General features: G+C 68.2%; 202 protein-coding genes, 11 pseudogenes and 1 riboswitch (2 of these 214 running past the window's edge). Of the genes and pseudogenes, 119 read left to right on the top strand and 94 right to left on the bottom strand.

The annotated features are described in order from the left end of the window. The 3 genes and pseudogenes from B7D75_RS18850 to B7D75_RS30035 all read left to right on the top strand — a co-directional run. Positions 1 to 331, top strand: the 3' portion of a protein-coding gene (locus B7D75_RS18850; protein WP_079262193.1) for a helix-turn-helix transcriptional regulator. Its footprint begins 614 nt before the window's first position; 331 of the gene's 945 nt are visible here — the last part of the coding sequence; its start codon lies off the left edge, out of view; its stop codon occupies positions 329 to 331. A gap of 4 nt (positions 332 to 335) precedes the next feature. Next, positions 336 to 449, top strand: a pseudogene (locus B7D75_RS30105) (hypothetical protein); the annotation flags it as partial. 95 nt (positions 450 to 544) lie between these two features. Further along, a pseudogene (locus B7D75_RS30035) lies at positions 545 to 685 on the top strand (hypothetical protein); the annotation flags it as partial. An 85-nt stretch (positions 686 to 770) separates the two neighbouring features. On the opposite strand, the gene B7D75_RS18835 reads toward B7D75_RS30035, so the two are convergent. Continuing rightward, the gene (locus B7D75_RS18835; protein WP_033999001.1) at positions 771 to 1637 is read right to left on the bottom strand and encodes a LysR family transcriptional regulator; all 867 of its coding nucleotides are present in this window, start codon (positions 1635 to 1637) and stop codon (positions 771 to 773) included. Between the two features lie 99 nt (positions 1638 to 1736). Between B7D75_RS18835 and B7D75_RS18830 the strand changes: the two genes are divergently transcribed. Continuing rightward, positions 1737 to 2639 (top strand): DMT family transporter, encoded by a 903-nt coding sequence (locus tag B7D75_RS18830; RefSeq protein ID WP_033998879.1) that lies wholly within the window; start codon positions 1737 to 1739, stop codon positions 2637 to 2639. On the opposite strand, the gene B7D75_RS18825 is transcribed toward B7D75_RS18830, so the two are convergent. The 5 genes from B7D75_RS18825 to B7D75_RS18805 all read right to left on the bottom strand — a co-directional run bounded on the left by B7D75_RS18825 (position 2636) and on the right by B7D75_RS18805 (position 6959). Then, the gene (locus B7D75_RS18825; protein WP_034080002.1) at positions 2636 to 3889 is read right to left on the bottom strand and encodes an NAD(P)/FAD-dependent oxidoreductase; all 1254 of its coding nucleotides are present in this window, start codon (positions 3887 to 3889) and stop codon (positions 2636 to 2638) included. The two genes, B7D75_RS18830 and B7D75_RS18825, sit on opposite strands and share 4 nt — an antisense overlap. Beyond that, positions 3886 to 4122 (bottom strand): (2Fe-2S)-binding protein, encoded by a 237-nt coding sequence (locus B7D75_RS18820; protein WP_058136151.1) that lies wholly within the window; start codon positions 4120 to 4122, stop codon positions 3886 to 3888. The genes B7D75_RS18825 and B7D75_RS18820 overlap by 4 nt, the downstream gene beginning before the upstream one ends. Beyond that, on the bottom strand, positions 4119 to 5234 hold the full coding sequence (gene lhpB, locus B7D75_RS18815) for a D-hydroxyproline dehydrogenase subunit beta LhpB (RefSeq protein ID WP_107114322.1): 1116 nt from the start codon (positions 5232 to 5234) through the stop codon (positions 4119 to 4121). The genes B7D75_RS18820 and lhpB overlap by 4 nt, the downstream gene beginning before the upstream one ends. Then, positions 5231 to 6175, bottom strand: coding sequence for a 4-hydroxyproline epimerase (locus B7D75_RS18810; protein ID WP_107114321.1), 945 nt, complete (start codon positions 6173 to 6175; stop codon positions 5231 to 5233). The genes lhpB and B7D75_RS18810 overlap by 4 nt, the downstream gene beginning before the upstream one ends. A 115-nt stretch (positions 6176 to 6290) precedes the next feature. Beyond that, complete coding sequence (locus tag B7D75_RS18805; protein ID WP_034079999.1) at positions 6291 to 6959, bottom strand: GntR family transcriptional regulator; 669 nt, start codon at positions 6957 to 6959, stop codon at positions 6291 to 6293. Positions 6960 to 7203: 244 nt separating this feature from the next. Between B7D75_RS18805 and B7D75_RS18800 the strand changes: the two genes are divergently transcribed. The 12 genes from B7D75_RS18800 to B7D75_RS18745 all read left to right on the top strand — a co-directional run bounded on the left by B7D75_RS18800 (position 7204) and on the right by B7D75_RS18745 (position 20393). After that, on the top strand, positions 7204 to 9243 hold the full coding sequence (locus B7D75_RS18800; RefSeq protein WP_107114680.1) for an FUSC family protein: 2040 nt from the start codon (positions 7204 to 7206) through the stop codon (positions 9241 to 9243). A gap of 47 nt (positions 9244 to 9290) precedes the next feature. Continuing rightward, positions 9291 to 9498: riboswitch (cobalamin riboswitch) on the top strand. Between the two features lie 96 nt (positions 9499 to 9594). Beyond that, positions 9595 to 11445 (top strand): TonB-dependent vitamin B12 receptor, encoded by a 1851-nt coding sequence (btuB, locus tag B7D75_RS18795; RefSeq protein WP_107114320.1) that lies wholly within the window; start codon positions 9595 to 9597, stop codon positions 11443 to 11445. A 64-nt stretch (positions 11446 to 11509) separates the two neighbouring features. Then, on the top strand, positions 11510 to 12121 hold the full coding sequence (cobO, locus tag B7D75_RS18790) for a cob(I)yrinic acid a,c-diamide adenosyltransferase (RefSeq protein ID WP_053817490.1): 612 nt from the start codon (positions 11510 to 11512) through the stop codon (positions 12119 to 12121). 31 nt (positions 12122 to 12152) lie between these two features. Further along, a complete protein-coding gene (locus tag B7D75_RS18785; RefSeq protein ID WP_107114319.1) occupies positions 12153 to 13460 on the top strand; it encodes a cobyrinate a,c-diamide synthase in 1308 nt (435 codons plus the stop codon). A 1-nt stretch (position 13461) separates the two neighbouring features. After that, on the top strand, positions 13462 to 14118 hold the full coding sequence (gene bluB, locus B7D75_RS18780; RefSeq protein WP_107114318.1) for a 5,6-dimethylbenzimidazole synthase: 657 nt from the start codon (positions 13462 to 13464) through the stop codon (positions 14116 to 14118). Then, complete coding sequence (gene cbiB, locus B7D75_RS18775) at positions 14115 to 15053, top strand: adenosylcobinamide-phosphate synthase CbiB (protein WP_107114317.1); 939 nt, start codon at positions 14115 to 14117, stop codon at positions 15051 to 15053. The genes bluB and cbiB overlap by 4 nt, the downstream gene beginning before the upstream one ends. After that, on the top strand, positions 15046 to 16041 hold the full coding sequence (gene cobD / locus B7D75_RS18770; protein ID WP_107114316.1) for a threonine-phosphate decarboxylase CobD: 996 nt from the start codon (positions 15046 to 15048) through the stop codon (positions 16039 to 16041). The genes cbiB and cobD overlap by 8 nt, the downstream gene beginning before the upstream one ends. Continuing rightward, on the top strand, positions 16034 to 17506 hold the full coding sequence (locus tag B7D75_RS18765) for a cobyric acid synthase (RefSeq protein WP_107114315.1): 1473 nt from the start codon (positions 16034 to 16036) through the stop codon (positions 17504 to 17506). Before cobD ends, B7D75_RS18765 begins: the two co-directional genes overlap by 8 nt. Continuing rightward, positions 17499 to 18020, top strand: coding sequence for a bifunctional adenosylcobinamide kinase/adenosylcobinamide-phosphate guanylyltransferase (cobU, locus tag B7D75_RS18760; RefSeq protein ID WP_003082599.1), 522 nt, complete (start codon positions 17499 to 17501; stop codon positions 18018 to 18020). The genes B7D75_RS18765 and cobU overlap by 8 nt, the downstream gene beginning before the upstream one ends. After that, positions 18017 to 19072 (top strand): nicotinate-nucleotide--dimethylbenzimidazole phosphoribosyltransferase, encoded by a 1056-nt coding sequence (gene cobT / locus B7D75_RS18755; RefSeq protein WP_012076591.1) that lies wholly within the window; start codon positions 18017 to 18019, stop codon positions 19070 to 19072. Before cobU ends, cobT begins: the two co-directional genes overlap by 4 nt. After that, positions 19069 to 19653 (top strand): alpha-ribazole phosphatase family protein, encoded by a 585-nt coding sequence (cobC, locus tag B7D75_RS18750; protein ID WP_053814253.1) that lies wholly within the window; start codon positions 19069 to 19071, stop codon positions 19651 to 19653. The genes cobT and cobC overlap by 4 nt, the downstream gene beginning before the upstream one ends. 2 nt (positions 19654 to 19655) lie before the next feature. Next, positions 19656 to 20393, top strand: a complete 738-nt coding sequence (locus B7D75_RS18745) for an adenosylcobinamide-GDP ribazoletransferase (RefSeq protein WP_107114314.1) — start codon at positions 19656 to 19658, stop codon at positions 20391 to 20393. Here the strand turns inward: B7D75_RS18745 and B7D75_RS18740 are convergent. Then, positions 20356 to 21858, bottom strand: coding sequence for an MFS transporter (locus B7D75_RS18740; protein ID WP_107114313.1), 1503 nt, complete (start codon positions 21856 to 21858; stop codon positions 20356 to 20358). The two genes, B7D75_RS18745 and B7D75_RS18740, sit on opposite strands and share 38 nt — an antisense overlap. Before the next feature lie 118 nt (positions 21859 to 21976). On the opposite strand from B7D75_RS18740, the gene B7D75_RS18735 reads away from it, so the two are divergent. Beyond that, positions 21977 to 22540 carry a TetR/AcrR family transcriptional regulator gene (locus B7D75_RS18735; protein ID WP_107114312.1) on the top strand — a complete coding sequence of 188 codons (564 nt, stop codon included), beginning with the start codon at positions 21977 to 21979 and terminating at the stop codon, positions 22538 to 22540. Positions 22541 to 22555: 15 nt separating this feature from the next. Here B7D75_RS18735 and B7D75_RS18730 read toward each other — a convergent pair whose 3' ends face one another. Then, positions 22556 to 24376 (bottom strand): acyl-CoA dehydrogenase C-terminal domain-containing protein, encoded by a 1821-nt coding sequence (locus B7D75_RS18730; protein WP_012076586.1) that lies wholly within the window; start codon positions 24374 to 24376, stop codon positions 22556 to 22558. A gap of 131 nt (positions 24377 to 24507) precedes the next feature. Here B7D75_RS18730 and B7D75_RS18725 point away from each other — a divergent pair, with 131 nt between their 5' ends. The 3 genes and pseudogenes from B7D75_RS18725 (at position 24508) to B7D75_RS18715 (ending at position 26948) form a co-directional block, all read left to right on the top strand. Beyond that, a complete protein-coding gene (locus B7D75_RS18725; RefSeq protein WP_107114311.1) occupies positions 24508 to 24957 on the top strand; it encodes a MarR family winged helix-turn-helix transcriptional regulator in 450 nt (149 codons plus the stop codon). A gap of 73 nt (positions 24958 to 25030) precedes the next feature. Beyond that, positions 25031 to 26230: an MFS transporter gene (locus B7D75_RS18720; protein WP_107114310.1), complete on the top strand. Its 1200-nt coding sequence runs from the start codon at positions 25031 to 25033 to the stop codon at positions 26228 to 26230. 164 nt (positions 26231 to 26394) lie between these two features. Continuing rightward, positions 26395 to 26948: pseudogene (locus tag B7D75_RS18715) on the top strand (glutathione peroxidase). 59 nt (positions 26949 to 27007) lie between these two features. On the opposite strand, the gene B7D75_RS18710 reads toward B7D75_RS18715, so the two are convergent. The 4 genes from B7D75_RS18710 to B7D75_RS18695 all read right to left on the bottom strand — a co-directional run bounded on the left by B7D75_RS18710 (position 27008) and on the right by B7D75_RS18695 (position 31652). Further along, positions 27008 to 28297: an outer membrane protein transport protein gene (locus B7D75_RS18710; protein ID WP_012076583.1), complete on the bottom strand. Its 1290-nt coding sequence runs from the start codon at positions 28295 to 28297 to the stop codon at positions 27008 to 27010. Positions 28298 to 28503: 206 nt separating this feature from the next. Beyond that, positions 28504 to 28983 (bottom strand): hypothetical protein, encoded by a 480-nt coding sequence (locus B7D75_RS18705; protein WP_003151189.1) that lies wholly within the window; start codon positions 28981 to 28983, stop codon positions 28504 to 28506. Between the two features lie 463 nt (positions 28984 to 29446). Next, positions 29447 to 30301, bottom strand: a complete 855-nt coding sequence (locus tag B7D75_RS18700; protein ID WP_107114309.1) for a sulfurtransferase — start codon at positions 30299 to 30301, stop codon at positions 29447 to 29449. A gap of 289 nt (positions 30302 to 30590) precedes the next feature. Further along, the gene (locus tag B7D75_RS18695; protein WP_012076580.1) at positions 30591 to 31652 is read right to left on the bottom strand and encodes an SMP-30/gluconolactonase/LRE family protein; all 1062 of its coding nucleotides are present in this window, start codon (positions 31650 to 31652) and stop codon (positions 30591 to 30593) included. Positions 31653 to 31792: 140 nt separating this feature from the next. On the opposite strand from B7D75_RS18695, the gene rnd reads away from it, so the two are divergent. The 3 genes from rnd (at position 31793) to B7D75_RS18680 (ending at position 34395) form a co-directional block, all read left to right on the top strand. Continuing rightward, a complete protein-coding gene (gene rnd / locus B7D75_RS18690) occupies positions 31793 to 32917 on the top strand; it encodes a ribonuclease D (RefSeq protein ID WP_079986073.1) in 1125 nt (374 codons plus the stop codon). Next, positions 32914 to 33207 (top strand): YcgL domain-containing protein, encoded by a 294-nt coding sequence (locus tag B7D75_RS18685; protein WP_003082651.1) that lies wholly within the window; start codon positions 32914 to 32916, stop codon positions 33205 to 33207. The genes rnd and B7D75_RS18685 overlap by 4 nt, the downstream gene beginning before the upstream one ends. Before the next feature lie 255 nt (positions 33208 to 33462). Then, positions 33463 to 34395, top strand: coding sequence for a D-2-hydroxyacid dehydrogenase (locus B7D75_RS18680; protein WP_034079977.1), 933 nt, complete (start codon positions 33463 to 33465; stop codon positions 34393 to 34395). Between the two features lie 11 nt (positions 34396 to 34406). Here B7D75_RS18680 and dmeF read toward each other — a convergent pair whose 3' ends face one another. Continuing rightward, positions 34407 to 35378, bottom strand: coding sequence for a CDF family Co(II)/Ni(II) efflux transporter DmeF (dmeF, locus tag B7D75_RS18675; protein WP_107114308.1), 972 nt, complete (start codon positions 35376 to 35378; stop codon positions 34407 to 34409). 67 nt (positions 35379 to 35445) lie between these two features. Between dmeF and B7D75_RS18670 the strand changes: the two genes are divergently transcribed. The 5 genes from B7D75_RS18670 to hxuC all read left to right on the top strand — a co-directional run bounded on the left by B7D75_RS18670 (position 35446) and on the right by hxuC (position 40585). After that, a complete protein-coding gene (locus B7D75_RS18670) occupies positions 35446 to 35721 on the top strand; it encodes a metal/formaldehyde-sensitive transcriptional repressor (RefSeq protein ID WP_003082658.1) in 276 nt (91 codons plus the stop codon). 76 nt (positions 35722 to 35797) lie between these two features. Next, the gene (locus B7D75_RS18665; RefSeq protein WP_012076576.1) at positions 35798 to 36247 is read left to right on the top strand and encodes a YcgN family cysteine cluster protein; all 450 of its coding nucleotides are present in this window, start codon (positions 35798 to 35800) and stop codon (positions 36245 to 36247) included. A 149-nt stretch (positions 36248 to 36396) separates the two neighbouring features. Further along, a complete protein-coding gene (locus tag B7D75_RS18660) occupies positions 36397 to 36924 on the top strand; it encodes an RNA polymerase sigma factor (RefSeq protein WP_012076575.1) in 528 nt (175 codons plus the stop codon). Then, positions 36921 to 37904, top strand: coding sequence for a FecR family protein (locus tag B7D75_RS18655; RefSeq protein ID WP_033998910.1), 984 nt, complete (start codon positions 36921 to 36923; stop codon positions 37902 to 37904). The genes B7D75_RS18660 and B7D75_RS18655 overlap by 4 nt, the downstream gene beginning before the upstream one ends. 125 nt (positions 37905 to 38029) lie before the next feature. Further along, positions 38030 to 40585 carry a heme receptor HxuC gene (gene hxuC, locus B7D75_RS18650; protein WP_107114307.1) on the top strand — a complete coding sequence of 852 codons (2556 nt, stop codon included), beginning with the start codon at positions 38030 to 38032 and terminating at the stop codon, positions 40583 to 40585. 6 nt (positions 40586 to 40591) lie between these two features. Here hxuC and lepB read toward each other — a convergent pair whose 3' ends face one another. Together lepB and B7D75_RS18640 are read right to left on the bottom strand one after the other, a co-directional pair. After that, the gene (gene lepB, locus B7D75_RS18645; RefSeq protein ID WP_003150053.1) at positions 40592 to 41131 is read right to left on the bottom strand and encodes a signal peptidase I; all 540 of its coding nucleotides are present in this window, start codon (positions 41129 to 41131) and stop codon (positions 40592 to 40594) included. A 77-nt stretch (positions 41132 to 41208) separates the two neighbouring features. Further along, the gene (locus tag B7D75_RS18640) at positions 41209 to 43260 is read right to left on the bottom strand and encodes a S9 family peptidase (protein ID WP_053814243.1); all 2052 of its coding nucleotides are present in this window, start codon (positions 43258 to 43260) and stop codon (positions 41209 to 41211) included. Between the two features lie 148 nt (positions 43261 to 43408). On the opposite strand from B7D75_RS18640, the gene B7D75_RS18635 reads away from it, so the two are divergent. The 4 genes from B7D75_RS18635 to B7D75_RS18620 all read left to right on the top strand — a co-directional run bounded on the left by B7D75_RS18635 (position 43409) and on the right by B7D75_RS18620 (position 45735). Then, a complete protein-coding gene (locus tag B7D75_RS18635) occupies positions 43409 to 43882 on the top strand; it encodes a hypothetical protein (protein WP_003086834.1) in 474 nt (157 codons plus the stop codon). Between the two features lie 63 nt (positions 43883 to 43945). Next, positions 43946 to 44407 (top strand): HIT family protein, encoded by a 462-nt coding sequence (locus tag B7D75_RS18630; protein WP_023442806.1) that lies wholly within the window; start codon positions 43946 to 43948, stop codon positions 44405 to 44407. A 3-nt stretch (positions 44408 to 44410) separates the two neighbouring features. After that, on the top strand, positions 44411 to 45184 hold the full coding sequence (locus B7D75_RS18625) for a class II glutamine amidotransferase (protein WP_003150059.1): 774 nt from the start codon (positions 44411 to 44413) through the stop codon (positions 45182 to 45184). Between the two features lie 26 nt (positions 45185 to 45210). After that, complete coding sequence (locus B7D75_RS18620; RefSeq protein WP_043099997.1) at positions 45211 to 45735, top strand: DUF2937 family protein; 525 nt, start codon at positions 45211 to 45213, stop codon at positions 45733 to 45735. A 12-nt stretch (positions 45736 to 45747) separates the two neighbouring features. On the opposite strand, the gene B7D75_RS18615 is transcribed toward B7D75_RS18620, so the two are convergent. Next, complete coding sequence (locus B7D75_RS18615; protein WP_053817476.1) at positions 45748 to 46608, bottom strand: LysR substrate-binding domain-containing protein; 861 nt, start codon at positions 46606 to 46608, stop codon at positions 45748 to 45750. A 168-nt stretch (positions 46609 to 46776) separates the two neighbouring features. Here B7D75_RS18615 and phnW point away from each other — a divergent pair, with 168 nt between their 5' ends. Then, complete coding sequence (phnW, locus tag B7D75_RS18610; protein ID WP_003150064.1) at positions 46777 to 47892, top strand: 2-aminoethylphosphonate--pyruvate transaminase; 1116 nt, start codon at positions 46777 to 46779, stop codon at positions 47890 to 47892. Between the two features lie 36 nt (positions 47893 to 47928). Next, positions 47929 to 48756, top strand: coding sequence for a phosphonoacetaldehyde hydrolase (gene phnX, locus B7D75_RS18605; protein ID WP_003150065.1), 828 nt, complete (start codon positions 47929 to 47931; stop codon positions 48754 to 48756). A gap of 50 nt (positions 48757 to 48806) precedes the next feature. Here the strand turns inward: phnX and B7D75_RS18600 are convergent. After that, a pseudogene (locus B7D75_RS18600) lies at positions 48807 to 49100 on the bottom strand (LysR substrate-binding domain-containing protein); the annotation flags it as partial. On the opposite strand from B7D75_RS18600, the pseudogene B7D75_RS18595 reads away from it, so the two are divergent. Then, positions 49086 to 49382: pseudogene (locus B7D75_RS18595) on the top strand (MFS transporter); the annotation flags it as partial. The pseudogenes B7D75_RS18600 and B7D75_RS18595 sit on opposite strands and share 15 nt — an antisense overlap. Positions 49383 to 49396: 14 nt before the next feature. After that, the gene (locus B7D75_RS18590; protein WP_003150071.1) at positions 49397 to 49783 is read left to right on the top strand and encodes a DUF4440 domain-containing protein; all 387 of its coding nucleotides are present in this window, start codon (positions 49397 to 49399) and stop codon (positions 49781 to 49783) included. A 7-nt stretch (positions 49784 to 49790) separates the two neighbouring features. Here the strand turns inward: B7D75_RS18590 and B7D75_RS18585 are convergent, their stop codons facing one another. Next, entirely contained in the window at positions 49791 to 50405 is a 615-nt protein-coding gene (locus tag B7D75_RS18585; RefSeq protein WP_107114306.1) for a TetR/AcrR family transcriptional regulator, read from the bottom strand. A gap of 157 nt (positions 50406 to 50562) precedes the next feature. Between B7D75_RS18585 and B7D75_RS18580 the strand changes: the two genes are divergently transcribed. From B7D75_RS18580 to B7D75_RS18520, 12 genes are all read left to right on the top strand, one after another. Further along, on the top strand, positions 50563 to 52104 hold the full coding sequence (locus B7D75_RS18580) for an MFS transporter (RefSeq protein WP_107114305.1): 1542 nt from the start codon (positions 50563 to 50565) through the stop codon (positions 52102 to 52104). A gap of 625 nt (positions 52105 to 52729) precedes the next feature. Then, positions 52730 to 53725: a ubiquinol oxidase subunit II gene (cyoA, locus tag B7D75_RS18570; protein ID WP_034079969.1), complete on the top strand. Its 996-nt coding sequence runs from the start codon at positions 52730 to 52732 to the stop codon at positions 53723 to 53725. A 6-nt stretch (positions 53726 to 53731) separates the two neighbouring features. After that, complete coding sequence (cyoB, locus tag B7D75_RS18565) at positions 53732 to 55708, top strand: cytochrome o ubiquinol oxidase subunit I (RefSeq protein WP_012076562.1); 1977 nt, start codon at positions 53732 to 53734, stop codon at positions 55706 to 55708. Positions 55709 to 55711: 3 nt separating this feature from the next. Further along, positions 55712 to 56341 carry a cytochrome o ubiquinol oxidase subunit III gene (gene cyoC, locus B7D75_RS18560; protein ID WP_034079968.1) on the top strand — a complete coding sequence of 210 codons (630 nt, stop codon included), beginning with the start codon at positions 55712 to 55714 and terminating at the stop codon, positions 56339 to 56341. Continuing rightward, positions 56341 to 56676, top strand: a complete 336-nt coding sequence (gene cyoD, locus B7D75_RS18555; RefSeq protein ID WP_003109258.1) for a cytochrome o ubiquinol oxidase subunit IV — start codon at positions 56341 to 56343, stop codon at positions 56674 to 56676. Before cyoC ends, cyoD begins: the two co-directional genes overlap by 1 nt. 10 nt (positions 56677 to 56686) lie before the next feature. Further along, complete coding sequence (cyoE, locus tag B7D75_RS18550; protein WP_003150082.1) at positions 56687 to 57577, top strand: heme o synthase; 891 nt, start codon at positions 56687 to 56689, stop codon at positions 57575 to 57577. 340 nt (positions 57578 to 57917) lie between these two features. After that, positions 57918 to 60119, top strand: coding sequence for a TonB-dependent receptor (locus tag B7D75_RS18545; RefSeq protein ID WP_012076561.1), 2202 nt, complete (start codon positions 57918 to 57920; stop codon positions 60117 to 60119). A gap of 126 nt (positions 60120 to 60245) precedes the next feature. Next, positions 60246 to 60578 carry a DUF883 family protein gene (locus B7D75_RS18540; protein ID WP_003150084.1) on the top strand — a complete coding sequence of 111 codons (333 nt, stop codon included), beginning with the start codon at positions 60246 to 60248 and terminating at the stop codon, positions 60576 to 60578. A gap of 58 nt (positions 60579 to 60636) precedes the next feature. Next, entirely contained in the window at positions 60637 to 61149 is a 513-nt protein-coding gene (locus tag B7D75_RS18535) for a hypothetical protein (RefSeq protein WP_003123080.1), read from the top strand. Positions 61150 to 61407: 258 nt separating this feature from the next. Further along, positions 61408 to 61815, top strand: coding sequence for a YybH family protein (locus B7D75_RS18530; protein ID WP_012076559.1), 408 nt, complete (start codon positions 61408 to 61410; stop codon positions 61813 to 61815). Next, positions 61812 to 63359 (top strand): threonine ammonia-lyase, biosynthetic, encoded by a 1548-nt coding sequence (ilvA, locus tag B7D75_RS18525; RefSeq protein WP_071537291.1) that lies wholly within the window; start codon positions 61812 to 61814, stop codon positions 63357 to 63359. Before B7D75_RS18530 ends, ilvA begins: the two co-directional genes overlap by 4 nt. Positions 63360 to 63446: 87 nt before the next feature. Continuing rightward, complete coding sequence (locus tag B7D75_RS18520) at positions 63447 to 65375, top strand: DNA/RNA non-specific endonuclease (protein ID WP_034080037.1); 1929 nt, start codon at positions 63447 to 63449, stop codon at positions 65373 to 65375. 3 nt (positions 65376 to 65378) lie between these two features. Here the strand turns inward: B7D75_RS18520 and B7D75_RS18515 are convergent, their stop codons facing one another. Further along, positions 65379 to 66287: a LysR family transcriptional regulator gene (locus B7D75_RS18515; protein ID WP_012076557.1), complete on the bottom strand. Its 909-nt coding sequence runs from the start codon at positions 66285 to 66287 to the stop codon at positions 65379 to 65381. Positions 66288 to 66385: 98 nt separating this feature from the next. Between B7D75_RS18515 and B7D75_RS18510 the strand changes: the two genes are divergently transcribed. From B7D75_RS18510 to B7D75_RS18500, 3 genes are all read left to right on the top strand, one after another. Next, positions 66386 to 66811, top strand: coding sequence for a GlcG/HbpS family heme-binding protein (locus B7D75_RS18510; protein WP_012076556.1), 426 nt, complete (start codon positions 66386 to 66388; stop codon positions 66809 to 66811). After that, the gene (locus tag B7D75_RS18505) at positions 66808 to 67587 is read left to right on the top strand and encodes an SDR family oxidoreductase (RefSeq protein ID WP_053817472.1); all 780 of its coding nucleotides are present in this window, start codon (positions 66808 to 66810) and stop codon (positions 67585 to 67587) included. The genes B7D75_RS18510 and B7D75_RS18505 overlap by 4 nt, the downstream gene beginning before the upstream one ends. Positions 67588 to 67798: 211 nt before the next feature. Next, positions 67799 to 70693: a discoidin domain-containing protein gene (locus B7D75_RS18500; protein WP_107114304.1), complete on the top strand. Its 2895-nt coding sequence runs from the start codon at positions 67799 to 67801 to the stop codon at positions 70691 to 70693. A gap of 39 nt (positions 70694 to 70732) precedes the next feature. Here B7D75_RS18500 and B7D75_RS18495 read toward each other — a convergent pair whose 3' ends face one another. Continuing rightward, complete coding sequence (locus B7D75_RS18495; protein ID WP_012076551.1) at positions 70733 to 72280, bottom strand: TerC family protein; 1548 nt, start codon at positions 72278 to 72280, stop codon at positions 70733 to 70735. A 295-nt stretch (positions 72281 to 72575) separates the two neighbouring features. Between B7D75_RS18495 and B7D75_RS18490 the strand changes: the two genes are divergently transcribed. Beyond that, positions 72576 to 73199, top strand: coding sequence for a class I SAM-dependent methyltransferase (locus tag B7D75_RS18490; RefSeq protein WP_034079963.1), 624 nt, complete (start codon positions 72576 to 72578; stop codon positions 73197 to 73199). Between the two features lie 5 nt (positions 73200 to 73204). Here the strand turns inward: B7D75_RS18490 and B7D75_RS18485 are convergent, their stop codons facing one another. From B7D75_RS18485 to B7D75_RS18440, 10 genes are all read right to left on the bottom strand, one after another. Further along, positions 73205 to 73411, bottom strand: coding sequence for a hypothetical protein (locus B7D75_RS18485; RefSeq protein ID WP_052151067.1), 207 nt, complete (start codon positions 73409 to 73411; stop codon positions 73205 to 73207). 192 nt (positions 73412 to 73603) lie between these two features. Continuing rightward, positions 73604 to 74716, bottom strand: coding sequence for an alkene reductase (locus tag B7D75_RS18480; protein WP_034079962.1), 1113 nt, complete (start codon positions 74714 to 74716; stop codon positions 73604 to 73606). 276 nt (positions 74717 to 74992) lie between these two features. Then, a complete protein-coding gene (gene aauR / locus B7D75_RS18475) occupies positions 74993 to 76318 on the bottom strand; it encodes a two-component response regulator AauR (RefSeq protein ID WP_012076545.1) in 1326 nt (441 codons plus the stop codon). Next, complete coding sequence (locus B7D75_RS18470; RefSeq protein WP_041025377.1) at positions 76315 to 78216, bottom strand: sensor histidine kinase; 1902 nt, start codon at positions 78214 to 78216, stop codon at positions 76315 to 76317. The genes aauR and B7D75_RS18470 overlap by 4 nt, the downstream gene beginning before the upstream one ends. 95 nt (positions 78217 to 78311) lie before the next feature. Further along, positions 78312 to 79400 carry an asparaginase gene (locus B7D75_RS18465; protein WP_033998925.1) on the bottom strand — a complete coding sequence of 363 codons (1089 nt, stop codon included), beginning with the start codon at positions 79398 to 79400 and terminating at the stop codon, positions 78312 to 78314. A gap of 85 nt (positions 79401 to 79485) precedes the next feature. Then, positions 79486 to 81159, bottom strand: a complete 1674-nt coding sequence (gene ggt, locus B7D75_RS18460) for a gamma-glutamyltransferase (RefSeq protein ID WP_107114303.1) — start codon at positions 81157 to 81159, stop codon at positions 79486 to 79488. 77 nt (positions 81160 to 81236) lie between these two features. After that, positions 81237 to 81971: an amino acid ABC transporter ATP-binding protein gene (locus tag B7D75_RS18455; RefSeq protein WP_003157966.1), complete on the bottom strand. Its 735-nt coding sequence runs from the start codon at positions 81969 to 81971 to the stop codon at positions 81237 to 81239. Beyond that, positions 81968 to 82636, bottom strand: coding sequence for an amino acid ABC transporter permease (locus B7D75_RS18450; protein ID WP_012076541.1), 669 nt, complete (start codon positions 82634 to 82636; stop codon positions 81968 to 81970). Before B7D75_RS18450 ends, B7D75_RS18455 begins: the two co-directional genes overlap by 4 nt. Then, the gene (locus B7D75_RS18445; protein WP_034079960.1) at positions 82633 to 83379 is read right to left on the bottom strand and encodes an amino acid ABC transporter permease; all 747 of its coding nucleotides are present in this window, start codon (positions 83377 to 83379) and stop codon (positions 82633 to 82635) included. Before B7D75_RS18445 ends, B7D75_RS18450 begins: the two co-directional genes overlap by 4 nt. 201 nt (positions 83380 to 83580) lie before the next feature. Then, positions 83581 to 84489, bottom strand: coding sequence for a glutamate/aspartate ABC transporter substrate-binding protein (locus B7D75_RS18440; RefSeq protein WP_003157969.1), 909 nt, complete (start codon positions 84487 to 84489; stop codon positions 83581 to 83583). A 450-nt stretch (positions 84490 to 84939) separates the two neighbouring features. Between B7D75_RS18440 and pagP the strand changes: the two genes are divergently transcribed. From pagP to B7D75_RS18425, 3 genes are all read left to right on the top strand, one after another. Next, on the top strand, positions 84940 to 85395 hold the full coding sequence (pagP, locus tag B7D75_RS18435; RefSeq protein WP_003157970.1) for a palmitoyltransferase PagP: 456 nt from the start codon (positions 84940 to 84942) through the stop codon (positions 85393 to 85395). An 88-nt stretch (positions 85396 to 85483) separates the two neighbouring features. Then, a complete protein-coding gene (locus B7D75_RS18430; protein ID WP_033998927.1) occupies positions 85484 to 86278 on the top strand; it encodes an SDR family NAD(P)-dependent oxidoreductase in 795 nt (264 codons plus the stop codon). Positions 86279 to 86461: 183 nt separating this feature from the next. After that, positions 86462 to 88051, top strand: coding sequence for a RimK family protein (locus B7D75_RS18425; RefSeq protein ID WP_107114302.1), 1590 nt, complete (start codon positions 86462 to 86464; stop codon positions 88049 to 88051). Positions 88052 to 88066: 15 nt separating this feature from the next. Here B7D75_RS18425 and B7D75_RS18420 read toward each other — a convergent pair whose 3' ends face one another. Next, complete coding sequence (locus tag B7D75_RS18420) at positions 88067 to 88963, bottom strand: Orn/Lys/Arg family decarboxylase (RefSeq protein WP_107114301.1); 897 nt, start codon at positions 88961 to 88963, stop codon at positions 88067 to 88069. A 515-nt stretch (positions 88964 to 89478) separates the two neighbouring features. Then, positions 89479 to 90126, bottom strand: a complete 648-nt coding sequence (locus B7D75_RS18415) for a helix-turn-helix transcriptional regulator (protein ID WP_003154826.1) — start codon at positions 90124 to 90126, stop codon at positions 89479 to 89481. A 422-nt stretch (positions 90127 to 90548) separates the two neighbouring features. Between B7D75_RS18415 and B7D75_RS18410 the strand changes: the two genes are divergently transcribed. The 4 genes from B7D75_RS18410 (at position 90549) to B7D75_RS18390 (ending at position 93572) form a co-directional block, all read left to right on the top strand. Continuing rightward, the gene (locus B7D75_RS18410; RefSeq protein WP_107114300.1) at positions 90549 to 90893 is read left to right on the top strand and encodes a hypothetical protein; all 345 of its coding nucleotides are present in this window, start codon (positions 90549 to 90551) and stop codon (positions 90891 to 90893) included. A gap of 162 nt (positions 90894 to 91055) precedes the next feature. After that, positions 91056 to 91406, top strand: coding sequence for a YciI family protein (locus tag B7D75_RS18405; protein ID WP_003158104.1), 351 nt, complete (start codon positions 91056 to 91058; stop codon positions 91404 to 91406). Positions 91407 to 91581: 175 nt separating this feature from the next. Continuing rightward, a complete protein-coding gene (locus tag B7D75_RS18395) occupies positions 91582 to 92331 on the top strand; it encodes a DUF899 domain-containing protein (RefSeq protein WP_107114299.1) in 750 nt (249 codons plus the stop codon). A 17-nt stretch (positions 92332 to 92348) separates the two neighbouring features. Further along, complete coding sequence (locus B7D75_RS18390) at positions 92349 to 93572, top strand: RNA polymerase sigma factor (protein WP_043100056.1); 1224 nt, start codon at positions 92349 to 92351, stop codon at positions 93570 to 93572. 6 nt (positions 93573 to 93578) lie between these two features. Here the strand turns inward: B7D75_RS18390 and B7D75_RS18385 are convergent, their stop codons facing one another. The 3 genes from B7D75_RS18385 to B7D75_RS18375 form a co-directional block, all read right to left on the bottom strand. After that, positions 93579 to 94781 (bottom strand): MFS transporter, encoded by a 1203-nt coding sequence (locus B7D75_RS18385; RefSeq protein WP_107114298.1) that lies wholly within the window; start codon positions 94779 to 94781, stop codon positions 93579 to 93581. Between the two features lie 168 nt (positions 94782 to 94949). Continuing rightward, entirely contained in the window at positions 94950 to 95363 is a 414-nt protein-coding gene (locus tag B7D75_RS18380) for a VOC family protein (RefSeq protein ID WP_012076531.1), read from the bottom strand. Between the two features lie 36 nt (positions 95364 to 95399). Next, positions 95400 to 95825, bottom strand: coding sequence for a YciI family protein (locus B7D75_RS18375; RefSeq protein WP_003157225.1), 426 nt, complete (start codon positions 95823 to 95825; stop codon positions 95400 to 95402). Between the two features lie 256 nt (positions 95826 to 96081). On the opposite strand from B7D75_RS18375, the gene B7D75_RS18370 reads away from it, so the two are divergent. From B7D75_RS18370 to B7D75_RS18360, 3 genes are all read left to right on the top strand, one after another. Then, positions 96082 to 96351, top strand: a complete 270-nt coding sequence (locus B7D75_RS18370) for a MoaD/ThiS family protein (protein WP_003157224.1) — start codon at positions 96082 to 96084, stop codon at positions 96349 to 96351. Positions 96352 to 96373: 22 nt separating this feature from the next. Beyond that, entirely contained in the window at positions 96374 to 97471 is a 1098-nt protein-coding gene (locus tag B7D75_RS18365; RefSeq protein WP_107114297.1) for a WD40/YVTN/BNR-like repeat-containing protein, read from the top strand. 68 nt (positions 97472 to 97539) lie between these two features. After that, entirely contained in the window at positions 97540 to 98016 is a 477-nt protein-coding gene (locus B7D75_RS18360) for a YbaK/EbsC family protein (protein WP_033998935.1), read from the top strand. A 15-nt stretch (positions 98017 to 98031) separates the two neighbouring features. On the opposite strand, the gene B7D75_RS18355 is transcribed toward B7D75_RS18360, so the two are convergent. Continuing rightward, the gene (locus tag B7D75_RS18355) at positions 98032 to 98430 is read right to left on the bottom strand and encodes a VOC family protein (RefSeq protein ID WP_053817466.1); all 399 of its coding nucleotides are present in this window, start codon (positions 98428 to 98430) and stop codon (positions 98032 to 98034) included. A gap of 37 nt (positions 98431 to 98467) precedes the next feature. After that, on the bottom strand, positions 98468 to 99118 hold the full coding sequence (locus tag B7D75_RS18350) for a helix-turn-helix domain-containing protein (protein ID WP_074197512.1): 651 nt from the start codon (positions 99116 to 99118) through the stop codon (positions 98468 to 98470). Between B7D75_RS18350 and rhtA the strand changes: the two genes are divergently transcribed. Then, complete coding sequence (gene rhtA, locus B7D75_RS18345) at positions 99117 to 100010, top strand: threonine/homoserine exporter RhtA (RefSeq protein WP_012076528.1); 894 nt, start codon at positions 99117 to 99119, stop codon at positions 100008 to 100010. The genes B7D75_RS18350 and rhtA overlap by 2 nt on opposite strands. On the opposite strand, the gene pmpM is transcribed toward rhtA, so the two are convergent. After that, on the bottom strand, positions 99993 to 101426 hold the full coding sequence (pmpM, locus tag B7D75_RS18340) for a proton-coupled multidrug efflux MATE transporter PmpM (RefSeq protein ID WP_053817465.1): 1434 nt from the start codon (positions 101424 to 101426) through the stop codon (positions 99993 to 99995). The two genes, rhtA and pmpM, sit on opposite strands and share 18 nt — an antisense overlap. A gap of 484 nt (positions 101427 to 101910) precedes the next feature. Here pmpM and B7D75_RS18335 point away from each other — a divergent pair, with 484 nt between their 5' ends. From B7D75_RS18335 to B7D75_RS18325, 3 genes are all read left to right on the top strand, one after another. Beyond that, positions 101911 to 102435 (top strand): RNA polymerase sigma factor, encoded by a 525-nt coding sequence (locus B7D75_RS18335; protein WP_003149613.1) that lies wholly within the window; start codon positions 101911 to 101913, stop codon positions 102433 to 102435. Next, positions 102432 to 103274 (top strand): FecR family protein, encoded by an 843-nt coding sequence (locus B7D75_RS18330; protein ID WP_107114296.1) that lies wholly within the window; start codon positions 102432 to 102434, stop codon positions 103272 to 103274. Before B7D75_RS18335 ends, B7D75_RS18330 begins: the two co-directional genes overlap by 4 nt. A gap of 77 nt (positions 103275 to 103351) precedes the next feature. Then, positions 103352 to 105802, top strand: coding sequence for a TonB-dependent siderophore receptor (locus tag B7D75_RS18325; protein ID WP_034079947.1), 2451 nt, complete (start codon positions 103352 to 103354; stop codon positions 105800 to 105802). A gap of 165 nt (positions 105803 to 105967) precedes the next feature. Here the strand turns inward: B7D75_RS18325 and B7D75_RS18320 are convergent. From B7D75_RS18320 to B7D75_RS18290, 7 genes and pseudogenes are all read right to left on the bottom strand, one after another. Continuing rightward, positions 105968 to 106677: pseudogene (locus B7D75_RS18320) on the bottom strand (PhzF family phenazine biosynthesis protein). A gap of 206 nt (positions 106678 to 106883) precedes the next feature. Continuing rightward, entirely contained in the window at positions 106884 to 107210 is a 327-nt protein-coding gene (locus tag B7D75_RS18315; RefSeq protein WP_034079944.1) for a copper-binding protein, read from the bottom strand. Next, on the bottom strand, positions 107207 to 110359 hold the full coding sequence (locus B7D75_RS18310; protein WP_107114295.1) for an efflux RND transporter permease subunit: 3153 nt from the start codon (positions 110357 to 110359) through the stop codon (positions 107207 to 107209). Before B7D75_RS18310 ends, B7D75_RS18315 begins: the two co-directional genes overlap by 4 nt. Continuing rightward, entirely contained in the window at positions 110356 to 111831 is a 1476-nt protein-coding gene (locus tag B7D75_RS18305; protein WP_107114294.1) for an efflux RND transporter periplasmic adaptor subunit, read from the bottom strand. Before B7D75_RS18305 ends, B7D75_RS18310 begins: the two co-directional genes overlap by 4 nt. Beyond that, positions 111828 to 113072 (bottom strand): TolC family protein, encoded by a 1245-nt coding sequence (locus B7D75_RS18300; RefSeq protein WP_033998945.1) that lies wholly within the window; start codon positions 113070 to 113072, stop codon positions 111828 to 111830. The genes B7D75_RS18305 and B7D75_RS18300 overlap by 4 nt, the downstream gene beginning before the upstream one ends. Before the next feature lie 89 nt (positions 113073 to 113161). Continuing rightward, entirely contained in the window at positions 113162 to 113506 is a 345-nt protein-coding gene (locus B7D75_RS18295; RefSeq protein ID WP_003157470.1) for a hypothetical protein, read from the bottom strand. 154 nt (positions 113507 to 113660) lie between these two features. Continuing rightward, positions 113661 to 114029, bottom strand: a pseudogene (locus B7D75_RS18290) (beta-ketoacyl-ACP synthase II); the annotation flags it as partial. A 162-nt stretch (positions 114030 to 114191) separates the two neighbouring features. On the opposite strand from B7D75_RS18290, the gene pdxB reads away from it, so the two are divergent. After that, on the top strand, positions 114192 to 115334 hold the full coding sequence (pdxB, locus tag B7D75_RS18285; protein ID WP_012076517.1) for a 4-phosphoerythronate dehydrogenase PdxB: 1143 nt from the start codon (positions 114192 to 114194) through the stop codon (positions 115332 to 115334). Between the two features lie 20 nt (positions 115335 to 115354). Here the strand turns inward: pdxB and aceK are convergent, their stop codons facing one another. Beyond that, a complete protein-coding gene (gene aceK, locus B7D75_RS18280; protein ID WP_012076516.1) occupies positions 115355 to 117088 on the bottom strand; it encodes a bifunctional isocitrate dehydrogenase kinase/phosphatase in 1734 nt (577 codons plus the stop codon). Between the two features lie 134 nt (positions 117089 to 117222). Between aceK and B7D75_RS18275 the strand changes: the two genes are divergently transcribed. Then, positions 117223 to 117756 carry a GNAT family N-acetyltransferase gene (locus B7D75_RS18275; protein ID WP_012076515.1) on the top strand — a complete coding sequence of 178 codons (534 nt, stop codon included), beginning with the start codon at positions 117223 to 117225 and terminating at the stop codon, positions 117754 to 117756. Between the two features lie 406 nt (positions 117757 to 118162). Continuing rightward, the gene (locus B7D75_RS18270; protein ID WP_012076514.1) at positions 118163 to 118549 is read left to right on the top strand and encodes a DUF1090 domain-containing protein; all 387 of its coding nucleotides are present in this window, start codon (positions 118163 to 118165) and stop codon (positions 118547 to 118549) included. 201 nt (positions 118550 to 118750) lie between these two features. On the opposite strand, the gene B7D75_RS18265 is transcribed toward B7D75_RS18270, so the two are convergent. Then, positions 118751 to 120535 carry an AMP-binding protein gene (locus B7D75_RS18265; protein ID WP_058129239.1) on the bottom strand — a complete coding sequence of 595 codons (1785 nt, stop codon included), beginning with the start codon at positions 120533 to 120535 and terminating at the stop codon, positions 118751 to 118753. 50 nt (positions 120536 to 120585) lie between these two features. Beyond that, the gene (locus tag B7D75_RS18260; protein ID WP_107114293.1) at positions 120586 to 121488 is read right to left on the bottom strand and encodes a crotonase/enoyl-CoA hydratase family protein; all 903 of its coding nucleotides are present in this window, start codon (positions 121486 to 121488) and stop codon (positions 120586 to 120588) included. A gap of 123 nt (positions 121489 to 121611) precedes the next feature. On the opposite strand from B7D75_RS18260, the gene B7D75_RS18255 reads away from it, so the two are divergent. Then, positions 121612 to 122241, top strand: coding sequence for a TetR/AcrR family transcriptional regulator (locus B7D75_RS18255; RefSeq protein ID WP_107114292.1), 630 nt, complete (start codon positions 121612 to 121614; stop codon positions 122239 to 122241). Positions 122242 to 122467: 226 nt separating this feature from the next. On the opposite strand, the gene B7D75_RS18250 is transcribed toward B7D75_RS18255, so the two are convergent. From B7D75_RS18250 to B7D75_RS18235, 4 genes are all read right to left on the bottom strand, one after another. Further along, positions 122468 to 123010 carry a hypothetical protein gene (locus B7D75_RS18250; protein ID WP_107114291.1) on the bottom strand — a complete coding sequence of 181 codons (543 nt, stop codon included), beginning with the start codon at positions 123008 to 123010 and terminating at the stop codon, positions 122468 to 122470. Positions 123011 to 123087: 77 nt separating this feature from the next. After that, positions 123088 to 123366, bottom strand: a complete 279-nt coding sequence (locus B7D75_RS18245; protein ID WP_034079653.1) for a hypothetical protein — start codon at positions 123364 to 123366, stop codon at positions 123088 to 123090. 29 nt (positions 123367 to 123395) lie between these two features. Beyond that, complete coding sequence (locus B7D75_RS18240) at positions 123396 to 123788, bottom strand: GFA family protein (protein WP_012076508.1); 393 nt, start codon at positions 123786 to 123788, stop codon at positions 123396 to 123398. 32 nt (positions 123789 to 123820) lie between these two features. Beyond that, complete coding sequence (locus tag B7D75_RS18235) at positions 123821 to 124300, bottom strand: VOC family protein (protein WP_012076507.1); 480 nt, start codon at positions 124298 to 124300, stop codon at positions 123821 to 123823. Positions 124301 to 124489: 189 nt separating this feature from the next. Here B7D75_RS18235 and B7D75_RS18230 point away from each other — a divergent pair, with 189 nt between their 5' ends. Beyond that, positions 124490 to 125128: a DUF6348 family protein gene (locus B7D75_RS18230; RefSeq protein ID WP_012076506.1), complete on the top strand. Its 639-nt coding sequence runs from the start codon at positions 124490 to 124492 to the stop codon at positions 125126 to 125128. A 142-nt stretch (positions 125129 to 125270) separates the two neighbouring features. Beyond that, complete coding sequence (locus tag B7D75_RS18225) at positions 125271 to 126101, top strand: hypothetical protein (protein WP_043102143.1); 831 nt, start codon at positions 125271 to 125273, stop codon at positions 126099 to 126101. 12 nt (positions 126102 to 126113) lie between these two features. Here B7D75_RS18225 and B7D75_RS18220 read toward each other — a convergent pair whose 3' ends face one another. Together B7D75_RS18220 and B7D75_RS18215 are read right to left on the bottom strand one after the other, a co-directional pair. Further along, complete coding sequence (locus tag B7D75_RS18220; RefSeq protein ID WP_053814224.1) at positions 126114 to 126800, bottom strand: type 1 glutamine amidotransferase domain-containing protein; 687 nt, start codon at positions 126798 to 126800, stop codon at positions 126114 to 126116. A gap of 144 nt (positions 126801 to 126944) precedes the next feature. Next, complete coding sequence (locus tag B7D75_RS18215) at positions 126945 to 127376, bottom strand: MerR family transcriptional regulator (RefSeq protein ID WP_107114290.1); 432 nt, start codon at positions 127374 to 127376, stop codon at positions 126945 to 126947. Positions 127377 to 127594: 218 nt separating this feature from the next. On the opposite strand from B7D75_RS18215, the gene B7D75_RS18210 reads away from it, so the two are divergent. Together B7D75_RS18210 and B7D75_RS18205 are read left to right on the top strand one after the other, a co-directional pair. Then, a complete protein-coding gene (locus tag B7D75_RS18210) occupies positions 127595 to 128425 on the top strand; it encodes an alpha/beta fold hydrolase (protein ID WP_107114289.1) in 831 nt (276 codons plus the stop codon). 125 nt (positions 128426 to 128550) lie between these two features. Beyond that, on the top strand, positions 128551 to 129786 hold the full coding sequence (locus B7D75_RS18205) for an NADH:flavin oxidoreductase/NADH oxidase family protein (protein WP_107114288.1): 1236 nt from the start codon (positions 128551 to 128553) through the stop codon (positions 129784 to 129786). A 14-nt stretch (positions 129787 to 129800) separates the two neighbouring features. Here B7D75_RS18205 and fdxA read toward each other — a convergent pair whose 3' ends face one another. The 6 genes and pseudogenes from fdxA to cysK all read right to left on the bottom strand — a co-directional run bounded on the left by fdxA (position 129801) and on the right by cysK (position 135001). Then, a complete protein-coding gene (gene fdxA, locus B7D75_RS18200) occupies positions 129801 to 130139 on the bottom strand; it encodes a ferredoxin FdxA (RefSeq protein ID WP_107114287.1) in 339 nt (112 codons plus the stop codon). Between the two features lie 16 nt (positions 130140 to 130155). Next, positions 130156 to 130782, bottom strand: a pseudogene (locus B7D75_RS18195) (molybdopterin dinucleotide binding domain-containing protein); the annotation flags it as partial. Between the two features lie 3 nt (positions 130783 to 130785). Then, complete coding sequence (locus tag B7D75_RS18190) at positions 130786 to 131649, bottom strand: DMT family transporter (RefSeq protein WP_107114286.1); 864 nt, start codon at positions 131647 to 131649, stop codon at positions 130786 to 130788. Positions 131650 to 132067: 418 nt separating this feature from the next. After that, a complete protein-coding gene (locus B7D75_RS18180) occupies positions 132068 to 133159 on the bottom strand; it encodes a polyamine ABC transporter substrate-binding protein (protein WP_107114285.1) in 1092 nt (363 codons plus the stop codon). Positions 133160 to 133357: 198 nt separating this feature from the next. Then, positions 133358 to 133972, bottom strand: coding sequence for a LysE family translocator (locus B7D75_RS18175; protein WP_012076494.1), 615 nt, complete (start codon positions 133970 to 133972; stop codon positions 133358 to 133360). 54 nt (positions 133973 to 134026) lie between these two features. Next, entirely contained in the window at positions 134027 to 135001 is a 975-nt protein-coding gene (gene cysK, locus B7D75_RS18170; protein WP_033999022.1) for a cysteine synthase A, read from the bottom strand. Positions 135002 to 135121: 120 nt separating this feature from the next. On the opposite strand from cysK, the gene B7D75_RS18165 reads away from it, so the two are divergent. The 5 genes from B7D75_RS18165 to B7D75_RS18145 all read left to right on the top strand — a co-directional run bounded on the left by B7D75_RS18165 (position 135122) and on the right by B7D75_RS18145 (position 140038). Beyond that, on the top strand, positions 135122 to 136207 hold the full coding sequence (locus tag B7D75_RS18165) for a DUF748 domain-containing protein (RefSeq protein WP_034079599.1): 1086 nt from the start codon (positions 135122 to 135124) through the stop codon (positions 136205 to 136207). A 162-nt stretch (positions 136208 to 136369) separates the two neighbouring features. Then, on the top strand, positions 136370 to 137215 hold the full coding sequence (locus B7D75_RS18160; RefSeq protein ID WP_003152210.1) for an AAA family ATPase: 846 nt from the start codon (positions 136370 to 136372) through the stop codon (positions 137213 to 137215). A 64-nt stretch (positions 137216 to 137279) separates the two neighbouring features. Then, on the top strand, positions 137280 to 137675 hold the full coding sequence (locus B7D75_RS18155; protein WP_107114284.1) for a GFA family protein: 396 nt from the start codon (positions 137280 to 137282) through the stop codon (positions 137673 to 137675). Between the two features lie 48 nt (positions 137676 to 137723). Further along, the gene (locus tag B7D75_RS18150) at positions 137724 to 138905 is read left to right on the top strand and encodes a vWA domain-containing protein (RefSeq protein WP_012076492.1); all 1182 of its coding nucleotides are present in this window, start codon (positions 137724 to 137726) and stop codon (positions 138903 to 138905) included. Between the two features lie 113 nt (positions 138906 to 139018). Then, a complete protein-coding gene (locus tag B7D75_RS18145) occupies positions 139019 to 140038 on the top strand; it encodes an AraC family transcriptional regulator (protein ID WP_034079601.1) in 1020 nt (339 codons plus the stop codon). 42 nt (positions 140039 to 140080) lie between these two features. Here B7D75_RS18145 and B7D75_RS18140 read toward each other — a convergent pair whose 3' ends face one another. The 5 genes from B7D75_RS18140 to B7D75_RS18120 form a co-directional block, all read right to left on the bottom strand. Next, positions 140081 to 140314 (bottom strand): hypothetical protein, encoded by a 234-nt coding sequence (locus tag B7D75_RS18140; RefSeq protein ID WP_034079602.1) that lies wholly within the window; start codon positions 140312 to 140314, stop codon positions 140081 to 140083. A gap of 9 nt (positions 140315 to 140323) precedes the next feature. Next, positions 140324 to 140800 (bottom strand): type VI secretion system effector Tse2, encoded by a 477-nt coding sequence (tse2, locus tag B7D75_RS18135; RefSeq protein WP_034079603.1) that lies wholly within the window; start codon positions 140798 to 140800, stop codon positions 140324 to 140326. Between the two features lie 144 nt (positions 140801 to 140944). Beyond that, positions 140945 to 142531 (bottom strand): MFS transporter, encoded by a 1587-nt coding sequence (locus tag B7D75_RS18130; protein ID WP_107114283.1) that lies wholly within the window; start codon positions 142529 to 142531, stop codon positions 140945 to 140947. 1 nt (position 142532) lies between these two features. After that, positions 142533 to 143840, bottom strand: a complete 1308-nt coding sequence (locus B7D75_RS18125) for an OprD family porin (RefSeq protein ID WP_107114282.1) — start codon at positions 143838 to 143840, stop codon at positions 142533 to 142535. Positions 143841 to 143888: 48 nt separating this feature from the next. Then, the gene (locus B7D75_RS18120; protein WP_107114679.1) at positions 143889 to 145727 is read right to left on the bottom strand and encodes an amidohydrolase; all 1839 of its coding nucleotides are present in this window, start codon (positions 145725 to 145727) and stop codon (positions 143889 to 143891) included. Between the two features lie 606 nt (positions 145728 to 146333). On the opposite strand from B7D75_RS18120, the gene B7D75_RS18115 reads away from it, so the two are divergent. The 5 genes from B7D75_RS18115 to B7D75_RS18095 all read left to right on the top strand — a co-directional run bounded on the left by B7D75_RS18115 (position 146334) and on the right by B7D75_RS18095 (position 150039). Further along, positions 146334 to 147014 carry a hydrolase gene (locus tag B7D75_RS18115; protein WP_012076484.1) on the top strand — a complete coding sequence of 227 codons (681 nt, stop codon included), beginning with the start codon at positions 146334 to 146336 and terminating at the stop codon, positions 147012 to 147014. A gap of 56 nt (positions 147015 to 147070) precedes the next feature. After that, positions 147071 to 147352 (top strand): XapX domain-containing protein, encoded by a 282-nt coding sequence (locus B7D75_RS18110; protein ID WP_003153940.1) that lies wholly within the window; start codon positions 147071 to 147073, stop codon positions 147350 to 147352. Positions 147353 to 147521: 169 nt separating this feature from the next. After that, positions 147522 to 148415 carry a helix-turn-helix domain-containing protein gene (locus tag B7D75_RS18105; protein WP_079976497.1) on the top strand — a complete coding sequence of 298 codons (894 nt, stop codon included), beginning with the start codon at positions 147522 to 147524 and terminating at the stop codon, positions 148413 to 148415. A 113-nt stretch (positions 148416 to 148528) separates the two neighbouring features. Beyond that, entirely contained in the window at positions 148529 to 149632 is a 1104-nt protein-coding gene (locus B7D75_RS18100) for a DUF1615 domain-containing protein (protein ID WP_012076482.1), read from the top strand. 80 nt (positions 149633 to 149712) lie between these two features. Beyond that, a complete protein-coding gene (locus B7D75_RS18095) occupies positions 149713 to 150039 on the top strand; it encodes a thioredoxin family protein (protein WP_012076481.1) in 327 nt (108 codons plus the stop codon). Positions 150040 to 150066: 27 nt separating this feature from the next. Here B7D75_RS18095 and B7D75_RS18090 read toward each other — a convergent pair whose 3' ends face one another. Together B7D75_RS18090 and B7D75_RS18085 are read right to left on the bottom strand one after the other, a co-directional pair. Then, positions 150067 to 150567, bottom strand: coding sequence for an acyl-CoA thioesterase (locus tag B7D75_RS18090; protein ID WP_012076480.1), 501 nt, complete (start codon positions 150565 to 150567; stop codon positions 150067 to 150069). Between the two features lie 171 nt (positions 150568 to 150738). Next, positions 150739 to 151263 (bottom strand): RrF2 family transcriptional regulator, encoded by a 525-nt coding sequence (locus B7D75_RS18085; protein WP_107114281.1) that lies wholly within the window; start codon positions 151261 to 151263, stop codon positions 150739 to 150741. Positions 151264 to 151528: 265 nt separating this feature from the next. On the opposite strand from B7D75_RS18085, the gene B7D75_RS18080 reads away from it, so the two are divergent. Then, positions 151529 to 152734: an NAD(P)/FAD-dependent oxidoreductase gene (locus B7D75_RS18080; RefSeq protein WP_107114280.1), complete on the top strand. Its 1206-nt coding sequence runs from the start codon at positions 151529 to 151531 to the stop codon at positions 152732 to 152734. Between the two features lie 158 nt (positions 152735 to 152892). Here the strand turns inward: B7D75_RS18080 and pfeE are convergent, their stop codons facing one another. The 4 genes from pfeE to B7D75_RS18060 form a co-directional block, all read right to left on the bottom strand. Next, entirely contained in the window at positions 152893 to 153807 is a 915-nt protein-coding gene (pfeE, locus tag B7D75_RS18075; protein WP_058129251.1) for a ferric enterobactin esterase PfeE, read from the bottom strand. Positions 153808 to 153826: 19 nt separating this feature from the next. Further along, complete coding sequence (gene pfeA / locus B7D75_RS18070) at positions 153827 to 156067, bottom strand: siderophore enterobactin receptor PfeA (protein WP_053817444.1); 2241 nt, start codon at positions 156065 to 156067, stop codon at positions 153827 to 153829. 98 nt (positions 156068 to 156165) lie between these two features. Beyond that, complete coding sequence (gene pfeS, locus B7D75_RS18065; RefSeq protein WP_107114279.1) at positions 156166 to 157506, bottom strand: two-component system sensor histidine kinase PfeS; 1341 nt, start codon at positions 157504 to 157506, stop codon at positions 156166 to 156168. Further along, positions 157506 to 158228 (bottom strand): response regulator transcription factor, encoded by a 723-nt coding sequence (locus B7D75_RS18060; RefSeq protein ID WP_052178060.1) that lies wholly within the window; start codon positions 158226 to 158228, stop codon positions 157506 to 157508. The genes pfeS and B7D75_RS18060 overlap by 1 nt, the downstream gene beginning before the upstream one ends. 265 nt (positions 158229 to 158493) lie before the next feature. Between B7D75_RS18060 and tssI the strand changes: the two genes are divergently transcribed. Genes tssI through B7D75_RS18040 form a run of 4 tightly spaced genes read left to right on the top strand, consistent with a single transcriptional unit; the run spans position 158494 to position 165410 of the window. Then, positions 158494 to 160563 carry a type VI secretion system Vgr family protein gene (gene tssI, locus B7D75_RS18055; RefSeq protein ID WP_012076473.1) on the top strand — a complete coding sequence of 690 codons (2070 nt, stop codon included), beginning with the start codon at positions 158494 to 158496 and terminating at the stop codon, positions 160561 to 160563. Between the two features lie 49 nt (positions 160564 to 160612). Continuing rightward, entirely contained in the window at positions 160613 to 164572 is a 3960-nt protein-coding gene (locus tag B7D75_RS18050) for an RHS repeat-associated core domain-containing protein (protein ID WP_107114278.1), read from the top strand. Then, positions 164569 to 164760, top strand: a complete 192-nt coding sequence (locus B7D75_RS18045) for a hypothetical protein (protein WP_012076471.1) — start codon at positions 164569 to 164571, stop codon at positions 164758 to 164760. Before B7D75_RS18050 ends, B7D75_RS18045 begins: the two co-directional genes overlap by 4 nt. A gap of 29 nt (positions 164761 to 164789) precedes the next feature. Then, a complete protein-coding gene (locus B7D75_RS18040; RefSeq protein WP_204101219.1) occupies positions 164790 to 165410 on the top strand; it encodes an AAA family ATPase in 621 nt (206 codons plus the stop codon). A gap of 16 nt (positions 165411 to 165426) precedes the next feature. Here the strand turns inward: B7D75_RS18040 and B7D75_RS18030 are convergent, their stop codons facing one another. Together B7D75_RS18030 and B7D75_RS18025 are read right to left on the bottom strand one after the other, a co-directional pair. Then, positions 165427 to 166668, bottom strand: coding sequence for a dienelactone hydrolase family protein (locus B7D75_RS18030; protein ID WP_107114277.1), 1242 nt, complete (start codon positions 166666 to 166668; stop codon positions 165427 to 165429). 137 nt (positions 166669 to 166805) lie between these two features. Continuing rightward, positions 166806 to 167096: pseudogene (locus tag B7D75_RS18025) on the bottom strand (LysR substrate-binding domain-containing protein); the annotation flags it as partial. Between B7D75_RS18025 and B7D75_RS29810 the strand changes: the two are divergent. Both B7D75_RS29810 and B7D75_RS18015 read left to right on the top strand, forming a co-directional pair. Further along, positions 166986 to 167402: an NUDIX domain-containing protein gene (locus tag B7D75_RS29810; protein WP_234600099.1), complete on the top strand. Its 417-nt coding sequence runs from the start codon at positions 166986 to 166988 to the stop codon at positions 167400 to 167402. The pseudogene B7D75_RS18025 and the gene B7D75_RS29810 overlap by 111 nt on opposite strands. A gap of 94 nt (positions 167403 to 167496) precedes the next feature. Continuing rightward, on the top strand, positions 167497 to 168249 hold the full coding sequence (locus tag B7D75_RS18015; protein ID WP_034079625.1) for a class I SAM-dependent methyltransferase: 753 nt from the start codon (positions 167497 to 167499) through the stop codon (positions 168247 to 168249). A 147-nt stretch (positions 168250 to 168396) separates the two neighbouring features. On the opposite strand, the gene B7D75_RS29600 is transcribed toward B7D75_RS18015, so the two are convergent. Beyond that, positions 168397 to 168591, bottom strand: a complete 195-nt coding sequence (locus B7D75_RS29600) for an alpha/beta hydrolase (protein WP_196622156.1) — start codon at positions 168589 to 168591, stop codon at positions 168397 to 168399. Positions 168592 to 168954: 363 nt separating this feature from the next. On the opposite strand from B7D75_RS29600, the gene B7D75_RS18005 reads away from it, so the two are divergent. Continuing rightward, entirely contained in the window at positions 168955 to 169371 is a 417-nt protein-coding gene (locus B7D75_RS18005) for a hypothetical protein (RefSeq protein WP_058129260.1), read from the top strand. A gap of 77 nt (positions 169372 to 169448) precedes the next feature. On the opposite strand, the gene B7D75_RS18000 is transcribed toward B7D75_RS18005, so the two are convergent. Beyond that, entirely contained in the window at positions 169449 to 171071 is a 1623-nt protein-coding gene (locus tag B7D75_RS18000; RefSeq protein WP_034079626.1) for a hybrid sensor histidine kinase/response regulator, read from the bottom strand. A gap of 141 nt (positions 171072 to 171212) precedes the next feature. On the opposite strand from B7D75_RS18000, the gene B7D75_RS17995 reads away from it, so the two are divergent. The 8 genes and pseudogenes from B7D75_RS17995 (at position 171213) to B7D75_RS17960 (ending at position 180572) form a co-directional block, all read left to right on the top strand. After that, positions 171213 to 171845, top strand: coding sequence for a response regulator (locus B7D75_RS17995; protein ID WP_053814198.1), 633 nt, complete (start codon positions 171213 to 171215; stop codon positions 171843 to 171845). Between the two features lie 325 nt (positions 171846 to 172170). Beyond that, complete coding sequence (locus B7D75_RS17990) at positions 172171 to 174246, top strand: type VI secretion system Vgr family protein (RefSeq protein ID WP_043102089.1); 2076 nt, start codon at positions 172171 to 172173, stop codon at positions 174244 to 174246. Then, on the top strand, positions 174243 to 175091 hold the full coding sequence (locus B7D75_RS17985) for a DUF4123 domain-containing protein (protein WP_107114275.1): 849 nt from the start codon (positions 174243 to 174245) through the stop codon (positions 175089 to 175091). The genes B7D75_RS17990 and B7D75_RS17985 overlap by 4 nt, the downstream gene beginning before the upstream one ends. Next, positions 175088 to 175882, top strand: coding sequence for a hypothetical protein (locus B7D75_RS17980; protein WP_107114274.1), 795 nt, complete (start codon positions 175088 to 175090; stop codon positions 175880 to 175882). The genes B7D75_RS17985 and B7D75_RS17980 overlap by 4 nt, the downstream gene beginning before the upstream one ends. Positions 175883 to 176025: 143 nt before the next feature. Then, a pseudogene (locus B7D75_RS17975) lies at positions 176026 to 176819 on the top strand (hypothetical protein). 143 nt (positions 176820 to 176962) lie between these two features. After that, entirely contained in the window at positions 176963 to 177754 is a 792-nt protein-coding gene (locus B7D75_RS17970) for a hypothetical protein (RefSeq protein WP_058146763.1), read from the top strand. Further along, positions 177751 to 179987, top strand: a pseudogene (locus B7D75_RS17965) (lipase family protein). Before B7D75_RS17970 ends, B7D75_RS17965 begins: the two are co-directional and overlap by 4 nt. Positions 179988 to 180230: 243 nt before the next feature. Continuing rightward, positions 180231 to 180572: a hypothetical protein gene (locus B7D75_RS17960; protein WP_034079635.1), complete on the top strand. Its 342-nt coding sequence runs from the start codon at positions 180231 to 180233 to the stop codon at positions 180570 to 180572. Here B7D75_RS17960 and B7D75_RS17955 read toward each other — a convergent pair. Beyond that, positions 180569 to 181501: a LysR family transcriptional regulator gene (locus B7D75_RS17955; RefSeq protein ID WP_034079636.1), complete on the bottom strand. Its 933-nt coding sequence runs from the start codon at positions 181499 to 181501 to the stop codon at positions 180569 to 180571. The genes B7D75_RS17960 and B7D75_RS17955 overlap by 4 nt on opposite strands. 185 nt (positions 181502 to 181686) lie before the next feature. Here B7D75_RS17955 and B7D75_RS17950 point away from each other — a divergent pair, with 185 nt between their 5' ends. Next, positions 181687 to 184974, top strand: a complete 3288-nt coding sequence (locus tag B7D75_RS17950; protein ID WP_107114273.1) for a carboxyl transferase domain-containing protein — start codon at positions 181687 to 181689, stop codon at positions 184972 to 184974. A 22-nt stretch (positions 184975 to 184996) separates the two neighbouring features. Here B7D75_RS17950 and B7D75_RS17945 read toward each other — a convergent pair whose 3' ends face one another. Both B7D75_RS17945 and B7D75_RS17940 read right to left on the bottom strand, forming a co-directional pair. Beyond that, positions 184997 to 185404: an ester cyclase gene (locus B7D75_RS17945; RefSeq protein ID WP_003158048.1), complete on the bottom strand. Its 408-nt coding sequence runs from the start codon at positions 185402 to 185404 to the stop codon at positions 184997 to 184999. Between the two features lie 75 nt (positions 185405 to 185479). Then, positions 185480 to 186145 carry an O-methyltransferase gene (locus tag B7D75_RS17940; protein ID WP_058129274.1) on the bottom strand — a complete coding sequence of 222 codons (666 nt, stop codon included), beginning with the start codon at positions 186143 to 186145 and terminating at the stop codon, positions 185480 to 185482. A gap of 95 nt (positions 186146 to 186240) precedes the next feature. Here B7D75_RS17940 and B7D75_RS17935 point away from each other — a divergent pair, with 95 nt between their 5' ends. After that, on the top strand, positions 186241 to 186873 hold the full coding sequence (locus B7D75_RS17935; protein WP_003158046.1) for a TetR family transcriptional regulator: 633 nt from the start codon (positions 186241 to 186243) through the stop codon (positions 186871 to 186873). Between the two features lie 54 nt (positions 186874 to 186927). Here B7D75_RS17935 and B7D75_RS17930 read toward each other — a convergent pair whose 3' ends face one another. Next, a complete protein-coding gene (locus B7D75_RS17930) occupies positions 186928 to 187155 on the bottom strand; it encodes a hypothetical protein (protein ID WP_003158045.1) in 228 nt (75 codons plus the stop codon). Positions 187156 to 187324: 169 nt separating this feature from the next. Here B7D75_RS17930 and B7D75_RS17925 point away from each other — a divergent pair, with 169 nt between their 5' ends. Next, on the top strand, positions 187325 to 189274 hold the full coding sequence (locus B7D75_RS17925) for a DEAD/DEAH box helicase (RefSeq protein WP_058129275.1): 1950 nt from the start codon (positions 187325 to 187327) through the stop codon (positions 189272 to 189274). Positions 189275 to 189328: 54 nt separating this feature from the next. Here the strand turns inward: B7D75_RS17925 and B7D75_RS17920 are convergent, their stop codons facing one another. The 4 genes from B7D75_RS17920 to B7D75_RS17905 all read right to left on the bottom strand — a co-directional run bounded on the left by B7D75_RS17920 (position 189329) and on the right by B7D75_RS17905 (position 194488). After that, positions 189329 to 190144, bottom strand: coding sequence for a substrate-binding domain-containing protein (locus B7D75_RS17920; RefSeq protein ID WP_053817453.1), 816 nt, complete (start codon positions 190142 to 190144; stop codon positions 189329 to 189331). A 350-nt stretch (positions 190145 to 190494) separates the two neighbouring features. Then, positions 190495 to 191022 (bottom strand): nucleotidyltransferase domain-containing protein, encoded by a 528-nt coding sequence (locus tag B7D75_RS17915; RefSeq protein WP_107114272.1) that lies wholly within the window; start codon positions 191020 to 191022, stop codon positions 190495 to 190497. A gap of 35 nt (positions 191023 to 191057) precedes the next feature. Continuing rightward, positions 191058 to 191999, bottom strand: coding sequence for a class I SAM-dependent methyltransferase (locus B7D75_RS17910; RefSeq protein WP_043102068.1), 942 nt, complete (start codon positions 191997 to 191999; stop codon positions 191058 to 191060). A gap of 68 nt (positions 192000 to 192067) precedes the next feature. After that, positions 192068 to 194488: a DUF3772 domain-containing protein gene (locus tag B7D75_RS17905; protein ID WP_012076448.1), complete on the bottom strand. Its 2421-nt coding sequence runs from the start codon at positions 194486 to 194488 to the stop codon at positions 192068 to 192070. A gap of 205 nt (positions 194489 to 194693) precedes the next feature. Between B7D75_RS17905 and aphA the strand changes: the two genes are divergently transcribed. The 3 genes from aphA to B7D75_RS17890 all read left to right on the top strand — a co-directional run bounded on the left by aphA (position 194694) and on the right by B7D75_RS17890 (position 197964). Beyond that, entirely contained in the window at positions 194694 to 195734 is a 1041-nt protein-coding gene (gene aphA / locus B7D75_RS17900) for an acetylpolyamine amidohydrolase AphA (protein ID WP_034079643.1), read from the top strand. Positions 195735 to 195744: 10 nt separating this feature from the next. Further along, positions 195745 to 196836 (top strand): extracellular solute-binding protein, encoded by a 1092-nt coding sequence (locus tag B7D75_RS17895; protein ID WP_034079644.1) that lies wholly within the window; start codon positions 195745 to 195747, stop codon positions 196834 to 196836. 216 nt (positions 196837 to 197052) lie between these two features. Next, positions 197053 to 197964, top strand: a complete 912-nt coding sequence (locus tag B7D75_RS17890) for a DMT family transporter (protein WP_003082945.1) — start codon at positions 197053 to 197055, stop codon at positions 197962 to 197964. Here the strand turns inward: B7D75_RS17890 and B7D75_RS17885 are convergent. Beyond that, entirely contained in the window at positions 197924 to 199117 is a 1194-nt protein-coding gene (locus B7D75_RS17885; protein ID WP_043102061.1) for an MFS transporter, read from the bottom strand. The two genes, B7D75_RS17890 and B7D75_RS17885, sit on opposite strands and share 41 nt — an antisense overlap. A 105-nt stretch (positions 199118 to 199222) precedes the next feature. On the opposite strand from B7D75_RS17885, the gene ptrR reads away from it, so the two are divergent. Beyond that, complete coding sequence (ptrR, locus tag B7D75_RS17880) at positions 199223 to 200095, top strand: putrescine utilization regulator PtrR (protein WP_003156064.1); 873 nt, start codon at positions 199223 to 199225, stop codon at positions 200093 to 200095. A 154-nt stretch (positions 200096 to 200249) separates the two neighbouring features. Further along, positions 200250 to 200384, top strand: a complete 135-nt coding sequence (locus B7D75_RS29960; RefSeq protein WP_003087006.1) for a PA1414 family protein — start codon at positions 200250 to 200252, stop codon at positions 200382 to 200384. Between the two features lie 62 nt (positions 200385 to 200446). On the opposite strand, the gene B7D75_RS17870 is transcribed toward B7D75_RS29960, so the two are convergent. From B7D75_RS17870 to speB, 7 genes are all read right to left on the bottom strand, one after another. Continuing rightward, positions 200447 to 201175 (bottom strand): MBL fold metallo-hydrolase, encoded by a 729-nt coding sequence (locus B7D75_RS17870; protein WP_058145511.1) that lies wholly within the window; start codon positions 201173 to 201175, stop codon positions 200447 to 200449. Between the two features lie 44 nt (positions 201176 to 201219). Then, positions 201220 to 202602 (bottom strand): FAD-binding oxidoreductase, encoded by a 1383-nt coding sequence (locus B7D75_RS17865; protein ID WP_107114271.1) that lies wholly within the window; start codon positions 202600 to 202602, stop codon positions 201220 to 201222. Positions 202603 to 202615: 13 nt separating this feature from the next. After that, the gene (locus tag B7D75_RS17860; protein WP_012076441.1) at positions 202616 to 204217 is read right to left on the bottom strand and encodes a 5-guanidino-2-oxopentanoate decarboxylase; all 1602 of its coding nucleotides are present in this window, start codon (positions 204215 to 204217) and stop codon (positions 202616 to 202618) included. 75 nt (positions 204218 to 204292) lie between these two features. After that, entirely contained in the window at positions 204293 to 205684 is a 1392-nt protein-coding gene (locus tag B7D75_RS17855; protein WP_012076440.1) for a sodium:solute symporter, read from the bottom strand. Between the two features lie 93 nt (positions 205685 to 205777). Continuing rightward, complete coding sequence (locus tag B7D75_RS17850; protein WP_012076439.1) at positions 205778 to 207289, bottom strand: purine-cytosine permease family protein; 1512 nt, start codon at positions 207287 to 207289, stop codon at positions 205778 to 205780. Positions 207290 to 207307: 18 nt separating this feature from the next. Beyond that, a complete protein-coding gene (locus B7D75_RS17845) occupies positions 207308 to 207727 on the bottom strand; it encodes a YybH family protein (protein WP_003157764.1) in 420 nt (139 codons plus the stop codon). A 14-nt stretch (positions 207728 to 207741) separates the two neighbouring features. Then, a complete protein-coding gene (gene speB, locus B7D75_RS17840) occupies positions 207742 to 208701 on the bottom strand; it encodes an agmatinase (RefSeq protein WP_012076438.1) in 960 nt (319 codons plus the stop codon). A gap of 207 nt (positions 208702 to 208908) precedes the next feature. Between speB and B7D75_RS17835 the strand changes: the two genes are divergently transcribed. Beyond that, complete coding sequence (locus B7D75_RS17835) at positions 208909 to 209802, top strand: LysR family transcriptional regulator (RefSeq protein WP_003082969.1); 894 nt, start codon at positions 208909 to 208911, stop codon at positions 209800 to 209802. A 3-nt stretch (positions 209803 to 209805) separates the two neighbouring features. Here the strand turns inward: B7D75_RS17835 and bdlA are convergent, their stop codons facing one another. Beyond that, complete coding sequence (bdlA, locus tag B7D75_RS17830; protein ID WP_079262243.1) at positions 209806 to 211059, bottom strand: biofilm dispersion protein BdlA; 1254 nt, start codon at positions 211057 to 211059, stop codon at positions 209806 to 209808. A 295-nt stretch (positions 211060 to 211354) separates the two neighbouring features. Here bdlA and B7D75_RS17825 point away from each other — a divergent pair, with 295 nt between their 5' ends. Next, positions 211355 to 211966, top strand: coding sequence for a tRNA-uridine aminocarboxypropyltransferase (locus B7D75_RS17825; RefSeq protein WP_012076436.1), 612 nt, complete (start codon positions 211355 to 211357; stop codon positions 211964 to 211966). Here B7D75_RS17825 and B7D75_RS17820 read toward each other — a convergent pair. After that, the gene (locus tag B7D75_RS17820) at positions 211924 to 212259 is read right to left on the bottom strand and encodes a hypothetical protein (protein ID WP_107114678.1); all 336 of its coding nucleotides are present in this window, start codon (positions 212257 to 212259) and stop codon (positions 211924 to 211926) included. The two genes, B7D75_RS17825 and B7D75_RS17820, sit on opposite strands and share 43 nt — an antisense overlap. 195 nt (positions 212260 to 212454) lie before the next feature. Here B7D75_RS17820 and B7D75_RS17815 point away from each other — a divergent pair, with 195 nt between their 5' ends. From B7D75_RS17815 to B7D75_RS17775, 9 genes are all read left to right on the top strand, one after another. Further along, positions 212455 to 214104 (top strand): ABC-F family ATP-binding cassette domain-containing protein, encoded by a 1650-nt coding sequence (locus B7D75_RS17815; RefSeq protein WP_107114270.1) that lies wholly within the window; start codon positions 212455 to 212457, stop codon positions 214102 to 214104. 50 nt (positions 214105 to 214154) lie between these two features. After that, positions 214155 to 215084: a LysR family transcriptional regulator gene (locus B7D75_RS17810; RefSeq protein WP_003154798.1), complete on the top strand. Its 930-nt coding sequence runs from the start codon at positions 214155 to 214157 to the stop codon at positions 215082 to 215084. Between the two features lie 126 nt (positions 215085 to 215210). After that, on the top strand, positions 215211 to 215702 hold the full coding sequence (locus tag B7D75_RS17805; protein WP_012076433.1) for a cupin domain-containing protein: 492 nt from the start codon (positions 215211 to 215213) through the stop codon (positions 215700 to 215702). 32 nt (positions 215703 to 215734) lie between these two features. Continuing rightward, a complete protein-coding gene (locus B7D75_RS17800) occupies positions 215735 to 216754 on the top strand; it encodes a hypothetical protein (protein ID WP_012076432.1) in 1020 nt (339 codons plus the stop codon). A gap of 99 nt (positions 216755 to 216853) precedes the next feature. Further along, a complete protein-coding gene (locus tag B7D75_RS17795; protein WP_034079650.1) occupies positions 216854 to 218317 on the top strand; it encodes an aldehyde dehydrogenase family protein in 1464 nt (487 codons plus the stop codon). A gap of 8 nt (positions 218318 to 218325) precedes the next feature. Further along, complete coding sequence (locus tag B7D75_RS17790) at positions 218326 to 219393, top strand: maleylacetate reductase (RefSeq protein ID WP_043104018.1); 1068 nt, start codon at positions 218326 to 218328, stop codon at positions 219391 to 219393. Further along, entirely contained in the window at positions 219390 to 220280 is an 891-nt protein-coding gene (locus tag B7D75_RS17785) for a dioxygenase family protein (RefSeq protein ID WP_052151052.1), read from the top strand. Before B7D75_RS17790 ends, B7D75_RS17785 begins: the two co-directional genes overlap by 4 nt. Further along, on the top strand, positions 220277 to 220588 hold the full coding sequence (locus B7D75_RS17780) for a YciI family protein (protein ID WP_012076428.1): 312 nt from the start codon (positions 220277 to 220279) through the stop codon (positions 220586 to 220588). Before B7D75_RS17785 ends, B7D75_RS17780 begins: the two co-directional genes overlap by 4 nt. Then, positions 220585 to 220929, top strand: coding sequence for a Rieske (2Fe-2S) protein (locus tag B7D75_RS17775; protein WP_043104019.1), 345 nt, complete (start codon positions 220585 to 220587; stop codon positions 220927 to 220929). The genes B7D75_RS17780 and B7D75_RS17775 overlap by 4 nt, the downstream gene beginning before the upstream one ends. Before the next feature lie 35 nt (positions 220930 to 220964). Here B7D75_RS17775 and B7D75_RS17770 read toward each other — a convergent pair whose 3' ends face one another. Then, on the bottom strand, positions 220965 to 222918 hold the 3' portion of the coding sequence (locus tag B7D75_RS17770; RefSeq protein WP_079741143.1) for a tetratricopeptide repeat protein. It continues 314 nt past the right edge of the window; only the last 1954 of its 2268 coding nucleotides appear in the window; its start codon lies beyond the right edge, outside the window — the gene reads right to left on this strand; the stop codon is at positions 220965 to 220967.

Genomic DNA, 222918 nt, shown 5'->3' with positions numbered 1-222918 from the left:
TGCGCGCTGGCGCGCCTGCATGGCCAACCGCGAGGAGGCCTTGCCGCGGATGGTCGGCTTCTTCCGCGCGGCGATGGTCGAGCGCATGGGCGATCCGTTGTGGGAGCGGCAATTGCAGCGCTACCTGGACGTCTCGGCGGAGTTCCGCGAAATCTGGCTGCGCAACGAAGTGATGGGCATCGAGAACCAGCTCAAGCGCTTCCGCCATCCGGCCTGCGGCGAATTCGACCTGCAGCAGACCAACTGGTGGTCGGCGCCGAAGAACGGCGACCGCCTGCTGGTCTACGTGCCGCTCGACGACCACGCCCGCGACTGCCTGGGCCGGTTGTGAAGCGTTGCCATGTCGCGTAGCCAGCGCCTGCGGGCATTACTGCAGATCCTCCGTCGGCACCGCCAATGTCCTGGCCGGCGAGCTGGGGGTCAGCCTGGGCACCCTCTACCGCGACATCGTCACCCTGCAACGACAGGGTGTGTACATCGAGGGCGGCGCCGGGCTCGGCTACCTGCTGCGTCCAGGGTTCGAACTGCCGCCGCTGATGTTTCCCTGGAGGAGGTCGAAGCCCTGGCGCCGGCGAGCGCGCTGCCCGGCGGCGGCGAACCGTGCTTCCAGGTGGACAGCGACGAGGAGGTCCGGCGCCTGCACCGGTTCTGGCGCGAAGAGGGTATGGAGATCGTCCAGGCGCCGCAGTCCATGGACTGCGGCTACACCTTTTGCGGCCTCGATCCGGACGGCCACCGCCTGCGGGTCTATCGCCTGGCGCTGTGGCGGCTCAGAGCCGGAAGTCCTCGGCGATCAGCTCGCCGAGGCGCTCCAGCGCCGGTGATCGGTCTCCCGGGGCGAAGGCCAGGCGAATGCGGTGGGCGGGCAGTTCGGCGAAGCCCTCCGCCGGCCCCAGCACGCGCATCGTCGTGCCGACCCGCGCACGGTCGATCACGCCGATCGCCAGGCCGCCTTCGATGGCCGCTTCCAGCGCCGCCGCGCCGGGACTGCTGACCACAGTGCGCCAGCGCCGGCCCGCCGCGCCGAGGGCTTCCAGCAGCGCCTGCCGATAGGGACAGCCATGGCCGTGTAGGGCCAACGGCAGCGGACGTTGCGGATCGATCCGCAGGCCGTGGCCGGCGACCCACACCGGCTGGGTGCCGCCGATCTCGCGGGAATGCCCGTCGTACGGGGTTTCGTCTTGCGCCTGCACCAGCAGGGCGAGATCCAGCTGGCCGCGCCGCAGGCGCCCGGCCAACCGTCCGCTGGCGTCGGTGAGCACTTCCAGCTCCAGTGCCGGCAGTTCCGCGCCGAGGCGCGGCAGGAGGCGAGCGAGCAGCTTGCCGGCGTACTCCTCGGAAATGCCGAAGCGCACTCGCAGCGGCTCTTCCCGTCTGCGCAACCCGGCGAGCACGCGGTCGTGGGTTTCCAGCAGCTCGGCGGTCTGGCGCTGGAAGCGCTGCCCCAGCGGGGTCAGCCGCACCGACTGGTTGTCGCGCTCGAACAACCGGCCGCCGGCCAGTTCCTCCAGACGCCGGACGTGGGTGCTCACCGCCGAGGGGCTGCGGTTGAGATGGCTGGCGGCGGCGAGGAAGCGGCCGAAGCGCAGGATGGCATGGAAGGTACGCAGCAGCTCGATGTCCAGGGTGGCGCTCATGGTTTCGATTTCCTGCATGACTGGTGCAGATAGTTTCGTTTGATGGTAGCGGCAGTGGGCGCCTAGCCTCGATTCGTACCTGACCGACGGAGCCGAGCGATGCGCGCGACCACCTCTACCCCGCGAGCGATGCCCGCGGCGACCCGCCTGCTGGCCGTGCAACTGGGCATGGTACTGGCCTGGAGCTCCGGCTTCGTCGGCTACCGCTATGCCATGGAGCAGGCGCCGGTGTTCCTCACCAGCTTCTGGCGCTTCGCCGCCTGCCTGGCGTTGCTGCTGCCCTTCGCCTGGGCCGGGCTGCGCCGGTTGTCGGCGCGCCAGTGGCGACGCCAGGCGCTGATCGGGGCGCTGGCCTACGCGGGCTACATCGCGCCGATCGCCAAGGCCATCGAACTCGGCGTCTCGCCGGGCGTGGCGGCGCTGATGGCCGACCTGTTGCCGCTGCTGGTGGCCTTGCTGGCGCTGGTCCTGCCGGGGCAACGAACGCGGCCGGGGCAGTGGCCGGGGATCGCTCTGGGCGTCGCCGGGGTGCTCTGGGCCGGGCATGCGGCGCTGGCGCTGGGGCGGGCACCGGGCTGGGCCTACGGCCTGCCGCTGCTGGGCATGCTGGCGCTGGCCCTGGCCACCCTGTTGCAGAAGCGCTGGGACGACGCGCCGGGATCGCTGGCCGCGGTGCTGTTCGTGCAGATCGGCGCCGCGCTGCCGGCCTTCGCCGGCCTGGCGCTGGCGGAGGGTAGCCTGCGGCCGCCGCTGTCCGGAGAGTTCCTGTTCGGGCTCGCCTGGCTGGTGCTGCTGCCCACCTTCGGCGGCTACGGCCTGTACTGGCTGGGTCTGCGCCATCTTTCCGCGCAGGGTGGCAGCGCGGCGCTGTACCTGAGTCCGGCGCTGACCCTGCTATGGGCGCACTGGATGTTCGCCGAGCCGCTGACACCCATGCTGCTGGGTGGCCTGCTGCTGTCGCTGGCCGGCCTCGGCTGGTTGTATCGCGCCGAGCGTCGCTAGCCTGCGTCGCCCTGCCAGCGGGCCAGGGTCTCCAGGCGCGCCGGGCTGAACGGCGGACGCGGCGCCGGAGGCGTCCAGCCGAACAGGAATTGCGCGGCGGCGCCGCATATCCGCCCCTGGCAGGCGCCCATGCCGCAACGGCTGTGCAGCTTGGCCTCGGTCCAGCCGGCATGCCCGGCCAGCGCGGCGAAGGGCACGTCTTCGCAACGGCAGACCAGGGTATTCGCCTCCGCCAGTTCGCGCAGTTCGGCACGCAGGGCGAAGTGTCGCGCCAGGGTGTCGGCGAAGCCCTGCCAGCGTCGCCGTAGAGGCCACAGGCGGCGGGCCGCGTCGCGCTCGTCGACGGCAGCATGGCCGGCGATGGCGCCTTCCGCCAGGGCCAGTTCGCTGCCGCCGAAGCCGGTGCATTCGCCGGCGGCGTAGTGGTCGGGCAGGCTGCCGGCCTGCCATTCGTCGACGGCGAGCGCCTGGCCGTCGAGGCGATAGCCCAGGGCCTGGCCGAGTTGCACGTTGGGCACCAGGCCGAAGCCGCAGGCCAGGCGTTCGCAGGCGAGTTCGCGGACCCGGCCGCCTTCGCGCAGGCGCACGGCTTCCAGGCGCTCCTCGCCGAGGGCGGCCAGCACGTAGCTGTCGGCGCGGTAGCTGCGCGCGAACAGGCGGGCGGCCTGCCACAGCTTGCCGGGCCAGCGCGGCAGGTGCGCGGCGAAGGCGGCCAGGGTACTCGCCGGGGCCTGCTCGGCGATACGCAGCAGGCGCGCCCCGCACTGGCTGGCGCTGGCGGCGCTGGCCAGCAGCAGCGGGCCGGAGCCGGCCACCACCAGGCGCTGGCCGGCCAGCGGCAGGCCGCCCTTGGCCAGCGCCTGCAGGCCGCCGGCGCCGGTGACGCCGGGTAGCGTCCAGCCGGGAAACGGCAGCAGCAGCTCGCGGGCGCCGGTACAGAGGACCAGGCGTCGGTAGCTGACCTGCCAGCCGCGTTGCGGGTCTTCCAGCAACAGGCGCCTGCCGGGACCGCAGGCGACCACCCGGGTCGCCGCGAAGTGCTCGACGTTGACGTACCCGGCCAGGCGTCGGCGCATCTCACGGGCATGCGGCGGCAGGCTGGCGCGCGGGCCGTCACGCCAGATCTGTCCGCCGGCGGCCGGGTTGTCGTCGACCAGGGCGATGCGCGCGCCGCTCGGCGCGGCGGCCAGCGCAGCGGCCAGGCCGGCGGGGCCGGCGCCGACGATCAGCAGGTCGTAGTCGACGCTCATGCCCGGGTCTCCACGCGCATGCCGGCTCGGCAGAGGGTCTGGCAGGCCAGGCGTCGCCGGCCGTCGATCAATACCCGGCATTCCTGGCATGCGCCCATGCCGCAGAACGGCGCGCGCCGCCCGCCGTTGACGGAACGGCGGCTGCCGCCGTCGCCGCCGAGGGCCAGCGCGGCGGCCACGCTGGTGCCCTCGGCGACTCGCAGCGGACGCTGGTCGATGAGCAATTCGATCATGGACGAAGCCCCCCGGGGCTGGAGAGGAAGCGTTGCGGCAGGTAGGGCACGGGATCCAGCGGCGGCGCGTCGCCGCACAGCTGGGCGGCGAGCAGGCGCGCGCTGCCGGGCGCGGTGGTCACGCCCAGGCCCTCATGGCCGACCGCCAGCCACAGGCCCGGCTGCGCCGGGTGCTCGCCGAGCAGCGGCAGGCCGTCCGGAGTGGCGGCGCGGAAGCCGGTCCAGGCACGGATCGCATTGAGGCCGGCGAGCCCCGGCAGGTAGTCCAGGACACGCCGCAGCATGCGCGCCAGCACCGGGCCTTCCACCTGCGGATCGAGCGTGTCGAACTGCCGCGAGGAGCCGAGGAACACCTGGCCGGTGGGGCGCGGCTGGGCGTTGAAGGCTACCGAGGTACCGCTGCTGGCGTGGGCGCTGCTGACATAGCCGAGTTCCACCAGTTGATGGCGGAGGGAGCCGGGATAGCGGTCGGTGATCAGCAGGTGGCCTTTCTTCGGGCGGATCGGCAGCTCCGCGCACAGCTCTCCGGCGTGGATGCCGTTGGCCAGTACCAGCGCCTCGGCGCTCAGCCAGCGGCCGTCGGCCAGGCGCAGGCGGCTGCCGTCCACTTCGCTGACCTCGGCGTGCAACCGGCGCAGGCGCGGGCCGGCTCGTTCGAGCAGCCAGCGCGCCGCGTTGGGCGCGTAGAGGATGCCGTCGCCCGGCACCTTCAGGGCGCCGGCGAGGCCTGGCCGCAAGGCCGGTTCCACGGCTTGCAGGCGCGCGGCGTCGAGCATCTCGCAGGCGACGCCGGCGGCCAGCAGAGCCTGGCGCTTGCGCTCGGCCTCGGCGAGTTCGGCGCCGTCGGCGGCCAGCCACAGGGTGCCGCAGCCGCGATAGGCGCAATCCTCCGGCATTTCCGCCGCCCAGGCGCGCCAGGCCTGGATCGAGTGGTCGCTGAGGGCCAGCTCGGCCGGGTTGTCGTCCATCGCCACCAGGTGGCCCATGCCTGCCGCGGTGGCGCCGCCGCGCTGGCAGTCGACCACCAGCACGTCGAGACCGCGGCGCGCCAGCTCCTCGGCGCAGGCGGCGCCGACGATGCCGGCGCCGACCACGATGGCCTCGGCGTTCACCGGCGGATGCCCCAGGCGAACGGATCGTCGTCTTCCAGCAGCAGGGTGGCTTCCGCGCTGACGTGGGCGCGGCCGCGGATGGTCGGCACGATGCGCCCGCCGGGCCGGCCGTCGAGCCATTCGTAACGCCCCTCGAACTGGCTGCCGATCACGCTCGCCTGGCGCCACGGCTGGCCGGGCAGCAGCTTGCCGTCGGCGGCCAGGCAGGCCAGCTTGGCGCTGGTGCCGGTGCCGCAGGGCGAGCGGTCGTAGGCCTGGCCGGGACAGAGCACGAAGTTGCGGCTGTCGGCGTGGGGATCGTCGGCGAACAGTTCGATGTGGTCGATGGCGCCGCCGTCCTCGCCGCGGATGTCCTGGTCTTCCAGCGCCTGCTGGACGGCGACGGCATAGGCGGTGAGGGCGTCGAGGTTGTCGCCGGCGATGCGCTGGGCGTGTCCGGCGACCAGGAAGAACCAGTTGCCGCCCCAGGCGATGTCGCCGACGACCCGGCCGATGCCGGGCACCTGGACGGCGACCGCGCGCCGGTATTGGTAGGCCGGCACGTTGCGCACGCTGACCGAGCCGTCCTCGTGAAGGGTCGCCTCGACCTCGCCGACCGGCGTCTCGATGCGGTGCGCGCCGGGACCGATCCGCCCGAGGTGCGCCAGCGAGGCGACCAGGCCGATGGTGCCGTGGCCGCACATGCCGAGGTAGCCACTGTTGTTGAAGAAGATCACCCCGGCACAGGCTTTGGGGTCGACCGGCTCGCAGAGCAGGGCGCCGACCAGCACGTCGCTGCCGCGCGGTTCGAGGATGCAGGCGGTGCGCCAGGCGTCGTGGCGCTCGCCGAGCAGGCGCCGGCGCTCGGCCATGTCGCCGTGGCCGAGATCGGGAAAGCCGGCGATGACCAGGCGGGTGGGCTCGCCACCGGTATGCGAATCGATGATGCGGATGCGTTGCATGGTGGCGGTCGCCTGTGCCGGGGGAATGCGACACAGGGTGGCGTTTCGGCGGGACGGGGCGCTTGAGGATTTTCGTTCAGGCAGATGACGAAAACGGCATAACCGGATGGTCCGTTCAGGTGCTGGCGGGGCGGTTCGGCAGGTGTTCGTAGAGGGTCCGGCAGACCCCGACGATATGCTCCTCGATCAGCGCCGCGGCCCGCTCGGCATCGCCGGCGCGGCAGGCGGCGACGATCTCGCGGTGTTCGCGGTCGGCGCGTTGCTTGCCTTCGGACAGGCTCATCTGCATGCGCAGGTAGCGCTCCAGCTTGTCGTGGATGGAGCGGATCAGGTTGACCAGGAACGGCCGCTGCGCCGGCTCGTAGAGACAGGCGTGCAGTTGCCAGTTGAGTTCGGCCCAGCGGCCGACGTTGTCCTCGCCGACGAAGTCGGCGCAGATCGCCTCGGCGCGGGCGAAGGTGGCCTCGTCCATGTTCGGCACCGCCAGGCGGATCGCCTGTGCCTCGAGCAGCACCCGCACTTCGAACATCTGCGCCAGTTCCGGTTCGGAAATGCGCGTCACCACCGCGCCCTTGTTGCGCTGGAACAGCACCAGGCCTTCCGCCTCCAGGCGCTTGAGGGCCTCGCGGACGGGAATCTTGCTGACATTGAAGAGTTGCGCGATGTCGTCCTGGCGGATCGGTTCGTCCTCGGCGAAATGCCCGGCGATGATCGCTTCGCGCAGGTGCTTGGCGATGATCTCGGAGGCCGAGGGGGCGATGCCCAGGTTAGGGGCGTTGAGCATGGAGAGAGGCAAGCGGGACAACCTGCATGGCATGGGATACGTGCGGGATATTGTATACGAACGCTTGGCGCGTGCCGCTGCCGGTTGGCGCCTTCTGCGCAGGCGTGTTGGTCGGCCCCAGTGGGCCTCCGTGGCGCATGTTTCGCAGGGCGAAACGCTCTTCCGGAAAGTTCGCGGAGAGGCTGGACAATAGAAAATTAGCTTGCTAATAATTCGCTCGCTCATGTATTTCGGGGCGTCCGCGATGGCCAAGCCTTCTTTCCTTTCCTCCGACCTGGTCCAGGTGCTGCTGTGGCCGCGCCTGCACGAACTGCAGTTCGCGGTGAAGGCCCTGCTGGCCGGCGGGTTGGCCCTGTACCTGGCCTTCAGCCTGGAACTGGAGCAGCCGCAATGGGCGCTGATGACCGTGTTCGTGGTCAGCCAGCCTTATAGCGGCATGGTCCTGGCCAAGGGCATGTTCCGCCTGATCGGCACCTGCGCCGGTGCGCTGGTGTCGATCGGCATGGTCGCGCTCTATGGCCAGGCGTCGCTGCCGTTCCTCCTGCTGATGGCGCTCTGGCTGGCGTTCTGCACCGCTGGCGCGTCGCTGCTGCACAACCATGCTTCCTACGGTTTCGTCCTGGCCGGCTACACCGCGGCGATCGTCGCCCTGCCGGCCAGCGCCGATCCGGCGACGGTGTTCGACCAGGCGGTGGCGCGCTGTTCGGAGATCGGCCTGGGGATCCTCTGCGCGGCGCTGGTGAGCATCCTGCTCTGGCCACGGCGCCTGGAGCAGCAATTGGCGACCCAGGGCAAGGCGGCCTGGGAGGCCGGCCTGCAGGCGGGCGCGGCGGAGCTGCGCGGCGCCAGCGAACGCGGCGAACTGCTCGCGGCGCTGGGGCGGATCGCCGCGGCGGATGCCCAGCGCGACCATGCCTGGTTCGAAGGCGCGCTGGGTCGCGCCCGTTCCCAGGCCCTGCGCGTGCTCGGCCTCGACCTGCTCGGCCTGCTGCGCGCGGCGCGCAAGGTGGCGCGCGAGCGGAGGCTGCTCGATCCGGCCAGCGCGCATGCGTTGCAGCCCTGGCTGGAGGAGGTGGAGACGCTGCTGCGCGAGGGCCGCCGGGGCGAGTTCGAGAGTTGCCGGCGGCGCCTGCACGCCGTGCTGGACCTCGCGCACGGGCAACTGCACCTGTGCCTGGTCTGCCTCGAACGCTTGCTGGCCGAGGCGGGGGAGGCCGGGCGCAGCGTCGAGGCGCTGGTCTATGGCGAACCCACGCGCCAGGCGCCGGGCGCCATCGCCTGGCATCGGGACATCGAGCGCGGCGTGCTGTTCGGCCTGCGCAGCGCCCTGGCGTTCCTCTGCGTGGCCGCCTTCTGGCTGGCCAGCGCCTGGCCGAGCGGGTTGGGCGCGGTGTCGATCACCGGGGTGGTGCTGAGTCTCTTCGCCAGCCGCGACAACCCGGCCCAGGCTGGCCTCAACTTCCTGCGCGGGATCCTCCTGTCGATCCCGCTGGCCGGTTTCGTCGCGCTGTTCTACCTGCCCGGCGTCGACGGCTTCCCGCTGCTCTGCCTGGGCCTGGGCGTGCCGCTGTTCTTCGCCGCGCTGTGCGTGAACCGGGCGAGCCTGGCCGGGATCGCCTCGCCGTTCTGCATCTTCTTCGTGAAGAACGTCGCGCCGAGCAACAGCATGAGCTACGACCTCGCGCACTTCCTCAACAACGCCCTGTCGACGGTGCTCGGCGTGGCCTTCGCCGTGCTGGTGTTCAACCTGGTCAGCCTGCGGCCGGGCGAGCGCCATTACCGGCGCATGCTGCAGGCGACCCTCGGCGACCTGGCGCGGCTCACCCTGCGTTCGCCGGCGCAGGCCGAGGCCTGGTTCGGCGGGCGCACCGCCGATCGCCTGATCCGCCTGGCACAGCGCTACGACCGTTTGCCGGAGGGGCGCCGCCAGCCCTGGTCGGACGGCCTGATGGGACTCGATTTCGGCGACGAGCTGCTCTATCTGCGGCAATGCCTGGAGCAGGTCCCGGCGCCGCTGGCCGAGGCCCGCGACCGCTACCTGCGGCGCCTGCGCCTGGCGCTGCTGCGCGACGGCCCGCGGGCCGACCGCGAGCATGCCCTCGACCCGCCGACCGCGCGCCTGCTCAAGGCCCTGGCCGCCAGCCCGCTGGCCGGCAGCGAACGCGGCGAGCTGGCCGGCGCCGCGCTGGTGCAGTTGCAGGTCACCTGGCGACAGTGGTGCCGCAGCCATGCCCCGGCCGGGACGGCGCTGCGCGCGGACCCGCTCCCCGGAGCGGGGCGCTAGTTCTGCGGTGGCCGCCCACATTGACCGCGCAAGCCCCGAGCCACTAAGCTGCGCGCCTTGCGACAGGTGCCCCGCAAGGGGTGAAACAGGGAAGCTGGTGCGTTCCGTCGGAACCAGGCCAGCGCTGCCCCCGCAACGGTAGGCGAATCAGACAGCCGCTTCATGACCACTGTGCTCCGGCATGGGAAGGCGCGGCTGGAAGCGTCCAGCGCTTCGCTCGCGAGCCCGGAGACCGGCCTGACGCACCCACGGCATCGCGGAGGGCGCTGTCGGACGTCTCCTGCCGTCGCTTCGTCCTCCGTCTGCCTCAACCCAGGTCGCGCGGGTGAGAGCGACGGAGCAGCGCAGAGCATGAACAGAGTTTTCCTGACCCCGGCAGCCGTGGCGCTGTGCGGCGCGTCTTCCCTGAGCCTGGCCGAGCCGGTCAGCCTCGACGACCAGGTGGTGACCGCCACCCGTACCGCCCGGACCGCCGCCCAGAGCCTGGCGGCGGTGAGCGTCATCGACCGCGCCGAGATCGAGCGCAGCCAGGCGCGCAGCGTGCCGGAGCTGTTGCGCCAGGTACCCGGCGTGTCGCTGGCGAACAACGGCGGTTTCGGCAAGAACACCACGCTGTTCCTGCGCGGCACCGAGTCCGACCATGTGCTGGTGCTGATCGACGGCATCAAGGTCGGCTCGGCCAGCGCCGGCCTCACCGCGTTCCAGGATTTGCCGGTGGAGCTGATCGAGCGCATCGAGGTGGTGCGCGGGCCGCGTTCCAGCCTGTACGGCTCGGAGGCCATCGGCGGGGTGATCCAGATCTTCACCCGGCGCGGCGACGGGCAGGGCGCCAAGCCGTTCTTCTCCGCCGGCTACGGCACCCATCACACCCTGGAGGGCAGCGCCGGGGTCAGCGGCGGCGCTGGCAACGGCTGGTACAGCCTCGGGGTGAGCAGCTTCGATACGGCGGGCATCAATACCAAGCGCGCCGGTACCGGGGGCGATGAGCCTGACCGCGACGGCTACCGCAACCTGTCCGGCAACCTGCGCGGCGGCTATCGCTTCGACAACGGCCTGGAGCTCGACGGTACCCTGCTCAGGGCCAAGTCGCACAACGACTATGACCAGGTCTTCGGCAATTCCGGTTTCAATGCCAACGCCGACGGCGAGCAGAACCTGGTTGGCGGCCGCGCCCGCTTCACTCCGCTCGATCCCTGGCTGGTGACCCTCCAGGCCGGGCGCAGCGAGGACAAGGCCGATGCCTATCAGGATGGCCGTTTCTACTCGCGTTTCGATACCCGTCGCGACAGCCTGTCCTGGCAGAACGACCTGACCCTGGCCGAAGGCCATGTGCTGACCCTCGGCTACGACTGGCAGAAGGACGAGATCGGCAGCAGCGAAGCCTTCAGCGTCGACTCGCGGCTGAACAAGGGCTGGTTCGCCCAGTACCTCGGCCAGCACGGCCGCCAGGACTGGCAACTGAGCCTGCGCCGCGACGACAACCAGCAGTTCGGCGTGCACGACACCGGCAGCGCCGCCTGGGGCTACGCGCTGAGCGACGCGCTGCGCTTCACCGTCAGCTACGGCACGGCGTTCAAGGCGCCGACCTTCAACGAACTCTACTACCCCGACTACGGCAATCCCGACCTGGACGCCGAGACCTCGCGCAGCCTGGAGGTCGGCCTCAGCGGTACGCACGCGTGGGGACACTGGGCGGTGAATGCCTACCGCACCGACGTCGACGACCTGATCGGCAACGATCCACGCCCGGCGCCGGGGCGCCCCTGGGGGCAGCCGAACAACATCGACCAAGCGCGCATCCGCGGCGTCGAACTGGTCCTCGGCAGTCAGTGGCTGGGCTGGGACTGGAACGCCAACGCGACCTTCCTCGACCCGCAAAACCGTTCCGGCGGCGTCAACGACGGCAACGAGCTGCCGCGCCGGGCGCGGCGGATGTTCAACCTGGAGCTGGACCGGCGCTTCGAGCGTCTTTCGCTGGGCGCCAGCGTGCATGCCGAAGGCCGACGCTATGATGATCCGACCAACAAGGTGCGCCTGGGCGGCTACGCCACCCTCGACCTGCGCAGCGAGTACCGGCTGAACGACGAATGGCGCCTGCAGGGCCGGATCGCCAACCTGTTCGGTGCCGACTACGAAACCGCCTATGGCTACAACCAGCCCGGCCAGGCGGTCTATCTCAGCGTGCGCTACCAGGCCCTGTGAGGCCCGGTATTTCGAATCAACGAGGCGGCGGGCGAGATCCCGTCGCCGCAAGGAGTGATCGACGATGAACGAATCCCCCGAGAAGGACCAGCGCCACCGCGAGCGGATGGAGCGCAAGAAGGCCGTGGTCGACGAGAAGATCGCCCAGGCCCGCGACGAACGCGGCGTGCTCCTGGTGCATAGCGGCAACGGCAAGGGCAAGAGCAGCTCGGCCTTCGGCATGGTCGCGCGGGCCCTGGGCCATGGCATGAAGGTCGGGGTGGTGCAGTTCATCAAGGGCGCCGCCACCACCGGCGAGGAGGCCTTCTTCCGACGCTTCCCCGAGGAAGTCAGCTACCACGTGATGGGCGAGGGTTTCACCTGGGAGACCCAGGACCGCCAGCGCGACATCGCCAAGGCCGAGGAAGCCTGGAAGGTCGCCGCGCAACTGCTGGCCGACCCGGCCATCGGCCTGGTGGTGCTGGACGAACTGAACATCGCCCTCAAGCACGGCTACCTGGCGCTGGACAGGGTCCTGGCCGACATCCAGGCGCGCCCGGCCATGCAGCATGTGGTGGTGACCGGGCGCGGCGCGCAGCCGGGGATGATCGAGGCCGCCGACACGGTGACCGAGATGGGCCTGGTCAAGCACGCGTTCAAGGCCGGGATCAAGGCGCAGAAGGGAGTGGAATTCTGATGCCGGCGTCGTGCGCGGGGGCGTTCCATCCATGACCCAGGTACGCTGTCCGGCCCTGCTGGTCGCCGCTCCGGCCTCCGGCCAGGGCAAGACCACCGTGACCGCCGCCCTGGCCCGCCTGCATGCGCGCCAGGGGCGGCGGGTGCGGGTGTTCAAGTGCGGGCCGGACTTCCTCGACCCGATGATCCTCGCCCGCGCCTCCGGTGCGCCGGTCTACCAGCTCGACCTGTGGATGGTCGGCGAGGCCGAAGCGCGACGCCTGCTGGCCCAGGCCGCCGGCGAGGCCGAGCTGATCCTCATCGAAGGGGTGATGGGCCTTTTCGATGGCAACCCCTCGGCGGCCGACCTGGCGCGACGCTTCGACGTGCCGGTGCTGGGGGTGATCAACGGCGCGGCGATGGCCCAGACCTTCGGTGCGCTGGCCTACGGCCTGGCGCATTTCCAGCCGGACCTGCCGTTCTCCGGGGTGCTCGGCAACCGCGTCGGCAGCCAGCGCCACAGCGACATCCTGCGCGATTGCCTGCCGCCCGGCATGCGCTGGTTCGGCGGTCTGCCGCGCTCGGCCGAATTCGAACTGCCGAGCCGCCACCTGGGCCTGGTCCAGGCCGAGGAACTGGCCGATCTCGATGCGCGCCTGGACGCCGCCGCCGACGCCTTGCGGGCCAGCGCCGAGACCGACCTGCCGGAACCGGTGACCTTCGAGGTGCCCGCCCCCGCGACGCTGCAACGCAGCCTGGAGGGCGTGCGCATCGGTGTGGCCCGCGACGCCTCGTTCGCCTTCCTCTACCAGGCCAATCTCGACCTGCTGCGCGAGCTCGGCGCCGAACTGCTGTTCTTCTCGCCGCTGCAGGACCAGGCGCTGCCCGCCGTGGACAGCCTGTACCTGCCAGGTGGCTATCCCGAACTGCACCTGGGGCGCCTGCAGGACAATCGCGCCATGGCCGAGGCGATCCGTGCCCACCATGCGGCCGGCAAACCGCTGCTGGCCGAGTGCGGCGGCATGCTCTACCTGCTCGACTGCCTGGAAGACGCCGACGGCGAGCGCGGCGAACTGCTCGGCCTGCTGCCGGGCCGGGCGCGCCTGCAGAAGCGCCTGACCGCGCTGGCCCTGCAGGAGGTCGAACTGCCGGAAGGGCGCCTGCGCGGGCATACCTTCCATCACTCGACCCTCGACTGCGCCGTCGAGCCCCTGGCCCGTGGCGTCTGCCCGAACGGCCGGAGCACGGCGGAGGCGGTGTACCGCCTGGGCCGGCTGACGGCTTCCTATATCCATTTCTACCTGCCTTCCAACCCGCAGGCCGCCGCCGCGTTGCTGGCGCCTGCGCGAGACGCCGACTGACATGTCCGATTCTCCCCACGCTTTCAGCGCCGCCGAGCGTGCCGCCGTCTACCGGGCCATCGCCGAGCGCCGCGACATGCGTCACTTCAGCGGCGGCGCCGTGGCGCCGGAGCTGCTCGCGCGGCTGCTGGAGGCCGCGCACCAGGCGCCCAGCGTCGGCCTGATGCAGCCCTGGCGCTTCATCCGCATCAGCGACCCGGCACTGCGCCGGGCCATCCACGGGCTGGTCGAGGAGGAGCGCGGGCGCACCGCCGAGGCGCTGGGCGAGCGTTCCGATGAATTCATGCGGCTCAAGGTCGAAGGGGTGCTGGATTGTGCCGAGCTGCTGGTCGCCGCGCTGATGGATGACCGCGAGCGTCATGTGTTCGGCCGTCGGACCCTGCCGCAGATGGACCTGGCGTCGCTCGCCTGCGCGATCCAGAACCTCTGGCTGGCCAGTCGCGCCGAGGGCCTGGGGATGGGCTGGGTGTCGCTGTTCGATCCGGCCGCGCTGGGCGAACTGCTCGGCCTGCCGCCCGGCAGCGAAGCGGTGGCGCTGCTCTGCCTGGGCCCGGTGGCGGAGTTCTACCCGGCGCCGATGCTGGCGCTGGAGGGCTGGAGCGAACCGCGTCCGCTGGCCGAGCTGGTCTACCAGAACCGCTGGGGCGAGCGAGCATGAGCGCACTGCTGGGTATCCTCGGCGTGGCGCTGGATGCGCGCTTCGGCGAGCCGCAGGGCTGGCACCCGCTGGTCGCCTTCGGCCGCCTGGCCGATCGCCTGGAGCGCCGTTTCAACCGCTCGCGCCTGGCCGGCGAGGGCGACCCCGGGGTCGGCTGGCGCAGCCACGGGGTGAGCGCCTGGGTCCTCGCGGTGCTGCCACTGACCCTGCTGGCCTGGGCGCTCGCTGAAATTCCCTACCTCGGCTGGCTGGTCCAGGCCCTGGCGCTGTACGCCGCGCTCGGCCTGCGCAGCCTCGGCGAGCACGCCGAACCGGTGGCGCTGGCCTTGCGCGCCGGCGACCTGGACGAGGCGCGGCGACGTGTCGGCTACATGGTCAGCCGCGATACCCGCGAACTGGACCAGGCCGGGGTCGCCCGCGCGGCCACCGAATCGGTGCTGGAGAACGGCAGCGACGCGGTCTACGCCGCGCTGTTCTGGTTCGCCGTGGCCGGCGCGCCGGGGGTGGTGCTGTATCGCCTGAGCAATACCCTGGACGCCATGTGGGGCTATCGCAACGCGCGCTTCGAGCGCTTCGGCTGGGCCGCGGCGAAGATCGACGACATCCTCAACTACCTGCCGGCGCGCCTGGTGGCGCTGACCTACGCGCTGCTCGGCGGTACCCGCCAGGCCCTGCGCTGCTGGCGCGAGCAGGCGCCGCAATGGGACAGCCCCAACGCCGGCCCGGTGATGGCCGCCGGCGCCGGTGCGCTGGGCGTGTCCCTGGGCGGCGCGGCGATCTACCAAGGCGAGCTGCACCAGCGGCCGCTCCTCGGCAGCGGCCCGCAGCCGCAGGGCCGCGACATCTATCGGGCGCTGGCGCTGGTGCGCCAGGGCGTACTGCTCTGGCTGCTGGTGCTGGCCGGACTCTGGGCCATGGGGTGGCTGCATGCTTGAACACGGAGGGCGGTTGCGCGAGGCGGCGCGCCGCTACGACATTCCGCTGGCGGACTGGCTGGACCTGTCCACCGGTATCGCGCCCTGGCCGTTTCCGCTGCCGGCGATCCCCGAGCAGGCCTGGACCCGCCTGCCGGAGAGCGACGACGGCCTGGAAGCCGCCGCCTGCCTCTACTACGGCGCCGAACAGGTAGTGCCGCTGGCCGGCAGCCAGGCGGCGATCCAGGCCCTGCCACGGCTGCGGCGGGGCGGGCGGGTCGGCGTCCTGTCGCCGTGCTACGCCGAGCACGCCCACGCCTGGCGCCAGGCCGGACACCTGGTACGGGAGATCGGCGAGGCCGAGGTCGAGCCCTATCTCGACAGCCTCGACGTGCTGCTGGTGGTCAATCCGAACAACCCCACCGGGCGGGTCTTCGAGCCCGCCGAGCTGCTGGCCTGGCATGCCCGCCTGCAACGTCGCGGCGGCTGGCTGCTGGTCGACGAGGCGTTCATGGACTGCACCCCGCAGTCGAGCCTGGCGGCCTGCAGCAACCGGCCGGGACTGATCGTGCTGCGCTCGTTCGGCAAGTTCTTCGGCCTGGCCGGTGCGCGGCTCGGCTTCGCCCTCGGCGAACGGCCGCTGTTGCAGGCGCTGGCCGAGCAGCTCGGTCCGTGGACGGTCAATGGTCCGGTGCGCCATGTGGCCCAGAGCGCCTTGCGCGACCGCCAGCAGCAGCGCCAGCAGCGCGAGCGCCTGCTGGCCGCCAGCCAGCGCCTGGAGGAACTGCTGCGCCGCCATGGCTGGCCGCCGGCGGGCGGCAGCGCGTTGTTCCAGCGCCTGGTCGATCCACGTTGCGCGGCGTTGCACGACCACCTGGCGCGGCGCGGCATCCTCACCCGCCAGTTCGAGCAGCCGGCCAGCCTGCGCCTCGGCCTGCCCGCCGACGAGGCCGCCTGGGCCCGGCTCGATGCCGCGCTGCTCGGCTTCAAGGAGCCTGCTCATGAGTGATCGCGGACGGACCCTGATGGTCCAGGGCACCACCTCGGACGCCGGCAAGAGCACCCTGGTGACCGCGCTGTGCCGCTGGCTGGCCCGGCGCGGCGTCGCGGTGGCGCCGTTCAAGCCGCAGAACATGGCGCTGAACAGCGCGGTCACCGCCGACGGCGGCGAGATCGGCCGCGCCCAGGCGGTGCAGGCCCAGGCCTGCCGGCTGGCGCCGCACACCGACATGAACCCGGTGTTGCTCAAGCCGAACACCGACATCGGCGCACAGGTGATCATCCATGGCCGCGCGGTGACCAGCATGGACGCCGCCGCCTACCACGACTACAAGCGCGTGGCGATGGAAGCGGTGCTGGCCTCCCATGCGCGTCTCGCCGCCGCCTACCGGGTGGTGATGGTGGAGGGGGCCGGCTCGCCGGCGGAGATCAACCTGCGCGCCAACGACATCGCCAACATGGGCTTCGCCGAAGCGGTGGATTGCCCGGTGATCCTGGTCGCCGATATCGACCGCGGCGGGGTCTTCGCCCACCTGGTCGGCACCCTGGAACTGCTCTCCGACTCGGAGCGGGAGCGGGTCAGGGGCTTCGTCATCAATCGCTTCCGCGGCGACATCGCCCTGCTGCAACCCGGCCTCGACTGGCTGGAGGCGCGCACCGGCAAGCCGGTGCTCGGCGTGCTGCCCTATGTCAGCGACCTGCACCTGGAGGCGGAGGACGCCATCGATACGCGCCAGGCGGCCAAGACCGGGCCGCGCCTGAAGGTGGTGGTGCCGGTGCTGCCGAGGATCAGCAACCACACCGATTTCGATCCGCTGCGCCTGCACCCCCAGGTCGAGTTGAGCTTCGTCGGCCCCGGCCAGGCGCTGCCGCCGGCGGACCTGATCGTTTTGCCCGGCTCGAAGAGCGTGCGCGCCGACCTCGCGGCGCTGCGCGAGCGCGGCTGGGACGAGGCGATCCTCCGCCACCTGCGCTACGGCGGTCGCCTGCTGGGGATCTGCGGCGGCCTGCAGATGCTCGGCGAGCGCCTGCACGATCCGCTCGGCCTGGAAGGCGCGGCCGGCAGCAGCGCTGGCCTCGGCCTGCTGGCGCTGGAAACGACCCTGGAAGCGGACAAGCAACTGCGCAACGTACAGGGCCGCCTGAGCCTGGAGGACGCGCCGCTGTCGGGCTACGAGATCCATGCCGGGGTCACCCGTGGCGAGGCCCTGGCGCGGCCGGCGGTGGTGCTCGACGATGGCCGCGCGGATGGTGCCCGCAGCGTCGACGGGAACGTCATGGGCACCTACCTGCACGGCCTGTTCGAATCCACCGCGGCCTGTTCGGCGCTGCTGCGCTGGGCCGGCATGCGCGAGGTCCGGGCGGTGGACTACCAGGCCTTGCGCGAACGCGACATCGAGCGGCTCGCCGACCTGGTCGAGCGCCACCTGGATACCGGGCGATTGCTCGCCCTCTGTGGAGAACCCCATGCGTGACCTGATCCTTGGCGGCGCCCGTTCCGGCAAGAGCCGCCTGGCCGAGCGCCTGGCCGCCGAGAGCGGGCTGGCGGTGAGCTACATCGCCACCGCCCAGGCCGGCGACGGCGAAATGGGCCGGCGCATCGCCGAGCACCGCGCGCGCCGCCCGGCCCACTGGCGAACCCTGGAAGAACCCCTGGCACTGGCGGCGACGCTGCGCAGCGAGGCCGAGGCCGGACGCTGCCTGCTGGTCGACTGCCTGACCCTGTGGCTGACCAACCTGCTGCTCTGCGACGATCCCCAGCGTCTCGACGGCGAGCGCGAGGCGCTGCTGGAATGTCTCGGCGAGCTGCCGGGACGGATCATCCTGGTCAGCAACGAAACCGGGCTCGGCGTGGTGCCGCTGGGCGAACTCAGCCGGCGCTACGTCGACGAGGCCGGCTGGCTGCACCAGGCCATCGCCGAACGCTGCGAGCGGGTGACCTTCACCGTCGCCGGCCTGCCCATGCCGTTGAAAGGAGAACCGCTATGAGTCTGCAATGGTGGCGCGACGCCTGCCGCGAGGCGGACCCGCAGATGCGCCGGCGCGCGGCCGAGCGCCAGGACCGGTTGACCAAGCCGCGCGGCTCGCTGGGTCGCCTGGAGCAGGTGGCGATCGACCTGGCGGCGTTGCAGGGGCGCGAGCGACCGAGCCTGGAGAGGCTCTGGGTGACGGTCTTCGCCGGCGACCACGGGGTGGTCGCCGAAGGCATCTCGGCCTATCCGCAGGCGGTCACCGGCGAGATGCTGCGCAACTTCGTCCGCGGCGGCGCGGCGATCAGCGTGCTGGCACGCGAACTCGGCGCCGGCCTGGAGGTGGTCGACCTGGGCACCGCCGTCCCCCTGGAACCCTTGCCCGGCGTGCGCCACCTGCGCCTGGCGGCGGGCACCGCGAACTTCGTCGAGGCCCCGGCGATGGGCGCCGAACAGTGCCTGCTGGCGCTCGAGGCCGGGCGCGAAAGCGTGCGCCGCGCCGAGCAGGCCGGCAGCCAGCTGTTCATCGGCGGCGAGATGGGCATCGGCAACACCACCGCGGCGGCGGCCATGGCCTGCGCGCTGCTGGATGCGCCGGCGAGCGCGCTGGTCGGGCCGGGAACCGGGCTGGACGCCAGCGGCGTGGCGCACAAGGCCGCGGTCATCGAGCGCGCCCTGGCCCTGCACGGCGCCCACCGCGACGATCCCTTCGAAGTCCTCCGTCGTCTCGGCGGCCTGGAGATCGCTGCGCTGGCCGGCGCCTACCTGGCCTGCGCGCAGAAGGGCGTGGTCGCCCTGGTCGACGGCTACATCTGCAGCGTCGCGGCGCTCTGCGCGGTGCGCCTGAACCCGGCCTGCCGCGACTGGCTGCTGTTCGCCCACAGCGGTGCCGAGCCGGGCCATCGCCATGTGCTCGAAGCCCTGGCGGCGCAACCGCTGCTCGACCTCGGCCTGCGCCTGGGCGAGGGCAGCGGTGCGGCGCTGGCGCTGCCGCTGCTGCGCCAGGCCTGCGCGCTGCACGCGGGGATGGCGACCTTCGCCGAAGCGGCGGTCTCGGACCGCCCGGCATGAGCCTGCGCCTGGACCTCCTGCGGCATGGCGAAACCGAGTCCGGCGGTGGTTTCCGCGGCAGCCTCGACGATGCCCTGACCGCGCGCGGCTGGGCGCAGATGCGCGCGGCGGTGGGCGGCGGACGCTGGGACCTGCTGGTCAGCTCGCCGCTGCAACGTTGCCGCGCCTTCGCCGAGGACCTGGCGGCGCGGCAAGGCATCGGGCTGGAGCTGGATGACGATCTGCGCGAACTGCATTTCGGCGATTGGGAGGGGCGCTCGGCGGCCAGCCTGATGGACGGCCACAGCGAGGCGCTCGGCCGCTTCTGGGCCGATCCCTACGCCTTCACCCCGCCGGGCGGCGAGCCGCTGTCCGGGTTCGAGGCGCGGGTGCTGGCCGCCCAGCGACGCCTGCGCCAGCGTCACGCCGGCCGCCGCGTGCTGCTGGTGACCCATGGCGGCGTCATGCGCCTGTTGCTCGCTCGCGCCCGTGGCCTGCCGCGCGAGCGCCTGCTACAGGTGGAGGTCGCTCATGGCGCGCTGTTCGGCCTGCGCGCCGGAGAGGGCGACGATCGCTGGCACGAGTGCCGGGAAGGGGAATAGTCATGCGCGAAGCCTTGCGGTCACTGCTGGTCGCCTTGCAGTTCCTCACCCGCCTGCCGGTGCGCCTGTCGGCGATGCCGACGCCGGAGCAGTTCGGCCGCGCGGTGCTCTGCTATCCGCTGGTCGGCGTGCTGATCGGCGTCGTGCTGTATGGCGCGGCGCGGTCGCTCGACGGTGCGCCGCCGCTGTTGCAGGCGGCCTTGCTGCTGAGCCTGTGGGTGGCGCTGAGCGGCGCGCTGCACCTGGACGGCCTGGCCGACATGGCGGACGCCTGGGTCGGCGGGCTGGGCGACCGCGAGCGGACCCTGGCGATCATGAAGGACCCGCGCAGCGGGCCGGTGGCGGTGGTGGCGCTGGTGCTGGTCCTGCTGCTGAAGTTCGGCGCCCTGGCGGCGCTGCTCGGCGCGGGGCGACCCGGCCTGCTGTTGCTGGCTCCGTGGCTGGCGCGCAGCAGCCTGCCGCTGCTGTTCCTGACCACCCCCTACGCGCGTCCCGGCGGGCTCGGCCAGGCCATCGCCGAGCACCTGCCGGCGCGCAGCCTGCCGTGGGTGCTCGGCGTGAGTTTCGGCCTGGCCCTGGCGTTCGGCCTGGCCGGTCTGCTGGCGCTGCTGGTGACGCTGATGCTCTTCGCCTGGCTGCGCAGCCGTTTCCTCGCGCGCCTCGGCGGCACCACCGGGGACACCGCCGGCGCGCTGGTCGAACTTACCGAGTGCGCGGTGCTGGTGGCGTTGGCGCTGTAGCGCGCGCCTGGCGGAGGACTGCCACGGCGCCGAGGAAGAGCAGCAAGGCGGCGGTCAGCAGCACCGCGACGAACGCCTGGTCGAAGGCCTGGCGGGCCAGGCCGGTCAGCCGCATGGCGGCGTCCGGCGCGAGGCCCTCGGCGACCATCAGGGCGTCGTCGAGGCTGTCGCGGACCCGTGTCGGCAGGTCGGGCGAGGGCAGCGCCAGGGATATCCCGTAGACGAAACTCATCAGGCTGCCGAGCAGGGTCACGCCGATCACCCCGCCCAATTCGTAGGACACGTCCTCGATGGCGGCCGCCATTCCGGAACTGTGTTCGTCTACGTTGAGCATCACCGCGGTGGAGGCGGCGGTCATTGCGCCGCCGAAGCCGACGCCGAGCAACACCAGGCTGGCCAGTTGCGCGCCGGTGGCGGCCTGGTAGGACAAGGCCAGGCCGAGCAATCCGGCGCTGCCGAGCAGCAGGGAGGTGCACATCACCCGGTTCTCGCCCCAGCGCGGCACCAGCCAGCCGGCCAGCGGCCCGACCACCAGCGAGGCCAGCGGGATCGGCAGGACGAACAGGCCGGCCTGCAGCGGCGTCAGGCCTTGCACCAGTTGCAGGTGCTGGCTGAACACCAGCTCCATGCCCACCAGCGCCATGGTCGCCACCAGGGCCACCGCGACGCCGCGGGCGAAGCGCCGGTTGCGGAACAGCGCGAAGTCGATCATCGGTTCGCGGGCACGGCGTTGCCGACGCACGAACAGGTACAGGCATGCCGCTCCGCCGAGGGCGGCGCCGGCGGCCAGCCAGAAGTCGGGGGCGCGGGTGCCGAGCGTCTTGATCGCGTAGACCAGCCCGACCAGGCCTAGCATCACCTGCAGCGAGCCGAGCGGGTCCCAGGGCTTGCGCGACTGGCCGCCGCAGGCGGGAATGGTCGGCACGGCCAGCAGCAGCGCGATGACCACCACCGGGACGTTGACGAGGAACACCGAGCCCCACCAGAAGAACTCCAGCAGTACTCCGCCGACCACCGGCCCCAGCGCCGCGCCGGCGGAGGCGACGGAGGCCCAGATACCGATGGCCAGGGCGCGTTCGCGTTCGTCCTGGAAGACATGGCGGACGATCGACAGGGTCGCCGGCATCATCAGTGCCGCGCCCACCGCCAACCCGGCGCGGGCGCCGATCAGCGCGCCGGCGTCGGGGGCGAAGGCGGCGCACAGCGAGGCCAGGCCGAACAGCGGCAGGCCGGCGAGGAACAGCCGCTTGTGACCGAGGCGGTCGCTGAGTACCCCGGCGCCGGGCAGCAGGCCGGCGACCACCAGCGGGTAGGCGTTGACGATCCAGAGCTTCTCCGCCGCCGTCGCGCCGAGGTCGTGGGTCAGGCGCGGCAGGGCCGTGTAGAGCACGGTCATGTCGATGATGATGAGGAACAGGGCGCTGGAGACGATGGCCAGGACCAGCCAGCGGTTCTGCCGGAACATGGGATAACCTCTGTGGCGAACGGTTCTTCGCTCGCCGTGGATACCGGGAATTGCCTGCCACGGGCGGGCGTGTGAAAATATAAATACATACGTATGGATTTAAACTCAAGAGGTAGCCATGGGACGCCGACGAACGATCGACCGTGACCAGTTGCTGGATGCCGCCGAGGCGGTGATCGCCCGCGAAGGTGCGGCCGGCCTGACCATCGATGCGGTGGCGAAGGAAATGGGCATCACCAAGGGCGGTGTGCAGTATTGCTTCGGTACCAAGGATGCGCTGATCGACGCGATCTTCGAGCGCTGGGGCAAGGCCTACGACAGCCTGTTCGAGGCGGTGGCGGGGAGCCAGCCGACGCCACTGACGCGGGTTCGCGCACATGCCGAGGCGACCCAGCGTTCGGACGAGCTGTCCAGCAGCAAGGCGGCGGCGCTGATGGCGGCGCTGATCCAGACGCCCGAGCACCTGGAGGGCAGCAACGCGTGGTACCGCAGTCGCCTGGAGGGGCTGGACCTGGCCAGTGCCGAGGGACGCCGCGCGCGCCTGGCGTTCCTGGCGGCGGAAGGTGCCTTCATGCTGCGTTACTTCCGCCTGATGGACATCGCCCAGGACGAATGGGACTCGATGCTCGACGATGTCCAGGCGTTGCTGCTCGGGGCTACGACAACGCCCGGGGATGGCTGAGATCGGCGGGGCGCGTCAGTCGAAGGCGAAATGCTCGCTCTTCAGGTCCATGATCGAGCCGACCGGTTTCGCCATCGCCGCCGCGTGGCCTTTGGCGCGCGGCAGCAGACGCGCGAAGTAGAAGTCGCTGGTGGCGATCTTGGCCTTGTAGAAGTCCGCCGATTCGCTGCCGCCCAGGCGCAGTCGGCGGCGCGCCGCGGCTTCCTGCAGGGCCCAGGAATAGGCCAGGGTGGCGTAGCCGGAGAACATCAGGTAGTCGTGGCTGGCGGTGCCCACCAGGTCGCGCTGCTTGCGCGCGGTCAGGGCGATGCGCAGGGTCAGCAGGTTCCACTGGGCGCAGAGCTTGAGCAGCACCAGGGCGCGGCCGCGCATCCGCGGTTCGTTCTTCAGCAGGTCGATGGCGAACTGCGCCACGACCCTGGTGAAGTCGCGCACGGCCTTGCCCTGGGTCATCAGTAGGACCTTGCGTCCGAGCAGGTCGAGGGCCTGGATGCCGGTGGTGCCTTCGTAGAGGGTGGCGATCCGCGCGTCGCGGACGATCTGCTCCATGCCATGTTCGCGGATATAGCCATGGCCGCCGAACACCTGCATGCCGAGGTTGGCGCTCTCCAGGCCGAGTTCGGTCAGGCAGCCCTTGAGGATCGGCGTGAGGAAGCCGAGCTTGTCGTCCCAGCGGGCGTATTCGGCGTCGTCGCTGGTGAGGATGCCCTGGATCATCCGGTCGGCGTACTGGGTCGCCAGGTAGACCAGGGCGCGGCCGCCCTCGGCGATGGCCTTCTGGGTCAGCAGCATGCGCCGCACGTCGCCGTGGTGCATGAGGCTGTCGGCGACCTGCCCGGGTTCCTTGGTCCCGGAGAGCGCGCGCATCGAGCGGCGCTCGCGGGCGTAGGCGAGGGCGCCCTGGTAGGCCAGCTCGGCGGTGGCCACGCCCTGGATGGCGGTGCCGATGCGGGCGCTGTTCATGAAGGTGAACATGCATTCCAGGCCCTTGTTCGGCGGACCGATGAGGAAGCCGGTGGCGTCGTCGAAGTTCATCACGCAGGTGGCCGAGGCCTTGATCCCCATCTTCTTCTCCAGCGCGCCGCAACTCACGCCGTTGCGCGGGCCGAGGGAGCCACCTGCGCCGGGGAGGAACTTGGGCACGATGAACAGGGAGATGCCGCGGGTGCCCTTCGGCGCGTCCGGCAGGCGGGCGAGGACGATGTGCACGATGTTCTCGGTCAGGTCGTGTTCGCCGGAAGAGATGAAGATCTTCGTCCCGCTGATCGCGTAGCTACCGTCGGGGTTGGCCTCGGCGCGGGTCTTCACCTGGCCGAGATCGGTGCCGCACTGCGGCTCGGTGAGGCACATGGTGCCGCCCCAGCGACCTTCGGTGAGCGGCGTCAGGTAGGTCTGCTTCTGCTCCTCGGTGCCATGTTGCATCAGGGTGTTCATCGCGCCGAGGGAGAGGCCGGGATACATGGAGAACGGCCAGTTGGCGGTGCCCATCATCTCCTGCTTGAGCGCGCCGAGGCTCATCGGCAGGCCCTGGCCGCCGTATTCCACCGGGTGCGAGAGACCCTGCCAGCCGCCGGCGACATAGGCCTCGTAGGCTTCCTTGTAGCCCCTGGGCGTGCGTACCTCGCCGTTCTCCAGGTGGCAGCCTTCCTCGTCGCCGCTGTGGTAGAGCGGCGCGATGACTTCCTCGCAGAGCTTCGCGCACTCGCCGAGGATCGCGTCGACCATGTCCGGCGTGGCCTCGGCGCCGTTGACCAGGTCGCGGTAGTGGGCGGGGAAATCGAAGACCTCGTTGAGCAGGAAGCGCGTGTCGCGCAGCGGGGCTTTGTAAACGGGCATGGCTACCTCGGCGATGGATGGAAGGGCGGCGGGTGGTCCCGCTTGCCGCTGACAGCGCGAGTTATAGGCCAGCGCCCGGCGTCCGGCCTTGGCAGGGGCAACAGGCGGCGCTGGCAGTTCGGACAATCCGCTTGACCGCCGGAAGGTGCGGGTATATACACGCATCCATGCTACCGACCCAATGCCTCTGTACCAAACTGCGTCGCGCCGCCCGCAGCGTTTCCCGCTTCTACGACGAGGCGCTGGCCGATACCGGCCTCAAGGTGGCGCAGTTTTCCCTGCTACGGCACCTGCAGCGCCTGGACCGGCCGAGCATTTCCGAACTCGCCGAAGCCATGGGGCTCGACCGCAGCACCCTCGGCCGCAACCTGCGGGTGCTGGAAAACGAAGGCCTGTTGCGTCTGGCCGGCGGCGAGGACCAGCGTAACCGCCTGGTCGAGCTGACGCCTGCCGGGCTGGATGCCCTGGAGCGCGGAACGCCGGCCTGGGAAGACGCGCAGCGGCGTCTCGCCGGGCGCCTTGGCGAGGAGCGCAGCGGCGCCTTGGCGGCGTTGCTGGTGGAACTGGAGCGACTGGACTGACAACCGACGAAGCCTCTCGCCGAGGCGCTTCGTTCACGACAAAGCGGGTATATACCCGTAGATGGAGCGACCCATGCCGCGTGCCGCCTTCTGGATCCTGCTGTCCGGAGCCCTGATTCTCGCCCTGTCCCTCGGCGTTCGACATGGCTTCGGCCTGTTCCTCGCGCCGATGAGCGCCGACTTCGGCTGGGGCCGCGAGGTGTTCGCCTTCGCCATCGCCTTGCAGAACCTGGTCTGGGGCCTGGCCCAGCCCTTCACCGGGGCGCTCGCCGATCGCCATGGCGCCGCGCGGGCGGTGCTGGTCGGCGGGCTGCTCTATGCCGTCGGCCTGTTCCTGATGGGGCTGTCGGAATCGGCCAGCGGGCTGTCGCTGAGCGCCGGCCTGCTGGTCGGCCTGGGCCTTTCCGGCACCTCCTTCTCGGTGATCCTCGGCGCCGTCGGCCGCGCAGTGCCGGCGGAGCAGCGCAGCATGGCGATGGGCATCTCCAGCGCCGCCGGTTCCTTCGGCCAGTTCGCCATGCTGCCCGGCACCCTCGGCCTGATCGGCTGGCTCGGCTGGTCCTCGGCCCTGCTCGCCCTGGGCCTGCTGGTGGCGCTGATCGTGCCGCTGGCCGGGCTGATGAAGGATCGTCCGTTGCCGCCCGAGGGGCACGAGCAGCGCCTCGGCGAAGCGCTGCGCGAGGCCTGTTCGCACTCCGGGTTCTGGCTGCTGGCGCTGGGCTTTTTCGTCTGTGGCTTCCAGGTGGTGTTCATCGGCGTGCACCTGCCGGCCTACCTGGTCGACCAGCACCTGCCGGCGCAGGTCGGCACCACGGTGCTGGCGCTGGTCGGGCTGTTCAACGTGTTCGGCACCTACTTCGCCGGCTGGCTCGGCGGGCGCTGGTCGAAGCCGCGCCTGCTGACCGCGCTGTACCTGGTGCGCGGGGCGGTGATCGGGCTGTTCCTCTGGCTGCCGCTGAGCGTCTACAGCGCCTATGCCTTCGGCGTGGCCATGGGGCTGCTGTGGTTGTCCACGGTGCCCCTGACCAACGGCACCGTGGCGACCCTGTTCGGCGTGCGCAACCTGTCGATGCTCGGCGGCATCGTGTTCCTCTTCCACCAGCTCGGCGCCTTCCTCGGCGGCTGGCTGGGCGGGGTGGTCTACGACCGCACCGGCAGCTACGACCTGGTCTGGCAACTGTCGATCCTGCTCAGCCTGCTCGCCGCGCTGCTCAACTGGCCGGTGCGCGAGCGCCCGGTGGCGCGCCTGCAGGCGGCCGGAGGCGCGACATGAAGCTGGCCTGGCTGCTCGCCGCCGGAGCGCTGCTGGGACTGGCCTGGTGGGGCTGGCAGCGTGGCGGAATGGCGCTGCTGGAGCTGGGCATGGGCGCATGCTGATAGGTGGCGATAGGCGCGGGGAAGGGTAAGCTGGGACATCCGTCGCCAAGGAGCCATTCCATGAAACCTCGCGTGCTGTTGTCCGTCCTGGCGCTCGCCGGGCTGCCGCTGAGCGGCTGGGCCGCCGATTGCCCGGAACTGCTGCAGGGCCAGCTGACCAAGCTGCGTTCCAAGGAAAGCATCGATCTCTGCCAGCGTTACGCCGGCAAGCCGCTGGTGGTGGTCAACACCGCCAGCCACTGCGGTTTCACCCCGCAGTTCAAGGGGCTGGAAGCGCTCTATCAGCGCTACAAGGGGCAGGGCCTGGAAGTGCTCGGGTACCTTCCGACGACTTCAAGCAGGAAGCCGCGGATACCGCCGAGACCGCGAAGATCTGCTACGGCAACTACGGCGTGACCTTCGCCATGACCCAGCCGCAGCACGTGCGCGGTGACGAGGCGATTCCGCTGTTCCGCCAGTTGGCCGAGCAGAGCGGCCAGGCGCCGCGCTGGAACTTCTACAAGTACGTGGTGGATCGCCAGGGCAGGGTGGTCGCGCAGTTCTCCAGCAAGACCACCCCGGACGACCCGCAGCTCCAGGCCGCCATCGAGAAGGCCATCGCCAGCCAGCCCTGAGGGTCGGGCAGGCATGAAAAAGCCGGGCAAGGGCCCGGCTTCTTCGTTAGCGCGTGCGATCAGAAGCGATAGGTGACCTGGGCGGTCAGGCCATGCGCGCTGTTGTCGTACTTGGCACTGTAGGCCGGCTGGATGTCGATCGGGCCGATCGACTTGGCCGACTGGTTGACGCTGGCGGTGCTTTCCCACAGGTAGGCGTAGGCCACGTCGACGGTCAGGTCCTGGTTCGGCGACCAGCCCGCTCCCAGGGTGAAGACCTTGCGGTCGCCCACCGGGATGCGCACGTTGCGGTCTTCGTTGGTGGTCGGCGACGGCTCGTAGGCGAAGCCGGTACGCAGCACCCATTCCGGGGTGGCCTGGTAGGAAGTGCCCACCGAGAACGACCAGGTATCGCGCCACTTCAGGTCTTCGCTGAGGGTCTGGAAGTTTTGCCCGATCGGGCCGGCCGGCAGGCCGGAATTGCGTACGTCGAGGGTTTCCAGGCGGCTCCAGCGAGTCCACACGGCACCGACGTAGCCGGTCCACTTGTCGTCGAACTTGTGGGTGATGGAGGTATCCACCGATTCCGGCAGGGTGATGTCCAGCTTGGCGTCGTACTTGCCGTTCAGGCCGAGGAACGCCGGGGAGTTCTTCACCTCGGTATTGCCGCCCAGGTGGTACTTGACCTTGGAGTGGTAGGTCAGGCCCCAGGTGGTGTCGTCGGTCAGGTCGACCATCACGCCGACGTTGTAGCCGATCGCGGTGTCGTCGCCCTTGATGCTGATCTTGGTATCGCCGTTGCCGCCGTTCAGGGCGTTGGTGGCCAGGGTGTTCTTCAACTGGCCGTCGATGCGGTTGAAGGTCGGACCGAAGCCGACGGAAACCTTGTCGTTGATCTTCCAGGCGATGGTCGGCTGCACGGTGATCACCTGCACCTTGCTGTAGGAGCCGTGGGAGCTGCCCATGAAGCCGTTTTCGTAGTCGTTGATGATGCCGTAGGGCACGTAGATGCCCAGGCCGAAGGTGAAATCTTCGTTGATCGGCGTGGAGAAGTAGCCGAACGGTACGGCGGCCAGGGGCACGGAGTCACCCTTGTTGCTGCCCTGGGCGGTGCTGTGGGCCTGGCTGATGTCGTCCTTGGCCTTGACGATCGCCAGACCGCCGCTGACTTCGGTGCGTTTCAGCTTGGACAGGCCGGCCGGGTTGCCGTAGATGGTGCTGGCATCCAGGGCGGACGAGGCGCGGCCGGCGTAGGCGGTACCGGCGCCGCTGGCGCTCTGTTCGTTGATGGCGATGCCGTTGGCGAGGGTGTAGGTCGAGACAGCGCTAATGGTCAGTGCGAGAGAGGTTTTAAACCATATTGTTTTCATTGTTGGAGCAACTCCTGTGTATAACGGCGCGCAAACTACCAAGATTCCCAGACCGGCGCCAGTCTTCCGAAGTTCCGCAGGGTGCGGAACAGAGCGGTCGGCACCGGTGCCAGTGAAGCGAAGGTAGCGCAACCGTTCGTGTCTGTATGTAAAAAATTTTCTGACCGGTTGGTCTGTTTCGGACGTGGGGTTTCCCCATCAGACGCTCAGGCGACCCGGCTGAGGCTGCCGATGCAGCGTTGCCAGGCGTCGACGAAGTCATGCAGGCGCCCGTGCGGCTGGAACACCTGGCGCCAGACGCGGGCCTGGGCGAGGTGGTCGTGCGGGGCGGGAAGCGGCAGTTGCGCGGACTCCACCAGCAGCCAGGCGATGGCCGTGCTGTAGCGCAGGTTGACCGTCAGTTCCAGGTGCGGCGCGGCGAGGAAGGCGTGCTGGCTGGCCAGGCCACGGACCCGGCTGGCACGTTCCGGGTCATGCGCCAGATAGTGGTCCCAGAGCTGCCGGTGGCGTTCCTCGGCGATCCGGTAGAGGCCATGGCCGCGACGGTCGTCGAGGGCGCTGCCCAGCGCCGACTGGCAGGCCGCCGCCCCCAGCAGCAGCGCTTCGGCGGCGGGGCTGTGGCAGGACAGGTAGTCCAGGGTCGGGCGTATGACGTGCTGGCACAGATCGTTGGCGGAAATACCCATGACGGCCTCGCGCAAAGTGGATCGGCGGGGCCGGGCAGTTTGGCAGCTTCTATATCCGATGACCCCGCCGATAGCGGACTTAGCCGCCTGACTTGAAGTGTAGTGAAACAAGTCAGCTGTAAAGGACTGTTTTTAAATTGTTTCCAGCTTTAGCCAGGCCCTGATATGCCTGTGGGCAATTAAACCGCCCGGTCCTTGTCGCGCTTGTGCAGGCCGCGAAGACATCAGGCGCTGCGCAGGCTGCGCCTCGTTGCCGGTCTGTCCGCGCCGTCCCACGTCTCCTGGGTGGGGCCACGGCGGAAAACCCGCCGGGTCTACGCCGCGGCGCGACTCGAGTTGCACCGCAAGAAGCGGGAGGAGGGGCGCCGCTTCGGCCTGTCCCGCGGCGAAGCGCCGCGGAAGGCGCTGCGGGTTCTGCGGAACGGTGCCCGGCGTGGCGTCAGCCGCATCCGGGCAAATGACCTCAGTCGCCGGTGGCGACCGGGCGCCGCGGGTCGGTGATCCATTCGCTCCACGAGCCGGCGTACAGGCGCGGCAATGGGAAGCCGGCGAGGCTCAGGGCGAATAGGTTGTGGCAGGCGGTGACGCCGGAGCCGCAGTAGGCGACCAGGTTTTCCGCCGAGCGGCCGCGCAGCAGCGCGGAAAAGCGCTGGTGCAGTTGCTCCGGCGGGAGGAAGCGGCCGTCGCTGCCGAGATTGTCGGTGAAGGCGGCGCATTGCGCGCCGGGAATGTGCCCGGCGACCGGATCGATGGGCTCCACCTCGCCACGGAAGCGCGGTTGCGCGCGGGCGTCGAGCAGCGCCAGTTCGGCGCGGCCGAGCCGCGCCTGCAGGGTGGCGGCGTCGATCAGCAGCGAATCGTCCGGCCGTCCCTGGAAGTCGCCGGGATGGACGCTGCTTTCGCCGTTGGTCAGGGGCAGCCCCGCGGCCTTCCAGGCCGCCAGGCCGCCGTCGAGCAGGTAGACCCCGGCGCGCTTGCCCAGCCAGTGCAGCAGCCACCAGGCGCGCGCGGCGAAGGCGCCGGGGCCGTCGTCGTAGAGCACCACCTGGCTGTCCTCGCGCAGGCCCCAGGCCTGCAGTTTGAGCGCCAGTCCGGTGGCGTCCGGCAACGGATGGCGGCCGGTCACGCCCTTGTGCACCGGGCCGGAAAGGTCCCGTTCGAGATCGACGAAATGAGCGCCGGGAATATGGTTTTCCTGATAGGCGCGAGCGCCGTAGGCAGGATCCTCGAGGGCGAAGCGGCAATCGAGGAGCAGCAGGTCGGGTTCGTTGAGACGGGCGGCCAGTTGTTGCGCGGTCAGCAGTTGGGCGGACGACATCTCGGACTCCTTGGGTCGGAAAGCAATGCCAATGGCAGAGGTAGGGATCATGCCTCGCGAGCCTCGGCCCGTCACCCGGGCCGGTGGCGGGACGGAGGGCGGAAAGCGCTGAGGGCAGGCGAGGAAGATTCTTACGCGGTCATCAGCCTCGCCCGGCAGCGTGGCCTTTGTCTACCCGGGCAGAATCGGGACGTTCCGAGATGTTGCTCCATGATCCTTCCAGCTCGGGATGTTTGTCCGATTGGCTTGGCCCGGCGTTCGCGCCGGGCTTTTTTTGTCGCGACGCCGCTCAGGGAATCGCCAGGCGGCCGATCCGGTCGTTTTCCAGGCTGCCGAAATACAGGTAGTCACCCACCGGCTTGGCCGAGGTGATCATGCGCAGGTGGTGGCCACTGGTGTCGTGCAGGCTGCGCACGATCCTGCCCTGTTCGTCGATGGCGATGACCAGGCCGTAGGCGGTCGGCTTGGGCAGGAACATGCGCGGCAGCTTGGCCAGTTGCGCCTTCAGCCAGGGGTGGCGGTGGAGGAAGTCGGCGTCGGCCTTGCGCGGGGTCGGCAGGGCCACCCAGAAGGTGCCCTTGCGGTCGCCCTGGAGGTTGTCCGGCAGGCCCGGCAGGTTGTCGATGAACACGTCGTGCTGGCCGGCCTTCTCGCCTTTGAGCCAGTAGCGGGTGATGCGGTAGCGGTAGGTCTCGTTGACCAGCACGAAGTCCTCGTTGGCCGACAGCGCCACGCCGTTGGCGAAGTAGAGGTCCTCGAGCAGCACCTCGGTCTTGCCGGTGGCCGGGTCGTAGCGCAGCAGGCGACCGTGCGGTCGGGCCTCGAGCAGGTCGAGGATGTAGTCGGGCTGGTGGAACCTGCTGGAGGCGTCGCTGAAGTAGATGCGGCCGTCGCTGGCGATGTCGAGGTCGTCGGTGAAGGCGAACGGGACACCGTCGGCCTCGGTGGCGAGGGTCTCGACCTTGCCCTGCGGATCGATGCGCAGCAGGCCTTTCCAGGCGTCGGCGAGGATCAGGTTGCCGGCGGCGTCGAAGTCCATGCCCAGCGGACGGCCGCCGGTGTCGACGAAGGTCTCGACCTTGCCGCTGCCGTCCAGGCGCACCACGCGACCGTCGGCGAGGCCGGCATAGACCCGCCCCTGGCTGTCCACCGCGGTATCCTCGGGGCCATCCACCTGGCCCTGGCCGAGCAGCTCGGCCTTCATCAGGGTGTCGTTGGGCTCGAGGACCCCGGTCATCGGCGGGGCGGCCGGTGCGTCCCAGGCGAGCGGGTCGATCGGGCTGGCTTTCAGCGCCAGGTACAACGCCGCGCCGGCCAGCAGGAGGACGATGATTCCGCTGAGCTTCTTCATGCAGTTCCCTTGTTCGGATTGTCGGACAAAGCGCGGAGTATGGACATTCGCCGCGTTCATCGGCAAGCGCGGTGCCGAGCGGAATGCTCGCCGGGCGCCGGGCTCTATATAATGCGCCGCACTTGACCAAGGAGATGTTCGTGACCGCGCCCGAAATCCAGTGGATCCGCGATGATGCCAGCCTGGCGCAGCAATGCCGGGAATGGCGCACACAGCCGTACCTCGCGCTCGATACCGAGTTCATGCGCGTCGATACCTTCTATCCCGCGGCCGGTCTGGTGCAGGTGGGCGATGGCCGGCGGGAGTGGCTGATCGACCCGTTGCTGGTCCGGGACTGGGGCCCCTTCGCCGAACTGCTCGAGGATCCGCGGGTGGTGAAGGTGCTGCACGCCTGCAGCGAAGACCTCGAGGTGTTCCTGCGCCTGACCGGCAGCCTGCCGGTGCCGTTGTTCGATACCCAGCTGGCTGCCGCCTACCTCGGCATGGCTCACTCGATGGGCTACTCGAAGCTGGTGAAGGAGGTGCTGGATATCGACCTGCCCAAGGACGAGACCCGTTCCGACTGGTTGCAACGGCCGCTCACCGAGATGCAGATGCGCTACGCCGCCGACGACGTCCAGCACCTCGCCCAGGTCTACCTGGCCCTGGACGCGCGGCTGAGCGAGGAGAAGCGCGCCTGGCTGCTGGAGGATGGCGCCGAACTGGTTGCCAACCTGTGTCGCGAGAGCGATCCGCGCGAGGCCTATCGCGAGGTCAAGCTGGGTTGGCGCCTGCGCCCGCAGCAGCTGGCGGTGCTCCGCGAACTGTGCGCCTGGCGCGAGGAGCAGGCGCGCCTGCGCAACCGGCCGCGCAACCATGTGCTGCGCGAGCGTACCCTGTGGCCGCTGGCGCGCCTGCTGCCGAAGAACAAGACTGACCTGGCGGCGATCGAGGACATGCATCCGCGCACGGTGCGCCAGGACGGCGACTTCCTCATCGAGCTGATCGCCGAGGCCGCCCGCTTGCCGCAGAGCGAGTGGCCGGAGGCGCTGCCCGAGCCGCTGCCGCCGGAAGTCACGCCGTTGCTGAAGAACCTGCGCGCCATCGGCCAGCGCGAGGCGGAGCGACTGGGCATGGCGCCTGAACTGATGCTGCGCAAGAAGATCCTCGAGGCACTGCTCAAGAGCGGTTATCCCCACGGTCCCTACGAACTGCCCGATTCCCTGCGCGGCTGGCGCCGCGAACGCATGGGCCAGGCCCTGCTGAATGCCCTGGAGAGCGCATGAAACGCATCTGTTCCGTCTACAAGAGTCCGCGCAAGAACGAGATGTACCTCTACGTCGACAAGCGCGAGGCGCTGAGCCGGGTGCCCGAGGCACTGCTGGTGCCATTCGGCGCGCCGCAGCACGTCTTCGACCTGCTCCTCACGCCCGAACGCCAACTGGCCCGCGAAGATGTCGCCAAGGTCCTGGAAAACATCGAGAAGCAGGGTTTCCACCTGCAGATGCCGCCGGGCGAAGAGGAATACATCGAGCATCTCCCCGAGGAATTGCTGCGCATGAACGACCCGCTCTGAGGCGAGTCGCACCCCGCTGGCGCCGGGTTCCCGGCGCCACGTTCACGACGTGAACCCCGCTCTGTGCAAGGCTGGTCCGTCGGTGCATGATGTCCGCAAGATGTCGCACGATAGCGGAACCCCTGGCAACCACCGTGGTCTACCAGCGCCAATCCTGCTGCTCTCGAGGGGTTTCCCTCCAGGAGCCGTGATGCATGAAAGAACAATATTCACCGGCCTGATCGCCAGCCCTTGCCCGGCTTGGCAGTGTGACCCATGCGCTTGCTGATTCTCGAACGTGACCATGCTCTCTATGCCGCGCTGTTGATGGCGGCCGATCCCAGCCTGAAGGTGGTGGCGGGCGATGACCCCCTGGCGCTCGTCGATGCCGCCAGCGAGTGCTCCGTCTGGCTCGGCCAGCCGGACCTGGTGGCGCAGATGCTGCGCCAGGGCGTGCATCCGGTATGGGTCCAGTCGACCTGGGCGGGCATCACGCCGCTGCTGGCCGCCGACCTGCCGAAGGACTACAGCCTGACGCGGGCGGTGGGCATCTTCGGCCAGGTCATGAGCGAATACCTGCTGACCTACATGCTCGCCCACGAGCGCCAGTTCCTTGGCCGCCTGGCCAGCCAGGTCGGTACGCAGTGGGACAGCCGCACGCCCGGCGGGCTGCGTGGCCGCCAGGTGGTGATCGTCGGCACCGGCGAGATCGGCCAGGCGGTGGCGCACACCCTGTCGGGCTTCGGCATGGACCTCAGCGGCGTGGCGAAGAATCCGCGCTCGCTGGTGCCGTTCAACCGCATGGGCTCGCTGGATGACCTCGGGCGCCTAGCGGAGACCGCCGACTACCTGATCAACCTGCTGCCCGACACCCCCGATACCCACGACATCTACGACCGCGCGCTGTTCGCCCGGCTCAAGCCCTCGGCATTGTTCATCAACGCCGGACGCGGCGTGGCGGTGGTGGACGCCGACCTGGTGGCGGCGCTGGAGAACAACCAGCTGGCCGGCGCGGTGATCGATGTCTGCCGCGAAGAGCCGCTGCCGGCCAACCACCTGTTCTGGCATACCCCGCGCCTGCTGCTGACCGGGCATACCGCCGCGCCGACGCTGCCCGGGGTGATGGTCGAGCTGTTCCGTGACAACCTCACGCGCTTCTGGGCCGGTACCGCGATGCGCGGCGAGGTGGATTTCGCCCGCGGCTACTGAGCCACTCGGGTTCAGGCGGCCGCTGCCGGGAGCAGGGGATTCACCTCCACGGTGATGTGCACCAGTTCCTCGTGTTCGGCCAGGCGCCGTTTGAAGTAATCGGCGCTGCCTTCCGCGGTGGTCAGCAGGCTCAGCAGGCAGGCGTACTTGCCCTGGCCGACCTGCCACAGGTGCAGGTCGAGCAATTCCGCCGGCAGCGGGCTGCTGGCGATCGCCGCGCGGATTTCAGCGGCCACCGGCGCGTCCATCTGCGCATCCAGCAATATCCGGCCGCTCTGGCGGATCAGGCCGCAGGCCCAGACACTGACCAGCACCGCACCGACGATACCCATCAATGGGTCCAGCCAGACTGCGTTCCACAGCAGGCCGCCGGCCAGCGCGACGATCGCCAGCAGCGAGGTGGCGGCGTCCGCCAGCACATGCAGGTAGGCGGCGCGCAGGTTCAGGTCGTGCCCGTGCGCATGATGGTCGTGGTCGTGGTCGTGGTCGTGGTCGTGGGCATGATGCGCATGGCCATGGTGGGCATGGCCGTCGCGCAACAGCCAGGCGCAGGCGAGGTTCACCAGCAGGCCGAGCGCGGCGACCAGCATCGCCTGTTCATAGTGGATGGGCGTCGGCGCGAGCAGGCGTTCGGCCGACTGGTAGAGCATCAGTCCGGCGACCAGCAGAAGCAGCAGGGCGCTGGTGTAGCTGCCGAGCACCTCGATCTTCCAGGTACCGAAGCTGAAGCGCGGGTCGTTGGCGTAGCGCCGCGCGGCGCCGTAGGCGAGCACCGCCAGACCCAGGGCCAGGGCATGGGAGCTCATGTGCCAGCCGTCGGCGAGCAGGGCCATGGAGTTGAACAGCCAGCCGCCGGCGATCTCCGCGACCATCATGCTGGCAGTGAGCAGCACCGCCCAGCGCGTATTGCGCTCGGCCAGCGGGTTGCCCCGGTCGAACCGATGGGAATGGCGCAGAGGCTGGGTAGTCGGGGTGCCGGGCATTTGCTACTGTCCTGTCGAGACGTCGAAAATATACTATACCCCAGTATAGTACCTTAAGGAGAAAGCGGTGGCCCATACCATCCATGGGAAGAAGAAGCTCCTGGCGCGGGTGCGCCGGATCGCCGGGCAGACCCGGGCGCTGGAACAGGCGCTGGAAGAGGGCAGCGAATGCGCGGCGGTGCTGCAACAGATCGCGGCGATCCGCGGCGCGGTGAACGGCCTGATGAACGAAGTGCTGGAGGGGCACATCCGCGAACACCTCGGCGCCGAGCAGGCGAGCGCGGAACAGCGCCGCGAGGACCTGGAACTGGTGGTGACCGCCTTGCGTTCCTACCTCAAGTAGCCACGCGGCGGCCGGCGCTTGGCCTGGGAGAGACGGGGGTCTAGACTATCGCGCCTTTTCACCTGCCCCCGATGCCATGGCCGCCAAAGTCGAACCCTTCTGGAAACGCAAGACCCTCGCCCAACTCGACCAGGACGAGTGGGAGTCGCTGTGCGACGGTTGCGGCCTGTGCTGCCTGCAGAAACTCGAGGACGAGGACGACGGCAGCGTCTACTACACGCGCATCGCCTGCAAGCTGCTCGACCTGCAGACCTGCCGCTGCACCAACTACGCCGAGCGCATCCGCTTCGTCCCCGACTGCATCCAGCTCACCCCGGCCCAGGCCGACGAGTTCCAGTGGCTGCCACCGACCTGCGGCTATCGCCTGGTGGCCGAGGGCCGGGACCTGCCGCTCTGGCACCACCTGGTCTGCGGTGATCCGGAACAGGTGCACAAGGAGCGCATTTCCCAGTCCGGCCGCATGCTCAGCGAAAGCCAGGTGGCCGAGGACGACTGGGAGGACTACCTGATCTTCCGCGCCGGCTGAGCCACGTCCGTCCCTCCTCCTTACCTTTATGAAATGATATGTATTATCATTCGCATATTTGCGAAGGGACTTCCGTATCCGACGGAAGCGGGGAGGCGAGGTGTTGCAGCGGGTCAACGGCGCGGGGGGCGCCGCCGGGGGAGGCACGGATGGATGAGCGTTTCCGTGGTTCCGTCTCGCATGCCTATCAGGCGTTCCATGGCGAGTTGCTGCGCTTCCTGCGCAGGCACCTGGGCAGCTCGGCGGACGCCGCCGACCTGGCCCAGGATACCTTCGCCCAGTGGTTGAAGTGGCCGGGCCGGCAGTCGGTCGAACAGCCGCGCGCCTTCCTGTTCCAGATCGCCCGCAATCTCCTGCGCGATCACTGGCGCCGGCAGCAGAGCCGTGGCCAGGACCTCGAACGGCCGGCGGCTGACGACGAGCGTGCCGTGCCGGAGGCCGAGGTGGCCGGGCCGGGCGAGCGCTTCGAACACCAGCAGCGCCTCAGCCACCTCGCGGCGGCACTGGCCGACCTGCCGCCGCGCCGCCGCGAGGCGTTCGTCCTGCACAAGTTCGATGGCCTGTCCCAGGCCGAAGTGGCCGCGCGCATGGGAATTTCCCTGAGCATGGTGGAAAAGCACATCGCCAGCGCCCTGCTGCACTGCAAGCGGCGCCTCGGCCAGGGAGGCGAAGGATGAAACCGACGGAGCGGGTGGAGCCGCTGTTCGGCGAGGAAGCCGAACTGGACATCGACCAGCGCGCCGCGTACTGGTTCAGCCGCCGCCGTTCCGCGCATTTCAGCGCCGCCTGCCGGCTGGAGCTGGATGCCTGGCTGCGCGCCGATCCGCGCCATCGCGAAGCGCTCGACGGCATGGAGCGGCTCTGGCGCGAATTCGATGGGTTGCCGCGCCCCGCGCTCGACGGGGTATCCGCGCAGGCTTCCGCCTGGCGCCTGCCGCGGGCGCTGGCGGCGGTCTTCTTCGTGTTCTGCGCGGCACTGGTCGGCGTGCTGTTCTGGCGCGACCAGATGCTCGGACCGAACCTGGCCTACAGCACGGCGCCCGGCGAGCAGCGCGAAGTGCTGCTGGCAGACGGCTCGCGGCTGTTCCTCGATGTCGATACCCAGGTCCAGGTGCGCTACGCCGAGCATACCCGCGACGTGCTGCTGAAGAGGGGCGAGGCGTTCTTCATGGTCAGCCACGATCCGAGCCGGCCGTTCCGGGTCGCCAGCGGCGACAGCCGGGTCACCGTGCTCGGCACCCAGTTCAGCGTGCGGCGCGACGCGCAGGCCTTCACGGTGGCGGTCAAGCAGGGGCGGGTGGCGTTGCGGCCGTCGCTGGAAAAGGACGGCGAACAGGTGCTGCTGGCCGGCGACAGCGCCCGCCTGGACCTCGCCGACCAGCGCCTGCGGCTTGGCCACGTGGCGCCGGAACAGGTCGCCAGCTGGCGCGACGGGCAACTGGTGTTCCGCGACAAACCACTGGGCGAACTGGTGGCGGAACTGTCGCGCTACCGGCTTGCGCCGATCCGCCTGGTGGACGCCGGCCTGGCCGGCAAGCGCGTCTCCGGCAGCGTGCGCATCGCCCGTCCGGACGACTTCCTCCTGGCCCTGCCGGCGCTGCTGCCGGTGCGCGTGCAGGCGCAGGCCGACGGCGAGGTGCTGATCCTGGCGCGCTGAGCCGCGCCGGTGTCATTAATGAAAATATTTTTCATTCGCATATGCGGGTTTTTCTCCCTCTCGCGTCTTCTCTGCTGTCCGTCGCCGCTGCCGGCGATTTCCAGCAGTCACTTGGGAGTTCCAGCATGACCTTGCCTTTCACCCGCGCCGCCTGGCGTCCGCTGTGTTCCGCCGCCGTGCTCGGCGCCGCGTTGTGGGCCGCCGGCGCCAGTGCCGCCGAACGACGCTTCGACCTGCCGGCGCAGCCGCTGGCCGCCGCGTTGACGCGCCTGGCGCAGCAGGCGCAGGTCCAGGTGCTGTTCGACGAGTCGCTCCTGCGCGGCCTGCGGGCACCGGCACTGAGCGGCAGCTACGCGGTGCGCGAGGCGCTGGAACGGCTGCTGGCCGGTTCCGATCTGGAACTGGTGGAGGCGGGGGGCGGCTACGTGGTGCGCCGGCGCCAGGTCGATGCCTACAGCGACAACGCCCTGCAACTGGACGCGCAGACCATCGTCGGCAACGGTCGCGAGGTGGATGCCAGCAACGTCGGGCGTTCCACCCTGACCCGGCGCGATATCGAGCGGCAGCAGGCGGACAACATCCCCAGCCTGTTGCAGACTCTGCCCGGGGTGACCATGGGCGGCTCGCCCAAGCCGGGCGGGCAGACCACCAACATCTGGGGCCTGGGCGACGCCGAGGATGTGCCCTACACCCTGGACGGCGCGCAGAAGAGCGGCTTCGAACGCTACCAGCAGGGCACGGTGTTCATCGAGCCGGAAATGATCAAGCGCATCGAGGTGGAGAAGGGGCCGCACTCGGTGTTCACCGGCAACGGCGGCTTCGGCGGCACCGTGCACATGGAGACCAAGGACGCCCCGGACCTGCTGCGCGAAGACCGCGACGTCGGCGCCATGCTCAAGTACGGCTACCACTCCAACGACCAGCAGAAGATCTATTCCGGCGCCGTGTTCGGCCGCAGCCAGGACCGCCGCGTCGATGCCCTGGTCTACCTCAACGGCCGCGACGGGCGCGACATGAAGCTGGCCGATAACCTGCCGTTGTCGCCGAAGGACTATCCGGTCAATCCCCAGCGCCTGCCCAACAGCGCCCAGGACGAGAAGACCGGCCTGTTCAAGCTCAACCTGCACCCCACCGAGGAGCACGACCTGGGCTTCACCTACCTGCGCTCGAAAAGCTCGCGCTGGACGCCGTTCTCCGCCAGCAGCTATCCGACTCCGCCGAGCCAGTGGACCATCAACCGCTACGGCTACGAGCTGGGCCTGACCCGCCTGCTGGCCCACCGCGACACCACCGACACCACCTGGACCGGCAAGTACAACTACCATCCGCTGGACAATCCCTGGATCGACCTGCAACTGAGCTATTCCGACGCCCGCACCGAGCAGCTCGACCGTCGCGAGGACAGCGCCTTCTACCAGCTCGCCACCGGCGGCCAGCGGATGCGCACCGAGTACCGGGACAAGGTGCTGGAACTGCGCAACACCAGCCGATTCGATACCGCAGCGCTACAGCACGAGCTGACCCTGGGCGCGGTGCTGCACAAGCACAAGCGCGACATCCTCATGCACATGCCGGGCAAGACCTACGACACCCCGCGCTACAACTACGGCTGGCTGCAACCGGCATTCATGCCGGCCGGCAAGCAGGACACGCAGAGCTTCTACATCCAGGATGCGATCACCTACGGCAGCCTGACCATCACTCCGTCGATGCGCTTCGACAGCGTGCGCAACGACGGCCAGGCCAACCTGGCGCCGATCTACCACAATCCCAGCCTCGGCCATGACTATCGCGCCCAGACCTACTCCGGCTGGTCGCCGCGGCTGTCGGTGTTCTGGACCGCGACGCCGAACCTGGCGTTCTTCGCCGACTACACCCAGACCTGGCGAGCGCCGGTGATCGACGAGCAGTACGAAGTGCAGAACAGTTCGACCATCGGCGGCAGCAGCCGCGACCTGGACGCCGAGCGCATCCACGCGATCCGCGGCGGCAGCGTGATCAACCTGCCGGACCTGCTGGTGGCCGGCGACAGCCTGCAGATCCGTACCACCTTGTTCCAGAACCGCATCAAGGACGAGATCTTCCGTACCCGCAGCGTCGGCTGCCGCCAACAGTCGATCGACAACGGCAGTATCGGCGGCAGTTGCGGCGACCTGCTGCCGCTGAGCAACTACCGCAACCTGCCGGGCCTGACCATCAAGGGCTTCGAGATCGAGAGCTTCTACGACAGCCAGCGGGTGTTCGGCAGCCTGTCCTACTCGTGGATGACCGGCAAGCACGATGGCGCCTACAGCAACCCCTGGGGACCGAACGTGTGGGCGCGCGACATCCCGCCGCCGAAGTGGGTGGCCATGCTCGGCCTGAAGGTTCCGGAATGGGACGCCAGGCTCGGCTGGCAGGGCGAGTTCGTGCGCAAGACCGACCGCCTGCCCAGCGATCGCTACAGCGGCGGGATGGGTGCCGGTTTCGGCGATATCTACTGGGATCACGCGGCCAACGACAGCTACGACACCCATCGGCTGTTCGCCGAGTGGGTCCCGGCCAAGCTGGGCCTGAAGGACACCCGCATCGACTTCACCGTGGACAACCTGTTCAACCGTTCCTACCGCCAGCCGCTGGGCGGCGACCTGGTCTACAGCCAGGGACGCAACGCCAAGATCAGCGTCACCCAGTTCTTCTGAGGGGCGTCAGCGCACCGAGCCGATGCGCCGGGTGTCCTCGGCATACCAGACGACGAACACCCGGCCGACCAGGTCGGCGCGCGGTACGTAGCCCCAGTAGCGGCTGTCGTTGGAGTTGTCGCGGTTGTCGCCGAGCATGAAGTAGTGGCCGGCGGGGACGCTCCGCTCGGCCATGCGCAGGGAGTCCGGCTGGCGCAGCGCCTGCTGCGCCAGGTAGGGCTCGGTCACCGGGCGGTCATTGACGTAGAGCCGGCCGCCATCGATTCGCACGCGATCGCCGGGTATTCCGGCGATGCGCTTCACATAGGCGATGCTGCGCTGCGGCGGGAAGCGGAACACCACCAGGTCGCCGACCTGCGGTTCGGCGAAGGCGTAGCGCGCGGCGTTGGCGAGGATGAAGTCGCCTTGTTGCAAGGTCGGTTCCATCGAGCGTGAAGGGATCTTGTACAGCGCCACGCCGAGGATCCGCGCGCGCGGGTCGAGACTGGCGGTGCCGAACGGATTCGCCAGGTAGACGGCCAGCATGATCGCGGCGAGCAGGCCCATGGCGGACCAGAAGCGTCGTTTCACGAAGGTTCCCTTTTTCGTGGCGGATGGCCAGCGCCGCCGGCCCCCCACGGTCGTCATACCAGGCCGAGAACCTTGAGCAGGAAGGCGTATTCCAGCGCCACGTCCTTCAGCCCCTGGTAGCGGCCGCTCATGCCGCCGTGGCCGGCGCCGAGATCGGTCTTGAGCAGCAGCAGGTTGGCGTCGGTCCTGGTCGCCCGCAGCTTCGCCACCCACTTGGCGGCCTCCCAGTACTGCACGCGGCTGTCGTTGTAGCCGGCGACCACCAGCAGGTGCGGGTAGTCCTGGGCGCTGACGTTCTCGTAGGGCGCGTAGGCGGCGATCCGCGCATGCACCTCGGGCTCCTGCGGGTTGCCCCACTCGTCGTACTCGGTGACGGTCAGCGGCAGGTCCGGATTGAGCATGCTGTTCAGCACGTCGACGAACGGCACCTCGGCGATGGCCGCGCCGAACAGGTGCGGACGCTGGTTGAGCACCGCGCCGATCAGCAGCCCGCCGGCGCTGCCGCCGCTGATGGCGAGGCCCGCGGGACGGCAGTAGCCCTCGGCGAGCAGGTGCTCGGCGCAGGCGATGAAGTCGTCGAAGCTGTTCTGCTTGTGTTCCAGCTTGCCGGCGCGGTACCAGGCTTCGCCCAGTTCGCCGCCGCCACGGACATGGGCGATGGCGAAGACGAAGCCGCGCTCCAGCAGGCTCAGGCGGGCGTGGGAGAACCAGGGATCGAGGCTATGTCCGTAGGCGCCGTAGCCATAGAGATAGAGCGGCGCGGGGCGTCCGGCGGCGATGCCGTCGAGGACTTCCTTGCGCGCCACCAGGCTGACCGGCACCTGCGTGCCGTCGCCGCTGCTGGCCCAGATGCGCCGGCTGGCGTAGGCGTCGGCGTCGAAGGGGCCTTCCACCGGGGTCTGCTTGAGGACGCTCTGCGTGCCATCGGCGAGGTTCAACTGGCGTATCTGCGCCGGACGGTTCAGCGCCTCGTAGCGCAGGCGCACGCAGGGGCTGTCGAATTCCAGGCTGTCCTGCACGTAGAGGCTGTAGGCGGCGTCCGGCAACTGCACGCGGTAGGCCGGCAGGCCCTGCGGTTGCACCTCGATCACCGGCAGGCCGCCGTCGCGCAGGCCGAGGATCACCGCCTCGGCGTTCAGGCTGACATCTTCCAGGGTCCGCTGCGGGTCGTGGGCCACGCGCAGTTGCCAGTGCTCGCGGGTCGGACGGGCCTCCTCGGCCTGGTAGAGGGCGAAGTTGATCCCCGCCTGGTTGCTGCGGATCAGCCACAGGCCCCGGCCGTCGAGGCGACCGTGGTCGGGGTAGTACTCGTGGCCTTCCTCGCGCGGCGCCAGGCAACGGAAGTCTCCCTGCGGCTGGTCGGCGTCGAGCACCCAGGCCTCGCTGGTGGTCTTGCTGTTGAGCAGGAGGATCAGCTGGCGTTCCGAACTGGAGCGGTAGCAATGCAGGAAGAAGCGTCCGTCGCCTTCCTCGAACACCAGTTCGGCGCCGGCCTCGCCGAGGCGGTGGCGATAGAGCTTGTGCGGACGGTGGGTGTCGTCCAGTTCGCCGAAGAACAGCGTGCGGTTGTCGTTGGCCCAGGTCAGGCTGCCGTCGCAGTCGTCGAAGGGCAGGGCCTGCACCGCGCCGCTGGCGAGATCCTTGACGAACAGGCGGTAGATCTCGTCGCCGCTGGTGTCCAGGCTGTAGGCGAGCAGGCGCTGGTCGGGGCTGATGCTGAAGGCGCCGAGGGAGAGGAAGCCGTCGCCGGCCAACAGGTTGGGATCGAGCAACAGTTGCTCGGCGCTTTCGTCGACCGCCAGGCTGCCGTCCGCCGGACGCGGGCAGCGGTAGTGACGCGGGTATTCGTCGCCGGCGGTGGTGCGCTGGTAGTACAGCCACGGCCCCCAGGGACTGGGCAGCGACAGGTCGGTCTCGCGGATGCGTCCCCTGATCTCCTCGAACAGGGTCTCGCGCAGCGCGGCCTGGTCGGCCAGTTCGGCATCCAGGTAGGCGTTCTCGGCCTTCAGGTAGTCGAGCACCTCCGGGGCGTCGCGCTCCTCCAGCCAGGCGTAGGGGTCGCGTCCGGCGTCGCGGCGGGCGATGGGGGGCTGCGGATGGGGCATCGGGAATCCTCGTCGGCCCGGCCATGCGCGAGGCCGGGAAATCTGAATAAAACTGGCGGCGCGGCGCCCGCCATCGGCGGGTAGGCGCGTCGGCACGCAAAAGCGGCTATCATAAGCCCCCCATCACCGCTATCGCCACGCACGCCGCATGAATGAACAAGACTATCTGATCGCCTGGGGCGCCTACGCCATCGCCGGACTCGGCCTGATGCTGGTGTTCTGGCTGATGACCGGCTGGATGTGGCGCTGGTTGCGCGAGCCCCTGCGGCTGATCGTCTTCATCCTGCTGTTCACGCCGACCCCGGTGGACCCGCAGAACGACCTCTACGCCCCGGCCATCGCCATCACCGCGCTGGACGTCGTGTTCAAGGTCGGCAACAACGCCTGGCGCGCGGTCTCCGACCTGGCCCTGGTGGCGCTGCTGGGTTTCGGCCTGTACCTGCTGATCGCCGCCATCCGCTGGCCGCTGGAGCGGGCCTGGAAGAATCGCCGGCACCCGTCGCAGGACGCCGAGGACGAGCCGACCCTGCGGCAGATGATGCAGCCCGAGTTGATGCCGGACGTCGACACCCGCACCGACGAGCACGGCGACCGGCGCATGCGCATCGAGCCGCGGCTGTAGCCTTTCGCGACGAAATCCATTCTTGCGCTACGCCCGGCAGGCGTTCAGCATGAGTCGAGGCCTATGTCGGGATTTCCCATGGATTGCGTGTTCTGCGCCATAGCGGGTGGCCGCGAGCCGGCGCACAGACTCTTCGAGGACGAGCATTTCATCGTCCTGCTGGACATCTTTCCGCTGCGACCGGCGCACGTGCTGATCGTCGCCCGCGAGCACGCCCCGCACCTGAGCGATCTTTCCGCCGCCGCCCGCGACGCCCTCCCGGCGCTCGCCGAGCGTACCGGCCGCGCGCTGCGCCGGGCCGGCTTCGGCGTGGAGGGCATCAACCTGTTGCTCAACGATGGCGTGGCGGCCAACCAGCACGTGGCGCACCTGCATCTGCACCTGATTCCCCGGCGTCGCGGCGACCTGCCGCGACTGCTCTGGCGCGCCCTGACCCGCTTCCTGCCGATCGGCCGCGCGGGGTTGCAGGCGCGACTGCGCCGGGAAGAACAACTACTACGTACAGCCTTGCTCAGGGAGGTTTGAGCCATGTGTGAACTATTGGGCATGAGCGCCAACGTCCCGACGGACATCGTCTTCAGCTTCACCGGCCTGATGCAGCGCGGCGGCGGCACCGGCCCGCACCGCGACGGCTGGGGCATCGCCTTCTACGAAGGACGCGGCGTGCGGCTTTTCCAGGACCCGCTGGCGAGCGTCGACTCGGAGGTGGCGCGACTGGTGCAGCGCTTCCCGATCAAGAGCGAGACGGTCATCGGGCACATCCGCCAGGCCAACGTCGGCAAGGTCGGGCTGAGCAACACCCATCCGTTCATCCGTGAACTCGGCGGGCGCTACTGGACCTTCGCGCACAATGGCCAACTGGCCGACTTCCAGCCCAAGCCGGGGTTCTACCGCCCGGTCGGCGAGACCGACAGCGAGGCGGCCTTCTGCGACCTGCTCAACCGGGTGCGCCGGGCTTTCCCCGAGCCGGTGCCGGTGGAGGTGCTGTTGCCGGTGCTGATCTCGGCCTGTGACGAATATCGCAAGAAGGGCGTGTTCAACGCGCTGATCAGCGACGGCGACTGGCTGTTCACCTTCTGTTCCAGCAAACTCGCCTACATTACCCGTCGCGCGCCGTTCGGCCCGGCGCGGCTGAAGGATGCCGACCTGATCGTGGACTTCCATGCGGAAACCACGCCGGACGACGTGGTCACGGTGATCGCCACCGAGCCGCTCACCGACAACGAGAACTGGACCCTGCAGCAGAGCGGCGAATGGGTCCTCTGGTGGGGTGGCGAGGTGTTGGCCAAGGGGCGGGTCTGAAGCGCCGCCGCGAACGAGGAGAGCGCATGTTCCGCAGTTACCTGAGACTGGTGCTGTTCACCCTGGGCCTGCTGCTCGGGGTGCAAGTGCCCGGCTTCATCGACGACTACGCCAAGCGCGTCGATGCTCACCGCCTGGAAGCCGCGCAGAACATCCAGGGCTTCCAGCAGACCGCCGGGCAGTTCTTCAACGGCAGCCTGGAGGAACTGGTCAGGCACTACCGCAGCAACAGCGACCCGGTGTTCCAGCGCGACGGCGACAACCTCGACCGCCTGATGCGCCGCGCGCGCATGCTCGACGCCGAGTGGCAGGCCATGCAGGGTCCCTGGTACGCGCGGGCCTGGCACATGCTGCGGGCGCCCAACCATGAGCTGCTGATGGAAACCTATGCCAGCTACAGCTACCAGGTCCTGCTCAAGCCCGAGGTGATCGCCTGGGGCCTGGGCGGCGCGCTGCTGATCGCCTGGATCGCCGAACTGATCGTGTATTCGCTGGGCTCGCTGTTCGGCTTCGGCGAAGACCGCCGCACCCGCGAGCGGCACTGGAGCTGACGAAGCGACGGCTCAGCCCGCCGCCAGTTCCAGGAACGCCTTGATCACCCGCAGGCTGCGGCGTTTCTCCAGGCAGCCGATCAGGTGGCGGTTGGTCAGGTCCGGGCCGATCAGCGGCACCGCCCGTACCCGGGGATCGTTGCCGAGTTCCAGCGAGGACACCACGCCGATCCCCAGCTCGGCGGCCACCGCCTCGGTCACCGCCTCCCGGCTGTCCAGCTCCAGCAGCACCCGCGGCCACACGCCCTGGCTGGCGCAGGCGCGGTCGAAGGTGCGACGGGTGATCGAACCCGGCTCGCGCAGCACCATGATCTGCTGGTCGAGCTCTTCCAGCGGGATGCCTGCGCTGCGTTCGCACCAGGGATGCTGGCGCGGCAACAGGGCGCAGATGCGTGAATTCACCAACTCCTCCAGGAACAGTCCGGGACGCGCCTCGACTTCGGTCAGCACGGCGATGTCGACGTGTTCGCTGAGCAGCGCCGCGAGGGTTTCCTGGGCATTGCCCAGGCGCAGGTTGACGGTGATCCCCGGGTACTGCGCGCGCAGCCGGGCGAGCATCGGCATCACCAGGTGTGGGCCGTCGGCGGCGACCTCGAGGCGCCCGGAGACCAACTGTCGATTGGCGTCGAGCAGGGCCTCGGCTTCCTCCTCCAGGGCGAACAGGGTGCGGGTGATCGCCACCAGCCGCGAGCCTTCCTCGGTCAGTTCGATGCGTCGCGCGGTGCGGCGGAACAGGGTGACCTGGTAATGCTCCTCGAGCGCCTTGACGTGCCCGGTCACTGCCGGCTGGCTGATGCACAGCCGCGCGGCGGCGCGGGTGAAGCTGCCTTCGCGGGCGACGGCGTCGAAGGCGCGGAGCTGGAAGAGGTTCATAGGTATCGGCCTGGCTTATGACTGGCATCGGAACAAACAATTTGAACGATAATAGCCCGGCCGTCACCTTATGTCTCCAGGCTTCCCCGGAACGCCGGCGCGGATCGACCGCCCGGGCCGCGAAGCCCGATCCGGTTTCTTTGGCCGATTCCCGCAGAGGAAATGAGCATGAGCACTGCCGAACGCGCACCCATCCTGCTGACCCCCGGTCCGCTGACCACTTCCTACCGTACCCGCCGGGCGATGATGGTCGACTGGGGCTCCTGGGACAGCGACTTCAACGAACTCACCGCCAGCGTCTGCCAGCGCCTGCTGAAGATCGTCGGCGGCGAAGGCAGCCACACCTGCGTTCCGCTGCAGGGCAGCGGCACCTTCGCCGTGGAAGCGGCGATCGGCACCCTGGTGCCGCGCGACGGCAAGGTCCTGGTACTGATCAATGGCGCCTACGGCAAGCGCCTGGCGAAGATCTGCGAGGTCCTGCAACGCCCCTTCAGCACCTTCGAGACCGAAGAGAACGTGCCGACCACCGCCGCTGACGTCGAGCGCCTGCTCGCCGCCGATCCGGCGATCAGCCATGTGGCGTTGATCCACTGCGAGACCAGCACCGGCATCCTCAATCCGCTGGAGGCCATCGCCAAGGTCGTCGAGCGTCACGGCAAGCGCCTGATCGTCGATGCCATGAGTTCCTTCGGGGCGATCGAGATCGATGCGCGGAAGGTGCCGTTCGACGCCCTGATCGCCGCCTCCGGCAAGTGCCTGGAGGGTGTCCCGGGGATGGGCTTCGTCTTCGCCCGCAACGCCGCTCTGGAAGCCAGCGCCGGCAACTGCCATTCCCTGGCCATGGACCTGCAGGACCAGCACGCCTACATGCGCAAGACCGGGCAGTGGCGCTTCACCCCGCCGACCCACGTGGTCGCCGCCTTGCACGAGGCGCTCAGCCAGTACGAGGAGGAGGGCGGCCTGGCGGCGCGCCAGCGGCGCTACGCGGGCAACTGCGAAACGCTGCTCGGCGAGATGGCCCGGCTCGGTTTCCGCAGCTTCCTGCCGGCGCAGATCCAGGCGCCGATCATCGTCACCTTCCATGCGCCGCGCGATCCACGCTACCGCTTCGCCGACTTCTACCAGCGCGTGCGGGAGAAGGGCTTCATCCTCTATCCGGGCAAGCTGACCCAGGTGGAAACCTTTCGCGTCGGCTGCATCGGCCACGTCGATGCCGCGGAGATGCAGCAGGCGGTCGCCGCCATCGGCGAGGCGCTGCGCGAACTGGAAGTCCTCGAGATCTGAACTGAACGATAACCAGCAGAAAAAGGGTTCACGACAATGAATTACAACCAGCCAGCCACCCTCCAGGCCGCCATCCTCGACTGGGCGGGAACCGTGGTCGATTTCGGTTCGTTCGCCCCGACCCAGATCTTCGTCGAGGCCTTCGCCGAGTTCGGCGTCCAGGTCAGCCTGGAGGAGGCGCGCGGACCGATGGGAATGGGCAAGTGGGACCATATCCGCACCCTCTGCGACATCCCGGCGATCGCCGAGCGCTACCGCGTCGCCTTCGGCCGCCTGCCCACGGATGACGACGTCACGGCCATCTACGAACGCTTCATGCCGCTGCAGATCGAGAAGATCGCCGAACACTCGGCGCTGATCCCCGGCGCCCTGCAGGCGATCGCCGAACTGCGCGGGATGGGTCTGAAGATCGGTTCCTGTTCCGGCTACCCGGCGGTGGTGATGGAGAAGGTGGTGGCCCTGGCCGAGACCAACGGCTACGTCGCCGACCACGTGGTGGCCACCGACGAGGTGCCCAACGGCCGGCCCTGGCCGGCCCAGGCGCTGGCCAACGTGATCGCCCTGGGGATCGACGATGTGGCGGCCTGCGTGAAGGTCGACGACACCTGGCCGGGCATCCTCGAAGGGCGTCGCGCCGGCATGTGGACGGTGGCGCTGACCTGCTCGGGCAATGCCCTGGGCCTCACCTACGAGCAGTACAAGGCGCTGCCGGCGGCGGAACTGGAACGCGAACGCACGCGCATCGAGCAGATGTTCGAAGGTGCGCGCCCGCACTACCTGATCGAGACCATCGCCGAACTGCCGGCCGTGGTCCGTGACATCAATGCGCGCCTGGCGCGCGGCGAGATGCCGCAGGGCAACTGAGCCACGCCTGTGCCGAGGCCGCCGCGGGCAACCGCGGCGGCCTCGGTTTTCTAGCCGCCGACCGGGTGCCCCAGGCGAGCCTTGAGGAAGTCGATGAACGCGTGGACCTTCGACGGCAGGTGGCGGGTCGGCGGATAGACGGCATGCACGCCCTGTAGCGGAAAACCGTGGTCCGCCAGCAGGCGTTGCAGCGCGCCGCTGCGCAAGTCGGCCCGCACCAGCCAGTCCGGCAGCACGGCGATACCCAGCCCGTCGAGGGCGAAGGCGCGCAGGGCCGCGGCGTTGTCAGCCACCAGCATGGCTTGGTGCGCTCCGCGGTAGCTGCGCAGGGCGCCGCCATGGGCTTCGGCGGCAGCCTGTGCAGCAGCGCGGCGCAGAGCATGGCCTTGCTCGACGTCCCGGCGGCGCGCATGGGCCATGCCAGCGCCTTGTGGAATATCAACCGGCAACTGGCGTTCTGCCTGGGCATGGCCGTGCTCGGTGGGTTGCTCAACCTGTTGCAGGCGCGCGCCGACCCCGCGGCCTTCGTGCACTGCTTCCTGTTCGCCGCCGCTCTCACGCTGTTACCCTGCCGTGGGTGAGGCGTATCGACTCCGCCGGGGGGGCGTGCCCTGGTCCAGACCTGAAAGGAGATACCACCATGAACTGCCCCTATCGCCGGGAAATCCACGACGCCCACGTGGCGATCCGCGCCTGGCTGGCCGGCGAGGCCCCCGCCGATGCGCTGGATGCGCTGATGGCGCGTTTCGCCGAGGACTTCTCGATGGTCACGCCGCATGGCGCGGTCCTGGACAAGACTGCGCTGGGCGAGCTGTTCCGCGGCAAGGGCGGCACCCGTCCGGGGCTGCGCATCGAGATCGACGGCGAGAGCCTGCTGGCTTCAGGCGCGGCTGGCGCGACCCTGGTCTATCGGGAAATCCAGTCCGACGCGGCGGGTCGCAGCGAGCGCCTGTCCACCGTAGTGCTGCGCCGTGACGACGAGGGGCGGCTGTACTGGCGTCACCTGCAGGAAACCTTCCGCGGCTGAGCCCGTCTCAGTCGCTGGCGCCGAGCAGGCGCAGGAAGGCATCGGCGAGTTCGTCGGCCAGCGGCTGGGTATCCAGGCGGCCGCCGGCGATGGCGTCGTCGGCGGCGCCATGCAGCCCGGAGTAGAGCAGCAGGGCGTTCAGCCGTGGGTTGCGCAGCGGCCAGGCGCCGGCCGCCGCGCCGTTCTCCAGTAGCTCCGCCAATTGCTCCAGCACGCGGTCGCGCTCCTGGTTGCCACGCTGGTGGTGATGGTGCTCGCTGTAGACCACATCGTGCAGCCGGTAGCCCTCCAGGTAGCCGGCCAGGCCGCTCTCGGTCCAGGCGCGCAGGCGGCCGGGATGGTCGTTCGCCGGACAGGCCTCGACGGCATTGGCGATGCGCTGCTGGAAGGCTTGGGTGAAGCGCTCGCGCAGGGCCAGGAGGATGTCGGTCTTGGCCTGGAAGTAGTGATAGAAGGTGCCCTTGGCGACCCCCGCGGCAGCGACGATGTCGCTGATGGTGGTGGCGTCCACACCCTTGTCGAGGAACAGTTGCTGCGCCGCCGCCATCAGTTCCTCGAGACGAACCTCCGCGGGTTTGGTGCGCGGTTGGCGGGCAGGCTGGTCGGCGTGGCGGTCGGGCATGGAGCGCGGGTCCGGTGGTTGGGTTGGCGGCAGTGTAAAAGAGCGTGGAGGGGAAGACGAGGCATGACAGGAAGATGAGAATGTTTCGCGATATTTATTGACTGACCGTCGGTCAATGGATTATTCCTGGGCCAGCGCCCTCTCATCGGAGTACTCCATGAACCCTTCGCGTCGTGTCGCCCTGGTCGCCGCCATCTACCTGGGAACCTTCATCGCCTCGCTCGACATCAGCATCGTCAACCTCGCCCTGCCGACGCTGCAGCACGCCCTGGATACCGACCTGGCCGGCCTGCAGTGGGTGGTCGACGCCTATGCGCTGTGCCTGAGCGCCTTCATGCTGTCCTCGGGGCCGCTGAGCGACCGCTACGGGCGCAAGCTCACCTGGCTGCTCGGGGTCGGCCTGTTCAGCTTCGGTTCGCTGCTCTGCGCGCTGGCCACCTCGCTGCCGCTGCTGCTGTTCGGCCGCGCGGTCCAGGGCATCGCCGGGGCGCTGCTGATACCCGGCGCGCTGTCGATCCTCACCCAGGCTTTCCACGATCCCGGCCAGCGCGCCCAGGTGATCGGCGGCTGGACCTCCTTCAGCGCGCTGTCGCTGATCCTCGGTCCGCTGCTCGGCGGCCTGCTGGTGGAGCACGCCGGCTGGCAGAGCATCTTCCTGATCAACCTGCCGCTCGGCCTGCTGGCGCTCGCCCTGGGCCTGTGGGGCATTGAGGAAACCGCGCACCCCGAGCACGCCGCCTTCGATCCCCTGGGGCAACTGCTCAGCGTGGTCTGGCTGGGGGCACTGACCTACGCCCTGATCGCCGCGGGGGAGAGCGGCTGGTCGTCTCCCACGGCCTGGCCGGCGCTGCTCCTGGCCGGGGTCGGCCTGCTTGGCTTCCTCTTCGTCGAGCGGCGGACCGCCCGACCGTTGCTGCCCCTGGGGTTGTTCCGCCAGGCACGGTTCGCCGTCTGCAACCTGGCCTCGTTCGTCCTCGGTTTTTCCGGCTACGCCAGCCTGTTCTTCCTCTCCCTGTTCTTTCAGCAGGTGCAGGGTGCCTCGGCGCAGCAGGCCGGCTTCTACCTGGCGCCGCAGTTCCTCGCCATGGGCGCACTGTCCATGCTGTTCGGCCGCTTGCAGCGGCACGTACCGCTGCAGCGCCTGCTGGTGCTGGGCTACCTGGTGATCGGCCTGGCCATGCTGGCGCTGGCCGCTTGCGGTACGGGAACGGCGTATCCCTGGATCGGCCTGTTGCTGGTGGCGCTGGGCCTGGGCATGGGCCTGGCCGTTCCCGGCACCGGTCTGGCGGTCATGGCGAGCGTGGTCCGCGAGCGTTCCGGGATGGCCTCGGCGACCATGAATACCCTGCGCCAGGCCGGCATGGCCGTCGGCATCGCGTTGCTGGGAGCGCTGCTGAGCGGACGGGCGATCGTCGTCCTGAGCGACCGGCTGGAGGGGCTGGGAATTGCCGATGCACAACGGCTCGCCACCCAGGCGGTCACGGCCCATCGCTTGCCTGGTTCCCTGCTGGGGCTCGACGGCGAACTGCCGGCGGCGCTGGCCGAGGGCTTCCGCCTGGCGATGCTGGTGGCTGGAGCCAGCGCGCTGCTGGCCGCCGCGCTGCTCTGGCGCCTGCGCGTTACCGCCGATCCTGAGGCGGATACAGTCGGCGCATCTGGACGAACGGCAGGAGTACAGTGGCGGATCGATAGACGCTGACTCTCGGGTCATGATGATGGCGCGAGGGCGATTTCCTTGCGCTTTGCCCGGCCTGGCGAAGAATATTCGCGTAATCCAACCGGTGTGCTAGGGTATGACCTGCGACAACCTGTCGCAGGCAGGAAAAAACCCTACTTTATCTATGTTTGAGAAAGTCTATTGCAAGATGTGTCATAGGCTCGCCAGCTGAAATGAATTGTAATAACTGACGCTCAGTTTCGGTCCAACGAGCGTCGCGCGAGTGTCTGCTCCGCATCGCGATAAATGGGTTCCTGCCTTGCCTGTTGCACAACAAATAGCCGACCGATAACTGCGACCTGATTCCCCGGCGGGAAGGGCAATCCTTCTCGTCCAGGCATGCACGTGCCTTGGCCGCCCTTGGCCTCTTCCGGCACAGCTTCGTAAACGCTGTTCATCAAGGAACGACTCAGCGCGTGGAACGATTCCGCCACTGGAATCGGGAAGGTCTCCGCTTGCCTTTTCCCGTGTCCGGCCGGCGTGCGTTCCGTACCCCGGCGGCGACTGCATGTCTGGAACTGGCTGATGCCAGCGGTCTCCGCCATACGCCTTGCAAGGAGACATCCATGAGCGACCACTCGCTCCTTCCATCGATTAAGGCCGGAAGATGACCAAAGCAAACCCGTTTGCCGCATTGAAATGGCTTTCCCTGGCGCCCGCGCTGCTGCTCGGCGGCTGCGACATGACCCTGTTCAACCCGAAAGGGCAGGTGGGCATGGACGAGCGCACCCTGATCATTACCGCGACCCTGCTGATGCTGATCGTGGTCATCCCGGTGATCGTGATGACCCTGGCGTTCGCCTGGAAGTACCGCGCCTCGAACACCCAGGCCGAGTACAAGCCGGACTGGCACCACTCCAACCGCATCGAGGCGGTGGTCTGGCTGGTGCCCTGCGTGATCATCGCGATCCTCGGCTGGATCACCTGGGAAAGCACCCACAAGCTCGACCCTTACCGTCCGCTGGATTCCGAGGTCAAGCCGGTCACCATCCAGGCCGTTTCGCTGGACTGGAAATGGTTGTTCATCTACCCCGAACAGGGCATCGCCACGGTCAACGAGATCGCCTTCCCGAAAGACACCCCGGTGAATTTCCAGATCACCTCGGATTCGGTGATGAACTCGTTCTTCATCCCGCAACTGGGCAGCCAGATCTACTCGATGGCCGGGATGATGACCAAGCTGCACCTGATCGCCAACGAAGAAGGCGTGTTCGACGGTATCTCCGCGAACTACAGCGGCGGCGGTTTCTCCGGCATGCGCTTCAAGGCCATCGCCACCTCCGAGCAGGGCTTCCAGGACTGGGTCGCCAAGGTCAGGGCGGCACCGGCCAGCCTGTCGATCGGCACCTATCCGGAACTGGTCAAGCCGAGCGAGAACGTTCCGCCGACCTACTTCTCTTCGGTCAGCCCGGAACTGTTCGGCCACATCCTCACCAAGTACGAGCACCACGGCGACGCCAAGGGTGCCGCGCACGGCGAGCACGCCGGGGCTGAGCACGAAGCCGCCATGACCGGTCACGACATGCAGGACATGGACATGCAAGCCATGCAGGGCATGAAAGACATGAAGGACATGCACATGCAACCGAGTACCCAGGAGTAAGCGCAGATGTTCGGGAAACTGACACTCTCGGCCGTGCCTTACCACGAGCCCATCGTCATGGTCACACTGGCCGTCGTCGCCCTGCTGGGCCTCGGCGTGGTCGGCGCGATCACCTACTACCGCAAGTGGACCTACCTGTGGACCGAGTGGCTGACCTCGGTCGACCACAAGAAGATCGGCGTGATGTACATCGTCGTCGCCCTGGTCATGCTGGTCCGCGGCTTCGCCGACGCGATCATGATGCGCGGCCAGCTGGCCCTGGCCGAAGGCGCCAACCACGGCTACCTGCCGCCGGAGCACTACGACCAGATCTTCACCGCGCATGGCGTGATCATGATCATCTTCATGGCCATGCCGTTCATGACCGGCCTGATGAACCTGGCCGTGCCGCTGCAGATCGGCGCGCGCGACGTGGCGTTCCCCTTCCTCAACTCGCTGAGCTTCTGGCTGCTGGTGGTCAGCGCCATGCTGGTCAACGTGTCGCTGGGCCTGGGCGAGTTCGCCCGTACCGGCTGGGTGGCCTATCCGCCGCTGTCGGAGCTGGCCTATAGCCCCGGGGTAGGGGTGGACTACTACATCTGGGCGCTACAGATATCCGGGATGGGCACGCTGCTCACGGGGATCAACTTCCTGGTCACCGTGTTCAAGATGCGCGCCCCGGGCATGAAGCTGATGCAGATGCCGATCTTCACCTGGACCTGCACCTTCGCCAACATCCTGATCGTCGCCTCGTTCCCGATCCTCACCGCCGCGCTGGGCCTGCTGTCGCTCGACCGCTACCTGGACATGCACTTCTTCACCAACGAGCTCGGCGGCAACGCCATGATGTACATCAACCTCTTCTGGGCCTGGGGCCATCCCGAGGTGTACATCCTGATCCTGCCGGCCTTCGGCATCTTCTCCGAAGTCACCGCGACCTTCGCCGGCAAGCGCATGTTCGGCTACAAGTCGATGGTCTGGGCCAGCGCCGCGATCACCTTCCTCGGCTTCACCGTGTGGCTGCACCACTTCTTCACCATGGGCTCGGGCGGTGACGTCAACGGCTTCTTCGGCGTGGCCACCATGCTGATCTCGATCCCCACCGGGGTGAAGCTGTTCAACTGGCTGTTCACCATCTACAAGGGCCGCCTGCGCTTCAGCACGCCGATCCTGTGGACCCTGGGCTTCATGGTGACCTTCACCATCGGCGGCATGACCGGCGTCCTGCTGGCCATCCCGGGCGCGGACTTCCTGCTGCACAACAGCCTGTTCCTGATCGCCCACTTCCACAACACCATCATCGGCGGCGCGGTGTTCGGCTACCTGGCCGGCTTCGCCTTCTGGTTCCCGAAAGCGTTCGGCTTCACCCTCGACGAGAAGTGGGGCAAGCGTTCCTTCTGGTGCTGGCTGGTGGGCTTCTACATGGCCTTCATGCCGCTCTACATCCTCGGCTTCATGGGCATGACCCGGCGCCTGAACCACTACGACAACCCGCTGTGGAAGCCGTACCTGGTGGTCGCGTTCTTCGGCGCCGTGCTGATCTTCTGCGGCATCGCCAGCCAGTTGATCCAGCTGTTCGTCTCGGTGCGCAACCGCAAGCAACTGGCCGACGCCAGCGGCGACCCGTGGGAAGGCCGCACCCTGGAATGGGCGACTTCCTCGCCGCCGCCGTTCTACAACTTCGCCGAACTGCCGAAGGTGCAGGACGTGGACGCCTTCCACGACATGAAGAAGGCCGGCACCGCCTACCGCAAGCTGCCGGCCTACCAGCCGATCCACATGCCGAAGAACACCGCCGCGGGCTTCTCCATCGCCGTGTTCGCCTTCGTCTTCGGCTTCGCCGCGATCTGGCACATCTGGTGGCTCATGGCGGTCGGCTTCGTCGGCATGATCGGTTCCTTCATCGTGCGCAGCTACAACCAGGACGTCGACTACTACGTCCAGCCCGAAGAGATCGAGAAGATCGAAAGCGCCCGTTTCCAGCAACTCGCCAAGCAGGTCTGAACCATGTCGACGGCAGTATTGAACAAGCATCTGGCCGACGCCCACGAAGTGGGCCACGACCACGATCACGCACACGATAGCGGCGGCAACACCGTATTCGGTTTCTGGCTCTACCTGATGACCGACTGCGTGCTGTTCGCCAGCGTCTTCGCCACCTACGCGGTGCTGGTCCACCACACCGCCGGCGGCCCCAGCGGCAAGGACATCTTCGAGCTGCCCTACGTGCTGGTGGAAACCGCGATCCTGCTGGTTTCCAGCTGCACCTACGGGCTGGCCATGCTGTCCGCGCACAAGGGCGGCAAGGGCCAGGCGATCGCCTGGCTCGGGGTCACCTTCCTGCTCGGCGCCGCGTTCATCGGCATGGAGATCAACGAGTTCCACCACCTGATCGCCGAAGGCTTCGGTCCGAGCCGCAGCGCCTTCCTGTCGTCTTTCTTCACCCTGGTCGGCATGCACGGCCTGCACGTCAGCGCCGGCCTGCTGTGGATGCTGGTGCTGATGGCGCAGATCTGGACCCGCGGCCTCACCGCGCAGAACAACACCCGGATGATGTGCCTGAGCCTGTTCTGGCACTTCCTCGACATCGTCTGGATCTGCGTCTTCACCGTCGTCTACCTGATGGGGGCCCTGTAATGAGCAGCGCTGCACACGACAACCACGGCGCCGGCCACGGCAGCCTGGGTTCCTACGCGATCGGCTTCGTGCTCTCGGTGATCCTCACCGCGATCCCGTTCTACATGGTCATGGACGGCGGCTTCTCGCGCCATGCGACCATCCTCACCATGGTCGTCCTCGGCCTGGTGCAGGTGGTGGTGCACCTGATCTGCTTCCTGCACATGAACATGTCGTCGGAAGGGCGCTGGAACGTGATGGCGTTCATCTTCACGGTGATCGTCATCCTGCTGGTGGTCGGTCTCTCGCTGTGGATCATCTTCAGCGCCGACATGCTGATGATGCCGATGCCCTGAGGGCCATGACGTGAAGCTGAAACGCTATCTCCTGGTGGCCAAGCCGGGAATCATCTTCGGCAACCTGATCGCGGTGGCGGGGGGATACTTCCTCGCCGCCCGCGGCAGCGTCGAGCCGATGCTGTTGCTGGCCACGGTGATCGGCCTGTCGCTGGTGGTCGCCAGTGGGTGCGTGCTGAACAATTGCATCGACCGCGACATCGACCGGCACATGGAGCGGACCCGCGGACGGGTCACCGTGACCGGGCAGATTTCCCTGAAGGCTGCCCTGGCCCACGGCCTGGTCCTCGGCGTCGCCGGCTTCGGCCTGCTGTGGTGGCGGACCAACCCGCTGACCACCGCGCTGGCCGGCTTCGGCTACTTCGTCTACGTCGGCCTGTACAGCCTGTGGTTCAAGCGCCGCTCGCAGTACGGCACGCTGGTCGGCAGCCTTTCCGGGGCGATGCCGCCGGTGGTCGGCTACTGTGCGGTGACCGGGCAGTTCGACGCCGGCGCGGCCTCGCTGCTGGCGATCTTCTGCCTGTGGCAGATGCCGCATTCGTACGCCATCGCCATCTTCCGCCTGAAGGACTACGAGGCGGCCGGCATCCCGGTGCTGCCGGTGGCGCGCGGCATCGCGGTGACCAAGATCCACATCGTGCTCTACATCCTCGCCTTCATGGCGGCGACCCTCGCCCTGTGCCTGGGTGGCTACGCCGGCTACGGCTACCTGCTGGTGGCGGTGGCGGTGAGCCTGTGGTGGCTGGCCATCGCCCTGACCGGCTACTGGACCGCCGACGACCGGCTCTGGGCGCGCAAACTGTTCGCCTTCTCGATCGTCGCCATCACCGCGCTGAGCGTGATGATGTCCATCGACTTCCAGGTGGCGCCCGCCACCCACCTGGTCGCCTCGCTGCCCTGAGGCAACGCGCTTTAGGGAAAGCCCCGCCGGTCGATTGGCGGGGCTTTTTTTTGCCCGTGCGCAGGCCCATGGCGCCGCCGGCAGACTGCAGGGCCGGCTGGATGCGCGGGGCGTCATCCGCCGGTGGTCCGCGGCGAGCCCGGCGCGCATGGGCGGATGGTTTGTCCACCCCACGGGCGGCATGGCGCTTCTGCGGAACGGCGGCCAATTCCCTTCGCGCATGCGGGAGTGGGGCGGCCTTCGGATTTTTCCGGGTGCTTTTTCGGAACCCCCTGGCTTGTGTGGAACTGCCCGCATCCATCAAATGCTAATGATTATCAATAGCTAGATGGAGTACCGCATGGATCGTCGCAAGCAACCCTCCCCATTGCCCCCCAGGCGCCCGCTGGCGCCACTGATGCTGCTGATGGCCGCCTGTTCCTCGCCGACCCTGGCCGAAGAGGCGGCCCGCAAGGACGACCCCCTGGAGCTGGGTTCGGACACCGTCACCGGCGAACGCGACTCGTCGCGGGTCGTGCGCTCGGCCTCGGCGAAGTACGCGGTGCCCTTGCTGGACACTCCGCAGACCGTCACCGTGGTACCGCAGAAGGTGATCCAGGAACAGAATGCCCTGAGCCTGCGCCAGGTCCTGTCCAACGTCTCCGGCATCACCTTCAACGCCGGCGAGGGCGGCGGCGGGTCCGGCGACAGCATCAACATCCGTGGCTTCGGCGCCAACGCCAACATGCAGGTGGACGGCCTGCGCGACAGCGCCCAGACCAGCCGCAGCGACCTGTTCAACCTGGAGGCGGTGGAAGTGATCAAGGGGCCGAACTCGGTGTTCGGTGGCGCCGGCACCACTGGCGGCAGCATCAACATGGTCAGCAAGCAGCCCAGGGGCGAAGCCTTCACCCACCTCGGCGGCGGCCTGGGCACGGACCGCTACCGGCGCCTGACCCTGGATGCCAACCAGCCGCTGGAGGGACTCGGCGAGTCGACCGCCTTGCGCCTGAATCTCATGGCCCATCACAACGACGTCGCCGGGCGCGACGAGATCGACAAGGAACGCTGGGGCCTCGCGCCGTCCCTGACCTTCGGCCTGGATACGCCGACGCGCCTGACCCTGAGCTATTTCCACCAGCGCGACGACAACCTTCCCGACTATGGCGTGCCGGCGCTGGACGGCCGCAAGCTGGACGGCGTCGGTCGCCACGCCTATTTCGGCTGGCGCAACCTGGACAAGGAACGGATCGACAGCGATGTCGCCACGCTGAAGTTCGAGCACGATTTCAGCGACGCACTCCAGTTGCAGAACCTCACCCGCTACTCGCACCTGCGGAGGGATACGGTGATCTCCGCCTCCCATGTCAACCAGAAGGGCCTGCCGCCGGGCCGCTACCTGCCGGCCGGACCGCAGGCCTACGGACGTGATTCGCGCAACCGGATGTGGACCAACCAGAGCAACCTCACCGCCCGCTTCGACACCTTCGGCCTGGGGCACACCCTGGTCGGCGGCCTGGAACTGACCCGCGAGACCTACGATCGCACTACCTATTCCTACAACATCGGCAAGTTCTACCCGGCGGACGGCTTCGACCTGCACAATCCGCCGGGCCACTGGTCCGGCCCCACCGACAAGCGCGACAGCGGACGCAACCGCACCGAGCTGGAGACCAGGGGCCTCTACGCCTTCGATACCATCGCCCTGCACCCGCGCTGGGACCTGAGCCTGGGCCTGCGCTACGACTGGATCGACGGCAAGTCGAGGAGCAGGCCGGCCGGCAAGCCGGAAGTGCGCGCCGACAGTTCCGACGGCAAGCTCAGCGGCCGCGCCGGGCTGGTGTTCAAGCCGCGGGAGAACGGCCGGATCTACCTTTCCTACGGCACTTCCTTCAACCCCTCGGCGGAATACCTGGTCAGCACCGGCTCCGGGGTGAGCCAGGCCACCGGAGACCTGGCGCCGGAGAAGAACAGCACCTACGAACTGGGCACCAAGTGGGAGTTCCTCGAACGCCGCCTGGAACTGGATGCGGCGCTGTTCCAGGTGAAGAAGGAGAACGCCCGTGAAAGCCTGCTCGACGGCACCTACGTGATGTCCGGCGAGCAGCGCGTGCGCGGGCTGGAGCTGAGCGCCAAGGGCAAGTTGAGCGAGCGCTGGGACCTGTTCGCCAGCTACACCTTCCTCGACAGCGAGGTGCTGAAATCGGTGAGATATCCCGAGCGGGAAGGCCAGGCGCTGGCCAACACGCCGCCGCGCTCGCTGAGCCTGTGGAGCACCTACGAACTGCCGGAAGGGCTGACCCTGGGCTATGGCGCGCGCTACGTCAGCCAGCGCAACGTCACCTCGGCGAGCACCGCCAAGCTGGATGCCTACTGGGTCCACAGCCTGATGCTCGGCTACCAGGCGACCCGTGACCTGAAGCTGCAGCTCAACCTCGACAACCTGTTCGACAAGGCCTACGTCGAGCGGGTACGCCAGGTCACCGGCAACCAGACACGCTCTTCCGCCATCGAATACGGCGACGGCCGCTCGGCGATCCTCTCGGCGGTCTACGCCTTCTGAGCCTGCGGCCACGGATTCCGGCGCCTTCCGCGCGGGCGCCGGAATCCATGGAGGAACGCGCTGAACTTTTTCATTGCGCCGCCAATCAACTCCTATGCACGTCATTTTTTCAGGGAGCCTTTTCAGATGGCACGCAAGAACGCAATGAAAGACAACCTCGAGCAGATCCAGCACCAGAGCTACAGCGAGCTGCAGGAACTGCTCTCCGAAGCCAACAGCATGCTCGCCGACAGCGCCGCCTTCGCCGGCGACAAGGCAGACAGCGCGCGGGCGCGGATCGGCGCGCTGCTGGAGAAGGCCAATGACGCCCTCGGCAAGGGCGGCAGCGCCGTCGCCGAACGCGGACGCCACGCGGTGGACGCGACGGAGAGCTACATCGGCGCCAATCCCTGGCAGACCGTGGCCATCACCACCGCGGTGGGCCTGCTCGCCGGCTTCCTTCTCGGCCGCCGCTCCTGAGCGCGCCGAGGGTGTCGCACAACGGAATCGTTACCTTCGCTTGAAAAAGGAATTGCCCATGCTTTCGATCAAGAAGAACCTCGGCCTCCTGGCCATGACCGCGGCCCTGGCGGCCTGCGCCTCCAACCCCAACGACCTGCCGGATTTCCCGGAACATGAATACGCGGCGACCCAGCAGGTGGGCGAGGGCGTGATCAACGGCGACCTGTACCTGACCAGCGCCTCAGGCGCGATCCAGAAGGGGACCAACACCAAGGTCACCCTGGAGCCGGCGACCAGCTACATGAAGGCCTACTACGCGAAGTTCGGCAACCTCGATGCCGCCAAGCGCGATCCCGATGTGCAGCCGCCGGTGCTCGACCCGCGCCGCGCCACCTATGTGCGCGAGGCGACCACCGACCAGAACGGCCGCTTCGACTTCGACCACATCCCCAACGGCACCTACTACATCTCCAGCGAACTGACCTGGAGCGCCCAGAGCGATGGCAAGACCATCACCGAGGGCGGCACCGTCACCAAGCTGGTCACGGTGAGCGGCTCGCAGCCGCAGAAGGTATTGCTGACCCGCTGACCGGCGGCGCTCGCTCAACGAAAGCCCCTGCCATCGCGCAGGGGCTTTTTTTCGCCGCCGTGCCGGTCCGGCCTTGACAGCCCCGGGGCGCCCCCGTAGTTTCGGTTTCCATGACCTTCGCCATCCTGCCTACCCGCCGCAGCATTATTACCGCCATTCCAGCTATGGCGGGTTAGCCAGCGTCCACTCCGAACCCGCCCTCGAGGCGGGTTCTTCGTTCTGTCTCCTGGGCCAAAACCACCGAACCGGGAGAACAGCATGCAGCACCAGACCCTTCACAACCTCGTTGGCCGGGCCGACGCCCTGATCAACGCCGGGCAGTTCGACGCCCTGATGGATTTCTACTGCGACGACGCCACCCTGGTGGTCAAGCCGGGCCTCAACGCCTGCGGCAAGGCGCAGATCCGCCAGGCGTTCGACGCCATCGCCCGGCATTTCGAGCACAGCCTGCGAGTGCGCCAGCACGACCTGCGGGTGATCGAGGCGGGAGCTACGGCGCTGGTCATGGCCGAGGCGGTGATCGAGTCGAAGGCCGGCCGCCTGCAACGTCGGGCCACCTACGTGTTCCGCCAGGAGGCCGATGGCCGCTGGCGCTGCGCGGTCGACAACTCCTACGGCACCGACCTGCTGGCCTCGGTGGCGGCGAGCGCGGAGGCCTGCCGATGAGCGCCTCTACCCTCAGCGCAGGCAAACCCCTGCTGGCCGGTTACGTGGAAAGCATCCTTGCCGCGCCGGTGTACGACGTCGCCGTGGAAACCCCCTTGCAGCACGCGCCGCAGTTGTCCCAGCGCCTGGGCAACCGCGTGCTGCTCAAGCGCGAGGATCTGCAGCCGGTGTTCTCCTTCAAGATCCGCGGCGCCTATACCCGTGTCGCGCGCCTGAGCGACGAGCAGAAGGCCCGTGGGGTGATCACCGCCTCCGCCGGCAACCATGCCCAGGGCCTGGCCCTGGCGGCGCAGCGCCTGGGCGTGCGGGCGGTGATCGTGATGCCGCGCACCACGCCCGAACTCAAGGTCAGGGGCGTGCTGGCGCGCGGCGGCGAGGCGCTGCTGCACGGCGATGCCTTCCCCGAGGCGCTGGCCCATGCCCTGCAACTGGCCGAGCGCGAAGGCATGACTTTCGTCCCACCCTACGACGATCCGGACGTGATCGCCGGGCAGGGGACGGTGGCGATGGAGATCCTCCGCCAGCACAGCGGCCGCCTCGATGCGATCTTCGTGCCGGTCGGCGGCGGCAGCCTGATCGCCGGGATCGCCGCCTACGTCAAGCACCTGCGTCCGGAGATCCGCGTGATCGGCGTCGAGCCGGAGGATTCCAACTGCCTGCAGGCGGCGCTGGCCGCCGGCGAGCGGGTAGTGCTGGGCCAGGTCGGGCTGTTCGCCGACGGGGTGGCGGTGGCGCAGATCGGCGCTTGCAACTTCGAGGTCTGCAAGGACCACGTCGACGAAGTGATCAGCGTCGGCAGCGACGAAATCTGCGCGGCGATCAAGGACATCTACGACGACACCCGTTCGATCACCGAACCGGCCGGCGCCCTGGCCGTAGCGGGGATCAAGAAGTACGTGGCCCGCGAACGCGCCGAGGGGCAGACCCTGGTGGCCATCGACTCCGGTGCCAACATCAACTTCGACCGCCTGCGCCACGTCGCCGAGCGTGCCGAACTGGGCGAACAGCGCGAAGCGATCATCGCCGTCACCGTGGCCGAGCGGCCGGGCAGCTTCAAGGCCTTCTGCGCGGCGCTGGGGCGGCGCCAGATCACCGAGTTCAACTACCGCTACCACAGCGACCGCCAGGCCCACCTGTTCGTCGGCGTGCAGACCCATCCGCTCACCGACAGCCGCGCCGAGCTGCTCGCCGGCCTGCGCGAGCAAGGCTTCCCGGTGCTCGACCTGACCGACAACGAGATGGCCAAGCTGCACATCCGCCACATGGTCGGCGGGCATGGCACCGAGGTGGGTCGGGAACGGCTGTTCCGCTTCGAGTTTCCCGAGCGTCCGGGTGCCCTGCTGAATTTTCTCGACAAGCTCGGTTCGCGCTGGAACATCAGCCTGTTCCACTATCGCAACCACGGCGCCGCCGATGGCCGGGTGCTGGCCGGCCTGCAGGTGCCGGACGAGGAGCGCGGCGAGCTGGAGGCGGCGCTGCAGGCGATCGGCTATCCGTACTGGGAGGAAACCCACAACCCGGCCTACCGGCTGTTCGCCGGTTGAGCGGCGAGCCGCCAGCGGGACATGGCCCTGTCATGAGCCTTGTCTAGACTGCTGGCAGGGATATCCGCCCAGCGAGGGGACATGGCCATGCGCAAGCGCGACGCCCGGCGGGCCACGCCGGAAGAACTGCGGGTCTGCTCGGTACTGAAGGAAAAGGACACCCGCGAGGAGCTCGCCGAACTCGCCGCCCGGGGCGAGTGGAGCAACGTGCCGGCCTACAACGCCAGCCGTGGGCAGATCGCCGAGCACCTGGGCAAAAGTCTTTCGCCCGAGTCGGACGCCTCGTTCTTCGACTCGCGGCGCTTCAGCGAGGCGATCGTCCTGCTCAAGAGCCGGCCGGTGCTGCTGGTGAAGAACGGCATTTTCGACGAAGCGCCGCTGGCCGGCCTGGAACAGCGTCTGAAGCGGCACCGCGCCGCGCTGGCCACGCCGATCCGCTCGGTCGGCCGCCTGGAACTGATCGACCACGACAGCATGGACTGGTGTGGCACCGGCTGGCGCATCGAGGACGACCTGATCGTCACCAACCGCCACGTCGCCAGTCTGTTCGCCGAGCGCCAGGGCAACCTGTTCCGTTTCCGTCTCAACCAGGCCGGCAAGCAGGTGCGCACCCGCGTGGACTTCCGCGAGGAGTATCGCCAGCCGGAGAGCGACGAGCATGTGATCGCGCGGGTCCTGTGGATTGCCCCGGACGTCTCCGAGGCGCCGGACATGGCGATTCTCCAGGTGGTGAAGGGCGACCTGCTGCCGCCGCCGCTGAGCCTCGCCCGCCGGGACGCCGAGCCGCGCCAGGCGGTGGCGGTGGTCGGCTACCCGGCGCGCGACAGCCGCAACGACGCCGGGGCGATGGAAGACATCTTCGGCAACATCTATGACGTCAAGCGCTTCGCGCCCGGCGAAGTCGTGGGATTGCCCGGGGATGCCTGGTACCTGACCCACGATTGCTCGACCCTGGGCGGCAACTCCGGTTCGGCGGTGCTCTCGATCGACGGCGGCGAGGTGGTCGGCCTGCACTTCGGCGGCCAGTTCCGCAAGACCAACTACGCGGTGAAGGCCAGCGTGATCCGCAGCCTGCTGGCGCGGCGCGCCTGGGTGCCGGTGGGCGAGGCGGAACTGAAGCGCGGTGCGCCGCGCTTCCAGGAGAAGAAGCGCAGCGTCGCCGACCTGGCCGGGCGCAAGGGCTTCGACGAGGCCTTCCTCGGGCCGAAGGCGGCCTTGCCCAAGCCGGGCAAGAGCCACCAGGTACTGCCGGTGGGCAAGGGCACGCGCCTGGACTACCTGCATTTCTCGGTGGTGATGAGCGCCAGCCGGCGCTTGCCGATCCTCACCGCGGTGAATATCGACGGCGCGCTCAAGCGTTCGCTCAAGCGCAAGGATTCCTGGGGCTTCGACCCGCGCATCGAGGCGGCCGCCCAGGTCGGACACAAGGACTTCTACGGCCCGGCCTCGTTCGACAAGGGTCACATGGTGCGTCGCGAGGATCCCGGCTGGGGCGACAGCGACGCCGTCGCCCGGCAGGCCGAGGACGACACCTTCGTCTACACCAACGCGGTGCCGCAGGTGGCGCAGCTCAACCAGCGCAGCTGGCTGTCGCTGGAGGACTACGTTTTGCAGAACGCCAGGAGCGAGGGCTTCCGCATCTCGGTATTCACCGGCCCGGTGTTCCGCGAGGACGATCCGCTCTTCCAGGGCGTGCAGGTGCCGCTGGAGTTCTGGAAGGTGGTGGCGATGATCGATGCCGACAGCGGCGAACTGGGGGTCTCCGCCTACCTGCTCGGGCAGGAAGGGATGATGCCCGGCGAAGGCTTCCGCTACGGCGCGTTCAAGACCTACCAGGTGCCGTTGGCGAAGGTCGAGGCCAGCGCCGACCTGCGTTTCTCCAGCGCCCTGCGCAAGGCCGACGTGCTCGCCGGCACGCCGCTGGAGGAAGCGCTGGAAGCCGGGCGCTTCATCGAGATCAACGGACCGGACGACCTCCTGCTGGGCCGGCCGACGCCGGCCGGCAAGCGCCGCTGAGGTTCAGGCCGGCTGTCGCCATTCGCGCAGCAGCTCGATGAGTGCGCGAAGCTTGGCCGGCACGTGGCGGCGGTTCAGGTAGTACAGCCACATCGGCGGCAGCGGCAGGCAACTGCCCGGGAGCACTTCCACCAGGCGCCCGGCGGCGAGGTCCGCGGCGACCCGTTCGCGGATGAAGACCTGGGCGATCCCGGCGCCGGCGCGGGCCGCCTCGATGATCGCCTCGGTATCGGTACTGACGAAGCGCGCCGGCAGGTCGGCCTCGACTTCCCGCGCGCCCTCGCGCAGGCGCCATTTGTGCAGGCGGCCGCTGCGCGGGAAGCGGAAGCGCACCGCGACATGCCCGTCGAGTCCGTCGAGCGCGGCCGGCGTGCCGCGCTCGGCCAGGTACGCCGGGGTGGCCACCAGCAGGCAGGCCAGCGGTGGGGTCAGTTGCACCCCGACCATGCCCGGCTGCAGTGCGTCGGCCAGGCGGATACCGGCGTCGAGCTGCTCCCTGACGATATCCACCAGTTGGTCCTCGTAGCGGATCTCCAGTTGCACCTTCGGATAACGCTGCACGAACGCGCCGAGCAGCGGCGCGGTCAGCAGGTGCTTCGCCAGGTGCAGGGCGCTGATGCGCAGGTGTCCGGAGGGTTCCTCGAGGCTTTCGCCGAGCGCCTCGCGGGCACGCAGCAGGTCACGATAGGGCTGCTCGGTCTGCTCGTGGTAGCGCTGCCCGGCCTCGCTCAGGCTGACCCCGCGGGTGGTGCGGTGGAACAGCTTCAGGCGCAGCTCGGCTTCCAGCTGGTTGATCGCCTGGCTCACCGCCGCCGGGGTCACCCCGAGCAGGGCGGCGGCGCGGGTGAAGCTGCCGGTGTCGGCGACCTGCCTGAAGACGTGCAGGCCGGCGAGAGGGTCGCGTCGATTCATCGTTAGAAAAACTTGAAAGTCTACGTAGGAGAGGCCTGGTTCTGTTAAAGCTTCGTCCTTTCTAGACTGGCTCGCAACCACCAACGAGGACGCGGGCCATGCCTACCCACCTGTCACTGCAACAGGCCGAACGCTGCATCGCGGCGGCCATCGCCGAGGCTCGCCGGCAGGGCCAGGCGGTCTGCGTCGCGGTGGTCGACGCCCATGCCAACCTGCTGGCGTTCGCGCGCATGGACGACAGCGTGCCCGGCGCCATCGACCTGGCCCAGCGCAAGGCGCGCAGCGCCGCGCTGTTCCGTCTGCCCAGCGGCGAGCTCGGGCGCCTCGCCGGCCCTGGCCAGCCGCTGTGGAGCATCGAACAGAGCAACGGCGGGCTGGCCTGCTTCGCCGGTGGCATGCCGATCGCCGGCGCGCCGGGCGCCTGCCTGGGCGGCCTCGGCGTCTCCGGCGGCAGCGCCGCGCAGGATCAATCCATCGCCGAGGCCGCGGTGGCCACGGCGGCAATCCAGAGGCAAGCACGATGACTCACAAGCGAATCCTGGTGACCGGGGCCGGCAGCGGTTTCGGTCGCGAAGTGGCGTTACGCCTGGCCGAACGCGGCCATCGGGTGATCGCCGGGGTGCGCAGCGCCGGCCAGGCCGGCGACCTGCGCGAGGAGGCCGGGCGGCGTGGCGGCACGCTGCGGGTGGAGGTCCTCGACATTACCGACGGCGCCGATCGCGAGCGCGCCTGGGAGTGGGATGTCGACGTTCTCTTGAACAACGCCGGCAGCGCCGAGGCCGGGGCCAGCGCGGAGATTCCGCTGGAGCTGGTGCGCGCGCTGTTCGAGACCAACGTGTTCGCCAGCCTGGCGCTGACCCAGGGTGTCGTACGCCGCATGGTCGAGCAGAAGCGTCGCGGCCGGGTGCTCTTCGTCTCTTCCATCGCCGGCCTGCTCACCGGACCCTACACAGGCGCCTACTGCGCCTCCAAGCATGCCCTGGAGGCCTTCGCCGAAGCCCTGCATGCGGAACTGAAGCCGTTCGGCATCCAGGTCGGAACGATCAACCCCGGCCCGTACCAGACCGGCTTCAACGACCGCATGATGGAGACCTGGAAGCGCTGGTACGACCCGCGGCGGCATTTCACCGACTACCGCGGCGTGAGATTTCCCTTCGAACAGCACGATCCCGAGGAAATGATCGCCAGCATGGTTGCGCTGGTCGAAGCCGCCGACGGCCCGTTCCGTACCCTCCTGCCGGCGAGTTTCGTCGAGGCGGTCAGGCAGGAGCAGGCCCGCGCCTGGGAGCGCCGCCTGTGAGGCGCGGCCCGCCAGGCACGGGCTCTGGCCCGGCGCGGCGGGCCGGTTAGGACGGGTCCGAAATACGTGGCCTCGCGTTTACAGGGGAAGGGGGGCTCCCTACCATTTCGTCGCCGGCAACCACTTCTCCTAAACGTTCAGCCCACTCTGCACCTGCCACCCGACGAACGCTTCGTCCGGTGCGCACTGGCGTGCAGTTGAAGGAATTGCCATGTCGTGCCCCTCCACCCATCGCTTCACCCGTAGTACCCGTCTCTGGTGCGCCGCCCTCGGTGCCAGCGTCCTGTTGCCGCAGATGGCCCCGGCGCTGGCCGGGCAGGCCGCCCGGGACGCCATGCCGAGCCAGCAGGAAGTCACCTTCGGTGGACGCTTCATCGACGTCCAGGCCGTCCGTGGCGGCGCGCTGTCGCGCAGCGCCGTGTCGCCCGGCACCGAGCGCCTGCGCCAGGAGGCGGGGGTGTCGATCCGTTCCCTGCGCGTGCAGGACGATAGCGGCTATCCGGGCTTCACCCTGCTGGCCGGCGCCCTGGAGGGCCAGGCCCGGCAGGCCGCCGGCGATATCGTGATGGCCCTGCGCGACGACGGCAGCTTCGTCGCCCTGCTGCCCGAGCGCAACGCGATGATCCGCGGTGCTGCCGACGGCCAGCAGACCCTTACCCTGTTCCCGGCGCAACGTGGCGCCGCCCACGAGCAGATCGACTATCTGGAAGAGCCCGACGCGCCGCTTGCGACGACGATCGAGTCGCGCAACGGCGCGCTGCGCTACCAGGCCCAGCGCAACGCCGCCGGCGACCTGCTGATCGACGTGCTGGCCGGTTTCTCCAGGCTGTCCGTGGCCTATGTCGGCGACCACGAGGCCTACGCCCTGGCGCAGGTCGCCTCGGTCAACCAGGCGCTGGACAACTCCAGGGTCAAGGGCGTGCGCGTACGTCTGGTCGGCACCCAGGTGATCGACGACGACCACCGGGTCAATACCGATACCCTGGCCGACCTGAAGAACCTCTTCGCCGAGGGCATGCGCCAGTACAGTCCGGACCTGGTCGCGGCGTTCTTCACCGGCCGCGGCACCGGCCCCGGGCAGAACAGCGCGGCCGGCTGGGCCTACACCAACGGGCGCTACTCGGTGAACGCGGCCGACGGCCCCACCGTGTTCCGCCACGAGCTGGGCCACAACATCGGCGGCAGCCACTGCCCGACCGGCCAGGGTTTCAACTTCGGCTACAACAACGGACGGATCGGCACCATCATGTGCGGCAACCAGCTGGGCTACTACTCCAATCCCGAGCTGAAGGACAACCAGGGTGTGCCCATCGGCGACGCCCTGACCGCCAACATGGCGCAGGTATGGCGCAACAACGCGGCGAAGATCTCCGCCTACGCTCCCTCGGTGGTGCCGGTCGACGACGAGCGGGCGACCCACGTCCTGCACGAAGGTTTCAGCCTGGCCAGGGCGGACAGCTGGAAGCACTTCGTCGTCGATGTCCCCGCCGGTACCCGGCGCCTGGCCTTCGGCATCACCTCGGGGCCGCGCCACGAACCGACCGGCAGGACCGCGATCTACCTCAAGCGTGACGGCCGGCCGAGCGAAACCGACTTCGACCACCGTTCGCGCGAGGGCGTGGTGGCCGCGCTCGGCGTCGACGAAGAGGCTGGCGGCCGCTGGTACGTCTCGGTGAAAGGCAACAATGCCGACATCGACGACCTGATCCTCGACGGCCATGCCTTCGCCGTCGACAGCGACAGCGTCGAGGCCCGCTACCTGCGCCTGGTGGTGGAGTCCGAGGCGAGCGGCAAGGGCGGCGCCAGCGCCGCCGAGATCCAGCTGGCCGACTCGCGCAGCCGCCTGCTCGATCCGCGCAACTGGCGGATCCACTCGGTGAGCAGCGCCGAGGGCGCCAGGGGCGCGGCGGCCAACGCCATCGACGGTGACCCGAAGACCTTCTGGGCTAGCGCGGCGGGCGCCGGCTTTCCCCACGAGATGATCATCGACCTGGGCCGGGACAGCCGTTTCTCGCACCTGCGTTACCTGCCACGGCAGGACAACAGTCAGGTCGGCAACATCAAGGGCTACAGGCTTTACGCCAGCGACAATCCTTATGGCGGCTGGGTCGAAGTGGCCGACGGCAGCTTCGCCGCGGACAACAAGCTGAAGATGCAGGTGCTCAAGCCGAAGGAAAGCAACCTGCCGCCGCTGGCGCAGATCGACGGCAAGGCCGAAGCCGAGGCCGGCGAGCGGGTGGTGCTCGACGCCTCCGCCTCTTCGGATCCCCAGGGCGCCGCGCTGAGCTATGCCTGGTCGGTATCGCCGGCGCTGGACATGGAACTGGACGGCCCGCGCCTGAGCTTCGTCGCGCCGAGCCTGGCGCAGGACACGACCTATCGCTTCACCCTGACCCTGGACAACGGCAAGCAGCGCGTGACCCGCGACCACGAGGTGAAGGTCAAGGCTGCTCAGGATGCCAGTTGCCGTCCTGCCTGGGTGCGCAACAAGGCCTATCTGTCCGGTGACATGGTGCAGCACGGGGGGCGCCAGTACTATGCGCGCTGGTGGACCCAGGGCCAGGAGCCGGGTAACCCGAACTTCACCGGTGGCGATGGCAGCGGCAAGGTCTGGCGCGACGACGGTCCCTGTCAGCAGGGCGAAGTGCCGCCGCCGCTGGCGCAGATCAGTGGCAAGACCGATGTCGCGGCGGGCGAGCGGGTGGTTCTGGACGCTTCCGGGTCGAGCGATCCGAACGGCCTTGAGTTGAGCTACCAGTGGAGCGTGTCGCCGGCGCTGGCGTTCGAAGCCGACGGTGCGCGCCTGAGCTTCGTCGCGCCGAAGGCGCCGCAGGACAGTCGCTATACCTTCAGCCTGACCCTCGGCAACGGCAGCCACAGCGTGCGCCAGGATCACGTGGTGCGGGTCGCGGCGGAACAGCCGGGAGCGTCCTGCGGCAGGTCCTGGAACGCTTCGACGGCCTACGTCGGCGGCGACCGGGTCACGTACGGCGGCCGCCAGTACGCGGCGCGCTGGTGGAGCCGCGGCCAGCAGCCCGGCGATCCGGCGTTCACCGGCGGCGAGGGCAGCGGCAAGGTCTGGCGCGACGAAGGCGCCTGTCTCTGAAGCGGGCGCGGCGGCCGGTTTGCCGGCCGCCGCATCGGCTCAGGTCCTGCGCAGCAGGACCCGGGTCACGCGGCGTTCCTCCACCTCCATCACGCGCAGTTCCCAGTCCTGCCATTGCAGGCGGTCGCCGATGGCCGGCAGGCGGTCGAGCAGGCTCATCACCAGCCCGGCGAGGGTCTGGTAGTCCTCGGTGGCGCGCGCCTCGAAACCGACGTGGCGACGCACCTGGCTGAGGTTCATGGCGCCGCTGACCAGGTAGCCGCCGGCGTCCTCGACCACGTCCGGGCCGTCTACCTCGCTGGCGTCCGGCAGTTCGCCGGCGATTGACTCGAGGATGTCGGTCAGCGTCAGCAGGCCGATGAATTCGCCGAACTCGTTGACCACGAAGGCCACGTGGGTCGAGGCCTCGCGCATCTGCTCCAGGGCGTTGAGGATCGAGCAGTCCTGCAGCAGGTTGAGCGGCTGGCGGGCCAGGCTTTCCAGGTCCGGCTGGGCGCCGGCGAGCAGTTCCTTGAGCAATTCCTTCTTGTGCACGTAGCCCAGCGGCTCCTCCACCCGGCCGTCGCGGACCAGCGGCAGGCGCGAGTAGGACGACTCGAGCAGCGTCGCGCGGATCGCCTCGCGACCGCTGTCCAGGTCGATGCAGTCGACCTCGGCGCGCACCGTCATCAGGCTGCGGATGGGCTTTTCGGCCAATTGCAGCACACCGCTGATCATCACCCGTTCGCGGCGGTCGAAGACCACCTGGTCGTCGCCTTCCTCGAACAGGTCGGCGACCTCCTCGCCAACCTCGTCGGCCTCCAGGCGCTGGCCGCCGAGCAGGCGCAGCACCGCGTGGGCGGTGCGCGCGCGCAGCGGGCGGTGGCCCTGCAGGCTCTTCTTGCGGCGCTTGCGGGCGACCTGGTTGAACACCTCGATGAGGATCGAGAAGCCGATGGCCGCGTACAGGTAGCCTTTCGGGATGTGGAAGCCCAGGCCCTCGGCGGTCAGGCTGAAGCCGATCATCATCAGGAAGCCCAGGCACAGCATGATCACCGTCGGGTGGCGGTTGACGAAGCGGGTCAGCGGCTTGCTGGCGACGATCATCAGGCCGATGGAGACGATCACCGCGATCATCATCACTTCCAGGTGCTCGACCATGCCCACCGCGGTGATCACCGCGTCGAGCGAGAACACCGCGTCGAGCACGACGATCTGCGCGACGATCGGCCAGAACAGCGCGTAGGTCCTGTTGCCGGCGTGCTGGGCGACGTGGCCCTCGAGGCGTTCGTGCAGCTCCATGGTGGCCTTGAACAGCAGGAACACGCCGCCGAACAGCATGATCAGGTCGCGGCCGGAGAAGCTCTTGCCGAACACCTCGAGCAGCGGTTCGGTGAGGGTCACCATCCACGAGATGCTCGCCAGCAGGCCCAGGCGCATCAGCAGCGCCAGCGACAGGCCGAGGACCCGGGCGCGGTCGCGCAGGTGCGGCGGCAGCTTGTCGGCGAGGATGGCGATGAACACCAGGTTATCGATGCCGAGGACGATCTCCAGCACGATCAGGGTCGCCAGGCCGAGCCAGGCGGTGGGGTCGGCTATCCATTCCATGCGCGCTTACCTCGCGGCCCGGCTGGGGCGGCCGGCGAAGTGGGGGAGAGTCGAGGCGAGCTGTCCGGCATCGGCCGGCGATGCCGGGCGCAGGAAAAGGAGGTGAAGCGGGGAGGGCTGTCCGCGAGGACGACTGGGAGGCTCCGAAAGGGCGGTCATGATGGCCATTGGAAGTCAAAGGGAGGTCGATCCTACTGTGTCGCGGGCCACCGCCACAGCGGGAAACTATTACAAAACCTTAGACGGATCCCGCGCCGGCGCTAGACTGGGCGGGTTCCCGCCACTGCGAGCCGCCATGAGCACCGACGATTTCCGCGAGATCACCAGCACCACCCTGGCCGACTACCAGCGCAACGCCGAAGGCTTCCGCGAAGGAACCCGCGACCACGACGTGAGCCAGAACGTCGAGGCGCTGCTGCGCCATATCGACGGCCCGCCGCCGTACCGGATCCTCGATTTCGGCTGCGGTCCGGGTCGCGATCTGCGCACCTTCAAGCGCCTCGGCCACCTGCCGGTCGGCCTCGAGGGCACGCCGCGCTTCGTCGAGATGGCCAGGGCCGACAGCGATTGCGAGGTCTGGCAGCAGAATTTCCTGGCGCTGCAGCTGCCGGCCGGGCACTTCGACGGCATCTTCGCCAACGCCAGCCTGTTCCATGTACCGGGCGGCGCGCTGCCGCGCGTGCTCGGCGAACTGTTCGCCACGCTCCGGCCCGGCGGCGTGCTGTTCAGCTCCAATCCCCGCGGCGAAAACCGCGAAGGCTGGAACGGCCAGCGCTATGGCGCCTACCACGACTACCCGGCCTGGAAACGCCTGCTGGAGGACGCCGGTTTCGTCGAGCTGGAGCACTACTACCGGCCGGCGGGCCTGCCGCGCGAGCAGCAGCCCTGGCTGGCCAGCGTCTGGCGTCGGCCGGCCTGAAGGCGCTAGAGGGTCTGCCGGTGCGGCGTGCCAAGCACGCTGCGGTACTGGTCGAGGCGCTTCGGCGAGAGGTTGCTGCGCTCCAGGGTGTCGAGAGCGTAGGACTTGATTTCGGCGTCGCTGTAGGGGCGTTCGGCGCTGCGTGGCGGGCTGGTGCAGCCGGCCAGGACGATCAGGCAGGCGGCCAGGGGGACGATCAGGGACTTGCTCATGACGGATTCCTCGGAATTTTCCTCAATGCTATCGGTGGTCCCCCCGTCCATGAAATCAGGCCTATTAATAATGAATATCTGGCGAATTGAGTCTAGGCCGCGCCAGGCGAGGCTTCTAGTCGACCAAAGACGAGCTTGTGGCGGCATGTTTCGCCGAGCGGTCACAGCTTCGCGGCCCGCTCGGCGTGGATTTCAACCGGCCGTCTTTGACAGGAACGGGTAATCGGTGTAGCCGGCCGCTCCGCCTCCGAAGTAGGTCGACCGGTCGCCGCTGGCCAGCGGCAGGTCGTGTTCCAGGCGGTAGGGGAGGTCGGGATTGGCGATGAACGGCCGGCCGAAGCCGACCAGGTCGGCCCAGCCCCTGGCCAGCGCTTCCTCGGCGCGCGCCCTGGTGTACATCCCGGAGTAGATCAGGCTGCCACGGTAGACGATGCGCAGCGCTTCCTTGAACGCCGCCGGCATCGCCGGGGCGTCTTCCCAGTCGGCCTCGGCGATGTGGATGTAGGCCACGCCGATCTCGTCCAGCAGCCGCGCGGCGGCCAGGTAGGTGGCCTGCGGAGTGTCGTCGACCGCGCCCTGCAAGGTGGTCAGCGGCGCCAGGCGCACGCCGATGCGTTCCCGGCCGACCACAGCGGTGACCGCCTCGGCGACCTCGCGGAGAAAGCGCAGGCGGTTTTCCAGCGAGCCGCCGTATTCGTCGCCGCGATCGTTGGCCCGGGAGTCGATGAACTGGTTGATCAGGTAGCCATTGGCGCCGTGCAGCTCGACCCCGTCGAAGCCGGCGTCGAGGGCGTTGCGCGCGGCCTGGGCGTAGTCGGCGACGATACCCTTGATTTCCGCCACGCTCAGCGCGCGCGGCGTCGAATGCTGGACCATCTCGCCGCCGCCGGCCTGCGGGCCGCGACCCTGGGGGTCGACGAAGACCTTCACACCCTCGGCCACCAGCGCCGAGGAGGATACCGGGGCGGCGTTGCCCGGTTGCAGCGAGGTGTGCGAGACCCGGCCGACATGCCAGAGCTGGGCGAAGATGCGTCCGCCGGCGGCGTGCACGGCCTCGGTGACCTGGCGCCAGCCGGCGACCTGTTCGGCGCTGTGGATGCCCGGCGTCCAGGCGTAGCCCTGGCCCTGCCGGCTGATCTGGGTGCCTTCGGAAATGATCAGGCCGGCGCTGGCGCGCTGGCGGTAGTACTCGGCCATCAGCGCGGTGGCGACTTCGCCGCTGGCAGCGCGTGAACGGGTCATCGGCGGCATGACGATGCGGTTGGGGGTGGTCAGGTGGCCAAGGGTGTAGGGGCTGAACAGCATGCTGGCGATCTCGCTCGTGAGGCCGGCCGTGGCGCGGCGCGATGGAAGAAGGTGGGCGCATTATTGGCGGAACGATTCGTGCGAAAAACCGCTGCCGGTGAAAATGACACTTGAGTTCAATTCACGAATGCCCGGATAGCGCGTTCCCCACACCGGCGCTTAGGGCGAATAACGCCCCTGGCGTTATCCGCCGAGCGGAATCGCAGGCGGGTGAGAAATGTCGGATGAAGCATTGCGCCCTGCGCCAGGCGGGCAGGGCGAAGAGGGCGCTCCGGCCTATTGCAGGCCGTACTTCTTCACCTTGTCGAACAGGGTGGTCTTGGCCATGCCCAGGTCCTGGCTGGCCTGGGTCAGGTTGCCGTCGTGGCGGGCCAGGGCGTCGCCGAGCAGGGCCTTCTCGAACGCCTCCACCGCCTCGGCGAAGCGCGGGCCGCCGGTCTGCACGGCCTGGCCGCCCTTGTTGAATACCGGCAGGCCGAGGGCGAAGCGTTCGGCGACGTTGCGCAACTCGCGCACGTTGCCCGGCCAGTCGTGGGCCATCAGGCTGGCCAGCGTGGCCCGGTCGAGTTCCGGCGCGGGGCGGTCGAAGCGCAGCGAGGACTGCTGGAGGAAGTGTTCGAAGAGCAGCAGGATGTCCTCGCGGCGCTCGCGCAACGCCGGCAGTTCCAGGGTCACCACGTTGAGCCGGTAATAGAGGTCGCTGCGGAACTGGCCGCTCTTGCCCATGGCGGCGAGGTCGGCCTTGGTCGCCGCGATCACCCGGCAGTCCACCGGGATCGACTGGTTCGAACCGAGGCGTTCCAGGGTGTGTTCCTGCAGCACCCGCAGCAGCTTGATCTGCAGGTTGACCGGCATGCTCTCGATCTCGTCGAGGAACAGCGTGCCGCCATTGGCGTGCTCGATCTTGCCGATCCGCCGCTTGTTGGCGCCGGTGAAGGCGTGCGCCTCGTGGCCGAAGATCTCGCTGTCGAACAGGTTCTCCGGCAGGCCGCCGCAGTTCAGCGCGACGAAGGCATGCTGGTGGCGCCGGCTGTAGTCGTGCAGGCAGCGTGCGACCAGCTCCTTGCCGGTGCCGGTCTCGCCGAGGATCAGCACGTTGGCCGAGGTGTCGCCGACGTTGGCGATCAGCTCGCGCAGCGCCTGGATCGCCGGCGAACGGCCGATGATCCGTTGCGCCAGGTCCTGCCTCCCGGCCAGCTGGCGGCGCAACGCGCTGACCTCGCGGGCCAGCCCGCGCTGCTCCAGGGCGCGGCGGGCGACCTCGACCAGGCGTTCCGGGGAGAAGGGTTTTTCCATGAAATCGTAGGCGCCGGCATGCATCGCCTGCACCGCCATGGAGATGTCGCCGTGGCCGGTGATCAGCACCACCGGCAGGCTCGGATCGAGGGTCTTGAGGCGTTCCAGCAGGGTCAGGCCGTCGATGCCGGGCAGGCGGATGTCGCTGACGACGATCCCGGCGAAGTCGCGGTCGACCCGCAGCAGGGCCTCCTCGGCGCTGCCCACGCCGATGCAGGGAATGTCTTCCAGCTCCAGCGCCTGCTGGCAGCCGAGCAGGACATGCGGATCGTCTTCGACGATCAGGACGGAAAGCGGCTCGTTCATCGGGCGGGACTCGCGGTCGGGGAATCGGGAACCAGGGTCAGGCTCAGCTCGAAGGCGGTTCCGCCGCTTTCGGGGTGTTGCACGCTGAGGCTGCCGCCGGCGGCGGTGGCCAGGCTGGCCGAAAGGGTCAGGCCGAGACCCAGGCCGTGTTCGCCGGGCTTGGTGGTGAAGAAGGGTTCGAACAGGTGCACGCGCGCCGCCGGCGGGATGCCGGGACCGTTGTCGCGCACGCGCAGGATGTAGCGTTCGTCTTCGCGCCGGCCTTCCAGCCAGAGCTGGCGATCGGCCTGGTCGCGCATGGCGTCGAGGGCGTTGGCCAGCAGGTTGACCAGGATCTGCTCCAGGCGGGTCTGGTCGATGCCCAGGCAGACGTCCTCGAAGTGCCGGTGCAGCAGCGGCGGGTCCTGTTCCAGGCGGCCATGGAGGATCAGCAGCGCGGCGTCCACCGCCTTGGCCAGGCTGGCCTGGCCGGCGTCGTCGCTGCGCCGGGCGAAGGCGCGCAGGCTGGCGGTGATGCGGCCCATGCGGTCGACCAGCTCGTTGATGGTGGCCAGGTTGGTGCTGGCGGTCTCCAGCTTGCCGCGCTGGAGGAAGCGTACGGTGTTGCCGGACAGCGTGCGCAGCGCCGCCAGCGGCTGGTTGAGTTCGTGGGCGATGCTGGTGGACATCTGCCCGATCACCGCCAGCTTGCCGGCCTGGACCAGTTCGTCCTGGGCCTTGCGCAGGGTGTCCTCGGCCTGCTGGCGCTCGTGGATCTCGGCGGTCAGGCGTTCGTTGCTGGCCTGCAGGTCGGCGGTGCGTTCGGCGATCTTCACTTCCAGTTCGCCGTTGGCCCGTTGCAGCGCCTCGCGCGCGGCGAGGCGGGTGGCCAGCACCTTGCGTCGCTCGTTCCAGGCGATCAGCAGGAATGCCAGCAGGGCGAAGCCGATGGCGGCCAGCATGCCGTTGCGCACGGCATCGCGGCGCAGGTCCTCCAGCGGGCTGAGCAGGGTCAGGTTCCACGGCGTGTCGTTCAGCGCGCGGGTCTGTGCCAGATAGCTGATCGCCTCGCCGCGCGGGTGCTGCGCGTCGGCGGCGAAGCTCAGCCGCTCGACCCCGGCGGCCAGCGGCTCGCGCTCCAGCGGCTGCCATTCGTTCAACGCCCACCAGTAGTACTGCATGCTGCGCGCCAGGCGCTCCTTGTCGTCGGGGCTCAGGGAGCGCACCGCCTTCAGGCGCAGGGCAGGGTTGCTGGAGAGGATGATGATGCCGTTCTCGTCGCTGACGAAGGCTTCCAGACGCGCCTTCTCCCAGCGTTCCTCGAGGGCGTCCATCTTCACCTTGACCACCGCCACGCCGATGATCCGGCCGCCGTGGACCAGGCCGTGGGCCAGGTAATAGCCCGGCTCGCCACGAGTGCTGCCGATGCCGTAGAAGCGGCCTGGCTTGCCCTTCATCGCATCCTGCCAGTAGGCGCGGAACGACAGGTCCTCGCCGAGGTAGCTGTCCGGGTCGCTCCAGTTGCTGGTGGCCAGCACCCGGCCATTGGTATCCAGCAGGTATACCGCGCGGCTGCCGGCGCGGCGGTTGAGGCCTTCAAGGTAGGTGTTGACCATGTTCCGCCGGTACGGCGTCGGGTCGGTCAGCAACTGGCTGACGCTGCGCTCCAGCTCCAGCAGGCTGGGCAGGTAGGTGTACTTGCTGATCTCGCTCTCCACCGTGCGCGCATGCAGTTCCAGCTGGCGTTCGCCGTTCTCGGCGAGGGTGCGGATGCCGGCGTTTTCGCTGATCCGGTAGCCGCCGTAGCCGAAGGCGAGCATCAGCAGGAGGAGGGGGATGGGCAGCAGCAACTGGCGGACGAGGCGGGGTTTCACGGCGAGTGACGGCGGTACGCGGCAGGGCGGATCGGGGGATTCCATCACAGTCGTCGCGGCTAGGCCAGCCCGCCGCCCGGGCTGGCGGCGGAGCGGGCGGTTTTCCGGCGCGGCCGGTGGGCGGCGCCAGAAGGATTCACTCAGTATTCCCAGAAGATCCGCTGCAGTTCCTTGCTGTCCTGGGTCTTGGTCATCGCGACCGCGGCCAGGATCCGGGCTTTCTGCGGGTTCAGGTCGTGGGCGACGATCCAGTCGTTCTTGTCATCCGGCTGCTCGGCGTTGCGCAGGACGAAGCCGCCGGCGTTGACGTGCGAGGAGCGGATGATCTGCACGCCCTGCTTGCGCAGTTCCTGCAGGGCCGGCACCACGCGCGCGGGTACCGAGCCGTTGCCGGTGCCGGCATGGATGATCGCCTTGGCGCCGGCCTGGGCCAGGGCCTTGTAGGCGGTGTCGCTGACGTTGCCGTAGCTGTAGGCGATTTCCACCGGAGCCAGCGCGGAAATCTGCTTGATGTCGAACTCCGAGTTCACCGTATGTCGCTTGACCGGCGCGCGGAACCAGTAGCTCTTGCCTTCGACCACCATGCCCAGCGGGCCCCACGGGCTCTTGAACGCTTCGGTCTTGATGTTGACCATCTTGCTCGCGTCGCGACCGGATAGAATCTCGTCGTTCATGGTGATCAGCACGCCCTTGCCGCGCGCCGACTTGTCGCCGGCCACCGCCACGGCGTTGTACAGGTTGAGCATGCCGTCGGCGGACATCGCGGTGCCCGGGCGCATCGAGCCGACCACCACGATGGGCTTCTCGGTGTGCTCGACCAGGGTCAGGAAGTAGGCGGTCTCTTCCAGGGTGTCGGTGCCATGGGTAATCACGATGCCGTCGACGTCGTCGCGGTCGGCCAGCTTGGCGACGGTCTTGCCCAGTTCCAGCAGGTTCTCGTTGGTGAAGCTCTCCGAGGCGATCTGGAACACCTGTTCGCCGCGCACGTTGGCGATGTCCTTGAGCTGCGGCACGCTGGCCAGCAACTGGTCGACCGGCACCTTGGCGGCGGTGTAGGTGGCGCTGTTGGCGGCGCTGGCGCCGGCGCCGGCGATGGTGCCGCCGGTGGCCAGGATGACCACGTTGGACAGTTTCTGTTGCGGTGCGACTTCCTTGGCCTGGGCGGCCTGCGGCAGCAGGAGCATCAGGGCCATAACACCGGGTGCGAACGCGTGGAGCAATGGCTTCATGGCGATATCTCGTGTCGGTAGGTTGGTAGGGTTATCGTCGTTGCACGCAATCAGGCGCGGGCGGCCTCGACCGCCCGCCGTCCTGTCAGGGTTTCACCACCAGGCCGACGCCGCGGCCTCGGGGGTCGGAAGCGGTCTCCACGGCCTTGCCGTCGACGCGGATGGCCTGGATGTCACCCATGTTCCAGCCCTGGTCCTCCAGGGTGTAGCCCATCGCCTTCAGTTCCTCGGCGACCTTGCCGGTGAGCGGCGCGTAGGCGTCGTAGTAGATCGTGTCCTTGGGCAGCAACTGGTGGTGCACGCGCTGCGCGGCGACGGCCTTCTCCAGCGGCAGATGGAAGTCGTAGATGTTGTTCAGCACCTGGAAGATCGAGGTGAATATCCGCGAACCGCCGGGAGTGCCGAGCACCAGGCTGACCTTGCCGTCGCGGGTGACGATGCTCGGGCTCATCGAGGAAAGCATGCGCTTGCCCGGCTCGATGGCGTTGGCGTCGCTGCCGACCACGCCGAAGGCGTTGGCCACGCCCGGCTTGGCGCTGAAGTCGTCCATCTCGTCGTTGAGCAGGAAGCCGGCGCCCTTGACCACCACGCCGCTGCCGAAGTCCCAGTTGAGGGTGTAGGTGTTGCTCACCGCGTTGCCGTCGGCGTCGACGATGGAGAAGTGCGTGGTCTGGTGCGGTTCCAGGCCGGGACGGACCTTCTCGGTCGGCGAGATCGCCGCCGGATTGACCTCGGCGGCACGCTGTTTCAGGTACGCCGGGTCGGTCAGGCGCGCCACCGGGACCTTGGCGAAGTCCGGGTCGCCGAGGTAGTCGGCACGGTCGGCGAACACGCGTTTCTCGATCTCCGCCAGCAGGTGGATGTAGCGCGCGGAGTTCAGCTCGACGCCCTTGAAGTCGGCGGCGCGGTTTTCCTTGATGCCCAGCAACTGGGCCAGGGCGATCCCGCCGGAGCTTGGCAGCGGTGCGGTATAGAGCGTGTTGCCCTGCCAGTCGACGCGCATCGGTTCGCGCCACCTGACCTTGTAGTCGGCGAGGTCCTGGTGGGTGATCAGTCCCTTGTCCTGCTGCATCTGCGCCACCAGCAGGTCGGCGGTATGGCCCTTGTAGAACTCGTCCGGGCCCTTGTCGGCGATGCGCTCCAGGGTCTTCGCCAGGTCCGGCTGGAGGAACGCCTCGCCGGCCTTCATGTGGCCGAAGTAGTCGCCGAAGTTGGTCTTGCCGTTGAACAGGGCGACGGCGTCCTGGCGGTACTGGAACTGCTTGTCGGCGACCTTGAAGCCCTTTTGCGCGTAGCCGATGGCCGGGGTCAGCAGCTCGCTCCAGGGCAGCTTGCCGAACCGCTTGTGGGCTTCCCAGAGGCCCATCACGGTGCCCGGCACGCCGGCGGCCTTGGCGCCGACCAGGCTGAGGTTCTCGATCACCTCGCCCTTGTCGTCCAGGTACATGGTCTTGCTCGCGGCCTTCGGCGCCACCTCGCGGTAGTCGAGGAAGTACGGCTTGCCGTCCATGTACAGGGTCATGAAGCCGCCGCCGCCGATGTTGCCGGCCTCGGGGTAGGTGACCGCCAGGGTGAAGGCGGTGGCCACAGCGGCGTCCACCGCGTTGCCGCCGGCCTCGAGGATCTGCGCGGCGACCTTGGCGCCGTACTCGTCGGGCGCGGCGACGGCGCCGCCGTCGAGCGTGGTGGCGAAGGCCGAGGAGGATGCGGCGGCGATGGCGACGCCGAGGGACAGGGTTCTGAAGAGCACAGGTTGCATGGGCTTTCCCTATTTATTGTTATCGCAGGCGAGGGTAGAGCAGGCCCCCGCCGGGCGGGCCGGCGAGGGCGGGTACATCAGTGCGGGAGGATCTTGGCGAGGAACTGCTGGGCGCGTTCGGAGCGGGCGCTGACGTCGCCGAAGAACTCCTCCTTCTCGCAGTCTTCCACGATCTGCCCGCGGTCCATGAAGATCACCCGGTTGGCGACCTTGCGCGCGAAGCCCATCTCGTGGGTCACGCACATCATGGTCATGCCTTCCTGGGCCAGCTGGACCATCACGTCGAGCACCTCGTTGACCATTTCCGGGTCGAGCGCCGAGGTCGGCTCGTCGAACAGCATCACCACCGGGTCCATCGCCAGCGCGCGGGCGATCGCCACGCGCTGCTGCTGGCCGCCGGAGAGCTGGCCGGGGTGCTTGTGCGCGTGCTCCTTGAGACCGACGCGCTCGAGCAGGGCCAGGCCCTTCCTGGTGGCTTCTTCCTTGCTGCGGCCGAGTACCTTGATCTGCGCGATGGTCAGGTTCTCGGTGATGCTCAGGTGGGGAAACAGCTCGAAATGCTGGAACACCATGCCGACCCGCGAGCGCAGCTTGGGCAGGTTGGTCTTCGGATCGGCGATGGAGGTGCCGTCGACGACGATGTCGCCCTTCTGGAAGGGTTCCAGTGCGTTGACGCACTTGATCAGGGTCGACTTGCCCGAGCCCGACGGCCCGCAGACCACCACCACTTCGCCTTTCGCAACCTCGGTGGAGCAGTCGGTCAGGACCTGGAAGTCGCCATACCACTTGCTGACATTCTTGATGGAAATCATACGGTTAACCTTTTCTGCAGACGTTTGACGGCGAACGAGGCGGTGAAGCTTACGACGAAGTAGACCAGGCCGGCGAAAATCAGGAACTCGTTGGCCTGGCCGATGATGTCGCCGCGTGAACGGGCCGAATTGAGGAAGTCCATCAGGCCGACGGTATAGACCAGCGAGGTGTCCTGGAACAGGATGATGCTCTGTTGCAGCAGCAGCGGGGTCATCTTGCGGAACGCCTGCGGCAGGATCACCAGGCGCATGGTCTGCCCGTAGGTCATGCCCAGTGCCTGGGCGGCGCCCATCTGGCCTTTCGGGATGGCCTGGATGCCGGCGCGGACGATCTCGCAGTAATAGGCCGCCTCGAACATCATGAAGGCCACCAGGCAGGAGGTGAACGCCCCCACCGGGGTGTCCTCGCCGGTGATCCAGCGCAGGATGAAAGGCACCGCGAAGTAGAACCAGGTGATCACCAGCAGCAGCGGGATCGAGCGGAAGTAGTTGACGTAGAAGCCGGCGATGTTCGACAGCAGCTTGCTGCTCGACAGCCGCATCAGCGCCAGCACGGTACCCAGCGCGACGCCGCCGAGGACGCCGAGGACCATCAGCTTGAGGGTCATCAGCATGCCTTCCCAGAGGCTCGGCAGGGCGGGAACGATTCCACTGAAGTCCATCATTTACCTCCTACGGAGATCAGGCCCGGTACGGCGACCTTTCTCTCCACCAGGCGCATGATCAGCATCAGGCTCATGTTCAGCGTGAAGTAGATCAGCGTGGCCAGGGTGAAGGCCTCGAACAGGTTGGCGGAGAACTCGGCGGTCTGCTTGGTCTGCGCGAGCAGTTCCATCAGGCCGATCAGCGAGGCCACCGAGGAGTTCTTGAAGATGTTGAGGAACTCCGAGGTCAGCGGCGGGATGATGATCCGGAAGGCCTGGGGCAGCAGCACGTGGCGGTAGATCTGCGGCAGGCGGAAGCCCATCGCGCGGGCCGCCGAGGTCTGTCCGTAGGGCAATGCCTGGATGCCGGTGCGCACCTGCTCACAGACTCGCGCGGCGGTGAACAGGCCGAGGCAGATGACCACGCTCAGGTAGGCCGAGGTGGTCGGGTTGAGGTCCTGCTTGAACCAGGTCTGCAGGCCCTCGGGCAGCAGGTCGGGCACCAGGAAGTACCAGATGAACAGCTGCACCAGCAGCGGCACGTTGCGGAAGAGTTCCACGTAGGCGGTGGCGATGCCCGATACCAGGCGGTTCGGCACGGTGCGCATGACGCCGAGCAGCGAGCCCAGCGCCAGGGCGATGATCCAGCCGACCAGGGCGATGGCGATGGTCCAGCCCAGACCGGCGATGTACCAGTCGAGGTAGGTTTCGCTGCCGATCCCGGTGGACTTGAAGAACACGCCCCAGTCCCAGTTGTAATTCATGTTGGGGTTTCCCCTCGGTTCAATCGGTTGCAGACACTGGCGAGGAAGGACGGCGCCGGCAGGGCCTGGCGGCCCGCGGCGCGGTACTTCCGGGGGAGACGGCTGGGGAGGGGCGAGCCCCTCCCGCGTCCCCGAGGCCCCGCCGCGAAGCGGGGGCGACGCGCGAAGCGCTGGCGCTCTTGGAGGAACGCCAGGCGCTCGTTACATCTGCTCGGCGGCCTTGTCGGTCGGATTGGCGATCAGCTTCTTCAGCTCGTCGCTCATGGGGAAGTTGAGGTTCAGGCCCTTCGGCGGGATCGGCTGGGTGAACCACTTGTCGTAGATCTTGTTGACCTCGCCGGAGGCGTAGGTGTCGGTGATGGCCTTGTCGACCACCTTCTTGAACGCCGCGTCGCCCTTGCGCACCATGCAGCCGTAGATCTCGAAGGACTGCGGGGTGCCGCCGACGACCCAGTCGTCCGGCTTCTTGGCCTTGGCCATTTCGCCGTAGAGCAGCGCGTCGTCCATCATGAAGGCCACCGCGCGGCCGGACTCGAGCATCATGAAGGACTCGCCGTGGTCCTTGGCGGAGATGATGTTCATGCCCATCTTCTTGTCCGCGTTCATGGCCTTGAGCAGGCGCTCGGAGGTGGTGCCGGCGGTGGTCACCACGTTCTTGCCCTTGAGGTCGTCGAAGTCCTTGATGTTGGCGGTCTTCTTCGACAGCAGGCGGGTGCCGACCTCGAAGATGCCGACGGAGAAGTCGACCTGCTTCTGGCGCTCTTCGTTGTTGGTGGTGGAGCCGCACTCGATGTCCACGGTGCCGTTCTGCACCAGCGGGATGCGGGTCTGCGAAGTGACCAGGTTGTAGCGGACCTTCAGGTCGGGGAGGTTGAGTTCCTTCTTCACCGCCTCGACCACTTTCAGTTGCAGGTCGTGGGAATAGCCGATCGGTTTGCCCGGTTCGACGCCGAGGTAGGAGAAGGGAATCGAAGCGTCACGGTGACCGAGGGTGATGGTGCCGGTGTCCTTGATCTTCTTCAGCGTGCCGGTGAGCTCGTCAGCGACGACCGGAGCGGACAACAGAGCGGCCACGATGGCGGTGCTCAGCAGACTGGGAGCGATACGCATGAATTTCTTCCTCGACTTGTTTTGATTTTTATTGAGCCGCGAGCGCCTGGCCTCTCCGGGACAGGGTGTTTCGCGGTTTTCCCCGGCAGGGGAAGCCACGAGAGTATCGTGCTTGCCGAACAGTGTAGTGGCAGGATGCATGCCAGCTTATGAAATCCGGCTGTTTTTAGCCTAACTTGTTGAAGATAAAAGAAATTAAATTTGGATGAAAATGCCCCGAAATGGCCTTCCGTCCGCTCTTCCGAATATTTTCGGGGCATGGCGTTCGGTTTTCCGAACGTTTTGCCGAAGGCCGTTCTTGAGCCTTTTCAGGGTTTTCTGACGGTTCGTTCAGAAACTGTTCAGGCTTCATTCAGTCCCGATTCAGGCCGGGTTCAGCACACTCCACGCTGCGAGGCGCAAGCCGTCACGTCTTGCCTTCCTTCCCTGGCGACGGTCCCTGGAGCCCACATGCGCTTTCCCATCCTGAGCCTGCTGGCCGTGCTCGCCGCACCTGCCTGGGCCGCCGACGGCGAGTTCTGGTACTTGCAGACAAGCGTCTATACGCGGCATTTCAACCCGGACCCGGAGCACAACAACCATCAGGACCTGCTCGGCCTCGAATACAACCGCGCCGATGGTGTGCTGGCCGGCGGCGCCACCTTCCGCAACTCCTTCCGCCAGCGCTCCAACTACGCCTACCTGGGCAAGCGTTTCGACAGTGACAGCCACCCGGTCTACCTGAAGGTCACCGGCGGCCTGTTGCAGGGCTATCGCGGCGAATACCGCGACAAGATCCCGCTGAACCGCTTTGGCGTGGCGCCGGTGATCATTCCCTCGGTAGGGATGCGCTTCGGCGCGCTGGGCAGCGAGCTGGTGCTGCTGGGCAATTCGGCGGCGATGATCAACGTCGGCCTGCGTCTCTGAGGCGGGCGCGGAACGCTGGCTGGTCTAGGCTGTCGTCTGTTCCCCGAGCCGCGTTCCCGAGCGGTTCGCCATTCGACAGGAGACTCCCATGCAGATCGATCTGAGCGACAAACTGGCGATCGTCAGCGGTTCCACCGCCGGCATCGGCTTCGCCATCGCAACCGGGCTCGCCGCCGCTGGCGCCACCGTGGTGGTCAACGGCCGCAGCCAGGCGGCGGTGGACCGTGCGATCGCGGCGATCCGGGACGGCCAGCCGGATGCCAGGGTCCGCGGCGTCGCCGGCGACCTGGGTACGGCGGAGGGCTGCGCGGCCTTCGTCGCCGCCGAGCCGAAGGCGGACATCCTGGTCAACAATCTGGGCATCTTCGAGCTGAAGGACTTCTTCGACATCGAGGACGCCGAGTGGAGCCGCTTCTTCGAGGTCAACGTGATGTCCGGGGTGCGCCTGGCCCGCGCCTACGTCCCGGGAATGGTCGAGCGCGGTTGGGGACGAGTGGTGTTCCTGTCTTCGGAGTCGGCGTTGAACATCCCGGCGGACATGATCCACTACGGCTTCAGCAAGACCGCCAACCTCTCGGTGTCGCGCGGCCTGGCCAAGCGCCTGGCCGGCAGCGGGGTGACGGTGAACGCGGTGCTGCCCGGGCCGACCCTCACCGAAGGCGTCGCCGAGATGCTCCGCGAGGATGCGCGCAAGGCCGGGCAGAGCATAGAAGAGGCCGGCACCGCCTTTGTTCGGCAGCACCGCTCCAGTTCGATCATCCAGCGCCTGGCGACGCCCGAGGAAGTCGCCAACCTGGTGGTCTACACCTGCTCGACCCAGGCCTCGGCGACCACCGGCGCGGCCCTGCGGGTCGATGGCGGGGTGCTCGACAGCCTGGCCTGAGGAGCGCGCAACGCCAGCGTAAAAACACTCCTCGGCACGCCTGGCACGGCACCCGGCGGCCCTGGCCGGTTGCCACGCCGGCGCCTGGCGGCGGCGCTCGTAAAGCTTGCGTAACGAGGCGCGACAGGAAGTGCGGGGAGGTCTAGAACGGCAGGTACCGTCATTCAGAGGATACCGCCACTCATGTCAGCAGCCTCGCTAGCCTTCCTCGACGGGTCGCTCCCCATGACCCCCGTCGAGCAACCCCGACCGCCGGCTCTCGCCGACCTCGGCAGCCGCCTGATGATCGTCGTCGAGCGACGCGAGGACTGGGCCTCCTACCTGCCCAGCGAGGAAGTCCTCACCGTCCAGGAATACCTCGAGCAATCGGCGCGCGACCACGGCGGCCGCCGCGTGCAGGTGATCAACCTGTGCCGCGGCTACAAGTACCTCGGCCTCGGCTACTACTGTTCGCTGCTGGCCGAGGCCCGCGGCCACCGGGTGATCCCGTCGCTGCGCTGCATCAGCGAACTGGCTCGCAAGTCGGTGTACGGGCTGGCCCTGGGCGGCCTCGACAAGGCCCTGGACAAGGCGCTGTGCCGCACGCCCTATGGCGCCACCGACGGCTTCACCCTGACCCTGTATTTCGGCCATACCGAGTTCGAGCCGCTGGCCGACCTGGCCCGCCAGTTGTTCGAAGCCTTTCCCTGCCCGATCCTGCTGGTGGAGTTCCGTCGCCAGCAGGGCTGGCATATCGAGGGAGTGCGTCCTGGCGTGCTGAACCGCCTGCGTGGCGACCAGGAGGATGTCTTCGCCGGAGCCCTCGACGCTTTCAGCCGGCGCGCCTGGCGCATGCCGCGTTCGCGGCGGGTGGCGCGCTACGACATGGCGATCCTGCACGATCCCGACGAAGCGCTGCCGCCGTCCAACCCGCAGGCGCTGGCCAACTTCGTGCGGGTCGGCGCCAGCCTCGGCATCGACGTCGAACTGATCGGACGCAAGGACTACGCACGCCTGGCCGAGTTCGACGCCCTGCTGATCCGCGAGACCACCCGGGTCGACCACCACACCTATCGCTTCGCCGAGAAGGCCGAGCGCGAAGGCCTGGTGGTGATGGACGACCCGGCATCGATCCTGCGCTGCACCAACAAGGTCTACCTGGCCGACCTGCTCGGCTGCCGGCAATTGGGCATGCCGCTCACCGAGATCCTCTACAAGGAACGCCCGCAGGACTGGCAGCGGGTGGCCCGGCGCCTGGGCTTCCCACTGGTGCTGAAGATTCCCGATGGCTGCTTTTCCCGCGGGGTGGTCAAGGTCAACGACGACAGCGAACTGCTGGCGGCGGCGAGCGAGCTGTTCGAGCGTTCGGTCCTGTTGCTGGCGCAGGAGTTCTTCTACACCGAGTACGACTGGCGCATCGGTGTGCTCGACCGCCAGCCGTTGTACGCCTGCCAGTACTTCATGTCGCGCGGCCACTGGCAGATCTACAACCACAAGGCCGACGGCCAGGACGTCAACGGCGAGTGCCGCGCCGTACCGCTGGAGCAGGTGCCGCCGGCGGTGCTGGAGCTGGCTCTGGAGGCGGCCGGGCGGATCGGCGACGGCCTCTATGGGGTGGACCTGAAGCAGGCCGGCGACAGGGTGCTGGTCATCGAGGTCAACGACAACCCGAACCTCGACGCCGGCATCGAGGACGGCCAGCTCGGCGACGAACTCTACCGGCGCATCCTCCAGGCCTTCGTCCGCCGCCTGGAGCTCAAGCATCGCGGGCAACTGAGCAAGGCGCTGCGCTGAACATGGCGGCCTTGCTCAGGGTGCCAAGCGCAGGGCGAGCGCGGCCGGCTTGACGCAACGAACCACATGGCGGCCGCGCGCGTCCACCTCGATCCCCTGTAGCAGCGGCTCGAAGCCGGGGAAGTGTTCGCCGAAGGTCCGCAGCGCCAGCAGATAGTCGACCAGCGCTCGCGGTTCCAGGGGCACGCGGTCACCCGGCAGCAGCAGGGGCGGGTCGGCCGGGCCGGCGCCGATCAGGCTGACGACGACGCGTCCGCCAAGGTCGGCCAGTTCCACCCACTCGGTCTCGCCGTTGACCAGGTAGCCGTAGAGCGCGGCCGGCGAGACCGCGCCGCGGATGGCGGTCCCGACGCTGGCCGCGGCCAGCTCGGCGAGGCGCAGGCGGAGCGAGGCCTCGTGGATCATTGCGCAGAGTTCGCGCAGTCCCAGGTAGTTGTAGAGGGGCGAGCTCTCCAGCAGGTCGGGTATCACCTGTTTCAGCGGCGCATCTTCGTCATGCCAGCGCTTGAACTCCAGCAGCTTGTCCACCAGCGGACGGGCATGTTCCGGCTGGGCGTCCCGGGGAAGGAACAGCAGCACGCGATAGTCTCCGGTGCACAGCGGCGTGATGCCATGGCGACGCAGATAGCGCGAGACCACCTGCGCAGGGACTCCGAAGCTGGCCGGGCGACCCTGGGCATCGAGTCCCGGACAACCCAGGTCGACTCGCAGGGCTAGCGACTGGCAACAACTGCCGGGTGCCCGGCTGAAATCCTGCCAGCGTCGGCGCGCGGGCGCTTCCTCCGCGGCGTGGGAGGCGGCTACGGCGGGCTGGAAGAACCAGTGGTGGCCGTCCTGTCCGGCCAGTCGCTGCATGGCTGCGCGCAGCGCCTGATGGAAGGCCTGGGCGAGTGGCTCGCGCTCCTCGGACAAGGGCTCCGGCGAGTCGGACAGCGGCGTCGCCGCCGGTCCGGAGGGGGACGGCGGCGAGGCATGCTGGTTCAGGTATCCCGAGAAAAACGCAAGCGTCGCAGGGAAGAACTCGTCGCTATGGATGACCCTGATGGGATAACCATTGTAGGTGGAGCGGGAAAGGGTTCGAGTGGGCGATTGGCAATAGCCGGTTTCTTCCCGGGTTTGCGCGTGAGGTGGTTTCTTCGGAAATCTCTGATCGATGAATATGGCGTTTGAATCCTGGCTGGTAATTCTTAGGAAAATTCTCACAGAACATGCCGGCCAGGCGGGAGGCGAGGGGTGGCTGGTACCTTTGAAAGTGATATATCCGCCCTCCACAGCCACTTCCCGCTCGCCAACATTGTCGCAGGAAAGGAAGTTGCCTGGAGCCATGGAAAACTCTTTTCGATACATGCCGTTGTCCTTTTTCTCGAATTCTCTCGGGACGGCGCTGGCAATCAGGGAAGTTTGCCTGCCGTCGATTTCAAGGAGTGTCAGTGGTTGATGACGTACTTGGCGCTGGCGAAGGCCGGAGGAATGTAGAAGTTCCACTTGTTGCGCCGCGCCAGGGTCTTGAAGGCGCTGATGGAAGTGCAATCGGCTTTCTGGAAGATGTTGCTCTTGTGAAACTTTATGGTGCTCAGGGAACGACTGATCTGTTCGGCTATTTCCTTTTCCGACAGGCCGGCGAGCATCAGGTAGATCACGTCCCACTCACGTGCGGTGAACAATGGCGTGGGCTGCGTGAAGGTGAAGGTGCCGATGCCATCGGTGGCGATGAAGCCGCGCGGGGCGATGGACGTCAGCGACTTGGCATGGGCGATCACGCCGGTGCGGTTGGCCCGGCGGTCGTACAGCGGCATCCGCTCGAAGTAGAGACAGCGGGGGGCGGGATGGTCCTCGGCGCTGAGCAGCGCCAGCGCCTCTATGCGCTTGCCGGTCTGGATCACCAGCTTGTCGTGCAATTCGATGTTGCTGCTGAACGGCGAAAGCAGGGAGCTTTTCTGACCGAACTGCGGGGTAATCAATTCCATGTAGCGTCGATTGACGTAGACGAAGTTCAGACAGGTGTCCTTTACGCTCCAGGCTTCTTCGCTCTGCTCCCAGGAAATGATCAGTTCGATAGGAATATGCACCGACATGTGTCGACTCATATCCTGAATTCTTTCGATATCCGATAACGTCATAGGCTACTCCACTCATTACATACATGTGGGTGGAACTTTGAATGGAAGGAGGTTGGTTAAGGCGAGTGCCTGTCGGGATGGTCGAATGTTTACAGGGTCATTTCTGCTGGCCATGTTTCGGGATCGGCTTATTCTCCTGTCGACGAGGAATCATGAGGTTGCTCTTTTAGTCTCAGGTTATATCCGTACCTGCTGGCTAGTGCTGTACCTTTGATAGGGTTTTTTTGCGCTGTTCTAATAGGTTTTCCGAGCGATGCGGTGAATGGAACGACAGGGCCCGGACTGGCTTGCCGGGCGTCATGCCGTCGGTCATGCGCGGGTGGCAGCGTCGCTATCGGCGGTTATCGTGTAACGCTGGGAGCTGCCAGGAGGACGCCATGTCCAGCCTCACCGTGCTGTCGCTGGCCGCCGTCCTGGCCGTGCCGGCCTGGCCCGCATTCGCCGGGGAGCCGCTGCCGGACGACCTGCCGCCAGCGGTGCCCGCCGCGCCAGCGACCGAACCGATTCCCATGGGTCGCGCGCCGCAGCCGCAGCGGCAGATCGTCGAGCCGGCGCTGCCGGGCGGCGCGGCGCGGCGGCAGGAGGAAAAGCCACGTGCCGCCGAGGAAGGCCTGCGGATCGGCAACGGCCGCCTGCGCATTCGCCAGGACGATGCCGGGCCGACCCGCGAGAGCCCGCTGCGCGATCCCCTCCTGAATCCCTACGCCCCGCGCCAGCCCTGACCGACGGCCCGCGCCGCGGGGCCCGGGCGGGTCTAGGCTTGTGCTGCGCCCGCGCCGACCGTTCGTCCGCGCCGCGCGGTTTTCTTCCCGCCCCTGTCGAAAGGCGCTTGCGCCGGGCGACTACTGAACGAACGGATCGTCGATCCGCACCAGGAGCCCACCATGAAATACCTCTGCCTGATCTATTTCGACGAAGCGAAGCTGGCCGCCGTACCGGCCGAGGAAGTCGCCGCCATCGTCGACGAGTGCATGAGCTACACCGACCAGTTGAGCAAGGCCGGCCACTACATCGCCTCGCACGCCCTGCAGTCGGTACAGAGCGCCACCACCCTGCGTCACCAGGGCGGCAAGCTGGCGATGACCGACGGTCCGTTCGCCGAGACCAAGGAGCAACTCGGCGGCTTCTACCTGATCGAGGCCAGGGACCTGAACCAGGCGTTGCAGATAGCCGCGAAGATCCCGCCGGGACGGCTCGGCTGCGTCGAGGTGCGGCCGATCAAGGAGTGGGAGTGAACGGCGCCCGGCGCCGGAGGTGGAGCATGTGCCCCGTTTGTATCGCGTCCCTGTCCCTGCTGTTCGCCGGCGGCGCTTCGCTGACCGGCATCGCCCTGCTGGGCGGGCGTCGGCGCCCGTCACGGGCGAAGGCGGAGTCCGGCGGCAAACCTGGAATTTCCGTGGAGAATCGGCAATGAACCTTTCCTTGCAGGAACACCCGGTGACCAGCCGGGAAGACTGGCTGGATGCCCGCCGCCGCCTGCTGGCGCGGGAAAAGCAACTGACCCGGCTGCGTGACCAGCTCGCCGCCGAACGCCGCCAACTGCCCTGGGTCCGGGTGGAGCGGGACTACCGCTTCCAGGGCGAGCACGGCGAGCGTTCGCTGGCCGAGCTGTTCGGCGGCAACAGCCAACTGATCGTCTACCACTTCATGTTCGGTCCCGGCTGGAGCGAAGGCTGCGTCGGCTGCTCGTTCCTCGCCGACCACATCGACGGCGCCAACCAGCATCTGGCGCACCACGATGTCAGCCTGGTGGCGGTATCGCGCGCGCCGCTGGAGGAGTTCCAGGCATTCCGCCGACGCATGGGTTGGCGCTTCGCCTGGTATTCCTCCCACGGCAGCGCTTTCAACCGCGATTTCGGCGTGGCCTTCGACAAGGCGCAGCTGGCCGCCGGCGCGGTCGACTACAACTATGAGCCGAGCCGCGATGCCGGCGAGGAAATGCCCGGCGCCAGCGTGTTCTACCGCAACCCGGCGGGCGAGGTGTTCCACACCTATTCGGCCTACGCGCGCGGCCTGGACATCCTGCTCACCATCTACAACTTCCTCGACCTCACGCCCAGGGGCCGCAACGAGGAGCAGATCATGGACTGGCTGCGCCATCACGACCGCTACGACGAGGCGTCGAGAAGCGCCTGCTGCCACGCGGAGGGTCGCCATTGAGGGCGCACGGCGAGCCATTGCGCAGCCGCATCGATGCGCTCTACCGCGAGGAGTCGCGGCGCGTGCTGGCGACCCTGATCCGCCTGCTCGGCGATTTCGAACTGGCCGAGGAGGCATTGCACGACGCCTTCATCGCTGCCGTCGAGCAGTGGCCGCGCGACGGTATCCCACGCAACCCGCGCGCCTGGCTGGTTTCCGCCGGGCGCTTCAAGGCCATCGACAACCTGCGCCGGCGCTCGCGCTTCGACGCCTCGCAGCGGCTGCTCGCCGAGCAGCTGGAAGACCAGGGCGAAGCGCCGCCGGAGGAGGGCGAGGCGGTGGAAGACGACCGGTTGCGCCTGATCTTCACCTGCTGCCACCCGGCGCTGACCGCCGAGGCCCAGGTGGCGCTGACCCTGCGCGAGGTCTGCGACCTGCGCACCGAGGAGATCGCCCGCGCGTTCCTCGCCGCGCCGAGCGCCATCGCCCAGCGCATCGTGCGGGCGAAGAACAAGATTCGCGACGCCCGGATTCCCTACCAGGTACCGGCCCTGGACGAGTTGCCCGGGCGCCTGGACAACGTCCTGCAGGTCATCTACCTGGTGTTCAACGAAGGCTACTCGGCGTCTGCCGGCGAGCGCCTGACCCGCGCCGATCTCAGCGGCGAGGCGATCCGCGTCGGTCGCCTGCTGGTCGAGCTGCTGCCGGACCCGGAGGCCCTCGGCCTGCTCGCCCTGATGCTGCTGCACGACTCGCGGCGCCAGGCGCGTACCTCGGCCAGCGGCGAACTGGTGCGGCTCGACGAGCAGGACCGCGCGCTGTGGAACCGCGAACTGATCGGCGAAGGCCTCGACCTGGTCGAGCGGGCCCTGGCCAGCCGCCGCTTCGGTCCCTATACCCTGCAGGCGGCGATCGTCGCGGTGCACGCTCGCGCGCCGCGCGCCGAGGACACCGACTGGGTGCGGATCGTCGCTCTCTACGACATGCTGCTGCGCCTGGCGCCATCGCCGGTGATCGAGCTCAACCGCGCCGTGGCCCTGGCCATGCGCGACGGCATCGAGGCCGGGCTGGCGGTGGTCGACGCGCTGCTGGCGCGCGGCGAGCTGGATGGCTACCACCTGGCGCATTCGGCGCGCGCCGACTTCTGCCGCCGGCTCGGCCGCCGCCAGGAGGCACGCGAGGCCTACCGCGCGGCGCTGGCCCTGGCGCGCCAGGAGCCGGAGCGACGCTTCATCGAGCGACGCCTGCGCGAGCTCGACTGAGGCGCGTCAGGCGGCGTCGGCGCAGGTCGCCGGCGCCTCGCCGCGGGTGAGCCACCAGAACAGCAGCGCCACCAGGCTGATCGCCGCGCCGAGCAGGCTCACCCCGTGCCAGCCGGCCCAGGCGTACATCGCCGTGCCGGCGCTGGCGCCCAGGCCGCTGCCGGCGGCGTAGAACAGCATGTAGCAACCCACCAGGCGGCTGTGCGCGCGTGGATCGATGGCGAAGACCAGGCTCTGGTTGAGCACGTGGATCGCCTGCCCGGCGAGGTCGAGCAGCAGCACGCCGAGCACCAGCGCCAGCAGCGAGTCCGCGCCGAGGCCCAGCGGCAGCCAGGACAGCAGCAACAGCAGCAGGGCGGCGCCGCTGAGCGGCTGTGCGTGGCCACGGTCGGCCAGGCTGCCGGCGCGCGCCGCGCCCAGTGCGCCGAGCGCGCCGACCAGGCCGAAGGCGCCGATGGCGCTGTGCGACAGCGCATGGGGCGGCGCGCTGAGCAGCAACGCCAGGCTGCTCCAGAACACCCCGAAGGCGGCGAACATCAGCAGCCCGAGCAGGCCGCGCACCTGCAGCGTGCGCTGGCTCGCCAGCAGGACGAACATCGAGCCGAGCAGTTGCCGGTAGGACAGCCCCAGCGCGTTCGCCGGCGCTGCCGGCAGCACCCGCCAGAGCAGCAGGCCGAGCGCGGCCATGGCCGTCGCCGAGACCAGGTAGACACTGCGCCAGCCGCCGAGGTCGGCGAGCAGCCCGGCCAGCGTGCGCGCCAGCAGCAGGCCGATGACCACGCCGCTCTGCGCCGCGCCGACCACCCGGCCGCGCTCGCCCGGCGCCGCCAGCGCCGCGGCGTAGGCCAGCAGGCCCTGGGTCATGGCGGTGCCGAGCAGACCCAGTCCGAGCAGGCCAAGCGCCAGGCCAAGGGCGTCGCCGGCGAAGCCCACCAGCAGCAACGGCAGCACCAGCAGCAGGAGCTGCACGAACATCAGCCGGCGGCGCTCCAGCAGGTCGCCCAGCGGTACCACCAGCAGCAGGGCCAGGGCGCAACCGGCCTGGGTCGCGCCGAACAGCAGGCCGACCCCGGCCTGGTCGATGGCGAACTCGGCGCCGAGGGCGTCCAGCAGCGGCTGGGCGTAGTAGACGTTGGCCACGCTGAGACCGCAGGCGATGGCGAACAGCAGCACCAGCGCGGAGGGGAGGGAGGATGGCGAGGATGGCATGCGAAGCGCTCCGTAAGGTTTCAATATGAAACTAAATCGGAGGCTAGGAATTTTGGTTTCAAAATGCAACTTAAATTATCGCAGCAATGCGTCTATCGATAGCGACTCGCGCACAGCGGAACGCGGGCCCGCCGCCGATTTACCTGGCGGCGGGCCGCGTAGCGGACGCTACCGGTCCTGCTCGCAGTTGACCATCCAGGCCACGCCGAAGCGGTCGGTGAACATGCCGAAGCTCGCCGCCCAGAAGGTCGGGCCCAGCGGCATCTGCACCGAGCCGCCCTCGGCGAGGGCATTGAACAGGCGCTCGGCCTCGGCCTTGCTGTCGACGTTGAGGCTGATGGAACAGCCCTTGATGCCTTCGTAGGGATAGGCCGGGTGATTGTCCGAGGCCATCAGGGCGAAGCTGCCGACCACCAGCCGTGCGTGCATGATCTTGTCTTTCCAGTCGGCCGGGATGTCGCCGCACTCGGGGCTGTCGCCGAACGGCAGCATGGCCTCCAGGGTGCCGCCCAGGTGCTGGTGGTAGCAGGTGAAGGCCTCCCGGCAATTACCGTTGAAGATCAGGTAGGGGACGATTTGCATGGCGCTTTCCTCGTTCTTGGCGGAGTGCGGGGCGGTTCAGTTGCGTTTTTCCAGTTCGGCGCGCAGGCGCTCCTCGCGCTCGCGCAGTTCCGGGGTGAACTCCTCGCCGAAGTCCTCGGCCTCGAAGACCTGGCGGATCTCGATCTCGGATTCGCCGTCGAACGGGTTGGGGCAGCGCTTGACCCACTCGATGGCTTCTTCCAGGGAGGCCACCTGGAACATCCAGAAACCGGCGATCAGCTCGCGGGTTTCGGCGAAGGGGCCGTCGATCACTGTCCGCGTGCTCCCGGAAAAGCGCACCCGCGCGCCTTTCGCGCTCGGCTGCAGGCCTTCGCCGGCGAGCATCACCCCGGCCTTGACCAGTTCCTCGTTGTAGCGGCCCATCGCCGCGAGCAGTTCCTCGCTGGGCATCTCGCCGGCTTCGGAAGCCTGGGTGGCCTTGACGATCACCATGAATCTCATCTGCGTTCTCCTTGTTGTTCTGCGCAATGCGGCCCGTTCTGGCCCGCCTCCCGAACTGGTCGAACGGCGGGCCGGCGGATCGACAGGTGACGGCGGTTTTTTCGCTGGCCGGGGCAGTATAGGAGGCCCGCGCCGAGCGGCCGGGATGGCCGACGAGCGTCGCTGCGGAGCTTGCCGACCGCTGGGCGGGCCGCGCCAGCCGTGGCCTGCAGGGCTTCTACACTGTTCCAGCAGAGCCACTTCCGCGAGCCCCGGCATGCCCCGTATCGTCTTCGCCCCGGCCATCCAGCGGCATGTCGCCATGCCTGCCCTGGAGGTCAGCGCCGCCAGCGTCGCCGCCGCCTTGCAGGCGGCCTTCGCCCGCGAACCGCGTCTGCGCGGCTACCTGCTCGACGACCAGGGCGGCCTGCGCCGGCATGTGGCGCTGTTCGTCGATGGCGTGCAGGTCCGCGACCGCCGCGGCCTGGGTGACCGCCTCGAAGCCGACAGCGAGGTCTACGTGGTGCAGGCGTTGAGCGGCGGTTGAGCACGACAGAGGAGGACATCCGGTGAGCGAGCGACTCTACGTCGGCACCCGCAAGGGTCTGTTCGAACTGCAGCGCAACGCGGCGGGCCGGTGGCTGCCAATGGCCAGCCACTTCCTCGGCGAACCGGTGAGCATGCTCCTCGCCGATCCGCGCGACGGCGCGCTCTACGCGGCGCTGAACCTCGGCCATTTCGGCGTCAAGCTGTGGCGTCGCGACGCCGGCGCGACGGACTGGATGGAATGCGCGGTGCCGGTCTATCCGCCGCAGCCACCAGCGGCCGCAGGGCAGGCGGCGGAACCTCACTGGTCGTTGCAGCAATTGTGGATCCTCGAGCCAGGCGGCGCCGACCGCCCCGGCACGCTGTGGGCCGGGACCATCCCCGGCGGCCTGTTCCGCTCCGACGACCGTGGCGCCAGCTGGCGCCTCAACCGCGAACTGTGGGAGCGACCCGAACGCGCCCAGTGGTTCGGCGGCGGCTACGACCATCCCGGCATCCACTCCATCTGCGTCGATCCGCGCGACAGCCGCCACCTCTCCGTCGCGGTGTCCTGCGGCGGCGTCTGGCAGAGCCACGACGACGGCCGCAGCTGGACCTGCACCACCAAAGGCATGCGCGCCGACTACATGCCGCCGGAGCAGAGCGAGGAGGCGGCGATCCAGGACCCGCACCGCCTGGTGCAGTGCCAGGCGCGCCCGGAGTTCCTCTGGGTACAGCACCACAACGGCATCTTCCGTTCCCGCGACGGCGGCCTGCATTGGCAGGGCGTGGTCGCCGAGCCGTCCAGCTTCGGCTTCGCCGTCGCCGTGCACCCTCGGCAGCCGGACACGGCCTGGTTCGTCCCGGCGACCAAGGACGAATGCCGAATCCCCAGGGACGCCCGCTTCGTGGTCACCCGCACCCGCGACGGCGGCCGCAGCTTCGAGACCCTCGCCCGTGGCCTGCCGGAGGGCCCGGCCTACGACCTGGTCTACCGCCACGGCCTGGACATCGACCCCAGCGGCGAACGCCTGGCCATGGGCTCGACCACCGGCGGCCTGTGGCTCAGCGAGAACGGCGGGGAGGACTGGCAGCCGCTCTCGGCCAACCTGCCGCCGATCTACTGCGTGCGCTTCGCCTGAGCGCGCGGCGCTGGACAGCCTTGGCGCGCTTGCATAAGTTCGTGGGTTTTCGCCAAGGAGCCCACCCCATGAGCCTCGAATCCGTCCGGCGGTTCTTCGCCGAGAAAGCCCCGGACCTGCGCATCATCGAGCTGGAGACCAGCACCGCCACCGTCGCCCTGGCCGCCGAGGCCCATGGTGTGGAGCCGGGGCGGATCGCCAAGACCCTGTCGCTGCGCGTCGGCGAGCGCACCGTACTGGTGGTGGCGCGCGGCGATGCGCGGCTGGACAACCGCAAGATCAAGGCCGCGTTCGGCGGCAAGGCGAAGATGCTCGGCGCCGAGGAAGTGGTCGAGCTGACCGGGCACCCGGTCGGTGGAGTCTGCCCGTTCGGCCTGGCGACGCCGCTGGCGGTGTACTGCGACGTCTCGCTGCAAGCCTTCGACGAAGTGCTGCCGGCCGCCGGCGCGGTGCACAGCGCGGTGCGCATCGCCCCGCGGCGGATGGCCGAGCTGGTCGGCGCGCAGTGGGTCGATGTGTGCCAGGAAGTCCTCCAGGAAGCCTGACGACAACTGCCGGGCTCAGGCCAGGTTGAGCTGCCAGGACACCCCGAAGCGGTCGGCCAGCCAGGCGAAGCGCCGGCTGAAACCGTAGTCGCCGAGCGGCATCAGGGCCTTGCCGCCGTCGCCCAGGGCTGCGGCCAGGCGTTCGATCTGCGCGTCGCCCTCGCACTCGACGAAGAACGAGAACGCCGGGGTGAAATCGAAGGCATGGCGCACATGGCTGTCGATGCAGTGCACGCTCTGGTCGCCGAGGCGGAACAGCGCCTTCAGCACCGAGCCCTCCGGGCCCGGCCCCTCGGCGCCGTAGCGCTGGATCTGGAGGATCTCGGCGTCGTCGAACAGCGACAGGTAGAAGTTCATGGCCGTCTCGGCCTGGACGCCCTGGAACATCAGGAAGGGTCGTACGCGTGCGCTCATCGCGGTTTCCTCTGGAAGGCTGGCTCGACGCTAGAGCCTAGCTCACCACATTGCGGGTGAAACGCACCACCTCGTCCCCGTCGTTGACGTAGGCGTACGGCTGGTCGCTGGCGAAGGCATGGAAGTCGCCGGCCGCGATGCACCGCTCGCCGTCGGCCAGTTCCAGGCGCAGGCGGCCCTCGATGACCAGCACCATCTCCCGCCAGCCGGCGGCGTCGGGTTCCGACACGTAGCGCTCGCCCGGCCCCAGCGACCAGGCCCAGAGTTCCACCTCGCGGCGCGCCGGCGCGCTGGCCAGGAGGGTGGCGCGGCTCTCCGGGTGGCGGCCGACCCAGGCCACCGCGTTGATCCGCGAGCGGTCGGTGGCCGCTGCCTGGACCAGGTCGGGGAACAGCACGCCGAGGGCGGCGGCGATGCGGTCGAGGGTCGACAGGCTGACATTGACGTCGCCGCTCTCGATGCCCACCAGCATCCGCCGGCTGACGCTGGCCGCGCGGGCCAGCGCTTCCTGGCTGAGGCCGGCTTGCAGGCGCAGGCGGCGGACGTTGCCGGAGACATGTTCGAGGACGCTGGGGCGTTCGGTAGGGTTGGGCAATATATTGCTCACTGTTGCGGTTTTGCGCATTATAGTGCACATCCCGTTTCCCGCAGTCCATCGGGCTGCTTCCCACTGCCGGACCTCTTGCATGACCTCCACCTCCCGCGGCCTCGCCGGAACGCTGTTGCCGGTCGGCCTGCTATTGATCGCCATGGCCTCGATCCAGAGCGGCGCCTCCCTGGCGAAAAGCATGTTCCCCCTGGTCGGCGCCCAGGGCACCACGGCCCTGCGGCTGTTCTTCGCCGCGCTGATCCTGCTGCTGTTCCTGCGCCCCTGGCGCAAGCGCCTGAGCCTGCAATCGCTGCGTTCGGTGGTGGTCTACGGCATCGCCCTGGGCGGCATGAACCTGCTGTTCTACCTTTCGGTGCGCACGGTGCCGCTGGGCATCGCGGTGGCCCTGGAGTTCACCGGGCCGCTGCTGGTGGCGATCCTCTCCTCGCGGCGCCTGCTGGATTTCCTCTGGATCGGCCTGGCGGTGTTCGGCATCTGGCTGTTGCTACCGCTGGGCGACAGCGCCGAGCCGCTCGACCTGGTCGGCGCCGCCTACGCCCTCGGCGCCGGCGTGTGCTGGGCGCTGTACATTCTCTTCGGCCAGCGCGCCGGCGCCGACCATGGCGCCCAGGGCGCCGCGCTGGGGGTGCTGGTGGCGGCCATCCTGGTGGTGCCGATCGGCGTCGCCCACGCCGGCGCCGACCTCCTCGACCCGGCGCTGATCCCGCTCGCGCTGGGCGTCGCGGTGCTCTCCACGGCCTTGCCCTACACCCTGGAAATGGTCGCGCTGACCCGCCTGCCGGCGCGCACCTTCGGCACCCTGATGAGCATCGAGCCGGCTTTCGGCGCGCTCTCCGGGTTGCTGTTCCTCGGCGAGCGGCTGAGCCCGACCCAATGGCTGGCCATCGGCGCGATCATCCTCGCCTCGGTCGGCACCACCCTCAGCGTCAAGTCGCGCGGCCCCGCCCCGGCGCTACCGGCCAAGGACTGAGGCGGCCGCCGCGTTCTCGCGTTGCAGGCGCTCGTGCTGGCGGATGAAGCGCCGCGCGCTGCGCGCCAGGCGGATGCAGAGCATGATCGCGGCGCCGGTCAGGCCCACCACCAGGCCCTGCCACAGGCCGCGCGGTCCGCTGGGTTCCTGGAACCAGTCGGTGAGGCCGAGGCTGTAGCCCACCGGCAGGCCGATGCCCCAGTAGGCGAAGAGGGTCATGATCATCGTCACCCGGGTGTCCTGGTAGCCGCGCAGGGCGCCGGCGGCGGTGACCTGCAGGGCGTCGGAGAACTGGAACAGCGCGGAGAACACGATCAGCGAGGCGGCGATGGCGATCACCGCCGGGTCCGGCGAATACATCGCGGCGATCTGCTCGCGCAGCAACAGCATCAGGCTCGCCGAGACGCAGGCGTAGCCCAGCGCCGCGGCCATCCCCACGCCGGCGGCGAAGCGCGCGTCGCGCGGCAGGCCGGCGCCGAGGTTGTGGCCGACCCGTACGGTCACCGCCATCCCCAGCGAATAGGGAATCATGAACACCAGCGCGCTGAAGTTCAGGGCGATCTGGTGGCCAGCCACCACGTTCTCGTCGAGTCCGCCGATCAGCAGGGCGATCACCGAGAAGATGCTCGACTCGGCGAACACCGCGATGCCGATCGGCAGGCCGACCGCCACCAGCGGGCCGATGGTCGCGCGATCCGGCCACTCCCAGCGCGAGAACAGCTGGCTGGCGCGGTAGATGGAAGCCTTGTTCACCCAGAACAGCATGCCGAGGAACATGAACCACATCACCGAGCCGGTGGCCCAGCCGCAACCCGGGCCGCCCATCTTCGGCATACCGAAGTGGCCATAGATCAGCGCATAGTTGATCGGGATGTTCAGCAGCAGCCCGCCGATGCCCAGTACCATGCTCGGCCGGGTCCGCCCCAGGCCGTTGGTGTAGCAGCGCAGCACGTGGTACAGCGCCGCCGCCGGGAAGCCCAGGGCGATCCCCTTGAGGTACAGCAGGCTCGGCCCGATCAGCTCCGGGCGCACCTTCATCAGCCCGAGGATCGGTTCCGACAGCCACCACAGCACCGCCCCCGACAGCGGCCCGATCAGCAGCGCCAGCCACAGCGCCTGGCGCACCAGCGGCCCGGTGCCGGGCTGGTCGCCGGCGCCGTAGCGCTGGGCGACCTTGGCCGTGGTGGCGAGCAGGGTGCCGGTCATCAGCAGGAACATCGGGATCCAGATCGAGTTGCCCAGCGCCACTGCCGCCAGGTCATGCGGGCTGGCGCGGCCGGCCATCACCGCGTCGACGAAGCCCATGGCGGTGGTCGCCAGCTGCGCGATCATGATCGGCGCGGCGAGGGTCAGCAGTTCCTTGAGTTCGGCGCGGATGCGCAAGCCACGGGAAAGGGGCAGGGCGGGGCTGTTCACGGCGGTCCTTGTCTGGGCAGGGGAACCGGCTAGTTTACGGGTTGACGGGGTGGTCAGGAAGGGTGGGCATGGTCGTGCCGGTTATCCGCCGCAAACCCGTGGCAGCGGCGGATAACGCCTGTGGCGTTATTCGCCCTACCGCCGCTACGCGCAGGCAAACGACCCCGCGTTGTTGAAACCAGGCCCCGGAGAGCGGACAACCGCTTGGCGGTAATCCGCCGAATAGCCATGGCAGCCCCGGACAACGCGCCCTGGACACGCGGGACACCTCTCCCAGACTTTTCCGCAGCGTCTCTCAGACGCCCAGGCATCGGCCCGTTGCGGCGTTGGCTCGCCGCAGCCGTCCGGTCATGCCCACGCCGCCGTGCGTGCAAGCTAAGCCATTATCGGCAGGCTTGGCGATGGCCGGTCTTTCATCTGCGACTGTTTCTCATTTACACTCGACCGCCATTCTCCGGAGCCCGGCTCCTTTCCTGGGTGCATCGTGCCGTTCGATCCCGCCAAGCCGACCTTGCTGTCCACACTGGTTCGTCACTACGAGGAACTGGTCGACCACATTCGCCGGCGCTTCGGCGACCGGGGCATGGCGCGCGAGGTGGTGCACGACGTGTGCGTGCAGTTGCTCGAGCGTGACGAGAAGGGCGACGTCCACACGCCCCTGGCGCTGCTGCGAAAAATCTCCCACGACACCGCCGTGAGCCGCTATCGTAGCGAGCGCCGCCGCGCGGCCTGGGTGGAAGCCGTCGCCGAGCTTCCCGAGGTCGCCTGCGCGGCGGCGACCCCGGTGGGCCGGCATGAGGCCGAGCGCGAGTTCCAGGCGCTGGTCGAGGCCATCGCCGCGCTTCCTCCTCGCTGCCAGGCCGTTTTCGTCATGCACAAGATCCACGAGATTCCCCAGGCGCAAGTCGCCGCCCGGCTCGGCATTTCCATCAAGACCGTGGAAAAGCACCTGCGCCTTGGATTGACGGCCTGCCGGGAACGCCTCGGGCGTGGCGAGGTACAGGCATGACCCAGCCCACCAGGCCGGGCGGGCAGGCTCCCGTGGACGAAGCCCTGCAGCGCCATCGCGATGCGCTGAAGGAGCTGTTTCCGCTGCCGCCCGCCACGCCGAAACCGCGCAAGGCGACCAAGGCGGCAGGAGGCGCGCTGCTGCTGGCGCTGGCCGTCGGCACCCTGGCCTGGCTGGACCCGGCCTATCAGCACGAGCGCTTCGTCACCGCCATCGGTGAGCGGCGCGACGTGACCCTGGCCGATGGCAGCCAGTTGCTGCTCGACAGCGGCAGCCAGGTCGAGGTCAGCTGGCACCCGTTCAGCCGCCAGGTCGAGCTGCGCTCGGGGCAGGCGCTCTTCGAGGTGTCGCCGGCGCTGTACCGGCCCTTCGTGGTCTCCGCGGGGTCGATCCGGGTCCGCGTGCTCGGTACCCGGTTCAACGTCCGCCGCCTGGACGACGATGTCCGCGTGACCCTGGCCCGTGGCCGGGTGGAAGTGGCCAACATGGCCGCCGCGAAGGCGCCGCTGGTGCTCCTGCCGGGACAGCAGGTCGACTCGATCGGCGGGCAGCTGACCCCGGTGGCCAAGGTCGATGCCGCCACGGCGATGGCCTGGCAGGACGACCGCCTGGTCTTCGAGCGCACGCCGCTGGGCGAGGCCGTCGCGCTGCTGCGCCACTATCGCAAGGCGCCCATCCGCATGGACGACCCCAGCCTGGCCTCCCTCCGGCTGACCGGCGTCTTCGCCGCGCACAACGCCGATCTGCTGCTCGACCTGCTGCCGAGCATCCTCCCCGTGGCCGTGTCGCGGCAGGAAGACGGCAGCGTCGAGATCCAACGCAAATCGACGCGAAAATAATTCTCGGACGCAGGTAGGGTTTCCCGCGCGCCGTGGCGGCTATCCAGGAAAAGCCAACCTGCAAAGGAAATCGAGACGTGCATTTTTCCCTCCGCAGTCGCCACCTGCGCCCCTCATTGCTCGCCAGCAGCCTGCTCCTCGCGGTGTCGGCCCAGGCCCAGGAAAAGCTCGACATGGACCTGCCCGCCGCACCGCTCGGCCAGGCCATCAATGCCCTCGCGCAGCAGTCCTCGGTACAGATCCTCTTCGCCGGCGACCTCGGCGCCGGCCGCCAGGCGCCCGCGCTGAAGGGTCGTTACACCCCCGAGGAGGCGCTGCGCCAGTTGCTCCGGGACAGCGGCCTGCAGGCACAGACCAGGGACGAACATACCTTCATCGTCGTACCGGCCGGCGAAGCCCGCAAAGCCGCCGCGCCCGTTCCGCAAGCCCAGAGCGAACCGCTGGACATGGAGCAGATGGAAATCACCGCCTCGCGCACCAGCAGCGACCTGGTTTCCGCCACCCGCCAGTCCACCGTCATCGAGCATGCCCAGCTCGAAGAGCTGCGCCAGGGCTCCGACAGCCTGGCCACCGTGCTGGCCAAGGCGGTGCCGGGGATGTCCGACTCCAGCCGCACCATCACCGAATACGGCCAGACCCTGCGCGGGCGCAGCATGCTGGTGATGGTCGACGGCGTGCCGCTGAACACCAACCGCGACTCCTCGCGCAACCTGGCCAACATCGACCCGGCGCTGATCGAGCGGATCGAGGTCATCCGTGGCAGCAGCGCCATCTACGGCAGCGGCGCCACCGGCGGGATCATCTCCATCACCACGCGTCCGGCCGGCGGCGAGAACCGCGCGGAAACCCGCCTCAGCGCCACCTCGCCGCTGACCCGCCTGGGCAGCGATGGCCTCGGCGGCCAGTTCCAACAGTACTTCGCCGGCTCCCTGGGGGCGCTGGACTATTCGTTCGACTTCGGTACCCGCCACGTCGGCGCTTCCTACGATGCCCATGGCGACCGTATCGCCCCGGAACCCAGCCAGGGCGACCTGTTCGACTCGAACGTCTACAACATCGGCGGCAAGCTCGGCCTGCGCATCGACGAGAACCAGCGCGTGCAGCTCGCCCTCAGCCACTACGACGCCCGCCAGGACACCGACTACGCCACCGACCCGAGGGTCGCCAGACTGCCGCCGGGCTCGGTCCCGGCCAACGCGATCAAGGGCCTGGAGCTGGACGAGCAGAACCGCATCCGCAACACCCTGGCGAACCTCGAGTACGAGAACCTCGACATCCTCGGCAGCCGGCTTTCCGCGCAGCTCTACTACCGCGACTATTTCACCCGCTTCACTCCGTTCGACGCCCGCGCCGTCTCCACTCGCGGCGGCAACGTCGACCAGATCATGCAGAACAGCGAAGTGTTCGGCAGCCGCCTGACCCTGCGCACGCCGTTGGGCGAAAGCGGCAATACCGAACTGGTCTGGGGCGGCGACTACAACCAGGAACGCAGCGACATGCCGCTCGACGTGTTCGACCCGGCGGCCTACGATGCCAGCGGCGGGCTGGTCTTCGACAAGATCGGCAAGCTCACCTACATGCCGCCGCTACGCACCCGCAGCGCCGGCGCGTTCGCCCAGTTGCAGCATCGCTTCGACGAACACTGGTCGATCGACGGCGGCCTGCGCTACGAATATTCCACCGCCGAATTCGACGACTTCATCCCGCTCTCCGAGTCCAAGGCCGCCTCGCCGGTGACCGTCAAGGGCGGCGACCTCGACTACGATGCGGTGCTGTCGAACCTCGGCATCGTCTATTCGCCGGTGGCCGGCCAGGAGATCTACGCCTCCTTCAGCCAGGGCTTCCAGCTGCCCGACGTCGGCATCCAGCTGCGCAACGCCCGCCGTGGCTTCGATATCGGCTCGTCGAACCTCGAACCGGTGAAGACCAACAACTACGAACTCGGCTGGCGCGGTGCCATCGGCGGCAATACCCTGGGCAGCCTGGCGCTGTTCTACACCACCTCCAAGCTGGGCGACGTGCAGAGCTTCAACAACGGCCTGATCCTCACCCGCACCAAGGAACGCATCTACGGCGTCGAGGCCAGCGCCGACTGGCTCAGCGACGACGAAGTCTGGGGCGCGGGCGGCAGCGCCACCTGGATGCGCGGGCGCGAGAAGCCGGACGGCAAGGACTGGCAGGACATGACCGGCTACCGTGTGCCGCCGCTGAAGCTGACCGCCTACCTGCAATACAAGCCGGATGCCGACTGGAACAACCGCCTGCAGGCCACCTTCTTCGACTCCAAGGACTACCGTCTCGACGGCGTGGAAAGCTTCGGCCGCCGCCAGGTCAGCACCTATACCACGGTCGACCTGGTCAGCCAGTACCGCATCACCCCCGACGACCAGTTGAGCCTGGGCATCCAGAACCTGTTCAACCGCGACTACTACCCGCTCTACAGCCAACTGCTGCGCAACAACAACAACACCAGCCACCTGCCGGCGCCGGGCACGGTGCTGACGGCGAGCTATACGCACAATTGGTGAGGGGAGGGCGGAGCCACCGGGCCTGGGCGGCCCGGTGGGCAGGGAGGATGCTTCCAGAGAGAAGGCGCCCTCGTTGTCATCCGCGTGGGCAGGCATTTCTGCCCAATGCCGGACGCCGCTCCATGCCGGCCAGGTAATGGGGAGGGGCAGGTTACGCCGTCCCGCTCAGAACACGACCTGCCCCGACATGCCCGGCTGTACCTCACCGCCGATCCAGATATCGCCGCCGATCTGCTCGACGCTTATCCGCCCCCGGCGACCCAAGGCCGTGCCCTGGCTCGCCGTGTAGCGCCCGGGCATGACTCCCGTGCCGATCAGCCATTGCGCCAGGCTCGCGTTGAGGCTGCCGGTAACGGGGTCTTCATTGAGTTCCTCGCCCATGAAGGCGCGCACTTCCACATCCGCCTCCGCCTGGGGACCTTGCCAGGGCGCGACCACCCCCACGTTGAGCCCGTCGAGCTGCGCGTAGTCCGGGCGAATGGCCAGGACCTCGTCACGCGTGGCCAGCCGTACGGCGACCCAGCCGGGTCCGTTGTCCACCCATTGGCTGCCGAGTACCTGCCCCGGGGACAGGCCAAGCCCGCTCTCGATCCGTCGCAACACTTCGTCTTCGACCGCTCCGCCACGGAGCAGGGGAGGCGCCGCGAACGACAGCAAGGCGCCCTTGCGGCGGATGCGGATCAGGCCCGCCAGGCATTCCTGGACGATCTCGGCCGCAGCAGGAAGGTCGTCTCGCTCAACTGGGTCCAGGCGGCGAACTCGAGCATCTGCTGGCTGCTCAAGTGGTCGGCGCCGATCACCACGGCAACGGCGTTGCCTTTGAAGGGCTGTTCGGAGAAGACATCGACTTGCTCGAAGGGTAACGAAACCGGCATGGAGCCTCCTGGGGTTGTGGCGGGGGGAGGATAGGGCAGGTGGCTGCCGTGCGAAACCGGGTTTCGCGATTGTTGGGCATCAGCCGCTCACGCGCCTGCGGTTCGACGATGGCTATCTTGGGCAACTTCCTCCCGGCCGGCAGTCAGCTATCGAGGGAGGGCCCCGTCGACCGAACCGGCCGACGGGACGTACGCGCGCTCGGGAGTTACTTCTTGCGGATACTCAGGATCCGCGACGAGCCTCCTTCACTGCGGAACTCGAACTCCACCCTGTCCCCGACCCGCAGACCCTCGAGTTGCTCGTCGGAGGTCTTGAACCCCATGGTCATTGGCGGCCATTGCAACGCGAGGACGGGACCATGGGCGAGCGTGACCGTGTGGCGCTCCGGGTCGATCGCCTTGATGGTGCCCTCGGCACGGGCGGTCTGGTAGCTTTTCGCGCCGTCCATCCGCGTGTCGGGCATGCTTTCGGAGAACGCGGGGAAGGACAGGGCGAATAGCAGGGCGCCAAGAGCGATGAAGGAAGCGTTCATGCAATTTCTCCTGGGTGGGGTTGGGCTATCTCGCCGGGCTGACGACGACGCATCAGCCAGTAGGCGGCGGGGATGACGAATAGCGAAAGCAGCGGGGCGGTGAGCATGCCGCCGACCATGGGGGCGGCGATGCGGCTCATCACCTCGCTACCGGTGCCGCCGCTCCAGAGGATCGGCAACAGGCCGGCGACGATCACGGCGACGGTCATGGCCTTGGGGCGTACGCGCTGGACCGCGCCCTCGCGTATGGCCGCCAGCAATTCGCCAGGACCGCCGCCGTCCGGGCGTACGGACCAGGCGTTCTTCAGGTAGACCAGCATGATTACGCCGAACTCCGCCGCGACCCCGGCCAGGGCGATGAAACCGACTCCGGTCGCCACCGACAGGTTGAAGCCCATCAGGTACAGCAGCCACACCCCGCCGGTGAGGGCCAAGGGCAAAGTGGCCATGATCAGCAGGGCCTCGTCGAAACGACCGAAAGTGAGGTAGAGCAGGACGAAGATGATCGCCAGGGTCGCCGGCACCACCAGTTCGAGGCGGGCGTTGGCGCGCTCCAGGTATTCGAACTGCCCGGAGTAGCTCAGGCTCATGCCCGGTGCCAGCCGCACCTCGCGATCCACTGCCTGGCGCAGTTCCGCCACCACCGAAGCCAGGTCGCGACCGCGCACGTCCACGTAGACCCAGCCGGAAAGCCGGGCGTTCTCGCTCTTGAGCATCGGCGGACCTTCGCTGATGCGCACCCGGGCCACGCTGCCCAGGGTGATCTGCCCACCCTGGGCGGTGTAGATCGGCAATTGTCGCAGAGCCTCGACCGAGTCGCGCCACTCGCGTGGATAACGCACATTGATGGGGTAGCGGGCGAGCCCTTCCACTGTTTCGCCAACGTTCTCGCCGCCGATGGCACTGCTGACGATGGTCTGCACATCGGCGATGTTCATGCCATAGCGGGCGGCTGCCTGGCGGTCGATGTCGACATCGATATAGCGGCCGCCGACGAGGCGTTCGGCCAGGGCCGAACTCACCCCCGCGATGCCCCTGGCTACCCGCTCCACGGCCTGGGTGGCCTGGTCGATCTCGGCCAGGTCGGTACCGGCGACCTTGATCCCGATGGGGCTCTTGACGCCGGTGGCGAGCATGTCGATGCGATTGCGTATCGGCGGAATCCATATATTGGTCAGGCCCGGTACCTTCACCACGCGGTCCAGTTCCTCCACCAGCTTTTCACTGGTCATGCCAGGTCGCCATTGCTCCTCTGGCTTGAAGCGAATGGTCGTCTCGAACATCTCCAATGGCGCCGGGTCGGTGGCCGACTCGGCGCGGCCGGCCTTGCCGAACACCGAAGCCACTTCCGGCACGCTCCTGATCAGGCGGTCGGTGCTCTGCAGCAGCTCCGAAGCCTTTTGCGCCGAGAGGCCCGGCAGGGCCGAGGGCATGTACAGCAGGTCGCCCTCGTCCAGTGGCGGCAGGAATTCCCCGCCCAGGTGGGCGAGGGGCCACAGTCCGGAGAGGAAGACCAGCGCCGCTGTCGCCAGGGTCGTGCGTGGGCGACGCAGCACGGCATCCAGCGCCGGCTGGTAGAGCCGGATCAGCCAGCGATTGAGCGGGTTGCGCTGCTCCGAGGGCAAGCGTCCGCGGATCCAGTACCCCATCAGTACCGGCACCAGGGTCACGGAGAGCGCGGCGGCGCCGGCCATCGCATAGGTCTTGGTGAATGCCAGCGGGCCGAACAGGCGTCCCTCCTGCGCCTGCAGGGTAAATACCGGAATGAACGACAGGGTGATGATCAGCAGGCTGAAGAACAGTGCCGGGCCGACCTCCGTCGCGGCCTCGGTCATCACTTTCCAGCGCTGTTCGCCAACCAGTGGCATGCCAGGGTGCTTCTCCTGCCAGGCCTCGACTCGCTTGTGCGCGTTCTCGATCATCACCACCGCAGCATCGACCATCGCGCCGATGGCGATGGCGATGCCGCCCAGGGACATGATGTTGGCGTTGATCCCCTGGTGGCGCATCACGATCAGCGCGATGAGCACCCCCACCGGCAGCGAGACGATGGCCACCAGCGAGGAGCGCAGGTGCCAGAGGAACGCGGCACAGACCAGCGCGACGACGATGAACTCCTCGATCAGCTTGTGGCTGAGGTTGCTCACCGCACGATCGATCAGTTGGCTGCGGTCGTAGGTGGTGACGATCTCCACTCCCTCGGGCAGGCTCTTCTTCAGCGTCTCCAGCTTCGCTTTCACATGGGCAATGGCTTGGCGAGCGTTCTTGCCACTGCGCAGCACTATCACCCCGCCCACCGCCTCGCCTTCACCGTCCAGCTCACCGATGCCCCGACGTACCTCCGGGCCGAGCTGGATGCTGGCGACGTCGCCGAGAGTCACCGGGCTGCCGTTGGCCGCCAGGCGCAAGGGAATCGCGCGGAAGTCCGCTAACGTCTCCAGGTAACCCGAGGCACGCACCATGAACTCCGCCTCGCCGAGTTCGAGTACGCCGCCACCGGCTTCCTGGTTGGCCTTGCCGATAGCCTCGATCACCTGGCCCTGGGTGATACCCAGGCTGGCGAGGCGCACCGGGTCGAGCACTACCTGGTACTGTTTGACCATGCCGCCGACGGTGGCGACTTCGGCCACGTCCGGCACGGTCTTCAGCTCGTACTTGAGGAACCAGTCCTGCAGGGCGCGGAGCTGTGCCAGATCATGCCGGCCGCTGCGATCCAGCAAGGCGTACTGGTAGATCCAGCCGACCCCGGTGGCGTCCGGCCCCAGGGCGGCCTTCGCCGTTGACGGCAGGCGCGATTGCACCTGGTTCAGGTACTCCAGCACTCGGGAGCGAGCCCAGTAGAGGTCGGTTCCGTCCTCGAACAGCACGTAGACGAAGCTGTCGCCGAACGAGGAAAAGCCGCGGACGGTCTTCGCACCCGGCACCGACAGCATGGTGGTGGCCAGCGGATAGGTGACCTGGTTCTCGACGATCTGCGGCGCCTGCCCTGGGTAGCTGGTACGGATGATCACCTGCACGTCGGAGATATCCGGCAGCGCATCGAGCGGCGTGCTGCGCAGCGACCACACCCCCCAGGCAACGATGAACAGCGTGGCCAGCAGTACCAGGAAACGGTTGGCCACCGACCAGCGGATGAGCTTGGCGATCATGGCTGCGGCTCCTGCTTGCCGATCTGTTCGATGACCAGTCCGGCATCGCCCTGGCTGACGCCGAAGCGAACGCGGTCGCCGGGCTTCAGGCCTGCCGCCAGACCGGGGCGAGCGAGAGGGAAGGTCATGGTCATGCCGGACATGCCCAGGGTGTGGAACGGGCCGTGGTCGATGGTCAAGCCTTGCGCGGAGATCTCCACGATGCGGCCGTCCGCCTCGTGAACGGGCGGCATCCGCATCGGCGCGACGGGTTCGTCGGCCGTGCGGGCCTCGATGCCCTTGAGGCTGGCATCCGAATCGATCAGGAACTGCCCGGAAGCGACCACCCGCTGGCCTTCCTGCAAGCCCTGCAGAACGGCCACATGGCTGCCGTTCTCCTGGCCGAGTCGAACCTCGACCGGACGAAACCGCTCCTTGCCTTCCGCCAGCATCACCAGGTTGCGCTTCCCGGTACGGATGACCGCTTCGCTGGGAATCTGCAGCACGGCGTCCTGACCGGCAAGATCGAGGCTGACCTCTGTCGTCATGCCCGGGCGCAACTGGCCATCGGCATTGGGCAGTTCGATGCGCAGTCGCAGGGTGCGACTCTGCCGGTCGTTCTCCGGCAGGATACTGGCCAGGGTCCCGGCCACCGGGCGCTCAGGAAAAGCCATCAGGCGCGCCGTGACCGCCTGGCCGACACGCAGGCCGGCGGCCTGCGCCTCCGGCACGGCGGCTTCCAGCCAGACGTGCCCCAGGCCGTTGATCCTGGCCAGGGACGCGCCCGCCGCCAGGGTCATGCCCGGGCGTACATCGAGCTCCCGGATCACTCCACCGATCGGCACTCTCAGGGTGGCCAAGGGCTGGACCTCGCCGCTGCGCTCGATCTGTCGCACGAGTTCAGCGGGCATGCCCGCCAGCAGCAGTCGTTGGCGGGCGGCTGCCAGCAGTGCCGGCTCGCCCATGCGGCGCAAGGCGACGAATTCCTCCTGCGCTGCCGTCCACTCGGGTACCAGCACGTCCGCTATCGGGGCTCCGGCGGTCACCACATCGCCCGGCGCGCGGGCGTAGGTGCGCTCGACGAAACCGCCGGCACGGGCTTGCAGCACGGCCACGTCGCGATCGTTGAAAGCCAGGACGCCGCTGATCCGCAGTGCGCGATCGAGTTTGTCGCGGGTGACGACGGCCAGGCGTACGCCGAGATTCTGCTGAATGCCCGGCTCGATACGTACTGCGGGCTCGCTGTCGGCGGCACTGGCATCGTCGGCGTATCTGGGCACCAACTGCATGTCCATGAAGGGCGATTTGCCCGGTGCATCGAAGTGCTGCTGCGGGACCATCGGGTCGTACCAGTACAGCGGCTTGCGTTCGGTACCCGGCGGCGGTGCCGCTGCCGGCGCCTGGGTGGGGCGCGCCAGCCAATAGCCGGCGCTGGCGCCTACGACCAGGACGAGACCTGACAGGATCGAAGCTTTCCAGGGGAAACGGCTCATGCGCGGCCCTCCTCGTAAGTGAAGTGGAGGCGCGCCGCGACCTGTGCCAGGGCGCCTTGCAGGTCAATCTGCCTGAGCCTTGCCGCCACCAGTTGCTGGCGGGCGCCGATCACCTCGTCGAGCTGGAGCTTGCCGGCGCGGTAGCCCGCGGTGGCCAGGCGTACCTTTTCCTCGGCCAGCGGCACCAGAGTGCCCTGGCTGCGCTCCAAGGCACGTTGCAGGCGGCGATGTTCGGCCAGGTCGTCCGCCAGTTGCTGCTCGTGCTCGCGTGCCAGGGCCTCGCGCTCGGCTTCCAGCTGGCGCACCTGGGCACGTCGCGCGGCGATCTTCGGATCCTGGCGAGTGCCGCTGAACAGGGGCAGGTCGAAGCTCAGCTGCAGCGTCATCATGTCGCCGAAGTCGCGGCCGCGACGCTGGTAGTCCACTTCCCAGCTCCAGTCCGGCTTCTTCTCCGCCACGGCCTCGCGCACCAGCGCTTCCGCCTCGCGGGTCATCGGTCCGTAGGCGGCGAGTTCCGGGTGCCTGTGCAGCGCCTGCAGCGAATGCGCAGCATCGATGGACCAGTGCGGGAAGTCGCCGCTCAGGGTCCGGGGCACGTCCTGTCCGATCCAGCGCCTGAGCGCTGCACGGGCCTGGGCAGCCTGGCGCAGCAGGTCGTCCTTCTGCTCATCCAGCAGGGCGGCCTCCTGGCGCGGTGCTACCCCGTCCACCGCGCTTGCGCCGCCACCGGCCAGGCGCGCGCGGACGGCCGCCTCGAGCAGACGGTTCTCGTGGTAGAAGTCGTCGAACATTGCCAGCTTGCGTTGCAGTGTGTAGGCCCCGATCCAGGCCTGGGCCAAGGCATTACGGACCTTCAGGCGCTCCACGCCCGCCTCGGCATCGGCGCGCTCGATGGCGGCCTGCGCTGTCTCGATACGGGCTTTGCGCTTGTCGCCATTGGTCATCTCCTGCGTCAGGCCGACCACCTGCATGGACATGTTGTCGCGCCGGGTGGACCAACGCTCGTCGCCCTCGATGGGAACGTTCTGCACACCCAGGCTCAGCCTGGGGTCGGGAAGTTCTCCGGCAGGGATGGCGGCGCTTTTCGCGGCAGATAGCTTCTCGCTTTGTGCGAGCAGGGATGGTGCGTTGCGTTCAGCCAGCAACAAGGCTTCGTCCAGCGACAGGGCGGCACCCTGCGCGGACAGGCTGGGCAGCAGCGCGAGCAGCAGCCAGCCCGATAGGAGTCGGACATGGGTCACGTCGAGAATTCCTCTAGAAAACCAGCGCATGGGCGCGGGCCGCCCGGCAGCCGCCAAGGCCGCGGGCGGGGGTCAGGTCGAGAGAGGAATCAGGCGCAGGGTGGTCGCCAGGGGTCGGCTGGAGCCTGGCCGAGCACGACGTCGGAATGCCGCGTAGCGCGGTGGGAAATGGCGGTGGGGGTGGCGGGCTTCAGGACATTGACCTGCAAAAGACTGCCGCTCTTGCATTCCTGTCCGCTTTTACAGTCCTTCTTGCCGTGCTGGGGCGTCTTGCTCATGTCCTGGCAGCAATCCTGATCCATGCCCGCCATCCGCTCCATCCCCATGCTCTGCATTGGGCAAGGTTCGGTCGGCGCCTCGATGCCCGCCATCCCGGTGAGGGGAAGCGCGACGGTCAGCAGCAAGACTACGAGCAAGCGAAGGCGACGGATCATGCCGGGCAGTGTATTCACAGCGTTTCGCTGCGGCAACAGAATCCCTTCGGGGCGGCTTCGAGGCCCGCTGCTGGCCGGGCAGGCACCGGGAGTTTCCTTGCGCTCGATGCCCCCGCCAGCGGGTTCCGAGCGGCTGGTGGAGGGGCCGGCCGTCCTACACCCGGCGCCGGAACAATACGCTGGCATTCACCCCACCGCAGCCGAAGCCATTGGATAGCGCATGTTCCATCGGCCACCGCCGGGCTTGGCCGCGCACCAGGTCGAGGCCCTCGGCGTCTGCGTCGGGAGTTTCCAGGTTGAGCGTGGCGGGGGCATTCAGGTACTGCACCGCGACCGCTTCCACGCCGGCCTGGCGCAGCGCCTGCTGCATGGCCTGGCGGGCGCCGCTGCCATCTTCCGGCCCGGCGGTCATATGGTAGGCGTCGGCGCTGGTGCCGCAGCCCACCAGTTCCTCGATGACCAGGAGGCCGGCGCCTTCGCCCATGACGAAGTCGTCACGGGTCTGGTCGAGGTGGCGATTCGCGGTTCTGTTCCTTGTGGCGGGCCATCGTTCGCGGTCGTGGTTGGGAGAAACGCGATCGTCGAGGCTTGCGCATGGCGCTGGCAGGTCCGTCTCGCGAGCCGTTCGGCAACACCGCGAGCCTCCGCCCTGCTAGAGTGTGCAGCCTCGTTCGCGGAGGTCTGCATGCGTATTCTCGCCGATGAAAACATTCCCCTGGTCGACGCCTTCTTCGCCGACCAGGGCTCCATTCGCCGCCTGCCCGGGCGCGCCATCGACCGCGCGGCGCTGGCCGAGGTCGACGTGCTGCTGGTGCGTTCGGTCACCGAGGTCAGCCGCGCGGCGCTGGCCGGCTCGCCGGTACGCTTCGTTGGCACCTGCACCATCGGCACCGACCACCTCGACCTCGACTACTTCGCCGAGGCCGGCATCGCCTGGTCCAGCGCGCCCGGCTGCAACGCCCGCGGGGTGGTGGACTACGTGCTCGGCTGCCTGCTGGCGATGGCCGAGGTGCGCGGCGCCGACCTGGCCGAACGCACCTATGGCGTGGTCGGCGCCGGGCAGGTCGGCGGGCGGCTGGTGGAGGTGCTGCGCGGGCTGGGCTGGAAGGTGCTGGTCTGCGATCCGCCGCGCCAGGCGCGCGAGCCGGACGGCGAATTCGTCTCGCTGGAACGGCTGCTGGCCGAGGCCGACGTGATCAGCCTGCACACCCCGCTGAACCGCGACGGCGAACACCCGACCCGCCACCTGCTGGATGAACCCCGCCTGGCCGCCCTGCGTCCCGGCACCTGGCTGGTCAACGCCAGCCGTGGCGCGGTGGTCGACAACCAGGCCTTGCGCCGCCTGCTCGAAGGCGGCGCCGACCTGGAAGTGGCGCTGGACGTCTGGGAAGGCGAACCGCAGGCCGACCCCGAACTGGCCGCGCGCTGCCTGATCGCCACTCCGCACATCGCCGGCTACAGCCTGGAAGGCAAGCTGCGCGGCACCGCGCAGATCTACCAGGCTTACTGCGCCTGGCGCGGCATCGCCGAACGCGTGAGCCTGCAAGACGTGCTGCCGGAAACCTGGCTCGCCGGCCTGCAGCTCAACCCCGGCTGCGACCCGGCCTGGGCCCTGGCCACGCTGTGCCGCGCAGTGTACGACCCGCGCAGCGACGACGCCGCCTTCCGCCGCAGCCTGACCGGCGACAGCGCCACCCGCCGCGCCGCCTTTGATGCCCTGCGCAAACACTACCCGCCGCGCCGCGAGATCACCGGCCTGCGCGTCGCCACCGGTGGACAGGCGGAGTTGCAGCGGGTGGTGCGGGCGCTGGGGGCGCAGTTGGTCTAGGCGCGTGCGGCTGGTTCGGGCTACTTGAGCAACTGCTCGGGCGTCTCCTGCCGCCGATAGGGAAACACGTCGATCACCTTGCCCTCGCGGATCTGCTGCTGGAGGCCCTGCCAGTATTTGGCGTCGTAGAGGTTGCCGTGCAGCTTGGCGAACAGCCGGCGCTGGTCGAGGTCGACGAACAGGAAGCGCGGGAATTCCTCCGGGAACACGTCGTTGGGCCCCACCGAATACCAGGGCTCGGACGACATCTCGTCCTCGGGGAAGCGCGGCTCGGGGATGTAGCGGAAGTTCACCTCGGTGAGGTAGCAGATCTCGTCGTAGTCGTAGAACACCACCCGGCCGTGGCGGGTCACGCCGAAGTTCTTCAGCAGCATGTCGCCGGGGAAGATGTTCGCCGCCGCCAGTTGCTTGATCGCCAGCCCGTAGTCGTTCAGCGCCTCGCGGGTCTGCGCCTCGCTGGCGTTCTCCAGGTAGATGTTCAGCGGGGTCATGCGCCGCTCGGTCCAGCAGTGGCGGATCAGCACCACGTCGCCTTCCACCACCACCGTCGACGGCGCCACTTCCAGCAGCTCGGCCAGGCATTCCGGCTCGAACTTGCTCACCGGGAAGCGGAAGTCGGCGAACTGCTGGGTGTCGGCCAGGCGCCCGACCCGGTCGTGGTTCTTCACCAACTGGTACTTCTGGATCACCGTGGCGTGGTCGACGCTCTTCGACGGGTTGAAGCGGTCCTTGATGATCTTGAACACCGTGTTGAAGCCGGGCAGGGTGAACACGCTCATCACCATCCCGCGTACCCCGGGGGCCATGACGAAGCGGTCGTCGGTGGTCGCCAGGTGGTTGATCAGCGCGCGGTAGAACTCGCTCTTGCCCTGCTTGTAGAAGCCGATCGAGGTGTACAGCTCGGCCAGGTGCTTGCCCGGCAGCAGGCGCTTGAGGAAGGCCACCAGCTCGGCCGGCACCGGCACGTCGACCATGAAGTAGGAGCGGGTGAAGGAGAAGATGATCGAGACTTCCGCCTCGTCGGTGATCACCGTGTCGAACTGGATGCCGTGGCCCTCGCGGTGCAGCAGCGGGAACACCAGCGGCCACTGTTCGTCCGGGGTGAACAGGCGGCCCACCAGGTAGGCGCCCTTGTTGCGGTAGAACACCGAGCCGATCAGCTCGATGGCCAGGTCCGGGTCCTTGCACACCCAGTCCGGCAGGTTGCTGTGCAGCAGCGCGTCGATCCGTTCGAGGTCGCGCTCGCGGTCGTCGTAGGGCACGTCGAAGCGGTAGTCGTCGAAGATCTTCTCCAGCGCCTGGCGCAGGTCGCCGCCCGGCCGGTAGGTGCGGGTGTAGGGCGCGCGGGCGTGGGCGCGCAGCGAGGGCCGGGTGGTATGCACGAACATCGTGCCGTCGCTGATGTTGTCGTGGCTGAACAGCCCGCAGAAGATCGAGTTGAACCAGGTCTCGGCCAGCTCGTCGTCCAGCCGCAGGTCGATCTGTGCGATGTAGGCGCTCTTGATGATCGGCCAGCGCTCCACGTCCAGCAGCTCGCTGTCGGCCAGCCCCGCGCGCAGCCCGGCCACCGTTTCGGCGACCTTTTCCTCGTAGAGGTTGATCCGCTGCGCCGAAGCGCGCTGCGCTTCCTGCCATTGCGCCTGCTCGAAGCGGGCCCGGGCGCCGTCGGTGATCTCGCGGAACTGCTCTCGGTAAGCGTCGAAACCGCGCAGGATGAGGGCGGCGATTTCGCTGGCTGGGGCACTCTGGACCATGCTGGCGTCCTTTCGTGGTTCGAACGCCGAGCTTAGCCAGAGCCGCGCGACAGGGAAAGCGCGATCTCCGACCGGCTGGTCGGGCCCGGCGCAGACGCTTATGCTGGACGGCCAGACAGCCAGGGACGACCGCAATGACCGCCGAATCGCCGACGATCCGCCTCGAACGCTACAGCGAACGCCACGTGGAAGGCCTCACCGCCCTGTACAACGACCCCGCCGTGGCCCGCCAGGTCCTGCAGATGCCCTACCAGTCGGTGGAGCAGCGCCGCAGGCAGTTGCAGGGCAGCGCGGACGACGACCGCCTGCTGATCCTCGTCGCCCTGCACCAGGGCGACGTCATCGGCAGCGCCAGCCTCGAACGGCACCCGCGCATCCGCCGCAGCCACAGCGGCAGCATCGGCATGGGCGTCGCCGTCGCCTGGCAGGGCAAGGGCGTCGGCAGCCGCCTGCTCGGCGAACTGCTGGACATCGCCGACAACTGGATGAACCTGCGCCGCCTCGAACTCACCGTCTACACCGACAATGCCCCGGCGCTGGCGCTGTATCGCAGGTTCGGCTTCGAGACGGAGGGGGAGATGCGCGACTACGCGGTGCGGGATGGGCGCTTCGTGGATGTGTACAGCATGGCGCGGTTGCGGCGGGTCGAGGGCAGGGTGGCGGAGTGAAGAGGCGAGGCACGTCGAGGAATGGCTTTCGGCCGGGTGCGGTCCGTTTGCCCATGCAGTGAATCGGTTGCCGCGTCCGCTGCCACCGGCCCTGTGCGACCACGCCAGTCGCGGCGCCTGCCGTTCCTCGGCTTGCGACCATGGCCCGCGGGCGTCGCAGGGCGAACCCCGGTCGCCAGGTGCCGCGCTGGCTACAGGAACGTGACGCCGCGCAGCCGGGCGGGCGGGAACGGTCGCCGGGCGGATCGCCCTGGCGACCCCGGCCCTTTCGGAAACGTCCTATATCGGTTGTTACGGGCGGAAACATATAAAGCCGGCCTGCCCATGAGGAATGCCTTCATGGATAAAAGGCGGAGGGCGGGAGTCCGCTTTCGCTCGCTGTCGCCACACGCAACAAGGAAGCCCGATGGCCAGGAACAACAAGGCGCTGTCGCTGATGCTCGCCATTCTGCTTGGTGTGTCAGCTCAATCCCACGCTGAATTCAGAGGCTGCGAGGCCAAGAAGGCCAGGATCCGCCAGCAGATCGACTATGCCCGGATGCACGACAATACGCACCGTGAAGCCGGATTGCGAATCGCCTTGCAGAGGATCGAGGCGCACTGCACCGATGCCTCGTTGCTTCGAAAACATGAAGAGAATATTCGCAAGAAAGAACAGGAAGTCGAGGAAAGGCGGGAGGAACTGCTGGAGGCCCAGGCCAGCGGCAAGGAAGACAAGATCCGTAGCAAAGCCCGCAAGCTGAGGAAGGCCCAGCGAGAGTTGGCCGAGGCGAGAAGCGAGCTGCAGGGGTAGGAGAGAACAGCGAGAGCCGGACGCTTCCCCTTTCGCTTCAGCTGGCGGCACATGGTCTCCCCGTGGCCGGACGCCGCCTGCCCTCGATCGCATGGTGTGCCTCGCAGCAGGCGCCTGGACAGGCGTGGCAGCCCGCGCCGGGAGCGGTGCTCCGGAAATGACCAGAATCTCCGCCAGCCAGCCACCGGACCGCTGCCTTCGCTAGCGCTGGCGGATCTCCAGTTGCAGGTCGAAGCGCTGCAACAGACGCTCGATCTCCGCGCGCCGGGGTTCCTCCAGGCGTTGTCCGCTGCCGATCGTCACGCGCCTGGCGGCGGGGTCGTCGCAGCTCACCGTGATTGCGCCGAGGCGCTCCGCCAGCAGTTCGCCGACCCGCTGTTCCACCGCGCGCTGGCGCAGGCGGAAGCGCGCGATCTTGCCGAACGGGGTCAGCGGCAGTTCGTCGAGAACGAAGACCTGGCGGGGACGCGCCGGCGGTTCGGCGATGCGTTGCGCGACGAAGGTGGCGATCTCACCGGGCATGACCTGCGCGCCTGCGCGCGCCACCACGAACAGCACCGGGACCTCGCCGGCATAGTCGTCGGGCATCGCCACCGCAGCGGCCTGGGCCACGTCCGGATGCTGGTGGGCGGTCTCCTCGATGAGCAGGGGATCGATGTTGTGCCCGCTGCGGATGATCACATCCTTGCTGCGACCGACGATCCGTAGCTCGCCGTCGGCCGTGACCTCGCCGAGGTCGCCGGAGGCGAGCCAGCCGCCGCGCGGATCGTCGACCACGCCCTGGGCGGTCAGGTAGCCATGGAAGACGTTCGGCCCGCGCACGAGGATTTCGCCCTTCGCCCCCGGCCGGTACACGCCGGGCTCGCCGAGGGCGATCTCGACCCCTGGCACGGGCACCCCGGCCGCGTGGGCCGCGGGCTGGCCGCTGGTGAGCTGGGCGCTGGCGATGCCGCTCGACTCGGTCATGCCGTAGAGCTGGTAGATAGGCTTGCCGGTGCGGGCCCGCAGGTGCCGGGCGAGTTCCTCGGGCAGCGGCGAGCCGCCGGTCATCAGCGCCCGCAGCTGGCTGAGGTCGGCATCCGCGAGCGGGCTGTCGCGGATCGCGGCGAGCGAGGTCGGCACGGCCGCCAGCAGGGTGATCCGGTAGCGCGCGACGATCTGCCAGACCTGCCGGACCACGGCCGGGTTGCGCATTCCCAGCGCGGTCGGGAAGACCAGGGTGGCGCCCACCGCCAGCGCGGCCAGCAGGGCGTCGATGGCGCCGCCGACGTGGAACAGTGGCAAGCCGCTGAGCAGCCGCTCCTCGGGCCGGATGCCGAGGCCGGCGCCGGCCATGAGCGCCGCGCTGGCCATGTTGCGCAGCGACAGGCGCGCCAGGCGCGGCTGCCCGGTGCTGCCGCCGGTGTGGACCAGCGCGCCGAGGCGCTCGGGCGCGCCGGGCGCGTCCACGCCGCTGGCGGAACGAGCGATGAAAGCGTCCCAGCACAGCGCGCCGGGCGTCGCTCCGGCCAGTGGTACCTCGACCAGCAGCGGCGGCCCGGCCATCGCGGCGAGCGCCTGGCCGACCCGCTCCCGTACGTCCAGCGCCGGATGCGGGCCCAGGCAGACGACGACGCGGCAGCGCGCCAGCTCCAGTTGCGTGCGGATCGCCTCCGCCGAGAGCAGCAGGTTGACCGGGAAGGCGACGGCCACGGCGCTGGCGGCGAGAAGGGCGACCACCGCCTGGGGAACGAAGGGCAGCAGGATGGCCACCGCTTCCTCCTGGCGGATGCCGGTCGCCCGCAGCGCCGCCGCGAAGCGCTGCACGTCCAGCAGCAACTGGCGGTAGCTGAGCGCCTGCGGGGCACCGGCGAGGTCGTCGGGGAGGCATTCCAGGGCGGTTCGCTGCGGTACCTCTCGCACCGTCGCGGCGAGCAGGTCGAAGGGGCTGGGGGTGGTGGCCAGGCGCCGGTGCAGTTCGGCGTTGCGTGGGACGGCGGTCGGCATCGGGCATCTCCGGGTGGCTGCGCGCGGCATGCGCGCGGTACGGAAGTGGACTACGGCTTCAGCCGTGCCTCCAGATCGCGGATCAGCTCGCGAGCCTCTTCCCGCTCGGGGATCGGCCGGCCGCTTTCGCGCCATTCCACCGCCGCCTTGAAGCCCTCGGCCTGGGCGTAGCGGCGGAACCAGACACCCTCGGGGTTGTGCCGGGTGATGCCGTCGAACAGGGTGGCCAGGCTTTGCGTCTGCTCCAGGCCCATGTTCAGCATCACCTGGTTGACCACCATCTTGTGCATCGCCAGGTGCGACCGGGGCACCCCGGCGATGCGCTCGGCGAGCTTCAGGGTCGCCGCCTCCAGCTCCTCCGCCGGCACCGCCAGGTTGGCCAGGCCCCAGGCCGCGGCGGTGGCGCCGTCGAGGACGTCGCCGGTGAACATCAGTTGCTTGGCGCGGGCGAAGCCGAGGCGGAAGGTCCACATCGCGGTGGTCGGACAGCCCCAGACGCGCGTCGGCATGTAGCCGATCCGCGCATCCTCGGCCATCACCAGCAGGTCGCAGCTCAGCGCGATGTCGCTGCCGCCGGCCACGGCGTGGCCGTGCACCTTGGCGATGGTCGGCTTGCTGCAGCGCCAGAGGCTCATGAAGTCCTCGGTGTTCCGTTTCATGCAGGCGTAGTCGAGCATCGGGTCCCAGGGGCTGCTTTCCTGCTGGCAGGGGTGTTCCAGCATCCGTTCGGCCGAGGCCGCCAGGTCGTAGCCACCGCAGAAGCCCTTGCCGGCGCCTTCCACGACGATCACGTGGACCTCGTCGTGGGCCTCCGCCCACTCCACCGCGGCGCGGATGTCGCGTGGCGTCTGGTCGGTGATGGCGTTCAGGCGCTCCGGGCGGTTCAGCAGCAGCCGCGCGATGCGCGGGGACTGCGGATCCAGTTCGATCTTGACGGTGGCGAAGGTCGGCATCTCGGTCTCCAGGGAGTAGGATCTCGGTTGTTCGGGACAGCACAGTCAGGGTTGACTGTATGAATGCCCGAGCGGACAGTCAATCCTGACTGTTTCCATCATTCGTCGAGTGAATAGCCCGTCATGCCAGCAGCAAGCAGTCCCTCGCCCGCCAGCAAAGTCCCCACCCGCCAACGCCTTCTCGATGCGGCCGTGTCGTCGCTGATCGAGCTGGGCGCGAGCCGGACCACCACCCTCGAAGTGCAGCGCCGCTCGGGTGCCAGCCGTGGCGCGCTGCTCCATCACTTCCCGACCCATGCGGCGCTGCTCTCGGCCACCATCGAGGAGCTGGTGCGGCGCAACGACGAAGCGGTGCGCCAGGCCGAGTCGACCATGGCCGGGGTCAGCGACCCGGTCGAGCGCGCGATACGCATTCTCGCGGCGATGAGCCTGCGTCCGGCCTTTCTTGCCGAGCTGGAGCTGTGGGGCGCCTCGCGCACCGACGCCGACCTGCAGGCCGCGGTCAGGGACGCCGAGCGGCAGGCCTGGGTCGAGCGCGAACGGGTAGTCGACAGCCTGTTCGCGGCGGTCCGGGAAACGCCCAACTACGACGCGGTGAAGTCGCTGAGCATCCGTTTCCTGCGCGGCATGGCGCTGTCGAGCGTGCTGCTGGGCAATCCGGAACATAACGAGACCCTCATCGCCCAGTGGCTCTGGGCGGTGCGCATTCTCCTGCGGGCCACCGGACCTGGAGGCGATGGGCGGGACGCTTGAAGGGAGGTCGCGGCTCGCCCGGCCTTGCCCCGTTCTCGATCGCCTCGCTTCCGGCAGGCGAGGAAGATGCAACGTTGGCGAAGGAAGGTGAGAGGCCCATTGCGCGCCGGGGGGCGCTCGACACCATGCTGAGGCTGGCGCCGCGCCTGCCCGGGCCGGAGGCGCCCTCATCCTGGCTGGCGGCGTCGGACCCTGGGCTGGTTGTCCTCGACCGGGCTTGCCGCGTTCAGCCGTCGTAGCTCCGGCAGCCCCAGCGGAACGCGCGCGTCGCCGCCTCGATGCCGCGGCCGATCACCAGGCGCGGCGGGCGTTGGTCGAGGCCGGGGCGCAGTGGCAGGGGCCGGCTGTAGAGCACCTCCAGTTCACCGAAGCCATCCGCGGCGGCGTGTTCGCCGGGGTGGGGCGCCGCACCCTGGCGGCGGGCGAAGTCTTCGAGGTCGCCTTCGGCATAGGCCATCACCAGCACGCCGTTGCCATCGCGCACGCGCACCGCGTTCACCAGGCTGCCGTCGATGCGCGGCGGCCTGGCGAAGCGGTAGAGCAGGTCGAGGGGCCCGCCGGGCGCGCGGTCCTGTACCTCGACGCCATTGGCGCGCAGGTAGCCGGCTATCGCCGGGTCACGGCTGTCGGGGAAGGCGCCGCGGCAGCGCAGGGCGTCGGCGAACAGCGTGGTGGGGTCCGCCGGCGTGGCGGGGCGGGGCGTGGCACAGGCCGCCGGCAGGAGGAGGGCCAGGCAGGCGGCGAGACGGAACAGGGGCTGGGGGTTCATCGGGGCCTTCCATTGGCGGGCAATGCGTGGGGGCGAAGGGCTGGCCCGGGACGTTCCGCCATCCGGGCGGGAGGCGATCAGAGCAGGATGGGCAGCGTGTCCTCCGCCGCGCCTTCCTCCCTCAGGCGCGCCCTGGCCCTGGCGGTCGCGCGTACGGCATCCAGGTCGCAGCCGCGAGGAATATAGACCGGATCGAAGCCTTCGAGCACCAGGTAGGTGGTGGCGTGGCCATGTGCGTTCAGGAAGGCGTGGAAGGCCTGGTCGGCCGGGCGCAGGAAAGCGTCGCACCAGTACGGCAGGCGCCGCGCGAACAGCGTCTTGGCGAGTTCCAGATGCTCTTCGAACGATTCGTCCATGGCGATACCTTTTTCCTGGGGTTTGAACTTCATTCTTCACTGCGTCCGTTGCCCGGGCGATCCCCTTCATAATGGCGGGCCAGCGGAAACGCCGGCAGCCAGCTCTCGCGGCGGATAGTCCAGAGTTCATAGGTGGGGCGCAACCGGTCGGGGGCGTCGAGGGCGCCGAGGCTGACCTCGATCTCGTCGGCGCTGCGCGAGAACACCGACGAGCCGCAGTGCGGACAGAAGCAGCGCCCGGCGTAGTCGCGGCTTTCGCCCTCGATGCGCACCGCGTCCTCGGGGAAGATCGCCGAGGCGTGGAACAGCGCGCCGTGGTGCTTGCGGCAGTCCAGGCAATGGCAGAGGCCGACCCGGTAGGGCTGGCCGCTCGCCACCAGGCGGAGCTGGCCGCAGAGGCAGCCGCCGGTGTATCGGTCCATTTCGCAACTCCTCTATGATCCAGTGGGCCGGCTCAGCCTCGGAAGGCCTTCTCGATCGCCGCGATATCGATCCTGCCCATCGTCATCATCGCCTCGAAGGCGCGCCTGGCCGCCGCGCGGTCCGGACTGGCGATGGCCTGGCTGAGCACGCGCGGGGTGATCTGCCAGGACAGGCCCCACTTGTCGCGACACCAACCGCAGGCGCTTGCCTCGCCGCCATTGTCGACGATGGCGTGCCACAGCCGGTCGGTCTCGGCCTGGTCGTCGGTGGCGACCTGGAAGGAGAACGCCTCGCTGTGGCGGAACGCCGGCCCGCCGTTGAGACCGAGGCAGGGAATGCCCATCACGCGGAACTCCACCGTCAGCACGTCGCCTTCCTTGCCGGAAGGGTAGTCGCCGGGGGCGCGGTGGATGGCCAGCACGGCGCTGTCCGGGAAGGTCTCGGCGTAGAAGGTCGCGGCCTCCAGTGCGGCGTTGTCGTACCAGAGGCAGATGGTGTTCTTGCTGGTCATGGGCGGTCTCCACGGGCGGGGGGCGACCCAGGCAGTCTAGCCGCCCGGCGGCGGGCGGCCCGCGCAGGCGCCGAACGGGCGGGCGCGCCGCGCGTGTCGATCTACGCTACCCTATGCCGCGTTTCGCCCGGCCTCGCCGGGTTTTCCTGGCCGCCTCGGGCGCGCCATCGACGCATGAAGGGACAACCCATGGAAGCGGTCTCCGCCTCGCAGCACCTGGCTGCACTGTTCGACTCCCACCAGATCGAGTACGTCGCGCACGGCGAATGGGTGGCGCCCAACGGGCGGCTGCCGGCGATCCGCGCCACCTGGTACCCGGGGGAGAAGACCGGACGGCTGGATGTCGACGTGCTGCTGGAGGACGAGCGCCAGTTGCAGGAGGCCTTCGCCGGCATCGGTGGCGGCGAGGAGGGTTTGCAGGACGCGTTGCGCAATTTCTGCTCCAATTCCCTGCATGTCCTGCTCTCGGTGTTCTGGGGACATGCCGGGGAGGACCAGGTGCTGGTGGAGACCTGGGAGATCGGCGAGCGGCGTTTCGAGGCGCACATCGGCAACCTCGGCCTGCGCGGTGCCGAGGGCAAGGCGCCAGCGCTGCCGGCGGGGCTGTTCCCGGGCATCGAGCGGGCGATCCGCGCCGAGCCGCTGGACCCGCGCCTGCACTGGTTCCGGCATTTCTTCTGCGCCTTCGGCAACCAGCGCACGGTGGAAGCGCTGTTCGACAACCAGCCGTGGGAGGCCGGCATGCAGAGCCTGGCCGCTCTCGACTGGCGGGATTCGCAGGGTTACTACAGCGTGCGCAACTTCCTGATGCTCAAGCCGCTGGCATAGGCCGCCGCGTCGCGCAGCCCGCAAGGCGGAACCGGTCGCTGGCAGCGGAGCGGCGCTCTGCGCTACGCTCCGCAGCCGTCCGCGAACGCCATGCTCCAGCGCGGCGCTGGGGATTTTCGCCAACGAATCATGGATGACCCGCATGCCGAACAGATTCCTTCCTTTCGCCCTGGCCGCCCTGGTCCTGGGCGGCTGCGCCCACAAGGAGGCGGGCGAACCCGCCCCGTCGTCGTCCCTCGCCGAGGACCAGAGCCGCATCGTCGGCATCTGGGCCATGCTGCCGCTGCGCAACGGCATCGCCAACGTCGCCGAGTACCGGGCGGACGGCAAGGTGCTGCTGCACCCCTTCAACTGCACGAAGCTCGACGAACGTCGGGAGATCGAAACGTCCGACTACCGGGTGGCCGACGATGGCGGCTCCATCCATGTCAGGTCGCCCTTCGACGAGTTCGACCTGCGGGTTCTGGACTTCAAGCCCCAGGCGATGCGCCTGGGCATGCGCATCGCCAGCGCCGAGCTGACCTTCGATTACCTGAAGGTGGACAGGGTCGCCTCGCTGTGCGGGATGTACAACACGGACGCCGAGCGCGGCAGGCTGACGCCGTACCGCAGCGGCGACTTCCTCCCCGCGCCGGCGATTCCCCCGCATGTCGGCCTGGAGCGCTATATCGGCCGCTGGGCGAACGACGACGGCGTACAGCTCGAAGTGCTCCGCGACGCGGACGGCGGCGCCCGGCTGTACATGGCCGACAGCGATAACTGGCGGCACCTCTACAACGACGTGCGCTGGGTCGGCGACGAGCTGCATTTCCGCAGCTACGCCTACACGGAAAAGCCGGCGCTGTTCAGCCACCCCTACCACAAGACCAGCACTGCGACGATCCTGCGGCCCCTGGCCGACGGGACGATGCAGATGTCGTTCTTCATCGGCAAGCGGCGCCACGACTTCCAGGTGAGGCGTGCGCAGGACTGAAGCGCCGCGCGTTCAGCCGAGCAGGGCGGCCACCCGCTCGGCCGTGGCCCTGGCCGACTGCGGGTTCTGCCCGGTGACCAGGCGGCCGTCGACCACCACCTTGCTGGTGAACGGCAGCAGGCTCCTTTCGTATAGCGCGCCGCGCCGTTTCATTTCTTCCTCGACGTTGTACGGCACCTTGCGGGCGACCCCGGCGAGCACCTCCTCGATCCAGGAATAGCCGGTGAGGCGGCGTCCGGCGACCAGCAGGCGGCCGTCGTCCAGGCGCGTGTTGAGCAGGCCGCAATAGCCGTGGCAGACCGACGAGACGATGCCGCCGCGCTGGTGGATCTCGCGGGTCAGGCGCTGCAGCCCGGCGTCGTCGGGGAAGTCCCACATCACGCCGTGGCCACCGGTGAAGTAGATGGCGTCGAAGTCGGCGGCATCGATCTGCTCGGGGCTGGCGGTGTCGGCGAGCAGGGCCAGGCGCCGCTCGTCGGCCAGCCAGGCCTTGGCGCTGGCGTCGGCGTGCGGCCAGCCGAGCGCGCGCGGTTCCAGCGGCGATTCGCCGCCGCGGGGGCTGACCAGGCGTTGCTGGTAGCCCCGGGCGGCGAAGATCTCGTAGGCGTGGGTCAACTCCGACAGCCACAGCCCGGTGGGCTGGGTCGGATCGGCATAGTGGGCGACGTTGGTGACGACGTGCAGGATGCGCTTGGTCATTGCGTTGACCTTCCTCGGTGAGTGATCCCGCCGGCGCCGGTTTCGGCATGTCGTCCGGGCGGGTTGGCGTCACTCTAGGGTTGAAGTCAGCTTCAAGGTCAAGTGAAAGCCGCTGCTCCGCCGGCGCGGGAGAGGGCGCCGGGTTTACCGTGCAGGCCCGGCGTTCTGTAAGCGGCTTTCCTCGCGCAGACGCTCCAGCACGCGCTGGGTGTTCTCCGTACACTGCAGGCCTTCCGGCTTGTTCTCGATGCTCTCGATGGCCAGCAGCAATTGCGCCTTGTTCTGCTCCAGGCGTCGTTGCAGGGCTTCGATCTCGACGACCTTGCGGCGCAGGCCATCGAGAAGCTCGTCATGCTGCCGGGCGTCATTGCCGGTCGGCAGCAGGCGAGCGATCTCCTCCAGGGAGAAACCGGCAGCCTGGGCGCCGGTGACCAGCTCCAGGATCCACACGGTGTCCACCGTGTAGTCGCGGTAGCCGTTGGCCTTGCGCTGCGAGCGGATCAGCCCGCTGGCCTCGTAGAAGCGGATGCGCGAAGTCGCCAGGCCGGTGAGTTTCGCCAGTTCGCCGATTTTCATGTCGCACCTCGAAATGCGTTGACCTTCAAGCCTACTTCAAGCCTAGGGTCGTTTCACCGCCGGGCGACGAACACGACAGGCTGGTCGCCGGCGCGCTACCGTCGGTCGTGTTCTCCTCGTCGAGGCGGCGCGCCGGCGGCGGCTTTCTACTCTACACGGGGCGCCCGCCGACGTTGTCGCGCGGGTGCCTGCATCCACACCAGAGCGGGAGAAGCGACATGGGTTATGTGACAACGAAGGATGGCGTCGAGATTTTCTACAAGGACTGGGGGCCGCGCGACGCCCAGGTGATCTGTTTGCATCATGGCTGGCCGCTGAGCGCCGACGACTGGGATGCGCAGATGCTGTTCTTCCTCGCCGAAGGTTTCCGCGTGGTCGCCCACGACCGCCGTGGCCACGGACGTTCCAGCCAGGTCTGGGATGGTCACGACATGGATCACTACGCCGACGACGTGGCGGCGGTGGTCGAGCACCTCGGGGTGCGCGGCGCGATCCACGTCGGCCATTCCACCGGCGGCGGCGAGGTGGTCCACTATATCGCCCGCTATCCCGACGACCCGGTGCCGAAGGCGGCGATCATCAGCGCCGTGCCGCCGCTGATGGTGAAGACCGAGGGCAACCCCGGCGGCCTGCCGAAGGGCGTCTTCGACGACCTGCAGGCGCAGCTGGCGGCGAACCGCGCGCAGTTCTACCAGGACATTCCCGCCGGCCCGTTCTACGGCTACAACCGACCTGGGGCGAAGCCCTCGGAAGGGATCATCCGCAACTGGTGGCGGCAGGGCATGATGGGCGGCGCCAAGGCCCACTACGACGGGATCGTGGCCTTTTCCCAGACCGACTTCAGCGAAGACCTCAAGCGCATCGACATCCCGGTGCTGGTGATGCACGGCGACGACGACCAGATCGTGCCCTACGAGAACTCCGGCGTACGCTCGGCGAAGCTGCTGCGCAACGGCACGCTGAAGACCTATCCGGGCTACCCGCACGGGATGCCGACCACCCAGGCCGAGGTGATCAACGCCGACCTGCTGGCGTTCATCCGCGGTTGAGCGTGACGGCCGCCGGGCAGGCATGCCCGGCGGCCACTACCGAACCGGTCGATGGGAAAAAAAGCATTGACCTTGAAGTTCACTTCAATCTTATCGTCGGGCCATTGTCCTTACGAGGTAGCCCCATGAACCTGTTCGACCCCCTCTCGCTCCCCAACGGTTCGACCCTCCCCAACCGCATTGCCAAGGCCGCCATGGAAGAGAACATGGCGGACGCCGGGCAGGCGCCCTCCGAGGCGCTGATGCGCCTCTACCAGGCCTGGGCCGATGGCGGCGCCGGGTTGCTGATCAGCGGCAACGTGATGATCGACAGCCGCGCCATGACCGGCCCTGGCGGGGTGGTCCTGGAAGACGACGCGCAACTGGAGAAATTCCGCCGCTGGGCGCGTATCGGCCGTTCCGCCGGCGCGCAGTTCTGGTTGCAGATCAACCATCCGGGCCGGCAGATGCAGGCCAACCTCGGCCAGCAGGCCTGGGCACCCTCGGCGGTGCCGCTGGAGCTGGGCGGGCTGTCGAAGCACTTCGCCACGCCGCGGGCGATGGACGAGGCGATGATCGCCGAGGTCATCCGGCGATTCGTCCGCAGCGCCGCGCTGGCCGAACGGGCCGGCTTCAGCGGGGTGCAGATCCACGCCGCCCACGGCTACCTGCTCAGCCAGTTCCTCTCGCCGCTGAGCAACCGTCGCGAGGATGCCTGGGGCGGTTCCCTGGAGAACCGCGCACGGCTGTTGCTGGAGATCGTCCGGGCGGTGCGCGCCGAGGTTTCCCCCGCTTTCGCGGTGGCGGTGAAGCTGAATTCCGCCGACTTCCAGCGTGGCGGCTTCAGCGCCGACGATGCGCGCCAGGTGGTACGGATGCTCGATGGCCTGGGGGTGGATCTGGTCGAACTCTCCGGCGGCAGCTACGAGGCACCGGCCATGCATGGCGAGGCGCGCGACGGACGGACCCTGGCCCGCGAGGCCTACTTCGTCGAGTTCGCCTGCGACATCCGCACGGTGGCGCGGATGCCGGTGATGGTCACGGGAGGCATTCGCCGACGGCCGGTGGCCGAGCAGGTGCTGGCCAGCGGGGTGGACATGGTCGGCATCGGCACGGCGCTGGCCCTCGAGCCGGGCCTGCCGCGCGACTGGCGCGCCGGCAGGGACCCGGCGCCGCAGCTGCGGCCGATAACCTGGAAGAACAAACCCCTGGCCTCGCTGGCGAACATGGCGGCGGTGAAGTTCCAGTTGCGCAAGCTGAGCCGGGGCAGGGCGGCCAACCCACGGGTGTCGCCGTTGTGCGCGCTGCTCGCGCAGCAGGCCGGCGCGTTCCTGCAGACCCGTCGCTACCGGCGGCTCATGCGTTCGCGCGCCGAAGCCTGAGCGCTGTCCGCGCCTCAGGCGCCGTTGCGGTCGAGTTCGGCCAGCTTGCCCGGCATGCCGAACCAGGCGTCGTGATCGTCGGGCGCCGGCTTCTTGCGGGTGATCCGCGTCCAGTTGGGATGCGCGGCGAGTTCGCCGTTGAGGCCGATGAACCGCCGTTGCCCGAGCGGCACCTCGTCCTCGGCGCGGATCGCGGCGACCGGGCATTCCGGCTCGCAGAGCGCGCAGTCGATGCACCCCTCGGGGTGGATGACGAGGAAGTTCGGGCCTTCGTAGAAGCAGTCCACGGGACAGACTTCCACGCAGTCGGTGTGCTTGCAGCGGATGCATTCCTCCAGCACGACGAAGGTCATGATCGTCTCTCCCGGCTCAGGCGTCGGCCGGCGCGGCCGGCGCCAACCGCTCCAGGCGCGTCGGCACGTACTTGTGCCAGGGCGTGCCGGCGAGGAAGTCGCGCTGGCTGCAGTCGGTCACCTCGTTGGGCGCCACGGCCCGGCGCACCACCTCGCCGTTGGCGTTGCGGTATTCCAGGCCCTGGCCGTTGGGCAGGGAGATATTGCCCGGCTGCATCATGTCGCTGATCTCCACCTCCGCCTCGACGCGGCCGCGACGGGTCACCACGCGCAGCACCTCGCCGTCGGCGCAGCCCAGCGCCTCGGCGTCCTGCGGGCTGATGCGCAGGGTGCCGTAGCGCCCGCGGCGGTGCCAGCCGGTGTCGCGCACGGCGGTATTGCTGGTGTCGCTGCGCCGCTCGCCGGCGGCGAGGATGAAGGGGTAGGCCGGGTCGTGGGGCGGCGCGCTGTGGGCGAGCCTGGCCAGTTCCGGCAACAGTTCGGGGATGTGCAGGTTGATCCGCTGCTCGGGACGGGCCACGGCCTGCCAGCTTTCGGCGAAGACCACCCCTGACGGGTTGTCGAGCATGGCCTGGAACAGGCGGTCGGCGGCCAGCGGCGGCTACCCGTCGAAGCCGGCGCGGGCAGCGTGCAGCTGGCCGTTCGCTCAGCCGGCCTTGCGGAAGACGAACGTCAGGCCGACCACGATCAGCCCCATGCCCAGCAGGCTGAGCCAGCCGAGGCGGTTGCCGAAGACCAGCAGGTCCATGATCGCGGTCACCGCCGGCACCAGGTAGAACAGGCTGGTGACGTTGACCAGGTTGCCCTGGGCGATCAACCGGTAGAGCAGCAGGGTCGCGCCCACCGACACCACCACGCCCATCCACAGCGCGGGGAGCAGGAAGCCGGCGTTCCATTCGAACTCGAACGGCTGGAAGGGCACGAACGCCAGGCACAGGCCGAGGCCGGTGAGGTACTGCAGGGGCAGGGTGCCCAGCGGGTTCTCGCGGATGCCCTTCTGCATGATCGAGCCGCCGGTTACGCCAGCCAGCGCCAGCAGCGCGCAGAGGATACCGGCGGTGGACATCCCGGCCAGGCCGATGCCCTGGTAGACCACCAGCACCAGGCCGGCCAGGCCCAGCAGCAGGCCGAACAGGCGCGCCGGCGACTGCCGGCGTTCGAGGATGACGGCGGTGAGGATCGGTTGCACGCCGAGGATGGTCGCCATCATGCCGGGAGTGACCTGCAGCTTTAGCGAGAAGATATAGAAGATCGGATAGATCCCCAGCATCACCAGGCCGGTGAGCAGGGCCTTGCCGCGCTCACGCGCGCTGCGCGGCGCGCGCAGCCTGAGCAGCGGGGCGAGCGGCAGCAGGCAGGCCAGGGCGATGCCGAAGCGGAACACCAGGAAGGCGAACGGCGAGGCATGCGCCAGGCCCCATTTCGAGGCGATCGCGCCGCTGCTCCAGAGCAGGACGAAGAGGCTGGTGCTGGCCAGGCCGGCCAGCGCGGATTTGTTCAGTGCAAGCATGGATCTGCCACCTTGTAGTCGGGCATGCCGCGGGCTCGGGCCGGCGGCGGACGGCACGCGTCGGCAGCGAATGGCGCTGCCGCGGCGGGCTGTGGAAGAGGGTTGGGGCGCTACCGCGCTCGTCAGGGGCTGACGCCCGGCGGCGGGCAGGCGGCCGAACCGGGAGGTGGAGGCGGAGGCGAGGCGACTACAGGAGGGGAAACGCAGCCCAGGCTGGCGCACGGCTGGAGCGCGCCGACCTCGCCGGTGGCTACCGGAAGGGCGGGGAGCGAGCTGTGCGAGCGCTGGTTCATGGAGGCTATCCGGTCGATGAAGACAACGAGAGGGACTATAGCGGGCCGTCCGGGATTTGACGAGCCTGTGGGCGAGCCTTGCGCTAAAACGCCAGCCCGGCGACAAACCGGGCCGGCGCCGGGCTTCACTTGCCGGTCTTCACCGTGTTCCAGGTGCGCGTGCGCACGCGGTCGATCTTCTGCGGCATGGATTCCAGGGCGAACAGCTTGGCCATCTTCTCCTGCGGCGGATAGATCGCCGGGTCGGCCTTGATCTGCGCGTCCACCAGCGGGTCGGCGGCCAGGTTGCCGTTGGCGTAGTGCACGTGGTTGCTGATCGCCGCCATCACCTCGGGACGCAGCAGGTAGTTCATGAAGGCGTAGCCGGCCTTCTCGTCGGGCGCGTCGACCGGCATCGAGACCATGTCGAACCACAGCGGCGAGCCTTCCTTCGGCGTCGAGTAGCGCACTTCCACGCCGTTGTTGGCCTCCTTGGCGCGGGTCGCGGCCTGCAGGATGTCGCCGGAGAAACCGACCACCATGCAGATCTCGCCGTTGGCCAGGTCGCTGACGTACTTCGAGGAGTGGAAGTAGCGGATGTACGGGCGCACCTTCAGCAGCGCCGCCTGGGCCTGCTTGTAGTCGTCGGTCTTCTGGCTGTGGTGTGGCAGGCCGAGGTAGTTGAGGGTGATGGGCAGCAGCTCGGGGCCGTTGTCCAGCACCGCCACCCCGCACTTGCTCAGCTTCTGCATGTACTCGGGCTTGAAGAAGATGTCCCAGGAGTCCAGCGGCGCGTCGTCGCCGAGCACCGCCTTGATCTTCGCCGGGTTGTAGCCGATGCCGGTGGTGCCCCAGAGGTAGGGGAAGCCGTACTGGTTGCCCGGGTCGTTGACCTCCAGGGCCTTGAGCAGCACCGGGTTGAGGTTCTTCCAGTTGGGCAGCTGGCTCTTGTCGAGCTTCTTCAGGGCGCCGGCCTGGATCTGCTTGGCCATGAAGTGGTTCGACGGGAACACCACGTCGTAGCCGGACTGGCCGGTCATCAGCTTGCCGTCGAGGGTCTCGTTGCTGTCGTAGACGTCGTAGGTGGCCTGGACGCCGGTTTCCCTGGCGAAGTTCGCCACGGTCTCCGGGGCGATGTACTCGGACCAGTTGTAGATCTTCAGGGTGTCGGCGGCGAAGGCGGCGCCGTTGCCGCAAGCGAGGGCGAGGAGGGTGAGGGAGGCGATGCGGGTCTTCATTGTTGTAGGTGTCCTGTCGGCTGACGACAGCGCCGGCGACGGACTGGTTCGCCGCCGGCGCTCAGGGGGCGCCGGCAACGCTGGCCGGCACCCGGGTTTTATCCCGCGTTGCCGGAAGCGAGGAAAGGGGCGGCTTTTCCCTGCGGGCCCGCAGACAGGAGAGTGCGCCGCGCCGGGGCGAGGCCCCGGCCTCGTGCCTCAACTCAGGGCGACCTTGACCCCGAGGGCGATCAGCAGGCCGCCGAGCAGCTTGTCGACCACCCCCTGGGCCCTGGCCAGGCCGCGACGAACCACCGCGCTCTGGATCAGCACCACCAGCAGCGGCCACCAGAGCGCGGCGAGGCCGACGATGATGCCGGCGTACCAGAGCTTCTCGGCGAAGCTGGAGTCCAGGCTCAGCACCTGGGTGAACACGGCGAGGAAGAACAGCGTGGCCTTGGGGTTGAGCAGGTTGCACAGGTAGCCCTGGAGGAATGCGCTCCAGTGGCCGATGCGCTGCGTCTCGCCGAGCGCCAGGTCGACGCGGCCGCCGCCGCGCGCGCGCAGGGCCTGGATGCCGATCCAGATCAGGTAGACCGCGCCGGTGTACTTCAGCGCGTTGAACAGCCATGGCGTGGTGGTGATCACCACGGCCAGGCCGGCGACGCAGTAGGTCATGTGGGTGGCCACCCCGAGGGTCACTCCCAGCGAGGTCATCATCGCCGCCGAGCGCTGGTAGCGCGCTGCGTTGCGGATCACCAGGAAGAAGTCCGGGCCGGGCGAGAGCATGCCGAGGGTGGCGAGGGTGGCGACGAAGAGCGAGGTTTCCAGCATGGTGCGGGCTTCCGGCAGGCGGCGCCATCTCGACGTGGCGCCGCAGGTGGTGGGTCACTGGGCCAGTTCCTGGTCGCTGAACAGGCCGTCGAAGAGCATGCTCGACAGGTAGCGCTCGCCGGAGTCGGGGAGGATCACCACGATCGTCTTGCCCTGCATGTTCGGCTCCTCGGCCAGGCGCACCGCGGCGGCCATCGCCGCGCCGGAGGAGATGCCGCAGAGGATGCCTTCCTCCTGCATCAGGCGCAGGGCCATGTTCTTCGCCTCGTCGTCGGTGGTCTTCTCGACCCGGTCGACCAGCGACAGGTCCAGGTTCTTCGGCACGAAGCCGGCGCCGATGCCCTGGATCTTGTGCGGGCTGGGCTTGATTTCCTCGCCGGCGAGGGTCTGGCTGATCACCGGCGAGGTGGCCGGTTCCACCGCTACCGCGAGGATCGGCTTGCCCCGGGTGTTCTTGATGTAGCGGGCGATGCCGGTGAGGGTGCCGCCGGTGCCGACCCCGGAGACCAGCACGTCCACCGCGCCCTCGGTGTCGTTCCAGATCTCCGGGCCGGTGGTCTTCTCGTGGATCGCCGGGTTGGCCGGGTTGTCGAACTGCTGCGGCATGAAGTACCTGCCCGGATCGCCGGCGACGATTTCCTCGGCTTTCTGGATCGCGCCCTTCATGCCCTTCGCCGGCTCGGTGAGGACCAGTTCGGCGCCCAGCGCCTTGAGCACCTTGCGCCGTTCCAGGCTCATCGAGGCGGGCATGGTCAGCAGCAGCCTGTAGCCGCGCGCCGCGGCGACGAAGGCCAGGCCGATGCCGGTATTGCCGGAGGTCGGCTCGACCAGGGTCACGCCGGGCTTGAGTTTTCCGCTGGCTTCGGCATCCCAGATCATGTTGGCGCCGATCCGGCATTTCACCGAGTGGCTCGGGTTGCGCCCTTCGATCTTGGCCAGGATGGTGACGCCGCGCGGGGCGATGCGGTTGATCTGGACCAGCGGCGTGTTGCCGATGGACTGCGCATTGTCTGCGAAGATGCGGCTCATGATGGTGTCCTTGTCGCCGGGTGGAAAGATCAACCAGCCTATTCCGCCCCGCGCGCGCGTCCAGACGCGGTCGAACCAGCGGCGCGCCGGGTGGGTCCACTGTCAAGGAGGGCCGCATCGATGAAGAAACGCTATGCCATTCCCCTGGGCGCCCTGGCGGCGCTGCTCCTGCTCGCGCTGGCACTGCACCTGGCGCTGCCGTACCTGGTGCGTGGCTACCTGAACGACAGGCTGGCCAATATGGGCGACTACCGCGGGCACATCGCCGATGTCGACCTGGCGTTATGGCGTGGCGCCTACCGGATCGATGGCCTGAGCATCGTCAAGGACAACGGCAGGGTGCCGGTGCCGTTCCTCGATGCGCCGGGCATCGACCTGTCGGTGAGCTGGCGGGCGCTCTGGCAGGACCATGCCGTGGTGGCGCGGGTGGTCTTCGAACGTCCGCAGCTCAACTTCGTCGACGCCGGCGGCGACCGCGAGGCCTCGCAGACCGGGGCCGGCACCGACTGGCGCGAGCAACTGGACAAGCTGCTGCCGATCACCCTCGACGAGGTGCGGGTGGTGGACGGCACCCTGCGCTTCCGCAACTTCGGCTCGAAGCCGCCGGTGAACCTGCGCGCCTCGGCGCTCGACGCCAGTATCTATAACCTGACCAACGTGGCCGACGCCCACGGCCAGCGGCCGGCGCATCTCGAAGGCACGGCGCGGATACTCGGCCAGGCACCGCTGGAGGTGACGGCGCGATTCGACCCGCTGAGCGACTTCGAGGACTTCGACCTGCGCCTGCGGGTCACCGGCGTCGAGCTGAAGCGCCTCAACGATTTCGCCAGCGCCTATGGCAAGTTCGACTTCAATGCCGGCAGCGGCGACCTGGTGCTGGAGGCCCATGCGAAGCGCGGCCAGCTGGACGGCTATATCAAGCCGCTGCTGCGTGACGTGGATGTGTTCAACTGGCGGCAGGACGTGGAGGATAGTGACAAGAACCTGTTCCGTTCGGTCTGGGAAGCGCTGGTCGGCGGCGGCGAGACGGCGCTGAAGAACCAGCGCAAAGATCAGTTCGCAACCCGCGTGGAGCTGAGCGGTAATGTCCGGCAGCGGGACATCAGTGCCTTCCAGGCGTTTCTCGGGATTCTCCGCAATGCGTTCGTCGAGGCGTTCAACGCCCGTTTCGAGCGTTCCCCGGCGATGCGCGATAACGACGGCTGAAGACGCGGGCGGAACGGCGGGTCGCGAGGTGGCCGGGCATTCAGTGACTGAATGACCCGTCTGCGTTCACAGTGCGCTTGTCCCCGCGTTATAGTCGGGTTTTCAAACAATACTGAACTGCCCGGTTTTCCCGCCAGGGCGTTACCGTTCGAGGATTTCCTGATGAAGTTCGAAGGCACCCAGTCCTACGTCGCCACCGACGACCTCAAGCTCGCGGTCAACGCCGCCATCACCCTGCAGCGGCCGCTGCTGGTGAAGGGCGAACCGGGCACCGGCAAGACCATGCTCGCCGAGCAACTGGCCGAATCCTTCGGCGCCAGGCTGATCACCTGGCACATCAAGTCCACCACCAAGGCCCACCAGGGCCTCTACGAGTACGACGCGGTGAGCCGTCTGCGCGACTCGCAGCTGGGCGTGGACAAGGTCCACGACGTGCGCAACTACATCAAGAAGGGCAAGCTCTGGGAGGCCTTCGAGGCCGAGGAGCGGGTGATCCTGCTGATCGACGAGATCGACAAAGCCGACATCGAGTTCCCCAACGACCTGCTGCAGGAACTCGACAAGATGGAGTTCTACGTCTACGAGACCAACGAAACCATCAAGGCGAAGCAGCGCCCGATCATCATCATCACCTCGAACAACGAGAAGGAACTGCCCGACGCCTTCCTGCGCCGCTGCTTCTTCCACTACATCGCCTTCCCCGACCGCGAGACGCTGCAGAAGATCGTCGACGTGCACTACCCGAACATCAGGCAGTCGCTGGTCAGCGAGGCGCTGGACATCTTCTTCGACGTGCGCAAGGTGCCCGGCCTGAAAAAGAAACCTTCGACCTCCGAGCTGGTCGACTGGCTGAAGCTGCTGATGGCCGACGAGATCGGCGAAGCGGTGCTGCGCGAGCGCGACCCGACCAAGGCGATCCCGCCGCTGGCCGGCGCCCTGGTGAAGAACGAGCAGGACGTGCAGCTTCTCGAGCGCCTGGCGTTCATGAGCCGCCGCGCCAGTCGCTGAACGGATCGGCCCTTTCCCTGGAGAGGACCGGCAGCGGCGGCGGCAGACAGCGGAGGGACATCCCATGCTCAGCGGTAGTTGCCTGTGCGGCGCGGTACGCTATGAAATCGACGCGCCCATCGAATCGGCCAGCCATTGTCATTGCAGCCAGTGCCGCAAGGCCCACGGCGCGGCGTTCGCCAGCTACGGCAACCTGCGCCGCGAAGCGTTCCGCTATGTCGCCGGGGAGGACGCGGTGGCCGAGTACCACTCCTCGCCCGGAATCACCCGGACCTTCTGCCGGCACTGCGGTTCGAACCTGCAGTGGCTCGGCGGCGACGAGGACCCGGCGTCCACCTCGATCGCCCTCGGCACGCTGGACTCGCCGCTGGGCGAGGTGCCGCAGCGGCATATCTATGTAGGCTCGAAGGCCGACTGGTACACCATCGCCGACGACCTGCCGCAGGAAGATCAATACTGACCGGCGCCCGCGCGCCGGGATCAACGGACAACAGACGAGGTCGCAGCCATGCTGCTCAACCTGTTCAACGAAATGCGCGCAGCCAGGGTGCCGGTCTCGGTGCGCGAACTGCTCGACCTGATCGACGCGCTGAAGCACCGCGTGGTGTTCGCCGACATGGACGAGTTCTACTACCTGGCGCGCACCATCATGGTCAAGGACGAACGCCACTTCGACAAGTTCGACCGGGCCTTCGGCGCCTACTTCAAGGGCCTGGAGAAACTCGACGACCACCTCAAGGCGCTGATCCCCGAGGAATGGCTGCGCAAGGAGTTCGAGCGTCTGCTGAGCGACGAGGAGAAAGCGCAGATCCAGTCCCTCGGCGGCCTGGACAAGCTGATCGAGGAGTTCAAGAAGCGCCTCGAGGAACAGAAGGAACGGCACGCCGGCGGCAACAAGTGGATCGGCACCGGTGGCACCAGCCCGTTCGGCTCCGGCGGCTTCAACCCGGAGGGCATCCGCGTCGGCGACGCCGGCAAGCGCCAGGGCAGGGCGGCCAAGGTCTGGGACCAGCGCGAGTACAAGAACCTCGACGATCAGGTCGAACTGGGCACGCGCAACATCAAGATCGCCCTGCGCCGCCTGCGCAAGTTCGCCCGCGAGGGCGCGGCGGAGGAGTTGGACATCGATGGCACCATCGACCACACCGCCAAGGACGCCGGCCTGCTCAACATCCAGATGCGCCCGGAACGGCGCAATACGGTGAAGCTGTTGCTGCTGCTGGACATCGGCGGCTCGATGGACGCCCACGTGAAGGTCTGCGAGGAGCTGTTCTCGGCGTGCAAGACCGAGTTCAAGCACCTGGAGTACTTCTACTTCCACAACTTCATCTACGAGTCGGTGTGGAAGAACAACCTGCGCCGCAGCAGCGAGCGCACCGCCACCTTCGACCTGCTGCACAAGTACGGTCCGGATTACAAGGTGGTGTTCGTCGGCGACGCGGCGATGGCGCCCTACGAGATCACCCAGGCCGGCGGCAGCGTCGAGCACTGGAACGAGGAAGCCGGTTACGTCTGGATGCAGCGGTTCATGGAGAAGTACAAGAAGCTCATCTGGATCAACCCCTATCCGAAGGACACCTGGAACTACACCGCGTCCACCGGACTGGTCCGCGAACTGGTCAAGGAACAGATGTATCCGCTGACCCTGAGCGGCCTGGAGGAGGGCATGCGCTTCCTCTCGCGGGGCTGAGGCGCGTTGCGCGGGACGAGCGACAGGCACGACGGCGCGCAACTTGCTTAAGCTGTCCTGCCTCGCCCGTGCGGTAACAATGCGGCGCGGCCACCGGTAACGATGGAAACGCCATGATCGACTCGACCTTCTCCCGCGCCACCTGGCTCAACTCGCTGCATATGTCGACCCTGACCCTCTCCCTGCTGGAGAAGGAAGGCTTCGCCCGCGAGCAACTGCTCGAAGGCAGCGGCATCACCCCCGCCGACCTGCTCGACCTGCGGCGCCTGATCAGTCCCTGGCAGGAGCAGCAGGTGTTTGCCAACGCCTGCCGGCTGAGCGACGAACCGGCGCTGGGCCTGCGCCTGGGGCTGCGCACGCGGATCTCCGCCTACGGCCTGCTCGGCTACGCGCTGCTCTCCGCGCCGACCCTCGGCGAGGCGCTGCGCATCGGCCTGAGCTACCCGGTGCTGCTCGGTACTTACTTCCACCTGTCGCTGGAGATCGCCGACGGCCGTGCCTGGCTGGTGGCCACCGGCTACGGCGAGGACGAGGCGCTGCGGCCGTTCAACACCGAACTGTGCCTGGGCTCGCTGAAGGTCACCTGCGCCGACCTGCTCGGCCAGCCGCTACCGTTGCTGGAGGCGGCCTTCGACTATGCCGGCGACGAGGCGATGGCGCGGGCCTACGTCGACGGCTTCGGTTGCGCGTTGCATTTCGGCCGTGAACGCAGCGCCATCGGCTTCGCCGCCGAATGGCTGGAGCGCCCGTTGCCGCTGGCCGACCCGGTGACCCACCGGGAGATGCTCGAACAGTGCCGGCGGCAGAACATCGACCTGGCCGCGCGTCGCGCCTGGCTGGACCGGGTCCGTGCGATCCTCGCCGAGCGCCTGCAGGATCCGCCCGGCCTGGAGGAACTGGCCCGGCGCCTGAACTGCTCCTCGCGCAGCCTGCGCCGGCACCTGCAGCAGCAACGCACCAGTTACCAGCAACTGCTCGACGAGCTGCGCTTCGCCCGTGCCAAGGAGCTGTTGCAGAGCGGCGACATGCCGATCTACCGGATCGCCGAGGCGCTCGGCTTCAGCGAGACCGCCAGCCTGCGCCACGCCTTCCAGCGCTGGAGCGGACAGCCGCCGAGCCATTTCCGCGCCTGAGCGCCGGAGCGGGCGCAGGCCGAGGCCGTCTGGCCCGTGGCCTCAGGCGGCCGGGTCGTCGACCAGCCGGTCATAGGGAGGCAGGCCGCTGTATTGCGCCAGGGCTTCTTCGTAGGCGTTCTTCAGGTCGTCGGCGGCGAGGTCGTAGCCGACCAGCAGCTGTTCGAGTTCAGCGGCGTTCTCCGGATCGTCGCTCTGCAACTGCGCGTCGAGTTCGCGGGTGCGCGCGGCGACGCACTGGATCGCCACCATCAGGGTCTGGGGTTTCAGGTTCATGGTTCACTCCTAGAGCCCACGGGCTTTTTCCCATTGGCGACGGATGGCGTTGCGCACGAAGTTGTCCAGCTGGCCCATGAGGACCTCCCGGTACATCGGCTTGGCCGGCATGATGGTGTAGTGGGTGGCTTGCAGGCGCTTGTTGTAGCTGTCCTGCTTCACCTTCAGGTCCGGCGGGATGTCGGTGCCGTCGGGGATCACGAAGTCGCCGTCGGCGCGGCGCAGCACGCCGGCGCGGTCGAACACCGAGGTGCCGCCGGTGTCCGGGGCGTAGAGGCCGTCGCGGCCGGCGACGATGTCCGGCGCGCGGGCGGGGACGCCGGGGGTGCTGGGGCTGTCGAAGGTCGGATGCAGCAGCGGGGCGACTTCCGCGGCCTCGGCGAGCTCCTTGTCGGGACGCAGGTAGCGACCGACGTCGCTCTCGTAGTTGGCCTTGAATACCGCCCGGTAGAGGGTGAGGCTGGTTTTCTCGTAGTCGTAGGACATGCGTGGACTTCCCTGTGGGTTGCATTCGCGGCGCCGTGGGTGCGCGGCATCGCTGCCGGCCACCGTCCTTGTGGCGCCACCGGGAGCAGGATAACAGCTGCGCGCGGCAGCGCCAGCGGCGGGCGACGACCGTGTCGCGCCGGCCTAGCGCGCCGCGCCGTGCAGGTAATGGCGGATACGCACCTCGACGCCGGCGCTCTGGAAGCGCCGGGCGGCGGCCTCGACCCGCAACTCGCCGCGGGTCACCCGCTGGTGGTGGCGCAGGTGTTCCAGCCAGGATTCATCGATGAAGAACTCCAGCCACAGGCGACGGTTGCCGCTGTCCTGGACCAGTCCCCAGGACACCGCGCCGTTGCGCCGACGCATGGCGCGCACCTCGACCATCGCCGCCTGGAATGCCGCGGCGTCCTGCGGGTCGATGTCGTACTCGAGGGTGACCATCACCGGGCCGCGTTCCTGGTCCACCTCTTCGTCGACCAGTGGTGCCGGCCAGTGCAGCGACGGCGCGAGGTCCTCGGCCGCGGTGACCGGCAGATGGCAGCGCAGCGACGCGAACAGGCCGAGCAGCAGCGCGGCGCTGGCGCAGAGCAGGGCGAAGGTGATCGACAGGTGGCTGGCGACCAGACCCCACAGGGCGCCGCCGGCGGCCATGCTGCCGAAGAACACCAGGATGTAGACCGCCAGCGCGCGGGCGCGGACCCAGGCCGGCACCGAGGTCTGCGCGGCGACCTGCAGGCTGGAGAGCACGGCGATCCATGCCGCGCCGCTGAGCAGCATCACCGGCACCAGCAAATAGAGGTTGCGCAGCAGCGCCAGGGCCACCAGCACCAGCGCGTAGAGCACGCTGGAGAGCAGCACCAGGCGGTCGCTGCCGAGGCGTTCGCGCAGGCGCGGCAGGAACGCGGCGCCGAGCACCGCGCCGACGCCGACGCTGCCCAGCAGCAGGCCGAAGTCCATGGCGTTGCCCTGCAATTCGCCGCGCACGATCAGTGGCAGCAGCGACATGCCGGCGCTGGCGCCGAGGAAGAACGCCACCGCGCGCACCAGCACCGCTTGCAGCGGCCTTGAACTGCGGCTGTAGCGCCAGCCGGCGCGCAGGGCGCCGAACAGGCGTTCCGCCGGCAGCACCGAGGGCACGGCCTCGCGTTTCCAGGCCAGCAGCACGGCGATCACCACGAAGAAGGAGAGGGCGTTGAGGGCGAAAGTCAGCCAGGGGCCGACCAGGCTCACCAGCACCCCGGCGATGGCCGGGCCGACCGCCCGCGCCAGGTTGACCCCGACACTGGACAGCGCCACCGCCGCCGGCAGTTCGTCCTTGCCCACCAGTTCCGGAGTGGTGGCGCTCCAGGCCGGCATCATCAGCGCGGTGCCGATGCCCATGCACAGGGTCAGGCCGAGCAGCAGCCAGACGCTGGTCGACTGGAGCAGAGTGAGGCTGGCCAGCAGGGTGGCCACCAACGCCATCCACAATTGCACGCCGAGCAGGTAGCGCCGCTTGTCGACGATATCGGCGAGGGCGCCGGCCGGCAGGGCCAGGAAGAACATCGGCAGCGAGCCGGCGACCTGCACCAGCGCCACGTTCAGCGGGCTGGCGGAGAGCGAGGTCATCAGCCAGCCGGCGCCCACCTCGTGCATCCAGGTGCCGATGTTGGAGGCGATGCTGGCCAGCCACAGCCAGCGGAAGGTGGTCTGGCGCAGGGGACTCCAAGGGGAGGCGGCGGGTGCGTTCATGTCAGAGCGAGCCTTTGAGGGGGTATTCGACGATCAGGTAGAGGCGGTCGATGTCGTCGCCGGCCTGGGCCGCGTTGGCCCGGTGGCTGAGGTGCGAGACGTTCAGCGAGAGGTCCTTGAGCGGGCCCGAGGCGAACACGTAGCGCAGGTCGAGGTCGCGCTCCCAGTGCTTGCCGCCGCTGCCCTGCAGGGGCCGATAGCGGCCATCGGCGGCCAGCGGGTTGTAGGCGCCGCCGGCCGGCGCATGGCTGCCGTCGATGGCGCGGCCGCTGACGTAGCGCGCCATGAAGCTCAGCCCCGGCAGGCCGAACGGGGCCAGGTCGAGGTCGTAGCGGGCCTGCCAGGAGCGCTCGCCGGGGCCGTTGAAGTCGGCGTACTTGATCGAGTTGGCGAGGTAGATGGAGTCACCTCCGACGAAGTCGAACGGCGTGTCGCCGTGGACACGCTGGTAGGCCAGGGAAAACCCCTGTGCGCCGACGCGGTACTTCAGTTGCAGGCTGTAGGCCAGGGTGTCGATCGCGCCGGCCCGGCTGCGGCCCTGGTCGCGCGTGCGATAGAGGTTGCCATCCAGGCTGAACGCGGCACGTTGCAGGTTCATGTTGAGATAGACCTGGCGCCAGACGTTGTCCAGTTGCGCGGCGAACAGCGAGCCGCTCAGGTCGTCGCTGGCCGCCAGGCTGGCGCCGGCGAAGCCGATGGCGCTGCCGGCGGTGCTCGCGCCGTAGCCGTCGAAGTCGCCATGGCCGGAACTGGCGGCCTGTTCCTTGAAGGCGGTGAAGCGCCCGGCCTGGATCCGCACGCGGTCGAGGTCGTCGCTCTGCAGGAAGAAGCCCCTGGCGTACTGGGGTTGCAGGCGCTTGTCGCTGGTGTCGAAGACCGGGGTCTCGACGGTCATTTCGCCGACCTTGAGCAGGCTCTCGCCGAGCCGCAGCTTGAGTGCGGCGCCGGCGTCGGAATACTCGCTGGCGTTATCGCCGGATGAGTCCAGCGGCAACAGGCCGGTGCCGGCATGGCCACGTCCGCCGTCGAGTTTGAAGCCGGCGAAGCCGTGGAGATCGAGGCCGAAACCGATGCGGCCGGGAGTATAGGCCGACTCCAGGTCGGCGATCAGGCCGTGTGCCCATTCCTTGCGGTAGCCGCGCCCGGCGTCCGCGCGGCGATAGTCGTTGTAAAGGAAGTAGTTGCGGTTGAGCAGGCGCCACTCCAGCAGCTCGGGCGCCTTGGGTTCCTGGGCCGCGGCGTGGCACGGCGAGGTGCCGCCCAGCGCCAGGAAAAGGGCCAGGCGGCCGACCGGTCGAACGCGGATCATCGGGAAAACTCCGGGCGAGGCGGGCCGCGAAGGGCCCGCCCGGGTACGTCAGAAAGCGAAGCAGGAACAGCCGAACGCGCCCCAGAAGCCCTGGAAGTCGCTCACCGGTACGTTGGAGTGGCGCGCGCGGTTGTGCTCATGGGCGTGTACCGCGCAGGCACCGACGCACTGGTGGACCTGGGCGGTCAGCGGCGCGCCTTGCCGCCAGTGGCCGGGTACCTTGGCCACCGGCGACCAGTCCGGCAGCACCGGCGGCGCCGGCGGACCGAGCTTGTCGAACTCGGCCGCGGCATAGACGACCTTGCCGTCGACCACCGTGAGCACCGACTCGATCCACTTGATGGCCTCTTCCTCGACGCTGAAGAAGTCCGCCGACAGCGCCGCCAGGTCGGCCAGCTGGCCAACCTTGATCTGTCCTTTCCTGCCCTGCTCGCTGGAGAACCAGGCGCTGCCCTGGGTGAACAGTTGCAACGCGGTTTCCCGCGGCAGGCCCTGCGGATACAGGGCCATGCCGCCGACGGTACGACCGCTGACCAGCCAGTACAGCGAGGTCCAGGGGTTGTAGCTGGAGACCCGGGTGGCGTCGGTGCCGGCGCCCACCGGCACGCCCTCGGCGAGCATGCGCTGGATCGGCGGGGTGGCCTCGGCGGCCTTGGCGCCGTAGCGGTCGACGAAGTACTCGCCCTGGAAGGCCATGCGGTCCTGGATCGCGATGCCACCGCCGAGCGCGCGGACCCGTTCGATGTTGCGTGGGGTGATGGTCTCGGCGTGGTCGAAGAACCAGGGCAGGCCATTGAACGGGATGTCGCGGTCGACCTTCTCGAATACGTCGAGCATCCGCGAGATCGACTCGTCGTAGGTGGCGTGCAGGCGGAACGGCCAGCGCTGTTCCACTAGGTGGCGGACCACCGGCTCCAGCTCCTGCTCCATGCTCCGCGGCAGGTCAGGGCGCGGCTCGAGGAAGTCCTCGAAGTCGGCGGCGGAGAACACCAGCATTTCGCCGGCGCCGTTGTGGCGGAAGAAATCGCTGCCCTGGCCGTACTTGACGCTGCCGGTCCAGTTCTTGAAGTCGGCGAGTTCTTCCTTGGGTTTCTGGGTGAACAGGTTGTAGGCGATGCGCACGGTGAGCTGGCCATGGTCGGCCAGTTCGCTAATCACCTGGTAGTCGTCCGGGTAGTTCTGGAAGCCGCCGCCGGCGTCGATCGCGCTGGTCAGGCCGAGGCGGTTGAGCTCGCGCATGAACTGGCGGGTGGAGTTGACCTGGTATTCCAGCGGCAGTTTCGGTCCCTTGGCCAGGGTGGCGTAGAGAATCATCGCGTTGGGCCGGGCGATCAGCATGCCGGTGGGTTCGCCGCTGCTGTCGCGGACGATCTCGCCGCCAGGCGGGTTGGGCGTGTCCCTGGTGTAGCCGACCACGCGCAGGGCGGCGCGGTTGAGCAGGGCACGATCGTACAGGTGGAGGACGAACACCGGGGTGTCCGGCGCGGCCTTGTTCAGTTCCTCCAGGGTCGGCATGCGCTTCTCGGCGAACTGGAATTCGTTCCAGCCGCCGACCACCCGCACCCACTGAGGGCTGGGCGTGCGTTCGGCCTGGGCCTTGAGCATGCGCAGGGCGTCGGCCAGCGACGGTACGCCTTCCCAGCGCAGCTCCAGGTTGTAGTTGAGGCCGCCGCGGATCAGGTGCAGGTGCGAATCGTTGAGACCGGGGATCACGCAGCGTTTTCGCAGGTCGATGACCTGGGTGGCGCTGCCGCGATGGAGCATGGCCTCGGCGTCGCTGCCGACGGCGAGGAAGCGCCCGTCCTTGATCGCCACGGCGGTGGCGCTGGGGTTGTCGCGGTCCACGGTGTGGAAGCGGCCGTTGTGCAGGATCAGGTCGGCGGTCATGGAACCTCCTGGGTTGCTTGCGGGAGAAAGGCTGGCGGCGTCGGCGAAGGGCAGGGCGGACCACAGGGCCCCGGCGGCGCCCAGCACCGAACTGGTAGCGAGGAAATGGCGGCGGTTCTTGCTCGGCGGATCGTGGCTCATGGCGTGCTCCTGGCGACGGGGCGGAATCGGTCAGCGAAGGCGGCGGCGAGAGAAGCCACCGGACAGGATAGGTGCGGCAGGAAACGTGCGGGACGAAAGAGCGGCTTTCCCGAATGACGCGTCCTCCTGCAAGCGCAACTTTCTGCTAATAGAGTCCAGATAAGGCGCGAGCCCGATCCTGAACTTGATAGGCACTTTTGTTATTGGGCGGGCTGTCGATTGTGCTGGATGAGAGTCCTGTTCCTATTGTCTCGATGTGCGCTTTTTGTATCTATGTGCTGAATGTTTTCAATAACGCTGTTCAACTTTCACGGATACTGTCGTTCGGCGATTTATTTTCTCGAAAGGTTTGTTTTTTTTAATATCCATGCTTCATAGTCTGGTCGGCCACGGAAAGTTGTCCGTTGGCCCGCGTGCTGTTGTGCGCAACAGCTGGAATTAATCGTTCGTCGTCAGGAAACAATCATGAGCCACTATCTCGAAGTTCTAACTCCGCAGAACAGTCAGATCATCTTCATCGACCAGCAGCCACAGATGGCATTCGGCGTACAGTCCATCGATCGCCAGACGCTGAAGAACAACGTAGTGGGCCTGGCCAAGGCGGCGAAGGTGTTCGACATCCCGGTGACCATCACCACGGTGGAAACCGACAGCTTTTCCGGCCCGACCTATCCGGAGCTGCTGGCGGTGTTCCCCGAGCAGAAGATCCTCGAGCGCACCTCGATGAACTCCTGGGACGACCAGAACGTGCGCGACTCGCTGGCCGCCGCGGGGCGCAAGAAGGTCGTGGTCGCCGGGCTGTGGACCGAGGTCTGCAACACCACCTTCGCCCTCTGCGCCATGCTCGAGGGCGGCTACGAGATCTACATGGTGGCCGATGCCTCGGGCGGCACCTCCAGCGACGCCCACAAGTACGCCATGGACCGCATGGTCCAGGCCGGCGCGGTACCGGTGACCTGGCAGCAGGTCCTGCTGGAATGGCAGCGCGACTGGGCCCGCCGGGATACCTACGACGCCGTGATGGCCATCGCCAAGGAGCATTCCGGGGCCTACGGGATGGGGGTGGACTACGCCTACACCATGGTGCACAAGGCGCCCGAGCGGGTGACCCACGGCGAACGCATCGGCCCGAATCCGGCCAAGTGAATGCCGGCCGTGCCGCTCCGGCCCGCCGGGCGGCACGGCCGCGAAGGAGAACGAAGATGAAGCTCTACGTATTGTCGCTGGGCGCCGGACTGTTGGTGGGGATCGTCTACAGCCTGTTGCAGGTGCGTTCGCCGGCTCCGCCGCTGGTGGCGCTGGTGGGGTTGCTCGGCATCCTGCTCGGCGAGCAGGTCATCCCGGTCGGCAAGCAATTGCTCGGCGGTTGCGCGTTCGCCTCGGCCTGCGACAAGGCGGGTTCGGTCGGCCATGTGCTGGGGCAACTACCGGGTCGGCATCGCCTCGACCAGGTCGCTGGCCCGTCGGAAAAGGAAAAGGGTTGAACGTTATAATTATCGCGTAATGCGATTGTAATCTTCTAGTTACCTTCGTCGGGTTCGATTTCCCCGAAAGGCTCCCTCGGATTAATCTCTGGGAGCTTTCGTGCGTCCTGTATCGCGTCGAAAGTGAATATTTCAGCAGATCATCAGGCGCATGGAATCAGGGGGAGTCATGACTGTTGCCGTAGACAGAACAAAGAGCGACCAGTCCACGCCAGGGAACATCATAAGGGGAGAGGGATACGCCTTGATTCGCAACAGTGAGACGACTCCCGATCCGGACAAGGTCATCCATATTCCTTGTGCCGATTCGTTTTCCGTCATCGTTCAGTTGCGCGACTTCAACTCCCACCGTCTCTGGAATGGAAAAAAACTGGTATTCGATGGCGGTCATCCGCAGAAAAGTATCTCCATCGCCTATCTTGGCGATGAAATAAAGTGCCAGCACCGGGCAACTTACGACAATGTCCGCTTCATGTTGCCGCGCGCTTCGATAAAGGAGTTTCTTTACGAAGAGGGGCAGCGCATGTCCGCCGAACCGGAGCGGATCATCGGCGTCGACGACCCGGTGGTCTATCACCTGGCCCTGGCGCTGCTGCCCAGCTTCGCCAGGGCGGGGGAGCGCAACGAGCTGTTCATCGAACAGGTCATGCTGGCGCTATTGACCCACGTCCAGGATCGCTTCGCCTCGACCCCGGTCCCGGCCTGTACTGGCAAGGGCCTGGCGCCCTGGCAATTGCGCAGGGCCAAGGAGCTGATCGCCGGGCATCTGAGCGAGGGCGTATCGGTGGCGCGCCTGGCCGAGGAGTGCGGCCTCTCGCGCAGCTATTTCACCAAGGCCTTCAAGTGCAGCACCGGTGTGTCGCCCCACGAATGGCTGATGCGCATGCGCGTCGACAGGGCCAAGGAGCTGATGCTGGGCAGCGACGAACCGCTGTCGCAGATCGGCGTCGCCTGCGGCTTTTCCGACCAGCCGCATTTCTCGCGGATCTTTCTCCGGCTGGCCGGCGCCTCGCCCTCGACCTGGCGCCGGGTCAAGCGGCAGCGCGCCGACGCAGCGCTCTGAAGCGCGACCGTGCGTGACGGACGGTACGGAAGCCGCCGGATGCTCGGCTAGAATGCCCTGGCTTCGGCGGTCGCCACCGGCCGCCCACTTCGCAACGGAACAGGGAATCGCAGATGAAAGCAGTACGCCAGGGTTGCGGCGTAACGGGGCTGGCCATGCTCCTGGCGCTGGCCGGGTGCAGTTCGCGGTCGGCGGAGCCGCCGCCGCCCAACCCCGACGAAGTACGGGCGAAGATCGTCCGTCTGATGCCGGCCACGGTGCGCGATCGCCAGGGTTGGGCCCGCGATATCTACGCGGCCTTTTCCGCCCAGCAGGTCTACCCCAGCGACGAGAATCTCTGTGCGGTGCTGGCGGTGACCGAGCAGGAGTCCACCTACCAGGTCGACCCGCCGGTAGCCGGCCTGGGCAGGATCGCCACCCGCGAACTCGAGCGCCGCGCCGGCAAGCTGCACGTGCCGGCGTTCCTGGTCAGCTCGGCGCTGGGTATCAAGTCGCCCGATGGGCGGACCTACAGCCAGCGCCTGGCCGCGGCGCGGACGGAGAAGGAGCTGAGCGAGACCTTCGACGACTTCATCGCCATCGTGCCCATGGGCGGCAAGCTGTTCGGCGGCTTCAACCCGGTGCACACCGGCGGGCCGATGCAGGTCAGCATCGCTTTCGCCGAGCGCCACGCCGACGGTTATCCCTACCCGGTGGATGGCAGCATCCGCCGCGAAGTGTTCAGCCGGCGCGGCGGCATGTATTTCGGCATCGCCCACCTGCTCGGCTATCCGGTGGATTACCCGGCGCCGCTGTACCGCTTCGCCGACTTCAACGCCGGCTGGTACGCCAGCCGCAACGCCGCCTTCCAGAGCGCGCTGAGTCGCGTCTCGGGGATCCCGCTGGCGCTGGATGGCGACCTGATCCGCTACGGCACGCGCACGCCGGGCTCCACCGAGCTGGCCGTGCGCGCCCTGGGCAAGCGCCTGGACATGAGCGACGCGGCGATCCGCCGGGCGCTGGAGCAGGGCGACAGCGCGGACTTCGCCGACAGCGCGCTGTACCGCAAGGTCTTCGCCCTGGCCGAGGCGGCCACCGGCAAGCAACTGCCACGCGCGGTGCTGCCGGGCATCACGCTGGAAAGCCCGAAGATCACCCGCAAGCTGACCACCGCCTGGTTCGCCAAGCGCGTCGACGAACGCTACCAGCGCTGCATGGTCCGCGCCCGAGGACGCTGAGGACATCGTCGGGCGGGTCGAACCCGATCCCGCCGCGACAGTCTGTCGTCCTGTCAGCCATCGTCACGGAGACGCAACGCATGAACAGCCGATACAGCGCCGAGGCACCGGCGCGCGACGAACTGGACCGGCTCGCCGGTCCGACCCTGGTGGAGTTCGGCACCGACTGGTGCGGCCATTGCCAGGCTGCCCAGCCGTTGCTGGCGGAAGTGCTCGACGACTACCCGGAGGTCGCCCACCTGAAGATCGAGGACGGCCCTGGCCGGCGCCTGGGCCGCTCGTTCCAGGTCAAGCTGTGGCCGACCTTCGTCTTCCTGCGCGATGGCCGCGAGGTGGCGCGGGTGGTCCGGCCCGGCAGCGCCAGCGTGCTGGAAGAAGCGTTCGAGAGCCTGGTCGGCGAGGGCTGAGGACCCGGCCCGCGGGCCGGGCGGTGTTCAGGCCGGCATCGCGTGATCCACCTGTTCGCGGATCTCCTGGTAGCGCAGCTCCATCAGCTTGCGCTGCTCGCGCCGGGCCAGGGCCTGGGCGTAGCGGCGCTTCTCGGTCGGCGTCTCCGGCTCCAGCGGACGCACCGCCACTGGCCGACGCTGGTCGTCCATCGCCACCATGGTGAAGAAACAGCTGTTGGTATGGCGCACGGTGCGCTCGTGGATGTTCTCGGTCATCACCTTCACCCCGACCTCCATCGAGGTCCGCCCGGTGTAGTTCACCGAGGCGAGGAAGGTCACCAGTTCGCCGACATGGATCGGCTCGCGGAAGATCACCTGATCCACCGACAGGGTCACCACGTAGCGTCCGGCGTAGCGTTTGGCGCAGGCGAAGGCCACCTCGTCGAGGAGCTTGAGCAGGGCGCCGCCATGGACGTTGCCAGAGAAGTTCGCCTTGTCGGGGGTCATGAGCACGCTCATGGTCAGTTGGTAGCTGCCAGGTTCCATCATTCACCTATCACGCAAGTTGGACACGGGCCGTTGCAGTGGGCCGGCGGCCGCTCTACGGCGGCCTCTGGGGATAGGGTAGGGAGAAACGCCGGCGCGATTAGCACCGCAGTCGACAATGGTGTTTTCCGCGAAAGGGACTTGCGGCGCCGGCTCGCCTGGCGCAGGGACTCAGCCGCGGGTGGGGTTGCGGCCTTCGCGGCTGGCTTCCATCCAGCGCAGCACCTGCTCGCCGAACTCGGGCGGCGCGCTGCGCCCTACCCGGCGCACCAGGTCGAGGATGGTCTGCTGGGCCAGCGCTTCTTCCATGCGCTTCTGCGCGGTGAGCATCACCGCGTGGATCGAGCAGGTATTGCGGGTCGCCCAGGATGGCGGGTTGCCTTCGAAGAGCGCACAGCGCTCGCGGATCTCCCGGCACTCGAAGATCGACTTGTCGCCATCGATGGCGCGGACCACGTCGAGCACGCTGATCTCGTTGGCCGGACGCGCCAGGCGGAAGCCGCCGCGCACGCCTTCGGTGGCCGCCACCAGGCCGGCCTTGGCCAGGCGGGTGAAAACCTTGGCCAGCAATTCCGGGGGCACCCCCTGCAGTTCGGCGAGGGCGCGCACGCTGGACTCGCGGCTGTCACCTTTCTCGTCGGCGAGGAACAGCAGGCAATGGATGCCGTACTCGACGCCGGCGCTATAGAGAGCCATCACTAACTCCGACAGAAATATTCGCAATAGTGTGCGAGCTTTTCAGAGCGGTCACAAGATTTTGCTGTCTCGCTTTTCCCGGCCGAAACCGCTCTGTTTCCGATTTTTCACCCCTTTTTCCTGACTTCTTCTTCTGTCGAACGGCGGGAGTGGGTGGTTGCTCGTGTCGGTGCCGGGCTTGTTTTCCGTAACTACGACTAATATAGTCGTAGTTACGGAGGGGCGACTCTCCGCAGAACCCGTCCTCATCCTTCCAGGAGCCTCCATGAAACAACGTATCCTGATCGTCGGCGCCGGATTCGCCGGCCTGTGGAGCGCGCTGAGCGCGGTCCGCCTGCTCGACCGCCATGGCGGCGACGACATCGAGGTCGCGGTGCTCGCGCCGCAACCCGAGCTGCGCATCCGCCCGCGTTTCTACGAGCCCGAGGTGCAGCGCATGACGGCGCCGCTGGGCGAACTGTTCGACGCGGTCGGCGTGCGCTTCGTGCAGGGCAGCGCGCAGCGCATCGACGTGGCCGGCAAGCGGGTGGCGTACCGCGATGCCGAGGGCGCGCCGGCGCAGCTGGACTACGACCGCCTGGTGCTGGCGGCCGGCAGCAGCGTGTGGCGGCCGGCGAGTGTCGCCGGCATCGACGCGGCCTTCGATGTCGACCAACTGGAAGACGCCCTGCGCCTGGAGGCACACCTGCATGCCCTGCGCGACCTGCCGGATTCGTCGGCACGCAACACCGTGGTGGTCGCCGGCGGCGGCTTCACCGGCATCGAGACCGCCACCGAGATGCCGGCGCGCCTGCGGGCGATCCTCGGCGAGGAAGCGGCGCTGCGGGTGATCGTGGTCGACCGCGGCGCTGCCATTGGCGCATCGATGGGTGCAGAGCTGGGCGGCTTGATCACCGAAGCCTCGGCGGAGCTGGGCGTGGAGTGGTGCCTCGGGCGTTCGGTGGCGGCGGTGGATGCCGAGGGCGTGACGCTCGACGACGGCCAGCGGATCGAGGCGAAGACCGTGGTCTGGACCGTGGGCGTGCGGGCCAGCACGCTGACCGGGCAGATTCCGGGCGAGCGCGATGCACAGGGTCGCCTGCATGTCGACCGCAACCTCAAGGTGCTCGGTCTCGACGATGTCTACGCCACCGGAGACGTGGCCCGCGCGGCTACCGACGATCGCGGCAACCATGCCCTGATGACCTGCCAGCATGCCATCGCCCTGGGCCGCTCGGCCGGCAACAACGTGGCCGCCGACCTGCTCGGCGTCGAGCCGATTCCCTACAGCCAGGTGAAGTACGTGACCTGCCTCGACCTCGGCGGCTGGGGCGCGGTGTTCACCGAGGGCTGGGACCGCCAGGTGCGCTTCGTGCGCGAGGAGGGCAAGAAGATCAAGACCGAGATCAACGGCGTGTGGATCTACCCGCCGGCGGCGGACCGCGCCATCGCGCTGGCGGCGGCCGACCCGTTGATTCCGGTGGTGGCGTAGGCCGATTTTCCCTCACTCCAACCCTTTCCCGCAGGCGGGAGAGGGGGCCGTGTGGCGTAGAGGGATGTCGCGGCGCGCGGATGCCTGGCCACCGGTAGGGCGAATAACCGCGAAGCGGTTATCCGCCGTTGCGTCGGTTCTCTTGGGAGCGCGCGCCTTCAGCGCTGGCGTTCCACCGCCGGCCGGGCGAGCAGAAGGCGCAACGAGGCCCCCAGCGTCTCGCCATGACCCAGGCCGTCGAGCGGCTGGAAGTCCAGCGTGAGCCCGGGCACCTGGCGCAGGTCATCCACCAGCCGCGCCATCGCCTGGCCCGGCTCGGCCCTCAGCGAGCCGCGCGGGCTGGCCGGCTCGGCGCTGCCGCGCCAGAGCAGGAGTTCAGCGCGCTTTCCGCGCAGTCGCTGTTCGAGCCCCGCTCGTTCGCCGAGGATCGCCCCGTCGCTCCACCACAGCGACGGACTGGCCGCGGCGTAGCGGGCGAACTCGCCGGGACGGGTGAACAGTGCGTGGAGCACCAGCAAGCCGCCGTAGGAGTGGCCCCAGAGGGTTTGCCGCGCCGTGTCCAGGGGAGCCTGCGCCGCCACGGCCGGACGCATGCCGTCGCGCAACAGGTCGAGGAAGGCATCGGCGCCGCCGCTGGGCAGGCCGTTGAGCGGGTCGCGCTGCTCGGCCTGGCCGGGACGCGCCGGAGTGTAGTCGAAGGTGCGCCCGGCGCGGTCGATGCGCAGCGGCGTGCGGTAGCCGATGGCGACCAGCAGCGGCGCGTCGCCGTCGGCCAGGCGTCTCAGGGCGGTCTCGTCGAGGGCGCCGAGGGCGGCGTTGCCGTCGAGCAACCAGAGCACCGGGTAGCCGGCGGCGGGCGGTGCCTGCAGCGGTCGACCGAGCCACAGCCGGTAATGCCGCTGGCCGTCGGCGGAGTCCAGGTCCACGGCGCTGAAGCGATAGGGCAGGTCCTGGCGTTGCAGCAGGCTGCGGTCCATGGTCGCCTCGGGGTCCGGTTGCGCCAGCGGCGCGGTGCCGGGCAGGGTCGCCGCCAGGGCGAGGCCCAGGGCGGCGGCGAGCAGGGAGGTTCTCATCAGGCTTTCTCGTTATGGCTCAGAACGACGCGGTCAGGCTGGTGTAGAAGGTCCGTCCGGGCTCGTTGTAGGTAGCCGCGCCGGCCCCGTCTATGCCGACCACGCCCTGGGCGTTGCCGGCGCGGAACAGGCGCTTGTCGAACAGGTTGTCGACGCCGGCGCCGAGGCTCAGGTTCTTGCTCAGCCGATAGGTGCCGCCGAGGCCGGCGATGGCGTAGGGCGAGAGCTGGTCGTTGGCGCTGCCGGTGACTCGGTCGCCGTGATAGTCGTATTTCTTCGGCTTCTGCTTGCCGTACCAGGTGACCGTGGCCTGCAGCGAGAGGTCGTCGGTGGCCTGCCAGTCGAGCATCGAGTTGAGGGTGTAGCGCGGCGTCACCGAGAGCACGTCGCCGGTTTCCTTGTTCTTCGATTGCAGCATGTAGGTGAAGTTGTTGCTCCACTTCAGGCCGTCGGCCAGGGGCAGGGTCAGGGTGCCTTCGAGGCCCTCGACCACCGCCTTGGGCACGTTCTCCCACTGGTAGATCGCCGCGTTGGCGTAGTCGCCCTTGCCGCCGCTGGCGTGGTCGACCGGCGACAGGCCGGATTCGATCTTGTTCCTGTAGTCGTTGCGGAAGTAGGTCAGCCCCGCCACCAGGCCGTCGTGGCTGTACTCGATGCCCAGTTCCTTGTTCACGCTGGTCTCGGCCTTTAGGCCGTCGTTGCCGCGCAGGTAGCAGCTGGTGCTCTGCCCGTAGCACCCCTGGCCGCGGCTGTAGAGCAGGTAGTCGGGGTTCAGCTGGTACAGGTTGGGCGCCTTGTAGGCGCGGGCGATGCCGGCCTTCAGGGTGAGCCGTTCGGTGAGCGCGTGGGACAGGTTCAGCGACGGGCTCCAGTTGTCACCGACGATGTCGTGGTGGTCCCAGCGCAGGCCCGGGGTGAGCATGGTGCCTGGCATCAGCTCGATGTTGTCCTCGGCGAACAGCGAGAAGATCCGCGCCGAGGAGCTGCTGCTGCGGTTCTTCCCGGCGAGACCGGGGACCGAGCCGCCTTCCTCGGTGTTCTGGGTGTTGGAGCTGGGGTCGTCGAGCTTCTGCTCGCTCCACTCGCTGCCGAGGGTCAGGGTCTGCTCGTAGCCCAGGTGCAGCGGCAGGTTGACCTCGCCGTGGGCGGTCAGGTCGCGCAGGGTGGCGGTGTAGAAGCCGGCGTTGTTGGGATCGAAGATACCTTCGGTGCCGCCGGCCAGGCCTTCGTTGATCCGGCTGTTGCGGGTCTTCTCGTATTGCAGGTAGGCCAGCGAGCTGCCGAAGTCCCATTCGCCGCGATGGGTGACCGAATAGGTCTCGCGGTACATGCGGTTGGTCTCGTGGCCGAGCATCTGCTTCACGTAGTTGTTGCTGTTGGTGTTCTGCGTGTCGCCGGTGTAGATGTTGCCCTGGCGGCTGAAGCCGGCCTCGAACTCGAGGGTCTGCCCGGGCGTCAGGCGCCAGCTGAGCAGCCCGTCGATGTCCTTGTTGCGCACGCCTTCGCGTCCGGCGGGGAGGCTGCCGGCGTGTTTGCCGGTGCGGTTGGACTCGTGGCCGGCATTGATGTCCCAGTCGTCCGAGTCGGTCTTGGCGATGTTGCCGTAGACGCGATAGCTGAGGTTTTCCGTGAGCGGCCCGTTGAGGCCGAAGCTCATCCGTTCGCTGGCGCCCTCGGCCTTGTGCTGCGGGAAGTTGCTGTAGACGCTGAGATTGCCGTGGGTTTCCGCGCCGGCCTGCCTGGTGATGATATTCACCACGCCGCCCGCCGCGCCGTTGCCGTAGCGCGCCGCCGCCGGGCCGCGGATCACCTCGATGCGCTCGACCTGATCGGCCGGCACCCAGTTGGTGTCGCCGCGGCTGTCGCGCTCGCCGCGCCAGCCATAGCGCACCGAATTGCGCGAGCTGACCGGCTTGCCGTCGACCAGGATCAGGGTGTTCTCCGGGCCCATGCCACGGATGTCGATCTGCCGGTTGTTGCCGCGCTGGCCGCTGGAGCTGTTGCCGGTCAGGTTGACTCCCGGCATGGTCCGGATGATCTGCGACAGGTCGTTGCTCGGTGGCCGCCTGGCGATGTCCTCCGCGGTGATGATGGAGACCCCCGGCGCCTGCTTGGTTTCCTCCTGGGCGGTGGCGATCACGGTCTGCTCGCCCAGCTCGATGACGGAGCCGTCGTCCTGGCCGGCGGCGTGCACCGCGTTGGCCAGCAGGCAACTGGACAGGAGCAGGAAGGGAACGGCGGGAAGGGCGCGTGAGGACATCGGTGATCTCCGGGCAGTGCGGCAAAAAGCGAGAGATCACGAATGATATTGATTGTTATTTGAGAGTAAAGCGCATTAACTTTCTAAACACTTCGCCCTCAGGCGGCCGCCGGCAACCACAGGTGCAGGCATAGTCCGGGCCTGCCGTTGCTGGCCCAGAGCCGGCCACCCTGCAGCTCGATGGCGCGCCGGGCGATCGCCAGGCCGAGGCCGAAGCCTTCGCCGGCGGTGGCATCCAGGCGCTGGTAGGGGAGGAAGATACGCTCCAGCTGGTCCTCCGCCACGCCCGGCCCCTGGTCCTGCAGGCGCAGGTGCCAGAAGTCGCCCTCGCGCTCGCCGTCGAGGCTGACCGTGCCGCTCTCCGGAGAATGGCGGATGGCGTTGCGCAGGAGGTTCTCCATGGCCTGGGCGAGGCTGTCCAGGTGCGCCTCGACGCGACAGTCGATGCCCAGCCGGCAGGGCAGCCGTGACGGCTCCCAGCCGCTCTCGAAGCAGGCGTCCTCGCGCAGCGCTTCCCACACCGACAGCGCCAGCACTGGCTCGGTGGGCAGTTGCGGACGCTCGGTGTCCAGCCAGGCCAGGTCGAGAGTGTCTTCCAGCAGGCGCTGCATGTCGCCGACCTCGCGGTCCAGCCGCTGGCGCAGCTGGTCCGGCGGCAGGTCGCTGTCATGGGCGATGCGCAGGCGCGCCAGCGGCGTGCGCAGTTCGTGGGACAGGGTGCGCAGCAGCAGACGCTGCTGGGCGAGGCTCTGGCGCAGGCGTGCGGCCATGTGCTCCAGGGCCTGGGCCAGCTCGCCGAGTTCGTCGCGGCGCGCCGCCAGCGGCGCGGCGAGCGGCGTCGTCTCCAGTTCGTCGGCGCGCAGGGCGTCGGCGCGGTCGCGCAGGCGGTTCAGCGGCGCCACCAGGTGGCGGTAGAGCAGCAGGCCGAGCAGGGCGGCCAGCAGGGTCGGGACTATGCCGTGGGTGACCAGGCGAGTACGCGGGGTCAGCCCGCCGGGCAGCAGGCGTTCCGGCAACTGGATCACCAGCCGGCCCTGTTCGGGATGATCGGGAAACTCGATGCTGACGTACGGCAGTTCGTCCTGCAGGCGCCGGCTCATTGGCCAGTCGAGCTTGCGCATGAAGGTCAGGTGGCTCGATTCCGCGGCGCTCAACGGCGTGCTGCCGAGGCTTTCCAGGTGCGGGCCGACCAGCGCCACCCAGGTGTCTTCCTTCGCCGACAGTTCCTTGCGGAAGCGTTCGGCGCCCGCGGCGCCCTCGCTGCGCCAGGCATCCTCCGCCTGCCGCGCGTAGTCCGCCAGGTAGCTGCGGTCGGCGGGGGCGAGGAAGTAGGTGCTGCGCTCCACCGACAGGCCCCAGGTGTATATCAGCCAGGTCAGCAGCAGGCAGAAACCGACCTGCAGCAGCGCCAGTTTCCACAGCAGCGGATGCCTGCGCATCAGGGCCGTTCCGTTTCCACCAGCAGGTAGCCCTGGCCACGCACCGCCTGGATCTGCAGGTGGCGCACGGCGATGGCGGCGAGCTTGCGGCGCAGGTTGCAGATGTGCACGTCGAGACCGCGATCGAGGCGGGTGTAGTTGCGGTGCAGCACGCTGCGATAGAGGAAGGGTTTGCTCAGTGCCTCGCCTGCGTGTTCGCGGAGGATCGCCAGGAGGCGGTACTCGGACGGCGTCAGGCCGGCCGGGAGCCCCTCGTGGAACACTTCCCGGGCCTGTTCGTCGAACGCCAGCCGGGTGTCCTGGCGTGGCGCGGGCGGCTGGCGATCCAGGCGTACCCGGCGCAGCAGGGCGTCGGTGCGGGCATCCAGCTCGGCCAGGCTGAACGGCTTCGGCAGGTAGTCGTCGGCGCCGCGGGTGAAGCCGCTAATGCGATCCTGCTCGGCGCCCAGCGCCGACATCAGCATCACCGGCGTGGCCTGCTCGCGGCGCAGCGACTCCAGCAGGGCCAGGCCGTCGAGGCCGGGCAGCATGATGTCCAGCAACACCAGGTCGAATGCTTCGCGCCCGGCGGCTTCCAGCCCGTGCGAGCCATCGCCGCAGACGGTCACGTGGAAGCCGCGCTGGCGGAAATGCGCGTCGAGATCCTCGCGCAGGCGCGGATCGTCTTCGACCAGCAGCAGGCGGGGGGCGGGAGCGGGCAGGGTAGTATGAGAATGATTCACGTTTGTGAATATCGCATTTCCACGTGACCGGGGGCAATGGGCCAATGCGACGCAGCGCTCATGGCGGCGGAAATACTTTTCGACAAAACCGCCGTTGCCTCGGTTTTTTTTCTGGCATAGGGTCGGCGGGTCCGCAGGAGGCGGGCAGGGGTGTGGCGAATGGCCAGCCTTTCGCGGCGGCGCGGGATTGTACGATCATTCGCCGCGTCGGTGGCACGCGCTGTTCGAACCGTCCATCGCAGGTGACTATCAAGGAAGATTTCCCATGCTGTTCTCCCAACATACCCGCCTGGTCCACGTGGATTCCCCTTTGGGCCCCGAGGTCCTGCAACTGCAACGGCTGGAAGGCCGCGAAGAGTTGGGCAGGCTGTTCAACCACGAGCTCGAGCTGGTTTCGAGCAATCACGCCCTGCCCCTGGACGCCCTGCTGGGCAAGCCGATGAGCCTGGCACTGGAATTGCCCGGCGGCATCCGGCGGCATTTCCACGGCATCGTCGCGCGCTGCAGCCAGGGTGCCGGCAGCGGCCAGTTCGCCAGCTACCAGGTCACCCTGCGGCCCTGGCTGTGGCTGCTCACGCGCACCTCCGACTGTCGCATCTTCCAGAACCAGAAGGTCCCGGACATCATCAAGCAGGTGTTCCGCGATCTCGGCTTCTCCGACTTCGAGGATGCCCTGACACGCCCCTACCGCGAGTGGGAGTACTGCGTGCAGTACCGCGAGACCAGCTTCGACTTCGTCAGCCGGCTGATGGAGCAGGAGGGCATCTACTACTGGTTCCGCCACGAGAAGAAGCGCCACATCCTGGTCCTCTCCGACGCCTACGGCGCGCACCAGAGCCCGGTCGGCTACGCCAGCGTGCCTTATTACCCGCCGACCCTCGGCCACCGCGAGCGCGACCATTTCTTCGACTGGCACGTGGCGCGCGAGGTCCAGCCCGGTTCGCTGAGCCTCAACGACTACGATTTCCAGCGTCCCGGCACCCGCCTGGAGGTGCGCTCCAACGTGGGGCGCGCCCATGCGGCGGCGGACTACCCGCTGTACGACTACCCCGGGGAATACGTGCAGAGCCAGGATGGCGAACACTACGCGCGGACCCGCATCGAAGCGATCCAGACCCAGCACGAGCGGGTACGCCTGCGCGGTTGCGCCAGGGGCATCGGCTCTGGGCACCTGTTCCACCTGAGCAATTATCCGCGGCTCGACCAGAACCGCGAGTACCTGGTGGTGGCGGCGGAATACCGGGTGGTCCAGGAGCTTCTCGAGACCGGCAATGGCGGCGCTGGAGCGCAGTTCGAGAGCGAACTGGACTGCATCGATGCCGCCCAGCCGTTCCGGCCGTTGCCGCTGACGCCGGTGCCGGTGGTGCGCGGCCCGCAGACCGCGGTGGTGGTCGGGCCCAAGGGCGAGGAGATCTGGACCGACCAGTACGGACGGGTCAAGGTGCACTTCCACTGGGACCGCCACGACCAGTCGAACGAGAACAGCTCCTGCTGGATGCGCGTGTCCCAGGCCTGGGCCGGGAAGAACTGGGGCTCGATCCAGATCCCGCGGATCGGCCAGGAGGTGATCGTCAGCTTCCTCGAAGGCGACCCGGACCGGCCGATCATCACCGGGCGGGTCTACAACGCCGAGCAGACGGTGCCCTACGAGCTGCCGGCGAACGCCACCCAGAGCGGCACCAAGAGCCGCTCGAGCAAGGGCGGCACGCCGGCCAACTTCAACGAGATCCGCATGGAGGACAAGAAGGGCGCCGAGCAGCTGTACATCCACGCGGAGAAGAACCAGGACATCGAGGTCGAGAACGACGAGACCCACTGGGTCGGTCACGACCGCAGCAAGACCATCGACCACGACGAGACCGTGCACGTGAAGCACGATCGCACCGAGACCGTGGACAACAACGAAACCATCACCGTGCATGCCAACCGCAGCAAGACGGTGGACCGCAACGAAACGGTGAAGATCGGCATGAACAAGAGCGAGACCATCCTCATGGCCTCGCTGCAGAACGTCGGCATGGGGCGCATGGAAAACGTCGGCCTCGGCTACAGCCTCAATGTCGGCATGATGATGAACACGGTGGTCGGGTTGAACCAGAGCACCCAGGTGATGAAGAAGAAGACCCTGTCGGTGGGCGACAGCTACGAAGTGAGCGTGGGCGGCAGCGACGACGGGTCGAAGATCGGCCTGGACGGCAGGAGCATCGTCCTCGGCAGCCAGCGCATCGAGCTGACCGCCGACCGCGAGATCCTCCTGCGCTGCGGGCAGAGCACCATCCGCATCACCCCGGCGGAGATCGAGATCCTCTCGCCGAACGTCGATATCAACTGTTGAGCGGCCGGCGAATGCCCGGTCGCAGGTTTTGCCAAGGAAGGATGGATAGATGAGCGGGCTACCCGTTTCCCATGTCGGTGAAAAAGTCTCGGGAGGCGTGATCTCCACCGGCTCTCCCACCGTGCACGTCGGCAGCAGCGCGGTCGGCCTGGCCGACCGGGTGTCGGCCTGCGTGCCGCTGGTGGGCAAGCCGGTCAACCCGATGCTCGGGTGCAAGTTGTTGCCGGAGGAGGTCGATTTCGCCCTGGCGGCGCCGGACACCTTCACCTTCGCCCGCGGCTACCTGTCGAGCAATCCGCGGGTCGGGCGGCTCGGTCAGGGCTGGTGGCTGCCGGGCGAAAGCATGCGCCTGGAACTGGGCGACGAGGCCTGCGTGCTGGTCGATGCCCAGGGGCGGCGGATCGCTTTTCCCGCCCTGGCGCCGGGCGCGCAGTTCTATTCCGGCAGCGAGGAGCTCTGGCTGCGCCGCGGCGGCTCGAACCGCGAGGACGGCGAGGTGGAGGCCTGGCGCGGACGCTGGGCGGCGGTGCCGGCCGAACTCCGGGCGCAGGAAGCCTCGGTGCTGGTGCTCTCGGGCCACAGCTACCTGCACTTCCTTCGCCATCCCGACGGTATCTGGCGCCTGCAGGCCAGCTTCGGCCGCGCCGGCTACCGTACCGAGTACCGCTGGAGCGGACGCGGTCTGCTCACCGGCGTGCGCGACAGCGCCGGACGCAGCTATGCGCTGGTCTACCAGCAGGCCTGCGCGCCGAGCGAGGGCGACGACGGCCTGCGCCTGTTCGGCGTGATTCTGGCCAGCCACGACGGCCCGGCGCCGGACCATATCGACCCGCAGGATCCCGGGCTCGACTGGCTGGTGCGCTACCAGTTCAACGACAGCGGCGACCTGATCGCCGTGCGCGATCGCCTTGGCCAGGTGGTGCGGGTGTTCGCCTGGCACGCGCACATGCTGGTCGCCCATGGAGAGCCGGGCGGGCTGGAGGTTCGCTACGAGTGGGATGTCCATGCCCCGCACGGGCGGGTGCTGAAACAGATCGAGGCGGGCGGCCTGACCCGCAGCTTCCGCTACCTGCGCGATGCCACCGAGGTCAGCGACAGCCTCGGCCGCGTCGAACGCTACGAGTTCGCCGGCGAAGGCGGGCAGCGGCGCTGGACGGCGCTGGTCAGGGCCGACGGCAGCCGCACCGAGTTCGACTACGACCTGTTCGGCCGCCTGGTCGCCCTGCGTGACCCGCTGGGCCGGGAGACCCGGCGCCGGCGCGATGGCCAGGGGCGGACGCTGGAAGAGGAGACGCCGGGCAAGGCGCGTTACCGCAAGACGCTCGACGAGGAGACCGGGCTGCTGGTCGAACTGGAGGACGCGATGCAGCGCCGCTGGCGCTTCGAACGCGACGAGCGGGGCAACCCGGTCACCGTGCACGGCCCGGCCGGCAGCACCCGCTATCGCTACGAGGACGCGCGCCTGCCCGACCGGCCGACGCGGATCGTCGATCCGCGTGGCGGTGAACGACGCCTGGAGTGGAACCGGCTCGGCCTGCTGGCGGCGCTGACCGACTGTTCCGGCCAGACCTGGCGCTACGAATACGACAGCGAAGGACGCCTGACCTGCGAGACCGATCCGCTGGGCCAGGTCACCCGGCGCCGCTACGATCCGCTGGGCCAGTTGATCGGCCTGGCCCTGGCCGATGGCAGCGCCCTCGGCTACGCCTACGACGCTCTCGGAAGGCAGACCCGGATCAGCGATGCCGAGGGCCGGGCCACGCTGTTTTCCTGGGGGCATGGCGATCTGCTGGCGCGGGTCTCCGATGCCAGCGGTCGCGAGTTGTCCTACCAGCACGACGAGGCTGGCAGGCTGCTCACCCTGACCAACGAGAACGGCGCCCAGGCGCATTTCCGCTACGACCCGCTCGACCGCCTGGTCGAGGAGACCGGCTTCGACGGGCGTCGCCAGCGCTACCGCTACAATGCCGCCGACGAGCTGGTTGCCCGCGAGGACGCCGACGGTCGGGAGACCGCCTATGCCTACGACCGCGACGGTCGCCTGGCGAGCGTCCGGATCCCGGCCAGCGATGCTGCGCCGGCGCTGGTCGAACGTTACCGCTGGCTGGCCGACGGCCGCCTGGCCAGTGCCGTCGGGCCGGATTGCGAAGTCCGCTACGAGTACGACGAGGTGGGCAACCTGCGCCTGGAAAGCCAGCTGCATGCCGATGGCTGGGTCTACAGCGTCGAGCACAGCCACGACGAGCTGGGCATGCGTCAGACCAGCCGCTACGGCGACGCGCCGCCGGTGACCTGGCTGACCTACGGCGCCGGTCACCTGCACGGCGCGCTGGTCGGCGCCATCGAGCTGGCCTTCGAGCGTGATGCCCTGCAGCGCGAGGTGCGTCGCGACGCGCGCCATGGTGGGAAGAGCGATGCGCTGTTCGTCCAGGAGCGCCGCTACGGTGCGCTGGGGCGCCTGCAGGAGAGTCGCCTGCGCCTGGCCGGGGGCGCCGATTGGCAACGTGGCTATCGCTACGACGGACTCGGGCAACTGGTGGGCATCGACGACAACCAGCAGCCGGCCGTGCGCTACGAATACGACCTTGCCGGCCGCCTGCTCGGCAGCCGGCGAGCCGGCCTGCCGGACCGCCGCTACCACTACGACGCCGCCGGCAACCGCCTGGACGACGAGGTGGCGAACCGGCGCGAAGCGGGTCGCCAGGCCTTCGAGCACAACGAACTGTACCGTTCCGGGTTCACTCGCTCCGCAAGCGGCGAGAGCGAGACCGGCGAGGCCCCGCAGCGCTGGCTCGGCAACCGGGTGGAGCGGATCGCCGGCAGTCGCTACCACTTCGATGCTCAGGGCAACCTGGTGGAGCGCGTTGGTGCCGACGGCGAGCGCCTGCGCCTGGCCTACGACGGCGCGCAGCGCCTGGTCCGGCTGACGCGCGAGGCTGCCGACGGCACGCGGGTGGAGGCGCACTATCGCTACGACGCACTGTCGCGGCGGATCGCCAAGAGCGTGCTGCGCGACGGCGTCGAGCAACAGGTGCGTTTCGGCTGGGACGGCGACCGCCAGTGCGCCGAGGCCTTCGAGCGGCAGCTGCGCACGACGGTTCACGAACCGGGCGGTTTCGTCCCGCTGCTGCGCCTGGAGCAGGCCCGCGAACCCGATACCCCGGAACTGCTCGAGCTGCGCCGGACGTTCGCCGCGGAAGGCCAGCCGCTGCCGGCGCAATGCGTGCCGGCACTGGGCGAGGCGCGGTTCGCATTCTTCCATACCGATCATCTCGGGACCCCCCTGCAACTCAGCGACGAACGCGGGCAACTGCGCTGGCAGGGCGTCGCGCACGACTGGCGGGCGGTCGAGCCGGACCGCGAGCCCGGCGCGCAGCCGATCCGTTTCCAGGGCCAGTACCACGACGAGGAAAGCGGCCTCTACTACAACCGCTATCGCTATTACCTGCCCGAGGCCGGCCGCTACACCAGCCAGGATCCGCTCGGCCTGGGCGGCGGGCCCAATCCCTATACCTATGCGCTGAACGCGCCGTCGGTGGCCTACGACCCCACCGGCCTGATCATCCCGCTGGTGGTGATCGGCGCCTTCGCCGCGCGGGCCGCGATCGGCGCGGCGCTGGGCGCCGGTATCGAACTGGGCATGCAGACCGGCAAGCAAGTGCTGGGACAGATGAAGGACAACTGGGACAACGATCGCGATCTCACCGACATCAAGTGGAAGTGCATCGACATCAACTGGAAGCATGTCGGCGCCTCGGCGGCGATCGGCACCGTGGCGCCGGGCATGCTCAGCACCGGCAAGACGGTGGTCCAGTCGGCGAGGGCGATCAGGACCCTCTCGGGGCAGGCGGCGAACACCGCCAACCGCGCGGCCAAGCTGGCCGCGCGCAAGGCCGCGCATGCCGATACCATCAAGAAGGCGGTGGCCACCCAGGCCGCCTGGCAGACGGGCAAGCAGATCGTCAAGTGCCCGCTGAAGGACGAAGAAGAGGAGTGCCCACCGCAATGATCAAGCATTACCTGCTGATGACCCTCGTGTGCATTCCGCTGGCGTTGCTCTACGTCTGCCTGGAATGGTTCTTCGGCAACACCTGGGTGACCGTCGGGGTGTTCTTCGGCGTGCTCGTCGTGCTGCGCGTCGGCCTGTACCTGTATCGCCGTTCGAAGGGGATCAGGGATGGCTACCTGGACGAGTGAGGCAGACCCGAATCGTGGAGCTGCGCCCCATGCAGAGCCTTTTCCTCAACGGCACCGTTGGCGTCGGCAAGTCCACCGTCGCCGAGGCCCTGGCCGGGCGCCTGGCCGGGCGCGGCGTGGCGCATGCGCTGCTCGACCTGGACGCGATCCGGCACTGCTGGCCGGCGCCGGCGGACGATCCCTTCAACCTATCGCTGGAACTGCGCAACCTTGCCGCGCTGGCCGCCAACTATCGCGCGGCCGGAGCGCAACGCCTGATCCTGGCGGGGGTGCTCGAGCGTCGCGCCGACCTCGCGCGCTACCGCGACGCGCTCGGCGGGGGCAGGCTGTCGCTCTGTCGCCTGCAGGCGTCGCCGGAAACCCTCGCCGCGCGCCTGCGGATACGCCACGCCAGCGATCCGCAGGGCTCGCCTGGCACCTGCGGCGCAGCGCCGTACTGGACGCGATACTGCGCGAGGCGGCATTGGACGATCTGGTGGTCGAGACCGATCGGATCGCCGCCGATGACGTCGCGCAGGCGCTGCTGGCGGCGTTCGGCTGGTAGCCTGGCGGCTTGCCCGTTTTCTTTGCCAAGGTCCGAGGAGCCGACCATGCACGACCTGCCTACCTACGACGATGTGATCGCCGCCGCCGCTCTTCTCGGCGGCTAGCCGCGTCTCGACGTCCCTAGAGGCCGAGCCCCTCGCTGCTCGCCCAGCGCGCCATCAGGCCGTTCGACGGCAGGCTTTCGTCGAGCAGCTTGCGCGCGCTTTCCACCCCCGCGACCGGCAGGCCCCGCGGGTCGAGCAGGCCGATCTGCACCAGCACGCCGGCCTGGTCCCAGTAGATGTGCTCGTGGTACAGCCGGTCGCCGCGAAAGCGCACCACGCCGAGCATCGGGATTTCCACGAAGCGCCCGGTGGGCGGTACGCCGGGCAGCAGCCAGTCGATCTCGCAACTGTGGGTGAAGCGCATGATGAACTCGTCGACCACCTGCAGCGCGCCGACCGTCCGCGAGATCGGCGTGAGCGTCATGTCCGGCGGGTTGCCGTGGATGAAATGGTGGCGGTAGAAGCGGCTCAGCTCGCGTTGGCCGACGCCGCCGGTGAGGGTCGGGACGTGGTTGACGTAGGGCTCGGCGACCATGGTCGCCATGGTCGCGGCAACGTCGCGGGTGTCGAACTCGTGGCGCACGTGCTCGTCCCACAGCGCCGACAGGTCGAAGTTCGGCCCGATCTCCCGCTTCAGGGCAGCGATGCTGCGCTCATGGGCCATCAGGTAGGCCGGCTTGTCGAAGTGCGTGCCGCCGACCCGGGCGAAGGCGTGGTCGACGCCGGGGTAGAGGTACAGCTCGGTCTTGGGCAGGGACCGCAGGCAGGGCAGGATGGCGTCGCGCGCCTGCGCCGGGCAGTAGGCGTCCTGTTCGGCGAAATGCAGCACCAGCCGGCCCCTTATCTGTTTCGCCTCGTCGAGCAGCGCCTCGATACCCATGCCGTAGTAGCCCACCGAGCAGGAAACGTCGGTGCGCGTCGCGGCGAGGTAGGCGAGCTTGCCGCCCATGCAGAAACCGACGAAGCCGATCCCGGCGTGGGCCACTTCCTCGCGCTGGCGCAGGTGCCCGATGCAGGCGGCGATGTCGTCCACCGCAGCGTCCAGGTCGATGCGCTGGAACAGGTCGATGGCGTTGGCGAAGGCCGCTTCGTCGTAGCCCAGGTCGACGCCCGGCTGCAGACGCCAGAACAGGTCCGGGACCAGCGCGACGTAGCCTTCCTCGGCGTACAGGTCGGCCATCGCGCGCATGTTCGCGTTGACCCCGAAGATTTCCTGACCGATCACCACGCCCGGGCCCTTGCCGCTGGCGGGGAGCGCGAGATACGCGTCGAACCGGCCGCTGCCGTCGGACGCGGCGATGCTGACGTACTGTCCCATGCCTGGATTCCTCATCGAGTTGTTGTTGGTGTGGGAAAACGCGAAAGCGAAGCGAACCAGCCTAGTAGGAACCGACGGGCGGAGCATTGGCTATCCGCATGTTGGCCGGGAGGTATCCGGATAGTCCGGCGCGCTCAGTCCTGGCGGCGCTGCCACGGCGGGCCGGCGTCGAGGTCGCGGCTCATCAGCCATCCGCCGGCGGCGAAGATCCCCAGGCCCAGGCGTGCGGTGCAGAGCAGGGCCTCGTTGTCGTTGCTGACCAGCGCGCCGCGCACCCGCACCGGCTGCTCGCCCTGGCCGGTCAGCTTCCATTCGGGGTGGCTGTGCAGGCCGCTGAAGCCCAGGCAGTCGTGCGCCGCGAGGTCGGCCGGGGCACCCGGTGCGCCACGGCGTTCGAGGTAGGCGGGCGCGGCGCAAATGAGTCGCCGGGAACGGCGGTGGTCCGCGAAGTGTACGAGGAAACCGGGCTGCGGGTGCGCGCGACGCAGTTGCTGGCGCTCTGGGACAAGCAGCGGCACCCGCATCCGCCGCAGTTGCCGCATGCGCTGAAGGCGTTCTTCCTCTGCGTGATCGTCGGCGGCGAACTGCGCCAGCGCACCGACGAGACGCTGGCGGCGGGCTATCACGAGGTCGCGGCGTTGCCGCCGCTGTCGCGGCACCGGGTGCTGGAGAGCCAGATCAGGAGCTTGCTGGCGCGGGTCGAGGCGGGCGCGCAAGAGACGCTGTTCGACTAGGCGACGGGTACCGCCGCGGCCCTTCCAAAGCCCTATTTCGCCGCCATCGGCATTCGCCTAGCCTATGGTGGCACCGCCACTTCCGGAGACAGCCATGACCACCCACTTCAAGGATCATTTCTCCACCGGCTCGGCGAACTACGCGGCACACCGGCCGAGCTACCCGCCGCGTCTGGTGGAGGAACTGGCCGCGCTCAGCCCTGGCCGCGGCCTGGCCCTGGATTGCGGCTGCGGCACCGGTCAACTCTCGGTGCTGCTGGCCGAGCGCTTCGAGCGGGTGGTCGCCACTGACGCCAGCGCCGCGCAGATCGACAAGGCGCAGGCCCACCCGCGGGTCGACTACCGCGTCGCGTTGGCCGAGGACAGTGGCCTGGCGGCGGCCAGCGTGGACCTGGTGACCGTCGCCCAGGCCGCCCACTGGCTGGACCTGCCGCGTTTCTACCAGGAGGCCCGGCGAGTGGCCCGCGCGGACGCGATCCTGGCCCTGGTCACCTATGGCGTGCTGCATGTCGACGGGCCCATGGAGCCGTTGCTCCAGCACTTCTACCACCAGGTCGTCGGTCCCTACTGGCCGGCCGAGCGCCGCCACGTGGAGGAAGGCTATCGTAACCTGCCGTTCCCCTTCGAGGAGCGACGCCTGCCGGCTCTGGCCATCGAGGTGGAGTGGAGCGTGGACGACCTGCTCGGCTACATCGGCACCTGGTCGGCGGTGAAGGAAGCGGGCAAGGCCCTGGGCCAGGACCCGGTTGTCGCGTTCGCCGCGCAACTGCGCGAGGCCTGGGGCGACCCGTGGCTCCGCCGGCGGGTCCGCTGGCCGCTGACGGTGCGCGCCGGCATGCTCCGCTGAGCCGCCGACGCTGTGGCCGAAGGCGATGAAGCGCTCGATGCCCAGTTGCCGGAGCACGGCGGGAAAGTCCAGGTGCGCCTCGTCTCCGATGACACTCAGTGGCAGGGCGCCGGGGTAGGCCGCCGAACGGCCGAATCCGAGGCGGTCTTAGGCCACCACCGGATATCCGCTGACGGCCGCCAGGCGCTCGGGGACGTTCCGCCACAACGCCACGCAGCCCAGCGATTCGTGCAGCAGTACGCTCGGCGCTGCGGCGCCGGCCGCGGCGGGCGTCCAGCGTTTGGCGAAGAGCTGCCCGCGGGGTGTGTCGATCCGGTATTCGCGGCTGTCCATGGGCTTCATGGAAGGCTGCCTCCTGGCTTCTCTGCGATAGTCCGATCGGTCTGCATGGGATACCACGAGGTGTCGACTGGGCAACCAAGAACCCGTCCATGTCAGGTTGGCGCACCACGGTAAACGATCCTCGAAAGGGCCTTTTCATAGTCCGATCGGGCCAGGAGGAACGATGAAGGAGGTACTGGCCTACGACGGTTGCCGGGCGATGGGCGTGTTCGCCGTGGCGGACTTCTTCCGCATCGGGGCCGGGCGCTCGACTAGTACCTATGTGCTATTCGGGGTGCGCCAACGCGGCGCTATAGTCCCGCCCTCGATCCCCCGCTTCGCGGAAACCCGGTTGTGCTGGACGCACGAGACAAGGAAGGAACCATGCGCCGGATATTCATCGCGCCATTGCTGGCGTCGCTCTCCCTGGGCGGCTGCATCCAGATGGACACGCTGCCCGAGGTGTACGCCCGCAGCCAGTGGAAGGGCCGCTCCGCCGAGGAAGCGATAGCCTTCTTCGGTACGCCGCAGAACATGCAGCGCACCGCCGACGGTTCGCAGGTGGTGATGCAGTGGTACACCGACACCAGCTATTCCCGCTACGAAGTGGTAGGCAGCAGCTCGGAAATGCAGGGCAACGTGATGGTCAACACCAACTACTGGGACACCGTCAACCATCCCAACCGCTGCATCATCAACATCACCGTCGACAAGAACAAGCGGATCACCCAGTTCGAGGCCGACGACGGCGAGCTGCTGCTGTCCCACGGCTGCAGTGGCATCAAGTACGGCCCGCCGTAGGACGGCGGATCGCTGGCGCGGAGACCCGGGGTCCGGGGCCGCAGTGCCGCGCACGTCCGTTGCGCGGCGGTTCTTCCTCATGACGCCTGGTCCGTGGTGGCGGACCGCTCGCGCAGCGCGCGCAGGGTCATGCGCAACTCGCTGGGGCGCACCGGCTTGGAGAGCAGGGCGATGCCGGCGTCTTCCACGTCGGCCTGGATGCGTTCGATGTCGTGGCCGCTGATGACCAATGCCGGCACCGCCTCTCCCCGTTGCCGGCGGACCCGCTCGATGCACTCGACACCGGAGGCGTGCGGCCCGAGGTCGTAGTCGACGACGAGGATGTCGCAATCGGTTTGCCAGCCCTGCGCCGAGGTTTCCGCCTGTACCGTGCAACCCCAGCGTTCCAGTAGCGCCGAGGTGGCGCGCAGGACGTTGTGGTCGTCCTCCACCAGGCACACCCGCAGGCCGCCGAGCAGGCCGGCCTGCAGCGGATCGTCGCGACGTGGCAGGGCCTGCGCGGCAATCGCCGGCAGGCCGTGCAGGGTCACCGCGGTGCCGCGACCGACCTGCGAGCGCAGTGCCACCTCGATGCCGGTCAACTGGCCGAGGCGGCGGACGATGGCCAGGCCCAGGCCGATGCCTTCGACGTCGCGGTCACGCATCTCGCGGACCCGGTAGAACTCCTCGAAGACCCGTGGCAGGTGCTCCTCGGCGATTCCCCGGCCCTGATCGTAGATCGTCACCGCGAGGCCCTCGCCGCGCCGCCGCACGCCGATCAGCAGCGGCCGCTCGGCGGCGTACTTGAGGCTGTTGGAGAGCAGGTTCTGCAGCATGGTGGTGAGCAGCCCGGGATCGGTCCGGGTCCAGAGCCGACAGGGCCGCAGGCGCAGCTCCACGCCGGCCCAGCGCGCCGCCTCGGCGTTGCGCCGGACCAGGTCGCGCAGCAGCTCGCCGAGGTGCACGTTCTCCTGCTTGGGCTGGATCCGGCCGTTGTCCAGGGTATAGAGGTCGAGGATCGAGCGGAACAGCTGCGACACGTTGAGCAGCGAACGATCGATGTTGTCCACCAGCCGCCGTTCCTCGTCGCCCAGTCGGGCGTCGCGCAGGCAGGCGGTGAACAGGCCGATGGAGTGGATCGGCTGGCGCAGGTCGTGGCTGGCCTGGGCCAGCAGTCGCGACTTCTCCCGGTTGGCCTGCAGCGCTTCCTCGGTGGCTTTGCGCGTGCGCTCCAGCAGGAGATGGGCATAGAAGGGGATCACCGTGCTGGTGGTCATCAGCATCAGCAGCATGAACGGCTGCGCCTGCCAGGCCGGGGTCAGCCGATAGATGACCAGCAGCGCCAGCAGCGCCAGCGCGGTGGCGATGGCCAGGTAACGCGAGCCGTAGCGCATGCCGTTGCCGAGGTTGATCCAGACCATCACCGCGTACAGCGGCAGCGCCGCCTCGCCGCCCACCACCAGGCCGAACGAGGTGCCGGCGTAGTCATGCAGCATGGAGAAGACCCGCCGTGCCGGGTAGTGGCCCGGCCAGCGCACGATGGCCTGGCGCAGGACAACCGAGGCGACCAGGAAAAGGCCGTAATAGACGACGATCGGCAGGTAGGTCTCGACTTTCAGCCCGGGCAGCAGGCCGATCAGCACGACATAGGCGATCGCGCAGGTGGCCACGATCAGGCGCAGGTTGGCCTGGTCCAGCTCGGTATTCTTCTCGAACTTCATGTGCACCTCCTTGTGCATGGGGCCGTCGCGGCGCCTTCCGGTTTCGCCCCCTTCGTCACGCGGGCGGACAAAGGGCGGGCGCGGCGATAGCGGGCTAAGGTAGCATGCGCGGCGGAAAGTGCGACTCCGGAGAGCACCAGAATGACAGGCCGCATCATCGTAGCCGACGACCACCCGTTGTTTCGCGAGGGCATGCTGCGCACCCTCCAGCGCCTGCTGCCCGACGCCAGTCTCGAGGAGGCGGGCGATCTCGCCGGGGTCGTGCACCTGGCCGAACAGGGCGAGGAGCCGGACTCGCTGATCCTCGACCTGCGCTTTCCCGGCCTGACCCGCATCGACCTGCTCGCCGACCTGCGCCGGCGGTTTCCGCGCACCGCCCTGATCGTCGTCTCCATGGTCGACGACCCGCAACTCATCGCCGAGGTGATGGACGCCGGCGTCGACGGCTTCCTCGGCAAGAGCATTGCCCCCGAGGAACTCGGCGAGGCGATCCTCGCCATCCGCGCCGGCGAGGTGCTGGTGCGCTACGAACCGTCCGGCCTGCTGCCGCTGGAGTCGTCGGCGTTGCTGGACGGGCTCACCGAGCGCCAGCTCGACGTCCTCCGCCTGCTGGCCCAGGGCAAGAGCAACAAGGAGATCGGCCGCGCCTTGGACATCTCCCACTACACCGTGCGGATCCATGTCTCGTCGCTGCTCAAGGCGCTCGACGTGCCGTCGCGCACCGCCGCGGCGGTGAAGTACCGGGCGGCGCTGGGCGATGGGGAAGGGAAGTAGTGGCGGCGCCGGAATCGGGTCTGCGACGGCGGCAGGCGGTGGCCGCTCATCTCGCCGTTTCGCCGGCCTGGAGCCAGCAGTGCCGAAAGGCAAGGCCGTCCGATAGCTGCAAGAGCATTGTGGCGACGGCCTGCGCAGTCCCTTGGCTGGCCATGTGAAACGGAAGCGGGCCCAACAGAGTCGCTCCCGACCGGCAAGCAACTTCAGAATTTTCTGCGCATACGTTCGAAAGCAGACTTGCTAGAGTCCCCGCTCCATGTCCGCGCGGCAGCATTTTTACAAGTGCTGCTTGCACTTGGGCGGTCCGGCTTAAGGAAAAGCAAGAATGTTCGCGCCAGCCAATAGTGCGCACTTTGCGCTATCGATCCCCTCCGTACGCAACGACTTCAAGGTGCTGGCTTTCGATGGCACCGAAGCCATCAGCACCCTTTATGCCGTCCGCATCGAACTGCTCAGCGAGAACCCCGATTTCGACCTGGAGGGTTTGCTCGGTCAACCGGCGTTTCTCCAGTTCGGCCTGAGCGGCGAAGGGATCCATGGGCATATCGAAGACGTGTACGTGGGCGAAGCCGGTAGGCGCCTGGCGCGCTATCACCTGACCCTGGTGCCGGTATTGCACTACCTGCAGTTCAGCTTCAACCAGCGCATTTTCCAGCACCTGACAGTACCGCAGATCATCGCCCAGGTGCTGGCAGGCCATGGTATCCAGCCTGATGTCTACGTCTTCAATGTCCACACCAGCCCGGAACGCGAATACTGCACTCAGTACGGTGAAAGTGATTTCGATTTCATCCAACGGCTGTGTGCAGAGGACGGCATCGCTTGGCACCACCAGCATTCAGCGGATACTCACCTGCTGGTGTTTACCGAGGACCAGGCCTGGTTCCCCTTGCTGGGATGTACGCCATACCGCCAGGATACTGGGACGGTCGCCGATCATCCGGTGGTCAATCGGTTTTCCCAGCGTTTCAGTTCCCGCACCAGCAAGGTGACTCGCCGCGACTACGACCTGAAGCGGCCAAGCCTGTTGCTGGAAAGCCAGTTCACCGCGGAGTTCGAGCCGGCCCTCGAGGACTATCGTTATCCTTCGCCGATCACCACGCTGGAGCGTGGGCAGGTGTTGGCCAGACAGGCTCTGGAACGGCATCGTGTCGATTACCAGCTGGCCGAAGGCCAGAGCGATCAGCCGACGTTGCGCAGCGGTCACTTCTTCAAGCTGACCGAACATCCGCGCAAGACATGCAACGAACTGTGGTTGTTGCTGAGCGTCACGCACTCTGGTCGGCAACCCCAGTCACTCGAAGAGTCCGTGCCCGGCGATAGCCAGGCAGAAGACCGCTTCACCCAGGGTTATCGCAATACCTTCACCGCCATTCCATGGGATGTGTTTTTCCGGCCGCCGCTGCTGACGCGCAGGCCCTTGCCGGGATGCCAGACCGCTCGGGTCACCGGTCCGGCCGGCGAGGAAATCTTCTGTGATGAATACGGGCGGGTGAAGGTCGAACTACATTGGGACAGACGGGAACTGGGAAGCGACAAAAGCAGTTGCTGGCTGCGGGTTGCTTCCAGTTGGGCAGGCGAGCGTTTCGGCGCGGTGACCATCCCGCGCATTGGCATGGAAGTGGTGGTGAGCTTCCTCGAAGGCAACCCGGACCGCCCGTTGATTACCGGTGTCGTGCCGAACAAGACCACACCTGTTCCCTACGCGCTGCCGGCGAACAAAAGCAGAACCGTATTACGTAGTCGAAGTACGCCGAACAGCGGCGGCTACAACGAACTTTCGATCGAAGACCGGGCAGGCCAGGAAAAGATCTTCCTGCGCGCGCAGCGTGATATCGAGCAACTGATCCTCAACGACAGTCACACCAGCATCGGCAATGACCGTCACGAACGGATAAGCCGGGACAGCCGCAGCCTGGTCGAAAAAGACCGCTTTGAGCAGGTGAACATGAACAGTTCCAGCCTGATCAAGGGCGATGAGCTGCATACCACCCAGGGTGAGCGCAACACCCGGATCGGCGGCAACGAACTGCTTTCCATCACCGGTGCCGGCAGCATCGCCGTGGACGGCACCTGGGTCGTGCAGGCCGGATCACAGGCTCGCGTCACCGCCACCAATGTGGTGGTCGATGCCGACATGAACCTGACACTCAAGGCCGGTGGACAGCATATCGTCATCAACTCCGCGGGGATTTTCAGCAGCGTGCCGATCGTGCAGGGCGGAGCCCCCATGGCCGGCATCGCTCCGCAGCAGGCGCTCCAGGTTCTGGCCGAAGCACCACAGACCGTCGTCGCCAATTCGCTGCCTCTCGTGGCTGCCGCCAGGCAACGTGCCGCGGACTTCTGCCCGCTCTGCGAAATCTGTCGCGATGGACTGTGCAGTGTTGGAGGTGCCGCATGACCACGGCCGAACAATGGCTGCAGAAGCAAGGTGAGCTGGGCCGATACCTGTATCTGCTACTGGACTCCGATGGCCAGCTCGACGAGCGCGATGCCTTGCTCGAAGGGCGCGAACCCCACCAGTACGGCAATCTGTATAGCGGTACGCCCGCCAGTTCGCTGGCGGCGATAGGTCCCTACCTGTTCCGGCTCGATGCGCTGGACCATCCGGTCATTCAGGCGTTGCTCAAGTCGCCCGAACGTCATTGGGGCTGGCTGGCCAGCAGCGCGAGCAGTGATCTGGAGTCGCTGTCCCGGCATTGGCGCGCTCGCCTGGTAACGGGCGAGCGGCCGAACCAGGCGCTTTATCGCTTTCACGACAGTCGCGTGCTGGGTCGCGCCCTGGCCCACCTGCAGCCGGAGCAGCGCCCGGCGTTCCTTGGGCCGATCTCCAGCGCGTGCTACTGGCTGGCGGGGCGATGGCTCCATGCCGACAACCCCGCCCCTGGCGACCATCCCGTGCCGGCCGAACCGGCGTGGCTCGTTGTCCCCACGGCTTCGGAGACGGCGGCAGGCATTCAGTTCGACAACGCCTGGCGCTACCTGATCGCCGAATGGACGGAGCCGTTTGCGGAATTGGCCGGGCAGCGGGATGCCGACGCCTGGCTTCGGGCGCAGTTGGAACTGGCCCGCACATGGGGCTGGCGGGCGCCTGAACAGATCCGCTTTCTACTGCTTCAACGCTTGCTCGCATCGGATGACGCACTGCCCAGGTCCTGGTCACCCCTGCCCGATGAAACCCCCACGACGCATTTCGAGCGTGTGTATCAGGAGGTGCGGTTCTGGCAAGGAGATGCCCCCGTATGAACCGCACCCTTAAAAACATGACCCTTGCCAGTTGCCTTACGTTGATACAGGGCTGCATTGCCCTGGGCAAGTCCAACAGTCTTACCGTTACGGCGGACCTGCCACCTGAGTTTACTTACGAAGCCACGGCGGCCTATGTCCCGGCCAAAGGTGAGACTTGCACAGTACCGGGTAGGCGGGATACCAAAATTGGCTACAACTCGGGCCGGGAAAAGTACAAACGTGATTCGAAGATATTGTTACGTCGCACGGTCAGCGGCTGCCCTCTGGTACTGCAGAGCATCGATTTCTATATCTATGGCTGGTACGGCAAGGCTAGGGGGGACTTCGGGCGTGACTCGGCCCTGATCGTCGTACGAGACACGCTGGTCGAGGTGAAAAAGGGCACTTTCAATGCGGCCGGGGAAAGCGAGTTTGCCGGGCAATGCCAGTGGCTGTTTCGTACAGCCGGGAAGACCCGTGTTCTGAGAAAGCTCCTCGATTGCAAAAGGATGGATGAGACGGGTGTACGGCGCAAAGCGAAACCTTTCGTGGCCTACACCCTGGATCAACTGCCCGGCAAGACGGTGAAGTTGAGGATCAAGTTGGCTGACGAAGAGCGCCCCTATATGAAGGATACCTGGGTCAAGGTTCCTGGTGGGTGGAAGCGCTGTATGGGGAAAGGGTTTGAGGATCAATACGCGTTCTGCTATGGAAACTACAAGGACTTCAGCACCTTCAGAATGCCGGATGGTCGTGACTACTGCACCATCTACCCCGGCTGTACGGAAAACAAGGCGGTGACCCCATGACCCCTGGGCCGATGGAGGAGTGGGAAAAGCCGTTCTTCGCTGAGCGTATCCATACCTGCCCACTGCGCTCGCGCTCCAGCAACTTTCAACTCGTGGATGAATAACGTCCAAGACTGCAGTTATTGGCAAGGAGACGCCTACAGATGAACCGCACCCTTAAAAACATGACCCTTGCCAGTTGCCTTGCGCTGGCCCAGGGCTGCACTGCCTTGGACAAGTCCAACAGTTTTACCGTTACGGCGGACCTGCCACCTGAGTTTACTTACGAAGCCACGGCAACTTATGTGCCGGCCAAAGGTGAAACCTGCACGGTGCCGGGGGGAAGGATACCCAGATTGGCTACAACTCGGGGCGGGAAAAATATGAACGGGATTCGAAGATATTGTTACGCCGTACGGTCAGTGGCTGCCCCTTGGTACTGCAGAACATCTATTTTTATGTATATGGTTGGTATGGCAAGGACTGGGGGGATTTCGGGCGAGACTCAGCAATGATTGCCGTGCGCGAAAAGCTGGTCGAAGTGAAAAAGGGTACTTTTAATGCCGCTGGGGAAAGTGAATTCTCCGGGCAGTGCCAGTTTCTATTCCGCACGGTAGGCAAATTGCGCCGTATCGTAAAAATCCTCGATTGCAAAAGGATGGATGAGACGGGCGTACGGCGCAAAGCGAAACCTTTCGTGGCCTACACCCTGGATCAACTGCCCGGCAAGACGGTGAAGTTGAGGATCAAGCTGGCTGACGAAGAGAGGCCGGGGTGGGGCGACACTTGGGTTAAAGTGCCCGGTGGTTGGAAGCGCTGTATGGGGAAAGGGTTTGAAGATCAATATGCATTCTGCTACGGAAACTACAAGGACTTCAGCACCTTCAGAATGCCGGATGGTCGTGACTACTGCACCATCTACCCCGGCTGTACGGAAAACAAGCCGGTGACCCCATGATTCTTGGGCCGATGGAGGAATGGGAAAAGCCGTTCTTCGCTGTATGTATCCATACCTGCCCGCTGCGCTCGCACTCCAGCAACTTTCAACCAGTGGATGAATAACGTCCAAGACTGCAGTTATTGGCAAGGAGACGCCTACAGATGAACCGCACCCTTAAAAACATGACCCTTGCCAGTTGCCTTGCGCTGGCCCAGGGCTGCACTGCCTTGGGCAAGTCCAACAGTTTTACCGTTACGGCGGACCTGCCACCTGAGTTTACTTACGAAGCCACGGCGGCCTATGTCCCGGCCAAAGGTGAGACTTGCACAGTACCGGGTAGGCGGGATACCAAAATTGGCTACAACTCGGGCCGGGAAAAGTACAAACGTGATTCGAAGATTTTGTTACGTCGCACGGTCAGCGGCTGCCCTCTGGTACTGCAGAGCATCGATTTCTATATCTATGGCTGGTACGGCAAGGCTAGGGGGGACTTCGGGCGTGACTCGGCCCTGATCGTCGTACGAGACACGCTGGTCGAGGTGAAAAAGGGCACTTTCAATGCGGCCGGGGAAAGCGAGTTTGCCGGGCAATGCCAGTGGCTGTTTCGTACAGCCGGGAAGACCCGTGTTCTGAGAAAGCTCCTCGATTGCAAAAGGATGGATGAGACGGGCGTACGGCGCAAAGCGAAACCTTTCGTGGCCTACACCCTGGATCAACTGCCCGGCAAGACGGTGAAGTTGAGGATCAAGCTGGCTGACGAAGAGCTGCCAGCTATCGGCGACACGTGGGTCAAGGTACCTGGAGGGTGGAAACGCTGCTTGGGTGACAATTTTGAAGATCAATACGCGTTTTGCTATGGAAACTACAAGGACTTCAGCACCTTCAGAATGCCGGATGGACGCAACTGCACCCTCTATCCCGGTTGTACGGAAAACAAGGCGGTGACCCCATGACCCCTGGGCCGATGGAGGAGTGGGAAAAGCCATTCTTCAGTGAACGTATCCATGCCTGCCCGCGTCGCACTCACTCGACCAGCTTTCAATTGGTGGATGAGCGGGGGGATGGCAGCCCCTATGCCGGTCTGGCCTATGAAGTCAGCGATTCTGAGGAGGTTGTCTACCTTGGTGTTCTGGACGAAACAGGGACAGGCCGAATCAATCGGCACTATTGCGGGCCGGTCGTTCTCAAGCTCGCTCAAGCCTATCAAGGGAGTGAGAAGAGCTACACGTTTTTACAAAAGAGGCCACATTACCCGCTCCCCATCACTGAACTGCAAGTGCGTGCCGAGAAGACCCGCTTTGTCAACCCTGAAGGCGCCCGCACCCGGTCCAACCCCGCCCAAGGCCAGGCCGATTCTTTCTGCCAGGTCGAGGTGAGCGAACTGGTGGAGCACCGGGCCCATCTTCCGCCCCTGGCGTCCCGGTACTTTCCGCCCCGGCACCAGGTGCATGCGCTGATGCGCCGTCCCTCGGCCGCCATGGCGGAGTTGGGATTTGCTCCCAGGCCTCCCCGGGTTCGCGGTATCGCGCTGTTGCCGAACCGGCACCATGTGCTGGAGGTGCGCCCCTTGCGGGCGCTGAGTCCACTCCTGTCCACGGGCGAAGCGTTCTGCTACCTCAACCTGTACCAGTTGGCGCTGATGTCGACCCTGAGCTATAGCCCGTTTGGCCAGGAACCCGATACGCAACCGGTGGAAACCGACAGCGTGAGCTTTCCGGCGCAACCCAGCGTCGGCAACTGGTTCGGCGATGCCCTGGCCAGGTCCGATGAGCTGTGGCAAGTGGACGCAACTCAGGCCGGCGGGAAGGCTTACTACCCCCTGTATGAAGACGTGGCCTACTCCAGGCGCCTGGAGGTCGTACCGTTCGACCCCGAGCTCTACCCCGAAGTGAACAGCCCGAGCTTGGGGTGGATCAGGAACATCCGGCCAGGCTCCACTACTTGGATGACTCGGATACAAGGGGTGGTACCGATACGCAAGCCTATATCACCCACAACGATGAGCTGATCCTGCTGGTGGTACGCGGCACCGCGAGTATGGCTGACGTTCTGCGCGATGTGGATGCTGCGCAGACGCCGTTCGAGGAAACCAGCGGCAAGGTACACAACGGCTTTTACGAGTCGGCCAAGGTGGCCTTCAATTTTTTTACAACCTACCTGGATAAGTTCTACAGCGGGCAGAAGCTGTTGATCACCGGTCACAGCCTTGGTGGCGCAGTTGCGCTGCTGATCGCCGAGATGTTGCGGCAAAGACCGGAGAAATATCAAATCGTGCTCTACACCTACGGCAGCCCGCGCGTAGGTGACAAGACCTTCGTGGAAAACGCCAGGCCTCTGGTACATCACCGCATGGTCAACCAGAACGATCCGGTGCCCAGTGTCCCGGCGGCCTGGATGAAAACGTCCTGGCGCATGTCGGGGGCGGGCGTCCTGCTGATGCTCTTCAACCCCGCCATCGGAGGGGCGGTGGTGCTCCTGAGTCCCGTCAACATCGTCGGCGAGCCTTACACGCACCACGGCAAACTGCGTCATTTCATGCCCGTGTCGTTTGCCGATGGCCACAAGTCCGCGATCCTGTGGACGCCCGGCTGCGAAAGCATTACCGAGCGCGGCGGCGCGGCGGTTTGCGCCAAGGCACTGGCTGCAAGGAATGGCTTGCCGGAGCGGGGCGGGCTGCTGCGGCAGGTGCTGGATAATGCCGATCACAAGATGGTCGCCAGCTACATCCCGCATTGCTGGGCTTCCCTGCGCCGTGCACAAGAGGCCTTGGAGGAAGGCCGCACCGTGGTGACCCCGACCGAGTATGAGCGGGTCGGGGAAGCGCTGCAGGACTTCAAGGCGCAGTTGCGGGAAAAGGAGGTGGCGGCCTACGGTTCTGCCAGGGAACAACAGATAATGGGGCCATTGCGCGCTGAAATCGGCAGGTTGCAACAGACCGCTGTGCGACTGAAAGCATTGAGCGTCGAGCGCCTCAGCGAGGCCAAGGTCTACGGCCGGGTTGCCGATCGGCCCGAGGCGCTGGCGGTGAGCCTGGAGCGCTGGCTGGCGCACTCGTTCAATCGCTCGCATGAACAACTCGCGATGGCCCCGCCGGATGCCGACAGCAATGAGCGCGCGATCGCCGCTCTGGTAGGCGGCCATGTCCCTGGAGCGGTGTTCGATCTGGATATCGATGCGTCTGGATAGTGTGGAGCAAGGCACGCCTTGCCGGTGGGCTTCTCTATTCGCTCTGCCTCCCAGGTTTATTGCCGGGAGGCGGGTCCCGCTTCGCGCCAAGCCATTGCTCCCTCTGAGCCTGTCACCTTACGCGAACCACAGGCGGCAGAGCTGGCAGGCCGCCGCCGTGGGGCGGCCATGCGGGCGGAGCGGGTGCGTGGCGGCGCAAGGGCTGTTCTAATGGGGCCTCCATTGGCCAAGGAAAAGCAATCCATGCGACGCCCGATGACCATGATTGCCTGCGCCTGCCTGTTGCTCGGCGGCTGCTCCGACCCCGACGAGCGAAGCGCTAACCCATTGCTGGGCAAGGACGCCGAGTGCCTCGAGCTATTCGCCCGCAGCAACGCGCTGTACTGCGCTATCCGCGAGGACGAGCGCGAGTCCCAGGAGAACGGGTCGCCGCGCCGGCATTCCGACTACGAGGTGGCGGACGCCGCCTATCTGCTCAAGGCCACCGGCGAACGCTGCGCGATCGATACGACCTACGTCATGGAATGTTCGGCGCAGGCCGGGCAATGGCTGAGGGCGGCGCGCGACAAGGCGGCGAAGCCCTAGTCAGCCGCTCGCGCGGCGCGGGCGGCCAGTTCCATCAGTTCGCCGCGCAGCCAGCGGCCACCGGGCTCGGCGTCGGCCTGGCGCGACCAGTAGAGGTTCAGCGCCACCGCTGGCAAGGCCAGCGGCATCGGCAACAGGCGATTGCCCAGGCCGCGGTTGAGCAGTTCGGCGTAGCGCCGGGTGAGGGTCAGCAGGTAGCCGCCCTGGGCGACCAGCAGCGCCGCCGACAGGTAGTGCTGGCAGCGCTGGCGCACTTTGCGGGTGAGGCCGAGCTGGCCGAGGGCGAGGTCCTCGATGCAGATCCCGCGCCGTCGCGAAGTGACCGCCACGTGCGCGGCCGCCAGGTAGCGTTCCGCGCTCAGCTCGCCGGCGAACTCCGGGCCGGCCATCACCCACAGGTGGTCCTCCAGCAGCGGCTGGCGGCGCAGCGCGGCATCGGTCGGGCGGGCGACCTCGACGGCGGCGTCGATGCGGCCGGCCTCCAGTTCCGTCTTCAGTTCCGCCCAGTGCAGGCTGCTGCAGCGCACCTCGACCTGTGGCGCGACCTGCCGCAGGTGGCCGAGGAAGTCCGGCAGCACCAGCGGTTCCAACTGCTCCGGCATGTTCAGGAGGAAGGTGCGGGCGTCGTGCCGCGGGTCGAACGACTGGCAGCGAGCGACGCTGCGCTGCAGGCCGGCGAGGGCGTCGCGGATGCCCGGCGCCAGGCGCTCGGCCAGCGGCGTCGGCGCCACGCCGCGGCCCTGGCGGACGAACAGTGGGTCGCCGAGCTGTTCGCGCAGGCGCGCCAGGGCGTGGCTGACGGCCGACTGGCTGAGATGCAGGAGCGCTGCCGCGCGGGTCAGGTTGCGCTCGCGATAGACCACTTCGAAGACCCGGAACAGGTTCAGATCGAGGCGGCTGAGGGGTGGCCATTCATGTGGCTGATTCATGGTTCCGCCCGGGCGCGGGGATTTCCGCCAGCCTAGCAGGCGGTGGCGCTGGCGAAACCATGCATCGGTTTCATGGATATCGATGAATAAGCATCAGTTCTGCCGCTCCCGGCGCCTGCCTAAGATGCTTGCGACGACCGGCGCGAGGCCCGCCGGATGACCGAACGCCAATCGGAGAAACCGCCGTGACCGCTCCCTTCAATGCCCTGCTGATCGCCAACCGTGGCGAGATCGCCATCCGCATCGCCCGCGCCTGTGCCGACCTGGGCATCCGCTCGGTGGCGGTGTACGCCGAGGACGACGCGGCCTCCCTGCACCTGCGCCAGGCCGATGTCGCGGTGCCGCTGGGTGGCAGCGGGGCGCCGGCCTACCTGGACATGGAGCGGCTGATCGCCGTGGCCCGGGAGCAGGCGTGCGACGCGATCCATCCGGGCTATGGCTTTCTCGCCGAGAACGCCGAGTTCGCCCGCCGTTGCCAGCGCGCCGGCATTCGCTTCGTCGGGCCGCAAGCCGAGGTGCTCGACCTGTTCGGCGACAAGGCCGCCGCGCGCGCCCTGGCCGAGCGCCTGGAAGTGCCGCTGGTGGCCGGACTCAACCGCGCGGTCGGCCTGGAGGAGGCCGAAGCGTTCCTGCGCGACCTGGGCGCCGGCGCCGCGGTGATGCTCAAGGCCCTGGCCGGCGGCGGCGGGCGCGGCATATGCGCGGTGGACGACGTCGCGCAACTGGCCGAGGCCTACCGGCGCTGCCGCGCCGAGGCGCAGGCGGCGTTCGGCCGCGACGAGTTGTACGTCGAGCAGTTGGTGGCGCGGGCGCGACATATCGAGGTGCAGGTCCTTGGCGACGGCAGCGGCGCGGTCAGCCATCTCTGGGAGCGCGACTGCAGTCTGCAGCGGCGCCAGCAGAAGCTGCTGGAGATCGCGCCCGGCCCGGACCTCCCGGAGGCCACCCGCAGGGCGCTGATCGACTGCGCCCTGCGCATGGCCGGGGCGGTGCGCTACCAGGGCATCGGCACCTTCGAGTTCCTGGTCGATGAAGAGCGGCCGGGACGGTTCTACTTCATGGAGGCCAACCCGCGCATCCAGGTGGAGCACACCGTCACCGAGGAGGTCACCGGGGTCGACCTGCTGCACGCCCAACTGCGCCTCGCCGCCGGCGCCGACCTGGCCAGCCTGGGCCTGGCGCAGCCAGCGGCGCCCAGCGGTTGCGCGATACAGCTGCGGATCAACCTGGAGACCCTGGCCGCCGACGGCAGCACGCGCCCGGCCAGCGGTACCCTCGACGCTTACGAACCGCCCAGCGGCCCCGGTCTGCGGGTGGACGGCTACGGTTACGCCGGCTATCGCGTCAACCCCGGCTACGACTCGCTGCTGGCCAAGCTGATCGTGCATGGCGCGGATTATCCCGCCGCGTTGCGCCGGGCCTACCGGGCGCTCTGCGAGTTCCGCCTGGAGGGCGTGGCGAGCAACCTGGACCTGTTGCGCAATCTCCTGTTGCATCCAGCGGTACAGGCCAACCGGGTCGGCACCCGTTTCGTCGAGAGCCAGCTGGAGGCGCTGCTGGCACCCCGGCCCGGCGAGCATCCGTCCCGGCATGCCGAGCCGGTGCCAACGGCAGCGGCGTCGTCGCGCGAGGAGCAGGCGCCGCCGGGCTGCCTGACGCTGGCGGCGCCGAGCGCTGGGGTGCTGGTCGCCCTGGAGGTGGCCGAGGGCGAGCGACTGCGGCCCGGCCAGCGCGTCGCGCTGGTGGAAGCGATGAAGATGGAATTCGAGGTCAAGGCCGCTCGCGGCGGCATCGTCCGCTCGCTCGCCGCGCGCCTCGGAGACGCCCTGGAAGAGGGCCGGCCGCTGCTGTTCCTGGAACCGCTGGACGGCGACGAGGCACTGGCGCAGGTCGAACAGGCGCCGGACCTGGCGCATATCCGCGCCGACCTCGCCGAAGTGCTGGATCGCCAGGCCGCGTTGGGCGATGCCCGCCGCCCGCAGGCGGTGGCGCGGCGGCGCCGGAGCGGCCAGCGCACCGCGCGGGAGAACGTGCTCGACCTGCTGGATGAGGGCAGCTTCAGCGAATACGGTGGCTTCGCCCTGGCCGCCCAGCGTCGTCGGCGCTCCACGGAAGAACTGCTGGAACTCAGCCCCGCCGATGGCCTGGTGGCCGGCACCGGCAGCGTGGGCGCCGCCCGCTTTGGCGCACAGGCCGCGCGCTGCCTGGTGCTGGCCTACGACTACACGGTGTTCGCCGGCACCCAGGGGGTGATGAACCACAAGAAGACCGACCGCCTGCTCGGTCTGGCCGAGCAGTGGCGGCTGCCTCTGGTGCTGTTCGCCGAAGGCGGCGGCGGGCGTCCCGGCGATAGCGACTTCGTCGGCGTCGCCGGGCTCGATTGCCATACCTTCGTCGGCATGGCCCGGCTCTCCGGCCTGGTACCGCTGCTGGGGGTGGTGTCCGGCCGCTGCTTCGCCGGCAACGCCGCGCTGCTGGGTTGCTGCGATGTGATCATCGCGACCCGCGACGCGACCATCGGCATGGCCGGTCCGGCGATGATCGAGGGGGGCGGGCTCGGTCGCTTCAGCGCCGAGGAAGTGGGTCCGGCCAGCGTGCAGGGACCCAACGGGGTGATCGACGTGCTGGTGGCGGACGAAGCCGAGGCGGTCGCGGTGGCCAGACGCTACCTCGGTTATTTCCAGGGCGCCGTCGGCGACTGGCGCTGCGCCGACCAGCGCGAGCTGCGCCACCTGGTCCCGGAGAACCGCCTGCGGGTCTACGACATCCGCCAACTGATCGACGCCCTGGCCGACCAGGACAGCGTGCTGGAGTTGCGCCGCCAGTTCGCTCCCGGCCTGGTCACCGCGCTGGTGCGCATCGAGGGCCGGCCGTTCGGCCTGATCGCCAACGACCCCGGCCACCTGGGCGGCGCCATCGACGCGGCGGCCGGCGACAAGGCCGCGCGCTTCATGCAGTTGTGCGACGCCTTCGATCTGCCGATGGTCTCGCTCTGCGACACCCCGGGCTTCATGGTCGGCCCGGAGGCGGAGAAACAGGCCACGGTGCGCCATGTCTCGCGCATGTTCGTCGCCGCCGCGAGCCTGACGGTGCCGTTTTTCACCGTGGTCCTGCGCAAGGGCTACGGACTCGGCGCCCAGGCGATGGCGGCGGGCAGCTTCCACTCGCCGCTGTTCACCGTCGCCTGGCCCAGCGGAGAGTTCGGCGCGATGGGCCTGGAAGGCGCGGTACGCCTGGGCTTCGCCAAGGAACTGGCGGCCGAGGCCGATCCCGAGCGGCGCGAGGCCCTGTTCCGCGACATGGTGGACAAGGCCTACCGCAACGGCAAGGCGCTGAACATGGCCAGCTACCTGGAGATCGACGCGGTGATCGACCCGGCGGAAACCCGCGCCTGGCTCCTGCGCGGCCTGGCCGCCGCCGGTACGCCGGCACCACGGGCGGGGCGCAAGCGGCGCTTCGTGGATACCTGGTAGGCCGGCAGGCCATGCCTGGCGCCTAGGGCGGCGGCGACGCCATCCGCACCTGAGCGGCGATCGCCGCCTTGTCTATCACCGACCAGACGCCGGCGATGCGGCCACCTTCGAATTCATAGAAGACGTTCTCGGCGAAGCGCACCCGCTGGCCATTGACCGGGATGCCGAACAGCTGGCCGCCGGGCGTGCAGTCGAAGCGCAGGCGGCAGGCGAGGGCTGGTGGGTCGGCGAGCAGGCGCTCGATTTCGAAGCGCAGGTCGGGGATCGCCAGGAAGTCGCCTTCGAGCATCCGCAGGTAGCCGTCGAGTCCGATCTGCACGTCGTTGTAGCGCACCCGGTCATGGACGAAATCGCCCAGACGCGCCCAGTCCTGGCGGTTCAGACAGTCGATGTAGGCGCGGTAGCGCTCGGCGAGTCGGTCACGGGTCATGCGGGGCTCCTTCGAGGTGTCCGGGCGACATGAGCCAGACCCTAGCAAACCCGCGAGGCGGCGTCAGTCGAGGCTTCAGCCCAGGCGCATGGACAGCTCGACATCCTCGGCGAAGGGGATGGACAGGTAGCCGTTGGTGGGCGAGCGGACATGCGCCAGGTACTCGGGACTGTGCTCGGCGTTGTCGGCGATCACCAGCGCGCCGGGGCGCAGGCGGTTTTCCAGCAGGGCGAGGATCTCCGGGTAGAGTGCCTTGGCACCGTCGAGCAGGACCAGGTCGATGCTTGCCGGCAGGTCGCTGGCGAGGGTCTGCAGGGCGTCTCCCTCGCGCAGTTCCACCAGGTCCTGCAGGCCACCGGCGGCCAGGTTCCGCCGCGCCCGCTGCACCTTGGACGGCTCGAATTCGCTGGCGATCAGGTGGCCGCCGCCGTTGTCGCGCAGAGCTGCGGCGAGATGCAGGGTGGACAGCCCGAAGGAGGTGCCGAATTCGACGATGTGACGCGCCGAGCTGCTGCGCGCCAGCATGTAGAGCAGGCTGCCGGTTTCCCGCGAGACGGGCAGCGCGAGGTCCCTGAGGCGTCCGTAGAATTCGCGGTACTCGGTCTTGCTGCGCATGAGGCGGTCCAGTTCGCCGTCCGCCAGGTCGGCGAGGGCGGGGCTGTCGCCTGGGCGGGTGGCTTCGGCCTCGGCGAACAGGCGTTGCAGGAGTTCGGCGAGCGGGGGGCTGGTGAGGGTATTCATGGGCTGCTCCGGATGTGGGTTTGAGCGTATGAGTGCGCGGATCTAGAATGCGATGGATTCGTCGCATTCCGCTATTCGCATTTCCGGAGCCGTCCATGAGCGCCAGCCGAAACCCGCGTATTTCCTCGCGCAAGCAACCGCGCCAGGCCCGTTCCAGCGAGCTGGTGGCGAGCATCCTGGAGGCTGCTGTTCAGGTTCTCGCCAGCGAGGGCGCGCAGCGTTTCACCACCGCGCGGGTGGCGGAGCGGGCCGGGGTCAGCATCGGCTCGCTGTACCAGTACTTCCCGAACAAGGCGGCGATCCTGTTCCGCCTGCAGAGCGATGAATGGCGGCGCACCACCCGGCTGCTCGCGGACATCCTGGAGGATGCCACCCGCCCGCCGCTGGAGCGCCTGCGTCGGCTGGTGCGGGCGTTCGTCGTCTCGGAGTGCGAGGAAGCGGCGATCCGCGTGGCGCTCAATGACGCCGCGCCGCTGTACCGTGACGCCGATGAGGCGCGCGCGGTGAAGGCCGAGGGCGCGCGGGTGATCCAGGCGTTCCTGCGCGAAGCCCTGCCGGCGCTCGCGGAGGAGCGGCGCCATCTCGCCGGGGAACTGATCACCACTACCCTGAGCGCGGTGGGCAAGCAGTTTTCCGAACAGCCGCGCGACGCGGTGGAGATCGATCGTTACAGCCAGGCCCTGGCCGATATGCTCTGCGCCTATCTCGAGGGCCTGGCGAAGGCGTGACGGCGGACGGTGGGAGGCGTTGGGGCGACCGGCGCCTGCCGGTCGCGGGAGGGATCAGGCTTCGGCGATGCCGGTGACGACGATGCCGAAGCGACGCAGCAGCAATTCGGCCGGCTCGTCGCTTTCCAGCTTGCCGGTGCTGTAGTGGCCCGGCTTGAGGTTGGCCTCGGCCCACTCCAGCAGGTGCTCGGCGACCTCTTCGGGGCTCGGCTTGTGGGTGAAGGGCAGGACTTGGCGCTCGGTGGCTTCGTCCTTGCTGTAGGTGATGGCCCAATCGCTCATTGGAAGGCTCCTTGTTTTCGCTGAGTTGACAGGCCGTCGAGGCCCGAAGGGTAGACCGGTGGCCTGGCGCAAGGGTTGCCCCGGTGCGATGGGCGGTCTGCGCACGACTGTCGGCGGGCAGCGGAAAACACTTATTATTCAGCCACATGCCTTGTTCGGATAGGTCCTGATGCTGTCTGCCGTACGGCGCTACAAGTCGTTGCTCTCCAGCGCCCTGGCGCGTTGCTTCCCGCGTACCACCGCCTACCTGCAGGCCGAACGCGAGGCCCGCGAGGCCTTGTTCGGATCGCCCAGGGGGCGGCCGAAGAAGAAAGCCGCGAAGGCTTCGGCCAAGGTTGCCGGCAAGGCCGCGAAGCGGGCGGCGCCGCGCAAGCCTGTCGCTGCCGCGCGGAGCGCGCCGCAGGGTATCTATCCAGCCGCCGCGCTGAAGATCGACGAGGCCCAGGAGCGCGCGATGCGCGAGCAGGTGGCACAGGCGGCGCTGCTCGGCGTGGTGAGCCCGCCCTCGGAGGAGCAGTGGGCGATGATCCTCTGCCGCCAGCCGCTGGCGCGGATCTTCGCCGGCGCCGGCTCGGGCAAGTCGACCACCCTGGTCCTGCGGGTGGTGTTCATGCTCTGCCACCTGGGCGTGGAGCCGCAGCGGCTGACGGTGATCTCCTTCACCAATGCCTCCTGCGCGCAGTTGCGCGAACAGCTACTGCGGGTCCTCGCCCATTGGCAGTACCCGTTCGACGCGGCCCAGGCGCGCCAGTGCGTGCGGACCTTCCACTCGGCGCTGGGCAGCCTGGCCCGCGAGGTGCTGGGCAATCCGCGCTGGTTCGAGCAGCTCGACGACCGCGACCCGGCCGCCGAACCGGACAACCCGCTCACCGCCGGACGCCTGCGCCCCGCCCAGCAGCGCCTGCTGAAGCAGGCCTACCAGCGGTGCTACGCGGACAGCCCGGCGTTTCGCGCCAAGACCCACAAGCTGCTCGACTTGCCGCCGCCGGCGGAGGTGGAGGAGGGCGCGCGCCGGCGGCCGCCGAAGGCGCCGCTGGAGCCGTTCAGGCTGGCCGGCGAGTTCCAGGCGCTGCCGCTGTACGAGGCCTTCCACTCCCAGGCCGGGTTCGCCGAAAGCCTTGGCCTGCGCATCGACCGGCTGGACAGTGGCGGACTGGAGTGCGGCGTCCGCGAGAAGATCTTCGTCGAGGCCCTGGCGCTGTTCTGGGCGAGCTTCCAGGCGCTGTTGCGCGAACAGGGCCTGATGACCTTCGACGCCGCCTTCCAGCAACTCGGCGAGCGACTGGCCGCCGGCAGCTTGCCGGACGCGGCGCTGGCGCCGTTCGGCCACCTGCTGATCGATGAATTCCAGGATGTCTCGCCGCAGATCGTCCTCTGGCTGCAGGCCTTGCATCGGTGCCTGGCGACCCGGGGCACGCCGCCGAGCCTGATGGCCATCGGCGACGACTGGCAATCGATCTATGGCTGGCGCGGCAGCTCGCCGGAGCTGTTCATCGACTTCGACCGGCATTTCCCTTCGCGCGGGCGGGGCCGCAAGAGCGCGCTGCTGGTGCTGGAAACCAACTACCGTTCGGTGGAGCCGATCATTCGCGACGGCGAGGCGGTGCTGGCCGGGGTGCGCTTCAAGCAGGACAAGACCTGTCGCGCGTTCCGCGCGATCCAGCCAGGCGACCATGGGGTGAAGCTGGTGCAGCGCTTCGACCTGCGCGCGCAACTGCCGAAGCTGCTGGCGGAAGTCCGCGGCCAGTGCGAATACGCCGCCAGCCGCAACAGCAACGAACGCACCGCGGTGCTGCTGCTCAGTCGGCGCAACGAGCCGCTGCAGGCGATCCTGGCCGAGCTGGACCGCGCGCTGCCGGTGAAGGGCATGACCATCCACCGCGCGAAGGGGCTGCAGGCCGAGGTGGCGATCATCGTCGACGATTGCCTGCCGGGCGAGAAGCATCCGTTGCGCAACGCGCTGTATGCGGCCTCGGGCTTCTTCCGCAACAGCTACGACCAGGCCATGGCGGACGAAAGCCTGCGCCTGGCCTACGTGGCGATCACCCGTGGGGTCAGCCGGGTGTTCTGGTACACGCGCAAGGCGCAGGGCGCCACGGCCTTGCTGGCGCGGCGCTGAGGGCGGCCGGCGGATACCGCCGCAGGCATTGGCCGTCACTCCGCCGTCTGGCGGTCAGCGGTCTCCCGCCGGCGCCGATTGCGCGAGGGAGTCCAGGCCACTGGCGCGAACCACCGCCTGCGCCTCGGGCGAGGCCAGATAGCGCAGCAGGGCACGGGCTTGCCGTGGATGCTCGGCGTTCACCGGAATGCCGGCGGCGAAGCGGGTCACCGACTGCACCGCCTCGGGCAGGCGGCCGACGAAATCGACGCCCGGCACCGGCAGCAGTTCGGCGACCTGTTGCAGACCCAGTTCGTATTGCCCGTCGGCGACCACTTCGGCGACCGGGATCCGCGGAATCATCCTTGCCTTGTCACGCATCTGCCGTTCGATACCCAGGCGCTTGAACAACCGCTCCTGCACGTAGCGGCCGCTGGCACTGTCGGAGTAGGCCACCGAGCGGGCGGCGAGGAGCGCCTGGCGCAATTGCGCGACGTTGCCGATCGGTGGTCGCGCCGCGCCGCTGCGCACCACCAGGCCGATGCGCGAGTCGGCCAGCTCGACCCGCGAGTCGGCGCGCACCTTGCCCTGGCGGATCAGTTCGTCGAGGGCGTAGCCGACCATGATCAGCGCATCGGCCTTTTCCCCGGCTTCCAGGCGTTGCGGAATGGCCTGGGGTGTGTGGCCCATCGATGGACCGTATGCGCTGTGCAGCGGATCGCCGGTCTTCTCGCTGAAGCGCGGCGCCAGTTGCCGGTAGGCGGCGCTGAAACCGCCCGAGGTGATTACCCGCAGTTCCGCGGCTGCTGCCGGTGGGCTGCCGGCCAGTGCCGACAGGGCGATGCAGAGGGCGGCGAGGATGGTCGTCGTGGCGGATTGCTGGAGGGACATGAGGAACGGGGCGGCTAGGCGCATCGGTTGGCTCCGGCTGGGACGGGTAAGCTCCGGATCCTCGCGCGGCACCGCCGGCTTGTTAAGCAATGGTTGTCGCGGCGACGGCGGCAGGTCGCTCCGGATGTAGGAAGCCCGGGGCCGGCGAGTCCGCTGCGGCAGCGACAGCGCTGTGTTTTCCGTGGGCTACCGGTGGCTGGCTGGGGAGGACGTTTCTGTAGTCGCTGTACGGGTATCGGCGGATAACGCCCGTGGCGTTATCCGCCTACGGACCGAGCCGCGACTCCTGCCGGGGGCGCAGACGGACAAGCCTTCTTTCCTCCGTGAAAGGGCCGGACGGTTCGCCATGGTTATCCGGGAGCTGTTCTACCGGCCGGAGGCGGCGTCCGCTCCTGATCCTGCATCCAGGCGCCGAACGCGCGCAGGCGCTCGGCGAACTCCGCCGGGTCGGCGGCCTGGCCGTCCAGCACAGCCTTGAAATATTCCAGGGCCGGCGCCTGTTCGGGGTGGCGCGCGTGGAACAGCGCCAGGTAGTGCTCCAGGGTTTCCGGCCAGGCGGTTTCCGTTTCCCCGCGGAGAACGTCGCTGGAACGGATCAGCTTCTTCGCCGCTTCCCGTTGCAGGCGTCGGCTCTCCTCGGCCGGGCGCGAGGCGTCCAGGCGTGCCGCGTAGTCCTCCAGCACTTGCGCATAGTCGCCGTTGAGGGCCAGGGCGATGGCCTCGCCGCGGGCGACGCTGCCGTACAGGTAGACGCTGTGCAAGGCCCGTTCGAACGGAGGTCGGGCCAGGGTCCGGCGCAGGTCGTCGAGCAGGGGGCGAAAGACCGCCTGCGGTTCGACGCGGGGCGGCAGGGGGATGAATCCATCGGGCATGTCCATGCCGACAGCCTAGCGGCGCGCCGCCCGCGCGTCGATCAGCCTGCGTTGCGGAACAGCAGCGCCTTGAGGCCCGCCGCGGGGTCGACATCGGGAAATTCCGGCGGATTCTCCAGGCGTTCGACGAAGTGCAGCGACGGCGCCTCGCGGGCGGTTTCCTCGAGGAGGAAGTCGGGGCCGATGGCCGGGTCGTTGATACAGGCCAGCAGGGTGCCGCCGGGCACCAGCAGTTCCGGCAGGCGGCGGAGGATCCTGCGGTAGTCCTGGGTGAGGACGAAGCTGCCTTTCTGGAAGCTCGGCGGATCGACGATCACCAGATCGTACGGGCCAAGCTTGCGCAGCTTGCCCCAGGACTTGAACAGTTCGTGACCGAGGAAACTCACCCGGCCGAGGTCGTGGCCGTTCAGGCGGTGATTGTCGCGGCCGCGGCTGAGCGGGCCGCGGGCCATGTCCAGGTTGACCACCTGGCTGGCGCCGCCGGCAACGGCCGCCACCGAGAAGCCGCAGGTGTAGGCGAACAGGTTGAGCACGCGGCGGCCGGCGGCCTGCTCCTGCACCCAGCGGCGGCCCAGGCGCATGTCGAGGAACAGCCCGGTGTTCTGGTTGCGTCCCAGGTCGAGGCGGAAGCGCAGGCCGTTCTCGACGATGTCCCAGGTTTCCAGAGGCTCGCCGAGCAGCCACTCGCAAGCGCTGTCGGGGCGGTAGCGGTGCTGCAGGACCAGGCGCCGGCCCTGGCTCGAGGCCCAGGCCGGGGCGGCGGCCAGCGCCGCGAGCGTGCGGCGCAGGGCGTCGAGCTCCTCGGCCGGTGGTTCCTTGAACAGGGTGACCAGCAGGACACCCTGCAGCCAGTCCACGGTCAGTTGCTCCAGGCCTGGCCAGCAACGGCCGCGGCCGTGGAACAGGCGGCGGGTTTCCGCAGGCGCCGGGGACAGCGCGGCGAGCAGGTGCTGGAGAAGGATATCGAGGGCTTCGCGGTTCATGGCGGTTCGGGGTGTGCGAAAAGGGGCGGATTCTACCCGTTGCGCGACCGGCAGTCCGCCCCCGTCGTTCAGGTGGATGGCTCGGGCGCCGGCGCGGCGCTGGCCGGGCCGCCATCCTGGATCATCAACAGGCTCTGCGGCGAGGACAGCGCGATGCCTTCGGTGCGCAAGCGGTCGAGAATGGTGAAGAGCAGGTCGCTGCGCGCGCCGGCCACCGAACGCGGGCTGTTGACGAAGCCGCTGGCGTTGAGCACCAGGCCGTTGCTGGCGAGATCCTTGAACATCACCGAGGGCGCCGGCGCGTCGAGGATCGCCGGGTGCTCGGCGAATGCCTGCAGGAGCAACTCGCGAACCTTCATCGCGTCGGTGTCCAGCGGCAGGGTCAGGTTCACCCCGACCACCCCGAGGGCGTTGCCCATGGTCACGTTGCGCACGGTCTGCGAGATGAACTGCGAGTTCGGCACGATCACCGTGGAGCGGTCGCCCATCTGGATCTCGGTGGCGCGCACGTTGATTCGCCGGATATCGCCCTCGACCCCGCCCAGGCTGACCCAGTCGCCGACCTTCACCGGCCGCTCGGTGAGCAGGATCAGGCCGGAGATGAAGTTCTGCACGATGGCCTGCAGGCCGAAGCCGATGCCCACCGAGAGGGCGCTGACCACCCAGGTCAGGCTGGTCAGGTTGATGCGCAGGGCGGACATCACCAGCATCGCCAGGAGCACGAAGCCGAGGTAGCCGACCAGGGTCACCAGCGAGGCGCGCATGCCGGCGTCCATGTTGGTTTCCGGCAGCAGCCGCTCGCTCAGCCAGCGCTTGACGATGCGCAGGGCGAACAGGCCGCCGACGAACAGCAGCAGGGCGACCAGGATGTCCTGCGGGACGATGTTCAGGTTGCCCAGGGTCTTGCCGCTTTCGCCCAGCTGGGCGAAGCCCTGTAGCAGCTCGCTGGGGCTCGAGCCGGCCGGAAGGAAGGCCAGCAGCAGCGCGGTGAGCAGCAGCAGGGTGCGGCCGACCCCGGCAAGCACCGTGCTGGCCTGGGCCTGGTGGCGTGGCGACAGGCCGAGCGCATTGGCCAGCGCCAGGCCGCTGGGGTGCTTGGGCGAGAGCAGGGTTTCGCAGATGTCGCCGAAGAAGGCGATCAGCAGGTAGGTGGTGGCCGCGATCACGCTGATCCAGAGCAGCTTGACGGTGAGGAAGTAGGCCAGCGACAGATAGCCGGTGAACAGGGCGAGAAGAATCGCCGCGATCCACACCGAGGCGACGAAGGGGATCAGTCCGGCGATCCCGCCCGGACGCTCCAGTTCGTGCTTGCGCCGTACCTGATGGTAGCGCAGCAGGGCGGCGGCGAAGATCAGCGCGGTGACCAGCGCGGTCAGGCCGTTGAGAGCGACGGTCAGGGCCAGGCTGGTGCCGGTGACGCTGTTGATCCGCTCCTCGGTGGCCACCAGCATCAGTGCCACCGCCAGGATCGCCGGGAACGGGCCGAGGGCGCTGGCGATCCGGTCCGGGATCGCCGGCAGTCGCCAGGACGGTCGCGGCAGCATCAGCAGGGCGCGGCCGAGGCCGGCGATGAAGGCGCAGAAGGTCGCCAGGCTGACCAGTTGATCGGTCAGGCTGGCCATGTCGGGGCTCAGGCTGGCGTTGCTTTCCAGGCCCCAGCGCATCAGCGACACCGCGCCGACGATGGTCAGGATGGTCGCCAACCCTACCGCCAGGGCCAGGGCGCTGCGCCGCAGACGGCCTTCCGGCAGCCAGCGGATCATCGCCCAGGTAAGCATGCGCTCCAGCAGGCGGCGGCCGAAACTCCAGACCAGCACGGTGGCCAGCAGGGTTCCGGCGAAGGCCCAGCGGTGTCCGGGCGCGATGGCGCTGTCGAAGGCGACCAGGGCCTCCGCCTTCAGCTTGTCCAGCCGGCGCAGGTCGTCGTCGGTGGGACGGATCAGGGTCGACCAGAAGCTCGGGCTGAACGGCGTCGCCGCGCGGCTGCTGATCTGTGAATTGAACAGGCTGCGGCGCAGGTTGACGATCTGCGCCGCCAGGTCGCGGGAGGACTGGCCGAGCTGGGTGGCCTGGCGTTCGTCGTCGAGCAGGGCGTTCTTCTGCCGGGTCAGGGCCTGGCGCTGGGCGGCGAGGCTTTCCGCCTCGTCGGGCTGGGGCGGGCCGATCACTTTCAACTGGTCGTCGAGTCGCTCCAGGTCGGCGACCCGCAGGGCGAGCAGGGCGTCGGCCTGGCGCTGGACCTGCAGCGCGCTCTGGCGCAGCTCGGCGAGGAGGTCGTCGCTGGCATTGGCGGTAACGCTCTGGCGGATCAGGTCCAGCTGCGCGGCAAGCTGATCGAGGCTGGCATCTTCGGCCAGGGCCGGCGGCGCCTCGAGGTCGGCGCCGGTTCGCGCGACCGGCTCCGCGGCCCAGGCGGCGCCCAGGAGCAGGCTCAGGCCGAGCGCCATCATGGTCTGGCAGAAAAACGTGAACAGGCTGGCTCGCCGCATCGAATCCCCCTTCCGCTCTGTCTGGCTCAACGAGTATGGACCGGCGCGGGCGCCGAGTAATTCCCGGGACGATCGCCAGGCGGGGCTAAAGGGACAGCAATTCTGGCCATATCGATCCCTTTTTGGCCGCTGCCACCGTTTTGCCGGTGTCGCAGGCTGGGCAGAATCCCCCCACCAAGAACAAGAAACCCGTGAGGTCTTCTCCATGCTGAGCGTCTACAGCGACGATCATCGTTTGCACTTCGGCCAGTCGGAACTGGTCGACGGCAAGTTGCAACCCTGTTTCGAAATGCCCAGCCGGGCCGATACCGTGCTGGCCCGGGTGAAGTCGCAGAACCTTGGCGAGGTGATCGCGCCGAAGGATTTCGGCCGCGAGCCGCTGCTGCGCATCCATGACGCCGCCTACCTGGACTTCCTCCAGGGCGCCTGGGCCCGCTGGACCGCCGAAGGCCACAGCGGCGACCTGGTGTCCACTACCTTCCCCGGTCGCCGCCTGCGCCGCGACGGGCCGATCCCGACGGCGCTGATGGGCGAGCTGGGCCACTACAGCTTCGACACCGAGGCGCCGATCACCGCCGGCACCTGGCAGGCCATCTACAGCTCCGCCCAGGTCGCGCTGACCGCCCAGGAGCATATGCGCCAGGGCGCCCGCAGCGCCTTCGCCCTCTGCCGTCCGCCGGGCCATCACGCCGGTGGCGACTTCATGGGCGGCTACTGCTTCCTCAACAATGCCGCCATCGCCACCCAGGCGTTCCTCGACCAGGGCGCCCGGCGCGTGGCGATCCTCGATGTCGACTATCACCATGGCAACGGCACCCAGGACATCTTCTACCGCCGCGACGACGTGCTGTTCGCCTCGATCCATGGCGATCCACGGGTCGAATACCCGTACTTCCTCGGCTATGCCGACGAGCGCGGCGAAGGCGCCGGGGAGGGTTGCAACCACAACTATCCGCTGGCCCATGGCAGCGGCTGGGACCTCTGGTCGGCGGCGCTCGACGATGCCTGCGTGCGGATCGCCGGCTACGCCCCGGATGCCCTGGTGATTTCCCTTGGCGTGGACACCTACAAGGAAGACCCGATCTCCCAGTTCAAGCTGGACTCGCCGGACTACCTGCGGATGGGCGAGCGCATCGCCCGGCTGGGCCTGCCGACCCTGTTCATCATGGAGGGTGGCTATGCGGTGGAAGCCATCGGCGTCAACGCGGTCAACGTGCTACAGGGCTATGAAGGCGCGGCCCGCTGAGGAGCGAAGCATGCAATCGACTCGCAAGCTGCTGGCCGGCCTCGCGCTGGCCGCTTCCGCCGGGCTGGTCCAGGCCGCGCCGGAAGTACGGATCTACAACTGGTTCGACTACATCGCCCCGGACACCCTGAAGAACTTCCAGGCGCAGACCGGCATCGCGCCGAAGTACGACGTCTACGACAGCAACGAGGTGCTCGAGGCCAAGCTGCTGTCCGGGCACTCCGGCTACGACCTGGTGGTGCCCAGCGACAGCTTCCTGCCCAACTACCTGAAGGCCGAGGTGTTCCAGCCGCTCGACAAGAGCAAGCTGCCGAACTGGAAGAACCTCAACCCGGCGCTGCTCAAGGTGCTTGCCGGCAAGGACCCCGGCAACCGCTACGTGATGCCCTACATGTGGGGCACCAACGGCATCGCCTACAACCTCGACAAGGTCCGCGCGGTGCTCGGCGACGATGCGCCGCTGGATTCCTGGGACCTGGTGTTCAAGCCGGAGAATCTGGCGAAGCTGCAACAGTGCGGCGTGGCCTTCCTCGACTCGCCCACCGAGGTGATCCCCGAGGTGCTGCACTATCTCGGCCTGTCGCCCAACAGCCACCAGCCGGAAGACTACCGCCGAGCCGAGGAGCACCTGGCGAAGCTGCGCCCGTACATCACCTACTTCAGTTCCTCGAAGTTCGTCAGCGACCTGGCCAACGGCAACGTCTGCGTGGCCATCGCCTGGTCCGGCGGAGCGATGCAGGCGGCCAACCGGGCCAGGGAAGCGAAGAACGGCATCCGCATCGAGTACCGCATCCCGAAGGAGGGCGCCGCGGCCTGGTTCGACGTGCTGGCGATCCCGCGCGATGCGAAGAACGTCGAGCAGGCGCACGCCTTCCTCGACTACCTGCTGCGCCCGGAGGTGGTGGCGCCGATCTCCGACTACGTGGCCTACGCCAACCCGAACAAGGCGGCGGACGGTTTGATCTCGGCGGAGTTGCGCGACAACCCGGACGTCTACCCGCCGGAAGAAGTGCAGGCCAGGCTGTATTCGGTGGAAATGCTGCCGCCGAAGCTGGAGCGGCTGCGCACGCGGACCTGGAGCAAGATCAAGACCGGCAAGTGAGCGGCCGCGGCCAGATGGCGGGTTCGCAGGACGGCTAGCGCCCCAGGCGCTGGCCGTCGCGTCCCGCAGGCCAGGCCACCAGGCCGGAACCGCCGCCCACGGCCCGCTGGAGGTCGCTTCCAGGCTTCGACCGGGCGCGCCGGCTTGTCCATAATGGCGCTGCCCGACGGTCGCCGCTGGTGACCGCTTCCTTCCATGCCTGCCTGTGAGTCCGCCATGCGCAAGTCCGCCGATGCCTTCGCCTTCCAGACGATGCTGTTGCTCTGCGTGATCTGGGGCATCCAGCAGGTGACCATCAAGTGGGCGGCGACGGACATCGCGCCGGTGATGCAGGCGGCCATCCGTTCCGGCATCGCCGCCGCCCTGGTCGGCCTGCTGATGTGCTGGCGCGGCGGCTGGGAGGGGCTGCGCCAGGGCACACTGGGCGCCGGTCTGCTGACCGGCACGCTGTTCGCCCTGGAGTTCCTGTTCATCGCCCTCGGCCTGCAATACACCACGGCTTCGCACATGTCGGTGTTCCTCTATACCGCGCCGATCTTCTCCGCCCTCGGGCTGCACTTCCTGCTTCCCAGCGAACGCCTGCGGCCCTTGCAATGGCTGGGCGTGGCGGTGTGCTTCGGCGGCATCGCGGTGGCCTTCGGCGGCGGCCTGTCGTGGGCGGAGATGGATGGGCGGATGCTGCTCGGCGACGCTTTCGGCCTGCTCGCCGGGATGTCCTGGGGAGCGACCACGGTGGCGGTGCGCGGCACCCGGCTGTCCGAGGCGCCGCCGAGCCTGACGCTGTTCTACCAGTTGTTCGTGGCCTGCGCCGGGTTGCTGCTGATCGCCCTGTTCAGCGGCCAGTTCGGCGAGGTCCGCTGGACGCCGGTGAGCACCGCCAGCGTGCTGTTCCAGGGCGTGGTGGTGTCGTTCGCCAGCTACTTCTGCTGGTTCTGGCTGCTGCGTCGCTACCTGGCGAACAACCTGGCGATCTTCTCCTTCATGACGCCCCTGTTCGGCGTCACCTTCGGCGTACTGCTGCTGGGTGAGCCGCTGAGCCTGAACTTCGTCGCCGGCGCGGCGCTGGTCCTCGCCGGCATCACCCTGGTCAGCGGCGAGCAGTGGCTGCGACGCCTGCTGCGACGCTGAGCGAGTGCGGCCGGCGCAACAGCAGGCCGGCCAGGACCAGGCCGAGCCCGGCGAGCGCCAGCGCCGGTTGCAGGCCGCCGGCGAAATGCGTGCTGAGCGCCGCCAGCAGCGGGCCGAGCAACTGGCCGAGGGCGAAACCGGTGGTCAGTTGGCCGGCGTTGCGCTGCGGCGTATGCGGCGCCAGTTCGCGGGCGTATTGCATCACCAGCTGCATGCCGGCGAGGAACGGCAGGCCGGTCAGCACTACCCCGAGGGCCAGTCCGCCGATCCCCGGCAGCAGGCAGGCGAGCACGCCGACGGCCTGTAGCCAGAGCGCGCCGACCAGCCAGCGGCGGGTGCCGTCCGGGCGCTGCCGGCGCAGGCTGATCAGCACTACCCCGGTGGCCGAGGCCAGGCCGAAGCAGGGCCAGAACAGGTCGGCCTGCCATTGCCCATGGAAGCGCGTGGCGGCCATCTGCGAGAGAAAGGTGGCGGGAATGATGTAGCCGAGGCCGACCAGCCCGTAGGCCCAGGTCAGGCGGCCGAGGCCGGCGTTCTCGCTTGCCGTGGCGGGCGCGTCGTGGCCGGCGCTGCGTGCGGCCGGGCGCGGCAGCAGCGGCAGGAGCATGAGGACCAGGACCAGCGCGAGGTCGGCGAAGAGCTTCCAGATGAATACCGAGTCCTGCCCCAGGGCGTTGCCCAATGCCGCCAGCAGGCCGGTGACCATCACTCCGATGCCGGGGCCGGCGAACACCAGTGCGCCCAGCCGGGCCCGGCCGCTTTCCGCGGCGAGGCGCTGGCTGAGGGCAGTGACCATGACCAGCACCCAGGCGCTGGCCACGCCGAGGCCGAAGCGCAGCAGCGCGTGCGGCCAGAAGCCCTCGGCCCAGACCGAGGCCAGGGTCAGGCCGAAGCAGGCCCAGAGCCCGACCAGCAGGCGCAGGCGCGCCTGCCGCGCTTCGCGGGCGAACAGCGCGTCCAGCGCGCCGACCAGGTAGCCGAGGTAGTTGGCGGCGGCCAGCAGGCCGGCGCCGGTCAGGTCGAGCTGGCCTTCGCGGATCAGGTGCGGCAGTTGCGGGGTCAGGGAGAAGCGCCCGACCCCCATGGCGACCACCAGCGCCAGCAGGCAGGCGAGCAGGCCGACCAGCGGTGAACGAAGAAAATGACGGGACATGTGCGGATTCCTGCCGGGGGGATGAGTGGCAGCAGGTTAGGTCTTGCATTGATTCTGTAAAACTGAATAATCGAGAATTACTTGTTCTGTTTTGGAGAATTTATCGTGGAGTTCGGCCAGTTGAGGATCTTCCAGGCGGTCGCCGAGGAAGGCTCCATCGCCCGCGCCGCCGAGCGCCTGCACCGGGTGCCGTCGAACCTGTCGACGCGCCTGCGGCAACTGGAGGAACAGCTTGGCGTCGATCTGTTCCTCCGCGAACGCCAGCGCCTGCAACTGTCGCCGGCGGGCAAGGTGCTGCTGGACTACGCCGCGCGGCTGTTCGCCCTGCAGGAGGAGGCGAGCGCGGCGGTCCAGGGCGGCGAGCCGGTGGGCGACTTCGCCCTCGGCTCGATGTACAGCACCGCGGCGATCCACCTGCCGCCGCGCCTGGCGGAATACCACCGGCGCTATCCGGCGGTGAACCTGCAATTGCAGACCGCGCCCAGCGGCGAACTGGTCGAGTCGCTGCTGGGCGGGCGCCTGGACGCCGTGCTGGTGGACGGCCCGCTGGACTTCGACGGCCTGGAGGGCCTGCCGATGTTCGAGGAGCGCATGGTGCTGGTCACCGAGAATGGCCATCCGCCGGTGCGCGGGCCCGAGGACGTGGCCGGTAGCGCGGTGATCGCCTTTCGCCCGCGCTGCTCCTATCGCCTGCTGCTGGAGTCCTGGTTCGCCAGCGCGCGGGTGGGCATGGGCCGGGTGATGGAGATCGAGTCCTACCACAGCATGCTGGCCTGCGTGGTGGCCGGCGGCGGGGTGGCGCTGATGCCGGTGTCGATGCTGGAGAGCCTGCCGGGCCGGGAGTCGGTGGCGGTGCATGCGCTGGCCGAGCCGTTCGCCCGGGCGAGCACCTGGCTGGTCTGGCGCAGGGGCATGGTCGGCGCCAACCTGAAGGCCTGGATCGGTCTCCTGCAGGGGCGGGAATCGGCGTTGGCTTGATTCAGGTCAGGGTCCGCGGCCGGTTTCCCGCAGTAAAGTTGTTTCCAAGGACGGAGTGGAACGTGCGGAGAGTGGGACGCCGGTCTACTCTTTCCTAGGGCGGCCTGACTTGTCAGGTCGCCCGATTCTCCTTCCCTTGGACAAGGGGCCTGTCATGAAACTCTGGCTGCAAAACCTGGCGTGGCAACTCGGTGTCGCCCTCGGCCTGATCGAGCCCCCGCGCATGCAACCCATCCCGGTGGAAAACGACGAGCAACGCCGGCGCCTCGCCGCGCGGCAACGTCGCTGAGCCGGTTCCCCCGACGCTCTGGCCCCGCCGCCTGCGGCGCTGGCCAGAGTCCCGGTTCTGGCCTATCGATCGTGGTTCCTGAACCAGGCGCCGATCATGTCCCGCAGGCGCTCCCCGGAAAAGCTCGCGAAGTGCCCACCATGCACGGTGCGCACCGGTAGTTCGCGCAGGCGCGCGAGGCTGGCGGCATAGTCGTCGAGGTTGGAATGATAGGCGTCCTCGACCAGCGGGCCGTCGTAGACGATGTCGCCGGAGAACAGCGTCTGTGTCGCCGCTTCCCACAGGCTGATGCCGCCCGGCGAGTGCCCGGGCGTGTGCAGTACCTGCAGCGCGCGGTCGCCGAGATCGAGCACGTCGCCCTCGTCGATCAGGCGGGTCGCCGGCGCCGCTCGTACCCGGTACTCGGCGTAGCACAGCGGGCACTCCGGATGCGCCTCGAACATCTCGTCGCCGACATAGGTGCGCGCCAGGGTGTTGTCGCCGTCCGGCGCGGCGAGGATCTCCGCCTCGGCCGGATGCGCCAGGCGCTCGGCGAATTCGTGGTGGCCGGCGATATGGTCGAAGTGGGTGTGGCTGGCCACCGCCAGCAGCGGTCGTTCGGTGAGCCAGGGCAGTTGCTCGCGCAGGCTGACCAGGCCCGAGCCGCTGTCCACCAGCACGTCGCGCTCGCGGCCCTGGACATGCCACATGTTGCAGCGATAGAAGGGCCGTACGTAGGGCTCGTGGATCAGGCTGATGCCGTTGTAGAAGTGCCGGGTTTCGAACCAGCGGTCGCGGCTGACGATTTTCATCGCGGTCTCTGTCGGTGGAAAGGCTATCCCAGGAGGATAGGCCTTCAGGGTATGACCTTGCCCGGGTTGAACAGCCCGCTGGGGTCGAGCAGCTCCTTTATCTGCGCCATCAGCGCGAGCTTCAGCGGATCGGCGTAGCGACCCAGGGCTTCCTTCTTCTCCAGGCCGATGCCGTGCTCGGCGGAGATCACGCCGGCGCATTCGCCCAACTCGCCGTAGAGGATTTCCTCCACCGCCTGGTGCAGCGGCAGCAGCGGGACGTCGGCGGCGAGCATGACGTGCAGGTTGCCGTCGAGGAAATGGCCGAAGAGGAAGACCCGCATGCCTTCCACCAGCTCGCCCAGGCGCCGCTGGATGCGCTCGACGTAGCCGGCCAGGGCCGGCACCGGCAGCGATACGTCGAAGGACAGGCTGTCGACGCCGGCGTGGATCGCTGCGTCGGAATCCTCGCGCAGGCGCCAGATGGCCAGGCGCTGGGTTTCGTTGGCGGCGAGCAGGGCGTCTTCCACCAGCCCGTCCTCGAAGCAGCTTTCCAGCAGGGTTATGAGCGCCTCGCCGGCATCCAGGTGGCGGTCCTCGGCCAGTTCCACCAGCAGGTAGAGCGGACAGGGCGCCAGGCTCGGCGCGCTGTCGCCCATGGGCGCGGCGGTGCATTGCAGGTAGTCGTGCCAGAGGATCTCGCAGGCGAACAGGCGTTCCGCGTGCTCGCGGCGCAGGCGCGCGGCGATGGCGATCGCCGCGTCGACGCCGGGCAGGCCGAGCAGGGCGGTGGCGCCGGGACGCTGCAACGGCTCCAGGCGCAATACCGCACGGGTGACGATGCCGAGGGTGCCTTCGGCACCGACGAACAATTGCTTGAGGTCATAGCCGGTGGTGTTCTTCAGCAGCCCGCGCAGGTCGCTGTAGACGCTGCCGTCGGCGAGCACCGCTTCCAGGCCGAGCACGCGCTGGCGCATGGTGCCGAAGCGGAAGGCGCGGATGCCGCCGGCGTTGGTCGCGACCAGCCCGCCGATGCTGGCGCTGCCGCGCGCGGCGAGGTCGATGCCGGGATCGAGCCCGGCCTCGGCGGCCAGCGCCTGGGCCTGTTCGAGGGTGACGCCGGCGTCGAGGTCGAGGGTCTGGCTGGCCGCATCCAGCTGGTGGACGCGATTCAGCCGGCGCAGCGAGAGCAGCACGTCGCCGGCTTGCGCGGCGGCGCCGCCGACCAGGCCGGTGAGTCCGCCCTGGGGCACCAGGGCGCGCCCCGCCTGGCGGCACAGGCGTACCACGGCGGCGACCTGGGCGGTGCTTTCCGGCAGGGCCAGGAAGCTTCCGGCGAGGTTCTGCAGATGATAGCCGGGGTCCTGCCCGGCGAGCGCGGCGCCGTCGCGCACGCCACGGGCGCCGAGGATCTCGCGGAGGGAGCGGTAGAGTTCGGTATCGTCCATGGCGGGCTCCGGGTCAGGGATGGAAGGGCGCGGCCTGCAGCACCTCGACGATCAGCGGACGGTCCGCCGGGGCGTCGCGCAGCAGTTCGCGCAGGTGCTCGAGATCGCGCGCGCGTTCGGCGGCGCAGCCGAAGCCGCGGGCGATGGCGAGGAAGTCCGGGGTGTAGATATCGACCCCGAGCGGAGTGATCTCGCGTCGCTCCATGTAGCGCTTGATCTCGCCATAGCCGTGGTTGTTCCACAGCAGCACGACGATGCCGACCTTGGCCTCCACCGCGCTGGCCAGCTCCGGCAGGGTGAACTGCAGGCCGCCATCGCCCATCAGGCTGACCACCGGGCGTCCCGGCTCGCCGAGCTTGGCGCCGATGGCGGCGGGCAGGCCATAGCCGAGGGTGCCGTAGCCGGTGGAGGCGTTGAACCAGCGGCGTGGCTCGTCGAGATCGACCAGATGGTTGCCGCTGTAGACGGTCTGGGTCGAGTCGCCGACGAAGCGGGCGTCCGGCCACTCGGCGAGGATCGCGGCGAACAGCTGGCGATAGTGCGACCAGCCGGCGAAGTCTTCGGCCAGGCGCTGGCGCACGGCGGCGGCGCGCCGGGCCCCGGGGCTGTGCGGCGAGGCCTCGGCGCCCGGCAGTTCGGCCAGCAGCACGCGCATGGCCAGCCGGGCGTCGCTGTGGATGGCCAGGCTCGGTGTGTGGTTGCGCATCAGTTGCTGCGGGTCGATGTCGATGCGGATCAGCTCGCCATTGAGGGCGAAGCCGCCGTCGAACACCACGTCGTAGTCGGTTTCGCCCAGCTCGGTGCCGATGGCCAGCACCACGTCGGCCTCCGCGGCCAGCTCGCGTACCGGCACGCAGGACTGGTTGCTGCCCAGCAGCAGCGGGTGGTCGGCTGGCAGCAGACCCTTGGCGTTGATCGTCAGGGCGGTCGGCGCGTCCAGCGCGGCGGCCAGGGCTCGGGCCTCGGCGGCGGCCTCGAGGCAGCCGCCGCCGAGCAGCAGCAGTGGCTTCTTCGCGTTGCGCAGGCGCGCCGCCGCTTCGCGCAAGGGCGCGAGGGCCGGCGCCGGACGGCTGGCGACGGTGCGCGGGCGCAGGGCCAGGTGCTCGGCGGGAGCGGTGATGACGTCGAGCGGCAGCTCGATGTGCACCGGCCGCGGCCGCTCGCCGTCGAACACGGCGAAGGCGCGGGCGAGCACCGCCGGCAGCTCCTCGGCGCTCATCAGGGTATGGCTGAAGGCGCAGACGTTGGCCACCAGGTCGCGCTGGTTCGGCAGCTCGTGCAGGTAGCCGTTGCCGTGGGCCAGGCGCGCGCGCTCGTTGACGCTGGAGATCACCAGCATCGGGATCGAGTCGGCGTAGGCCTGGGCCATGGCGGTGAGGATGTTGGTCATCCCCGGGCCGGTGATGATGAAGCATACGCCGGGCTTGCCGGTGACCCGCGCGTAACCGTCCGCCATGAAGCCGGCGCCCTGCTCGTGGCGCGGGGTGACATGGCGGATGCGGCTGCCGGGCAGGCCGCGGTAAAGCTCTACGGTATGCACGCCGGGGATGCCGAAGACGGTCTCGACGCCCCAGGCTTCGAGTTGCTTGACGAGGAATTCGCCGCAGGTGGTCATGGCCGTTCCTTTTTCATGTTCTCGGGAATGGAACAGGCGAGGGAAGGTCCCTCGCCTGTCGGGGTTGTGCCTGGTTCAGGCGGCGCTGGCGACACCCGCCGGGCGCCGCGTGAACAGACTGACCAGAACGAAGCTGAGCAGGCCGACCGCCAGGCTGTAGTAGATCGGCGTATTGGCGTCGAGGCCGTCCTTGATCATGAACGCCAGCACGGTAAGGAAGCCCAGGGTCATGCTGGTGATGGCACCGGCGGTGCTGGCGCGCTTCCAGTAGATCGCGCCGATCAGCGGGACCAGCATGCCGCCTACCAGCAGGTTGTAGGCCACGGTCAGGGCGCTGATCACGTCGCTGACCACCAGGGCGATGCCGAGCACTACCAGGCCCAGCAGCAGGGTGGCGATGCGGTTCTCGTGCACGTCGCCGTTGTCGGACTGGCCGCGGCCGCGGCGCAGGCGCGGCAGCAGGTCCTGGGTGACGGTGGTGGAAGCCGCCAGCAGGCCGGCGCTGGCGGTGGACATCAGCGCCGCCAGGGCGGCGGCGATGACCAGGCCGCGGATGCCGTTCGGCAGGCTGTGCTCGACCACGCTGGCGAAGGCGTTGTTGACGTTCTCCAGGTCCGGCAGCAGGACCTTGGCGGCCATCCCGATCAGCGCCCCGGCCATGCCGTAGAGCACGCAGTAGATACCGGCGGCGGAGCCGGCGACCTTGGCCACGGTCTCGCTGCGGGCGGTGAACACCCGCTGCCAGATGTCCTGGCCGATGAAGATACCGAAGAAGTAGATCAGGAAGTAGGTGACGATGGTGTCCCAGCCGATCGCGGTGAAGTCGAAGTAGCTGGCCGGCAGCTTGGCCACCAGGGCGTCCCAGCCGCCGGCGTCGTTGATCGACAGCGGCATCAGCAGGAACACCAGGCCGACGGTCATGATCAGGAACTGCACGATGTCGGTCAGGGTCAGCGACCACATGCCGCCGATGGTGGAGTAGAGCACCACGACACCGCCACCGATCAGGATCGAGACCCAGAACGGCAGGCCGAACAGGACCTGCATGACGGTGCCGATGGCGATGGTCGAGGTGGCGCCGATCATCAGCGCGTAGACCAGCATGATCAGGGCGCTGGCGTGGCGCGCGGCGGGGTTGTAGCGACGCTCCAGGACCTGGGTGACGGTGTAGATCTTCAGCTTCAGCAGCGGCTTGGCCAGGAACAGGCTGAGGCCGACGATGCCGAGGCCGATCGCGCCGCACAGCCAGAAGCCGGAGATGCCATGGACGTAGCCCAGGCGCACGGTGCCGATGGTGGAGGCGCCGCCGAGGACGGTGGCGGCCATGGTCCCCAGATAGAAGCCGGGGCCGAGGTTGCGGCCGGCCACCAGGTAGTCGTCGCGGGTCTTGGCGCGGCGCATGCCGTACCAGCCGAGCGCGATCATGCCCGCGGCGTAGATCAGAACGACGAATATGTCGAGGGCCATATCAGGTCTCCCAGGTTTCTCATTGTCATTGTTGTATCCGGCGAGGCGCCGGAAGCGCGGGACGCTGGCGTCCCGCCGTGTGTGTACTCCGCCTCAGGCGGCGGCTATCGCCGGCGCCCTCCGCGTGCCGTGCGCGCGCACCCAGCGCGGACCTCGCGGGCCGTAGACGCAAGGCGGTTCCGGGAACAGGCGCAGCAGCGCCAGGTAGAGCAGGGCGGCCAGGCCGAGGGCGACCGGCAGGCTGAGGTCGATGCCGCCGGCCAGCTCGCCGAGCGGGCCGACGAATTGCCCTGGCAGGTTGACGAAGGCCAGGCCGGCCGCCGCGCTGGGAATCCAGGCGCCCATCCCGCGCCAGTTCCAGCCGTGCTCGAACCAGTAGACGCCGCCGCGCTGGCCGCGGGTGAACACCTGCAGGTCGTCCGGGCGGTAGAAGCCGCGGCGGGTCAGCAGGCCGATCAGCATGATCACCATCCACGGGGTGGTGCAGGTGACGATCAGCACGGCGAAGGTGGAGACGCTCTGCACCAGGTTGAAGGCGAAGCGGCCGACGAAGATGAAGCCGATCGAGGCGACCCCGATCAGCACCGTGGCCTGCACCCGCGAGAGCAGGCGCGGGAATACGCTGGACATGTCCAGCCCGGTGCCGTACAGCGAGGTGGTGCCGGTGGACATGCCGCCGATCACCGCGATCAGGCATACCGGCAGGAAGAACCAGCCGGGAGCGATGGCCAGCAGGCCGCCGACATAGTTGTTGGCGGCGATGTAGTCCGGCGCGCGGACGGCGACGATGGTCGCGGTGGCGAGGCCGAACAGGAAGGGAACCAGGGTCGCCAGCTGCGCGCCGATCACCGCCAGCATGATCCGTGCCTGCGAGGTCCGGCGCGGGATGTAGCGGGCCCAGTCGCCGAGGAAGGCGCCGAAGGAGATCGGGTTGCTCATGGCCAGCAGGGTGGCGCCGGTGAAGGCGGCCCAGAAGCCCGGCTGGCCGAGCCGCACGCTGCCGGCGTAGGCGGCGTCGAAGGGGCCGGCGAAGGCGAACAGGCCGAGCAGGAACAGCAGGCTGGCGGCCCACACGGCGATCCTGTTGACCAGCAGCATGAAGCGGAAGCCGTAGATGCATACGGTCAGCACCAGCACGGCGAACAGGCCGTAGGCCAGGCCCAGGTTCAGTTCGCTCTCTTCCAGGCCGACCAGGCGCCGGGCGCCGCCGACCAGGGCGTCGCCGGAACTCCACACCGAGAGCGAGAAGAAGGCGATGGCGGTCAGCAGCGAGAGGAAGGAGCCGACGATGCGCCCGTGCACGCCGAAGTGCGCGCCGGAGGAGACCGCGTTGTTGGTGCCGTTGAGCGGGCCGAACAGGCCCATCGGGGCGAGGATCAGCGCGCCGAGCGTGACGCCCAGCAGGATCGCCCACAACCCGGCCTGGAAGGACAGCCCGAAGAGCACCGGGAAGCTGCCGAGCACGGCGGTGGCGAAGGTATTGGCGCCGCCGAAGATCATGCGGAACAGATCCACCGGCGTGGCGTTGCGTTCGTGGTCGGGGATCTGTTCGACCCCGAAGGTTTCGATGCGTGTGATTGCGTGTTGGTTATTGTTGTTATCCATGACGTTCTCCCGGGAGAGCTAGCTAGTCGATGGCAGGTGCTCCGGCATCGCCGACAAGTGCTCATGGCAGGCCAGCCAACGGCCTTCTTGTTGTTCTAGGCGGAACAGGATGGTTTCCCGTTCACGGTTCAGGCTTTCCGTTCCCTGGAGGCGCAGCCGCGTGGCGACGTCGTGGCTGAAGATCGCCAGGTCGCCTTGCAGGCTGACGCAGGTATTGCTGGATTCGCACGCCAGCACTTCGAAGCCGTCCTCGCGTCGCCAGCGTTCCCACAGCTCGCGGTAGGCCGCGCGCGAGCGCAGCGGCTGCGGCCAGTTGTGGAAGATGAAGCTGGCGTCCTCGCTGAAAGCGGCGAAATAGGCCTCGGCATCGTTGCGGGCGAAGGCCGCCACCAGTCGGCGGGCGGCCTCCAGCACCTGTTCGACGCGCTCGTCGGTCATGCTCGCGTCACGGCTCAGCGACGCACCACGCCCGGGAGGACGCAGAGCATTTCATAGAGCAGGTTGGCGCCCAGCAACGAAGTGTTGCCGGTGGTGTCGTAGGGCGGGGAGACTTCGACCAGGTCGCAGCCGACCAGGTCCAGGCCCTGGCAGCCGCGGATGATTTCCATCGCCTGGATGGTGGTCAGGCCGCCGATTTCCGGGGTGCCGGTGCCGGGCGCCCAGGCCGGGTCGATGCCGTCGATGTCGAAGCTCAGGTAGACGGGGCCGCCGCCGACCTTCTCGCGGACCTCGGCCATCAGCGGCTCCAGCGACCTGTGCCAGCACTCCTCGGCCTGCACCACGCGGAAGCCCTGCTTGCGGCTCCAGTTGAAGTCCTCGGCGGTGTAGCCCTGGGCGCGCAGGCCGATCTGCACCACGCGGTCGCAATCCAGCAGGTCTTCTTCCACCGCGCGGCGGAAGGTGGTGCCGTGGGCGATCTTCTCGCCGAACATGTGGTCGTTGACGTCGGCGTGGGCGTCGATATGGACCAGGCCGACCTTGCCGTGCTTCTTCCTGATCGCGCGGAGGATCGGCAGGGTGATGGTGTGGTCGCCGCCGAGGGTCAGCGGGAGGATGCCGTGGCCGAGGATGCGGTCGTATTCCTGCTCGATGATGCGCACGGCTTCCAGCAGGTTGAAGGTGTTGATCGCGACGTCGCCGATGTCCGCCACGTTCAGCGAGTCGAAGGGGGCGGCGCCGGTGGCCATGTTGTAGGGGCGAATCATCACCGATTCGGCGCGGATCTCGCGGGGGCCGAAGCGGGTACCGGAACGCAGGGAGGTGCCGATGTCGAGGGGCACGCCGACGAAGGCGGCATCGAGGGCGTCGAGTTCGGCGGGGGACTGGACATGGGGCAGGCGCATCATGGTGGCGATGCCGCCGAAGCGGGGCATTTCATTGCCGCCCAGGGGTTGGTGGAGATTCTTGTCCACGGGGTGGCCTCACGGTCGTTGTGGTTGTTTTAGGGGTCGGACGGATTCTCTTCACAGCCGGTAGCGAGTCAAATCGCTGGCTACAAATAATCAGTTCAGAGATTTCTAAACTAATGGCGAAGCGGCTAGACTTCGCCGCCGAGCCCGGACGGCGGCCGTTGCCCCGGCCCGCTGTCCGAAATCATCGCCCCGCAAACCGGAGTCGCCGTGTCCAACGCCTTGCCCGACCTGCGCCTGTTGCGCATCTTCGCCGCGGTGGTGCGCCACCAGGGCTTCGCCGCCGCCCAGCAGGAGTTGAACCTGTCGACCTCGGCGATCAGCACCTACATGAGCCAGCTGGAGAACCAGCTCGGCATCGTGCTCTGCCACCGCGGCCGCGGCGGCTTCAGCCTGACCAGCAAGGGCGAGCTGTTCCACCAGGAGACTCTGCGCATCCTCGGCGAACTGGAGGGTTTCGAGCGCTATGCGCTGGCGCTGAAAGGCGAGCTGCGCGGCACCCTGAACCTCGGCGTGCTCGACTCCACGGTGAGCGATCCGGCGCTGCCGCTGGCCGAGGTGATCGGCGCCTTCAGCCGCGAGCATCCGGCGGTGCACCTGCACCTGTTGGTGCAGAGCCCCTACGAATTGCAGCTGAGCGTGCTGGAGAACCGCCAGGATCTGGCCATCGGCGCCTTTTCCAGCCGCATGAACGGGCTGGTCTACCAGCCGCTGTACCGCGAGCAGCACTGGCTGTACTGCAGCGACCGGCATCCGCTGTTCGACGGGCGGCGAATTCCCGCCGACCTGATCACCCAGCAGCGCATGGTCGGTCGCGGCTACTGGAGCCAGGCCGAGCTGGCCCGGCACGGTTTCAAGCACAGCGCCGGCACCGTGGAGAGCATGGAGGCGCAGCTGATCCTGATCCTTTCCGGCGGCTACATCGGCTACCTGCCTGAGCACTATGCCCATCCCTGGGTCGAGCAGGGGCGCCTGCGCGCCCTGTTGCCGGCGACCTTCGGCTACCAGGCGCCGTTCTCCCTGATCCTCCGTCGCGGCCGTTCGCGCGAGCCGCTGATCCAGGCCTTCCGCGACCAGTTGCGGACGCAGATGAGCCTGGCCTGAGCCCTAGAGATCGGCGTTTAGGGTGCGCGAGAACTGCTGCACCGCCTCCACCACCTTGTGCGTGCTCTCGCGGATGCCGAGGATCGCGGTGCCGGCCTCGTTCGCCAGCTCCACCCCGCGGCGGGCCTGTTCCTGGCTGTGCTGCATGTCGTCGATGACGCTGCGCGTGCCGGTCTGGATGCGGCCGATCATGTCGGCGATCTCCTTGGTCGACTTGCTGGTGCGCTCCGCCAGCTGCCGTACCTCGTCGGCCACCACGGCGAAGCCGCGTCCCTGGTCGCCGGCGCGGGCGGCCTCGATGGCGGCGTTGAGGGCGAGCAGGTTGGTCTGCTCGGCGATCTCGCGGATGGTGTTGACGATCGAGGTGATCTGCTGCGAATGCTGCGACAGTTCGCCGATGTTCAGCGACGAGGCGTCCAGGGTGTTCGCGATCTTGAGCATTTCCTCCACCGCGCTCTGGATGATCAGCGCGCCGTGCTCGGCGACGGTGCGGGTCTCGGTGGACAGCGTATGGGCCTGCTGGGCGTTGTCCGCCTCGGCCTGGTAGCGGCGCATGCGGTCGCTGACGTCGCTGGCGAACTTGACCACCTTGTACAGCTTGCCGTCGGCGTCGTAGACCGGGTTGTAGCTGGCTTCCAGCCAGACCGGCTGGCCATTGCGGTGGACCCGGCGGAACTGCCCGGTGACATACTCGCCACGATTCAGCCGGCGCCACAGGTCGGCGTACTGCGAGCCGTCGCGGTAGGCCGCCTCGCAGAACTGGCGGTGGTTGGCGTTGGCCAGCTCGGCGCGGCCGTAGCCCATGGTGGCGAGGAAGTTGTCGTTGGCGTCGAGGACGTTGCCGTCCAGATCGAACTCGATCATCGCCATCGAACGCGACAGGGCGTCGAGCTTGCTCTGCATCTCGTGTTCCTGATGGACGATGGCGTCGATGTCGCTGGCATACTTGACCACCTTGAGCAGGCGGCCCTGCTCGTCGCGCACCGGGTTGTAGGTGGCCTCCAGCCAGAGCGGCCGCCCCTCGCGGGTGATGCGCTTGCAGCGTCCGGAGAAGTGTTCGCCGCGCCGCAGGCGCTCCCAGAAGCGCCGGTATTCGTCCGATTGCGCGTAGCTGCCGTCGCAGAGCTGGCGATGCGGCTTGCCGAGGATTTCCTCGCGGCGGTAGCCCAGCAGGTTCAGGAAATTCTCATTGGCGTCGACGATGCTGCCTTCGGGGTCGAACTCCACGCGCGCCATGGAGCGGTCCAGCGCCTCCATGTGCAGGCGTTCGGCGGCGAGTTGCTGTTGCAAGTCGGCGTTCATCTGTCGGTACTTGCGAGTGAACATGAGAAAGTTCCTTGGATAGAGAGAGGGGCCTCCTTCCAGTCTTCGGCGCCGGCGAAGGGGAATTGAGAGGGCGGATCGATTGTATTTTTCCATTGAACGACAAAAATTCGTCGTTATTCTCAATGAATGAAACAATTTACCGCCTTTCGTCGGAAATATGACGCCAGGGCTATGCCTCGGTTATAGCGCTACCTGTGGCACACTGGGCGCCCTCCAGGAGTCGCCGATGTCCCGTAGCCGCTGCGAGCGTTGCGCTCGCCCCGCCAGTCACTGCCTCTGTGCGCTGATTCCGTCCCTGCCGTCGCGCACCCGGGTGCTGGTGCTGCAGCACCCGAGCGAGGTCGGCCATGCGCTGAACACCGCCGGGCTGGCGGTGCTCGGCCTGCGCAACGCGGAACTGCGGGTCGGCGAGCGCTTCGCCGAAGAGACCTGGCGCAGGCCCGGCCACCGGGCCTGCCTGCTGTTCCCCGGCGAGCAGGCGCGAGCGTTGGCGGAGCGGGCCGCCGAGGCCGGCGCCGAGCCCCTGTTGCTGGTGGTGCCGGATGGCACCTGGCGCAAGGCGCGCAAGCTGTTGCACCTGAATCCCGGATTGGCGGCGCTGCCGCGGGTTAGCCTGGGCGAGGGGCTGTCGTCGCGCTATCGCTTGCGCAAGGCGCCGGGGGAGGGGGCGTTGTCGACCATCGAGGCGATCGCCGCGGCGCTCGACGAACTGGAGGCGCCGCGCACCTACGAAGCCCTGCTGAAGCCGTTCGACGCCCTGATCGAGGGGCAGATCGCGGCGATGGGCGAAGAGACCTACCGGCGCAACCACCTCGGCCATGAGCGCCGCCGCCGATAGCGTTCGAGCAGCTCCGGGATGGCGGTGTCGCGCCAGAATTCCGGGCTGACCATGCCGCTGGACATGCCGCCGTGGGCGTGGCGGGCGAGGTAGATCCAGGTGTCGTAGTCCAGCGGATGGCCGCTGAGGCGTTCGAAGGTTTCGCCGAGCAGGCGTTGCAATGCCTCGGTGGAGGCCGGCCAGGGCGCATCCGCCAGTTGCTCGGCCATTTCCCGCCAGAAGTAGGGATCGCCGCGACCGCCCCAGTGCCGGGGGGCCTGTTCGAAGAGTTCGGAGACGCGCGGTCTGGCCATATCGATCGGACGTTTCGAGGAAGGGACGACGAGTATGCCCGATTGGCAGGGCCACATGCGCGGAGTACACTGCGCGGCCTTTCCTTCCTTGCGAGGTGTTCGTCCGATGCGCAATTGATGCTGCCGTGTCCGCACGGCCGGTTTTCCGTCCCTGGCCCGTGGCCTGGGGGAATGCATGGCATCAAGGGGGTATCCATGACGAATACGTCGACCCTGACGCTCGCTGGCGTCTCTTTCCAGCTGCCGGACGGCAGCCTGCTGTTTTCCGATCTCGACGAAACCTTCGACACCCGGCACACCGGGCTGGTGGGACGCAACGGCGTCGGCAAGTCGCTGCTCGCGCGCCTGCTCGCCGGACACGTGCAGCCGTCCAGCGGTAGCGTCCGGCGCCAGGGCCGCGTGCGCTACCTGGCCCAGCAGCTCGATCCGGCCGACTACCCGACGGTCGCCGACCTGGCCGGCGTCCGCCCATGGCTGGAGGCGCTGGCGCGGATCGAGGCGGGCAGCGTGGCGGCCGCCGACTACGAATGCCTGGGCGAACGCTGGGACATCCGCCAGCACCTGGCCGACGCCCTGGCCGCCGAAGGCCTCGGCCACCTGCGGGCGGACGCCCCGAGCGCCCGCCTGAGCGGTGGCGAGTGCATGCGCGTGGCCCTGCTCGGCGCCTTCCTCGGCGAAGCCGACTTCCTCATCCTCGACGAACCGAGCAACCACCTCGATCGTGCCGGCCGGCTCGCTCTGCGGGCGAGGCTGGAGGCCTGGCGTGGCGGCCTGCTGCTGGTCAGCCATGATCGCGAGCTGCTGGAGGGCATGCAGCGGATCGTCGAGCTGTCGTCCCTCGGCCTGCGCAGCTACGGCGGCGGCTATTGCTTCTACGCGCGGAGCCGGGAGGAGGCGCGCGAGGCCGCCGGGCACCGCCTGGACCAGCGTCGCCTGGAGCGCAAGCGGCAGACCCTGGCCATGCGCGAACAGCAGCAGCGCCAGGAGCGCCGCCAGGCCAGCGGCCGGCGTGAAGGCAAGACGGCGAACCAGGCGAGGATCCTGCTCGGTGGGTTCAAGGAACGCAGCGAGGTCAGCGCCGGGAAGCTGCGCAAGGCCCACCAGGCGGAGCGCGAGCGCCTCGACCGCGAGGTGCGCGAGGCTGCGCGGGAAGTAGGGGAGGCGGCGCCGGTGCTGCTCGATTCGCCCGACGCCGAACTGGCGGCGCAGCGGCGCATCGTCGAGTTGAAGGGCGCGGTCCTGCCGCATCTGCGCGGGCCGTTGCGCGAAATCGAGCTGATCCTGAGCGGTCCGCGACGACTGGCGTTGGTCGGTCCGAACGGTAGCGGCAAGTCGACCCTGCTGCGACTGCTGGCCGGGCAACTGGCGCCGCTGGCGGGAACCTGCGCGGTGACGGTGGGCGCCGCCTACCTCGACCAGCGACTGAGCCTGCTGGACGACGGGCGAGGCGTGCTGGAGCAGTTGCTGGAGGCCAATCGCAGTCGCGGCGAAAGCTGGCTGCGCATGCGTCTGGCGCAACTCGGCTTGCCGGCCGAACGGCTCGCCCAGCCATGTGCCACTCTGAGCGGCGGCGAACGCCTGAAGGCCGCCCTGGCCCTGGTGTTCTATGCCGACCGGCCAGCGCAGCTGCTGTTGCTCGACGAGCCGGACAACCACCTCGACCTGGCCGCCCGCCAGGCCCTGGAGACGATGCTCCGGCAGTATCGCGGGGCGCTGCTGGTGGTTTCCCACGACCCGCTGTTCCTCCGCGAGCTGGGGCTGGAGGGGAGCCTGGAGGCCACGGGGGAAGGTTGGCGGCTGCGTCCGCGCGATTGCGCGGATGGCATTTCGGCGGCGGGGAAATAGGCGGTACAGTCCTCCTGCCGAAAACGCCGACAACAAGAAGAGAGGTACAGATGGACCGTTTGCTGAGCATCGAGGCGTTCGTGCGAGTGGCCGAGACCGGAAACTTCGCCAAGGCCGCCGTGCAGCTCGGAGTGACCCGTTCCGTCGTCACCCACCGCATCCAGCAACTGGAGCATTTCATCAATGCCCCGCTGTTCCACCGCAGCACCCGCCATGTGCGCCTCTCCGAGGTTGGCGAGACCTACTACAAGGAATGCGCGGACATGGTGGCCGGCTTCAACAGCCTCACCGAGCAGATGCGCAACCTGCGCGCCAAGCCGACCGGCAAGCTGCGCGTGCAGATGCTGCCGGGCTTCGCCATCGATCACTTCGGCCCGTTGCTGGCCGAGTTCACCGCCTTGTACCCGGACATCGAGGTGGACGTGATCGTCAATGACCGCCTGACCGACCCGATAGAGGAGGGCTTCGACATCGCCTTCCAGATGTTCCCGCCGCAGGCCGAGACGCTCATCGAACGCAAGCTGTTCAGTGTCCGCCGGCTGTTCCTGGCCTCGCCGGAGTACCTGCAGCGGCATCCGGCGCCGCAACGGCCGGGTGACCTGCTGGAGCACCGGATCGCTCTCTATGAAGGCTATCCGTCGCGCAACCGCTGGCAGTTCCAGCATGGCGACGAGACCGTCGAACTGAGCCTGGCGGGACAGGTGCGCTCCAATTCGGTCCACCTGCTGCGCGATTACGCGCTGGCCGGTACCGCGCTGGTGTGCCTGCCGACGCTGGTGGCGCATGCCGACCTGGCAAGCGGCCGGCTGCTACCTTTGCTGGTCGACTATCCGTTGTCGTCGTTCAACTTCTCCGCGGTGTTTCCCGCCACCCAGCGGCGCGCCTTGAAGGTGCGCACCCTGATCGACTTCCTGGTGGAGCGGATCAGCGACGAGCCCTGCTGGGACCGGCCCTTGCTGGAAAAGGGCTGGGTCCGCTGACGGCGGGGGCCGAGCGGAATTTGTTTGCGATTCGCGAACACTCCTGTCGTTCTCCCGCCGATTGTTGCCTTCCACCAAGGCCTTTACCTTGTCCCCACGACTACAACAACAAACGGGTGCGACGAGATGAATGCCGCTATTCGGACTGTCTTCGGTTCCCTGGGCGACTACCGCAAGGGTTCCATCGAACTGGTGAAGGGCGATGCCCGCCACTATGCCTTTTCCAACGTCTTCGAGGTCGCCGCCCGCTCGGCGCCTTACGAGAAGGTGGTGGTCGGCCTCAATCTCGGCTACGTCATCGAGGCGCTGCGCGCCGAGGGGCGCTCGCCCTGGTTCGCCTGCAGCCATGACGAGTTCGCCATTTCCATGGACGGCGAGGTGCGCGTCGACTTCCTCGATCTCGAGCGCCCGCCGCGCGAAGGCGAGGGCACCCAGCTGGCCGGCGACCTGCCGCGCGGCCGGCCGATGGGCTACGTGCTGCTCGGCCGCGGCCACCAGGTCCTGTTGCCGGCCGGCCGCGCCTACCGCTTCGAAGCCGCGCGGCCCTGCGTGCTCCTGCAACAGACGATCCTCGGCCCGCTCTCGGTGGAGAAGTGGGCGGACATCTGCCTCAAGTAGGCGCCTGCCAGAGAACAACAAGGAGAGCCATCATGGCCATGCTCGATACCCCCGAACAGACCCGCGGCTTCGCCAGCGACGAGGTCGAGGCCGGTCGTCCGGACCCGGCCACCGGCTACCGCAGCTTCCGGCTCGGTGCCTTCACGCTGTCGCGCGACGAATACTTCGCCCGCGTCGAATGGCCGGCCAAGGGCCAGTCGCGCTCGCACCTGATCCCGGTCGACGCCTTCCTCCGCGCGATGATGCGCGACGTGGCCTGGGGCTTCTTCTACGGCTGGGTGAACTTCGACCACGTGATCGGTACGCGCAACCACTACGGCAAGGTCGATCTCTACGCCGGGACCTTCAACGGCGTGCTGCGCGAGGCGGGGGTCGACTACACCGAACGGTTCGACACGCCGAAGATCATGGCGACCTTCAAGGCGGTGCTGCGCGACTGGACCAACGCCAGCTTCGATCCGTTCGCCGCGCCGGAGGAGACCGGCAGCGCCTTTGGCCGCAAGCACGGCGACAACACCGAGGCCATCGAGCGTTTCCGTATCGCCACCCGGCGCATGCCCGGCCTCCCCGACGATTCGCCGCTGCGCGACGACCTGCCGGTGAACCGGCAGTTCCTCGATGTGCCCCAGGACGAACCTGAACTGCACCCGGCCGAAGGCTACGAAGGCGAGCTGCATGCCTTCAACCTGTTCAAGTACCTTTCGCGTTCGGACGTGACCTGGAACCCCTCGGTCAGCTCGGTATGCAAGGCCAGCCTGTTCTGCCCGACCACCGAGGAGTTCATCCTCCCGGTGTTCCACGGTAACGACAGGGTCGAGTGGTTCCTGCAGCTTTCCGACGAGATCGTCTGGGATGTCGCCGACAAGGATGACGGTACGCCCCGGGCGCGGGTGATCATGCGCGCCGGCGACATCGCGGCGATGCCGGCGGACATCCGCCACCAGGGCTACTCGACCAAGCGCTCGATGCTGCTGGTGTGGGAGAACGCCACGCCGAACCTGCCGCAACGCTATGAGAGCGGCGAACTGAAGCCCTATCCGGTGGACTTCTAGGACCTTCCGGGCTGCCCGCACCGCCGGCTGCCCGCTTTTCCCTTCCGTACCCCGCCTGACGCCGCGCCGCTCCGGAGCGGCGCGTGGAGAGCCTTTGCCATGCAGAACCTACTGTTCATCGACGGCCGCTTCGTCCCTGCCGTGGGCCGCGGCGAGATCGAGGTGCTGAACCCAGCCGACGGTTCGCCGATCACCCGCATCGCCGCCGCCGAGGCGGCCGACGTCGACCTCGCGGTGGCCGCCGCCCGGCGTGCCTTTCCGGCCTGGGCCGGGCTGCCGGCGGCGGAGCGCGGCCGCCTGCTGCTGAAACTGGCCGATGCGATCGAGGCCAACGCCGAGCAACTGGCCCGGCTGGAGTCCCTGGATACCGGGCACCCGCTGCGCGACTCGCGCAACCTCGATGTGCCGCGCACCGCCGCCTGCTTCCGTTATTTCGGCGGCATCGCCGACAAGCTCGAAGGCAAGGTGATCCCGGTGGACGCGGGTTTCCTCAATTACGTGCAGCGCAAGCCGATCGGCGTGGTCGGGCAGATCGTGCCGTGGAATTTCCCACTGATGTTCACCAGCTGGAAGCTCGGCCCGGCGTTGGCGGCGGGCAACACGGTGGTGCTCAAGCCGTCGGAGATCACCCCGTTGTCGACCCTGCGCATCGCCGAGCTGATCCGCGAGGTCGGCTTCCCCGACGGGGTGGTCAACATCGTGCCGGGCTATGGCAATACCGCCGGCCAGCGCCTGGCGGAGCATCCCGACGTGGGCAAGATCGCCTTCACCGGTTCCACCCTCACCGGGCAGCGCATCGTCGAGGCCTCGCGCGGCAATCTCAAGCGCGTGCAACTGGAGCTGGGCGGCAAGGGCGCGAACATCGTGTTCGACGACGCTGACCTGGACGCGGCGATCAACGGCGCCGCCTGGGCCATCTTCCACAACCAGGGCCAGGCCTGCATCGCCGGTTCGCGGCTGATCCTCCACGAGCGCATCGCCGACCGCTTCCTCGAACGCTTCGTCGCGCTGGCGCGCTCGATCCGCCTGGGCGACCCGCTGGATCCGGAAACCGAAATGGGACCGCTGACCTCGGCGCTGCATCGCGACCGGGTACTGTCCTTCGCCGCGATCGCCGAGGAGGAGGGCGGGCGCATCCTCACCGGCGGGCGGGCGCCGGGCGATCCGGCCCTGGCCGCGGGCTACTACGTCGAACCGACGGTGGTCGAGGCGCGGCCCGAGGACCGGGTGGCCCAGGAAGAGGTGTTCGGGCCGTTCGTCACCGTCCTGCGCTTTTCCACCGAGGAGGAAGCCCTGGCCATCGCCAACGGCACCCGCTACGGGCTCGGCAGCGGTCTCTGGACCCGCGACCTGCAGCGGGCGCACCGGATGGCCGGGCGGATCCACGCGGGAATGTGCTGGATCAACTGCTACAAGCGGGTCAGCCCGGCCAGCCCGTTCGGTGGCGTCGGGCAGTCCGGATATGGCCGCGAGATGGGCTTCGAGGCTCTGCACGAGTACACCGAGGCGCACTCGGTGTGGGTCAACGTCGACGCGAAGATCGCGCCGCACTACAAGCGCTGAGGTGACAGATGCGGACATTCATCTATCAGGGCCTGCCGAGCCGGGTGGTCTTCGGCGACGGTGCCTTGCAGCGCCTTGGCGAGGAGGTCGGCAGGCTGGGCGCCGAGCGCGCGCTGCTGCTGTCCACCCCCGACCAGCGCGAGCTCGCCGAGCGGCTGGCAAGGATCCTCGGATCACGCAGCGCCGGAGTCTATCCCGAGGCTGTGATGCACGTGCCGCTGGAGGTCGCCCGGGCGGCCCGCGCCGAGGCGGCGAGGCGCCAGGCCGACTGCTGCATCGCGGTGGGCGGCGGTTCGACCATCGGCCTGGGCAAGGCCATCGCGCTGGAGTCCGGTTTGCCGATCCTGGCGGTGCCGACCACCTACGCCGGTTCGGAGATGACGCCGATCTGGGGGCTGACCGAGGAGCGCCTGAAGAAGACCGGCCGCGACGCCCGGGTCTTGCCGAGGACGGTGATCTACGATCCGCAGCTGACCCTCAGCCTGCCGCCGGCCGTCTCCGCCTGTTCCGGGATGAACGCCATGGCCCATGCGGTGGAGGCGCTCTATGCCGAGGATGCCAACCCGATCATCGGGTTGATGGCCGAGGAGTCCATCCGCTCCCTGGCGCAGGCATTGCCACGGGTGGTCGGTGATCCCGGCGACCGCGAGGCGCGCGGCCAGGCGCTGTACGGTGCCTGGCTGGCGGGCGTGTGTCTGGGCTCGGTGGGCATGGCGATCCACCACAAGCTCTGCCACACCCTCGGCGGTACCTTCAACCTGCCGCACGCGCAGGCTCACGCGGTGGTCCTGCCGCACGCCGCGCACTACAACCGCGAGGCCGCGGCGGGCGCCCTGGCGCGGGTCGCCCGGGCGTTGGGCGGAAGCACGGCGGAAGAGGCCGGGCCCCTGCTGTTCGCGCTCAACCGCCGCCTCGGCGTACCGGCCTCGCTGGGCGAGCTCGGCCTGCCGCCCGAGGGCCCGGCGGAGGTCGCGCGGATCGCCTGCGCCAGCCCTTACTACAACCCCCGTCCGTTCGATCGCGCGGCCATCCAGGCGTTGCTCGAGCGCGCGCGCGACGGGTTGCCGCCGGCATGACGGCGAGGCCGGACGCGGCCGGGCGCGCGAACGCCGCCGAAGAAAGGATCACCGCCCAGGTCCTCGCCAGTTTCGCCGCCGCGCCGGACCCACGGCTGCGTCGCCTGCTGGAAAGGCTGGTGGAGCACCTGCACGCCTTCGTCCGCGAGGTGGAGCTGAGCGAGGCGGAGTGGTTCGCCGGGATACGTTTCCTCACCGAGACCGGGCAAACCTGCGATGGCCTGGTGCGCCAGGAGTTCATCCTGTTGTCCGATGTGCTCGGCCTGTCGATGCTGGTCGATGCGCTCGCCCATCGCGGCAGCGCCGGGACCACCGACAGCACCGTGTTCGGGCCTTTCTACATCGCCGGGATGCCGCAACGTGACTACGGCGAGAGCATGGCCCTCACCCCGGGTGTCCCGGCGCTGGTGATGGGGAGGGTGCTGGACGACCAGGGACGGCCTGTCGTCGACGCCTGCCTGGACGTCTGGCAGAGCGCGGAGAACGGTTGCTATTCCGGGCAGGATGCGACGCAACCGCACGGCAACCTGCGTGGCCGCTATCGCTCGGACGGCGAGGGGCGCTACGCGATCCGCAGCATCGTCCCGACCAGCTACCCGATCCCCAGCGACGGCCCGGTCGGCCGTCTGCTCCAGGCCAGCGGCCGTCATCCGTGGCGGCCGGCGCACCTGCATTTCATGATCGAGGCGGCGCGGCATCGGCGCCTGGTGACGCACCTGTTCAAGCATGACGATCCCTACCTGGCGTCGGACGCGGTGTTCGGCGTGAAGGACTCGCTGCGGGTGGAATACCTGGCCTGCACGGCCGAGCATCCGCTGGCGCGGGAGTTCGGCATCGACACGGCGTTCCGCCTGGTGCGCTATGACTTCGTCCTGGAGCCGGCATGAACCGCTACTTCGCGGTCTTCGCCACCGACCACCCGCGGCTTGACGCCCTGCGCCGGCGGGTTCGCCCGGCGCACCGTGCGCACCTGCGCAACCCGTCGCCGCACCGGGTGGTGGTGCGCCTGGGTGGGCCGACGCTGGACGACTGCGACGGGCGGATGAACGGTACCCTGCTGGTGATAGAGGCTGCCTCGCTGGACGAGGTGGAGGCCTTCCTCGCCGACGACCCCTATGTCCGCGCCGGCCTGTTCGAGCGGGTCGAGATCCGTCCCTGGAGCTGGAGCCTGGGCGCGCCGGAAGCGCTGCCGTGAACGTCGCCGTGCGCGTGCTTTGCGCCCTGGATGAGATCCCCGACGGTGGCGCCCGGGGCCTGCAATTGGTCCTGGACGGCGAGCGCCTGTCGCTGGTCGCCGTGCGCCGGGGCGGCGAGGCCTGGGTCTATCGCAACCGCTGTCCGCATTTCTCCGTGCCGCTGGACTTCCGTCCCGGCGAGTTCTGCACCTATCGCGGCGAGGTCCTGATGTGCGCGCACCACAGCGCGCTGTTCCGCTTCGAGGATGGCCAGTGCATCGACGGCCCCTGTGCGGGAGCGGCTCTGGAGGGCCTGCGTTGTCGGGTCGAGGCAGGAATGCTGGTCCTGCTGCGTGCCTGAGCGGCGAAGGTGGAGGTAGCCTTTTCGCATGGCGCCTAGCGGAACAGCGGATCGTCGGGGTTGATCGCCCGCAGTTCGGCCAGCGCCGTTTCGGCCCCGGCGATATCACCGGCTTGCCGCAGGTAGCCGGCCAGAGCCAGGCGCGCCGGGCGTTCGGCCGGCCGCCGCGCGAGCAGGGCGCGCAGGACCTCGATGGCTTTGCCTGGTTGTCCGGCCTCGTGCCAGGCGACGGCGAGGACATAGGCATGGCGCGGGTTGTCCGGTTCCGCCGCGAGCGCTTCGGCGAGCGCCTGGCGTGCGGCTTCGCGCTTGCCCTGGCGGATCAGCGCCAGTCCCTTGGCGTAGCGCAGCAGGCCTGAGCGTGGCTGGCGGCGGATGCCGTCCTGCAACAGCTCGATGGCTTCGCTGTCGCGGCCGGCGTTCTCCAGCCACTGGCCGAGGGCGACCCGCGCCGGAGCGAAATCCGCATCGCGGCGCAGGGCCTCCCGCAGGCGCGCCTCGACCAGGCCTGGCCGGCCGTCGGCCTGGTACAGGCTGGCCAGGTTGAGATTGGCCTCGGCGCGTTCGCGCTGGACCAGCTGGGCCTGTTCGTATTCGTCGATGGCTCGGCGCCAGGCCGCGGCGTGCGTGCCGAGTTCGGCGATGGCGGGGAGCAGCGCGTAGGCGGCCGACAGGCGCACCGCGCGCAGCGGGTCGCTCAGCGACGGAGCGATCCGCGCGACTCGTTCCGCTGGCGAAAGCAGGGCGGCGACGGCACCGATGGCCGCCTCGCGAACCTGCGGATCGTCGTCGCCCAGGTCGGCGAGCGCCTGCTGCAGCAGGGCTTGCCCGGGATAGCCGGGAACCTCGCCGAGGAGCGTGGCGCGGCGGATCGCCGGCAGGTCGGTGCGGCGCAGTTGCCGCAGCAGGGCCGCGGCGGCGCCGGGGTGGCCGTTGCGCACCAGTGCCAGGTCCTGCGCATAGCCGCCATCGCGTGGGAGTGCGCGCGGATACCAGTCGCGGAAGCTTGCCACCAGGGTTGCCCCGGGCATCTGCGCATGGCAGCCGAGGCAGGCGTCCGAGAGACCCAGCGCCAGGGCCCGGGCCGGGTTCGGCACGCTGAAGGAATGGTCGTGACGCAGGTCGTTGACCATGTAGTACTTCCCCGGCATGTGGCAGGCGACGCACTGCCCGGCCGGGCCTTCGGGGCGGTGGCGGAGGTGTTCGCGCGAGGTGTAGTCGCCGGCGGCCAGGCCGCCAGCGTCGATGCCACGGCGAACGGCGCGACCGGAGGGGTTGTGACATTGCAGGCAGACACCGTTGCCCTCGGCTTTCGGGCGTGCGCTGTGCGGATCGTGGCAGTCGCTGCAGGCCACGCCTTTCGCGTACATCCGGCTCTGGACGAAGGAGCCGTACTCGAAGACTTCGTCCCTGATCTTTCCATCCAGCTCGTAGAGCACCGGGCCGAGGGGGCTGGGCAGGTAGTCGTCGAGCAGGCGCGCCGTCGCATCGAAGCCGTCGCCTAGCGGCGAGCGCCGCGAATGGCAGCGCGCACAGCTTTCCACCTGGGCGCGGTTGGCGGTGGCCGCCAGGCTCCCGGCGAAGCCGGCGTGCGCCTGCCTCCGATCGGGCTGGCGGGTCCAGGCCAGGTGCGCGGCGGCCGGACCGTGGCAACTCTGACAACCGACGCCGGTAGCCAGCCACTGGCTGTCGAAGCGGCCGCTGGCGGCGTCGTGATTGCGTTCGAAACCGGTGTTGTGGCACTCCATGCACATGAAGTTGGCGTTCTGCTGTGGCTTGCTCCAGTGCAGCGGATGGCGGGCATCCACGCGTTCGTCCGGGTACAGGTGGAACCAGGCCTTGCGTCGGGTATCCCAGGCCACGCCCAGGGCTTGCAGTTGTCCGCCGCCGGTGTCCAGCAGATATTGCTGGAGCGGCTCCACGCCGAAGGTGTAGCGCACCTGGAAGTCGGCGTTGCTGCCGTCGGCGCCGGGCGTATTCACCCAGTAC

The organism is Pseudomonas paraeruginosa (assembly GCF_003025345.2).
In the GTDB taxonomy this organism is placed as follows: Bacteria; Pseudomonadota; Gammaproteobacteria; order Pseudomonadales; family Pseudomonadaceae; genus Pseudomonas; species Pseudomonas paraeruginosa.
This window is presented reverse-complemented; position numbering and strand designations above follow the sequence as displayed.

Bases quoted from the DNA above. Each gene is read 5' to 3' on its own strand.
- pfeS (WP_107114279.1), bottom strand. From the start codon at position 157,506: ATGCGCAGGCATCCGCTGCTGTGGAAACTGGCGCTGCTGCAGGTCGGT.
- B7D75_RS18700 (WP_107114309.1), bottom strand. From the start codon at position 30,301: ATGTCGTCCGCCCAACTGCTGACCGCGCAACAACTGGCCGCCCGTCTC.
- cysK (WP_033999022.1), bottom strand. From the start codon at position 135,001: ATGAGCCGCATCTTCGCAGACAATGCGCAGTCCATCGGCAACACGCCG.
- B7D75_RS17860 (WP_012076441.1), bottom strand. From the start codon at position 204,217: ATGACCACCTGCGGCGAATTCCTCGTCAAGCAACTCGAAGCCTGGGGC.
- B7D75_RS17970 (WP_058146763.1), top strand. From the start codon at position 176,963: ATGAACCGCACCCTTAAAAACATGACCCTTGCCAGTTGCCTTGCGCTG.
- B7D75_RS18535 (WP_003123080.1), top strand. From the start codon at position 60,637: ATGCTTTCGATCAAGAAGAACCTCGGCCTCCTGGCCATGACCGCGGCC.
- B7D75_RS18630 (WP_023442806.1), top strand. From the start codon at position 43,946: ATGTCGGGATTTCCCATGGATTGCGTGTTCTGCGCCATAGCGGGTGGC.
- phnX (WP_003150065.1), top strand. From the start codon at position 47,929: ATGAATTACAACCAGCCAGCCACCCTCCAGGCCGCCATCCTCGACTGG.
- B7D75_RS18405 (WP_003158104.1), top strand. From the start codon at position 91,056: ATGAAATACCTCTGCCTGATCTATTTCGACGAAGCGAAGCTGGCCGCC.
- B7D75_RS18385 (WP_107114298.1), bottom strand. From the start codon at position 94,781: ATGCCATCCTCGCCATCCTCCCTCCCCTCCGCGCTGGTGCTGCTGTTC.
- B7D75_RS18350 (WP_074197512.1), bottom strand. From the start codon at position 99,118: ATGCAAGAGGTCCGGCAGTGGGAAGCAGCCCGATGGACTGCGGGAAAC.
- B7D75_RS18275 (WP_012076515.1), top strand. From the start codon at position 117,223: ATGACCGCCGAATCGCCGACGATCCGCCTCGAACGCTACAGCGAACGC.
- cyoB (WP_012076562.1), top strand. From the start codon at position 53,732: ATGTTCGGGAAACTGACACTCTCGGCCGTGCCTTACCACGAGCCCATC.
- B7D75_RS17815 (WP_107114270.1), top strand. From the start codon at position 212,455: ATGACGAATACGTCGACCCTGACGCTCGCTGGCGTCTCTTTCCAGCTG.
- cyoD (WP_003109258.1), top strand. From the start codon at position 56,341: ATGAGCAGCGCTGCACACGACAACCACGGCGCCGGCCACGGCAGCCTG.
- B7D75_RS18115 (WP_012076484.1), top strand. From the start codon at position 146,334: ATGAGCCACTATCTCGAAGTTCTAACTCCGCAGAACAGTCAGATCATC.
- B7D75_RS18585 (WP_107114306.1), bottom strand. From the start codon at position 50,405: ATGCCCGACCGCCACGCCGACCAGCCTGCCCGCCAACCGCGCACCAAA.
- B7D75_RS18580 (WP_107114305.1), top strand. From the start codon at position 50,563: ATGAACCCTTCGCGTCGTGTCGCCCTGGTCGCCGCCATCTACCTGGGA.
- B7D75_RS18095 (WP_012076481.1), top strand. From the start codon at position 149,713: ATGAACAGCCGATACAGCGCCGAGGCACCGGCGCGCGACGAACTGGAC.
- B7D75_RS18735 (WP_107114312.1), top strand. From the start codon at position 21,977: ATGGGACGCCGACGAACGATCGACCGTGACCAGTTGCTGGATGCCGCC.
- B7D75_RS18615 (WP_053817476.1), bottom strand. From the start codon at position 46,608: ATGAACCTCTTCCAGCTCCGCGCCTTCGACGCCGTCGCCCGCGAAGGC.
- B7D75_RS18810 (WP_107114321.1), bottom strand. From the start codon at position 6,175: ATGCAACGCATCCGCATCATCGATTCGCATACCGGTGGCGAGCCCACC.
- B7D75_RS17940 (WP_058129274.1), bottom strand. From the start codon at position 186,145: ATGAATACCCTCACCAGCCCCCCGCTCGCCGAACTCCTGCAACGCCTG.
- B7D75_RS18720 (WP_107114310.1), top strand. From the start codon at position 25,031: ATGCCGCGTGCCGCCTTCTGGATCCTGCTGTCCGGAGCCCTGATTCTC.
- B7D75_RS18470 (WP_041025377.1), bottom strand. From the start codon at position 78,216: ATGGAATCCCCCGATCCGCCCTGCCGCGTACCGCCGTCACTCGCCGTG.
- pagP (WP_003157970.1), top strand. From the start codon at position 84,940: ATGCGCTTTCCCATCCTGAGCCTGCTGGCCGTGCTCGCCGCACCTGCC.
- cobD (WP_107114316.1), top strand. From the start codon at position 15,046: ATGCTTGAACACGGAGGGCGGTTGCGCGAGGCGGCGCGCCGCTACGAC.
- B7D75_RS18485 (WP_052151067.1), bottom strand. From the start codon at position 73,411: ATGAGCAAGTCCCTGATCGTCCCCCTGGCCGCCTGCCTGATCGTCCTG.
- B7D75_RS18430 (WP_033998927.1), top strand. From the start codon at position 85,484: ATGCAGATCGATCTGAGCGACAAACTGGCGATCGTCAGCGGTTCCACC.
- B7D75_RS18000 (WP_034079626.1), bottom strand. From the start codon at position 171,071: ATGAAGTTCGAGAAGAATACCGAGCTGGACCAGGCCAACCTGCGCCTG.
- B7D75_RS18665 (WP_012076576.1), top strand. From the start codon at position 35,798: ATGGCCGCCAAAGTCGAACCCTTCTGGAAACGCAAGACCCTCGCCCAA.
- B7D75_RS18270 (WP_012076514.1), top strand. From the start codon at position 118,163: ATGGCCAGGAACAACAAGGCGCTGTCGCTGATGCTCGCCATTCTGCTT.
- B7D75_RS18540 (WP_003150084.1), top strand. From the start codon at position 60,246: ATGGCACGCAAGAACGCAATGAAAGACAACCTCGAGCAGATCCAGCAC.
- B7D75_RS18730 (WP_012076586.1), bottom strand. From the start codon at position 24,376: ATGCCCGTTTACAAAGCCCCGCTGCGCGACACGCGCTTCCTGCTCAAC.
- B7D75_RS18740 (WP_107114313.1), bottom strand. From the start codon at position 21,858: ATGTTCCGGCAGAACCGCTGGCTGGTCCTGGCCATCGTCTCCAGCGCC.
- B7D75_RS17855 (WP_012076440.1), bottom strand. From the start codon at position 205,684: ATGGCCCTCGACATATTCGTCGTTCTGATCTACGCCGCGGGCATGATC.
- B7D75_RS18380 (WP_012076531.1), bottom strand. From the start codon at position 95,363: ATGCAAATCGTCCCCTACCTGATCTTCAACGGTAATTGCCGGGAGGCC.
- B7D75_RS18440 (WP_003157969.1), bottom strand. From the start codon at position 84,489: ATGCGTATCGCTCCCAGTCTGCTGAGCACCGCCATCGTGGCCGCTCTG.
- B7D75_RS18050 (WP_107114278.1), top strand. From the start codon at position 160,613: ATGAGCGGGCTACCCGTTTCCCATGTCGGTGAAAAAGTCTCGGGAGGC.
- B7D75_RS18190 (WP_107114286.1), bottom strand. From the start codon at position 131,649: ATGCTTGCACTGAACAAATCCGCGCTGGCCGGCCTGGCCAGCACCAGC.
- B7D75_RS18120 (WP_107114679.1), bottom strand. From the start codon at position 145,727: ATGACCGCCGACCTGATCCTGCACAACGGCCGCTTCCACACCGTGGAC.
- ggt (WP_107114303.1), bottom strand. From the start codon at position 81,159: ATGCAACCTGTGCTCTTCAGAACCCTGTCCCTCGGCGTCGCCATCGCC.
- B7D75_RS18205 (WP_107114288.1), top strand. From the start codon at position 128,551: ATGAACCTGTTCGACCCCCTCTCGCTCCCCAACGGTTCGACCCTCCCC.
- B7D75_RS18505 (WP_053817472.1), top strand. From the start codon at position 66,808: ATGACTCACAAGCGAATCCTGGTGACCGGGGCCGGCAGCGGTTTCGGT.
- B7D75_RS18625 (WP_003150059.1), top strand. From the start codon at position 44,411: ATGTGTGAACTATTGGGCATGAGCGCCAACGTCCCGACGGACATCGTC.
- B7D75_RS17910 (WP_043102068.1), bottom strand. From the start codon at position 191,999: ATGAACCGCGAAGCCCTCGATATCCTTCTCCAGCACCTGCTCGCCGCG.
- pdxB (WP_012076517.1), top strand. From the start codon at position 114,192: ATGCGTATTCTCGCCGATGAAAACATTCCCCTGGTCGACGCCTTCTTC.
- B7D75_RS17805 (WP_012076433.1), top strand. From the start codon at position 215,211: ATGAATGCCGCTATTCGGACTGTCTTCGGTTCCCTGGGCGACTACCGC.
- aphA (WP_034079643.1), top strand. From the start codon at position 194,694: ATGCTGAGCGTCTACAGCGACGATCATCGTTTGCACTTCGGCCAGTCG.
- B7D75_RS18835 (WP_033999001.1), bottom strand. From the start codon at position 1,637: ATGAGCGCCACCCTGGACATCGAGCTGCTGCGTACCTTCCATGCCATC.
- B7D75_RS18230 (WP_012076506.1), top strand. From the start codon at position 124,490: ATGGAAGCGGTCTCCGCCTCGCAGCACCTGGCTGCACTGTTCGACTCC.
- B7D75_RS29600 (WP_196622156.1), bottom strand. From the start codon at position 168,591: ATGAAGCCCATGGACAGCCGCGAATACCGGATCGACACACCCCGCGGG.
- B7D75_RS18680 (WP_034079977.1), top strand. From the start codon at position 33,463: ATGCGCTTGCTGATTCTCGAACGTGACCATGCTCTCTATGCCGCGCTG.
- B7D75_RS18310 (WP_107114295.1), bottom strand. From the start codon at position 110,359: ATGATCGCCAAGCTCATCCGCTGGTCGGTGGCCAACCGTTTCCTGGTA.
- B7D75_RS18685 (WP_003082651.1), top strand. From the start codon at position 32,914: ATGAAACGCATCTGTTCCGTCTACAAGAGTCCGCGCAAGAACGAGATG.
- B7D75_RS18805 (WP_034079999.1), bottom strand. From the start codon at position 6,959: ATGCTCAACGCCCCTAACCTGGGCATCGCCCCCTCGGCCTCCGAGATC.
- B7D75_RS18030 (WP_107114277.1), bottom strand. From the start codon at position 166,668: ATGGGACAGTACGTCAGCATCGCCGCGTCCGACGGCAGCGGCCGGTTC.
- B7D75_RS17785 (WP_052151052.1), top strand. From the start codon at position 219,390: ATGACGGCGAGGCCGGACGCGGCCGGGCGCGCGAACGCCGCCGAAGAA.
- btuB (WP_107114320.1), top strand. From the start codon at position 9,595: ATGAACAGAGTTTTCCTGACCCCGGCAGCCGTGGCGCTGTGCGGCGCG.
- B7D75_RS17820 (WP_107114678.1), bottom strand. From the start codon at position 212,259: ATGGCCAGACCGCGCGTCTCCGAACTCTTCGAACAGGCCCCCCGGCAC.
- B7D75_RS18215 (WP_107114290.1), bottom strand. From the start codon at position 127,376: ATGAAAATCGGCGAACTGGCGAAACTCACCGGCCTGGCGACTTCGCGC.
- B7D75_RS18620 (WP_043099997.1), top strand. From the start codon at position 45,211: ATGTTCCGCAGTTACCTGAGACTGGTGCTGTTCACCCTGGGCCTGCTG.
- B7D75_RS18425 (WP_107114302.1), top strand. From the start codon at position 86,462: ATGTCAGCAGCCTCGCTAGCCTTCCTCGACGGGTCGCTCCCCATGACC.
- cobT (WP_012076591.1), top strand. From the start codon at position 18,017: ATGAGTCTGCAATGGTGGCGCGACGCCTGCCGCGAGGCGGACCCGCAG.
- B7D75_RS18175 (WP_012076494.1), bottom strand. From the start codon at position 133,972: ATGCTGGAAACCTCGCTCTTCGTCGCCACCCTCGCCACCCTCGGCATG.
- B7D75_RS18265 (WP_058129239.1), bottom strand. From the start codon at position 120,535: ATGCCGACCGCCGTCCCACGCAACGCCGAACTGCACCGGCGCCTGGCC.
- B7D75_RS18085 (WP_107114281.1), bottom strand. From the start codon at position 151,263: ATGGCTCTCTATAGCGCCGGCGTCGAGTACGGCATCCATTGCCTGCTG.
- B7D75_RS18165 (WP_034079599.1), top strand. From the start codon at position 135,122: ATGAAGAAACGCTATGCCATTCCCCTGGGCGCCCTGGCGGCGCTGCTC.
- B7D75_RS17810 (WP_003154798.1), top strand. From the start codon at position 214,155: ATGGACCGTTTGCTGAGCATCGAGGCGTTCGTGCGAGTGGCCGAGACC.
- B7D75_RS18545 (WP_012076561.1), top strand. From the start codon at position 57,918: ATGGATCGTCGCAAGCAACCCTCCCCATTGCCCCCCAGGCGCCCGCTG.
- B7D75_RS18450 (WP_012076541.1), bottom strand. From the start codon at position 82,636: ATGATGGACTTCAGTGGAATCGTTCCCGCCCTGCCGAGCCTCTGGGAA.
- B7D75_RS17780 (WP_012076428.1), top strand. From the start codon at position 220,277: ATGAACCGCTACTTCGCGGTCTTCGCCACCGACCACCCGCGGCTTGAC.
- B7D75_RS18635 (WP_003086834.1), top strand. From the start codon at position 43,409: ATGAATGAACAAGACTATCTGATCGCCTGGGGCGCCTACGCCATCGCC.
- B7D75_RS18500 (WP_107114304.1), top strand. From the start codon at position 67,799: ATGTCGTGCCCCTCCACCCATCGCTTCACCCGTAGTACCCGTCTCTGG.
- dmeF (WP_107114308.1), bottom strand. From the start codon at position 35,378: ATGCCCGGCACCCCGACTACCCAGCCTCTGCGCCATTCCCATCGGTTC.
- B7D75_RS18415 (WP_003154826.1), bottom strand. From the start codon at position 90,126: ATGTCGGTGCATATTCCTATCGAACTGATCATTTCCTGGGAGCAGAGC.
- B7D75_RS18785 (WP_107114319.1), top strand. From the start codon at position 12,153: ATGACCCAGGTACGCTGTCCGGCCCTGCTGGTCGCCGCTCCGGCCTCC.
- B7D75_RS18800 (WP_107114680.1), top strand. From the start codon at position 7,204: ATGGCCAAGCCTTCTTTCCTTTCCTCCGACCTGGTCCAGGTGCTGCTG.
- B7D75_RS17845 (WP_003157764.1), bottom strand. From the start codon at position 207,727: ATGACCGACGAGCGCGTCGAACAGGTGCTGGAGGCCGCCCGCCGACTG.
- aauR (WP_012076545.1), bottom strand. From the start codon at position 76,318: ATGAACGAGCCGCTTTCCGTCCTGATCGTCGAAGACGATCCGCATGTC.
- B7D75_RS17985 (WP_107114275.1), top strand. From the start codon at position 174,243: ATGACCACGGCCGAACAATGGCTGCAGAAGCAAGGTGAGCTGGGCCGA.
- B7D75_RS18455 (WP_003157966.1), bottom strand. From the start codon at position 81,971: ATGATTTCCATCAAGAATGTCAGCAAGTGGTATGGCGACTTCCAGGTC.
- B7D75_RS17930 (WP_003158045.1), bottom strand. From the start codon at position 187,155: ATGAGCGATTGGGCCATCACCTACAGCAAGGACGAAGCCACCGAGCGC.
- B7D75_RS18480 (WP_034079962.1), bottom strand. From the start codon at position 74,716: ATGCTGTTCAGCCCCTACACCCTTGGCCACCTGACCACCCCCAACCGC.
- pfeA (WP_053817444.1), bottom strand. From the start codon at position 156,067: ATGTCCTCACGCGCCCTTCCCGCCGTTCCCTTCCTGCTCCTGTCCAGT.
- B7D75_RS18250 (WP_107114291.1), bottom strand. From the start codon at position 123,010: ATGAACCCCCAGCCCCTGTTCCGTCTCGCCGCCTGCCTGGCCCTCCTC.
- cobU (WP_003082599.1), top strand. From the start codon at position 17,499: ATGCGTGACCTGATCCTTGGCGGCGCCCGTTCCGGCAAGAGCCGCCTG.
- rhtA (WP_012076528.1), top strand. From the start codon at position 99,117: ATGACCTCCACCTCCCGCGGCCTCGCCGGAACGCTGTTGCCGGTCGGC.
- B7D75_RS17915 (WP_107114272.1), bottom strand. From the start codon at position 191,022: ATGGACATGCCCGATGGATTCATCCCCCTGCCGCCCCGCGTCGAACCG.
- tssI (WP_012076473.1), top strand. From the start codon at position 158,494: ATGCTGTTCTCCCAACATACCCGCCTGGTCCACGTGGATTCCCCTTTG.
- aceK (WP_012076516.1), bottom strand. From the start codon at position 117,088: ATGGTCCAGAGTGCCCCAGCCAGCGAAATCGCCGCCCTCATCCTGCGC.
- B7D75_RS18100 (WP_012076482.1), top strand. From the start codon at position 148,529: ATGAAAGCAGTACGCCAGGGTTGCGGCGTAACGGGGCTGGCCATGCTC.
- B7D75_RS18080 (WP_107114280.1), top strand. From the start codon at position 151,529: ATGAAACAACGTATCCTGATCGTCGGCGCCGGATTCGCCGGCCTGTGG.
- B7D75_RS18710 (WP_012076583.1), bottom strand. From the start codon at position 28,297: ATGAAAACAATATGGTTTAAAACCTCTCTCGCACTGACCATTAGCGCT.
- B7D75_RS18220 (WP_053814224.1), bottom strand. From the start codon at position 126,800: ATGACCAAGCGCATCCTGCACGTCGTCACCAACGTCGCCCACTATGCC.
- B7D75_RS18255 (WP_107114292.1), top strand. From the start codon at position 121,612: ATGCCAGCAGCAAGCAGTCCCTCGCCCGCCAGCAAAGTCCCCACCCGC.
- B7D75_RS17865 (WP_107114271.1), bottom strand. From the start codon at position 202,602: ATGGACGATACCGAACTCTACCGCTCCCTCCGCGAGATCCTCGGCGCC.
- B7D75_RS18660 (WP_012076575.1), top strand. From the start codon at position 36,397: ATGGATGAGCGTTTCCGTGGTTCCGTCTCGCATGCCTATCAGGCGTTC.
- B7D75_RS18410 (WP_107114300.1), top strand. From the start codon at position 90,549: ATGTCCAGCCTCACCGTGCTGTCGCTGGCCGCCGTCCTGGCCGTGCCG.
- B7D75_RS17920 (WP_053817453.1), bottom strand. From the start codon at position 190,144: ATGTCCCTCCAGCAATCCGCCACGACGACCATCCTCGCCGCCCTCTGC.
- B7D75_RS18155 (WP_107114284.1), top strand. From the start codon at position 137,280: ATGCTCAGCGGTAGTTGCCTGTGCGGCGCGGTACGCTATGAAATCGAC.
- B7D75_RS18150 (WP_012076492.1), top strand. From the start codon at position 137,724: ATGCTGCTCAACCTGTTCAACGAAATGCGCGCAGCCAGGGTGCCGGTC.
- B7D75_RS18370 (WP_003157224.1), top strand. From the start codon at position 96,082: ATGCCCCGTATCGTCTTCGCCCCGGCCATCCAGCGGCATGTCGCCATG.
- ilvA (WP_071537291.1), top strand. From the start codon at position 61,812: ATGAGCGCCTCTACCCTCAGCGCAGGCAAACCCCTGCTGGCCGGTTAC.
- B7D75_RS18490 (WP_034079963.1), top strand. From the start codon at position 72,576: ATGAGCACCGACGATTTCCGCGAGATCACCAGCACCACCCTGGCCGAC.
- B7D75_RS17790 (WP_043104018.1), top strand. From the start codon at position 218,326: ATGCGGACATTCATCTATCAGGGCCTGCCGAGCCGGGTGGTCTTCGGC.
- B7D75_RS17800 (WP_012076432.1), top strand. From the start codon at position 215,735: ATGGCCATGCTCGATACCCCCGAACAGACCCGCGGCTTCGCCAGCGAC.
- B7D75_RS18295 (WP_003157470.1), bottom strand. From the start codon at position 113,506: ATGATCCGTCGCCTTCGCTTGCTCGTAGTCTTGCTGCTGACCGTCGCG.
- B7D75_RS18160 (WP_003152210.1), top strand. From the start codon at position 136,370: ATGAAGTTCGAAGGCACCCAGTCCTACGTCGCCACCGACGACCTCAAG.
- phnW (WP_003150064.1), top strand. From the start codon at position 46,777: ATGAGCACTGCCGAACGCGCACCCATCCTGCTGACCCCCGGTCCGCTG.
- tse2 (WP_034079603.1), bottom strand. From the start codon at position 140,800: ATGTCCTACGACTACGAGAAAACCAGCCTCACCCTCTACCGGGCGGTA.
- B7D75_RS18695 (WP_012076580.1), bottom strand. From the start codon at position 31,652: ATGAAGAAGCTCAGCGGAATCATCGTCCTCCTGCTGGCCGGCGCGGCG.
- B7D75_RS18395 (WP_107114299.1), top strand. From the start codon at position 91,582: ATGAACCTTTCCTTGCAGGAACACCCGGTGACCAGCCGGGAAGACTGG.
- B7D75_RS18745 (WP_107114314.1), top strand. From the start codon at position 19,656: ATGCGCGAAGCCTTGCGGTCACTGCTGGTCGCCTTGCAGTTCCTCACC.
- B7D75_RS17945 (WP_003158048.1), bottom strand. From the start codon at position 185,404: ATGACCCGTGACCGACTCGCCGAGCGCTACCGCGCCTACATCGACTGT.
- B7D75_RS17935 (WP_003158046.1), top strand. From the start codon at position 186,241: ATGAGCGCCAGCCGAAACCCGCGTATTTCCTCGCGCAAGCAACCGCGC.
- B7D75_RS18005 (WP_058129260.1), top strand. From the start codon at position 168,955: ATGCGCCGGATATTCATCGCGCCATTGCTGGCGTCGCTCTCCCTGGGC.
- B7D75_RS17995 (WP_053814198.1), top strand. From the start codon at position 171,213: ATGACAGGCCGCATCATCGTAGCCGACGACCACCCGTTGTTTCGCGAG.
- B7D75_RS18530 (WP_012076559.1), top strand. From the start codon at position 61,408: ATGCAGCACCAGACCCTTCACAACCTCGTTGGCCGGGCCGACGCCCTG.
- B7D75_RS18040 (WP_204101219.1), top strand. From the start codon at position 164,790: ATGCAGAGCCTTTTCCTCAACGGCACCGTTGGCGTCGGCAAGTCCACC.
- B7D75_RS17955 (WP_034079636.1), bottom strand. From the start codon at position 181,501: ATGAATCAGCCACATGAATGGCCACCCCTCAGCCGCCTCGATCTGAAC.
- B7D75_RS18130 (WP_107114283.1), bottom strand. From the start codon at position 142,531: ATGAACGCACCCGCCGCCTCCCCTTGGAGTCCCCTGCGCCAGACCACC.
- B7D75_RS17960 (WP_034079635.1), top strand. From the start codon at position 180,231: ATGCGACGCCCGATGACCATGATTGCCTGCGCCTGCCTGTTGCTCGGC.
- B7D75_RS18260 (WP_107114293.1), bottom strand. From the start codon at position 121,488: ATGCCGACCTTCGCCACCGTCAAGATCGAACTGGATCCGCAGTCCCCG.
- B7D75_RS17870 (WP_058145511.1), bottom strand. From the start codon at position 201,175: ATGAAAATCGTCAGCCGCGACCGCTGGTTCGAAACCCGGCACTTCTAC.
- cobC (WP_053814253.1), top strand. From the start codon at position 19,069: ATGAGCCTGCGCCTGGACCTCCTGCGGCATGGCGAAACCGAGTCCGGC.
- B7D75_RS18360 (WP_033998935.1), top strand. From the start codon at position 97,540: ATGAGCCTCGAATCCGTCCGGCGGTTCTTCGCCGAGAAAGCCCCGGAC.
- B7D75_RS18015 (WP_034079625.1), top strand. From the start codon at position 167,497: ATGACCACCCACTTCAAGGATCATTTCTCCACCGGCTCGGCGAACTAC.
- B7D75_RS18105 (WP_079976497.1), top strand. From the start codon at position 147,522: ATGACTGTTGCCGTAGACAGAACAAAGAGCGACCAGTCCACGCCAGGG.
- bluB (WP_107114318.1), top strand. From the start codon at position 13,462: ATGTCCGATTCTCCCCACGCTTTCAGCGCCGCCGAGCGTGCCGCCGTC.
- B7D75_RS17890 (WP_003082945.1), top strand. From the start codon at position 197,053: ATGCGCAAGTCCGCCGATGCCTTCGCCTTCCAGACGATGCTGTTGCTC.
- B7D75_RS18315 (WP_034079944.1), bottom strand. From the start codon at position 107,210: ATGAACGCTTCCTTCATCGCTCTTGGCGCCCTGCTATTCGCCCTGTCC.
- B7D75_RS18375 (WP_003157225.1), bottom strand. From the start codon at position 95,825: ATGAGATTCATGGTGATCGTCAAGGCCACCCAGGCTTCCGAAGCCGGC.
- B7D75_RS18510 (WP_012076556.1), top strand. From the start codon at position 66,386: ATGCCTACCCACCTGTCACTGCAACAGGCCGAACGCTGCATCGCGGCG.
- B7D75_RS18590 (WP_003150071.1), top strand. From the start codon at position 49,397: ATGAACTGCCCCTATCGCCGGGAAATCCACGACGCCCACGTGGCGATC.
- B7D75_RS18245 (WP_034079653.1), bottom strand. From the start codon at position 123,366: ATGGACGAATCGTTCGAAGAGCATCTGGAACTCGCCAAGACGCTGTTC.
- B7D75_RS18825 (WP_034080002.1), bottom strand. From the start codon at position 3,889: ATGAGCGTCGACTACGACCTGCTGATCGTCGGCGCCGGCCCCGCCGGC.
- B7D75_RS18045 (WP_012076471.1), top strand. From the start codon at position 164,569: ATGATCAAGCATTACCTGCTGATGACCCTCGTGTGCATTCCGCTGGCG.
- fdxA (WP_107114287.1), bottom strand. From the start codon at position 130,139: ATGACCTTCGTCGTGCTGGAGGAATGCATCCGCTGCAAGCACACCGAC.
- B7D75_RS18495 (WP_012076551.1), bottom strand. From the start codon at position 72,280: ATGGAATGGATAGCCGACCCCACCGCCTGGCTCGGCCTGGCGACCCTG.
- cbiB (WP_107114317.1), top strand. From the start codon at position 14,115: ATGAGCGCACTGCTGGGTATCCTCGGCGTGGCGCTGGATGCGCGCTTC.
- hxuC (WP_107114307.1), top strand. From the start codon at position 38,030: ATGACCTTGCCTTTCACCCGCGCCGCCTGGCGTCCGCTGTGTTCCGCC.
- B7D75_RS18820 (WP_058136151.1), bottom strand. From the start codon at position 4,122: ATGATCGAATTGCTCATCGACCAGCGTCCGCTGCGAGTCGCCGAGGGC.
- B7D75_RS29960 (WP_003087006.1), top strand. From the start codon at position 200,250: ATGAAACTCTGGCTGCAAAACCTGGCGTGGCAACTCGGTGTCGCCCTC.
- B7D75_RS17885 (WP_043102061.1), bottom strand. From the start codon at position 199,117: ATGTCCCGTCATTTTCTTCGTTCACCGCTGGTCGGCCTGCTCGCCTGC.
- cyoA (WP_034079969.1), top strand. From the start codon at position 52,730: ATGACCAAAGCAAACCCGTTTGCCGCATTGAAATGGCTTTCCCTGGCG.
- B7D75_RS18235 (WP_012076507.1), bottom strand. From the start codon at position 124,300: ATGACCAGCAAGAACACCATCTGCCTCTGGTACGACAACGCCGCACTG.
- B7D75_RS18445 (WP_034079960.1), bottom strand. From the start codon at position 83,379: ATGAATTACAACTGGGACTGGGGCGTGTTCTTCAAGTCCACCGGGATC.
- B7D75_RS18305 (WP_107114294.1), bottom strand. From the start codon at position 111,831: ATGAGCCGTTTCCCCTGGAAAGCTTCGATCCTGTCAGGTCTCGTCCTG.
- B7D75_RS17990 (WP_043102089.1), top strand. From the start codon at position 172,171: ATGTTCGCGCCAGCCAATAGTGCGCACTTTGCGCTATCGATCCCCTCC.
- B7D75_RS18110 (WP_003153940.1), top strand. From the start codon at position 147,071: ATGAAGCTCTACGTATTGTCGCTGGGCGCCGGACTGTTGGTGGGGATC.
- B7D75_RS18655 (WP_033998910.1), top strand. From the start codon at position 36,921: ATGAAACCGACGGAGCGGGTGGAGCCGCTGTTCGGCGAGGAAGCCGAA.
- B7D75_RS18125 (WP_107114282.1), bottom strand. From the start codon at position 143,840: ATGATCCGCGTTCGACCGGTCGGCCGCCTGGCCCTTTTCCTGGCGCTG.
- B7D75_RS18520 (WP_034080037.1), top strand. From the start codon at position 63,447: ATGCGCAAGCGCGACGCCCGGCGGGCCACGCCGGAAGAACTGCGGGTC.
- B7D75_RS18140 (WP_034079602.1), bottom strand. From the start codon at position 140,314: ATGAACCTGAAACCCCAGACCCTGATGGTGGCGATCCAGTGCGTCGCC.
- bdlA (WP_079262243.1), bottom strand. From the start codon at position 211,059: ATGGAGGCGCTGGACCGCTCCATGGCGCGCGTGGAGTTCGACCCCGAA.
- B7D75_RS18090 (WP_012076480.1), bottom strand. From the start codon at position 150,567: ATGGAACCTGGCAGCTACCAACTGACCATGAGCGTGCTCATGACCCCC.
- B7D75_RS18240 (WP_012076508.1), bottom strand. From the start codon at position 123,788: ATGGACCGATACACCGGCGGCTGCCTCTGCGGCCAGCTCCGCCTGGTG.
- B7D75_RS18355 (WP_053817466.1), bottom strand. From the start codon at position 98,430: ATGAGCGCACGCGTACGACCCTTCCTGATGTTCCAGGGCGTCCAGGCC.
- B7D75_RS18515 (WP_012076557.1), bottom strand. From the start codon at position 66,287: ATGAATCGACGCGACCCTCTCGCCGGCCTGCACGTCTTCAGGCAGGTC.
- cobO (WP_053817490.1), top strand. From the start codon at position 11,510: ATGAACGAATCCCCCGAGAAGGACCAGCGCCACCGCGAGCGGATGGAG.
- B7D75_RS18465 (WP_033998925.1), bottom strand. From the start codon at position 79,400: ATGAAGCCATTGCTCCACGCGTTCGCACCCGGTGTTATGGCCCTGATG.
- B7D75_RS17895 (WP_034079644.1), top strand. From the start codon at position 195,745: ATGCAATCGACTCGCAAGCTGCTGGCCGGCCTCGCGCTGGCCGCTTCC.
- B7D75_RS17850 (WP_012076439.1), bottom strand. From the start codon at position 207,289: ATGGATAACAACAATAACCAACACGCAATCACACGCATCGAAACCTTC.
- B7D75_RS17925 (WP_058129275.1), top strand. From the start codon at position 187,325: ATGCTGTCTGCCGTACGGCGCTACAAGTCGTTGCTCTCCAGCGCCCTG.
- B7D75_RS17980 (WP_107114274.1), top strand. From the start codon at position 175,088: ATGAACCGCACCCTTAAAAACATGACCCTTGCCAGTTGCCTTACGTTG.
- B7D75_RS18705 (WP_003151189.1), bottom strand. From the start codon at position 28,983: ATGGGTATTTCCGCCAACGATCTGTGCCAGCACGTCATACGCCCGACC.
- B7D75_RS18640 (WP_053814243.1), bottom strand. From the start codon at position 43,260: ATGCCCCATCCGCAGCCCCCCATCGCCCGCCGCGACGCCGGACGCGAC.
- lepB (WP_003150053.1), bottom strand. From the start codon at position 41,131: ATGGGCCTGCTCGCCGCGATCATGCTGGCCGTCTACCTGGCGAATCCG.
- B7D75_RS18830 (WP_033998879.1), top strand. From the start codon at position 1,737: ATGCGCGCGACCACCTCTACCCCGCGAGCGATGCCCGCGGCGACCCGC.
- B7D75_RS18210 (WP_107114289.1), top strand. From the start codon at position 127,595: ATGGGTTATGTGACAACGAAGGATGGCGTCGAGATTTTCTACAAGGAC.
- cyoC (WP_034079968.1), top strand. From the start codon at position 55,712: ATGTCGACGGCAGTATTGAACAAGCATCTGGCCGACGCCCACGAAGTG.
- B7D75_RS17905 (WP_012076448.1), bottom strand. From the start codon at position 194,488: ATGCGGCGAGCCAGCCTGTTCACGTTTTTCTGCCAGACCATGATGGCG.
- B7D75_RS18145 (WP_034079601.1), top strand. From the start codon at position 139,019: ATGATCGACTCGACCTTCTCCCGCGCCACCTGGCTCAACTCGCTGCAT.
- pfeE (WP_058129251.1), bottom strand. From the start codon at position 153,807: ATGAGAACCTCCCTGCTCGCCGCCGCCCTGGGCCTCGCCCTGGCGGCG.
- B7D75_RS17825 (WP_012076436.1), top strand. From the start codon at position 211,355: ATGTCCCGTAGCCGCTGCGAGCGTTGCGCTCGCCCCGCCAGTCACTGC.
- B7D75_RS18225 (WP_043102143.1), top strand. From the start codon at position 125,271: ATGCCGAACAGATTCCTTCCTTTCGCCCTGGCCGCCCTGGTCCTGGGC.
- B7D75_RS18330 (WP_107114296.1), top strand. From the start codon at position 102,432: ATGACCCAGCCCACCAGGCCGGGCGGGCAGGCTCCCGTGGACGAAGCC.
- B7D75_RS17795 (WP_034079650.1), top strand. From the start codon at position 216,854: ATGCAGAACCTACTGTTCATCGACGGCCGCTTCGTCCCTGCCGTGGGC.
- B7D75_RS18180 (WP_107114285.1), bottom strand. From the start codon at position 133,159: ATGAAGACCCGCATCGCCTCCCTCACCCTCCTCGCCCTCGCTTGCGGC.
- B7D75_RS18765 (WP_107114315.1), top strand. From the start codon at position 16,034: ATGAGTGATCGCGGACGGACCCTGATGGTCCAGGGCACCACCTCGGAC.